At 63.7% G+C, this 221,817-nt stretch carries 224 protein-coding genes, 2 tRNA genes and 2 pseudogenes (2 of these 228 cut by a window edge); 105 read left to right on the forward strand and 123 right to left on the reverse strand.

Annotated elements, in window-relative coordinates; all coding sequences use genetic code 11:
* Positions 1-91: the end of a hypothetical protein gene (locus tag P6U25_RS19245; RefSeq protein WP_407146330.1), read on the forward strand. 161 nt of this gene lie to the left of the window's left edge; 91 of the gene's 252 nt are visible here — the last part of the coding sequence; its start codon lies beyond the left edge, outside the window; the stop codon is at positions 89-91.
* A 265-nt stretch (positions 92-356) separates the two neighbouring features.
* Here the strand turns inward: P6U25_RS19245 and P6U25_RS19250 are convergent, their stop codons facing one another.
* Both P6U25_RS19250 and P6U25_RS19255 read right to left on the reverse strand, forming a co-directional pair.
* The gene (locus P6U25_RS19250) at positions 357-542 is read right to left on the reverse strand and encodes a hypothetical protein (protein WP_407146331.1); all 186 of its coding nucleotides are present in this window, start codon (positions 540-542) and stop codon (positions 357-359) included.
* Positions 539-919, reverse strand: coding sequence for a hypothetical protein (locus P6U25_RS19255; protein ID WP_407146332.1), 381 nt, complete (start codon positions 917-919; stop codon positions 539-541). Before P6U25_RS19255 ends, P6U25_RS19250 begins: the two co-directional genes overlap by 4 nt.
* Positions 920-1,293: 374 nt before the next feature.
* Between P6U25_RS19255 and P6U25_RS19260 the strand changes: the two genes are divergently transcribed.
* From P6U25_RS19260 to P6U25_RS19270, 3 genes are all read left to right on the forward strand, one after another.
* Positions 1,294-1,935 (forward strand): hypothetical protein, encoded by a 642-nt coding sequence (locus tag P6U25_RS19260; RefSeq protein ID WP_407146333.1) that lies wholly within the window; start codon positions 1,294-1,296, stop codon positions 1,933-1,935.
* Between the two features lie 37 nt (positions 1,936-1,972).
* Entirely contained in the window at positions 1,973-2,491 is a 519-nt protein-coding gene (locus P6U25_RS19265) for a hypothetical protein (protein ID WP_407146334.1), read from the forward strand.
* Positions 2,492-2,610: 119 nt separating this feature from the next.
* A complete protein-coding gene (locus tag P6U25_RS19270; RefSeq protein ID WP_407146335.1) occupies positions 2,611-2,871 on the forward strand; it encodes a hypothetical protein in 261 nt (86 codons plus the stop codon).
* 10 nt (positions 2,872-2,881) lie between these two features.
* Here the strand turns inward: P6U25_RS19270 and P6U25_RS19275 are convergent, their stop codons facing one another.
* The 18 genes from P6U25_RS19275 to P6U25_RS19360 all read right to left on the reverse strand — a co-directional run bounded on the left by P6U25_RS19275 (position 2,882) and on the right by P6U25_RS19360 (position 13,646).
* Positions 2,882-4,081 (reverse strand): O-antigen ligase family protein, encoded by a 1,200-nt coding sequence (locus P6U25_RS19275; RefSeq protein WP_407146336.1) that lies wholly within the window; start codon positions 4,079-4,081, stop codon positions 2,882-2,884.
* 505 nt (positions 4,082-4,586) lie between these two features.
* Positions 4,587-4,934 (reverse strand): hypothetical protein, encoded by a 348-nt coding sequence (locus P6U25_RS19280; protein WP_407146337.1) that lies wholly within the window; start codon positions 4,932-4,934, stop codon positions 4,587-4,589.
* A 6-nt stretch (positions 4,935-4,940) separates the two neighbouring features.
* Positions 4,941-5,126: a hypothetical protein gene (locus P6U25_RS19285; RefSeq protein WP_407146338.1), complete on the reverse strand. Its 186-nt coding sequence runs from the start codon at positions 5,124-5,126 to the stop codon at positions 4,941-4,943.
* Positions 5,123-5,335: a hypothetical protein gene (locus P6U25_RS19290; protein WP_407146339.1), complete on the reverse strand. Its 213-nt coding sequence runs from the start codon at positions 5,333-5,335 to the stop codon at positions 5,123-5,125. Before P6U25_RS19290 ends, P6U25_RS19285 begins: the two co-directional genes overlap by 4 nt.
* Positions 5,307-5,696 (reverse strand): hypothetical protein, encoded by a 390-nt coding sequence (locus P6U25_RS19295; RefSeq protein ID WP_407146340.1) that lies wholly within the window; start codon positions 5,694-5,696, stop codon positions 5,307-5,309. Before P6U25_RS19295 ends, P6U25_RS19290 begins: the two co-directional genes overlap by 29 nt.
* Positions 5,697-5,719: 23 nt before the next feature.
* Positions 5,720-5,965 carry a hypothetical protein gene (locus P6U25_RS19300; protein WP_407146341.1) on the reverse strand — a complete coding sequence of 82 codons (246 nt, stop codon included), beginning with the start codon at positions 5,963-5,965 and terminating at the stop codon, positions 5,720-5,722.
* Between the two features lie 5 nt (positions 5,966-5,970).
* Entirely contained in the window at positions 5,971-7,173 is a 1,203-nt protein-coding gene (locus P6U25_RS19305; protein ID WP_407146342.1) for a hypothetical protein, read from the reverse strand.
* Positions 7,173-8,195 (reverse strand): phage tail protein, encoded by a 1,023-nt coding sequence (locus tag P6U25_RS19310; protein ID WP_407146343.1) that lies wholly within the window; start codon positions 8,193-8,195, stop codon positions 7,173-7,175. Before P6U25_RS19310 ends, P6U25_RS19305 begins: the two co-directional genes overlap by 1 nt.
* Positions 8,195-8,560 (reverse strand): hypothetical protein, encoded by a 366-nt coding sequence (locus P6U25_RS19315; protein ID WP_407146344.1) that lies wholly within the window; start codon positions 8,558-8,560, stop codon positions 8,195-8,197. Before P6U25_RS19315 ends, P6U25_RS19310 begins: the two co-directional genes overlap by 1 nt.
* Entirely contained in the window at positions 8,560-8,841 is a 282-nt protein-coding gene (locus P6U25_RS19320; RefSeq protein WP_407146345.1) for a hypothetical protein, read from the reverse strand. Before P6U25_RS19320 ends, P6U25_RS19315 begins: the two co-directional genes overlap by 1 nt.
* A 190-nt stretch (positions 8,842-9,031) precedes the next feature.
* Positions 9,032-9,316, reverse strand: coding sequence for a hypothetical protein (locus P6U25_RS19325; RefSeq protein ID WP_407146346.1), 285 nt, complete (start codon positions 9,314-9,316; stop codon positions 9,032-9,034).
* 204 nt (positions 9,317-9,520) lie between these two features.
* Positions 9,521-10,240: a hypothetical protein gene (locus P6U25_RS19330; RefSeq protein WP_407146347.1), complete on the reverse strand. Its 720-nt coding sequence runs from the start codon at positions 10,238-10,240 to the stop codon at positions 9,521-9,523.
* 85 nt (positions 10,241-10,325) lie between these two features.
* Positions 10,326-11,651 (reverse strand): AAA family ATPase, encoded by a 1,326-nt coding sequence (locus P6U25_RS19335; protein WP_407146348.1) that lies wholly within the window; start codon positions 11,649-11,651, stop codon positions 10,326-10,328.
* Positions 11,648-12,181 (reverse strand): hypothetical protein, encoded by a 534-nt coding sequence (locus P6U25_RS19340; protein ID WP_407146349.1) that lies wholly within the window; start codon positions 12,179-12,181, stop codon positions 11,648-11,650. Before P6U25_RS19340 ends, P6U25_RS19335 begins: the two co-directional genes overlap by 4 nt.
* On the reverse strand, positions 12,181-12,402 hold the full coding sequence (locus P6U25_RS19345; RefSeq protein ID WP_407146350.1) for a hypothetical protein: 222 nt from the start codon (positions 12,400-12,402) through the stop codon (positions 12,181-12,183). The genes P6U25_RS19340 and P6U25_RS19345 overlap by 1 nt, the downstream gene beginning before the upstream one ends.
* Positions 12,395-12,718, reverse strand: coding sequence for a hypothetical protein (locus tag P6U25_RS19350; protein WP_407146351.1), 324 nt, complete (start codon positions 12,716-12,718; stop codon positions 12,395-12,397). Before P6U25_RS19350 ends, P6U25_RS19345 begins: the two co-directional genes overlap by 8 nt.
* 193 nt (positions 12,719-12,911) lie before the next feature.
* On the reverse strand, positions 12,912-13,112 hold the full coding sequence (locus tag P6U25_RS19355) for a hypothetical protein (RefSeq protein ID WP_407146352.1): 201 nt from the start codon (positions 13,110-13,112) through the stop codon (positions 12,912-12,914).
* 66 nt (positions 13,113-13,178) lie between these two features.
* Positions 13,179-13,646, reverse strand: coding sequence for a hypothetical protein (locus P6U25_RS19360; RefSeq protein ID WP_407146353.1), 468 nt, complete (start codon positions 13,644-13,646; stop codon positions 13,179-13,181).
* Between the two features lie 99 nt (positions 13,647-13,745).
* Here P6U25_RS19360 and P6U25_RS19365 point away from each other — a divergent pair, with 99 nt between their 5' ends.
* Complete coding sequence (locus P6U25_RS19365) at positions 13,746-14,954, forward strand: tyrosine-type recombinase/integrase (RefSeq protein ID WP_407146354.1); 1,209 nt, start codon at positions 13,746-13,748, stop codon at positions 14,952-14,954.
* 1,161 nt (positions 14,955-16,115) lie between these two features.
* Positions 16,116-16,496 carry a DUF992 domain-containing protein gene (locus P6U25_RS19370; protein ID WP_407146355.1) on the forward strand — a complete coding sequence of 127 codons (381 nt, stop codon included), beginning with the start codon at positions 16,116-16,118 and terminating at the stop codon, positions 16,494-16,496.
* 109 nt (positions 16,497-16,605) lie between these two features.
* Here P6U25_RS19370 and P6U25_RS19375 read toward each other — a convergent pair whose 3' ends face one another.
* Positions 16,606-16,833, reverse strand: a complete 228-nt coding sequence (locus tag P6U25_RS19375) for a cysteine rich repeat-containing protein (protein ID WP_407146356.1) — start codon at positions 16,831-16,833, stop codon at positions 16,606-16,608.
* A gap of 204 nt (positions 16,834-17,037) precedes the next feature.
* On the reverse strand, positions 17,038-17,463 hold the full coding sequence (locus P6U25_RS19380) for a hypothetical protein (RefSeq protein ID WP_407146357.1): 426 nt from the start codon (positions 17,461-17,463) through the stop codon (positions 17,038-17,040).
* A gap of 206 nt (positions 17,464-17,669) precedes the next feature.
* Between P6U25_RS19380 and P6U25_RS19385 the strand changes: the two genes are divergently transcribed.
* From P6U25_RS19385 to P6U25_RS19400, 4 genes are all read left to right on the forward strand, one after another.
* The gene (locus P6U25_RS19385) at positions 17,670-17,993 is read left to right on the forward strand and encodes a hypothetical protein (RefSeq protein ID WP_407146358.1); all 324 of its coding nucleotides are present in this window, start codon (positions 17,670-17,672) and stop codon (positions 17,991-17,993) included.
* 213 nt (positions 17,994-18,206) lie between these two features.
* Positions 18,207-18,392 (forward strand): hypothetical protein, encoded by a 186-nt coding sequence (locus tag P6U25_RS19390; RefSeq protein WP_407146359.1) that lies wholly within the window; start codon positions 18,207-18,209, stop codon positions 18,390-18,392.
* A gap of 475 nt (positions 18,393-18,867) precedes the next feature.
* On the forward strand, positions 18,868-19,173 hold the full coding sequence (locus P6U25_RS19395; RefSeq protein WP_407146360.1) for a hypothetical protein: 306 nt from the start codon (positions 18,868-18,870) through the stop codon (positions 19,171-19,173).
* A gap of 125 nt (positions 19,174-19,298) precedes the next feature.
* The gene (locus P6U25_RS19400) at positions 19,299-19,514 is read left to right on the forward strand and encodes a hypothetical protein (RefSeq protein ID WP_407146361.1); all 216 of its coding nucleotides are present in this window, start codon (positions 19,299-19,301) and stop codon (positions 19,512-19,514) included.
* Between the two features lie 47 nt (positions 19,515-19,561).
* Here the strand turns inward: P6U25_RS19400 and P6U25_RS19405 are convergent, their stop codons facing one another.
* The 3 genes from P6U25_RS19405 to P6U25_RS19415 form a co-directional block, all read right to left on the reverse strand.
* On the reverse strand, positions 19,562-20,197 hold the full coding sequence (locus P6U25_RS19405; RefSeq protein WP_407146362.1) for a 2-dehydro-3-deoxy-6-phosphogalactonate aldolase: 636 nt from the start codon (positions 20,195-20,197) through the stop codon (positions 19,562-19,564).
* A gap of 11 nt (positions 20,198-20,208) precedes the next feature.
* A complete protein-coding gene (locus P6U25_RS19410) occupies positions 20,209-21,123 on the reverse strand; it encodes a 2-dehydro-3-deoxygalactonokinase (RefSeq protein ID WP_407146363.1) in 915 nt (304 codons plus the stop codon).
* 641 nt (positions 21,124-21,764) lie between these two features.
* Positions 21,765-21,980 (reverse strand): hypothetical protein, encoded by a 216-nt coding sequence (locus tag P6U25_RS19415; protein ID WP_407146364.1) that lies wholly within the window; start codon positions 21,978-21,980, stop codon positions 21,765-21,767.
* Between the two features lie 194 nt (positions 21,981-22,174).
* Here P6U25_RS19415 and P6U25_RS19420 point away from each other — a divergent pair, with 194 nt between their 5' ends.
* Positions 22,175-22,348: a hypothetical protein gene (locus P6U25_RS19420; protein WP_407146365.1), complete on the forward strand. Its 174-nt coding sequence runs from the start codon at positions 22,175-22,177 to the stop codon at positions 22,346-22,348.
* Positions 22,349-22,403: 55 nt separating this feature from the next.
* Here P6U25_RS19420 and P6U25_RS19425 read toward each other — a convergent pair whose 3' ends face one another.
* Together P6U25_RS19425 and P6U25_RS19430 are read right to left on the reverse strand one after the other, a co-directional pair.
* The gene (locus P6U25_RS19425) at positions 22,404-22,652 is read right to left on the reverse strand and encodes a hypothetical protein (protein WP_407146366.1); all 249 of its coding nucleotides are present in this window, start codon (positions 22,650-22,652) and stop codon (positions 22,404-22,406) included.
* A 140-nt stretch (positions 22,653-22,792) separates the two neighbouring features.
* Positions 22,793-22,969, reverse strand: a complete 177-nt coding sequence (locus P6U25_RS19430; RefSeq protein WP_407146367.1) for a hypothetical protein — start codon at positions 22,967-22,969, stop codon at positions 22,793-22,795.
* 186 nt (positions 22,970-23,155) lie between these two features.
* Here P6U25_RS19430 and P6U25_RS19435 point away from each other — a divergent pair, with 186 nt between their 5' ends.
* Together P6U25_RS19435 and P6U25_RS19440 are read left to right on the forward strand one after the other, a co-directional pair.
* Positions 23,156-23,380: a hypothetical protein gene (locus tag P6U25_RS19435; RefSeq protein WP_407146368.1), complete on the forward strand. Its 225-nt coding sequence runs from the start codon at positions 23,156-23,158 to the stop codon at positions 23,378-23,380.
* Positions 23,381-23,624: 244 nt separating this feature from the next.
* Entirely contained in the window at positions 23,625-23,981 is a 357-nt protein-coding gene (locus tag P6U25_RS19440; RefSeq protein ID WP_407146369.1) for a DUF6481 family protein, read from the forward strand.
* A 57-nt stretch (positions 23,982-24,038) separates the two neighbouring features.
* Here P6U25_RS19440 and P6U25_RS19445 read toward each other — a convergent pair whose 3' ends face one another.
* On the reverse strand, positions 24,039-24,278 hold the full coding sequence (locus P6U25_RS19445) for a pentapeptide MXKDX repeat protein (protein WP_407146370.1): 240 nt from the start codon (positions 24,276-24,278) through the stop codon (positions 24,039-24,041).
* A 309-nt stretch (positions 24,279-24,587) separates the two neighbouring features.
* On the opposite strand from P6U25_RS19445, the gene dctP reads away from it, so the two are divergent.
* Genes dctP through P6U25_RS19460 form a run of 3 tightly spaced genes read left to right on the forward strand, consistent with a single transcriptional unit; the run spans position 24,588 to position 27,516 of the window.
* Complete coding sequence (dctP, locus tag P6U25_RS19450; protein ID WP_407146371.1) at positions 24,588-25,610, forward strand: TRAP transporter substrate-binding protein DctP; 1,023 nt, start codon at positions 24,588-24,590, stop codon at positions 25,608-25,610.
* Entirely contained in the window at positions 25,607-26,161 is a 555-nt protein-coding gene (locus P6U25_RS19455; protein ID WP_407146372.1) for a TRAP transporter small permease, read from the forward strand. The genes dctP and P6U25_RS19455 overlap by 4 nt, the downstream gene beginning before the upstream one ends.
* Positions 26,158-27,516, forward strand: coding sequence for a TRAP transporter large permease (locus tag P6U25_RS19460; RefSeq protein ID WP_407146373.1), 1,359 nt, complete (start codon positions 26,158-26,160; stop codon positions 27,514-27,516). Before P6U25_RS19455 ends, P6U25_RS19460 begins: the two co-directional genes overlap by 4 nt.
* Positions 27,517-27,584: 68 nt before the next feature.
* Here P6U25_RS19460 and P6U25_RS19465 read toward each other — a convergent pair whose 3' ends face one another.
* The 4 genes from P6U25_RS19465 to P6U25_RS19480 all read right to left on the reverse strand — a co-directional run bounded on the left by P6U25_RS19465 (position 27,585) and on the right by P6U25_RS19480 (position 33,527).
* The gene (locus P6U25_RS19465) at positions 27,585-28,490 is read right to left on the reverse strand and encodes a hydroxymethylglutaryl-CoA lyase (protein WP_407146374.1); all 906 of its coding nucleotides are present in this window, start codon (positions 28,488-28,490) and stop codon (positions 27,585-27,587) included.
* On the reverse strand, positions 28,487-30,496 hold the full coding sequence (locus P6U25_RS19470) for an acetyl/propionyl/methylcrotonyl-CoA carboxylase subunit alpha (protein ID WP_407146375.1): 2,010 nt from the start codon (positions 30,494-30,496) through the stop codon (positions 28,487-28,489). Before P6U25_RS19470 ends, P6U25_RS19465 begins: the two co-directional genes overlap by 4 nt.
* A gap of 2 nt (positions 30,497-30,498) precedes the next feature.
* Positions 30,499-32,103, reverse strand: a complete 1,605-nt coding sequence (locus P6U25_RS19475; protein ID WP_407146376.1) for a carboxyl transferase domain-containing protein — start codon at positions 32,101-32,103, stop codon at positions 30,499-30,501.
* Between the two features lie 251 nt (positions 32,104-32,354).
* A complete protein-coding gene (locus tag P6U25_RS19480; RefSeq protein ID WP_407146377.1) occupies positions 32,355-33,527 on the reverse strand; it encodes an isovaleryl-CoA dehydrogenase in 1,173 nt (390 codons plus the stop codon).
* Between the two features lie 195 nt (positions 33,528-33,722).
* On the opposite strand from P6U25_RS19480, the gene P6U25_RS19485 reads away from it, so the two are divergent.
* On the forward strand, positions 33,723-34,385 hold the full coding sequence (locus P6U25_RS19485; RefSeq protein ID WP_407146378.1) for a TetR/AcrR family transcriptional regulator: 663 nt from the start codon (positions 33,723-33,725) through the stop codon (positions 34,383-34,385).
* On the forward strand, positions 34,382-34,879 hold the full coding sequence (locus tag P6U25_RS19490; RefSeq protein ID WP_407146379.1) for an Lrp/AsnC family transcriptional regulator: 498 nt from the start codon (positions 34,382-34,384) through the stop codon (positions 34,877-34,879). Before P6U25_RS19485 ends, P6U25_RS19490 begins: the two co-directional genes overlap by 4 nt.
* 6 nt (positions 34,880-34,885) lie before the next feature.
* Here the strand turns inward: P6U25_RS19490 and P6U25_RS19495 are convergent, their stop codons facing one another.
* Positions 34,886-35,191 (reverse strand): ETC complex I subunit, encoded by a 306-nt coding sequence (locus P6U25_RS19495; RefSeq protein WP_407146380.1) that lies wholly within the window; start codon positions 35,189-35,191, stop codon positions 34,886-34,888.
* 223 nt (positions 35,192-35,414) lie between these two features.
* Between P6U25_RS19495 and P6U25_RS19500 the strand changes: the two genes are divergently transcribed.
* Complete coding sequence (locus tag P6U25_RS19500) at positions 35,415-36,584, forward strand: OpgC domain-containing protein (protein WP_407146381.1); 1,170 nt, start codon at positions 35,415-35,417, stop codon at positions 36,582-36,584.
* Here P6U25_RS19500 and P6U25_RS19505 read toward each other — a convergent pair.
* On the reverse strand, positions 36,581-37,477 hold the full coding sequence (locus P6U25_RS19505) for a VOC family protein (RefSeq protein ID WP_407146382.1): 897 nt from the start codon (positions 37,475-37,477) through the stop codon (positions 36,581-36,583). The two genes, P6U25_RS19500 and P6U25_RS19505, sit on opposite strands and share 4 nt — an antisense overlap.
* An 837-nt stretch (positions 37,478-38,314) precedes the next feature.
* Here P6U25_RS19505 and P6U25_RS19510 point away from each other — a divergent pair.
* Together P6U25_RS19510 and P6U25_RS19515 are read left to right on the forward strand one after the other, a co-directional pair.
* Complete coding sequence (locus P6U25_RS19510) at positions 38,315-40,567, forward strand: TOMM precursor leader peptide-binding protein (RefSeq protein WP_407146383.1); 2,253 nt, start codon at positions 38,315-38,317, stop codon at positions 40,565-40,567.
* A gap of 12 nt (positions 40,568-40,579) precedes the next feature.
* Positions 40,580-42,046, forward strand: coding sequence for a SagB family peptide dehydrogenase (locus tag P6U25_RS19515; protein WP_407146384.1), 1,467 nt, complete (start codon positions 40,580-40,582; stop codon positions 42,044-42,046).
* Positions 42,047-42,079: 33 nt separating this feature from the next.
* On the opposite strand, the gene P6U25_RS19520 is transcribed toward P6U25_RS19515, so the two are convergent.
* Positions 42,080-43,903, reverse strand: coding sequence for a carbamoyltransferase (locus tag P6U25_RS19520; RefSeq protein ID WP_407146385.1), 1,824 nt, complete (start codon positions 43,901-43,903; stop codon positions 42,080-42,082).
* 369 nt (positions 43,904-44,272) lie between these two features.
* Between P6U25_RS19520 and P6U25_RS19525 the strand changes: the two genes are divergently transcribed.
* Positions 44,273-44,542, forward strand: coding sequence for a hypothetical protein (locus P6U25_RS19525; RefSeq protein ID WP_407146386.1), 270 nt, complete (start codon positions 44,273-44,275; stop codon positions 44,540-44,542).
* Positions 44,543-44,860: 318 nt separating this feature from the next.
* On the opposite strand, the gene P6U25_RS19530 is transcribed toward P6U25_RS19525, so the two are convergent.
* The 5 genes from P6U25_RS19530 to P6U25_RS19550 all read right to left on the reverse strand — a co-directional run bounded on the left by P6U25_RS19530 (position 44,861) and on the right by P6U25_RS19550 (position 48,160).
* Entirely contained in the window at positions 44,861-45,637 is a 777-nt protein-coding gene (locus P6U25_RS19530) for a cyclase family protein (RefSeq protein WP_407146387.1), read from the reverse strand.
* Positions 45,638-45,786: 149 nt separating this feature from the next.
* Positions 45,787-45,863, reverse strand: a tRNA-Pro gene (locus P6U25_RS19535).
* 65 nt (positions 45,864-45,928) lie between these two features.
* Positions 45,929-46,408 carry a DUF192 domain-containing protein gene (locus P6U25_RS19540; protein WP_407146388.1) on the reverse strand — a complete coding sequence of 160 codons (480 nt, stop codon included), beginning with the start codon at positions 46,406-46,408 and terminating at the stop codon, positions 45,929-45,931.
* A 126-nt stretch (positions 46,409-46,534) separates the two neighbouring features.
* Positions 46,535-47,200: a cold-shock protein gene (locus tag P6U25_RS19545; protein WP_407146389.1), complete on the reverse strand. Its 666-nt coding sequence runs from the start codon at positions 47,198-47,200 to the stop codon at positions 46,535-46,537.
* Between the two features lie 198 nt (positions 47,201-47,398).
* Positions 47,399-48,160 carry an SIR2 family NAD-dependent protein deacylase gene (locus tag P6U25_RS19550; protein WP_407146390.1) on the reverse strand — a complete coding sequence of 254 codons (762 nt, stop codon included), beginning with the start codon at positions 48,158-48,160 and terminating at the stop codon, positions 47,399-47,401.
* A gap of 281 nt (positions 48,161-48,441) precedes the next feature.
* On the opposite strand from P6U25_RS19550, the gene P6U25_RS19555 reads away from it, so the two are divergent.
* Positions 48,442-48,603 (forward strand): hypothetical protein, encoded by a 162-nt coding sequence (locus P6U25_RS19555; RefSeq protein ID WP_407146391.1) that lies wholly within the window; start codon positions 48,442-48,444, stop codon positions 48,601-48,603.
* Between the two features lie 183 nt (positions 48,604-48,786).
* Here the strand turns inward: P6U25_RS19555 and P6U25_RS19560 are convergent, their stop codons facing one another.
* Both P6U25_RS19560 and P6U25_RS19565 read right to left on the reverse strand, forming a co-directional pair.
* Positions 48,787-49,086: a hypothetical protein gene (locus P6U25_RS19560; RefSeq protein WP_407146392.1), complete on the reverse strand. Its 300-nt coding sequence runs from the start codon at positions 49,084-49,086 to the stop codon at positions 48,787-48,789.
* Between the two features lie 500 nt (positions 49,087-49,586).
* Entirely contained in the window at positions 49,587-49,934 is a 348-nt protein-coding gene (locus P6U25_RS19565; protein WP_407146393.1) for a GrlR family regulatory protein, read from the reverse strand.
* Between the two features lie 174 nt (positions 49,935-50,108).
* On the opposite strand from P6U25_RS19565, the gene P6U25_RS19570 reads away from it, so the two are divergent.
* The 4 genes from P6U25_RS19570 (at position 50,109) to P6U25_RS19585 (ending at position 51,926) form a co-directional block, all read left to right on the forward strand.
* Entirely contained in the window at positions 50,109-50,282 is a 174-nt protein-coding gene (locus P6U25_RS19570; protein ID WP_407146394.1) for a hypothetical protein, read from the forward strand.
* A gap of 176 nt (positions 50,283-50,458) precedes the next feature.
* Entirely contained in the window at positions 50,459-50,911 is a 453-nt protein-coding gene (locus tag P6U25_RS19575; RefSeq protein WP_407146395.1) for a VOC family protein, read from the forward strand.
* A 3-nt stretch (positions 50,912-50,914) separates the two neighbouring features.
* Positions 50,915-51,130 carry a hypothetical protein gene (locus tag P6U25_RS19580; protein WP_407146396.1) on the forward strand — a complete coding sequence of 72 codons (216 nt, stop codon included), beginning with the start codon at positions 50,915-50,917 and terminating at the stop codon, positions 51,128-51,130.
* A 151-nt stretch (positions 51,131-51,281) separates the two neighbouring features.
* Positions 51,282-51,926 carry a glutathione S-transferase family protein gene (locus P6U25_RS19585; protein ID WP_407146397.1) on the forward strand — a complete coding sequence of 215 codons (645 nt, stop codon included), beginning with the start codon at positions 51,282-51,284 and terminating at the stop codon, positions 51,924-51,926.
* A gap of 16 nt (positions 51,927-51,942) precedes the next feature.
* Here P6U25_RS19585 and P6U25_RS19590 read toward each other — a convergent pair whose 3' ends face one another.
* Together P6U25_RS19590 and P6U25_RS19595 are read right to left on the reverse strand one after the other, a co-directional pair.
* Entirely contained in the window at positions 51,943-52,188 is a 246-nt protein-coding gene (locus tag P6U25_RS19590) for a hypothetical protein (RefSeq protein ID WP_407146398.1), read from the reverse strand.
* 31 nt (positions 52,189-52,219) lie between these two features.
* Positions 52,220-52,477, reverse strand: coding sequence for a PilZ domain-containing protein (locus P6U25_RS19595; RefSeq protein WP_407146399.1), 258 nt, complete (start codon positions 52,475-52,477; stop codon positions 52,220-52,222).
* Between the two features lie 211 nt (positions 52,478-52,688).
* Here P6U25_RS19595 and P6U25_RS19600 point away from each other — a divergent pair, with 211 nt between their 5' ends.
* The 9 genes from P6U25_RS19600 (at position 52,689) to P6U25_RS19640 (ending at position 61,089) form a co-directional block, all read left to right on the forward strand.
* Positions 52,689-54,143 (forward strand): sensor histidine kinase, encoded by a 1,455-nt coding sequence (locus P6U25_RS19600; RefSeq protein WP_407146400.1) that lies wholly within the window; start codon positions 52,689-52,691, stop codon positions 54,141-54,143.
* Positions 54,128-55,495 (forward strand): sigma-54-dependent transcriptional regulator, encoded by a 1,368-nt coding sequence (locus tag P6U25_RS19605; RefSeq protein WP_407146401.1) that lies wholly within the window; start codon positions 54,128-54,130, stop codon positions 55,493-55,495. Before P6U25_RS19600 ends, P6U25_RS19605 begins: the two co-directional genes overlap by 16 nt.
* 111 nt (positions 55,496-55,606) lie before the next feature.
* Entirely contained in the window at positions 55,607-56,317 is a 711-nt protein-coding gene (locus P6U25_RS19610) for a hypothetical protein (protein WP_407146402.1), read from the forward strand.
* Between the two features lie 45 nt (positions 56,318-56,362).
* Positions 56,363-56,983 (forward strand): hypothetical protein, encoded by a 621-nt coding sequence (locus P6U25_RS19615; protein ID WP_407146403.1) that lies wholly within the window; start codon positions 56,363-56,365, stop codon positions 56,981-56,983.
* Positions 56,984-57,037: 54 nt separating this feature from the next.
* A complete protein-coding gene (locus P6U25_RS19620) occupies positions 57,038-58,324 on the forward strand; it encodes an MFS transporter (protein WP_407146404.1) in 1,287 nt (428 codons plus the stop codon).
* A gap of 29 nt (positions 58,325-58,353) precedes the next feature.
* The gene (locus P6U25_RS19625) at positions 58,354-59,607 is read left to right on the forward strand and encodes an arsenic transporter (RefSeq protein WP_407146405.1); all 1,254 of its coding nucleotides are present in this window, start codon (positions 58,354-58,356) and stop codon (positions 59,605-59,607) included.
* Positions 59,608-59,761: 154 nt separating this feature from the next.
* On the forward strand, positions 59,762-60,037 hold the full coding sequence (locus tag P6U25_RS19630; RefSeq protein ID WP_407146406.1) for a hypothetical protein: 276 nt from the start codon (positions 59,762-59,764) through the stop codon (positions 60,035-60,037).
* Positions 60,038-60,143: 106 nt separating this feature from the next.
* Positions 60,144-60,512, forward strand: coding sequence for a hypothetical protein (locus P6U25_RS19635; protein ID WP_407146407.1), 369 nt, complete (start codon positions 60,144-60,146; stop codon positions 60,510-60,512).
* Positions 60,481-61,089 (forward strand): hypothetical protein, encoded by a 609-nt coding sequence (locus P6U25_RS19640; RefSeq protein ID WP_407146408.1) that lies wholly within the window; start codon positions 60,481-60,483, stop codon positions 61,087-61,089. The genes P6U25_RS19635 and P6U25_RS19640 overlap by 32 nt, the downstream gene beginning before the upstream one ends.
* Before the next feature lie 24 nt (positions 61,090-61,113).
* Here the strand turns inward: P6U25_RS19640 and P6U25_RS19645 are convergent.
* The 3 genes from P6U25_RS19645 to P6U25_RS19655 form a co-directional block, all read right to left on the reverse strand.
* A tRNA-Glu gene (locus P6U25_RS19645) sits at positions 61,114-61,188 on the reverse strand.
* 200 nt (positions 61,189-61,388) lie between these two features.
* Positions 61,389-61,535, reverse strand: coding sequence for a hypothetical protein (locus P6U25_RS19650; RefSeq protein WP_407146409.1), 147 nt, complete (start codon positions 61,533-61,535; stop codon positions 61,389-61,391).
* Positions 61,536-61,618: 83 nt separating this feature from the next.
* Positions 61,619-61,969: a hypothetical protein gene (locus tag P6U25_RS19655; protein WP_407146410.1), complete on the reverse strand. Its 351-nt coding sequence runs from the start codon at positions 61,967-61,969 to the stop codon at positions 61,619-61,621.
* Positions 61,970-62,097: 128 nt separating this feature from the next.
* On the opposite strand from P6U25_RS19655, the gene P6U25_RS19660 reads away from it, so the two are divergent.
* Positions 62,098-63,330 carry a Zn-dependent hydrolase gene (locus tag P6U25_RS19660; protein WP_407146411.1) on the forward strand — a complete coding sequence of 411 codons (1,233 nt, stop codon included), beginning with the start codon at positions 62,098-62,100 and terminating at the stop codon, positions 63,328-63,330.
* A gap of 12 nt (positions 63,331-63,342) precedes the next feature.
* On the opposite strand, the gene P6U25_RS19665 is transcribed toward P6U25_RS19660, so the two are convergent.
* A complete protein-coding gene (locus P6U25_RS19665; protein ID WP_407146412.1) occupies positions 63,343-64,230 on the reverse strand; it encodes a sulfite exporter TauE/SafE family protein in 888 nt (295 codons plus the stop codon).
* Positions 64,231-64,930: 700 nt separating this feature from the next.
* Here P6U25_RS19665 and P6U25_RS19670 point away from each other — a divergent pair.
* The 3 genes from P6U25_RS19670 (at position 64,931) to P6U25_RS19680 (ending at position 67,888) form a co-directional block, all read left to right on the forward strand.
* Positions 64,931-65,968: a PrsW family glutamic-type intramembrane protease gene (locus P6U25_RS19670; protein WP_407146413.1), complete on the forward strand. Its 1,038-nt coding sequence runs from the start codon at positions 64,931-64,933 to the stop codon at positions 65,966-65,968.
* A gap of 35 nt (positions 65,969-66,003) precedes the next feature.
* On the forward strand, positions 66,004-66,579 hold the full coding sequence (locus P6U25_RS19675; protein ID WP_407146414.1) for an HdeD family acid-resistance protein: 576 nt from the start codon (positions 66,004-66,006) through the stop codon (positions 66,577-66,579).
* Between the two features lie 223 nt (positions 66,580-66,802).
* Positions 66,803-67,888, forward strand: a complete 1,086-nt coding sequence (locus P6U25_RS19680) for a 3-deoxy-7-phosphoheptulonate synthase (RefSeq protein ID WP_407146415.1) — start codon at positions 66,803-66,805, stop codon at positions 67,886-67,888.
* Between the two features lie 67 nt (positions 67,889-67,955).
* Here the strand turns inward: P6U25_RS19680 and P6U25_RS19685 are convergent, their stop codons facing one another.
* From P6U25_RS19685 to epmA, 3 genes are all read right to left on the reverse strand, one after another.
* On the reverse strand, positions 67,956-68,207 hold the full coding sequence (locus tag P6U25_RS19685; protein WP_407146416.1) for a hypothetical protein: 252 nt from the start codon (positions 68,205-68,207) through the stop codon (positions 67,956-67,958).
* A gap of 209 nt (positions 68,208-68,416) precedes the next feature.
* Positions 68,417-69,508: a lysine-2,3-aminomutase-like protein gene (locus P6U25_RS19690; RefSeq protein ID WP_407146417.1), complete on the reverse strand. Its 1,092-nt coding sequence runs from the start codon at positions 69,506-69,508 to the stop codon at positions 68,417-68,419.
* Complete coding sequence (gene epmA / locus P6U25_RS19695; protein WP_407146418.1) at positions 69,505-70,557, reverse strand: EF-P lysine aminoacylase EpmA; 1,053 nt, start codon at positions 70,555-70,557, stop codon at positions 69,505-69,507. Before epmA ends, P6U25_RS19690 begins: the two co-directional genes overlap by 4 nt.
* 316 nt (positions 70,558-70,873) lie before the next feature.
* On the opposite strand from epmA, the gene efp reads away from it, so the two are divergent.
* Together efp and P6U25_RS19705 are read left to right on the forward strand one after the other, a co-directional pair.
* Positions 70,874-71,440 carry an elongation factor P gene (efp, locus tag P6U25_RS19700; protein ID WP_407146419.1) on the forward strand — a complete coding sequence of 189 codons (567 nt, stop codon included), beginning with the start codon at positions 70,874-70,876 and terminating at the stop codon, positions 71,438-71,440.
* Positions 71,441-71,584: 144 nt separating this feature from the next.
* A complete protein-coding gene (locus P6U25_RS19705; RefSeq protein WP_407146420.1) occupies positions 71,585-73,159 on the forward strand; it encodes a M23 family peptidase in 1,575 nt (524 codons plus the stop codon).
* Positions 73,160-73,808: 649 nt separating this feature from the next.
* On the opposite strand, the gene P6U25_RS19710 is transcribed toward P6U25_RS19705, so the two are convergent.
* From P6U25_RS19710 to P6U25_RS19720, 3 genes are all read right to left on the reverse strand, one after another.
* The gene (locus P6U25_RS19710) at positions 73,809-74,708 is read right to left on the reverse strand and encodes a dihydrodipicolinate synthase family protein (RefSeq protein ID WP_407146421.1); all 900 of its coding nucleotides are present in this window, start codon (positions 74,706-74,708) and stop codon (positions 73,809-73,811) included.
* A 154-nt stretch (positions 74,709-74,862) separates the two neighbouring features.
* Entirely contained in the window at positions 74,863-75,369 is a 507-nt protein-coding gene (locus P6U25_RS19715; RefSeq protein ID WP_407146422.1) for a cupin domain-containing protein, read from the reverse strand.
* Positions 75,370-75,415: 46 nt separating this feature from the next.
* Entirely contained in the window at positions 75,416-75,895 is a 480-nt protein-coding gene (locus P6U25_RS19720) for a carboxymuconolactone decarboxylase family protein (RefSeq protein ID WP_407146423.1), read from the reverse strand.
* A gap of 179 nt (positions 75,896-76,074) precedes the next feature.
* On the opposite strand from P6U25_RS19720, the gene P6U25_RS19725 reads away from it, so the two are divergent.
* From P6U25_RS19725 to P6U25_RS19735, 3 genes are all read left to right on the forward strand, one after another.
* Positions 76,075-76,569 (forward strand): MarR family winged helix-turn-helix transcriptional regulator, encoded by a 495-nt coding sequence (locus P6U25_RS19725; protein ID WP_407152559.1) that lies wholly within the window; start codon positions 76,075-76,077, stop codon positions 76,567-76,569.
* 54 nt (positions 76,570-76,623) lie between these two features.
* Positions 76,624-77,859 (forward strand): lytic murein transglycosylase, encoded by a 1,236-nt coding sequence (locus tag P6U25_RS19730; protein ID WP_407146424.1) that lies wholly within the window; start codon positions 76,624-76,626, stop codon positions 77,857-77,859.
* Positions 77,860-78,398: 539 nt separating this feature from the next.
* A complete protein-coding gene (locus P6U25_RS19735) occupies positions 78,399-79,370 on the forward strand; it encodes a transposase (protein WP_407146425.1) in 972 nt (323 codons plus the stop codon).
* 430 nt (positions 79,371-79,800) lie between these two features.
* Here the strand turns inward: P6U25_RS19735 and P6U25_RS19740 are convergent, their stop codons facing one another.
* The 7 genes from P6U25_RS19740 to P6U25_RS19770 form a co-directional block, all read right to left on the reverse strand.
* A complete protein-coding gene (locus P6U25_RS19740) occupies positions 79,801-80,610 on the reverse strand; it encodes an SDR family NAD(P)-dependent oxidoreductase (protein ID WP_407146426.1) in 810 nt (269 codons plus the stop codon).
* A gap of 18 nt (positions 80,611-80,628) precedes the next feature.
* Positions 80,629-82,470, reverse strand: a complete 1,842-nt coding sequence (gene recJ / locus P6U25_RS19745; protein ID WP_407146427.1) for a single-stranded-DNA-specific exonuclease RecJ — start codon at positions 82,468-82,470, stop codon at positions 80,629-80,631.
* A gap of 55 nt (positions 82,471-82,525) precedes the next feature.
* Entirely contained in the window at positions 82,526-83,245 is a 720-nt protein-coding gene (locus P6U25_RS19750; protein WP_407146428.1) for a haloacid dehalogenase type II, read from the reverse strand.
* A 142-nt stretch (positions 83,246-83,387) separates the two neighbouring features.
* Positions 83,388-84,386, reverse strand: a complete 999-nt coding sequence (glpX, locus tag P6U25_RS19755) for a class II fructose-bisphosphatase (RefSeq protein ID WP_407146429.1) — start codon at positions 84,384-84,386, stop codon at positions 83,388-83,390.
* 75 nt (positions 84,387-84,461) lie between these two features.
* Entirely contained in the window at positions 84,462-85,781 is a 1,320-nt protein-coding gene (locus P6U25_RS19760) for a homoserine dehydrogenase (protein WP_407146430.1), read from the reverse strand.
* 22 nt (positions 85,782-85,803) lie between these two features.
* Positions 85,804-87,024, reverse strand: coding sequence for an LL-diaminopimelate aminotransferase (locus P6U25_RS19765; RefSeq protein WP_407146431.1), 1,221 nt, complete (start codon positions 87,022-87,024; stop codon positions 85,804-85,806).
* A gap of 214 nt (positions 87,025-87,238) precedes the next feature.
* Entirely contained in the window at positions 87,239-87,562 is a 324-nt protein-coding gene (locus P6U25_RS19770; protein ID WP_407146432.1) for a hypothetical protein, read from the reverse strand.
* Positions 87,563-87,854: 292 nt separating this feature from the next.
* Here P6U25_RS19770 and P6U25_RS19775 point away from each other — a divergent pair, with 292 nt between their 5' ends.
* Together P6U25_RS19775 and P6U25_RS19780 are read left to right on the forward strand one after the other, a co-directional pair.
* Positions 87,855-89,663, forward strand: coding sequence for a PHA/PHB synthase family protein (locus P6U25_RS19775; RefSeq protein ID WP_407146433.1), 1,809 nt, complete (start codon positions 87,855-87,857; stop codon positions 89,661-89,663).
* Positions 89,664-89,736: 73 nt separating this feature from the next.
* On the forward strand, positions 89,737-90,135 hold the full coding sequence (locus P6U25_RS19780) for an MAPEG family protein (protein ID WP_407146434.1): 399 nt from the start codon (positions 89,737-89,739) through the stop codon (positions 90,133-90,135).
* A 45-nt stretch (positions 90,136-90,180) separates the two neighbouring features.
* On the opposite strand, the gene P6U25_RS19785 is transcribed toward P6U25_RS19780, so the two are convergent.
* The 5 genes from P6U25_RS19785 to P6U25_RS19805 form a co-directional block, all read right to left on the reverse strand.
* Positions 90,181-90,771 carry a class I SAM-dependent methyltransferase gene (locus P6U25_RS19785; protein ID WP_407146435.1) on the reverse strand — a complete coding sequence of 197 codons (591 nt, stop codon included), beginning with the start codon at positions 90,769-90,771 and terminating at the stop codon, positions 90,181-90,183.
* 14 nt (positions 90,772-90,785) lie between these two features.
* The gene (gene argC, locus P6U25_RS19790; protein ID WP_407146436.1) at positions 90,786-91,766 is read right to left on the reverse strand and encodes an N-acetyl-gamma-glutamyl-phosphate reductase; all 981 of its coding nucleotides are present in this window, start codon (positions 91,764-91,766) and stop codon (positions 90,786-90,788) included.
* Complete coding sequence (locus P6U25_RS19795) at positions 91,763-92,428, reverse strand: FMN-binding negative transcriptional regulator (protein ID WP_407146437.1); 666 nt, start codon at positions 92,426-92,428, stop codon at positions 91,763-91,765. The genes argC and P6U25_RS19795 overlap by 4 nt, the downstream gene beginning before the upstream one ends.
* Positions 92,429-92,747: 319 nt before the next feature.
* Positions 92,748-93,737 (reverse strand): MBL fold metallo-hydrolase, encoded by a 990-nt coding sequence (locus P6U25_RS19800; RefSeq protein ID WP_407146438.1) that lies wholly within the window; start codon positions 93,735-93,737, stop codon positions 92,748-92,750.
* A gap of 143 nt (positions 93,738-93,880) precedes the next feature.
* Complete coding sequence (locus P6U25_RS19805) at positions 93,881-94,411, reverse strand: DedA family protein (protein ID WP_407146439.1); 531 nt, start codon at positions 94,409-94,411, stop codon at positions 93,881-93,883.
* 199 nt (positions 94,412-94,610) lie between these two features.
* Here P6U25_RS19805 and P6U25_RS19810 point away from each other — a divergent pair, with 199 nt between their 5' ends.
* From P6U25_RS19810 to P6U25_RS19825, 4 genes are all read left to right on the forward strand, one after another.
* Positions 94,611-94,964 carry a hypothetical protein gene (locus P6U25_RS19810; RefSeq protein ID WP_407152560.1) on the forward strand — a complete coding sequence of 118 codons (354 nt, stop codon included), beginning with the start codon at positions 94,611-94,613 and terminating at the stop codon, positions 94,962-94,964.
* Positions 94,965-95,097: 133 nt separating this feature from the next.
* Positions 95,098-97,158 carry a DNA topoisomerase IV subunit B gene (gene parE, locus P6U25_RS19815; RefSeq protein ID WP_407146440.1) on the forward strand — a complete coding sequence of 687 codons (2,061 nt, stop codon included), beginning with the start codon at positions 95,098-95,100 and terminating at the stop codon, positions 97,156-97,158.
* A 232-nt stretch (positions 97,159-97,390) separates the two neighbouring features.
* Positions 97,391-98,182 carry an outer membrane protein gene (locus P6U25_RS19820; RefSeq protein WP_407146441.1) on the forward strand — a complete coding sequence of 264 codons (792 nt, stop codon included), beginning with the start codon at positions 97,391-97,393 and terminating at the stop codon, positions 98,180-98,182.
* 198 nt (positions 98,183-98,380) lie between these two features.
* Positions 98,381-99,151, forward strand: coding sequence for an SDR family NAD(P)-dependent oxidoreductase (locus tag P6U25_RS19825; protein WP_407146442.1), 771 nt, complete (start codon positions 98,381-98,383; stop codon positions 99,149-99,151).
* A gap of 161 nt (positions 99,152-99,312) precedes the next feature.
* On the opposite strand, the gene P6U25_RS19830 is transcribed toward P6U25_RS19825, so the two are convergent.
* Positions 99,313-100,563: an FAD-dependent oxidoreductase gene (locus P6U25_RS19830; RefSeq protein WP_407146443.1), complete on the reverse strand. Its 1,251-nt coding sequence runs from the start codon at positions 100,561-100,563 to the stop codon at positions 99,313-99,315.
* A gap of 70 nt (positions 100,564-100,633) precedes the next feature.
* The gene (locus tag P6U25_RS19835) at positions 100,634-102,127 is read right to left on the reverse strand and encodes a caspase domain-containing protein (protein WP_407146444.1); all 1,494 of its coding nucleotides are present in this window, start codon (positions 102,125-102,127) and stop codon (positions 100,634-100,636) included.
* 244 nt (positions 102,128-102,371) lie between these two features.
* Between P6U25_RS19835 and P6U25_RS19840 the strand changes: the two genes are divergently transcribed.
* The 3 genes from P6U25_RS19840 to P6U25_RS19850 all read left to right on the forward strand — a co-directional run bounded on the left by P6U25_RS19840 (position 102,372) and on the right by P6U25_RS19850 (position 105,911).
* Positions 102,372-102,806 carry a helix-turn-helix domain-containing protein gene (locus P6U25_RS19840; protein ID WP_407146445.1) on the forward strand — a complete coding sequence of 145 codons (435 nt, stop codon included), beginning with the start codon at positions 102,372-102,374 and terminating at the stop codon, positions 102,804-102,806.
* A 356-nt stretch (positions 102,807-103,162) separates the two neighbouring features.
* Positions 103,163-104,584 (forward strand): DEAD/DEAH box helicase, encoded by a 1,422-nt coding sequence (locus tag P6U25_RS19845; RefSeq protein WP_407146446.1) that lies wholly within the window; start codon positions 103,163-103,165, stop codon positions 104,582-104,584.
* Between the two features lie 259 nt (positions 104,585-104,843).
* Positions 104,844-105,911: a GGDEF domain-containing protein gene (locus P6U25_RS19850; protein WP_407146447.1), complete on the forward strand. Its 1,068-nt coding sequence runs from the start codon at positions 104,844-104,846 to the stop codon at positions 105,909-105,911.
* A 137-nt stretch (positions 105,912-106,048) separates the two neighbouring features.
* On the opposite strand, the gene P6U25_RS19855 is transcribed toward P6U25_RS19850, so the two are convergent.
* The 8 genes from P6U25_RS19855 to P6U25_RS19890 form a co-directional block, all read right to left on the reverse strand.
* Positions 106,049-106,498, reverse strand: coding sequence for a TfoX/Sxy family protein (locus P6U25_RS19855; RefSeq protein ID WP_407146448.1), 450 nt, complete (start codon positions 106,496-106,498; stop codon positions 106,049-106,051).
* Between the two features lie 149 nt (positions 106,499-106,647).
* On the reverse strand, positions 106,648-107,040 hold the full coding sequence (locus P6U25_RS19860; protein WP_407152561.1) for a HesB/IscA family protein: 393 nt from the start codon (positions 107,038-107,040) through the stop codon (positions 106,648-106,650).
* A gap of 68 nt (positions 107,041-107,108) precedes the next feature.
* A complete protein-coding gene (locus tag P6U25_RS19865) occupies positions 107,109-107,480 on the reverse strand; it encodes an SUF system Fe-S cluster assembly protein (RefSeq protein ID WP_407146449.1) in 372 nt (123 codons plus the stop codon).
* Positions 107,477-108,724: a cysteine desulfurase gene (locus tag P6U25_RS19870; RefSeq protein WP_407146450.1), complete on the reverse strand. Its 1,248-nt coding sequence runs from the start codon at positions 108,722-108,724 to the stop codon at positions 107,477-107,479. The genes P6U25_RS19865 and P6U25_RS19870 overlap by 4 nt, the downstream gene beginning before the upstream one ends.
* Entirely contained in the window at positions 108,721-110,043 is a 1,323-nt protein-coding gene (gene sufD / locus P6U25_RS19875; RefSeq protein WP_407146451.1) for a Fe-S cluster assembly protein SufD, read from the reverse strand. Before sufD ends, P6U25_RS19870 begins: the two co-directional genes overlap by 4 nt.
* Before the next feature lie 18 nt (positions 110,044-110,061).
* Entirely contained in the window at positions 110,062-110,814 is a 753-nt protein-coding gene (sufC, locus tag P6U25_RS19880; protein WP_407146452.1) for a Fe-S cluster assembly ATPase SufC, read from the reverse strand.
* 60 nt (positions 110,815-110,874) lie between these two features.
* Positions 110,875-112,371, reverse strand: a complete 1,497-nt coding sequence (gene sufB / locus P6U25_RS19885) for a Fe-S cluster assembly protein SufB (RefSeq protein WP_407146453.1) — start codon at positions 112,369-112,371, stop codon at positions 110,875-110,877.
* A 114-nt stretch (positions 112,372-112,485) separates the two neighbouring features.
* The gene (locus P6U25_RS19890; RefSeq protein ID WP_407146454.1) at positions 112,486-113,625 is read right to left on the reverse strand and encodes a cysteine desulfurase family protein; all 1,140 of its coding nucleotides are present in this window, start codon (positions 113,623-113,625) and stop codon (positions 112,486-112,488) included.
* Positions 113,626-113,960: 335 nt separating this feature from the next.
* Here P6U25_RS19890 and P6U25_RS19895 point away from each other — a divergent pair, with 335 nt between their 5' ends.
* The gene (locus tag P6U25_RS19895) at positions 113,961-114,608 is read left to right on the forward strand and encodes an alpha/beta hydrolase (RefSeq protein ID WP_280971788.1); all 648 of its coding nucleotides are present in this window, start codon (positions 113,961-113,963) and stop codon (positions 114,606-114,608) included.
* A gap of 107 nt (positions 114,609-114,715) precedes the next feature.
* On the opposite strand, the gene P6U25_RS19900 is transcribed toward P6U25_RS19895, so the two are convergent.
* From P6U25_RS19900 to P6U25_RS19910, 3 genes are all read right to left on the reverse strand, one after another.
* Positions 114,716-115,045, reverse strand: a complete 330-nt coding sequence (locus tag P6U25_RS19900; RefSeq protein WP_407146455.1) for a DMT family transporter — start codon at positions 115,043-115,045, stop codon at positions 114,716-114,718.
* Positions 115,046-115,051: 6 nt separating this feature from the next.
* Complete coding sequence (locus tag P6U25_RS19905) at positions 115,052-115,729, reverse strand: glutathione S-transferase family protein (RefSeq protein WP_407146456.1); 678 nt, start codon at positions 115,727-115,729, stop codon at positions 115,052-115,054.
* An 85-nt stretch (positions 115,730-115,814) separates the two neighbouring features.
* Positions 115,815-116,918, reverse strand: coding sequence for an anhydro-N-acetylmuramic acid kinase (locus tag P6U25_RS19910; protein WP_407146457.1), 1,104 nt, complete (start codon positions 116,916-116,918; stop codon positions 115,815-115,817).
* Between the two features lie 149 nt (positions 116,919-117,067).
* Between P6U25_RS19910 and tyrS the strand changes: the two genes are divergently transcribed.
* From tyrS to P6U25_RS19925, 3 genes are all read left to right on the forward strand, one after another.
* On the forward strand, positions 117,068-118,321 hold the full coding sequence (gene tyrS / locus P6U25_RS19915) for a tyrosine--tRNA ligase (protein WP_407146458.1): 1,254 nt from the start codon (positions 117,068-117,070) through the stop codon (positions 118,319-118,321).
* 56 nt (positions 118,322-118,377) lie between these two features.
* Positions 118,378-119,625 carry an MFS transporter gene (locus tag P6U25_RS19920; RefSeq protein ID WP_407146459.1) on the forward strand — a complete coding sequence of 416 codons (1,248 nt, stop codon included), beginning with the start codon at positions 118,378-118,380 and terminating at the stop codon, positions 119,623-119,625.
* A 146-nt stretch (positions 119,626-119,771) separates the two neighbouring features.
* Complete coding sequence (locus tag P6U25_RS19925; RefSeq protein ID WP_407146460.1) at positions 119,772-121,148, forward strand: MFS transporter; 1,377 nt, start codon at positions 119,772-119,774, stop codon at positions 121,146-121,148.
* Here P6U25_RS19925 and P6U25_RS19930 read toward each other — a convergent pair.
* The 3 genes from P6U25_RS19930 to P6U25_RS19940 are packed head-to-tail and all read right to left on the reverse strand — an operon-like array spanning position 121,145 to position 125,503.
* Entirely contained in the window at positions 121,145-121,573 is a 429-nt protein-coding gene (locus P6U25_RS19930) for a class I SAM-dependent methyltransferase (protein WP_407146461.1), read from the reverse strand. The genes P6U25_RS19925 and P6U25_RS19930 overlap by 4 nt on opposite strands.
* Positions 121,549-121,755, reverse strand: coding sequence for a hypothetical protein (locus P6U25_RS19935; protein WP_407146462.1), 207 nt, complete (start codon positions 121,753-121,755; stop codon positions 121,549-121,551). The genes P6U25_RS19930 and P6U25_RS19935 overlap by 25 nt, the downstream gene beginning before the upstream one ends.
* A gap of 52 nt (positions 121,756-121,807) precedes the next feature.
* On the reverse strand, positions 121,808-125,503 hold the full coding sequence (locus tag P6U25_RS19940) for a hypothetical protein (RefSeq protein ID WP_407146463.1): 3,696 nt from the start codon (positions 125,501-125,503) through the stop codon (positions 121,808-121,810).
* 216 nt (positions 125,504-125,719) lie between these two features.
* On the opposite strand from P6U25_RS19940, the gene P6U25_RS19945 reads away from it, so the two are divergent.
* Together P6U25_RS19945 and P6U25_RS19950 are read left to right on the forward strand one after the other, a co-directional pair.
* Positions 125,720-126,415 carry a peroxiredoxin gene (locus P6U25_RS19945; RefSeq protein WP_407146464.1) on the forward strand — a complete coding sequence of 232 codons (696 nt, stop codon included), beginning with the start codon at positions 125,720-125,722 and terminating at the stop codon, positions 126,413-126,415.
* 100 nt (positions 126,416-126,515) lie between these two features.
* Entirely contained in the window at positions 126,516-127,889 is a 1,374-nt protein-coding gene (locus tag P6U25_RS19950; protein ID WP_407146465.1) for a peptidoglycan DD-metalloendopeptidase family protein, read from the forward strand.
* A 135-nt stretch (positions 127,890-128,024) separates the two neighbouring features.
* Here P6U25_RS19950 and P6U25_RS19955 read toward each other — a convergent pair whose 3' ends face one another.
* Entirely contained in the window at positions 128,025-129,260 is a 1,236-nt protein-coding gene (locus P6U25_RS19955; RefSeq protein ID WP_407146466.1) for an ABC transporter substrate-binding protein, read from the reverse strand.
* A 160-nt stretch (positions 129,261-129,420) separates the two neighbouring features.
* On the opposite strand from P6U25_RS19955, the gene P6U25_RS19960 reads away from it, so the two are divergent.
* On the forward strand, positions 129,421-131,580 hold the full coding sequence (locus tag P6U25_RS19960; protein ID WP_407146467.1) for a carbamoyltransferase C-terminal domain-containing protein: 2,160 nt from the start codon (positions 129,421-129,423) through the stop codon (positions 131,578-131,580).
* On the opposite strand, the gene P6U25_RS19965 is transcribed toward P6U25_RS19960, so the two are convergent.
* The 5 genes from P6U25_RS19965 to P6U25_RS19985 all read right to left on the reverse strand — a co-directional run bounded on the left by P6U25_RS19965 (position 131,577) and on the right by P6U25_RS19985 (position 138,722).
* A complete protein-coding gene (locus P6U25_RS19965; RefSeq protein WP_407146468.1) occupies positions 131,577-132,485 on the reverse strand; it encodes a DMT family transporter in 909 nt (302 codons plus the stop codon). The two genes, P6U25_RS19960 and P6U25_RS19965, sit on opposite strands and share 4 nt — an antisense overlap.
* 84 nt (positions 132,486-132,569) lie before the next feature.
* Complete coding sequence (locus tag P6U25_RS19970) at positions 132,570-133,439, reverse strand: NAD(P)-dependent oxidoreductase (RefSeq protein ID WP_407146469.1); 870 nt, start codon at positions 133,437-133,439, stop codon at positions 132,570-132,572.
* Between the two features lie 3 nt (positions 133,440-133,442).
* Positions 133,443-134,574 (reverse strand): peptide chain release factor 2 gene (gene prfB / locus P6U25_RS19975; RefSeq protein WP_407146470.1). Its coding sequence is split into 2 segments (ribosomal slippage): positions 133,443-134,504 and positions 134,506-134,574, totalling 1,131 coding nucleotides; the frame shifts between segments, so codons are not numbered across the junction.
* A 106-nt stretch (positions 134,575-134,680) separates the two neighbouring features.
* Positions 134,681-137,182 carry a penicillin-binding protein 1A gene (locus P6U25_RS19980; protein WP_407146471.1) on the reverse strand — a complete coding sequence of 834 codons (2,502 nt, stop codon included), beginning with the start codon at positions 137,180-137,182 and terminating at the stop codon, positions 134,681-134,683.
* Between the two features lie 235 nt (positions 137,183-137,417).
* Entirely contained in the window at positions 137,418-138,722 is a 1,305-nt protein-coding gene (locus P6U25_RS19985; RefSeq protein WP_407146472.1) for an N-acetylmuramoyl-L-alanine amidase, read from the reverse strand.
* 703 nt (positions 138,723-139,425) lie between these two features.
* On the opposite strand from P6U25_RS19985, the gene P6U25_RS19990 reads away from it, so the two are divergent.
* On the forward strand, positions 139,426-142,587 hold the full coding sequence (locus P6U25_RS19990) for an Rne/Rng family ribonuclease (RefSeq protein ID WP_407146473.1): 3,162 nt from the start codon (positions 139,426-139,428) through the stop codon (positions 142,585-142,587).
* Positions 142,588-142,677: 90 nt separating this feature from the next.
* Positions 142,678-143,910, forward strand: a complete 1,233-nt coding sequence (locus tag P6U25_RS19995) for an NAD(P)/FAD-dependent oxidoreductase (RefSeq protein WP_407146474.1) — start codon at positions 142,678-142,680, stop codon at positions 143,908-143,910.
* A gap of 27 nt (positions 143,911-143,937) precedes the next feature.
* Here P6U25_RS19995 and P6U25_RS20000 read toward each other — a convergent pair whose 3' ends face one another.
* Positions 143,938-145,125 (reverse strand): pyridoxal phosphate-dependent aminotransferase, encoded by a 1,188-nt coding sequence (locus tag P6U25_RS20000; RefSeq protein ID WP_407146475.1) that lies wholly within the window; start codon positions 145,123-145,125, stop codon positions 143,938-143,940.
* Between the two features lie 227 nt (positions 145,126-145,352).
* On the opposite strand from P6U25_RS20000, the gene P6U25_RS20005 reads away from it, so the two are divergent.
* The 9 genes from P6U25_RS20005 to P6U25_RS20045 all read left to right on the forward strand — a co-directional run bounded on the left by P6U25_RS20005 (position 145,353) and on the right by P6U25_RS20045 (position 154,504).
* A complete protein-coding gene (locus P6U25_RS20005) occupies positions 145,353-146,759 on the forward strand; it encodes a M48 family metalloprotease (protein ID WP_407146476.1) in 1,407 nt (468 codons plus the stop codon).
* A gap of 85 nt (positions 146,760-146,844) precedes the next feature.
* A complete protein-coding gene (locus P6U25_RS20010) occupies positions 146,845-147,612 on the forward strand; it encodes a DsbA family protein (RefSeq protein ID WP_407146477.1) in 768 nt (255 codons plus the stop codon).
* A gap of 239 nt (positions 147,613-147,851) precedes the next feature.
* Positions 147,852-148,667, forward strand: a complete 816-nt coding sequence (locus P6U25_RS20015) for a DUF1236 domain-containing protein (protein WP_407146478.1) — start codon at positions 147,852-147,854, stop codon at positions 148,665-148,667.
* A gap of 296 nt (positions 148,668-148,963) precedes the next feature.
* Positions 148,964-149,425 carry a type II 3-dehydroquinate dehydratase gene (gene aroQ / locus P6U25_RS20020; protein ID WP_407146479.1) on the forward strand — a complete coding sequence of 154 codons (462 nt, stop codon included), beginning with the start codon at positions 148,964-148,966 and terminating at the stop codon, positions 149,423-149,425.
* A gap of 50 nt (positions 149,426-149,475) precedes the next feature.
* The gene (gene accB / locus P6U25_RS20025) at positions 149,476-149,970 is read left to right on the forward strand and encodes an acetyl-CoA carboxylase biotin carboxyl carrier protein (RefSeq protein ID WP_407146480.1); all 495 of its coding nucleotides are present in this window, start codon (positions 149,476-149,478) and stop codon (positions 149,968-149,970) included.
* Between the two features lie 25 nt (positions 149,971-149,995).
* Positions 149,996-151,354: an acetyl-CoA carboxylase biotin carboxylase subunit gene (gene accC, locus P6U25_RS20030; RefSeq protein ID WP_407146481.1), complete on the forward strand. Its 1,359-nt coding sequence runs from the start codon at positions 149,996-149,998 to the stop codon at positions 151,352-151,354.
* 101 nt (positions 151,355-151,455) lie between these two features.
* Positions 151,456-152,988, forward strand: coding sequence for a sensor histidine kinase (locus tag P6U25_RS20035; RefSeq protein ID WP_407146482.1), 1,533 nt, complete (start codon positions 151,456-151,458; stop codon positions 152,986-152,988).
* The gene (locus tag P6U25_RS20040) at positions 152,985-153,425 is read left to right on the forward strand and encodes a response regulator (RefSeq protein WP_407146483.1); all 441 of its coding nucleotides are present in this window, start codon (positions 152,985-152,987) and stop codon (positions 153,423-153,425) included. Before P6U25_RS20035 ends, P6U25_RS20040 begins: the two co-directional genes overlap by 4 nt.
* On the forward strand, positions 153,422-154,504 hold the full coding sequence (locus P6U25_RS20045; RefSeq protein WP_407146484.1) for a sensor histidine kinase: 1,083 nt from the start codon (positions 153,422-153,424) through the stop codon (positions 154,502-154,504). The genes P6U25_RS20040 and P6U25_RS20045 overlap by 4 nt, the downstream gene beginning before the upstream one ends.
* 21 nt (positions 154,505-154,525) lie before the next feature.
* Here the strand turns inward: P6U25_RS20045 and P6U25_RS20050 are convergent, their stop codons facing one another.
* Genes P6U25_RS20050 through P6U25_RS20075 form a run of 6 tightly spaced genes read right to left on the reverse strand, consistent with a single transcriptional unit; the run spans position 154,526 to position 164,416 of the window.
* Positions 154,526-154,867, reverse strand: coding sequence for a BA14K family protein (locus P6U25_RS20050; RefSeq protein ID WP_407146485.1), 342 nt, complete (start codon positions 154,865-154,867; stop codon positions 154,526-154,528).
* On the reverse strand, positions 154,864-155,172 hold the full coding sequence (locus P6U25_RS20055; protein ID WP_407146486.1) for a hypothetical protein: 309 nt from the start codon (positions 155,170-155,172) through the stop codon (positions 154,864-154,866). The genes P6U25_RS20050 and P6U25_RS20055 overlap by 4 nt, the downstream gene beginning before the upstream one ends.
* Before the next feature lie 8 nt (positions 155,173-155,180).
* Complete coding sequence (locus P6U25_RS20060; RefSeq protein ID WP_407146487.1) at positions 155,181-156,683, reverse strand: efflux transporter outer membrane subunit; 1,503 nt, start codon at positions 156,681-156,683, stop codon at positions 155,181-155,183.
* On the reverse strand, positions 156,684-159,971 hold the full coding sequence (locus P6U25_RS20065) for an efflux RND transporter permease subunit (protein ID WP_407146488.1): 3,288 nt from the start codon (positions 159,969-159,971) through the stop codon (positions 156,684-156,686).
* A gap of 3 nt (positions 159,972-159,974) precedes the next feature.
* A complete protein-coding gene (locus P6U25_RS20070; protein WP_407146489.1) occupies positions 159,975-163,082 on the reverse strand; it encodes an MdtB/MuxB family multidrug efflux RND transporter permease subunit in 3,108 nt (1,035 codons plus the stop codon).
* Positions 163,079-164,416, reverse strand: coding sequence for an MdtA/MuxA family multidrug efflux RND transporter periplasmic adaptor subunit (locus tag P6U25_RS20075; RefSeq protein ID WP_407146490.1), 1,338 nt, complete (start codon positions 164,414-164,416; stop codon positions 163,079-163,081). The genes P6U25_RS20070 and P6U25_RS20075 overlap by 4 nt, the downstream gene beginning before the upstream one ends.
* Before the next feature lie 583 nt (positions 164,417-164,999).
* On the opposite strand from P6U25_RS20075, the gene aat reads away from it, so the two are divergent.
* Positions 165,000-165,680: a leucyl/phenylalanyl-tRNA--protein transferase gene (gene aat, locus P6U25_RS20080; protein WP_407146491.1), complete on the forward strand. Its 681-nt coding sequence runs from the start codon at positions 165,000-165,002 to the stop codon at positions 165,678-165,680.
* A 285-nt stretch (positions 165,681-165,965) separates the two neighbouring features.
* On the opposite strand, the gene P6U25_RS20085 is transcribed toward aat, so the two are convergent.
* Positions 165,966-166,931, reverse strand: coding sequence for a DUF2155 domain-containing protein (locus P6U25_RS20085; protein ID WP_407146492.1), 966 nt, complete (start codon positions 166,929-166,931; stop codon positions 165,966-165,968).
* Between the two features lie 235 nt (positions 166,932-167,166).
* On the opposite strand from P6U25_RS20085, the gene P6U25_RS20090 reads away from it, so the two are divergent.
* The 4 genes and pseudogenes from P6U25_RS20090 to P6U25_RS20105 all read left to right on the forward strand — a co-directional run bounded on the left by P6U25_RS20090 (position 167,167) and on the right by P6U25_RS20105 (position 170,085).
* A complete protein-coding gene (locus P6U25_RS20090) occupies positions 167,167-167,946 on the forward strand; it encodes an SDR family NAD(P)-dependent oxidoreductase (protein WP_407146493.1) in 780 nt (259 codons plus the stop codon).
* A 79-nt stretch (positions 167,947-168,025) separates the two neighbouring features.
* Positions 168,026-168,967: an alpha/beta hydrolase gene (locus tag P6U25_RS20095; RefSeq protein WP_407146494.1), complete on the forward strand. Its 942-nt coding sequence runs from the start codon at positions 168,026-168,028 to the stop codon at positions 168,965-168,967.
* Between the two features lie 136 nt (positions 168,968-169,103).
* Positions 169,104-169,424, forward strand: a pseudogene (locus P6U25_RS20100) (citrate transporter); the annotation flags it as partial.
* 220 nt (positions 169,425-169,644) lie between these two features.
* Positions 169,645-170,085: a hypothetical protein gene (locus P6U25_RS20105; protein ID WP_407146495.1), complete on the forward strand. Its 441-nt coding sequence runs from the start codon at positions 169,645-169,647 to the stop codon at positions 170,083-170,085.
* 234 nt (positions 170,086-170,319) lie between these two features.
* On the opposite strand, the gene P6U25_RS20110 is transcribed toward P6U25_RS20105, so the two are convergent.
* Entirely contained in the window at positions 170,320-171,258 is a 939-nt protein-coding gene (locus P6U25_RS20110; protein ID WP_407146496.1) for a GlxA family transcriptional regulator, read from the reverse strand.
* Between the two features lie 112 nt (positions 171,259-171,370).
* Between P6U25_RS20110 and P6U25_RS20115 the strand changes: the two genes are divergently transcribed.
* A complete protein-coding gene (locus P6U25_RS20115; RefSeq protein WP_407146497.1) occupies positions 171,371-172,069 on the forward strand; it encodes a DJ-1/PfpI family protein in 699 nt (232 codons plus the stop codon).
* A 103-nt stretch (positions 172,070-172,172) separates the two neighbouring features.
* Here P6U25_RS20115 and P6U25_RS20120 read toward each other — a convergent pair whose 3' ends face one another.
* Positions 172,173-172,562, reverse strand: a complete 390-nt coding sequence (locus P6U25_RS20120) for a VOC family protein (RefSeq protein WP_407146498.1) — start codon at positions 172,560-172,562, stop codon at positions 172,173-172,175.
* A gap of 414 nt (positions 172,563-172,976) precedes the next feature.
* Positions 172,977-173,051: pseudogene (locus P6U25_RS20125) on the reverse strand (NADH:ubiquinone oxidoreductase subunit NDUFA12); the annotation flags it as partial.
* Between the two features lie 446 nt (positions 173,052-173,497).
* On the opposite strand from P6U25_RS20125, the gene P6U25_RS20130 reads away from it, so the two are divergent.
* The 3 genes from P6U25_RS20130 (at position 173,498) to P6U25_RS20140 (ending at position 178,318) form a co-directional block, all read left to right on the forward strand.
* Positions 173,498-174,550 (forward strand): AraC family transcriptional regulator, encoded by a 1,053-nt coding sequence (locus tag P6U25_RS20130; protein WP_407146499.1) that lies wholly within the window; start codon positions 173,498-173,500, stop codon positions 174,548-174,550.
* Between the two features lie 307 nt (positions 174,551-174,857).
* Entirely contained in the window at positions 174,858-175,061 is a 204-nt protein-coding gene (locus P6U25_RS20135) for a helix-turn-helix domain-containing protein (RefSeq protein ID WP_407146500.1), read from the forward strand.
* A gap of 332 nt (positions 175,062-175,393) precedes the next feature.
* Positions 175,394-178,318 (forward strand): autotransporter outer membrane beta-barrel domain-containing protein, encoded by a 2,925-nt coding sequence (locus P6U25_RS20140; protein WP_407146501.1) that lies wholly within the window; start codon positions 175,394-175,396, stop codon positions 178,316-178,318.
* Positions 178,319-178,733: 415 nt separating this feature from the next.
* Here P6U25_RS20140 and P6U25_RS20145 read toward each other — a convergent pair whose 3' ends face one another.
* Positions 178,734-179,144, reverse strand: a complete 411-nt coding sequence (locus P6U25_RS20145; protein ID WP_407146502.1) for an NADH:ubiquinone oxidoreductase subunit NDUFA12 — start codon at positions 179,142-179,144, stop codon at positions 178,734-178,736.
* 267 nt (positions 179,145-179,411) lie between these two features.
* Between P6U25_RS20145 and P6U25_RS20150 the strand changes: the two genes are divergently transcribed.
* The 3 genes from P6U25_RS20150 (at position 179,412) to P6U25_RS20160 (ending at position 183,050) form a co-directional block, all read left to right on the forward strand.
* Positions 179,412-180,008: a BA14K family protein gene (locus P6U25_RS20150; RefSeq protein ID WP_407146503.1), complete on the forward strand. Its 597-nt coding sequence runs from the start codon at positions 179,412-179,414 to the stop codon at positions 180,006-180,008.
* 380 nt (positions 180,009-180,388) lie between these two features.
* Positions 180,389-180,793: a response regulator gene (locus tag P6U25_RS20155; RefSeq protein ID WP_407146504.1), complete on the forward strand. Its 405-nt coding sequence runs from the start codon at positions 180,389-180,391 to the stop codon at positions 180,791-180,793.
* A gap of 19 nt (positions 180,794-180,812) precedes the next feature.
* Positions 180,813-183,050, forward strand: coding sequence for a CHASE3 domain-containing protein (locus P6U25_RS20160; protein ID WP_407146505.1), 2,238 nt, complete (start codon positions 180,813-180,815; stop codon positions 183,048-183,050).
* 195 nt (positions 183,051-183,245) lie between these two features.
* Here the strand turns inward: P6U25_RS20160 and P6U25_RS20165 are convergent, their stop codons facing one another.
* Positions 183,246-184,139, reverse strand: coding sequence for a DMT family transporter (locus tag P6U25_RS20165; RefSeq protein WP_407146506.1), 894 nt, complete (start codon positions 184,137-184,139; stop codon positions 183,246-183,248).
* 798 nt (positions 184,140-184,937) lie between these two features.
* Between P6U25_RS20165 and P6U25_RS20170 the strand changes: the two genes are divergently transcribed.
* Positions 184,938-188,693, forward strand: coding sequence for a vitamin B12-dependent ribonucleotide reductase (locus tag P6U25_RS20170; RefSeq protein ID WP_407146507.1), 3,756 nt, complete (start codon positions 184,938-184,940; stop codon positions 188,691-188,693).
* A gap of 221 nt (positions 188,694-188,914) precedes the next feature.
* Positions 188,915-191,347, forward strand: a complete 2,433-nt coding sequence (locus P6U25_RS20175; protein ID WP_407146508.1) for a DUF4238 domain-containing protein — start codon at positions 188,915-188,917, stop codon at positions 191,345-191,347.
* A 108-nt stretch (positions 191,348-191,455) separates the two neighbouring features.
* On the opposite strand, the gene P6U25_RS20180 is transcribed toward P6U25_RS20175, so the two are convergent.
* Positions 191,456-191,728 carry a DUF2312 domain-containing protein gene (locus tag P6U25_RS20180; protein ID WP_280971838.1) on the reverse strand — a complete coding sequence of 91 codons (273 nt, stop codon included), beginning with the start codon at positions 191,726-191,728 and terminating at the stop codon, positions 191,456-191,458.
* Positions 191,729-192,260: 532 nt separating this feature from the next.
* On the opposite strand from P6U25_RS20180, the gene P6U25_RS20185 reads away from it, so the two are divergent.
* Positions 192,261-193,250, forward strand: a complete 990-nt coding sequence (locus tag P6U25_RS20185) for an LLM class flavin-dependent oxidoreductase (protein WP_407146509.1) — start codon at positions 192,261-192,263, stop codon at positions 193,248-193,250.
* Positions 193,251-193,262: 12 nt separating this feature from the next.
* On the opposite strand, the gene P6U25_RS20190 is transcribed toward P6U25_RS20185, so the two are convergent.
* Positions 193,263-193,514 carry a putative quinol monooxygenase gene (locus P6U25_RS20190; RefSeq protein WP_407146510.1) on the reverse strand — a complete coding sequence of 84 codons (252 nt, stop codon included), beginning with the start codon at positions 193,512-193,514 and terminating at the stop codon, positions 193,263-193,265.
* Positions 193,515-193,592: 78 nt separating this feature from the next.
* Positions 193,593-194,876, reverse strand: coding sequence for a cystathionine gamma-synthase family protein (locus tag P6U25_RS20195; RefSeq protein WP_407146511.1), 1,284 nt, complete (start codon positions 194,874-194,876; stop codon positions 193,593-193,595).
* A gap of 156 nt (positions 194,877-195,032) precedes the next feature.
* Between P6U25_RS20195 and P6U25_RS20200 the strand changes: the two genes are divergently transcribed.
* Positions 195,033-195,554: a GNAT family N-acetyltransferase gene (locus P6U25_RS20200; protein ID WP_407146512.1), complete on the forward strand. Its 522-nt coding sequence runs from the start codon at positions 195,033-195,035 to the stop codon at positions 195,552-195,554.
* Here the strand turns inward: P6U25_RS20200 and P6U25_RS20205 are convergent.
* The 3 genes from P6U25_RS20205 to P6U25_RS20215 form a co-directional block, all read right to left on the reverse strand.
* Complete coding sequence (locus P6U25_RS20205; RefSeq protein WP_407146513.1) at positions 195,531-196,283, reverse strand: ROK family protein; 753 nt, start codon at positions 196,281-196,283, stop codon at positions 195,531-195,533. The two genes, P6U25_RS20200 and P6U25_RS20205, sit on opposite strands and share 24 nt — an antisense overlap.
* 122 nt (positions 196,284-196,405) lie before the next feature.
* Positions 196,406-196,666 carry a PepSY domain-containing protein gene (locus tag P6U25_RS20210; protein ID WP_407146514.1) on the reverse strand — a complete coding sequence of 87 codons (261 nt, stop codon included), beginning with the start codon at positions 196,664-196,666 and terminating at the stop codon, positions 196,406-196,408.
* Positions 196,667-197,178: 512 nt separating this feature from the next.
* Entirely contained in the window at positions 197,179-197,862 is a 684-nt protein-coding gene (locus tag P6U25_RS20215) for an FMN-binding negative transcriptional regulator (protein ID WP_407146515.1), read from the reverse strand.
* Between the two features lie 275 nt (positions 197,863-198,137).
* Here P6U25_RS20215 and P6U25_RS20220 point away from each other — a divergent pair, with 275 nt between their 5' ends.
* Positions 198,138-198,311, forward strand: a complete 174-nt coding sequence (locus P6U25_RS20220) for a hypothetical protein (RefSeq protein ID WP_280971857.1) — start codon at positions 198,138-198,140, stop codon at positions 198,309-198,311.
* A gap of 140 nt (positions 198,312-198,451) precedes the next feature.
* Here P6U25_RS20220 and P6U25_RS20225 read toward each other — a convergent pair whose 3' ends face one another.
* The gene (locus tag P6U25_RS20225; protein WP_407146516.1) at positions 198,452-198,727 is read right to left on the reverse strand and encodes a hypothetical protein; all 276 of its coding nucleotides are present in this window, start codon (positions 198,725-198,727) and stop codon (positions 198,452-198,454) included.
* A 96-nt stretch (positions 198,728-198,823) separates the two neighbouring features.
* Here P6U25_RS20225 and pdxY point away from each other — a divergent pair, with 96 nt between their 5' ends.
* The 6 genes from pdxY (at position 198,824) to P6U25_RS20255 (ending at position 201,677) form a co-directional block, all read left to right on the forward strand.
* Positions 198,824-199,702, forward strand: a complete 879-nt coding sequence (gene pdxY / locus P6U25_RS20230) for a pyridoxal kinase PdxY (RefSeq protein WP_407146517.1) — start codon at positions 198,824-198,826, stop codon at positions 199,700-199,702.
* Entirely contained in the window at positions 199,699-200,325 is a 627-nt protein-coding gene (locus P6U25_RS20235; RefSeq protein ID WP_407146518.1) for a LysE family translocator, read from the forward strand. Before pdxY ends, P6U25_RS20235 begins: the two co-directional genes overlap by 4 nt.
* On the forward strand, positions 200,325-200,669 hold the full coding sequence (locus P6U25_RS20240) for a tRNA-binding protein (protein WP_407146519.1): 345 nt from the start codon (positions 200,325-200,327) through the stop codon (positions 200,667-200,669). The genes P6U25_RS20235 and P6U25_RS20240 overlap by 1 nt, the downstream gene beginning before the upstream one ends.
* Before the next feature lie 148 nt (positions 200,670-200,817).
* Complete coding sequence (locus P6U25_RS20245; protein WP_407146520.1) at positions 200,818-201,048, forward strand: DUF6894 family protein; 231 nt, start codon at positions 200,818-200,820, stop codon at positions 201,046-201,048.
* Between the two features lie 12 nt (positions 201,049-201,060).
* A complete protein-coding gene (locus P6U25_RS20250; RefSeq protein ID WP_407146521.1) occupies positions 201,061-201,210 on the forward strand; it encodes a hypothetical protein in 150 nt (49 codons plus the stop codon).
* Between the two features lie 230 nt (positions 201,211-201,440).
* The gene (locus P6U25_RS20255) at positions 201,441-201,677 is read left to right on the forward strand and encodes a DUF6894 family protein (protein ID WP_407146522.1); all 237 of its coding nucleotides are present in this window, start codon (positions 201,441-201,443) and stop codon (positions 201,675-201,677) included.
* A gap of 128 nt (positions 201,678-201,805) precedes the next feature.
* Here the strand turns inward: P6U25_RS20255 and P6U25_RS20260 are convergent, their stop codons facing one another.
* Positions 201,806-201,991, reverse strand: a complete 186-nt coding sequence (locus P6U25_RS20260; protein WP_407146523.1) for a hypothetical protein — start codon at positions 201,989-201,991, stop codon at positions 201,806-201,808.
* A gap of 159 nt (positions 201,992-202,150) precedes the next feature.
* On the opposite strand from P6U25_RS20260, the gene P6U25_RS20265 reads away from it, so the two are divergent.
* Entirely contained in the window at positions 202,151-202,879 is a 729-nt protein-coding gene (locus P6U25_RS20265; protein WP_407146524.1) for a class I SAM-dependent methyltransferase, read from the forward strand.
* Positions 202,880-202,917: 38 nt separating this feature from the next.
* Here P6U25_RS20265 and P6U25_RS20270 read toward each other — a convergent pair whose 3' ends face one another.
* A complete protein-coding gene (locus P6U25_RS20270; protein ID WP_407146525.1) occupies positions 202,918-203,097 on the reverse strand; it encodes a hypothetical protein in 180 nt (59 codons plus the stop codon).
* A 27-nt stretch (positions 203,098-203,124) separates the two neighbouring features.
* Here P6U25_RS20270 and P6U25_RS20275 point away from each other — a divergent pair, with 27 nt between their 5' ends.
* The gene (locus tag P6U25_RS20275) at positions 203,125-203,307 is read left to right on the forward strand and encodes a hypothetical protein (protein WP_407146526.1); all 183 of its coding nucleotides are present in this window, start codon (positions 203,125-203,127) and stop codon (positions 203,305-203,307) included.
* A gap of 78 nt (positions 203,308-203,385) precedes the next feature.
* Here the strand turns inward: P6U25_RS20275 and P6U25_RS20280 are convergent, their stop codons facing one another.
* Positions 203,386-203,961, reverse strand: a complete 576-nt coding sequence (locus P6U25_RS20280; RefSeq protein ID WP_407146527.1) for a septal ring lytic transglycosylase RlpA family protein — start codon at positions 203,959-203,961, stop codon at positions 203,386-203,388.
* 609 nt (positions 203,962-204,570) lie between these two features.
* Between P6U25_RS20280 and P6U25_RS20285 the strand changes: the two genes are divergently transcribed.
* Positions 204,571-205,491: a hypothetical protein gene (locus P6U25_RS20285; protein ID WP_407146528.1), complete on the forward strand. Its 921-nt coding sequence runs from the start codon at positions 204,571-204,573 to the stop codon at positions 205,489-205,491.
* Between the two features lie 109 nt (positions 205,492-205,600).
* On the opposite strand, the gene P6U25_RS20290 is transcribed toward P6U25_RS20285, so the two are convergent.
* Positions 205,601-206,230, reverse strand: a complete 630-nt coding sequence (locus tag P6U25_RS20290) for a L,D-transpeptidase (RefSeq protein ID WP_407146529.1) — start codon at positions 206,228-206,230, stop codon at positions 205,601-205,603.
* Positions 206,231-206,393: 163 nt separating this feature from the next.
* Here P6U25_RS20290 and P6U25_RS20295 point away from each other — a divergent pair, with 163 nt between their 5' ends.
* A complete protein-coding gene (locus P6U25_RS20295; RefSeq protein WP_407146530.1) occupies positions 206,394-206,777 on the forward strand; it encodes a hypothetical protein in 384 nt (127 codons plus the stop codon).
* 10 nt (positions 206,778-206,787) lie between these two features.
* On the opposite strand, the gene P6U25_RS20300 is transcribed toward P6U25_RS20295, so the two are convergent.
* Positions 206,788-207,570: an SDR family NAD(P)-dependent oxidoreductase gene (locus P6U25_RS20300; protein WP_407146531.1), complete on the reverse strand. Its 783-nt coding sequence runs from the start codon at positions 207,568-207,570 to the stop codon at positions 206,788-206,790.
* 35 nt (positions 207,571-207,605) lie between these two features.
* Positions 207,606-208,196 carry an NADPH-dependent FMN reductase gene (locus P6U25_RS20305; RefSeq protein ID WP_407146532.1) on the reverse strand — a complete coding sequence of 197 codons (591 nt, stop codon included), beginning with the start codon at positions 208,194-208,196 and terminating at the stop codon, positions 207,606-207,608.
* A gap of 177 nt (positions 208,197-208,373) precedes the next feature.
* Here P6U25_RS20305 and P6U25_RS20310 point away from each other — a divergent pair, with 177 nt between their 5' ends.
* The gene (locus tag P6U25_RS20310; protein ID WP_407146533.1) at positions 208,374-208,619 is read left to right on the forward strand and encodes a hypothetical protein; all 246 of its coding nucleotides are present in this window, start codon (positions 208,374-208,376) and stop codon (positions 208,617-208,619) included.
* Positions 208,620-208,788: 169 nt separating this feature from the next.
* Positions 208,789-210,870 carry a methyl-accepting chemotaxis protein gene (locus P6U25_RS20315; protein WP_407146534.1) on the forward strand — a complete coding sequence of 694 codons (2,082 nt, stop codon included), beginning with the start codon at positions 208,789-208,791 and terminating at the stop codon, positions 210,868-210,870.
* A gap of 210 nt (positions 210,871-211,080) precedes the next feature.
* Here P6U25_RS20315 and P6U25_RS20320 read toward each other — a convergent pair whose 3' ends face one another.
* Both P6U25_RS20320 and P6U25_RS20325 read right to left on the reverse strand, forming a co-directional pair.
* Entirely contained in the window at positions 211,081-212,244 is a 1,164-nt protein-coding gene (locus P6U25_RS20320; protein ID WP_407146535.1) for an acyl-CoA dehydrogenase family protein, read from the reverse strand.
* Positions 212,245-212,498: 254 nt separating this feature from the next.
* Positions 212,499-213,176 (reverse strand): nitroreductase, encoded by a 678-nt coding sequence (locus P6U25_RS20325; protein WP_407146536.1) that lies wholly within the window; start codon positions 213,174-213,176, stop codon positions 212,499-212,501.
* 151 nt (positions 213,177-213,327) lie between these two features.
* Between P6U25_RS20325 and P6U25_RS20330 the strand changes: the two genes are divergently transcribed.
* Entirely contained in the window at positions 213,328-213,576 is a 249-nt protein-coding gene (locus P6U25_RS20330; protein WP_407146537.1) for a hypothetical protein, read from the forward strand.
* Positions 213,577-213,702: 126 nt separating this feature from the next.
* Here the strand turns inward: P6U25_RS20330 and P6U25_RS20335 are convergent, their stop codons facing one another.
* The 3 genes from P6U25_RS20335 to P6U25_RS20345 form a co-directional block, all read right to left on the reverse strand.
* Positions 213,703-213,948 (reverse strand): PilZ domain-containing protein, encoded by a 246-nt coding sequence (locus P6U25_RS20335; RefSeq protein WP_407152562.1) that lies wholly within the window; start codon positions 213,946-213,948, stop codon positions 213,703-213,705.
* Between the two features lie 111 nt (positions 213,949-214,059).
* Positions 214,060-214,935 carry an MBL fold metallo-hydrolase gene (locus P6U25_RS20340; protein ID WP_407146538.1) on the reverse strand — a complete coding sequence of 292 codons (876 nt, stop codon included), beginning with the start codon at positions 214,933-214,935 and terminating at the stop codon, positions 214,060-214,062.
* A 192-nt stretch (positions 214,936-215,127) separates the two neighbouring features.
* Positions 215,128-216,750, reverse strand: coding sequence for an ABC-F family ATP-binding cassette domain-containing protein (locus tag P6U25_RS20345; protein ID WP_407146539.1), 1,623 nt, complete (start codon positions 216,748-216,750; stop codon positions 215,128-215,130).
* A gap of 162 nt (positions 216,751-216,912) precedes the next feature.
* On the opposite strand from P6U25_RS20345, the gene P6U25_RS20350 reads away from it, so the two are divergent.
* A complete protein-coding gene (locus P6U25_RS20350) occupies positions 216,913-217,356 on the forward strand; it encodes a DMT family transporter (RefSeq protein ID WP_407146540.1) in 444 nt (147 codons plus the stop codon).
* Positions 217,357-217,399: 43 nt separating this feature from the next.
* Here the strand turns inward: P6U25_RS20350 and P6U25_RS20355 are convergent, their stop codons facing one another.
* From P6U25_RS20355 to P6U25_RS20370, 4 genes are all read right to left on the reverse strand, one after another.
* The gene (locus tag P6U25_RS20355) at positions 217,400-217,549 is read right to left on the reverse strand and encodes a hypothetical protein (RefSeq protein WP_016843021.1); all 150 of its coding nucleotides are present in this window, start codon (positions 217,547-217,549) and stop codon (positions 217,400-217,402) included.
* Between the two features lie 65 nt (positions 217,550-217,614).
* Positions 217,615-218,433: a tetratricopeptide repeat protein gene (locus tag P6U25_RS20360; RefSeq protein WP_407146541.1), complete on the reverse strand. Its 819-nt coding sequence runs from the start codon at positions 218,431-218,433 to the stop codon at positions 217,615-217,617.
* 32 nt (positions 218,434-218,465) lie between these two features.
* Entirely contained in the window at positions 218,466-218,834 is a 369-nt protein-coding gene (locus P6U25_RS20365; RefSeq protein ID WP_407146542.1) for a substrate-binding domain-containing protein, read from the reverse strand.
* A 244-nt stretch (positions 218,835-219,078) separates the two neighbouring features.
* Positions 219,079-220,113, reverse strand: coding sequence for a glutamine synthetase beta-grasp domain-containing protein (locus tag P6U25_RS20370; protein ID WP_407146543.1), 1,035 nt, complete (start codon positions 220,111-220,113; stop codon positions 219,079-219,081).
* Positions 220,114-220,654: 541 nt separating this feature from the next.
* Here P6U25_RS20370 and P6U25_RS20375 point away from each other — a divergent pair.
* On the forward strand, positions 220,655-220,855 hold the full coding sequence (locus tag P6U25_RS20375) for a DUF2735 domain-containing protein (RefSeq protein WP_407146544.1): 201 nt from the start codon (positions 220,655-220,657) through the stop codon (positions 220,853-220,855).
* 247 nt (positions 220,856-221,102) lie between these two features.
* A protein-coding gene (locus P6U25_RS20380; protein WP_407146545.1) for a tyrosine-protein phosphatase crosses the window boundary here: on the forward strand, positions 221,103-221,817 show its 5' portion. Its footprint extends 29 nt past the window's final position; the window shows 715 of its 744 coding nt (coding positions 1-715); it begins with the start codon at positions 221,103-221,105; the stop codon falls past the right edge of the window.

Below are 221,817 nucleotides of genomic sequence, written 5' to 3' on the forward strand. Positions count from 1 at the left end.
CCAGACCGATCAGGGTTCGATTGATTTCGGAGAGATGGAAACCATCTACGCTAGCCTCAAGAGCGCTGGCGGCCAGGACGGGGGCGGTTGAATCTATGGATGAGAGCTGGGGCTGGCGGCAAAATCTTAGTTGGCGATGGGGCTTCAGCCGCGGCAAGTCGGGGAAGCCCTATTCGTGTCCTTGGTGGGCTGACGAACAGGTCTATGGACTGGCTTTCCTACAGGGCAAAGGGGTTGCGATCCCACGCGATCCGCTTGGATGGAAAAAGCCCGCCAGTGGTGATGCCGGCGGGCTCAACTCAGATCGCCGCTAATGGCCGCCAACTTGCGTGCGGACCGCAGCGCCAACGCATGGATCAGGCGCGTTCCCCGCTTCCGATTAGCACTACTGTTGCCGGCTTCGCAGGCTGCTCAGTAGCAGCGAGGAAGCCCGTCACCAGTTCGGTTGCCAGCCGGAGAACAATCAGCGCGTCTTCGTCGCGTTCCGGAAGGGCTGCTGCGATGTGAATCGCTTGGCGCCGGTGCCATGGCTCTACTTTCATGCCATTGCTCCCTGCCGCCAGTCCTGGGTGCCGGCCTGTTCAAGTAGACCGTCGATGTCGCCTATTCCGCTATCGTTGTCGTCCTCGAGATCGTCGGCATCCCCGGTCGCCCAGTGGGTCTGGATGGCTCGTTCAAGACTTCCCAGGTTCGGCTCGATGTCGCCGACCTCCTCGAGGTCGCCGTCGTCCTCCCGCTCCGTCATCACGTACTCATCGCTTGCATCGAGGAAGGCTATCAGCCGCTCAATTTCGGCCGATGCCTCTTTCCTGAGTCTGCGGAGGCGCTGGAGAGTCGTTTCCCGCTCCCGCTGTTGAATGGCGAGGCCGGATAAAATCGCACCAGCGGAGTCCGCTGGCCGTTCTACGAGGGTTTGCATGTTGGCAGTCTTTCGGTTTGGCTTCTGACAGCCGCGCCCAGTGACAGACTGGGCAGCCGGGGGGTCAGAACCTGCCGAAAGACAGGTCGCCGCGCTTTTAAGCCTCTCGGCTCTGGACATGGCGCAACGCCCCCGGCATAAAGCCAGAACGGCGCGCCCGCCAAGGCGCTCCAGTAGCGCCTAGCAAGGCCGCCAAGGCTCGCTGCGCTTTCGGCAGCCATCGACGCCAATCGACGGCCGGCCTATTTCGGTCCGGGTTCTGACACCCACGGACAGTCCATCACTGATTTGGTAAAAAATCCATCCCCTCCTTGGGTGCGGTGACTCCCGCTCGCCGTGAACCTTTTGCTAAGATCAATCAAAGGGGAGCGGGCATGCAGCAGTGGTTAGAGAAATTGGTTTCGGGTTGGCCAATGATCCGGGCCAATCTTCCAACCTTCTTCGGCATCTTAGTCTTGATGTGCTTCTCGATCTGGCAACTCGTAGATTGGCAATATAAGACAATCATCAATAACAAGGATTCCGAACTCACACTCGCCAAAAGCCAGCGTGATGACTATCGCGATAGGCTTGGAGGTGCCTCTCCGGATCAAGCGAAGAAACGCATGGAGGATCTCGAGCGCCAGGTCGCGACTTTGGCAAAACGCATAGACCCGCGATCGTTGACAAAGGAACAGCAACAATCGTTGAGCGAAAGCGCGAAGATTGTCCCCGGGATCGACAACAGAGTATCGATCTCTGGGGATATCGCCTGCAATGATTGTTCAATCTACGCCAACGATCTCGCGGCGGTTCTGCGCGATGTGGGCTGGAATGTAACCACTGGATTCATTATGGGACCGAATCGCCATCCAAAGAGCGGGTTAGGTCTTGCAGTCGTCGATCCGAAAAATTTGAGCCCAGCCGAGGCTAAGATGGAAGCGGCCCTCAGAGCTGCTGGCATTTCTTTTAATCTCTTAGATGGAACACCGGGACGCCCCCTACAACTGCTTATCGTCCCAAGTTTGCCGCGCTAGTTGACCCGCCACAGGTTTCAAAAAAAGGGCCGATCCTATGAATGAGCATGTGAGTGGCATTTTCATTAGGGAACTAGGTCGTCAGGCCGACTATTCCCTCAAAGCGAAAGCCCGAATCGATGAATTGATTGCGCGGTCGCCACCGCCCACCTTGGAATTGTTTGGTCAGCTCGAAACCTTCCTCAACTGTGCCGCGAAAGTCAGCCTCCTGCTGTGGCCTACCCGAGCAAGCAGCAAAGCGCGCGGCGAGTACCTTAGAAAGGCGCTGGGCGTTGCTGACGATAACCCGCTCGCGACCAGGGCCGCACGAAACCACCTACAGCATTTCGACGAGCGGTTAGACGATTGGGCCGCCACAACGAAGAACGGAAATTACGTGGATCGCAATATTGGTTCACTCGCCGGAATATCGATGGGGGATGGATCGAAGGTGCTGAGACACTTTGATCCCGCCACGAGCACCTTTACGTTTCAATCCGAAGATTTCAACATTCTTGAACTAGCAAATGAAGTTCAGAAAGTCGCGAAGGCCGCCAAGAAGTTAGACAACAGATAATGTTGCCGCCGAGCACTGCCCCTTTCTCCACACCCACGACGCGCAGTAGTCTGCGGCAGTTCCCAGCCTCAAGCGATTGATAATTTGCAAGCTGGCCGTAGCCGGTGAATCAATCGGCCATGCCTTGGCGCCGCAAGCCCGCTCGTCACCTCCGCTACTGGTCTGGTCCGGTCAGCCGGAATGCCGGCTTCAAGACGGTGATGGTCTTCTGCGTAGGCTGTCAGCACCACAATGGCCGACTGAGCCTCGCCGACCTCCCCGACTGGGACTGGTACGACATCTCGGCGCACCTCAAATGCTCTGCCTGCGGCAAGGTCGGCTGGGTCGATACCCGAATGGATTGGAGCGAGGTGATCGACTTCAACAAGGGCATTGGCTGAACTGTGCGGGTCACGACTGCGGTTCGTCCAACACAACTTTGGAGCGCCGAAGTTCGTCCATGTGCATTTCGAAATATTCCGAAAGCTCAGCGTCCGTCATGCGCTTGATTTGCCATCCGTACCATCGTCTACGACGCCAGTAAGTATCGACCGAGGTGCTATGCACATGCCACTCCCCCCACGTCGCCGCCGGCCGGGCGGAACGCACGACGCCACCAGCGACGCCGACGCCCACAACGTAAACCCAACCTTCGGTAAAATCGAACAAATGCGAATTGAAGAGCGAACTGAAAATGTTCTGCGCGACAACGACCAAGCCAATCCAAGATGCTAGCTCTAGGCCTCGAAATAGCATCAAGTGACAGAACCACATCGCGTAAAGCAATATGCAGCCAACCATCCCCCACTGGATCGCAACGTATAATGTCTGGTTATGAGGGTTGCCAATACGTGCCGCCCATAGGCCCGTTTTCTTTGCAGCGTCTTCGTTGAACAGTCGCCGGGTAGAGCCGGTGCCATTTCCAAAGATTGGCGCTTCTGCGATGAAGTCTAGCGACCTCTGCCACCATGCGAGCCGCAAACCGGTCGACGTCGGAAGGTTCGTATCCCTGTAGCTCAGATACTCCGTCCTAATACCCTCAACGCGTTCGCGCAGATGGGGCGACATAACCCAAACGGCAACGACAATGAGCACTGCGGCTGAAAGGAGCTTAGCCGTCGTTCTCAAACTAAAATGCCGAACAGAAAGCAGAATGATCAGAACCGGGACGCAAACCAGAGCGGTTCGCGAGGTAACCACAAAAACGAGAGTGGCCAGGAAAGCCGTGATAAGCGATGACACCAAAGCGAGGGAAGCAAAGCGTCGCTCATTGAAATAACCAATTGCGATCGGCATAAGCACAAATGCACAGAGAACGAGTACGTGGCTTTGATCGATGTAGTTCTTTATCGGTGCACCCGGCACGTGATCGTAGGGCAATCTCCATTGAGGTTCGAAGTAATCAACCCACGAAAACATCGTGAGCAAAGCGCAAGACAGCACGAATGCTCGGAGCACCCAATGACCGCGATATGATTGGCCAAAGTGATATAGGAGCAGTGGCAGCACCAGAAATTTCAGAACTGGATTTAGCGCCTCGAGCCGCTCCTTCCACGGGCCATCTGCCCAGATCGTTCCGATAATGGCCAAAGTGAAGAACGCGAGAGGCATCCAACTCGCTGGTTCTCTGAGCGAGCGAAGGAACAGCCTACGGTTGATGATCGGGATTAGAACGATCAGCCAAAGGCCCCAAAAGACTGAAACAGCAGTTGTTGACCATGGAAGAGACGCCGCGACTAAGGCTGGATACGCGTCGGCGCAAACAAGCCAGAACCTAGAGCGCGTTAGTCGAACGAAAGTCGACTTTATTCCGCTGCGTGGAGCGGCCTCTACCAGAGCCTCCATTCCGGGGCCCCCCCTTGAAAACAGGGCACGCTGTGGAAGTCGGGACACGCAAGAGCGTTCGCCCCGACCCGGATCGGTGCCCGTTTTTGTTAGTTATGACTGAAATATCTTCGTCGGCTCGCAGCCGGCGCGGCGAATGTGGCCGCGACTCATGAATTGCGCATTGATCTCCCCCCAGCCGACGAATCTTGACCACAACCGAGGCGCGAGATCAATGGAATTATGTCTAAACGTATACCATTGTCTAACCGGCAAATTAGGGCGGCCTGCTTCAGGCGCGATCGATCTTTGGATAGCTCAGCCGTCGATTGAAATTCCCTTCGTCCTTCCGCCGCAGATAGATCAGGTGCTTTGCGATACTGAACGGATCATCGGTTGGACCAAGTGTCCTCCGGAGGTCGCCCCCTCCCTCCAGCGGCTTTCCACTGATGTCGGTCAATATCAGCGTATCGCCTTCGATCACGTAGAAGCCAAAATCGATTTCCCCAGGGTCGCCACCGGATTGCGGGCGAACCTGGTAGACCACCTGCTGCACCGCTGATCGCTGCGGCGGCGGTCTCTTCGCAACGGCCCTGCGCGCTTCAGAGCCGCGAGCCTCCAATTTATCCAGCCAGCTCATTCGATCTCAGTGCAGAACCCCGCTTGCAGACATCTCGACGTGATCGACGTCTTCCCAGGATTTCAGCCAGTGGCGCGCGTCGTGATGGGTGACTGACCAACGATCGGCGAGCGTGGCAATAAGCCGTTCACGCTCCGCAACCTGAGCCTTCAGAACCGGGTCGTAGAGACCGGCAAGCAATCCCAGGCTCATTTGCCCTCCAGCATGTCCTGCACCGCCTGGCACTGGCAGGCGCCAGCGCGGGCCGTCAGGAGATTACGTAGGACACCAACCGGCACGCCCGGCGTATCTTCCTTCAGCTCCGCGGCCTTTGCGTCGATCCACGCATCAAGCTCCGAGCGAAACTCCGCGATTCGCTCGGCGAGGGATTTCTCAGGCGGCTTGGTTTTGAGCAGTGCCATTGGCTTCCTCGATCTTCTTCAATTTGTTGCGCAGTTCGGACACTTCGGTCTGTGCATGGCGCACGGCCCGGTCACGCTCGGTTTCGCGGCGGATAACGGTCTGCTGCAGCGGCCACGGCAGCATTCGAAACATTTCCTGCTCGTCCTTTCGCCAACTGCGCGGAGCATCTGCCGGATAGGCGTTGGAGAAGGCCTTAAGCGCCACGGTCGAGCGGCCGGGCGGCGAGTAGTTCAAAGCCTCATGCGCTGCGTCGATGCTGGCGATCTCTGCCCACAGCGTTTCGGCATCAAGGCCCGCATGCTCATGAATGAAGGCCGCGACCACCCACGGCGCCGCCGGCAAGTGATGCTGGTTCGCCACGCGGCACCAATTCTCAAACCGCGTCATCGGCCGCCCCGCTGAAGTGCGAAATGCGTACGCTTCAGCAACTCGACCGTGCGACGCTTATCCAAAGCCTGCGCCATGTCGGCGCGGTCAATCGGATCATCCGAACCATTGTCGAGCTGCTCGAGGATCTCGACACGTTCCGTCGGCGAACGGCCTCCAAATTCGCGAGCCATCTCCTGCGGCGTGCCTTCCAGGCCGAGATAACCGGCCCGTCGTTTTGATCTCGTGAGAAAGTCGTCCATTTGGTTTACCCCCTCGCCGCTCGCTGGGCGCTCAGCAACTCCATTGCATCCTGGATTGATCCCGTTGAGCTCAGCCTCGCGTTCAACGATCGCAAATCGTTGGCCCCACGCACTGCGCCACGAGGCTGTGCCGCACCGGGCCGCTGGACGGGAGGCAATGGCTGTCGCGATGGCTTCGGCACTGGAGTTGACATCAGCTTGTGATACGCCGCCGCATCGATCAGCGCCTTCTGTGCCCAAACCGGCAGTCTGGATTGCTGAAGTGCGGTGAAGTCTTCATGGGTCGCTCCATGCTCCCGCAGATAACTCGCAACTTGGTCGCCGATCTCGCGGCTCACAGCGCCGTATTTCGCCTCATAAGCCCTGCTGGCCTCGTCGTTATAAGTTCGAACCGCCTGCAACTCTCGCTGACTCTGCGCCTGACGTTCCGCAGCCTGCGCCTGCATCAACTGAGCGGTGTAGGTGTCCAACTGCCGGATCTGTTCGAAGCGCGCCGGATTTTGCTGGGCAATGGCCGAAAGCACCGATCGCGCATGGCCCTCATCGGTGACACCGCGCAGCTCGGGAACCGCCTGGAAAGTCACCTGCCGGGCAACCGCAAGGGCGCCGTCAAGCTGTTGCGAATAGGCCTGTCGAGCCTGCTCGGCCGCCGCCGTCGACTGCTGGACGTGCTCACTAAGTGCCCGGTGCGCCTCAGGATGATCCTGCAGCCACTGCAGTGCCTGTTCCTGCGCGCTGGCAGGCTGTTCCTGTGGTGCCGGCTCAGCCTGCTCCTGAACAGCATCAGGTGTGGCCGACATATCCGGCGCTGGATCGATGCCGAGCTCGCGAAGCAATGCGTCATCAGATTCCACCTGCGCAATGTCAGTCTCAGCCTGGCGCCACTGCGTCAACGCGGCGCTGGCCTCCTCGGGCGTCAGCGCAGTCTTGATTGCATTCGGATCCTCAAGGTCCGTGGCATGCTTTAGCTCGCCCTGAGCCAGCGCATCAGGGTCAAAGAGATCAACCTTGGCCGGTTCGGGCTCTTCGGCCCCCTTATCGGAAAGCTCCTCAGCAGCACCCGCAACGTCCAACTCGGACTCTTGCTGCTTCGGAAGCTCTTTCCAGCCCGACGCCTCGAGCTCAGCAGCACGGCCGAACTTCCGCTCGCTCGTCTCCCCCGCAAATTGGCCCGTCGCTTCGTCGCGCGGAGTATCGATGTCCATCATCAGATGATCCTCAAAATCTTATTCAGGACGATGGTCGGCTGAACGTTGAGATGGCCACCGCCACCAGTGTTGGTTGACGTTGCAGTTCCGGCGTTGATTACAGTGCCGGCAGAGGCCAACGTGCCGACGGTAAAGCCAGCCGCCGAAGAAACACCACCAACTGGGCCGCCACCAGGCGCTGAAAGCGCAGTTGAGGTGACAGATTGCTGCCCGACAAAGGTTGAGGAGGTAACGCTGACGGATTGCCCCGCGGGAACGTTCGATGTGATAGTCGGGATTTGAGACGCTGACAGCACCACATTCTGTCCGCCACCCGTGGCGCCAAGTGAGTTGCCGTCAGGGGACATCGTTGCAGAGGTCAGAACGGTGCCAGTCGGATCTCTCATGGCAACGACACGGCCTTGCAAATTGGGGACGTTGAACGTTGTCGATCCATCACCAGGACCGTAAGTCGTTCCGACCATCGCAAAATAGGTGCTGTAGATCGTCCGGCTGATCGCTTGCCCGGTCGGAATGACGAAGTTGTTGCTCGGAACGGTCAAGCCCGAGAAATCAAGAAGTGCCCCGATCGGCACGACGAACGGAAGCTGATAGAAATCCTTCAGACGGAATGAACTCGTCGAATTCGAAAAGACGACGGTATAGACGCCACCGGCAATGAGCGTTCCGGGCGGGACAGGCGTTGGTACACCGTCAATGACAATCGGAAAGACACCCAGACCATCAACGTTTAACGTTGGATTTTGGCCATTGGTCTTGTCGATGAAGAATGAGATCTCCTTGTTCGACATATCCGCCAATGTATCGAACACCTGGTTCGTAGCCAGGGTGTAGGCCGTGCTCGTTCCATTGGTCTGCAGATTGGTACCCATGTCGTCACGCCATTTGGCGATCGAGGCCATCATGGCGCGAGCAGAGTCGTTCACGGTCGAGGGAGCCTGGCCCTCTGACCAGTTGATGCTGGAGTCAGCGTTAGCATTCGCTCCAGCGGTTTGAGACCAGGTGTAGACTCCGCTCGGCATCAGGCCTGCTCCATCGACTTGGCGACCACCGGATAGGTTCTGACCACCCGATCGCCATCGACGCGCAGCGGAAGCGGCTTCAACCGCCAATGCAAAGCAGGATCGAACGGGCTGGAATCTTCGTTTTCTATCGGCAGCCACTCTCCGCGATCGTCTCGAACCGGCCGAAACGTCAGCGCAAGGATCTCTCCATTGGCAACAAGGGCGTATTGCGTGCCGGGAAGCCCCACGCCGACGGCGAATCCTTCGGCCTCCAGGGCTGCATCCGCCAAGCTTCGGACTAACGTGCTCACAGTCGTTCCCCTGCGGTCTGCAAGGGCGCGCAGCAGATCGGCGCGCGGATATCGAAAGCTGACTTCGGGCATCACAGCACCGGCCCGAGGTAGTTCGCCACCGTGCCAGCGCCGCCGCCGGTCACGACGTACTGCGGAACGCCGGTCACCAGCGCCGCATTCGTCAGCTCAGGTCGGAAAGCCGTGAAAGACCAATCGTAGCCAGGCGGAACGATGATGTCGCCCGCGACGCTGGGCGCATTCATTGCGAGGGACTGGCTGGAATAGCTGCCAATCAGAGTGGCTGCTCCGAAGCCACTCGCGGCGTTGCTGGCGACAGACGCCGGTCGATAGAGCTGATAGTTCGTGGCCATCATTGCCTCCAAATCGATGATGCGCCGGAGGGCTACGAGTGCCGTGGTCGCTGGTGATGCGAATGTGATGCATTCGCCCCACAAATGCATTGACTGCAATTACGAGAAATTCCGCCGATTTACGCACGTCGCGCAACACGGACGGAACACGGACGATTCAAGCCATTGATTTTGTTGAGTGCCGAGCGGATTACGCATCTGTTCCGATCGTTTTTGCCAACCTTGCGCGCAAATCTTCCTCAATCCACGCGAACACCGTTTCAGACTCGAGGCCAGTCGCGCCGGCAGCCTGGATCAGATCCGCCAGGCGCCGCATGCTGCGCATCTCCTGGCTGTCCAGCGGACCGGTGCGCTGATCGATCGAGACCGCGATGTCCTTCGGGATGATGCTGAACAGCACGCGCAGATACGTGCTCGGGTCATCCTGCCTCACACGCGCTAGCGTGTCCTTGCCATGCGTCGTCCAGTCCGCCACAGCGCCCGCCAGACCATCGATGTTGCCTCGCACACGCGCGCGTAATGGTCCGTGTCCCTCATCAGCGCGAATTTGCCACACCTAACTTTATCGCCATTCGCCTGCCACGCCACACCCCACCCCCCTAAGGGGGTGGTGGTGTGGCAGGCATTTTGCCGAACCTGCCGAACCTTTGCCGAACCTCTGGTGTGGCAAGTGTGGCACCTATCCCGCGGTGGGAGAGTATTTGGTCTGCAGGGCCTTGGCGCACTCGGCGAGAACCTCGTCCAGAACCTCTTCTGGCGGACGCTGATCGGCCTGAGGGACATGCTGCTTGATCACGTCCACGAGCTTGAGCACGATCTCTCCGTCCATCCTGGATGGCAGAGGGCCAGGGTCCCATGTCAGGAGCTTGGGCGGCGCTGGCGGGGCTTCCCGCACTCCTAAGCGTTCCTCGAGCTCGATGATCCTCTTGCGGAGCGCGGAGTTGTCGCTGGCATTGATGACGTTGCCGGCATCATCATGGATCGGCGAAATGATTTCCCGCTCTGGCCGAACGCCGACCAGCTCAATTCGGTTGATGGGATTTTCGGCCTGCCAGCTAATTTGGATGTTGCGGTCTTCCACAGCCTCCGGCAGTCGATCGCCGTACCGCTTGGGATGCAGCTTGGCCATCAGAAACTTGAGCGTATCGACCTTCAGCCGGGATCGGTTGATCCACTCGTGGTTGGCTTTCGGCTCGCCCTTCTTGTCCTTGATGGTGTCATTGCTGTCGTCCCAGGCAATCTCGAGGATTTCTTCGGCGTACCAGTCCATGAGAGCCTCGCGCGCGGCCTGGTACTGAGTTTGCCGGCCGGTGTCCTTCTCGATCCAGCGCAGGAAGGTTTGGCGGCTTGGCATCGAGGGATCCTCGCAAATCTTGCGAAGCCCCTGCCCGTTCGCCATACGGTCGCAAATCTCGGTGAAAATCTCATCCGTGAATTCGCTCGGCCGCCTGGCCTTTGGGTCTGGCGGGATGATTTCGAGTTCTTCATTCGACATCGGTCACCTGCACATATTTTCGCGGCATGCGCTTTTCGTCCAATTCCTTAACCACGGTCAGATTGCCGGCGGTGATCCAAATCTTGATCAGTCCGGCGACCTTGGCCTTGTCCGCCTTGTTCCCGTGAAGGTCGAGGCCGAGCACCTTGGCGATTGGCCAGCCTACCCAGTCCTTCGCCTGCGGATCTTCGCGCCAGCGGCCAGCCCGGATGGATTGAGCCGCAGCTTCGAAGTCGGCGCCGGAAATGCCGTCGAGTGGATCGGGCCATTTCCAAGAGGTGACGACGCCGACGCTGTCACCCTCGGGGGCGATAGTGCTGCCATTCTCTAGCGAGACGGACACGATGCGATACCAGTCCTTGCCTTCAGGCGGCGGGGCAAGATTCGGCTTTCCGTTCTCGATGTTGAAATACTCTCGGTAGTTGGCAACGCCGGCCTTGGCGCCATCATCCTTCGTCATCTTGTTCAGGACCTGAGCCGATCTGACCGCATTGAGCAATGCAACAGCGCCGCGGCCATCTTCCACTGTGGCCTCGGCGCCACCGGTTTTGCGGGTGTGGTGGATCAGCTCAATTGCCGTGTTGGTCTGGTCGGCGATCGCCGTCCACTTCTTCGCGACGAGCTCCATTGCCATCGTGTCGTTTTCCGTCACGCGGTGACAGGAAACGAAGGGATCAATAATCAGCACGTCGATTTCGTTGTCGAGTATCGTATCGACGAGCGATTTGACCAGCGGCCCCGCAATGGACGCGCCGGTCTTCGGATTCTGTTTGGCGATGACGATTTCCTGCTCTCTACCGCTATCGACGAACAACCACCCTTCCAATTCGTCGGAAGTGACGCCGTAGTGCAGGCAGATCGCAGCAATGCGCCGCTCGGTTTCCTCTCGGGGATCTTCCCCGTTCCAGTACCAGACACGGCAGCGCTTGCGCGGTGCGATCCCGAGCAAGGACCGGCCGGTCGCCATTGCAATGGCCTCCACAAGCGCGAGTGCGGATTTGCCGGTTGCGCCGGCCGCAAACTTCGCTGACGCAAACTTGCGGATTAGATGCTTCCCATACACAAACTCGCGCGGCGGAATGCTCTTGGGATCACGCCATACGTAAGGCGTGGCCCTCAGTTCTTTCGGCTTGGGCGGGATCATTGCCGGCGTAGACGCTGGATGCTCGATCCACCATTGGCGAATGGTCTCTGGGTCGGTGCTGGCCTTGGCGATCTCTACCAATGGTTTGCCGGTGCTCGGGTCGGCTGGCAGCACGGCATAGCCGTTCGCCGCGGCATTCAGCGCTGTGTAGAGCGGGGAAACTGCCCTCATGCCGCCCCCTTCGTCTCAGGAAACGGCATGCAATAGGTGATGGGCAGCTCACGAGTGAATTCATCAGCGCCGCGCACAAGCTCAATGCGGCGCCGCCAGGCTTCCTGTTGATGCGGCAAGGTCTCAATGAGCAGAGCATTTTTCCGATCGCGGACCGCAACCGTTGCGGCTACACGGTAAGGAAACGGATCTGGACCGCTGGTAATCATCACGCCGTGGTCAGCCGCCCTAATAGCCGCGTCCAGGGATTCCGCCGGGAAGGCTTTCGGTCCCCATGCGAAATGCATGTCATCGCCGATCGAGATGATCCAGGGTGAGCGCGGCAGCTCAAAGGCTCCGCAGCCCTGTGGTGCAATCAGGAGCGAGCAGGCAAAGCGCGCCGTGGCATCGAATAGGGGAAAAAGATGGGATCGGCGAATGTTACGATCCCGTTCGATTGCCTCTCGCGCTTTCACCGGGTCAACGAGCTGCGGCTCGGTTTCCGGCAACAGGACAGTGTACGCTTCTTCAGTTTCAAATGAGATAGCCATTAGAGCCCCATCAATTCGGGATACACGAGCTCCAAGGCGCCTAGCTCCTCGAGCTTGGCGTCAACCTGCGCTGACGTGATCCTGTCGTTCTTGAGCTGAAGTCCGATCACTCGGGCCTCGCTGGCGAGCCATTGCGCACGGCTGCACATGAACCGCAGGCCGGCAAGCTGGAGCTGTTTCCGGATGGCGGGGTCGGAGACCATGAGGCGAGCGCTATTCATGGCCACCTGCCTTCGCCGCGATCTCGGCGGCGAGTTTCAGGGGGACCACAACAAGCGGCTCCTTGCGATCGGCGCGGACGATCAACAGATCCCGCGCCTCCAGCCAGCCGTACAACTGGTTGAAGCCGTTGGCACGAACCTTCACCTCAGCAACGCGATCAATGCCCAGAACCGGGATCGTCACGTCGCCCAGATAGGAACCACCTGCAGCGCCGCTCAGCGGCACGCGTTCGGCGGCGAAGCCGCGGTCCTGGAGGTAGCGGACAATCGCCCTTTCGGCGCGGTTGCCCTTGTCCCGTGATGCACGACCGCTCATGCCACCTCTCCATACAGAAGAGGCGCGACGATCGACGCCATCGCCATGCTGATCGCGCAACGGCGCGTCAATCGGGATGCTTGAAGTTTCCGAAGCGGAGCGTTAGATTCCGAACCGATCGAGCCTGGAAGCAGATCAGAGTTCGGAACGCCCCGCCCCGCCAGCGCGGGGCTTTCCATTTGGAGCAGGGGCATCAGGCCGTCACCTCGCCGGCTGCGCGCTTATGGTAGCCTTCACGGATCTTGCTCTTCAGCCCGACCCAGCGGCCACCCTGCTTGAACACGCCGTAGAGCTCGCCCTTTTCGGCGAGGTAAAAGGCGCGCCTCTCATCGAGACCGGTAAACCGGCTGATCGATTTCATCCCTTCCAGGAGATCGTCTGCGATGCTGTCCATCTATTTCCTCATGATTGCACCTAATACGCATTACGCACTTATTCGAACCAAAAAAGGGGAACGGCCCTATTTCAGCTTTCCCAAGTAAGTCTCCAGGCGAATGGCCATGACCATGCTGTTGGGCTTGCGGTGATGAAGGAAGTAAACCTTCTGGCTCCCCCGAGGATCAACTGGAGTTTGAGCTATACCGCATCTGTACTCGCGGTCTCCCTTCGCGTCCCAGCTCTCGCAGACCAACATCGTGTCTCCATCCCCTCCGATGGCCGACGCAAAGATCTTTGTGTTTGAGTCAAGCGACGAGCGGAGAGATGCAGAAATCTTTTCTAATTCGCCAATGGCAATCTGGTGCTCAGCAAAGGGCCGAATGAGGCAGGCGATGATGGCCTCTCCGCGCGAGAACCGGCGGTGCGTACCCGTGCCCGCCCGGTGAGTCGCACGCTCAGCTTTGATCACGCCGGCGTCCGCCCAAAGCTGAATAGACCGGCGTTTTGCGCCGGTGATTTCGACCAAGTCCCCGAGTGAGTAGCTGTCCATGACCATGCCAAGTACGTAATGCGTATTTTGTCCTTTACAAGGGGTGCGAGATTATGGCAAGTACTTTCACCGGCTACCGGGCATTTCATGGGGACTAACATGGCAAAGGTTCGCAAGCGGAAACTTCACTCCGGACTGATCCGCTTCCAGGCGGGCTATGTCGATGGTGCCGGCCAGCGCCGTTTCAAGATGTTCGAGAAGAAATCCGATGCCGAGGCGTGGCTGGTTGAGGTCAGACACGATGTGGCCCGCGGCACTCATACGCCTGGCAGCCTATCTCCGACCGTGAAGGATGCTGCGGCCCTTTGGATCAAGCGCTGCAAGGAAAAGCGCCTCGAACCCATGACGGTGAAGGGATATGAGGAGCACGTCGAGCTGCACATTGTGCCCTTCATTGGGGCCAAAAAGCTCTCAGAGATTACCGTCCCGGCCGTCAATGCTTTCGCTGACCAACTCCGCGAAAAGGGCCGTTCGGCGGAAATGATCAAGCGAGTGGTGCGCTCCCTCGGAAGTATCTTCAAAGAGGCTCGGCGGCGGGGGCTAGCCAACACCTCACCAACCACCGGTCTTGAACTGGACTTGCCCGACCGTGAGGATCCGCGACCGGTTATTCCGACCAAGGCAGAGCTACAGGCCATCATCAACGCTGCAACCGGTCGGTGGCGTCCCGTTATGCTTGTCGCGATCTTCTGCGGGCTCCGGGCAAGTGAGTTGCGAGGCCTTCGGTGGGCAGACATCGATTTTGAGACCAAACAGCTTAACCTCAGCCAACGTGCCGATGCTTCGCATCGGATCGGCAAGCTGAAATCGAAAGCTGCCTACCGATCGATCCCCTGCCCTCCGATCGTCATCAACGCGCTCCGCGAGTGGAAGTTGGTTTGTCCCAAGCTTGATACCGGCAAAAAGGACGCTAATGGCAAACCGGTGGAAATTCTCGAACTGGCCTTCCCAAATGGTCTCGGCAAGGTCGAAAGCCATTCCAATCTGCTTGAACGGGGGCTTGAGCCCATCCTGCTCGCGGCGGGCTTGGCGGAAAGCCGGCCAGTCCTGGACAAGGCCGGCACCGCCGTCCTCGACAAGGCTGGAGAGCCCAAGGTGGTAATGGTTGGAAAGTACGGAATGCACTCGCTGCGCCACGCCTGCGCTTCGCTGTGGATCGAGAACGGTCACAATCCGAAGCAGATCCAGCGCCTCATGGGCCACAGCTCGATCAAGGTCACCTTCGACGTTTACGGCCACCTCTTCGCCGATGCCGAGGCAGACCAGCGAGCGGCTGAAACACTCCAAAATCGACTGCTGGGAAGCTGACAGCAACGCCAGCGCAACATGGGGGAGCTAAACCATTGATTAATTTGAAAATCCAAAAGGTTTCTACTCCGCGGGTTGCAGGTTCGAATCCTGCCGGGATCGCCACTTGTTTCAGCCTATTCGTCGCTATGAACAGCGCGGCGCGGATCGACAAGATCGGGTCGTCATGGGCGCCGGATCGCGCGTGGGAGGTAACGCGACCGTTCTCGGAGACCTTGCCCGCAAAGTCCCGCAGCTTTGAAGAGATGAAAACATCAAGCAGCGAGGCCGTATGATTACGGTGTACTCGAACCTGGGCCATACTCCCGCCGACACATAGTCACTGGGATTGCGGGACCAGATAGGACAGGCGCCGCCGGGACACTGTATTTCGAGCCCGGCGGCGTAATTCTTTTCGCTGGTCGGTCTCGCGCGAATTGCCCCTCCAGGGTCCTTCGAGTTCGACCAGCCACTTTGGCTTACAGGACCTAGTAGCCATACCCTGGCACTGCATAGCCGCCGCAGTTGTAGTATGCCCCGTATCCGGGCTCAGGGCAGCTCCGATACCCGTAGTACCCGTAGTCCGGCCCGGGATAATATGCAGGTGCATACCCATCGTAGTAACCGTAGCCAGGCTCCCAGGCATAAGCGGACGAAGCGAGACCACCGATCACGGCTCCGGTGATGAGTCCGCCAGCGAAAGCGGGACCAAATCCGCGGTGCCAACCACCTCCCGCGAACCCACCATGAAAACCGCCTCCATGAAAGCCGAACCCGCCGCGCGCAGAAGCCACCGTCGGCGCCCCGCCTACGGCTGCGATAGCAATCAGGGACAGAAGAACCTTTCTGAACATCGAAGCCCTCCCTGGGCTCAGGGAACACTTGAAGAGAAACGCGACATCATCCGTTCGGTTGCTCGCAATGTATTCGGCGGATCAGCATTACTGCGATTGGCAGCGAGCAAAGCCCGTCACCCGGCAAAAGCGGGGCCTGGGCAGAACCGGCAATATTGCGGCGTAGGGCTCTCTTAACCACGAATGGCGGACGCACCCGAGGTGGCGGACCGATGCTCTCCCATCGGCGTTGTGCCGTGCCATGCGTATCCCGGGTCATTCGATCGTCGTTGCCGCGTGTGGCGCAGCGGTCTTTGCTGCGCCGATCGGAACCGCCGCTGCCCAGCAAATGCAGGAGGTCCAGGCCGGAACGCTACAGTGTCGTGGTGGCCCCGATACCGGGTTCGTTCTGGGCTCGGTGACCAATCTCAATTGCCTCCTGCAAGTCGACAGCGCGCCCGACAACCACTATGTCGCGGCCATTCAGAACTTCGAAGTCTTCATCGGTGAAAGCGATGTCGCGCTGGCCTGGAGGGTGATGGCGCCGGCGCCATGGCTTGGGGTCGACGACCTCGTCGGCACATACGCCCGGGCAGATGACGCCGGGGTCAATGTTCTGGTCGGCGGCTCGAACGCGACGATCACGTTGCGTCCGTTGACGGAGCGAAATGACACCGCCGCACCTCAAATAGACATCCAGAACTTGGTGATCCGACCGATGGATCGCTGACTGGTTGCGGCGCGGATCGCCTTCCCGGCCCTGTGGCTGGATCAACGACGAGGCGAGGCTTACGCCCCAGCTTCGCTGCGATGATCGCCAAGCCAACCGGCCGTCTGTTCTACATTCCGTGGCCCTGAAACACCTTCTGGCAGCTCCTGCTCAGCCGCGCTCGGTGTTGCTGCAGGCACTGCTGAACGGCGTTGTCGTCGGCCAGATCCTTGCGGCAAAATCGCTGCGCGTCTCGCCTGCACGCCTGCTGCTCCTGAGGCGAGCCCATGTGTCCTTGAGCCCAGGACGATGATGTCCCGATCAGCAACGCAACGGCGGCGAGCATTAGCTGGCGCATCGATCTTCTCCCTCGGTCCGTGACACATTTGCGAACGCGGGATAAGGCGCCAACCTGGCGCACGGTTCCTTCGGCTGGCGCGGAATCGAGCCGCCCGGGCCGGCGCAGGCTGTCGTGCGTAGGCTGCCGGTCCACTCGGCCCGGGGCCTGCGGCTTGGTCCAAACCAGAACAACAACGCGGGCTACCGAACGGCCTGGGAGCTACTACCGCCCTGATGTGTGGTGCGCCACGGACCGCGAATGGTTACGAAAATCGGACGAATGATCAAGCGTTTGCCGACGCACATCGCCGACATCAGGGAGAACCCGCGATGGTTGCCGATGTTTGCGCTTGGACGCGTGATGCTGTTTCGCAATCTCGCCTGGCGCCTGACCGGCCCGCCTCGTCAACTGAACGTCACGACCACGACCACCCTCTTTCCTGAAGTTGACGCCGACGACGTGACCGTCCGGCTGCGCAAAGATGGATTGTTTCAGGGCCTCAAGCTTCCTGCGGTCATCCGGTCTGACATCGTACTGTTCGCCCGGAGCACGCCGTGTTTCGGCAATTTCGACCGTAAGCTCGAACTGTTGGCGCAGGACCACCGTGCAGCCGAATTCGCGACCGGGAAAGCCATTCCAACCGGTCATTTCTTCGAACGCGTGCTCCAGTGTGAGGCGGCTCGTGGCGTGCAGCAGGATCCGCTCTGCTGCAGATCGCTCAGAACTATCTGGGTGGCGAGGCTCGCGTCACCGCAACACGATTGTGGTGGAGCTCCCCGAGCGAGAGGGCCAGCGATTACGATCTTCATCTGGCATCTCAGAACAGGTTTCACTTCGATCTCGATGACTGGAGGATGGTCAAATACTTCTTCTACATCGAAGCCGTCGATCAAGATGCCGGGCCGCACCGCTACGTCCTGGGCAGTCACCGCCGCCGCATTCTTCGACATCAATTCACACTGCTGGTCGGTCAGCCGGCGGAGGAAATCGAGCGGATCTACGGGCCGGACGCGATCGTCACGTTGACCGGAGCCGAAGGTTTCGGATTCGCGGAAGATACTTTTGGCTTCCACACGGGCACGCTGGCCAAGAGCGTGCCGCGGCCGGTTCTCGACGTCGGCTTCGGTGTCAGTGAAAAACTGCACCGCCGTTTTCACGGCGAGCCGGTGGTTCACTAAAAGCGCGATGAGATTGAGTTGAATCGTCATCGCGCCTTGGCTCCCTGTTTTCACACCTTTGCGGATCACGCCTTGGCATTCGGGCGGCGACACCAGGCCAGGTGCATACAACGCCGCGCCGGTAATCAGGCCCGCCCGCTGATCACAGGAAGTTGTAGTGCGGTTTCGCGCCGTTTAACATGTCGTCATGGCGGGCCGGATCGTGCTGGCGTGATGAAACTGCTGACCGAATACATTGAACACGCGCTGCAGTTCGAGCGGCTTGCGGCGGAAGAGCGCGACGCACACCTCAAGGCACAATTCATCGAACAGGCGAAGGAGTACCGCAAACTGGCAGCGGAGCGCGCAAAGCGCTACGGCCTGCCGCCGCCCAGCCCTCCGCGCGCGACCGAACCTTGAGCGGTTGCCGTGATCATCCCCCTCGCCCCACCATCGACGAGGCCCGGTCCAGCCATTGCCGCGTCGCCTCGTCACTCCAGCCGGGGACCGCGAAACGCGTCGTCGGGGTTACGGCCGCGGGCGGACGCGTCGCCGCGGGTTGGCGGGCGCGAGTGTGACGCACCGGTGCGGCGCTCGCAGAACCGCACAGGGTGAGCAACAGACCAAGAGCCAGAACAAGACGCATCGCATTTGCTCCTGACGCCCCCCGACGATGACGCCCCGAGATTATCACCCCCCACCGCCGCTCATCGGCCGATGCACCGTCCCTCAAAACACGCCGCCTTCCTTCAAGCCCGCTCGCTGTCAGATATCGGGGTCGATTTAGGCCCGTATAAAGGAAGCATCGTGTAGAGCCCCTGGGTGCGCCGCCACCCGAGCGCGCGGCAGGCGGCCAGGCTGCCGTGCGGCGCGTGAGTCCCCACAAGAGGCAGTCATGCGGAACCTGAACACCGTTCTGAGCAAGCTGAACGATCGACTGCTGCGGCTGGAGGGCGAGCTATTCGTCCTGCGATCCATTGCAAGAGCCGCGCTGACGGCCGGAGATGAATCCGCTGCGCGTACCCGCAAGCTGCTGGAAGGCGCCAAGCTGGCGCTGGCCGATGAAGCCGAACGGCCACTCGATAGCGCGACGACCAAGTACGTGGCAGCCGCCACTGCCATGGTCGAGGAGTTGCTCGAACATCCCCGCGAGGCCGCGCCCCTGTTCAGGGTGATCGATGGCGGCAAGCGGGATGACTAGCCTGCGCGAGATCACGAAGTCGGCATCGGTTCTGCGCGGCGAAACGATGAAAAATTTACCGGGTCTTAAGCGGCGCATCACACTTTTCAGAAAGGACAATCCTTTCGTTGTGAGCAGCCCAAATTATGCCGGTCGTTTTGGAAGTGCGAGACAGCTTCAACCAGTTGCTTCCCAATTATGGCTTTACCCTCGACCCAGGTGAACTCGATGACTACACGGACCTGGCAAGGATCATTCTCCAGACCGTGCGCGATGGCGACTGGCGAGCCCACAAGGTCCAATTTTCGATCGGTGGTCGGCCGGTTGGGACTGCGACCTACCAATCCGGCGAAGCCGCGTAAGCCTCACGGAGCGACCTGAAGGTCACCTCGAGAGCCATCTTGAAGGTCTATGGTGCGCGCCGAAGCGCTGCATCATACGCCTCGATCGTCGCCTTCGCCCTGATCGCAATGTCTGCGGCCGTCATGCCCGGCTTGTAGAGACTGCTTCCGAGACCGAAGGCGCGGATACCGGCCTTCACGTAGTCGGCAAAATTCTGGTCGGAGACGCCGCCGACCGCGGCGATCACCAGGTTCGATGGCAGCACCGCGCGGATCGCCGTGATGCCGGCGGCCCCGAGCACGCTCGCTGGAAAGAATTTCAAGCTCGACGCACCCGCTCTTGCTGCCAGCAGCGCCTCGGTCGGCGAGAACACGCCGGGCATGGTGACCATTGCGTGCTTGCCGGCGCGCGCCAGCACCTCGACATCGACGTTCGGAGACACCAGCAGCCGGCCGCCGACATCATGGAGACGATCGACCTCGGCGGCCGTCAATACGGTGCCCGCGCCGATCAGGACACCGGCCGGCGCCCGCTTCACGGCGGTCTCGATCGAGCGGAACGGCTCCGGCGAATTCAACGGGATCTCGATCGCCGTCATGCCGGCTTCGATCAACGCGCTCACGATACCATCGGTCTCGTCCGGCTTGATGCCGCGCAGGATCGCGACCAGCGGTCGTTTCATCGGCGGAAACGGGATACTCATTGCATTGTCCTTCAGGTCTTCCACATGGCCGCAGCAGCCCTGGACAGACCGCGACGAACCGCCTCTTCCGCATCGACCAAACGAAGCGGAATCGAAAGTTTTTCGAGCGCCGATTGATAGAGCCGCTGCAGGCGCCCCGACGCGATCAGCGTCACCGGCGTTTCCGGCCGACGCTTGGCGAGCCCGGCCGCCAGCTCGAGGCCGATCAATGTCCCCGAGATCGTCTCGCGCGCCGCCGAGGCGCTGCCGCCGAACAGAAGCTGGCGCGATCGCACCCGGAACAGCAGATTGGCCGCGAGCGCCGGCGCGTTGAAGGCGTCGGCCACCGCCGTCCCGAACGCATCGCCGTCCACAGCCTCGTCGGCGCCGTTGACGGCGTGCGACAGGATCGTCTCGCGCGCCACCGCGCCGAACAACTCTCCGGTCATGAATGTCGCGAAGCGTTCGACGGTCCCGCCGCGCACATGGACCCATTTGGAATGGGTTCCGGGCATGCACACGATCTCCTCGCCGGCCGCGTCGCAGCCGAGCGCACCGAGCAGTTGGGTCTCCTCGCCGCGCATCACGTCCGGCGCCGCAGCATCGCGCTGCGCGATCCCCGGCAGGATGCGGATGTCGCGCGCCTGCCCGCCGACCACGACAGCGCGATCGAGGACATCGGAAAGATGCGCGGGCGTATCGATGTAGCCGGCCTCGACCCAGCCCTGCCGCGCGCCGGCCATGCCGCAGATCACGACCGGCAGACCGGCCGCCGCGCCAACCGCATCGAGATGCGATTGCAGCACCGACGCAAAGCCTGGCTTCGCCGCGGCCAACATGCCCTGCTCGCTGCGGCGCTCGTCCAGGACATGGCCGGAGCGATCCATCAGCCACAGCCGGAAACTGCTGGTGCCCCAATCGACGGCGACATATGCGGCACGATTCATTTCAGCGCAATTCCGAAGGTTTGCCGGGACGGATTCGAGGGCGATGGTTAGCACGAAGGTACGTGGCGCGAGAGTCCTGCGCTCGGCCTCGACGGGCAACTCACATTTGCTTCACACGATTTGACCAATGTCCAGCCCTCGTGGCAAAAATATTTCGGTTTATCGGAAAGACAATCCGGTGTATGAAGAGCCCGTCTCACCCGCTTGAGGGGCGCTTCGCGATCGTCACGAGTGCTGGGTCGAGATGCGGTGGACGCCGAGCGTGTGACTGACGAGCGCATGCAAGGTGGACGGCGAAGTCGTGCAGGCCTGACGCCCTAGTGGCAGGTGTCCTGTTGCAAGACGCAATTGCGTCTTGCAACAGCGGTGACAACCAAGCCCAGTCTCGCCGGGGCGAGCACGTATAAGCCGTAACCCATCGCGCAGGGAAAGCCGGGATTGCTCCGGTTACACCTGTGGTCCTACCCCCGAGCTTTCTACCATTGCTCGGGGCCCATGGGTGCGATCGGCACCCGGCTTTCCCTGCGCCCTCGGTCCAAGAGAGGGCGAAACGAAGTGCAAAACTCGGGCGAGACGCGCCGCGGGAACGTAGCAGCTTGCCGCTGTCTGACATGTGAATCGGATCGCCGCGGCGCGCTCAACTACCGTGCGCCCCTTAGCGTACAGGACGTTGTGCAGGTGGTGACATTGCCATGGTCACATTTGATGCAGGCGTTGACGCACTGCTCCATGACCTTGGGATTGTACTGGCTGTAGAGATTGGCCGCGCAGGCGTTGGTCGATCCTGTGACCTCCGGATCAGACCAGCAACCGGACAGGCAAAGTGCTGCGGCACCCACAATGGCGACCTTGAGCATAAGGCCTCCTGCCACGTTCCATGCGGTAACCTTTACCGGTTAGGTTAAATTCCGGTTTCAATTGCGGCCTTATCCGGAAGCAGTATTGCTTATCCACCGGACAAATCCCCAAGGTCCGGGGCCCACACCGGCAAAGCCGTCAGGTGCTTTCGCTTGACGGCTTTGTTGTCCGGCAATGCGAGGATAGCAACAGGATGGCTCGAAAGCCGCGCTGGTCATTCAAGGAAGACCGCCGCCTCATGGAATTGGCGCGCGCCTCCAAGTCGCTCGAGGAGGTCGCCAAAGTCACCGGGCGTTCACCGGAGCGAATCAAAAAGATGGCGATGCGGCTCGGGCTATCGATCAAGCCGCGAGCCGCCAAGAAGTAGCCGCGATGATGCGTTGCCTGCCCGGCGGACCGCTTACAGTCCAGGAGGGGGCAATTTAGAGTCCCGGAGGGGGGCAATCCTCCTTCGCCCGCACCTGCAACGCCTTATTTCCGGCCTGGGCCGTGCGCGTGCAACTGGTGAACACGAAGGCGACCCGGCTGCATTGCCAGTGCGGTCCGAGCGCCGCCGTGGAGACCGGTTCGGGTGACGGCAGGCCGGACGACACCAGCGCCGCCAAAGCAGTACATGTTACGACCGCGGCGGCCAGCACCGCGCCCTTTCGGGACCACAGCATAGAGATCATCGCTTTGGTTCCTGTCGATCCCGGGCATCTTGAACTGGTGCACCCGACTCCCCTGTGATCGGGATCACAATCCAGGCCGGCTATTTCGGGTTAGTCCGGCCGTACCAGTTGGGGTGGATACTGCACTGCCGCAAGAAGCGTCAGCGCGCCGGCTCGATCACATTGCAGTTGGTCCGGCCGGCCATCACGCAGTCCTGTATCTTGCTCGCCGACGTCAGGGCATGGGCGAGCCAGAGCCCGACGGCGAGCATCACGGCCGCCACCAGCAATCCCACCAGCGCACCGCGGCGGCCGCCACCGTCGTCCGGATCACCCATGATTGCTTCGGTTCCAGGTCATGCCAGGCACATCATGACGGCTTTGCCCGCTAGCGTGCGATCAAATCTGCAACACTCGCACAGCTAAAATTCACGCACTGGGTGTCGACGCCGCAATTCCGTTGCGCGCAGCAGCACCTTGCGAAAAACTGCATCCTCGATGGAGCGCGTGTACGGGGCGTTCCAATGAGCGAGCCGGAAACCACCTACGACTTTTATCGCTACAGGCAATTGCTGTCTGAGGCCGTCGACGAAACCAGCCGGCTGCGGCTGATCGAGTTGCTGATCAGGGAAAAGGCTCGTGACAGGCTGGAGGCCCAGCGCATGTCGGACCGGGTCGCGATGACCGCCGAAACGGTCGCCAAGGTTCTGGGCACCAGCGGTCGCCGCGGGCATGTCGAGCGGGATTAGCAGTTTCGGCGCAGCGTGGTGACCAATCACTCACCGGTGCCGATCGTTTGCCTGACGCCTGCATGAGGATGGTCGTTTCGGAACGCTGATTGCCATTGTTTTCGGCTCAGTTGCTGCCCGCTCATATCTCCCCTGCTTTGCCGCCCTCCTTCGACGCTGGCATTTTCGCTGGCGTTCACTTATTGAGGCGCCGGACTGAATCCCCCAAATCCATCACCGAACAGAAAGCAGCAAGGCTTCCTCTATGAGTGGCTTCAAGGAACCGGGTTTTGCCGACCGCCAGAAAGCGGCCCAGCAGGCGCGGCAGAACATCCTCGAAAAATTTCGCACCCGGCCGGGGCCCGACGATCCGGCCGTGAAGGCGCGAGCCGAGGAGCGTGCGGCGATCGCCGAACGCCGCGCCAAGGTCAAGGAAGCCCGCGAAGCCGAGAAGGCCGAACAGAAGCGCCGCGAGGAAGAGGCCGCCGCAGCCGAAGCCGCTCGGATCGCGCGGGAAAAGGAAGAGGAAGCCGCCCGGCAGGAAGCTCTCCTCGCCGAACAAAAGGCCAAGCGCGACGCCCGCTACGCTGCGCGCAAGGAACGCGGCAAGAAGAAGCGGTAGCGCGCAACAGGCCCGCCTCTGGTGGCGGGCCTGACCACGATGGTGTGACGGCAGCGATCAGTTCTTCTTCATGCCGTCGTCTTTCTTCATCATCCCGCCTTCCTTCTTCATGGCGTCGTCCTTCTTCATCATGCCGCCTTCCTTCTTCATGTGATCCTTGGACATCGTGTCCTCTTTCTTCATCGCGTCGTCCTTGCCCATCTTGTCCTGAGCGAACGCGGCAGGCGCGAGCGCGAGGCTGAGCGAGAGGATCGCGGCCGAGAGGCCGATGCAGGTCTTGGTGGTCATGATGGTCATCCCTTGTGTGAAGCGACTGTGAAAGCGACGACTGCCGCTCCCTGCTCGACGCACCCGGGCCACCAAACGTTACCCCGATAACAAACTCTTGAACCGAGGTGCCGCTCCGATGTGCATCACCCGCGCAGGTTGAACCGTACCGCTGCGTCGTCGCGCCGCACTGTGCACCGCAACAAATGTGAGCGCTTGCCGCCCCGCATGCGGTCGCATTATCAGGACGCCTCGAACTATCAGACTAGAGAAGATTCGCCCGAAGACCGGCTATGGTGCCTTGCCAGCCAGTCAAGAAGCTCACCTGGGGGAGACACCATGCTCACACGCCGTCACGTCCTTGCATCCGCCCTCGCTGCTCCGGCCATCCTGCGGATGGGCATGGGGACCGCGCATGCTGCGACCACGCTGAAGATCTCGCACCAGTTTCCGGGCGGCACCATCGACAAGGGCGACTTCCGCGACCGGCTGTGCCGGATGTTCGCGGCGGAGGTGGCGAAGCGTTCAGGCGGCGAGATCGCGGCCGAGGTTTATCCGAACTCGTCGTTGATCAAGACCAACGCGCAGTTCTCGGCGATGCGCAAGGGGGCACTGGATATCAGCCTCTATCCGATGCCCTATGCGGGCGGCGAGCTGCCGGAGACCAATATCGGCCTAATGCCTGGACTGGTCACGACCTACGACCAGGGGCTGCGCTGGAAGAAGGAGCCGGTCGGCAAGGCATTGACCGACTTCCTCGCCGACAAGGGCATCCTGCTGCTAACGTGGGTCTGGCAGGCCGGCGGCGTAGCCAGCCGCTCGAAGCCAATCGTGGCGCCGGAAGACGCCAAGGGCATGAAGGTGCGCGGCGGTTCGCGCGAGATGGACATGGTGCTGCAGACCGCCGGTGCCGCCGTGCTGTCGGTGCCCTCCAACGAAATCTACGCGGCGATGCAGACCGGCGCCTGCGATGCCGGCATCACCTCCTCCACAAGCCTGATCTCGTTCCGCCTCGAAGAGGTCGCGAAATCGCTGACCTCGGGCGCCGGCGCCTCCTACTGGTTCATGCTGGAGCCGCTGATGATGTCGAAGGCGATCTTCGACAAGCTGCCGAAGAACCAGCAGGACATCATCCTCGCCGTCGGCGCGGAGCTCGAAGCCTTCGGCCGCAAGGGCGCGCAGGACGACGACGCCGAGGTCGCCAAGGTCTATGAGAAGGCCGGCGCCAAGGTCAGCGCACTCGATGCGGCCACCGTTGGCAAGTGGCGCGACATCGCGCGCGATACCGCCTGGAAGGATTACGGAGCCAAGACGGCGACGGCAGCCAACCTCCTGAAGCTCGCAAGCGACGTCGCCGCATGATGCATGGTCCGATCGCGGATCAACCGGAAGCCGCGCAAATCGCCACAGGCACCTCGCCGATGGCTTTTCTCGAGCGTGCGCTTGGTATCTGCAACAACATCATCGTGGTGTTCGCCGCGATCGCCCTGATCGCGGCCTGCGTCATCCTGAGCTACAGCGTGCTCGGGCGTGCGCTCTTCCACATGGCCAACTACTGGCAGGACGAGGCCGCGGTGTTCCTCCTGGTCGGCGCTACCTTCATGACCTCGGCCTATGTGCAGAGCCAGCGCGGCCACGTCAGCATCGAGGCGTTTGTCGGCCTGCTCTCGAAGCGAGCGAACAGCGTCCGGCTCTGGCTGGTGGATCTCGCAAGTTTCGCGTTCTGCACCTTCTTCGCCTGGAAGTCCTGGACCCTGGCGCACGAGGCCTATGTCGACGGCCAGGTGTCGAACTCGATGTGGTCGCCGCCGCTCGCGATCCCCTATGGGCTGATGGCGCTGGGCATGACGTTGCTCTGCGTGCAGCTTCTGCTCCAGATCCTGATTCCGCTGACCGGTGGCGGCCGTCGATGACCGTATTTGGAATTGGCATCTCCTACGGGCTTGCCACCCTGTTTGCGATGTTCTCGGGCATGCCCATCGCCTTCGCATTGGGCGCCGTTGCCGTCGTGTTCATGGCGGTCTACATGCCGGCGGCCTCGCTCGATACCGTGACGCAGAATGTCTACGAGGAAATGGCCTCGATCACGTTGCTGTCGATCCCGCTGTTCATCCTGAAGGGCGCGGCGATCGGCAAATCCCGCGCCGGCCAGGACCTCTACTCGGCACTGCATGCCTGGCTGCATCGCATCCCTGGCGGCCTCGGCGTCGCCAATGTGTTCGCCTGCGCGCTGTTCGCGGCAATGGCCGGCTCCTCGCCTGCCACCTGCTCGGCGATCGGTTCGGCCGGCATCCCGGAGATGCGCAAGCGCGGCTATTCCGGCGGCTTTGCCGCGGGCATCATCGCCGCCGGCGGCACGCTCGGCATCCTGCTGCCGCCCTCGATCACGATGATCCTGTTCGCGGTCGCTGCCGAGAAATCACTGGGCCGCCTGTTTCTCGCCGGCATTGGTCCGGGCCTGCTGCTGGTGACGCTGTTCGGCCTCTACGCGGTGTTCCGCTTCCGGAAGGAATATGCCGCCGCCCGCGCCGCCTATGACGCAACCGGCACGGACGCCGCGATTCTGCAACGCGACGAGTTCACCATGGCCGAGCGCTTCAGCGCGCTCCCGCGCGTGCTCCCGTTCGTGCTGCTCTTGACCGGCGTGATGATCGCGCTCTATGGCGGCTATGCGACCCCGTCGGAAACGGCCGGGCTCGGCGGCCTCTTGGCGCTCGCGCTGATCGGGGTGATCTACAGCGTGTGGCGGCCGGGCGACCTGTCGCCGATCCTGAAATCGACGATCCGCGAATCCACCATGCTGATGCTGATCATCGGCATGTCGCTGCTTTATTCCTACGTGATGAGCTACCTGCACATCTCGCAGTCGGCAGCGGAGTCGATCGTGGCTATGCATCTGCCGCGCTGGGAGCTGTTGTTCGCGATCTTGGTGATGGTGATCGTGCTCGGCTTCTTCCTGCCGCCGGTCTCGATCATCCTGATGACCGCGCCGATCATCCTGCCGCCGCTCCGCGCCGCCCATTTCGACATCATCTGGTTCGGCGTTGTCATGACCATCGTGATGGAGATGGGCCTGATCCACCCACCGGTCGGCCTGAACATCTTCGTCATCCGCAACGTGGCGCCCGACATCTCCTTGAGCGAGGTGATATGGGGCACCTTGCCATTTGTGCTGTTGATGATGTTCGCGGTGCTGTTGCTCTGCGTCTTTCCGGAGATCTCCACTTGGCTGCCGAACCTCGTGATGGGGCCGGAAGGAGGCGGATAGAACCTCTGTAGGATGGGTAGAGCAGCGAAACCTATCGCTTTCGTGGGTTTCGCTACGCTCTACCCACGCTACGAAGCGCGCTTCCTCTTCGCATTGAGCGCGGAGGCGACACGGCTCACCGGTGGCCGTCCGAGGAGCTTAGCGACGTCGTTCGTCGCAAGCAGCAGCTTCTCCATGTCGACGCCGGTTCTGATCCCCATGCCCTCCAGCATGTAAACGACGTCCTCGGTCGCAACATTCCCGGTTGCGCCCGGGGCATAGGGACAGCCGCCGAGACCGCCGGCTGCGGAATCGATGACGCGGACGCCCTCCTCCATGCCCGCATAGAGGTTGGTCAGCGCCTGGCCATAGGTGTCGTGGAAGTGCATCGCGAGGTTGGCCGTGGGAACGCTAGCGCCGACGGCACGTATCAGCTCACGCGCCTTGACCGGCGTGCCGACGCCGATGGTGTCGCCGAGCGAGATCTCGTAGCAGCCGAGGTCGAACAGCGTCTTCGCGACATCGACCACCGCCTGCGGCTTCACCTCCCCGTCGAAGGGGCAACCGAGGACGCAGGAGATGTAACCGCGCACCCTGACGCCGTCGGCCTTGGCGCGCGCCAGCACCGGCTTGAACCGCTCGATCGATTCCGCAACCGTGCAATTGATATTGGCGCGAGAGAAGTCCTCGGAGGCGGACGCGAACACGGAGACCACTTCGGCGCCCGCCGCGCGGGCTGCGTCATACCCCTTCTCGTTCGGCACCAGTACGTGGAATTCGCCCTTGAGGTGGCTGACACCGCGTAGCACATCGGCGGACCCCATCATCTGCGGAACCGCCTTTGGCGAGACGAATGCGCCGACCTCGACGGTCGGCAGTCCCGCATCGATCAGGCGCCTGACGAACGCGATACGATCCGCGACGCTGACCGGCGTCTTCTCGTTCTGGAGGCCGTCGCGCGGCCCCATCTCGATAATGCTGACATGATCGCTCATGACTCTGCCGCCGCCTCAACTTCGGCGAGTTCGACGCCTTCGCCGACGATGTCGCCGACCTTGCATTTGAGCTTCTTCAGCACGCCGGCGTAGGGCGCGCGCAAGGTCTGCTCCATCTTCATCACCTCCAGCGTCAGGATCGGCGCGCCCTTTTCGAGCGCCGTGCCCTCCTCGGCAAGCAGCGCCACCACGGTGCCCGGCAAGGGCGCGACGATCTTGTCCTCGCCGACGTGCTCCTCGCTCTCGCCACCGAACGGATCGATCCAGTGCAAATCGAATCGGCCGTTGCGGGTGCGCAGGTACAGCTCGTGCCCGTCGATCACCGACGCCACGCGCGACTTCACGCCATTCAGCGTCAGGTCGAAGCCGCGGTCATCCCGAGACGAAATGGTGAAGGTCAGTTCACGCCCGCCGACGGCCAGCGTCGAAGGCCCGCGTCCATAGTGCAGCGTGATCGTCTGCGCCGGCTCATGGCCCTGCCGGAACGAGAAGACCCGCTGGCGGTGGCCGACCGGCATCCAGCCGAAGGTCTGCCACGGCGAGCCCGCCTCACTCGCGGCGGCCTTCTGCTCCTCGTTCACGATCGCCGCCACCGCCGCGCACAGCTCGAATTCGCCGGCGGCACCTTTTTCGGCGGTCAGGGGCTTCAGCTCGCGCTCGATGAATCCGGTATCGATGGTGTTGGCGCGCGTCGCCGGATGGGTGACCAGCGCCGAGAGGAACGGGATGTTGGTGACGATGCCGCGGATGTCGGTCTCTTCCAGCCCGCGATTGAGCTTTTCGATCGCGGCCTGCCGCGTCGGAGCCCAGGCGATCACCTTGGCGAGCATGGCGTCATAGTACGGCGAGACGCTGTCGCCGCTGCGATAACCGGCGTCGATGCGCAGGCCGTCGCCTTCCGGCGGCGTCCGCCAGGTCTTGATGCGGCCGACCGACGGCATGAAGTTCTTCTGTGGGTTCTCGGCGTAGACGCGCGCCTCGATGGCGTGGCCGTTGAGCCTGATCTCATCCTGCTTCAGCGGCAGCGCCTCGCCGAACGCGACACGCAATTGCCATTCGACCAGATCGACGCCGGTGATCAGCTCCGTGACGGGATGCTCGACCTGCAGGCGGGTGTTCATCTCGATGAAGAACACGTCCTTGCCGTCGGAGACGAACTCGATCGTACCGGCACCGACATAGTCGACCGCACCGGCCGCCTTGCGCGCGGCGTCGCAGACAGTCTCGCGCTGCGCGGCGTTCAAGGTCGGCGACGGCGCCTCCTCGATCACCTTCTGGTGCCGCCGCTGCAGCGTGCATTCACGCTCCCACAGCGAGAGCAGATTGCCATGGCTGTCGCCGATGATCTGCACCTCGATATGGCGCGGGTTCTGCACGTATTTCTCGATCAGCATGCGGTCGTCGCCGAACGCCGCCTTGGCCTCGCGCTTGGCGCTGACGATCGCACCCGACAGCTCGGCCGCCGAATTGACCACACGCATGCCGCGGCCGCCGCCGCCGGCGGAGGCCTTGACGAGAACGGGAAAGCCGATCCGGTTGGCAGCGTCCGCTAGCGTCGCCTCGTCCTGGGCCTCGCCGTGATAGCCGGGCACCAGCGGCACGCCGGCCTTCTCCATCAGCGCCTTGGAGCCTGACTTCGAGCCCATCGCCGTCATCATCTCGGCGGTCGGGCCAACGAACACCAGGCCGGCCTCGAGGCAGGCCTGGGCGAACTCGGCGTTCTCCGAGAGGAAGCCGTAGCCTGGGTGCACCGCCTCCGCGCCGGTCTCGCGCGCGGCCGCGATCACCCGTTCGATGTTGAGATAGCTGTCGCGGGCCCGCGCAGGCCCCAGCAGCACAGCCTCGTCGGCCAGCGCGACGTGCATCGCATCGCGGTCGGCTTCCGAGTAGACGGCAACCGTCCGCAGTCCCATGGCGCGCGCGGAGCGGATGACACGGCAGGCGATCTCGCCACGGTTGGCGATCAGAAGCGTGCGAAAGCGCCGGTAGAGTCTTGAGCGGTCCATGGTCACATCCTGAACAGGCCAAACTTCGTCGGCTCGATCGGCGCGTTGGCCGCAGCCGACAGCCCGAGCCCAAGCACTAGCCGGGTATCGGCGGGATCGATCACACCGTCGTCCCAGAGCCGCGCGGTGGCGTAGTAGGGATTGCCCTGGCTCTCATACTGGGCGCGAATGGGAGCGCGGAATTTCTCTTCCTCCTCCGCCGACCAGGCCTCGCCCTTGGCCTCGATATTGTCGCGGCGAACCTGGCTCAGCACCATCGAGGCCTGCTCGCCGCCCATCACGGAGATGCGCGCATTGGGCCAGAGCCAGAGGAAGCGGGGGCTGTAGGCGCGGCCGCACATGCCGTAATTGCCGGCCCCATAGGAGCCGCCGATCACGACGGTGAATTTCGGCACGCCGGCGGTCGCAACCGCGGTCACCAGCTTGGCGCCGTCGCGGGCGATTCCGCCGGCCTCGTACTTCTTGCCGACCATGAAGCCGGTGATGTTCTGCAGGAACACCAGCGGAATGCCGCGCTGGCAGCACAGCTCGATGAAATGCGCGCCCTTCAGTGAGCTTTCGCTGAACAGGATGCCGTTGTTGGCGATGATCCCGACCGGATGGCCCCAGATGTGCGCAAAGCCGCAGATCAGCGTAGCGCCGTAGAGCCGCTTGAACTCGTCGAACTCCGAGCCGTCGACGATCCGTGCGATGATGTCGTGCACGTCGAACGGCTTGCGGCCGTCGGCAGATACAACGCCGTAGATTTCCTCGGCCGGATACAGCGGCTCCTGGGGAGCGCGCATGTTGAGCGGCGCCTTCGATGGCTGCTTCAGCGTACCGACGATACGCCGGGCGATCCCGATCGCATGGGCATCGTTCTGCGCGTAGTGATCGGTCACGCCGGAGTGCCGCGAATGAACATCGGCGCCACCAAGTTCCTCGGCCGTGACGATCTCGCCGGTCGCAGCCTTCACCAGCGGCGGACCGCCGAGGAAGATCGTGCCCTGGTTGCGCACGATGATGCTCTCGTCCGACATCGCCGGCACGTAAGCGCCGCCCGCGGTGCAGGAGCCCATCACGATGGCGATCTGCGGAATGCCCTGCGCAGACATCTGGGCCTGATTGTAGAAGATGCGCCCGAAATGCCGCTCGTCGGGAAAGATCTCATCCTGTAGCGGCAGGAACGCACCGCCGGAATCCACCATGTAGACGCAAGGCAGGTTGTTCTGCCGCGCGATGTCCTGGGCGCGGAGATGCTTCTTCACCGTCATCGGGTAGTAGGTGCCGCCCTTGATGGTGGCGTCGTTGGCGACGATGATGCATTCGCGCCCCGAAATGCGTCCGATGCCGGTGACGATGCTCGCCGAGTGCACATCGCCGCCATAAAGGTCGTTAGCGGCGAGCGGCGATAGCTCCAGGAATGCGGTGCCGGGATCAATCAGAAGATCGACGCGATCGCGTGCGAGCATCTTGCCGCGCGAGGTGTGGCGCTTGCGCGAAGTCTCGCCCCCGCCGCCGGCGACTTGAGCGAGCTTGTCGCGGAGCTCCGCGACCAGGCCGCGCATCACCTCGGCGTTACGGGCAAATTCTTGGGATGTCGGATCGATCGTCGAATGAAGCAGCATATGCGTTGCAGGCCTCGTTGGTGATACCGTCAGGACTTGCGCAAACTAGATCATCGCGCCGGGCGGCTAGATAGGCGGTCCCGCGGAAGCCTCGCGTCACCTCGCCCCGCTTGCTGGGAGAGGTCGGATCGCGTCGACAGATGCGATCCGGGTGAGGGGGAGCCTCCGCGAACTCATCTGTCACCGCCGACGCGGTTCCAGCCCCTCACCCCTGCCCTCTCCCCGCGAAGAGCGGGGAGAGGGAGAGAAAGCTACGCCGTCTTGGTGAACAGCTCACGGCCGATCAGCATGCGACGGATCTCGCTGGTGCCGGCGCCGATCTCGTACAGCTTGGCGTCGCGCAGCAGGCGGCCGGTCGGATAGTCGTTGATGTAGCCGTTGCCGCCCAGGAGCTGGATCGCATCCAGCGCGCATTGGGTGGCCTTCTCGGCGGCGTAGAGGATCGCGCCGGCGGCGTCCTCGCGTGTGGTCTCGCCGCGGTCGCAGGCCTTGGCCACCGCATAGACATAGGCGCGCGAGGCGTTCATCGTGGTGTACATGTCGGCGATCTTGCCCTGCACCAACTGGAACGCGCCGATCGGCTCGCCGAACTGCTTGCGCTCGTGAACATAGGGCAGCACCACATCCATGCAGGCCTGCATGATGCCGATCGGGCCAGCCGCCAGCACCGCGCGCTCGTAGTCGAGGCCGGACATCAACACATTGACGCCGCGGCCGACCTCGCTCAGCACGTTCTCCTGCGGCACCTCGCAATCCTCGAACACCAGTTCGCAGGTGTCGGACCCACGCATGCCGAGCTTGTCGAGCTTCTGCGCGGTGGAAAAGCCCTTCATGCCCTTCTCGATGATGAAGGCGGTGATGCCGCGCGGCCCGGCATTCGGATCGGTCTTGGCATAGACCACCAGCGTATCGGCGACAGGGCCGTTGGTGATCCACATCTTGTTGCCGTTCAGCACGAAGCGGTCGCCCTTCTTCTCGGCGCGGGTTTTCATCGAGACCACATCCGAGCCGGCCGACGGTTCCGACATCGCCAGTGAACCAACATGCTCGCCCGATATCAGCTTCGGCAGATATTTGCGCTTCTGCGTGTCGGTGCCGTTGCGGCGGATCTGGTTGACGCAAAGGTTGGAATGGGCGCCATAGGACAAGCCGACCGACGCCGATGCGCGCGAGATCTCCTCCACCGCGACGCAATGTTCGAGATAGCCGAGGCCGGATCCGCCATACTCCTCCTCCACGGTAATGCCGTGCAGACCGAGCGCGCCGAGCTTGGGCCAGAGGTCGCGCGGAAACTGGTTGGAGCGATCGATCTCGGCCGCCCGCGGCGCGATCTCGTTGGTGGCGAAATCATGTACCGTCTCGCGGATCGCATCTGCGGTCTCGCCAAGGTCGAAATTGAACACTGCCGCCTGGTTCGAGGCCATGATCCCTCCCTTAGAGATTCATCCTGCAATTAAACGAGCATACGTTTTTTTATTGGCATCGCAAGTCGCTGTGTTATGCTCAGCAAGCGACATCCGCAGTGCATTGAATTTGCTCGGATTTCGTGTGATAAACATACGGTCGTTCGCTTGTTTCTGGTCCTTCGCAGCAAGCCAACACCCCATCCGAGACGCCTAATGGCACGCACGATCGGCTCACACGGCCCCAAGACGCTGGAGGCGATCCGCAAGGCTGGCGTGCGCCTGATCTATGAGCACGGCTATGAGGCAATGAGCCTGCGCCAGCTCGCCAGCGAGGTCGGCATCCAGGCCGGCTCGCTCTACAATCATATCAGCACCAAGCAGGATCTGCTGTTCAACCTGGTGCAGGACCACATCAACGATCTGCTGCGCCAACTCGATCATGCGCTCGCGGGAAAGGCCGATCCAGTCGAAAAGCTGCGTGCCTTCGTCGCGTTCCACGTCACCTACCACATGACGCGGAAGCGTGAGACCTTCATCGCCAATTCCGAGCTGCGCAGTCTGGAGCCGAAGAACTATGAGACCATTGTAGCGCTGCGCGGCGCCTACGAGCAGCGGCTGGCTCAGATCCTCACCGACGGCGTGTCCGAAGGCGTTTTCGAGGTCGTCGACGTCCAGGTCGCGACCTTTGCGATCCTGGCACTGCTGACCGGGCCGTGCACCTGGTATCGCCCCGGAGGCCGGTTGACGAAGGAGGCGATCGTCGCGGCCCACGAGAAGCTGGTGCTGTCAGGCGTCCGCGCAGCGTTGACTGAGGTCGGCGAAGCGCGGCAGAGCAGCGCGGGTTTCCGCAGTGCCGTGGCGGGTGAGCGCCCGTGACGGAACGCCAACCGTTCGACGACATCGACCTCAGGATCCTGTCCGAACTGCAAAATGACGGCCGGATCAGGATCAATGACCTCGCGGCCCGGGTCGGCATCACCGCCCCACCCTGCCTGCGCCGGGTCAGGGCGCTGCGCAGCAGCGGTGTGATCCGGGCCGTCCGCGCCACGCTCAACGAGCGGATTCTGGGCTATGAGGTAACGACCTTCGTCCTGATCCAGCTCGAGAGCCAGACCCTTTCGGCGATCGAGGCGTTCGAGGGCGCCGTGGCGGCGGTGCCGCGCTTTCTGCAGTGCTGGCGGATCTCGGGCGACGCCGATTTCATGCTCAAATGCGTCGCACCTGATGTCGACGACATGCGCCAGCAGCTCCTGCAGTTCGCAAGCCTGCCGAACGTGCGCAAGATCAGGAGCTTTCCGGTGCTCGGCGTCTCGAAGGACGCGCCGCTACCGATCCCCGGCAGCCCGGCCGCTCCAGGCTCGGCGACCTAATCGCCCCTAGTGGGTCCAGGGCTCCCAGCGGCGGAACGCAAAATTGTCGGCATAGGCAATCTGGCGCGGCGCCGACGCCTGCGGCTCGATCACCTGATAGGCGATGCCCTTGCGCTCGCAATAGGCGATAGCTTCTTCCTTGGTCTCGAACCGGAGCGAGAGCTGCTGCTTCATGTCGGTCGACGAGGTCCAGCCCATCAGCGGCTCCACGGTGCGCGGCTGCTCCGGCTCGTAGTCCAGTTGCCAATCCTTGGTCTTGGCACGTCCCGATTGCATCGCGTTTTTGGCGGGCTTAAAAATGCGTGCGGTCATGGATGGTCGGGCCTCGTGGGTATGCGACATCAAGCGATTGGAGGAAATCGCCGGGATAGTATACTGACACCGTTCAGCGATGTGATCGGTGATTCCTCGTCCCGGGTATTACCTTCGCCGGACCGGTATAGTCATTCTACCGCGCTGTGACAATCTGGGCCTCGGGGCTTTCCGCGGCCAGCAGCGCGGCCTTCTCGGAAGCATCACCTCGAAGAAGCGCCCCATGGAAATCCACGCGACCCTGCCCGAAAAAGGACGTGACCTCCGGCTCGACCTATTCCGCGGAATCGCGAACTGGGCGATCTATCTCGATCACATCCCCGACAACGTCGTGAACTGGATCACGACGCGGAACTACGGGTTCAGCGACGCCGCCGACCTGTTCGTTTTCATCTCCGGCTATACCGCATCCTTCGTCTACGCCCGCATGATGCTGGAACGCGGGTTCATCGTCGGCGCCACGCGGCTGACCAAGCGCGTCTGGCAACTCTATGTCGCTCACATCATCCTGTTCGTGATCTATATCGCCTCGATCAGCTACCTTGCGCTGCGCTTCGGCGATTCCGAAATGATCAACGAATTCAACGTCGCGGGTCTCGTCGACAACGCGACCGAGACGCTGCGGCAGGGCCTGTTCCTCAAGTTCAAGCCGGTCAACCTCGACGTCCTGCCGCTTTATATCGTGCTGATGGGACTATTCCCGCCGGTGCTGTGGTTCATGTTGCGGCAGCCGAACTGGACCATGCTGGCCTCGCTGGTGCTGTGGCTGGTGTCGCGGCACATGGGCTGGAACTTGCCGGCCTATCCGGCTGGGACCTGGTACTTCAATCCGTTCTGCTGGCAGGTGCTGTTCGTGTTCGGGTCATGGTGCGCGCTCGGCGGCGCGCGGCGCAACATGCACATCATCAATTCGCGCTACACCCTCTGGTTCTGTGTCGCCTATTTGATCTTTGCGTTGATCATGACCATGGCCGGACGCTTCCCGGAATTCGGCGCGATGTTCCCGGACTGGCTCTATTCGGCCTTCAATCCGAACGACAAGACCAACCTCGCGCCCTATCGCTTCCTGCACTTCGCCGTGATCGTGGTGCTGGTGATCCGCTTCGTGCCGAAGGACTGGGCGGCGCTGGAGTGGAAGGTGTTCGATCCGCTGATCGTGTGCGGCCAGCAATCGCTCGCCGTCTTTTGTGTCGGCGTGTTTCTGTCCTTCGTCGGCCATTTCGAACTGTCGATGAGCTCCGGCTCGCTGTTCGCCCAGATCTTCGTCAGCATTTCCGGAATCGCGATCATGACGATCGTGGCCTACTACATCTCTTGGTCGAAGCGGCAGGACAAGCCTGTCAAACCGCCGGCGCCCGCCAAGTCGCCCGTGTCATCAGCCCAGGCGGGCTAACCATCGTTCCCCTCGCCTGTCCGGCGACCACCCGGCTGGCCGCTCCGCCACCTGCCTTTTGATGAGAACGCGTCCCAGGTAGCGGTCCAGCGATATTCGGCGGCCGGCGCTTCCGCAATCCGGTCGGGACGTCGCGACCCCTCCAGGGCAAATGTGGCCCCCTGCGGATCGAGGCAACGCACGATCCAGCTCCCGTCCGGCAGTTCGAGCGGTCCCTCATAAACCCGTCCGCCGCCGGCCTTGACCCGCGCGATGGCGGCGTCGACGTCGTCAACGTTGAAATAGTAGAGCCAGAACGCGATCGGCTCGAGCGGTCGCTTGTTGAAGATTCCGCCGATGGTCGGCCCACCGGCCGAGAACAACTGATAGGGCTCGGCGGCGGGGACGCCGCTTTCGACTTGCTGCCAGCCAAAGACCTCGCTGTAAAAGCCGAACGCCTTTCGCCAGTCGGCTGCGAGCAACTCGTGCCAGCCGACACGACCGGGCGCATCGAGCCCTTCGACCGAGAGCGAAGCAACCGTCGATCCACTGACCAATCCAAACGTCGCGCGTTGCGGATCGGCGACGATCGAGACGCGGCCGATATTGGTGCTGGTCGGCGGCACATAGATGGCCCCGCCAAGATCCTGAATGCGACGGACCGTCAGCTCGATATCATCGACACTGACATACCCAACCCAGCGCGGTGTCGCGCCCTGCCGCCTGCCCTCCTCAGGCAGCTCCATCAGCCCGCCCCGAGGAAGCTCGCCAATTAGAAACAATTTGTAAGGAAGCCCAGGTGTGGACGCGTCTTTCGCCTCCCAGCCGAGGACGCTGCCGTAAAAGCGACTGGCCTCAGCGACGTCGGTGGTCAGTAGCTCGTACCACGCGAAGCCTGCGCCTTCATCCGCCATGCCAACTCCTTGCTTCGAGATCAGGATAATTGCAACGCAGCATGCAACTTCTCGTGTCCTCGATGATTGTGGCTGGGTAACAGCGGCGCTTGATGATCTCGTTCATCAAGATGAACCACTTTGCGAAGATGAACGACAAGATGCGACGCGATGAAGCTCGCGAGTGTGTGTGCGCTGCGCGCCTTGCACGGTGCGACACTGGATTGTAAAATTACACCAGGGCCGAATTCGATAACACGTCAAGAATGGAGGATGCGACTATGCCACGCGCGAAGCAAATCCCCAAGAGTAAGCGTGTGACCAAGACTGCTGTGCCTGCCTTGGGTGCAGCCGGATTGACCTTCTCACTGGTGGGAGGTGCATCCGCATCGGCTGTGCCGGCAGCAGACGTGCCACAAACTCCGAACTACGCGCCACCGCATGCCATCACGCTCGGTGAAGAAGAGATCGCGGACGTCAGCCTCGCGACATTCCACCTGTTCGACAAAGAAGACACCAGCGCCGGTGTTCAGGTCGCGTGGCGCGGATGCGGTGGTTGCCGTGGCTGTCGATGCGGCGGCTGCAGGTGCGGTGGGTGCCGTGGCTGCCGATGCGGCGGTTGCTGGGGATGCGGTGGCGGTTGCTGCCTATCATGGGGCGCGTGCCGCCTTTGCTAGTTTAGACAGCGTTGCGTTGACACATATCGCTCGCCATGGCCGGGTTGGACACACGTCAACCCGGCCAATTCATGTTGTCCCCGCATCGTTGAACGGTGCGGTTCGGATCATCCCGCTCAAGTGTTGAGGTCGGCAGCCTCGCATCTGCAAGATGGCTCGCACGTTGCACAGGAACGCTTCCTTGCCCAGAAAAACCGCTCAGCAGGCGAATAAGGACGTCCTGCAATTCGCACCGAACTTCACAGCCTACGTGCTGCCTCCCGACGTTGTCTGCCTCTACTCGGAAGACCGCAAATTCTTTCTTCATGGCGAGCTTTATTGTGCCCTCGTAGCGGCAATCGGCAAGAACGGGTGCAGCGTTGCCAAGCTCGCCGATAAGCTTGGGCGGACATTTCCGCCTGACAAGATCGACGAGGCCATCAAGCGGCTGATTGAGCGCCGCTATGCCATCATGAAGCCGCCGGTCGTCGTCAACGCCGTCGACGGGCTCTGGGCGAGCCTCGGCCTGCCGGGCGCGGTTGCAGGGCAAAACCTTCAGACTTGCCGGGTGCGGATCGAGACGATCGACGTCAAGGGCGCGGCCGAATTGAGCCAGGCGCTGCGGGACCTGGGCGTTCGCATCGTCAAGACATCACCCGACCTGACCGTGACGCTGGTGAACGACTATCTCGATCGGCGCCTTGCTGAGCGCAACCTCGAGCGCGTCTCCGGAAAGTCCGCGTGGTTGCTGGTGCAGCTTTCCGGCGTGTTTCCGCTTGTCGGCCCGATCTTCAAGCCGGGCGAGACCGCATGCTGGACCTGCCTGTTCGATCGAATGATCCGCAACCGCGAGATCAAGGGATTTCTCGATCGCGGCGCAGTGCCGCCCGTTGCGGTCTCTCCGCTTGCGCAGCACATGGTCGGGCAGAGCGGCGTCCAGTTCGCGGCGATCGAGATCGCCAAGGCGATCGCCAGCGGCTTTCGCACCGACCTGCACAATCACATCATAAGCCTCGACCTGCTGGGCGCGACCATCGCCAGGCACTATGTGGCGGCGCGCCCGCAATGTCCGACATGCGGCAGCAAGCAACTACAGAACCCGCGGCGCGCGGCCCAGCCGGTCGAACTGGGACCGGGCGCCAGGCTAGTCATGACCAGCGGCGGCTACCGCACGGTGTCGTCACGCGCCACGGTGGCGCGGTTCAGGAAGCATGTCAGCCCCCTCACCGGCGTAGTGAAACGGCTGGAGCGGATCGACGTCGATCTGCCGATGAATACCAATTTCTACGCCCAGCATAATTTCTCCGCGCCGGCGCAAAGTCTCGACGAGCTTCGGGCGGGCCTAAGCGGCGGCAGCTTCGGCAAGGGCAGCACCGCCGAACAAGGCGAAGCCAGCGCGCTGATGGAGGCGATCGAGCGCTACTCGGGAATCTTTCAAGGCGACGAGATCCGGGTCCGGAAGCGCTTCACGGACTTTCCTTCGGGCGATGCGATCCGACCCAACGACATCCTGCTCTTCAGCGACGAGCAATACCGCACCCGAGCGCTACCGAACGACCACGATTCACACCACACCCAGCCGGCTCCCGAGCCGTTTGATACGTCGGCGCGGATCGAGTGGTCACCGGTCTGGTCGCTGCGCGACAAGCGGTTCAGACATGTTCCGACAAGCTTGTTGTATTTCTTCTACGACGGTCCAGCGCCCTTTGCCGCCGATTCCAACGGCTGCGCGGCCGGCAATACGCGCGAGGAAGCAATCGTGCAGGGCTTCCTCGAATTGATGGAGCGCGACGCCTACGCGATCTGGTGGTACAACCGATCGCAGCGGGCGGAGGTCGACCTCAACAAGTTCGACGACTCCTATGTCCACGATCTCAAAATCCAGCTCGAGGAATCCGGTCGCCGGCTCTGGGTGCTCGATATCACGAGCGATCTCGGCGTGCCAGCCTATGTCGCGATCGTGCACTGGATGCAGAACGGACAGGAGAACATCGAGTTCGGATCCGGCGCCCACTTCGATCCGCGCATCGCGTTGCTGCGGTCGTTGACGGAGCTGAATCAGTTCCTGTCGATCGGATTGATGGGCGGCGGCAGCGGCGAGAAGCCGAGCCTCGATGGCATCAATCCGCTGCGGCTCGAAGAGTATCCGTTCCTGCTTCCAAGCCCGAACCCAATCGCGCCACCGGCGGTCGCTTCAAACCTGCCGCTCGACAATACGCGGGCGCAGGTCGATGCCTGCGTCAACATCGCCGCGCGCGCGGGTATGGACTTCCTCGTTCTCGACCAGACCCGGCCGGACGTCGAGGTTCCCGTGGTGAGGGTCATCGTTCCCGGCATGCGTCATTTCTATCGCCGCTTCGCGCCGGGACGGCTCTATGATGTGCCCGTCAAGCTCGGTTTGCGCGATCGACCAACGCCGGAAAGCGAATTGACGCCATTCCTCCCGCACACCTGAGGTAATACCGGCGTGCCCGCAGCCAGAGGAAAGAGATCGCAAGGCACCGCGCTGTCGTTGCTGCTCGTTCGGCTCAATCCACGCGTCGCGTTGGATGCTCAGGCCGACGGCAGCACGGCCGCAAACGTCGACGGCTATCCGGAGCCGCTCGGCAAGTTCAGCGCCGCGGCAGCGATGCGCGCAAAAGCGCTGCGGGACGGCTTGCCACTCCCCTCTCTGTCCCCCGAAGGCGACGAGATCGAGCGCGACGTCGCGCGCCTGGTCCGGCAACTGGCGCGCCGCGGCCTCGTGGAGTACTGCCTGCGGAGCGCACAAGACACCAAAGACCTGGCGGTGATCGAGCCGCAAACGCCCGACTATTGGCCGCAGATCCAAAAGCTGAGCGATGCGACAATGATTGCCCTGTCGCGCTTCGCCTATTTGCGCCGGCGCGGGACCGAGATGGTGCTGGAATCGCCGCGGGCTGCTGCTGTGTTCAGAATATGCGATCCACGGATCGCGAGCCTGCTCACGATGCTCGTCACACCACAACCGATCGGCCGCATCCGGCGGCGGAACGATTCTCCGGGGCCGGCGCTGCTCGCGCTGCTGCTGGATTGCCAGATTCTCTTCACGGTCGAGGCGGCCAAGCGCGACACGCTTCGGCAGGCCGAGGGAGACGACGCCCTGGTCCTCTGGGATTTTCACGACCTGCTTTTCCATGCCCGCAGCACCGAGGGCCGGCAGGCAAATCCACTCGGCGGCCTCTACCCGCACACCGGAGTGATCTCGCCACTTCCCGCAATCCGGCCTGCCTGGCCTGGCACGACCGTCAGGCTGCCGCCGCCCGACCGGATCGCCTCGCCATTCGAAAGGCTGCTGTACGAAAGGCATTCCACGCGCGATTTCGACGACCGGAAACCGATCGCGCTGAGTGAGCTTTCAATCCTCCTCAACGGAGCCGCGCGCGTCCGATCGAAATGGCGCAGCCAGCTTGAGTTCACGGACCACGCTCCCGACGTCGAGCATGAATATACAGCAAGGCCATATCCCGCGGCCGGCAGCGCCTACGAGCTTGAGCTCTATCTGACCATTGCCAATTGCGATGGCCTGGCGCGGGGATTCTATCACTATGATGCCGATGCCCACGCGCTGACGGCCATCGAGGTTCAGCCGCAACAGTTCGAGGCCATGCTGCAAAGCGCGGCATTTGCCATGGACGCGCCGTCTCCACCGCAGATCCTGATCACGATCGCGACGCGCTTTGGCCGGATCTCCTGGAAGTACAGCGCCATCGCCTATGCGCTGATCCTGAAGGACGTCGGCGTCCTGACCCAGACGCTGTATCTGATGGCGACGGACCTCGATCTCGGCGGCTGTGCGATCGGCACCACCAATATCGACCTGTTCGCGAAAATGACCGGCCTCGAGTTTCACGTCGAGGGCCCGGTCGGCCAGTTCGCGTTGGGGCGCGGTATCGAGCCGCCCGCGCCGTCATAGTCCCCGCTTCGCGCGTCGCGCACGCGAAGCGCATCAGCCGGCGCGTCCGCCCTCTGGCGGGGCGGTCGCCGCGACGATGGTCGTGACGTCGCCAAACGTCTTCACGACCGGCGCAACGATCTTGTGCATCCGATTCTTCGACACCAGCGTGTCGTGCATCACGAGGTTGTCGATGCCCGTGGTGAGGAAGCAGCTTACGGCGTCCTCAGGCGTCTCGATGATCGGCTCGCCCTTGACGTTAAAGGAGGTGTTGATCAGCACCGGCACGCCGGTGAGCGCCTCGAACTCCTTCAAGAGGCGATACAGCATCGGGTTGGTCGCCTCCCGCACGCTCTGCACGCGCGCCGAGCCGTCGACGTGCACGATCCCCGGAATCCTGTCGCGCCATTCCGGCCGGACCGGCTTGGCGATCAGCATGAAGGGCGAGTCCTCCTCCCCTTCGAAAACCTCCTTCATGCGCTCCGTCAGCACGATCGGCGCGAACGGCCGAAACGCCTGCCGGTGCTTGACCCGGCTGTTGAGAATATCCTTCATCTCGGCCCGGCGCGGATCGGCGATCAGGCTGCGGTTGCCGAGCGCGCGCGGGCCGAATTCCGACCGCCCTTGAAACCAGCCGATCACGCGCTGATCGGCGAGCAGCCTGGCAGTGTCGCGGCAGATGTTGTCGCTGCGCCTGGCGTCGATCTGGATGCGGACCAGAAAATTCCGCAACGCTGCCGCCACCTCGTTGTCGCTGTAGGGCCGGCCGACATAGGCGTGATCCATCACGAAACAACGGGGCTGCTTGAGCACCTCCAGCCAGCCGTAGTATGCGCAGCCGATCGCGATGCCGTCGTCGCCGGCGGCCGGCTGAATCCAGATATTCTCGAAGCCTGCTTCGCGCGCGATGCGTCCGTTGGCCACGCAGTTCAACGCGACGCCGCCGGCGATGCAAAGGTTCTTCGCTCCCGTGGTCTCGCGCAGCCAGCGTGCACGCGCCAGCAGCACATTTTCCGTGTCGTCCTGCACGCGCCAGGCGATGTCCTTCCAGTGCCGCATTGCCGGGCTCTTCTCCCAACTGCCGCTGTCGAGCACATAGGGCTGCTGGTTCTCGGCGGTCCAGAATGGCACCTTCAACTTGCCGTCGGTCATCTCGAGCAGATGGCCGACCTGCTCGCGCCGCCCGTAGGGCGCAAGCCCCATCAGCTCGCCGCACTTGTTCCAGTCGCCGAACACGTAAGTCGAGACACGACTGTACAGCGCGCCAAGACCCGGCATGTTGTAGAATTCGTCGCTCAGCAGGCCGCGGGCCGGCTCCATGAAGACCTTCTTCAGGCATTCAACCCGGACGCCGTCGAACCTGTAGTAGCTCTCGGATTCGCGCGCCAGCGGGCTGCCGCCATCGTCGGATGGATAGGGCTCCATCGCATCGGACCGGTAGTTGCCGACGCCATCGACGATCATCACCACCCCGTCCCGGAACGGCGAGACCGCGAACGCGCTGTAGGCGTGCGCGAGATGATGCGAGATCGACACCACCTTGTCAGACTTGGCGCGAAACAGCGGATGCTTCATCGCCTCGTCCCGCTCGGCGATCGGCAGGAATCCCGGCATATCCTGATGAACAAGCCGCTCTTCCATCTCCGGCACCGGCAGGATGTAGCTGTTGCGCACGATGAGGTCGACGTCGTCGAGCGCAATGCCCTCGGCCGCGAGGCAATAGTCGATCACCTCCTTGTAGAACCCGGACGCGTGCTTCTCCCGGGTGATCCGTTCCTTGGAGATTGCAAACGCAATGGCGCCGTCGCGCAGCAGACAGGCGCTCACATCATGGTCGTAGCTGTTGAGACCAAGGACGTAGGTGTGTTGTTTGGGCATGGACACTCTTCGGAGGGGCGGCTCGCAATGTTCACAAAACGACGATCGTGTCGACTTCAAGTTCTCGTGGTGGATTCCTCGGCGCTCCTAATTTCGGTTTCGGCGCCGCACAAATCAAATCGACCGCAGATCAAGATGAACAGAATGAACGGCAGATGAACGACAAGATCAACTCAGCAACGCGATCATCCATCGCCACCCCTCCAGTAACTTGACCCGATCTGATCGTCTCAATAGACTCGCGAAAACTCGCAAGAACCTTAGTGAAGATATTGTCTTAACGCATCGGAACCGAGTGTCGGTCTCGCGCGTCTAAGCAAGACAGCCAGCATCGCTGCTGATGTCTGGAAGTGATCTGGAGATTCTGGAATGACGAAACGCTACAATGTCCTGACGCGCTGCCTGGCGGCGATCGCTTTGCTGTTCGTCTATGTCGCGAGTTCGTCCGCCATTCTGTTGGGCGCGACGACGACGCCGGCACAGGCGCAATGGCGCGGACGCGGCTGGGGCTATCGCGGCGGTTGGGGCTACCGCGGCGGCTGGGGCTACCGCGGCCGTGGCTACTATCCCCGCGGCTACTACGCGCCCGGCCCCCGTTGCTGGTGGACCCCGCGCGGCGTTCGCGTCTGTCGGTGGTAACAGCCTCCGGCGCCGCGTAACCGAAATCCACAACACGACGTCAGGTACGCCGGTCCCGGCGCACCTGATTTTTTTATGCCAAGGGATTTCCGCTTGCCGGGCAAGAAAGAGCCCCGGATGACGCCGGGGCTCCAGTCCACGGGAGAGAACTGCGGAAGCCATGAAATCGACGGCGAGCCGCCTGCCCGGTGGTCGTCGATCACGCTTACGACCACTGCGTGTATGAGAGCAGATTTGAGAGCCTAAGGCTGTAGCCGCGAGGCAACAATCCACCAGTAATGATCGGCACGCCGATGTTCCCGCAATGCGATGGCAAGGCTAGCCATCGATGATCGCGACCGCCCTCGTCCATCCCGCCGACGCGCGCTCGATCTTCACCGGGAAGCACGACACCATGAAGCCGGTGGACGGAAGCTGCTCGAGATTGTGCAGCTTTTCGATGTGGCAGTAGCCGATGTGCCGCCCGGCCTTGTGACCTTCCCAGATCAGGCTGGCGTCCTTCGTCTCGGCGTACTTCTTCGCGGTGTAAACAAACGGCGCATCCCAGCTCCAGCCGTCAATGCCGGTCAGCCGCACACCCCGCTCGAGCAGATACATCGTCGCCTCATAGCCCATGCCACAACCCGAATTGACGTACTCAGGGCGACCGTATTTGGCGCCGGCGCTGGTGTTGACGACGACGATCTCCAGCGGTGACAGCGTGTGGCCGACGCGCTTGAGCTCGGCCTCAACGTCCTGCGCGGTTGCGACGTAACCATCCGGCAGATGCCGGAAGTCGAGCTTCACGCCCGGCTGGAAACACCACTCCAGCGGCACCTCGTCGATGGTCCAGGACCGCTCGCCGCGGTTCATGGTCGGATGGAAATGCCAGGGTGCGTCGAGGTGCGTGCCGTTGTGGGTGGAGAGCGCGACCTGCTCGACGGCCCAGCCCTGCCCGTCCGGCAGATCCTCGGCCTTCAATCCCTCGAAAAACTGCAACATGCGGGGCAGGCCCTGCTGGTGGTCGATGTACTGGATGGTCGGGTGATTGCCGGGCGGATCGGCCGGAACGTCATTCTGCAGGGGAACGGAGATATCGATCAGTCTGCGCGCCATGGCGGTCCTCACGGATTGTTCTTGTCGGGACGGCCTCACCATGCCAGCCCGCTCGTTTGATCGGCAAGCCACAACGGCTCGACCGGATCGCGCGCGGGCACATGGGGCAAGATTGGCCGCTCAAACAGCGTTGGACGACCGAGATGAGATGGTCGGGGCAAGAGGATTCGAACCTCTGACCTGCAGTACCCAAAACTGCCGCGCTACCAGGCTGCGCTATACCCCGATATTTCCGAGAAGCCTGTCGATACACGCATAAACCGGCGCCAGCAAGGCACCCTGTCAGGACTTTCAGCGGCCCTTGAACAGGGGATGGGCCACCCGGTCGCCCGGCTGGATGCCGTATTTTTGCGCGGTCCCCGCGATCACCTCCAGGACGCCCTTCGCGAGCCCTCGCGAGGGAATGATCTTCGTCGACATCGGCTCGGTATTCTCGGCGATGCGCAGGATCCGGCCATCGGCGCGAATGAAGATCATGTCGAGCGAGATATAGGTGTTTTTCATCCACATCGACACCTCCTGCTCCGGCGAGAAGTCGAACAGCATGCCTTTGCCGTCGGCGAGCTCCTTGCGGTACATCAGGCCGGTTTCCTTCTCCTGCTCGGTCGTCGCGAGCTCGACGGAGAAGACGTGAACGCCTGATTTGGTGACGATCTCGAGCGGCTCGAAAGTCGCGGCCTGGGCCCGCGGCCCGGCCAGCGCGCCGAACAGCATGACGAGCGCGGCCACCAGCCAAGGGCGGAGCCGCTCACCAACACGATCAAAATTCATCGATAAGTACTCACGTCGGGAGATTTTGTCCGGGCGGACCCTAACCCGACGATTGCGGCAAATGCCAGAGCCTCGGGGACCGCCTGACTGCTCACGTTTCCGTCAGGCCGATCTCCTCGCCCATGGCTAGTGCGACGACAGTGCAGACGGGCCGCTCTCGGGATGAATCTCGGCGGCCATCATGCCCTTGGAGCCGGGCCCGAACCGCACCAGCACATATTGACCGGGGCGGAGTTCGGTCATGCCGAACCGACGCAGCGTTTCCATGTGAACGAAGATATCCGGCGTGCCTTCCCCGCAGGTCAGGAAGCCGAAGCCGCGCAGCCGGTTGAACCACTTGACCTGCGCGCGCTCGAGCCCGCTGGTCGGAGTCACGGTCACGTGCGTTCGCGGCGGCAACATCTGCGCCGGGTGGATCGCCGTCGACTCGTCCATGGAGACGATGCGGAAAGCCTGATAGCCCTTCGCGCGCTGCACGCATTCAACCACGAGGCGCGCGCCTTCATAGGCGGTCTGATAGCCGTCGCGCCGCAGCACCGTCACGTGCAGCAGCACGTCGGGCCAGCCATTGTCGGGAACGATGAAGCCGTAACCCTTCGAGGCGTCGAACCACTTGATGACGCCGGAAATCTCGACGAGGTTGGCCGCGGCGTCGCCAAGACCAGAGAATGCGTCGATTGCCGGATCGCGCGGCGCACCGCTTGCGTACTCACCCGATCCAAATCTGTTCTGCCCGCTTCCGCTCGCCGGCGGTCCGCCGAGCTTCTTGGACTCAAATCCGTCCGACCCCATGACCCCGGACCCCACACTTCAATTGCAATTTGCCGTCGTTACGGCGACGCCTGAACACGCTGCTACTCATGACCAACTCACGAGAACGCTGCGCGAATCTCGAATCAAAAGATAACACTCCGGCCTGCCGCGCATAGCTAAAAAACCGATCTGCCGGGAACTATGAACAGGCTTGCACAGCCACGAATCAGGCGGGCATCAATTGCCCACAAATGGACCGAGCGTCTCGCCGATGTCGTGGCGGATCACGAGATCGGCAATGTCGTCCTGATCGGTCGGCTCGTTGTTGATGATCACGAGCCGCGCGCCGCAGTTCTTGGCCATCATCGGAAAGCCCGCGGCCGGCCACACCACAAGCGAGGATCCGATTGCGAGAAACAGATCACAATGCTGAGAGAGTTCCGTCGCGCGCAGCATGGCGTCCTCGGGCATAGCCTGCCCGAAAGAGATCGTTGCAGTCTTGACGGGATCGCCGCAGTCCGCGCAATCAGGTGCGCCGCCGGTCGCGTCGAATTGCTGCCTCACCCACGGCAGATCGTAAGCCTTGCTGCAACCGATGCAGCGCGCGTAGGTTGTATTGCCGTGCAGCTCGACAACATCGTCCGCCTTGAAGCCGGACACCTGATGCAGATTGTCGATGTTCTGCGTGATGACGCCAGGAACCTTTCCGACCCGATAGAGCGAAGCAAGCGCACGGTGGCCTCGACCCGGGCTGGCTGCGGCAAAGGTCGATTCCATCGCAAACCGGCGGCGCCACGATTCATCGCGCGCATCCTGGCTGGCGACGAACTCGTCGAACGGGATCGGCCGGTTGCGGCTCCAGATCCCGCCAGGCGAGCGAAAATCGGGGATGCCGCACTCGGTGGAGATGCCGGCGCCCGTGAATGGAACGATGGTCGATGCCTCGGCTATCATGTTGCCGAGTTGCTCGACGCCACTCCGCAGGTCTCTTGCAATCACGTGGAATGATCCGATTGGTCGCTCTGACCATAGCACGGTCCAATCCGTTGCGAGATCGGCACGCGATGGAGCCACAGCAAGCCGCCTTGGCGGATCGATCGAAGTTGTTCGCTGCTCGGTGCGTCCAGATTTGGCCAACTGGAAACTAGGCCAGCGACCCGGCAGCGTGCGCCTTATCCACCGCCATCGGTTGACCACAATCCTGCAACGCTTGCTCCGCACTCACGCCAACATCGCCCCTGCCTATGCGCCGCGGGGCCGCGCCACGAAGAGGATGGGCAATGACTGACAAGGAAGACGCCATCGCGCGTGAACGCGACGAGATCGCCGCACGCGTTGCCAGTTTCCGGGCAACACAACAAAAGTTCGAGCGCGATCGTCAGGAATATTACGCCAACACGCTCGGCAATGCCTGGAGCGGATTTCAACGCAAAACGGCATGATCTCGTGCGACCTCAGGCAAGGTCCATGACGCGAGTTGATGCATTCCCTCACGACAGTGACGCAGCCTGCGTGCTCAGATCACGCTGACAAGGGACGCCACAGCGCGATCGGCATCCGACCGGTCGCCTCCGATCCGGAGTCGAAAAGCCCGAAGCGATGTGCTGTGCTTCGGCTTCCGGCGATCACCAATAGTGGCGCCAATAGGGCCGATAATACGGGCCGCCGTAGTAACCGCCATAGTACGCGTAGGGTCCCGGGCCGTAATAGCGCGGCCCGTAATAACGCGGCCCATAGTAGTACCCGGGATAGTAACCTGGCCCGTAGTAGTAGGGGCCGTAGGCGCCCGCGACGCCTGCAGCGATCGCGCCGGCGGCCAGGCCGAAGGCCAGGCCAGGCCAAATACCGCGCGCCTGCGCCGGCGCGCTGACCATGGTCGCGCCAACCGTCGCGACCGTCGCCAGAACTGCCAATCCCTTTTTCATGCGCAACCTCCTCACATGATCTGACGAATTGACGACTGACGAAACAACGCAGTCGCACAGCGGCGGTTGCAGATCGAACCTCGATCGGAACCGCCGAGTTCCAAAGCCATGCGATTGCGCAGAGCTACCATCGGTTAGTGTATGAACAAAAAAACAACCTTGGGGTTAAAAGCTAGAGCCAAGAGAGGGTTGGCAACATGCCAGCGTGGATGGAACTTCTGCTGAACGTACTGGGCTTTGCCGGCTTCATCGGCATTGCGATGTACCACAAGCATCCGAACGGGAAGCTGCCCGACTAGCGACCGAAGGTGGCTATGCTAACCCGGCTTGTGCCAATCACCTGCGGGCTGGCCAGCGTGGCAGGTCGGCCGATGCGAAAATCGTCCACTGCTTGTTCAGCAATTATCCGCAGCAAATCCACAGCGGCGACAACGGGAATTCACCAAGCAAATACAATATCCTTGCTGCGCACATATCCACAGCGTCCGCGTCGTGAGCTCTCAGGCGTCCGCCAGCCATTTCAGAGTGGCCCGAAAACTCAGGCTGCGCGTTCCGACCAGCACCGTGCCGAACGCATCCGCGCCATCTTCTCCAAACGTTCCGGAGAAGCCGCTGTGGACCTCCTGCCCGCCCGCCAGGGGCCGCACGAACGGATCAGGCAGCGGCGTATGCTGGCTGGTGCTGAGATGTCCCTTCCAGGTCCCGTCACCGACGGTGTAGGCGCCGATCGACCAGAAATAAGGACCGCCGCCGATCAGCACGCCATCGCGCAAGATCAGGATGCCGCTGTCGCGCCCCTTCACGCCGTCGGTCATGTGCATGTGAACTGAGTAAAGCCCGTTCTTCATCGCTCGTGTCGTCTGCCTCCGTGCGGCATTATTGCGCGAACCGGGACGATCTGCGAGCGGCGGCATGCCGCGGTCTGCTCACCCGGTGGGCCCGGTGCCGGGCCCAGGTTCCCAGTCAGCATTTATTCACAAATCGTTAAGGGCGCGCTGCCAAGGTCGGGCCGGAGGAAAGCCATGCTCATCTATCCGGTGCCTACCGAAGTGACACGAGCCAGAGTGCAGCTCGTCGCCGACCAGACCGCGAAGGCCGAGCCCCGCATTGTCAGCGAGGACGTGCTGGACGTGTTCGCCGCCAAGAACAAGGCTGACCGCGACGCCGTGGAGACCATCCTCGATATCAAGGCGTGACCTGCCGCAGCCCGGCACCTGTCAGCCCGTGTCGGGGCGTGGCGGCCTTTCCAAATCGTGACCGCGCGCATGCCGGACCGGCTGGATAGCGCCCTGCCGCAGCAAGCGTTTTGCTGCTATTGAGGGCACGAACCATCCAACCAGAACCGTCTCCGGAAAATCCAGGGAGCCCAACCATGCGCTATCTTCACACCATGTTGCGCGTCCGCAACCTCGATACGGCGCTCAAGTTCTATCAGGACGCTTTGGGGCTTACGGAAGTCCGCCGCATCGACAATGACAAGGGGCGTTTCACACTGGTGTTCCTCTGCGCGCCCGAGGACGTGCATTTGCTCAAGGCGCTGCCGCAGACTCGCGGCGCGCCATTGGTCGAACTCACCTACAATTGGGATGAGGAGAAATACGGCGAGGACCGTTATTTCGGCCACCTCGCCTACGAGGTCGACGACATCTATGCGACCTGCGAGAGGCTGATGAAGATGGGCGTCACCATCAACCGTCCGCCGCGCGACGGCAACATGGCCTTCGTCCGCTCGCCCGACCTGCACTCGATCGAGCTCCTGCAAAAGGGCGATCCGAAGCCGCCGGCGGAGCCCTGGACGTCGATGCCCAACACGGGCCATTGGTAAGCGTTGTACAAATTCCTCGTGCATGTCCGCCATCCCGCCTACCGCCTGGTGGTGAAGGCGGACGCGCCCTTTCCGTCCGCGACAAGTGAAGGCGAGTGGCGGCTGACGCGCACGCGACGCGCTGACGACGTCAATCCCGAGGTGCGCGAAGCCGTCGATCGCGACGGCTACTCACTGTTCCGGATCGGGCTCTCGCTCTCCGAGCTTCCGCTATCCTGACTGCGCGCATGCGAGCCGACTGCGGTTGCGCATGAGAGCCTGTCGCACCGCGGCGGGTTTCGATTCATTGCTCCTAGTACAATTCACCGAGCGCTTTTCGCAAACGACTGCGCTATGAACACGGGCCGAGCACAACTGCGGGAGAGAACATGTGACCGACAGCAAGCCGCAACTGACGATCTGGGGCCGGGCCAATTCGGTCAATGTGCAGAAAGTCCTGTGGTGCCTTGCCGAGCTCGACCTGCCGTATCAGCGCATCGACGCCGGCATGCAGTTCGGCAAGAACGACCGGCCCGAATACCTCGCCATGAACCCGAATGGTCGTATCCCGACGCTGGTCGACGGCGACTACGTGCTGTGGGAATCGAATTCGGTGATGCGCTATCTCTGCATGGCCCACGGTCAGGGCTCGTCAATTTATCCGCACGCGCCAAAGGCGCGCGCCTCAGTCGACCGCTGGCTCGACTGGACGTTGTCGACGGTGCAGCCGGTCGACCGGCCGGTGTTCTGGGCGCTGGTGCGCACGCCGCCGGAAAAGCGCGACATGGTGCAGATCCAAAAAGACGTCGATGCCGAGGGCGTGGTGTGGCGGGTCGTCGAGACCCAGCTCGCGAGCCGCCGCTTCATCGAGGGCGACCAGTTCACGATCGCCGATATCGCGCTCGGCGCTTTTGCGCGGCGCTGGCTCGGCGTGGAAGGCGTCGTCAAGCCGAAGCTGCCCAACCTCGAGCGCTGGTTCGGCGAACTTGGGCAGCGGCCGGGCTTCATCCGTTTCGTCGCACCGCCGATGTCTTAGCGCGGGCGAAAGCCACCTAACGCCCGGTGGACATTCCGCCGCCCACGCTGATGCCGCCGCCGAGCTTCACGCAGGTGTCGCTGCCTTCCAGCTTGACGAAACCCGGTCCGAACGATGCGCAGGGATTGCTTCGCGTCGAGCGTTTCGACGGCAGCGTCTTCCAGGCATCAGGCGGCGTTTGAAATTTCCGTCCGCTGCCCTGCTCTGCGAACACGGCCGCCGGAAGCAGCATAGCGGTGATGATGAGGCATGTTTTCAGCATTCGGCCTTTTATCGCGCGCAGCCGGTGCAGGCTAGCTGACGAATTTGACGCCGAACGTCTTGCCGTCCTGCCAGACCACTTCGCAGGCGCGCCCGGTGCGGGCGTCGCGCGAGAACGCCAGCCGCAGCTTGGTCGGCAGTGTGTTGCTGTCTTGGACCGTGATCTTTGCACCCGACGACGACATATCCTCGACGAGGCAGGGGCGCACGGCAAATCCACCTTCAAGGGTGACCCAACCGGGCCGGCGCAACGATTTGCGCGCTTCGCGCTTTTTTGTCCCGAACATCATCGCATCATCCCAAGGCTCAGCCCTAATCCGGGCTGCTTGACAATCGGTTGCGAAATCGCTGCGAATTGCCGCGATCGAGGCACCGGTGGCTCACGCCAGCGCCCTCGCCGATTGATGACAGAGACAATCCCATGAATTTGCAGGGATTTTCGATTGCGCCGAATCCGTTCACGTATAAGCTGAAGAGCAATTTCATTTCGCGAGAACCTCGATGCGATCTCTTTGGTCGCGACTGCTGGCGCTCTGGATCATGCTGGTCATTTCGGGAGCGGCAACGGCCTACCTCCTGTTCGAATCCTTCCAGCAGACGGCGAACGCGCGCGTCGCGCGCTCAGAGGAGCTGGTGGCGCGAGCCTGCCGAGACATCGCTGATCGCTACCAATTCTTCGTCTCCGGTTGGACCGGCGGGCCGCTTGACGATCGGCTGAAGCAGGAACTCACGAGCTTGGTTCAGATCGCGCTCTCCAGCGCGATCGGCGTCGAGGGAGGCATCTGGCAAGCCGGTTCGGGCTCTCTGGCCTACGCTTTCCCTTCCTATGAGGGTACGGGTCCGAAGACGGATCTTCCCGCCGCAGAATTGAACACGATCCGTGACGTCAATGCCGAAGCGGTACGTTCCGGCCGGCCGGCCGGCCGACAGCAGCCGGCGCGATCACAGGTCCTGCTCGTGCACGCCTGTCCACTGCGCGGTCCCCTGCAGGGCGTCACGGCCTGGACAATGACCCGCGCCTTCACCGCGGAGGGGCCAGCCTACACGCAATTGCTGACCGGGCTGCTTGTGCTTGCACTCACCATCTTCGGCTCGGCGATCTGGCTCGCGCGGGTGCTGCTGTCATGGTCGCGGAAGATAGCGGTGCTGGAGAAAGCACTGGGCAAGAGCGAATTCGGCTCGGTCGACCTTCCAAAACTTCCGCGTACGGGCGAACCGGAACTCGACCGGCTGGTTGACGCGTTGAACCAGACCGGCGAACGGCTTGCGCTGGAGCAGCATCGCGCAAGTACAGCCGAGCGCCTTGCCGCCGTCGGCCGGCTGTCGGCGGGACTTGCACACGAGATACGCAATCCGATCGCCGCTATGCGACTGAAGGCGGAAAACGCGCTTGCCGCGAACGATGGGGCTCGCAAGACGACCGCGCTGCAGGCGATCCTTCAGCAGGTCGCGCGGCTGGACACGTTGCTCCGCAATTTGTTGCAAATGACCCAGGCCGGCGAACTCAAGTCGACGGAGGTCGAGCTTGCGTCATTCCTGGAAAGCACGATCGAACCGCACCGGGAATTGGCGGCGGCAAACGGCCTGTCGCTGGAGACGGGAACCGCCGGCCCGAACAATCCGTTGCCTCGCTTTGATCCCTCCCAGATGCAGCGCGCTCTCGACAATCTGATCCTCAATGCCATCCAGAGCACGCCGGCGGGCGGGCGCGTCGTGGTGGACGCCCGGCGGCAACACGATCACTTGTTGCTTTCCGTGACCGACACCGGCGCAGGGGTGAGCGAGGAGATGCGCGAGCGCCTGTTCGAGCCGTTCGCCACCGCACGCGCCGGGGGAACGGGACTTGGGCTCGCCATCGTGCGCGAGATTGCGCGTGCTCACCGCGGAGAAGCTCGCCTTGCCCACACCGAGCGCGGCGCGAGGTTTGAGATCGAGGTGCCATGGCAAACGTCCTGATTGTCGATGATGACCTGGCGCTGCGCGAAGGTCTCGCAGAGGCATTGAGCGACCTCGGCCACACACCGCAGACGGCCTCATCGGGGCGCGAAGGTCTCGCCGCGCTGTCCGACGAGGTGGACGCGGTGCTGCTCGATCTCAAGATGCCCGGGATGGATGGCATCGAGGTGTTGCGCCGCATCCGATCGCTGGAGAGCCCGCCTGCCGTGGTGGTGCTGACCGCTTTTGCGAGCGCCGAGAACACCATCGAGGCCATGCGGCTCGGCGCCTTCGATCACCTCACAAAACCCATCGGGCGCGACGAGCTGAGAACCCTGATGGGGCGCTTGCCGTCGCGGCTGCGGCCGGTCACTACTGCGAGCAAAGGCAGTCTCGATACCCTGATCGGATCGAGCGAAGGCATGCGGCGCGTGCAGAAGGCGATTGGCCTTGCGGCCGACAGCCAGTCGACGGTTCTCATTCTCGGCGAAACCGGCACTGGCAAAGAGCTGGTGGCGCGCGCGCTGCATGTGCATAGCCAGCGCAAGGACGGCCCATTCATCGCCGTCAACTGCGCCGCGATCCCGCCTGACCTGCTGGAGAGCGAACTCTTCGGCCATGTGAAGGGATCGTTCACCGGCGCGACCAGCGACCGTACTGGCGCCTTTCGCGACGCCGATCGCGGCACGCTGTTTCTCGACGAGATCGGCGACATGCCGCTTGCGATGCAGGCGAAGATCCTGCGCGTGCTGCAGGAACGGATGATCACGCCGGTCGGCGGCAAACCGGTCCACACCACAGCGCGGGTCGTGACCGCGACTCACCGCGACCTGCCAAAACTCGTGGCGGCCGGCGAATTCCGCGAGGATCTCTACTACCGTCTCAACGTGGTTCCGATCGCGATCCCGCCGCTGCGCGAGCGGCCGTCCGATATCGTGCCGCTCGCCGAGCATTTCCTTTCGGTCTCGGCTGCGTCTAGACCGCACACCAAGCAACTCGGTCGCGGCGCAATCGACAAGCTCACGCATTACAACTGGCCAGGCAATGTCAGGCAATTGCGCAATGTCATCGAGCGGGCCTGTGTGCTGACCCGAAGTCACACCATTGAGGCCGACGATATCGACACCGCCGCCGGGGAAAATCGTCCAATTCCGAGCGCCCCCCCGGAGCGCGATCTGCCGGCGGCGGTGGCGCAGCTCGAGGAAGCAATGATCCGCAAAGCGCTGGACGCCTGCGGTGGGAACCGCACCGAGGCGGCGCGGCGTCTCAACATCAACCGGCAGCTCCTCTACACCAAGATGCAGCGTTACGGCCTGATCGGCAGCGATTCGTCAGAAATCCCGACACCTCGCGTCGGAAAAGACGACGATTGAACGACGCTTCCTCCCGCTAACTCCTTCACAAACAAGCACTTCGGCTTTGGCACGCTCGTTGCTGAAGCTTTCGCAGCGGCGATGACGTCGCCGTTCGAAGGGAGCTCGATGATGAAGGTATTGAAGAAACCGACACGCGCACTTGGATGCGCGTTGCTCGCCGCAACCACCGTCGGTGCCGCGAGCGTCTACGCCCAAATCCCCGCCGCGGTCTGGGACTCGTCGCAACTGCCCGAGACGCGCGGCCGGGTAAAGCAATACACGTTGACGCCCCGCGGCGACGTTGACGGGTTGATCCTTGTCGACGGCACGGAAGCGAAGCTGCCGCCGCATCTCTCCGCGCAGACCGTCTATGCCATTCGCCCCGGCGATGAGGTTTCGATCCGCGGACTCCGTGCGCGAGCCATTCCATTGATCGACGCCGCGTCGGTCACCAATGTCACAACCGGCAGAAGTATCGCCGACAACGCGCTGCCGCATGGTCCCGACCGCGACCGGGTGCAGCAGGCCATTGGCGGCCGGATCGTCACCTTACTGCACGGCAAGCGCGGCGAGGTGAACGGTGCCCTGCTCGACGACAGCACTCAGCTCCGCCTGCCTCCGAAGCAAGCCGAGCGCTTTGCGGACTGGCTACAGCCCGGTCAAACGGTATCCGCCCGCGGCGTGCTGCTCGACAGCGCGCTTGGCAAAGTCATGGACGTACAAGCGCTCGGCGCTTCGCCCGATCAGATGACCGAACTCGACGGACCGCGTCCGCCGCGGGGCCCCAAAGGCGGCCCCGACCGGTTCGGTCCGCCTCCTCCGCCCCCGCCGCGCGGCTGAGGCCGAACTCGACGTTCACAACCAAGACGAACAGAGGAGACTACGATGCACTGGATTGATCCGAACTGCTTGCCGGAAGCAAACGGCACTGTCGAACGCTTCGTTCTCAACCCGCACGGAGAGGTCGACGGCTTTGTCATGACCGGCGCGATGCAGTCGCCCGTCCTCGTCCACACGCCGCCGCATATGGAGCCCGAGCTCACCCGCCACGTGAAGGCGGGCGATGCGGTCTCGGTCCGCGGTGTGCGGCCACGCAAGCCCGATCTCATCGCGGCGGTCGCCGTCACTGCGGCGAACGGCGCGAGCATCATCGATGCGGGCCCCGGTCACGAGCGAGAACATCCCAAGCTCGAAAAGAAGAAGATGACGGCCGAGGGAACGGTGCGCCTGTCGCTGTTCGGTCCGAAAGGTGAGCTTCGCGGCGCGCTACTTACCGACGGCACTGTGATCCGTATCGCGCCGAAGGAAGCTGAACAGCTTGCCGGGCTTCTAGCACCGAACGCCAAGATCGCCGTGACAGGCGACGGCCTCGACACCAAACATGGCCGCGTCGTGCACGCCAAGCAGATCGGCACCTGCAGCCGTGATCTCCGTCCGATCAAGGAGGCAAAGCCCAAACCCAAGCACGAGACGGAGCCCAAACACGACCGCCCCGCACACGCCTGAAAGGGATCGTGATGAATGGATTTGGCGGAATCACATCAAGGGTCTAGGCCGAACATGTCCCGCGATCCAAAATCGAGACGACGTGCCAACCTCGCCCTTGATGCCGCCAATTTCTTCCTGGCCGACGTGCGCGACGGGCTCGGGCCCTATCTCGCCGTCTATCTGCTGACCGAGCAAAAATGGGACGAAGCCAGGATTGGCATCGCCATGTCGATCGCCGGCTTTGCCGGCATTGTTGCCCAGACCCCTGCCGGTGCGCTGGTCGATGCGACCAGGGCAAAGCGCCTGGTGATGGTCTGTGCAGCGCTGATCGTCACCTGCGCCTCGTTGAGTTTGCCTCTCTGCACAGGCTTCTGGCCGGTCGCACTATCGCAAAGCATTGCGCACACGGCGGGCGTGATCTTTCCGCCGACCATTGCCGCTGTTTCGCTCGGGGTTGCGGGTCATCGCGCCTTCACCGCTCGCGTCGGCCGCAACGAGAGCTTCAACCACGCCGGTAACGCTGCAGCCGCAGCGATTGCCGGCGGCGCGGCCTACTTCTTCGGTCCCCAGGCCGTGTTCTATGTACTAGGCATCATGACGATCGCAAGCCTCATCAGCGTGCTGGCGATCCCCGAAGACACAATCGACCATGACGTTGCGCGTGGGCTGCACGACCATGGGAGAAGCGCGGACAGCGCCCGCGCGCAGCCGTCAGGCCTTGGCATTGTCCTGACGTGCCGCCCGCTTCTGATCTTTGCCGCTTGCGTAACGCTGTTCCATCTCTCGAATGCGGCGATGCTGCCGCTCGTTGGACAAAAGCTTGCGCAGCACGATAAGAACCTCGGCACCAGCATGATGGCCGCTTGCATTGTCGCGGCCCAAATCGTGATGGTGCCCATGGCGATGCTGGTCGGGGCGCGGGCCGATCGCTGGGGCCACAAACGCTTCTTCCTTGCCGCGCTGCTTATCCTCCCCGTTCGCGGCGCGCTCTATACGCTGTCCGACAATCAGGCCTGGCTCGTCGGTGTGCAACTCCTCGATGGCGTCGGCGCCGGCATCTTTGGCGCGATCTTTCCCGTGATCGTTGCCGACCTCATGCGCAACACCGGGCGCTTCAACGTCGCGCAAGGCGCGATCATCACAGCGCAGAGCATGGGCGCAGCGCTCTCCACGACGCTTGCGGGGCTTGTCGTTGTGAAAGCGGGCTATAGCGCCGCCTTCCTCGCGCTCGGCGCGATCGCGGCTGTTGGTTTTGCCGTTTGCTGGCTTGCGCTTCCGGAGACGCGTGCGCATTCCGGTTCAAAGACGGATCGAATGACAAAGACGATCCCGTCGACCGCAGGTATCGCTGCGGAATGATTTTCGGCTTTCTCTTGGAGACGAGGACGATGCCATCGCACGAAGCGATTCTGACCTGGAGCATCATTGTCCCGGCTACGGCCGGCGTCATCGTCAGACCCTTTCGCCTGCCCGAAGCCATCTGGGCGGTCGCGGGCGCCGTCGCGCTGGTGGTCTGTAATTTCCTGTCGCTGAGCGAAGCACTGCACGGCGTCGCCAAGGGCCTCGATGTCTATTTCTTCCTGACTGGCATGATGCTTGCCGCCGAGCTTGCGAGATGCGCAGGTCTATTCGACTACATGGCCGCGTTTGCCGTCGAACATGCCCGTGGCTCGCCGCAGCGACTGTTTCTTCTCGTCTATGCCGTCGGCATTCTCGTGACCGTCTTCCTCTCCAATGACGCCACGGCCATCGTGCTGACGCCTGCGGTCTACGCGGCAACCCGCGCCGCCGGTGCAAGTCCCCTGCCCTACCTGCTTGTTTGCGCATTCATCGCCAATGCCGCGAGTTTTGTGCTGCCGATCTCCAATCCCGCCAATCTCGTGGTGTTCGGCGCGCGCATGCCGCATCTGTTCGAATGGCTGCGCCAGTTCGCGCTGCCTTCAGTCGCCGCGATTGTGGTGACCTATCTCGTGCTTCGCCTGACTCAGCGCCGCGCACTCGCTGAAGAGAGCCTCGCAAGATGCGTGCCGCATCCCAAGCTCGGCCGCGACGGCCGGCTCGCCGCAATCGGCATCGCCACGATTGGCCTCGTGCTGCTGACCGCGTCGGCACTCGATGTGCAACTGGGATTACCGACCTTTGTTTGTGCACTTGTGATGGCTGCGGCCGTATTTGGGCTCGGCCGCCAGTCGCCGTGGCCGGTGCTTGGGGGCATTTCCTGGAGCGTGCTGCCATTGGTCGCGGGATTGTTCGTGATGGTGGAAGCGCTGGAGAAGACCGGCGCAATCGGCCAGCTCGCGGCATTTTTGCAAGCAGGAATCGAGAAATCACCGACACAAGCCGCCTGGGGCGCAGGAATCGTCACGGCGATCGCCGACAACATTGCCAATAACCTTCCAGTAGGCCTCGTGGCAGGCTCGGTCGCGGCCAACGATCACCTCCCCGCGCAGGTCCTGAGCGCGATCCTGATCGGCGTCGATCTGGGACCGAACCTCTCCGTGACCGGATCGCTTGCAACGATCCTGTGGCTGGTGGCGCTGCGCCGGGAAAACATCGACGTCACCGCCTGGCGTTTCCTGAAAATTGGCATGCTGGTGACGCCGCCAGCGTTACTGGCGGCGCTCGCGGCGGCGATCTATTGAGCAGGAATCGCGCGAAGACCATCTATTTGCCTGATATGCGAGCGTCTTTGGCTGCCAGCCAGCGAACGCAATCGCAGAAAATCGTGGATTCGCGCGGAAAAGCGCGAGGTGGCGCGCCACTCAGAGTGAACTCCTACACGATTGAATTCGTCTCATGCAAACGTGCGACGAAGTCGGCCTTGCGATCGATGATATCGTCTCGACCGTCGGCGAAGACCTGTTCATGAACACCGTGTGGACCTGCGCTTTCGAAGACTTCCTGACTCGTGAGTTCGAGGATGGCGAAAACGCAATCGACGACTATCTGAAGCGGCGCGGCTGGAAGGAATCCGCGTCGGTGCGCACCTACATGGCCGGGCTGCGACATTCGGTGATGAGCCTTTATGAAGTCAGCGACATTGTCCGCGGCACCTCGTTTTCTGGCGCGTGACCTCATCCGCGGCGGCGAACCGGTCCTGATCCGCGAGCGCAGCGCAACCCAAAGCTTGAGGCCTTGGGCCCGCATTGCCACCCGTGTCGTCCAGGTGGGATCGCGAATGCAGATCGGTGGCGGTGTCCTGGCATTCGATCACGAGACATCGGAAATCCTGCTCGAGGCCCTTGAGAAGCTCGACTCGCTCAGCAGCGAAGAGAAGCGGGAACTCGTCGAGGCGAGCGGATACGAGTTCGACGAGGACGCATTCTCGAACCTTTCCCCGACCGAGAGGTTGCGCGCCTCCGCTCCCATCTTCACGACATTTTGGCTCGTCGACGCGATTGACCGAATTCAGTCACCGAGGATTCCCGATTTGCGGAACGCCGAAGGGGACGAGGTGATGCTGTGCGAGGCGCGCTTCCCACTCGACGCCCGCACCACCGAGCATCCGAGCCATTTTGGAAGCACGTCCGGAGTTTCGTGCCAGTAGCTCGACGTCCTGGAGCTGGGTCAGCGATGCAAGGGGCGTTGCCAAGCCCGCCGCAGCATCAGAGCGTGATGAACCGTCGCCGGAAACGCGCACTTTCGAAACGTGGTCCGACGAGGGCGCGCTCGTGCTCGCAGACATACGGCTGGACGACAGGACGCTTGTGCTCAGCGCCAACTCCAAGCAGCGTTGCGACCGCGGATGCGCGCTGTTATCGGATGTCCTCGGCAGACGCCTGCGGAAACCCTCGGTCAAGACAGAATCGATCGAGCAAGCCATGGCATCGCGCGATTCCGGCGCGCCGAACCAGCTCGATATTCCCGAAGAGGAGCAACGCGCTATCGTCCATGACTACATGGACCGGCACTACCGCGACGTGCTCGATCAACCGGTTCCGGCGCGTGGAGGGCAAACACCTCGTGCCGCGGTCAAGACAGCAGGCGGACGGATCAAGGTCGTCGAGTGGCTCAAGATTATGGAGAACCGGTCGGCGGACCCTTCCGATCCGAATAATCCGATGGCCAGTTACGATTTCGCGTGGCTATGGACGGAATTGGGCCTGAGCGAACTGAGGGAGTAAAAAAGGCGCACAGCCCAAAAGAAGTGGCGCTCCCTAGCGGAATCGAACCGCTCTCTCCACCGTGAAAGGGTGGCGTCCTGACCGATAGACGAAGGGAGCAAAACTCCCGGCGAATCAATACGTTATACGTGAGAAGCGCCGGACCGGTCGCTACCGGTCACCGGCTGCGACGGGCGAACGTATAGTGGCGATTGGCCGGACGGGCAAGCATTTAGAGGAGCTTTTCCCGGGAGCAACCTGGCATAGCCGACAACCTGCGGACTTCCGCAGACCGTCCGCCGGGCGCAGGCCGATCCACCTCACCTGCAGGACAATCCGGCCTCGATCGAGGTCCAGAAGCCGCAATGCGGCGGAGCATGCGCGTGCGCCCGCGTGCCGGCGTGAATCAGAACGGCGACGGCAAGCGCGACGACGATTGCGGGAATGATGGCTCTTCCATACGTCATGGGCCTGCGCATCGAACGACATCGTGGCCTAACTAAGGCCTGTTGGGCATGGCCGGCATCGCGGTCAGGCGGCGGATTCCGCTCTATCGCTGATTGGCGATGCTGGCCACGTCCTGACGGTCGCTCGGCTGTGGCGCTGCCGGCTTGATGCAAGTGCTGCAGATCACGAGCTTGCGTGCGAGCCGATCGTCATCATCCGCAGCCGCGGTCTGTTGGTCGTCCCTCGATTGCGCAACGGTGGCCGACGCATTCCGTGCCTGCCGCTGTGGGGGCGGCAGGTTCGGATCCCGTCCGGCACCGTCCCAGGCCAGCGGCCCCGACCCTGACGGCGCCGTGGTCGTCATGCCGTATTGCGCATATTGCGCGCAGGCACCGAGTGCGATCGGCAGGAGCAACACTGCGGCCTTGCCGACCCGGTTCCGGATTGAAGACATGATCGAACTCTCACGCTATTCGTACTGTGACCTAAAAGCAGAACCGCTAAGAAATCGTTTGCCGTAGCTATCGATCCTCACTTCAAACGAAGACCGTATTGAGGCGCGCAAGAAAAAGGAGTCCGATCATGGCTGAAATCAACAGTCGCTTCGACGGCGGACGCGTGCTCGCCGACCTCAACACGCTTCGGGCGATCGGCGCCTACAAGACCGGCGTGCACAAGCCGACGCTTTCGGAACCGTATGTCCGCTCGCTGCACTGGCTCGCGCAGCGGCTGCCCGAGGCTGGCCTCGCCGCAACGATCGACGGCGTCGGCAATGTTCTCGGCACGAGCGCGAAGACTGGACCGAAGCTGCTGGCCGGCTCGCATCTTGAGAGCCAGAACCATGCGGGCTGGCTCGATGGCCCGCTCGGCGTCATCTACGCACTTGAAGCAGCGCGCGTCATCAACGCCGATCCGGGAATAGAGGGCGCCGTCGAGGTCGCGGCCTGGTGCGACGAGGAAGGACATTTCGGGCATTTCCTCGGCAGCCGATCCTATGTCGGCGCTGTGAGCGAAGCCGAGATCGATGCCGCGCGCGACCGCAGCAGCGATCGCACGATGCGCCAGGCCTTGCATGATGCAGGGCTCTCGGGCCGCCCGCGCTTGCAGGCAGAGCCTCGCCGTCACATCGGCTATCTCGAGGCGCACATCGAGCAAGGCGACAGGCTCGAGAGCGGTGGGCTCAAGATCGGCGTCGTCACCTCCATCGTCGGGATCTGGCAGTACCGGATCACATTCACCGGCGAGCAGAATCATGCCGGCACCACGCGGATGGCGATCCGCAAGGACGCCGGCCTTGCGCTCGCAAGGTTCTGCGTCGCCATCGACGACAGATTCCCTGGCTTATGCGGACCGCGCACGGTCTGGACCACGGGCCGCATTACGCTCGATCCCGGCGCGCCGAGCATCATTCCTGGGCGCGCCGAGATGCTGTTTCAGATCCGTGACGACGATCCCGCGGTGATCGCGCGCCTGGAAGAGCATCTGCACCGCATGGCGGCTGACGTCACCGGGCGGGGCCGTTGCAGCGTCGAGGTTGAGCGCATCAGAACGGGCGCACCGGCGATGATGAACGAGGCGTTTCAGGACGCGATCGAAGCCGCCAGCGCGACCTTCGCCGGCGGCCGGTCGATCCGGATGCCGAGCGGCGCCGGGCACGACGCGCAGATTCTCGCCACGATCATGCCGGCCGCCATGCTCTTCGTGCCGTCCATCGGCGGCATCAGCCATCACTGGAGCGAAAACACCGAGGACGCCGACATCATCACGGGCGCCGAAGTGTTCGTCGAAGCCTGCCGGCGCCTGTTAATCACCTGACAGTCATGGCTCTCAGCTCCGACCGCCACCTCCGTGGCCAGATCTCAGCGAAGCCAACGCTTGCGACCACGTCACGGTCCCTCTTCGCACAGTGAAGAAGACGTACAATAAATAGGCATCGATCAGGATCGTGCCCGCCATGACGCTGTAGGCCCACGGGCTTGCCATCAGGTTCAGTTCGATCAAGACACGAGACAGACCGAATCCCACGACCCATCCATCGAAGCTCATGCATATCCGGCGAAACGTCTCGGCATCCAGCCGTCGAATGAGATAGGCGCCGAGCGGTATGCCGACGAGAACGCAGGGCACGATCACAAACAGGATGCTCCGGCTTTCCTCGATGAACAGACCGAGTCTGTAATACGCGATCGCAGTCAGACTGGACTCTGCGACCCGGACCAGCGCGAGCCCGGCGCGAAACTCATCTTTGACGAGGCCCTGGTTGTTGAACAGAATTGCCAGCGGCGGTCCCGAGATAGTCGTGACCGAATACAGGATCCCGAGCGTCGTTCCAAAAGGCAAACCGACGAGCCATTTCGACTGGATCGGCTTCCGCCAACCGGCTGCCTGCAGCAGGATGAGCGGCAGGATAATCGAGTAGGTGGCGAATTTGGTCCAACCGGGTTGCAGCGAGGTCAGAGCGAATGCGCCGATTGCAATGCCAGGCAGCATGCCGATGAGAATGGGCAGCACGCGCCTCCAGACCGCCGGAACGCCGCTCAGATTGATGCACAGAACGTACAGATTGACGAAGACCTCGACGAGAACGACGGCCGGATTGAGGACGCGATTGGTGTAGAAGACGAGTGCGACCGGCACGGTAAGCGACGAGAACCCGTAACCAAGCGCACCGTTCACGAAGGCCGCAAGCAGAGCGATCACGGCAAGAACGATCACAGCAGCATCAATCGAAGGCATCTTTGGCGTTTACCGTATCAGCGACAGTCGGTGTTTCCGCGGCATTATAGCGCAACGAAAGGCGCGCGGCGCCGAAACTTGGACCCGTGCGGCTGAGGTGCTCGCCGCGATCCATGGAGCGGTGATATCGTCATGGCGTCGGCCTCCCCTGCCGAGCAAGTTGGGCTGACGACCATTGTCGATTGCAAACACTTGTCGGTGTGCAGCCACGTCGCGCTTCGCCCTCACCATCCGGCTTGCGAAATTCAGCGCGACGAAATTGGACGCGAAACGTTTGGCGCCGGAGCGTCCCGTACCGAGCTGCATGGTGTCATGCTGTGAGCGCCGGCCAGCGCGACGAGCGCGCCACGATCGTCCGGAGACGGAACAATTTTACCTAGCCTGAACACACTTTGCCGCTTGTCGGTGCCGCAAAATTCAGGCGAGACACATGCTGAAACGGCAGCAATGGCCAAAAACAAGATCGGAAAAACGGCATCATGCTGAAAGAAGCCCGTGGAACCAGGACAGGAGGTGGACCCGGGGATCGGCACCCCTGGCAAACCGGTCACGGCGCCGGATCGAGCCGCGGCCGGGCCGGCCGGCCTGATCGCCGTGGCCGATTTGCAATCTGCTGAACTTGCTGCCATTTCTTGGGCACGCATCGCTTTGGTGCCATCAAGAGGGGGCCATCCGGCTCATGTTGCTGCTTGAGTCGCTTCCGACTGTGATTGGCGCTGCCGCCATCGCACCTGCGTTGCTCGTGCTGTGGCTTGTCATCGCGGCCGACGAGCGCCCCGGGCCGCCCGCGCAGGTGTGGCTTGCTTTCTTGCTCGGCGCCGCCAGCATTTCGCTGCTCGGGCTGGCGCGGGTGCCGTTCAATGCGCTGCTCGCGATCCCCGGCGATCCCTGGATAACGCAAGCGATCCGCTCGTTGTTCGGCGTCGCCGCTCCGGAAGAAATCGTCAAGGTGCTCGTCATCGTCGTCATCTCCTCACGGCGCCGCGCCTTCGCCGATCCGATGGACACCGTGGTTTACGGTGCGGCTGCCGGGTTGGGCTTCGCCGCCTATGAAAATCTCGCTTATCTCGTCCTGCACAAGGACATGTGGCGCGCGCTGGCAGCCTTGCGCAGCGTCCTGACCGTGCCGTTCCACGGCTCGCTCGGCATCATCGCCGGGGCCTATCTTGCGATCGCGCGCTCCGGCGGCGCGCTCGGCGCGCATCGCGGCAACCGCGACTGGGCACGCATCACGAGCTGGGCGCTCGTGCTGGCCGCGCCGATCGCACTGCATGCGGCATTCGACTTTCCGCTGCTGTCGCTGCAACGCATTCCCGATCTCACGTCGACCGAGCGGCTGCTGCTGGGTTCGGCAAGCGTGCTGATCGGCTTCTCCTCGATCGGATTTGCGGTCCGGCTTGTGCGGCGCGTTGGCAAGCATCACGCGCCGCGCACCGAGGTTGCGCGCGAACGGCTGAGCCAATTGCGACGAATGTGGGCGCTCCTACTGATCGGCGGCGGCGCCGGCTTTGCCGGCGTTGCCTTTCTGCTCACCTCGCTGCACCACTGGTACGTCAATCCGGAACGCAACGCGTCGTTCATCCTGGTCCCGATCGGCTTCACATCGATCCTGATCGGCCTTGCGCTCCTGGTCGCGACCGGCGCAGTCTACTTCCTCGGCCGCAGCCGGATGCGGACGGCGGCGGAGGGCTTTTCGTCGGCATCCGGTCCGGGTTAGGATCGCATTGCACGCGCCTAGCGGGAGATCTGCGAATGACCCTTTCCAATGATCTCGACAAGCTCCGATCGGAGATGAGCGCTGCGGTCAAGCAGCACTGGAAGGCGTTCCTGTTCGAGGGCATCCTGCTGGTGATCCTCGGCATCGCCGCAATGATCGTGCCGCCGCTGGCAAGCCTCGCCGTCACCATCTTCCTTGGCTGGATGTTTCTGATCAGCGGCATCGGCGGCCTGATCGCGACCTACTGGGCGCGCCACATGCCCGGCTTCTGGTGGTCGCTGATCTCGGCCGCGCTTGCCGTGCTCGCCGGCCTCGTATTGCTGGCGCGTCCGCTTCAGGGCGTGCTGACGCTGACCATCGTGGTCGGCGCCTATTTCGTCGCCGAAGGCGTCGCCTCCATCATGTATGCGCTGGAACATCGCCGCGAATTGTCCGGACGCTGGTCGTGGTTGCTCGTCGCCGGCCTGATGGACATCGTGATCGCCTTCCTCATCATCGCGGGCCTGCCGGGCTCGGCCCAGTGGGCACTTGGCCTTCTGGTCGGCCTCAATCTGATGTTCGGCGGAGCCACCCTGATCGGCATGGCGCTGGCGGCCCGCAGCTCCTCGTGAGCGCCGCTCGGCTTCAAGGGGGTGACAAGCCAAAATCGATAGGCTATAGAGCCGCCCATGATCACCGTCGCCACCAGCTATTTTTGGTACTTTAGCTACGACAGCTTGCTGGCGGCAGGAGGATCGCGCTCAATCTGAAGAATTGCAGCAGACGCCCCGAACAAGCCGCCAGACCTGGCGGCTTTTTTGTGTGCCGGCAGGTCCCAATCCCAAGGAGCCAGCCGTGTTGAGTACGACAGACGATCTTCGCATCAAAGAACTGAAAGAGCTGAGTACGCCCGACGAGGTGATGCGGGAAATCCCGCGCACGCTGACGGCGACCCGGGTCGTGATGAGCGCCCGCAACGCCATCCACGCGATCCTGCACGGGACCGATGACCGGCTGCTGGTCGTCGTCGGCCCCTGCTCGATCCACGATCCCGCGGCGGCTGTCGATTACGCCGAGCGGCTCGCTGGCCTGCGCGAGCAGCTTGCCGACCGCCTCGAGATCGTGATGCGGGTCTATTTCGAGAAGCCGCGCACGACGGTCGGCTGGAAGGGGCTGATCAATGACCCCGACCTCGACGGCAGCTTCGACATCAACAAGGGCCTGCGCCTTGCCCGCAGTGTGCTGTCCGCGGTGAACAATCTCGGCCTGCCGGCCGGCACCGAATTCCTCGACATGACGACGCCGCAATACATCGCCGACCTGGTGTCGTGGGCTGCGATCGGCGCGCGCACCACCGAAAGCCAGATCCATCGCGAGCTGGCGTCCGGATTGTCCTGCCCGGTCGGCTTCAAGAACGGCACCGACGGCAATGTGCGGATCGCGGCTGACGCCGTGAAGTCGGCCTCGCACCCGCATCATTTCATGGCAGTCACCAAGGGCGGCCGTTCGGCGATCGCCGCGACGCGCGGCAACGAGGACTGCCACGTCATCCTGCGCGGCGGCCGAGCGCCGAACTATGATGCCGCCAGCGTCGATGCGGCAGCGGTCGAGCTCGGGCGCGCCGGCGTCGCTCCGCGGCTGATGATCGACACCAGCCATGCGAACAGCAGCAAGAAGCCGGAGAACCAGCCGCTGGTCGCCGCCGATATCGCCCGTCAGATCGCGGACGGCGAGCAGCGCATCGTCGGCGCAATGATTGAGAGTAACCTGGTTGCCGGCCGGCAAGATGTCGTGCCGGGGACCGCGCTGACCTACGGCCAGAGCATCACCGACGGCTGCATCGATTGGGACACGACGGCCGATGTCCTCAGCCGACTGGCTGATGCCGTCGACGCCAGGCGAAGAGCTCAACGTGACGGCTTGAAGGAGATCTCGGCCTGAAGCGGCACGAAGGATTGAGCGCAAGCGGCGGGGCGCGAGATCGCGCTCCGCACGCCTGTCGCGAAGTCTAGCAGCCGCGGCAGATACTCTTGATCTTCTTGTCGAGCGCCGCGTCTTCCTTGTTCGTCTGGCTGTTCGGATCGCTCAGCGACTTCTCGCTGGGAACGTCGCCGCGGCGGGGCTGGCGGTGGCCCACCGGCGCCTCCATCAGCGGCTTGTCCTTCTGGACCGTGGATACTCCGCCCTGTTGCGGCTGCGCCAAGGCCTGCGGCACTCCGGCCGCAACCAACAGAGCCATCGCCAAAACTGTTTTTCTCATTTTGCGTCTCCGCCTCTCAGCCCTTCTTGTCGCGCCCGGTCCGGGTCATCGATGATAACGCAGTTGCGTCGCCCCTGCGCTGCGCAATCCTGCACCTTCCGTATATCGGCCATGGCGCCAGGTAGCCAGATTCCCGCGGCGACCAGCACCGCAAAGACACCGGGCATCACAACATTTTCGATCTCCGCCCGGCCCCGCTCATCGCCGGCTCACGATTCCGGCGGGTAGAGATGAACGTCACCACAATAATCGACGATGCGGTACTGCCGTTCCGCGGAACCCTGGCCTTCCCGGGACGGTGAGTGCGACAAATAATCCGGCCCGATCGGCGCCTTGCCGTGGCCTCCGGGGATGTCGAGGACGTAGCCCGGCTGGCACAGGCCCGAAACGCGGCCGCGCAGGGCCCGCATCAGGTTCTGCCCGGTCTCGATCGTCGTGCGCAGGTGCGCGGTGCCCGGCGCGAGATCGCCATGATGCAGATAGTACGGCTTGATCCGGCACTCGACGAAGGCGCGCATCAAAGCTTCGAGCGTCGCAGCATCGTCATTGACCCCGCGCAGCAGCACCGACTGGCTGACCAGGGGAATGCCGGCGTCGGCGAGCCGCGCACAGGCCGCGCGTGCAGTCTGCGTCATTTCGCGCGGGTGGTTGGCGTGGATCGCGACCCAGGTGGTTGCGCCGTCCGGCCGCAGCGCCGCGATCATCTCCGGAGTGATGCGCCCGGGATCGGCGACGGGTACGCGGGTGTGGATGCGGATGATCTTCACGTGATCGATCCCGCCGAGATCGGCCATGATCTCCGTTAACCTGCGCGACGACAGCATCAGCGGATCGCCGCCGGTCAGGATGACCTCCCAGATTCCAGGATGCGCGCGGATATAGTCCAGTGCCGCACCATAGGCGTCATCCGACAAAGCGGTGGCCTTGCCCGGGCCGACCATTTCGCGGCGGAAGCAGAACCGGCAATAGACCGCGCAGACGTGAACCAGCTTGAGCAGCACGCGGTCGGGGTAGCGGTGGACGATCCCGGCGACCGGCGAATGCGCATCGTCGCCGATCGGATCGGCGTTCTCGCCCGGCTGCTCCACGAGTTCTTCCGCGCTCGGAATGAATTGCCGCGCGATCGGATCGTCGGGATCAGCCGGGTCGATCAGCGCGGCGAGCTCCGGCGTCACCGCGACAGCATAGCGCGCAGCGACCTTGTCCAGCTCGGCCAGTGCCTTCACCGGCGCGAGCCCGGCGTCAACCAGCTCACGCGGCTGCCGCAGGGTTGCCGCCAATTTGCGATCGATCCTGTTCATGGCTCTCCTGCAGGCGGTGTCCAGACCACCTGGTCAATTCGCGGCGCGCCGCTCGCCAGCATCACCAGCCGATCGAAGCCGAGCGCAACCCCGCTCGCCTCTGGCATCTGGCCGACCGCGGCAATGAAATCCTCATCGAGCGGATAGCGCTCGCCGTAGCGCCGGGCCTTCTCGTCCATTGCCGCGGTGAAGCGATGGCGCTGCTCGGCGGCATCGGTCAGCTCACCGAAGCCGTTGGCAAGCTCGACGCCGCAGGCGTAGACCTCGAAACGCTCGGCGACGCGCGGATCGCCGGCCTTGGTGCGTGCCAGCGCCGCCTCCGGCGACGGATATTCGAATAGCACCGTCAGGCGGCCCTGCCCCAGCTCGGGCTCGATATGCTCGACCAGCACCTTGCTGAAGATATCGGACCAGGTGTCGTCGTCCGCAACCCGCACCCGCGCCTGCGCGGCCGCCGCCAGCGCTACCCGATCGCCCTCGCGACCCCTGATTGTCGCCAGCAGATCGATACCGGCAAAACGATCGAAGGCTGCCGCGACCGTCAGCAATTCCGGCTCGGCGAAAGGGTCGGCAAGCTTGCCGCGGAACGAGAAGCGGCCGATCCCGGTCGCCTGCGCGGCATGCGCGATCACCACGATGGTATCGGCCATGATGGCGTCATAGCCGGCATGGGCGCGATACCATTCCAGCATGGTGAATTCGGGCAAGTGCAGATCGCCCCGCTCGCGATCGCGGAACACCCGCGCGAATTCGTAAATCCTCGGCTCGCCCGCCGCGAGCAGCTTCTTGCAGGCGAATTCCGGCGAAGTGCGCAGATAGCGCGTCGCATGGGAGCCGTCGGCCCGTGCCAGATCGGTGCGCGGCGCATGGAGATGGGTCTCGTTACCAGGGGAAATCTGCAGGATCCCGGTCTCGACCTCGGCAAATCCCTGTTCCTCGAACCAGGCCCTGAGTGCCTTCGTCACCGCGCTGCGCGCCAGCAGGAACGGCTTGCGGTCGGCGTAGCGCGACGGCGCCCACCACGGCGAAGGCTGATCCGATCCGGTCATTTCGCCCCTGCCTGATGCGACCAAGCGGCCCGAGCAACTGCCATTGTTTGTTTAAGAGACAAATGCAAGCCCTTGATATTGAACCGACTGCCGAGCGACACAATCTTCGTGGCGGAGGAGCGTAGCGACATTTGTCCCTTCTCTTGTCGAAAGACGCTCGCCTTGTCCATGTGGCGGTCCGCAATCTGCCGAAATTGCCTGCAAAAGGCTGGCATCTCAGGGACAAATCAGTATGTTGCAGCCCCAAATCGCCGCCATGGCCGGGAGGGCGCCGATCCAGTTTGCGCCCCCGGCTGCCAAATTCAGGAAAACACCTTTGAAAGTCATCGCCAGTTCCATCCGCAAGGGCAACGTCATCGAGCAGGACGGCAAGCTCTATGTGGTCTTGTCCGCCGAAAACATTCACCCCGGCAAGGGCACCCCGGTCAGCCAGATCGAAATGCGCCGCATCGGCGACGGAGTGAAGGTCTCGGAGCGCTACAAGACCACCGACCAGGTGGAAAAGGCCACCGTCGAAGACCACAACTTCAACTATCTCTACGAGGACGCCGACGGCTTCCATTTCATGAACGCCGAGAATTACGACCAGGTCCAGGTCTCGAAGGAGATCGTCGGCTCGTCCGCGCCGTATCTGCAGGAGAACATGACCGTGAAGCTCTCGCTGCATGAGGGCAATCCGGTCGCGATCCAGCTCCCCCAGCGCGTGACGCTGGAAGTCGTGGAGACCGAGCCGGTGACCAAGGGCCAGACCGCCTCCTCGTCCTACAAGCCCGCGGTGCTCTCCAACGGCATCCGCACCGGCGTGCCCCCTCACGTCAGCACGGGCACTCGAATCGTGGTCATGACCGAGGACGGTTCCTACGTTGAACGCGCCAAGGATTAGTGGCTAGCGCATTCCTGAGCGAGTGACAGCCCGGCGCGCGCGAAGAAAACGTCTCAAAACGAGAACCAGAGTTTCGGTTCCGATTCAATCGGAACCGAAACTGCTTTAGTCTCACCGGTGGTCGCGCATGAGCCGGGGGTCGTATTGAGCAGGAAGGTCGTCAGCTTCGCCGGTTGCTTGCTGGCAGTTTTGCTCTCCCCCCTGATCGGCGCGTCTGCCGACGAGTTCAGGACGCCGTCCATCTCCGCCATGCGGGTCGAATGGCGTTCCGCGCTCGACCAGTTGCGGCAGGAAATCAGCGCCCGGCCGACCATTGCCTCCAGCTTGAGCTTCGCGAGCCAGCGCCGGGTCCCGGCCTACGATCCGCGGTCGACGCCGGCATGGGTGCAATTGAACGCGGCGACATCGCCGATCTTCCCCGGCATCGCACGCAGCCCGATCCCCGTTCTGCTGCCGTTCGACACGGCGAGCTACCTCGAGGCGCGGCAAGGCGGTACGCAGGATGCCCTGCCCGTTTCGCGCTATCAGGCCGACTTCCGTGCCGTGGATCTCTTCCATGCCGGCGCATCCGGCTACGATGCGGTGTTCTCGCTTGTATCAGGTGCGGGCGACGGCATGCCGCAACGGACCTTTGCGAAGCCGGTCGAAGTCCAGATCTCAGGCTCGATCCTGGTCTACGACCTCGTGGACCGGCTGGCCGGCAAGGGCGAGCCGGTCAAGGCGCTTGCCACGCAATTCCCCGACATCCGCCGCTTCATCCGCGAAGGCTATGTGCGTTACGCCTTCACCCGGTTCGGAATTCCATACGTCGTGTCCATCCAGTGCCTCGACAGCGCGCCGCGCCCGAAGCGGCTGGCCTGCCGCGAGGCCTATCCCGTAGCCGAGCGCTTCCTGAAGGCCTTGCGCATCGCCGGCGGCCAGCCATCGCGGCCGCGCAGCGATATCGCGAGCGACGTCGCCGAACGACCCGCGGCGACATCTTCCGATTTCACCTATCACCCGAGCGGCGATATTTTCATCAACAGTGGCCGGCACAATCAGGCGGGCCGCGCGGACTTCACCGTCTATTCCCAGATCCGTTTTCCGCTCGAGAAGGCGCCGGCCTTCGCCCATTCGCAATCTTATCCCAAACATGGGCGCGTCGATGAATATCCCTGGCAGGACAATTTCTGCGAGGCGCGCAGCTTCGAGGTCGGACAATGCGCCGGCGGTCATGGCCACCAGGGCCAGGACATGCGCCCGGGTGCATGCCCGGCCGGCAGCGCTGACGGATGCAACCCCAAGCGGCAGGCGGTCGTTGCGGTGCGCGACAGCATCGTGATCCGCTCACCGCAGCAGCAGTCGGCAACGCTTCAGGTCAACACCCGCACCGAACATATCCGCTTCCGCTACATGCACATGAACCCGTCGGCGATGGATGCCGATGGCCTGCTCAATGGCCGCCGCGTCGCGGAGGGCGAGAAGATCGGCGTGGTCTCGAACTATCTCGATCACCCCAATGGCACGTCGCGGCATCTGCATTTCGATGTCCAGGTGTTTACGCGCGACGGCTGGATCTGGGTCAATCCCTACACCACGCTGGTGTCGGCCTATGAGCGGCTGATCCGCGGCCGCGGGCGCGAGATCGGGCCGGAGCTTGGGCCGGCGGCCGCCGTGGCCCGTGCCACGCCCGACGACGTCACACATCACATCGACACGCAGGAAGGCGGCGGCAACTAGGCCCTGTCACCGCACACCCGCTGGCGCGAGGCGACGAAAGCTGCGTTCGGTTGGCGCTGTTGGCGACCAAGCTCGCGCGGCGGTGCAATATGTCGCGAAGGGCCATAAGCGATCATTCAGGCCAGTCGAGAACGAATTGGCTTGCCTTGCTGAGAGTCCTTTTGCACTCTCATGCAAGGAGGCCGACGCATGAAGATCATGACCGTTGCATGCGCTCTCGGAGCGACCCTGGTGTTGTGCAGCCTCGGGACGCCTGGTGCTGAAGCCCGGACGCGGAAAGCACAAGTCGTTCATGGACCAACGAGGGTTATCATTCCGACGCCGGTGATAAGGCCAACTCCGTGGGATTATTATATTGTTCCACGATATCGCTATCGCCCTGAAGATGACCGGGTCGATCCATATGGCCCACCTCTGGTGTCGTCATGGGTCCGCTATGAGGGGTGGCGGTGGCCGTACTGGTGGTGAACAGCAGTCACGCCAAACAGATCGCATTCCGGGGGAAGTGATGATCGTCCCCTGACGGGCGCGGAGGTGAAGCGGAACGCCGGGACAAAACCGCGTATCGTGATGCCGCGTTGTGGCTGCGGACCGCTCTGGGCCATTTTAGAAGGAGTCGGTGGTGTATCCGCTTAGTAGCGAAGCCGATTCACCCGAAATCGATCTGCATTCCGGCGAGTGTCTCCGCGACTTTCTTCTGCCCGTCCGCGGGCAGCGGCAGGATCGGACGCGGCGGCTCCGCCCCGCAGATTCCCCTGAGATTGGCGATTGCGTAGACCACGCGCAGGCTCGAGAACGTCTTGAACTGGTCCCAGATCGGTTGGAGACATTCGTTGAGCCGTCGCGCCTCTGTGGCATTGCCACTCGTTGCGGCGCGGACGATGTCGACGCAGATCGTCGGGAAAATTCCCGCAAGAACGCTATACCATGTCTCGCCGCCGGCCAGCAGCGCCTCGGTGCAATTCCAGTCGGCGGCGTAACCCAGCGAAAAGCCACTCGGGACGACGGCTCGCAACTCCGCGAGATGGCCCGCGATGGCAGCAGACTCCGGCGCCGGGCTCTTCACCGCCACGATTCCATCCACACGGCTCAGACGACCGATCAGGGCCGGCGTGAAGCGGAAATGCGTGGTGCCGGGATTGTCGTAGATGCAAATCGGTAGCCGACTCTCGCGCGCCACCGTCTGGAAATGCTCGAAAACCTCGTCATCCGTCAGCGGAGTGTAGGAAACCGGCGCTAGAAGTCCTGCTGTCGCGCCGGCATCCCGTGCATCCTGGGCCAATCTGACAGTCTCGTCGGTTCGGAGTGCGCCGATCCCGGCCAAGATCGGCGTCCTCCCTTCCGCCAGGCGGACAGCGGCCTGGACGGCCCGCCGCCGCTCGTCGCGACCGAGATACGGGTATGAGCCTGTGCTGCCGAGCAGCCCGACCGAATCCACCTTCGCGGCAATCAGAGGTTCCAGCAACGCCCTGAGCGCGCCGACGTCAATCCGCCCATCTCGATCCGATGGCGTGATTGGAAAAGCGGAAAGTCCCTTCAGATTGACCATCGGTTGCTCCCTCTTTAGCAGCAGCGAAACACATATCCTGATTGACTGGATCAGAGATGATCCAGTTGCGATTGATTTCGGCTTCGAGATGGACCAGCGCCCTTCGTCCCGCTTGCGCTAATAGCCGCCACCATGGGGCCCGCCGCGCTCACGGCTATTCGAGCATCGTGGTCAGTTGCGCGCCCTCGTCGGCCACGAACACTGCGATCAATTCCGCGGGCTCCGTGGTGCTCGCATTGGCCGAGACGACGTGGGTGGAGCCCGGCGGCTCGAAGAAGGACTGGCCCACCTTGAACGTCTCAACCGGCCCGCCGCCGAGTTGCGAGCGGATTTCGCCCTTGGTGATGTAGGCCGTCACCGAGCCGGCGTGGCGATGTGGCGGGGTAAATCCCCCCGGACCGTAGAACACGCGCACCACCGTGACGCGCTTGCCAGGCACGTTCGGCAGCGGGTGCGAGCTGATGACCTCGACCTTGTCGAGCGGAGACGCCGCGTTCGCGGTCGAGCACAGCGGCACGATGGCCGAGGAGATCGCATCCATCGGGGTCGGCAAGGCCTTGCCGACCACAAATGCGCAGGCCAATCCCGTGACGATTGCGAGCGAGACCGGCCGCGGCGGCCGGACCAATGGAAGAGGCAGTGTCGCAGCCATCGATGTCATCGGTTCTTCTCCTTGTTCTGTTATCGCTCAATCTGTTTCATCGACCTTACGATGCCGCCGCGATCGCCGCCTGTTTCCGCGCCGGCGGCGTCCAGCGATAGGCTGCGCCGAACCTGTTCCAGACATTGATCGATGCGATCGCGGAGGTGAGATAGGTCAGTTCCTGTTCGGAGAACTCCGCGGTGGCCTGCGCATAGACCTCGTCGCTGACGCCGTTCGGCAGCAACGTCAACGCCTCGGTCCAGGCCAGCGCAGCGCGCTCGCGCGCGGAGAATTGCGGCGCCTCGCGCCAGACCACGACGAGGTTCAGCTTGTCGACGGGAATACCGAGGCTCTCGCTCTGCAAGATGTGGTACTGCACGCAAAAGGCGCAGCCGTTGATCTGCGAGGCGCGAATCTTGACGAGCTCTATGAGCTGCTTGTCGAGCCCGGCCTTTGCCGCAAAGTGCCCGAGCGAACGCACGACGGCGAACACGTCGGGCGCGAGCTTCTCGAAATCGGTATATTCCTTACGAGCATGTGACATGGGCTTTGCCTCGTGTTATCAGAGTCCTGATATCTTATAAGAGCACTGATATAATGAGCAAGACATCGACGTCAGCGAAGGCGCGATCAGACGGCATAGCCGCGATGCGAAAACGCGGAAAATCCGAGGCCGCTGCAAAGCGGCCCGCGAGAGGTCGCGGCGGACACAAGCCGGTGGGGGTGCGGAAGGCGCCGGCGGCAGCTCCGACCCCCGCCCTCGCCGTCCCACCGCCACCCGGCCAGGGCAAGCGCGGCGAGCAGGGCTATCTCGGCTACCTGCTGCGTCAGGCCCAGGCCGCGTCACGGCTGTCGATGGAGCGCGCGCTCGCCGGCCTCGGCGTCACCTCGCCGCAGTTCGTCGTCCTCACCATGCTGAAAGCCTATCCGGGTCTCTCCGGCGCCGACCTCGCGCGAGTTGCGATCCTGACGCCGCAGACCGTGAACGTGATCATCCGTAACCTCGAGCGCGACGGCGCGATCCGGAAGACGCCGCATCCGGTCCACGGCCGGGTGCTGCAATGGACGCTGACCGGCCGTGGAACCACGCTGCTCGCGCAATGCCGCCGCCACGCCCAAGCGCTGGAGCGGCGGCTGTCCGCGGGCCTCTCCGCCCAAGAGGAACAGGTGATCCGGCGCTGGTTGTCAAAAATCGCCACAGATCTGCAGGATAGCTAGCCACTGCGGTGGAGTTGCTTTGGTCCATTCCGACGCCGCCGCTACACTGGCCCGATGAAACAACCTGATTCCCCGAACATCCCTGCCCGCCGCGCCGTTCTGAAGCTCGGCGTTGCCGCAGGCGTCGTGCTCGCCAACCCGCTGCGCGCATTGGCGGCTGCTCCTCCGGGCTTCGACCAATGGCGCGACAATTTTCGCAACCGCGCGCTGGCGAAGGGCATCTCGGACGCGACCTGGAATCGCTGCATGGCGCGGGTCGAGCCCGACATGAGCGTGTTCAGGCAGATGCGCAATCAGCCTGAATTCCACGAGCAGATCTGGCAGTACATCAACCGTCGCGTCTCCGATTGGCGCGTCATCCACGGCCGCGAGGCGCTGCGGAAGAACGAGACGCTGTTCGCCCGGATGGAACGCGACTTCGGCGTCGAGCGCGGCACGCTACTTGCGCTGTGGGGCGTCGAGTCCGCCTATGGCGATCCGCTGGTGCAACAGAACCACATGACGCCGGTGTTTCCCTCGCTCGCCGCGCTCGCCTGGAACGAGCCGCGCCGCAAGGCCTATTGGGAGACCGAGCTGATCAACGCGATGAAGATCGTGCAGCGTGGCTGGAGCACGCCGGAAGAAATGCGCGGCTCCTGGGCCGGTGCAATGGGCCATTCGCAATGGATGCCGGAAGTCTGGCTCAATGTCGGTTTCGACTATGACGGCGACGGCAAGGTCTCCCCGTTCGGCCGGCCTGACGACGCGCTGGGTTCGACTGCGAAATATCTGGTCAATCGTGGCAAATGGCACCGCGGCGAGCACTGGGGTTACGAGGTCCGCGCGCCCGGCGGTGGCGCGAGCGGCAGCCGTAGCTATGCGGCCTGGGCAAGCGCCGGAGTGACGCGCGCCGACGGCAAGCCGTTCCCGCAGCCGAATGCCTCGGCGCAGCTCTGGATCCCGGTGCAGGGCGGCCCGGCCTTCCTGCTCGGGCCGAACTTCTATTCAGTCAAGAGCTACAATCCCTCGATGAACTATGCGCTCGCGATCTGCCATCTCGGCGATCGCTGCTTGGGCGGGCCGCCCTTCATCCAGCCGTTCCCGGGATCGGAGCGCGCGCTGACGCTGGCCGAAGTGCAGGAGATGCAGACGCGCCTGACCAAGGCCGGCTTCGACACCGGCGGCACCGACGGCCGCGTCGGCAACGACACCATGAAGGCGATCAAGGACTACCAGATCAGGACGGGCCTGCAGCCCGCCGACGGCTATGGCGGGCTGAAGGTGCTGGCGCGGCTACGCCAGGGTGGCTAGCGATTGACGAGATTAAGGCGAAATAGCAACCGCGACGACGCTGCGCTCCCTCGCCCCGCTCTTGCGGGGAGAGGGTTGGGGTGAGGGGCCGTTCCGCGTGTACGGCGATAGCCGCGTTTGCGGAAATTCCCCCTCACCCGGAACGCATCTTACGATGCGTCCCGACCTCTCCCCGCACGCGGGGCGAGGTGAAGCGGAGCTCGCTGGTCGATTCGCGATCGGCGCCCGGCTTTTCCTGCGCCCTCTCTTCAAGAGAGCGCGAAACGAGATGCAAAGCTCGGACAATTCATGTCGCGAGAACGCGAACCTATGACTCAACAGCGGTGCAATACACTCGCCGTCGTCCCGGCGAAGGCCCATAGGCGTTAAGTTAGGCTTGCGGTGCGGGATGGTTCGTGATTCCAGCATGGCATGAGATATGAAGCACTGGCGATCGCGACTGGGCGGGGATCGTAACCCGGCTTGGAGGGGCCGCAGCGCTCGATCGGACCGCACGGGAGACGAAGGCTTTCGTGCGTCCGCGCGAGATACGCAATGCCGTGGACTTGCTGCGGTTGATCCTGGCGTATTGCCTTGGTGAACGGGGATTTCGATTGACGGCGGCATGGGCGACGTCGGTCGGTCTTGTCGATGTTTCGAGCGTGGCTCTGTTGTACCGCTTGCGCCAGTGCGGGGATTGGCTGGCGCTCCTGATCGGGCAGGCACTCGCTGCCGCAGCTCCGAGGGCCGGCCGAGGTCGCCTGATCCGCATCATCGATGCCACGACGGTGCCGAAGAAGGGGTTGAATGGCAGGAAGAAGAACGAGGTGTGGCGCATTCACAGCGCGTTCGATCTTCCGCAAGAGCGTTTTGGCCACTTCGAACTGACCGATCAACAGGACGGCGAGAGGCTCGACCGGATTCCGGCGGTTGCGGGCGAGATCCGTCTTGCCGATCGGGCCTATTTGCAGCCGGAGCGCATGGCAACATTGATCCAGGCCGGCGCAGACTTCGTCATTCGAGCGGGTTGGAAGAGCGCACGCTGGCTCGATGGTAAGGGCTGTGCATTCAATCTGATCGCCGAACTGCGCAAGGCGGCGGAACGAGGCCTCCTCGATTGTCCGATCTGGATCAAACCCAAGCGCGGCACGCCGCTCGCCATGCGTCTGGTCGCCGTCAAGAAGCCGCAACAGGCCGCTGCCGAGGCGCGGCGCAAGGCGCGCCGGACCGCACAGAAGGGCGGCCATCAGCTCTCCAATAAAACGCTGCAGGCCGCCGATTGGGTCATCCTGGTGACCTCACTTGCGCCAGATGACTTCACCACGGATGACATTCTCGCCCTCTACCGCCTGCGCTGGCGGATCGAGCTGGGCTTCAAGCGGCTGAAGAGCCTGGTTGGTTTGAAGGGGCCGCCGGGAACTAACGAGCGATCCGCCAGATCGCATATCCTTGCTCATCTGCTGATGATTCTATTGCTCGAGCCGCTCGTCGACGAACTCGAGGACTCTCCCCGCTTGGCGGAAGCCGCCTGACCAGTCCTGGCGCCTGGCGATTGCTCCGTCAGCTCATCGTCTCACTCTTGCAGGCCGTCATTCCGCAACCCGCAATGGCTCGTCTCCGCCAATCTCTCCCCATTCTCCAGCGCCATCTTCGCGAGCCGCCGAGGAAAACCCGACGCTATCAAACCATGGTCCGCTTACCTTAACGCCTATGGGCGAAGGCCGGGACCCATAACCCCGAATGCATGTTGTTATGCACCGTCTGGAACGACGAGTCTCGTTCACAACACGAGCCGCGGCGTATGGGTCCCGGCCCCCGTGCGCAATTGCGCATTAGGCCGGACGACGCGGTGGAGCGAGCCGCGGCCTCTCAAGCACCGGCGTCTCTGGAATACGGATCACCCGCATGCGCGGTCGATGACAGCGAGGCTAATACAATCGCCTCGCGCGAAATGGCGGAGACTTACGCCTGCCGCACCACCCCGCCTGCGTTCATGCCACCGTCGATGACGAGCTCGGTGCCGGTCACATAGCGCGATGCATCCGAGGCCAGATACAGCACGCCCTGCGCGATCTCGATCGCCTGCCCCGCACGGCCGAGCGGCGCCGCAAACCTCGCGCGCTCCTCCGGATCGATCGGCGCGTTCTGGCCGGCACCGGCCGCGCCGGTCGGGATCTTGCCCCAGATCGGCGTGTCGATGATGCCGGGATGCACCGAGTTGACCCGGATGCCGTCGCCGACTTGCGCGCACTCCATCGCGATCGCCTTGGCGAACAGCCGTACGCCGCCCTTGGTCGCGCAGTAGCCGGCAAGGTTCGCCGATCCACGAAGGCCGGCGAGCGACGACATCATGATGATCGAGCCGCCGCCATGCCTGCGCATCAACGGCAAGGAATGCTTCACCGACAGGAAGACGCCGTCGAGATTGATCGCGGTCTGCCTGCGCCAGTCCGCAAGCGACATCTCGACGATCGAAGGCACGCCGATGCCGATGCCGGCGTTGGAGACCATGATATCCAGGCGGCCGTAGCGCTTGCCGACCTCGGCCACGACCTCGATCCAGCGCTCCTCGCTGGTCACGTCCTGCGCCAGGAAGCTCACATCGCGATCGGCCTTCTTCAGGCGCTCGGTCAGCTCAGGGCCCTTCAACTCGTCGATATCGGTGGCGATCACGGTCGCCCCCTCCCGCGCCAGCAATTCCACGATCGCCGCGCCAATGCCCGATGCGCCGCCGGTCACCAGCGCGACCTTGCCTTGAACCTGTCCTGCCATGTCCACTCCCAACGTTTCTTATCTGATCACCGCCGGGCCCTGATCCGGCACCGCGACGTCGAGCACACGGAATTGCACACGTTCGGTGCCTTGCCAACGGTCGACTGCAAGAGAGCCTGCCACGTGCAGTTGCTGGCCGCGATTTTGCGTCAAGGCGCTGCCGAGTTTCTGCCCGACCGAGCGGAAGGCGATACCGTTGACGATCGAGCCATCGCCCGACTTGAAGCGCAGCCGCAAATGCGCCTCGCCGACCTCGTCGGCGTAGACCAGTTGATGTGACGGCAGCGCGATCACCGGCTCCGGATTGGCACTGCCGAACGGACCGGCGCGGTTGAGCGTTGCGGCAAATTCAGGTGTCACCGCGCGCGCCGTCACCGCGCCGTCGATGAACAGCTCATTCTCGTGGCGCGAGTTGGCGACGTCGGCCGCGAGCGCGTTCTCGAGGTAGGCGCGGAATTCGGCAAGCTTCTCCCTGCGCAAGGTGACGCCGGCGGCCATCGCGTGACCGCCGCCTTTCATCAGGAGACCATCGTGCACCGCCTGGCGCACCGCCTTGCCGAGATCGACGCCACCGATCGAGCGGCCCGATCCCGTGCCGATGCCGCCCGGCTCGAGCGCAATCGCAAATGCGGGACGGGCGAATTTCTCCTTCAGCCGCGCGGCCACCAGCCCGACCACGCCGGGATGCCAGCCTTCCGCCGCGGTGACGATCACCGCACCCTTGTCCTCGAGCCCGAGCGAGGCCAGCGCCTCGGCTTCGGCCTGCGCCTCGGCCGCCTGCTCGATCACGCGACGCTCGGTGTTGAGACGGTCGAGCTCGGCCGCGATCCGCGCCGCCTCCGACACGTCGCCCTCCAGCAGCAGGCGCACACCCAGATCAGCGCGCCCGATGCGGCCGCCGGCATTGATGCGCGGGCCCAGCATGAAGCCGAGATGCCAGGCTTCCGGCGGGCCGTTCAGCCGCGACACATCCATCAGGGCGGTGTGACCGATGTGATCGCGACGGCGCATCGCGATCAGGCCCTTGGTCACAAAGGCGCGGTTGAGCCCGATCAGCGGAGCGACGTCGGCGACCGTGCCGAGCGCAACGTGATGCAGCATGCCGAGCAGATCGGGCTCCGGCATCTCACGCGTCCAGAATCCGCGCTGGCGCAATTCGCGGTTCACGGCCACCAGCGTCACCAGCACGAGACCGACGGCCGCGAGATGACCGAGGCCAGAGAGATCGTCCGCCCTATTCGGATTCACCAGCGCGTCGACCTCGGGCAACTGGTCGCCGGACTGGTGATGATCGATCACGACGACCGACATTCCGAGCTTCTTCGCTTCCGCCAGCGGCTCGATGCTGGTGGTGCCGCAGTCGACCGTGACGAGCAGCGTCGCGCCCTTCGCCGCCAGCGCGCGGACCGCCTCGGTGTTCGGTCCATAGCCTTCGAACAGGCGGTCCGGGATGTGGATCAGCGGATCCAATCCGCAATGGCGCAGGTGCCAGGCGAGCAGCGCCGCCGACGTCGCACCGTCGACGTCGTAGTCGCCGAAGATCGCGACCTTCTCGCCGTGCTGTGCCGCGTCCGCGATGCGCTTGGCCGCCGTCTCCATGTCGGTCACGGTATGAGGGTCGGGCATCAGCTTGCGGATGGTCGGATCGAGGAAATCGGCGACCGCGTCGATCCCGACGTCGCGTCCCGCCAGCACGCGCGCCAGCATTTCCGGCAGATTGTGGCGCTGGACGATTGCGAGCGCGCGCGTCGCCCCCCGCGCATCCAGCCGATCGCGCCAGAATTTTCCGGTCAGCGATCGCGTCACGCCGAGAAACGCCGACGGCGCCTCGACGGGCAGAGCAGATGCGTGGAGCGTCATGATCCCTTCCGAGCCAGATAGGAATCGTAACGCGTCAATGAATCGCAGACCAGTTCTAGCAGCCCATTCGGCTGGCGATTTCCCCGAAATCCTTGGCGACGATGTCCCAGTCGCCGGTGGCCTCGAAATCGACTTTCTGCAGCGGGCCGTATTCGGTCGGACGCGCGACGAAGGCGGTCTTCAAGCCATGCTTCTGCGCATGCTTCAGATCGTAATTGTGCGCGGCGACCATCATCACCTGCTCCGGCGGCAGGCAGAGCAGCTTCGCCGCACCGAGATAGGTCTCCGGATCGGGCTTGTAGTGCTCGAACAGCTCGGCCGACATGACGAGGTCCCAAGGGAGCCCTGCGAACTTCCCCATGTTGGTCAGCAACGCGACGTTGCCGTTCGAGAGCGGCGAGATGATGTATTTCGTCTTCAGCCGCGCCAGCCCTGCGACGCTGTCCGCCCACGGGTGCAGGCGATGCCAGCCCATCGTCAGATGGTGCAGATCGGCATCCGTCAGCCCCTTGATATCGAGCTGCGCGACCAGCTTCTCCAGCGAGCGGCGATGCAGCACGTCGAGGATGACATAGCCGTTCTGCGGATTCTTGCGCACCTCGTCCATCGAGGCGGTGTAGACCGCGCGCCAGCCATCGACCAGCGCGGTCCAGTCGGCCTTGATGCCGCGCGTCTCCGACCATCTGGTGAAGTCGTTGATCAGGCTGGTGCGCCAATCGACCACCGTGCCGAACACGTCGAACACCAGCGCTTTCACTGCGGAAAGATCGGACATGCGCGGCTCCCTTTTTCTTGTTGTTTGACCCGTCGTTCCGGGACGGTGCGCAGCACCCTACCCGGAACCTCGAGATTCCCCGACGCGCAATTGCGCATCTGCGGTCTGGTCCTTCGGACCATCCCGGAATGACGATGTCTGCTCAGTCCAGATGGAACTTGTCGAGCTGGCGGTGCTCCGCCTTGATGTAGCGCACGGTACCGGTGACGGAGCGCATCACGACCGTCTCGGTCTCGATCACGTCCTTCTTGAACTTCACGCCTGTCAGCAGCGAGCCGGTGGTGACGCCAGTCGCGGCGAACAGGCAGTCGCCCTTGGCCATGTCCTCGATGCCGTAGATCATCTTCGGGTCGGTGACGCCCATCTTGTGCGCGCGCTCGCGCTTCTCCTCGCTGTCGAGGATCAGGCGGCACTGCATCTGGCCGCCGATGCAGCGCAGCGCGACCGCAGCCAGCACGCCCTCGGGCGCGCCGCCGGTGCCGATATACATGTCGACGCCGGTCTCATCGGGCTTGGCACAGTGAATGACGCCGGCGACGTCACCGTCGGTGATGAGCTGCACGGCAGCGCCCGTCGAGCGCACGCTGTTGATGATATCGGCATGGCGCGGACGGTCGAGCACCAGCACGGTGATCGCGGTCGGATCAACGCCCTTGGCCTTGGCGAGCCGGCGCACGTTGTCGGCCGGCGGCGCGTCGAGCTCGATCACGTTCTTGGCGTAGCCTGGACCGATCGCGATCTTCTGCATGTAGACGTCGGGCGCGTGCAGCAGCGTGCCGCCATCGGCCATCGCCATCGTCGCGATCGAGCCGGGCATGTTCTTGGCGCACAGCGTGGTGCCTTCGAGCGGGTCGACCGCAATGTCGACCTTGGGTCCGGCATTGAGCCCGACCTTCTCGCCGATGAACAACATCGGCGCCTCGTCGCGCTCGCCCTCGCCGATCACGATGGTGCCTTCGATCGGCAGCTTGTTGAGCTCGCGGCGCATCGCGTCGACCGCGGCCTTGTCGGCGGCTTTCTCCTGACCGTGGCCGCGCAGCCGCGCGGCCGATACCGCCGCGCGCTCCGTCACCCGCACGATTTCGAGCGTCAGGATGCGCTCGAGCAGCAACTGCGGCGGAACGGAAATATGGGTCGACATCGGCGTACTCCTCAAAGCCTCGCGGGCCACACTGCCCGCATCAATCGTCATGCGCCCGTCCGTGCAGGTGGCGCGCTAGTTCTTCTCGATCCGGATCACCTGCGGCCGGCCGCTGATGACCTTATCGCGCTGCACTGCGGCCAAAGCGCGATGCACCGCGTCCTCACTGGTGGCATAGGTAATCAGAATGACCGGAACTGGTGAAGGTTTTTTGGCCGCACCATTCACATCGACGCCATCCGGATGCCGTTGCACGATCGATTCCAGTGATATCTTCTGTTCCGCGAGCCGGGTGGCGATTGTTGCGGCAGTGCCTGCAAGATCGCGCGCCATCAGGCGGATGTAATAGCCACCCTCGTGGCGTTCCATCGGCGCCTTGGTGGTGCCGCGCAACCGCTCCACCGGACGGCCGAACGGCTTGGCCCTGATTCCGCGCGCGACGTCCACGATGTCGGCGACCACCGCAGAAGCCGTCGCCGCGCCGCCCGCCCCGGGGCCGACCAGCGTGATCGGCGGAATCCCTTCGCCGTCGATGGTCACCGCATTGGTGACGCCCATCACCTGGGCGATCGACGACGATTTCGGCACCATGGTCGGATGCACGCGCTGCTCGATACCCTTGGCAGTACGCACGGCAACCCCGAGCAGCTTGACGCGATAGCCGAGCTCTTCGGCGGCGCGCAGGTCTTCAGGCGTGATCGAGGAGATGCCTTCGACATAGACGGCGCTTTGCGCGACCTTGGTTCCGAAGGCGAGGCTCGCCAGGATCGCCAGCTTCTGCGCGGTGTCGTGGCCGTCGACGTCGAAGGACGGGTTGGCTTCGGCATAGCCGAGCCGCTGGGCATCCTTGAGGCACTCGGCGAACGACAGTCCCTCCTGCTCCATCCGCGTCAGGATGTAATTGCAGGTGCCGTTGAGGATGCCATAGACGCGGCTGACGCCGGTGCCGGCAAGTCCCTCGCGCAGCGTCTTGACGATCGGGATCGCGGCGCCAACCGCCGCTTCGAAATTCAGCGCGCCGCCATGCTTCTCGGCGGCCGCGGCCAGCCGCAAGCCATGCTTGGCAATCAGCGCCTTGTTGGCGGTCACGACCGACTTGCCGGCCTTCAGTGCCGTCTCGATCGCGCCGAATGCGGGATCGCCGGCGCCGCCCATCAATTCGACAAAGCAGTCGACGTTGGGATCCTCGGCCAGCGCCTGCGGGCTCTTGGCCCATTCAACGCCGCGCAGGTCGAGGCTGCGCTTCTTGGCCTTCGACCGCGCCGTCACGGCGACGACGCGTACGCCGCGGCCGCTGCGTTCGGACAGCACGCGTCCCTGCGCTTCGATCAGACGGACCACATCGGCACCGACGGTGCCGAGTCCCGCTATGCCCACTTTGAGGGGTGCGACCATGAGAGTAAGGAACCTGGAAGGATTAGCGTCGATTGGCGAGAGGAACCACGTTGTGCAACGTTTCGATGCCGCTTTCAAGGAAGCGGCGCACGCCGCGCGCGGCCTGCCGGATCCGCTGCTCGTTCTCGACCATCGCGATGCGGACATAGCCTTCGCCATGCTCGCCGAAGGCAACGCCGGGCGATACCACGACGCCGGACTTCTCCACCATCAGGGTCGCGAACTGCATGCTGCCGACCGCCTCGAACGCCTTCGGCAGCGGTGCCCAGGCGAACATCGAGGCTTGCGGCGGCGGAATGTCCCATCCGGCGCGACCGAATGACTCGACCAGCGCGTCGCGGCGCTTGCGGTAGGTGTCACGCATCTCGCGGATGCAATCCTCGGGCCCGTTGAGCGCGGCCGTCGCCGCCACCTGGATCGGCGTGAAAGCACCATAGTCGAGATAAGACTTCACGCGCGCGAGCGCCGCGATGATGCGCTCGTTGCCGACCGCAAAGCCCATGCGCCAGCCGGCCATCGAGAACGTCTTCGACATCGAGGTGAATTCGACGGTGACGTCGATTGCGCCCGGCACCTGCAGCACCGACGGCGGCGGATTGTTCTCGTCGAAATAAACTTCCGCGTAAGCGAGATCCGACAGAATGAAGATGTCGTGCTTCTTCGCGAAGGCGACGAGGTCCTTGTAGAAGTCGAGATCGGCGACATAGGCGGTCGGATTCGACGGGTAGCAAACGATCAGCGCGATCGGCTTCGGGATCGAATGGATGATCGCCCGCTCGACGGCTTCGAAGAACTGCGGCGTCGGTTCGGACGGCACCGAGCGGATCACGCCCCCGGCCATCAGGAAGCCGAAGGCGTGGATCGGGTAGCTCGGATTGGGACACAGCACGACATCGCCCGGCGCGGTGATCGCCTGCGCCACGTTGGCGAAGCCCTCCTTCGAGCCCAACGTCGCAACCACCTGCGTATCCGGATTGAGCTTCACGCCGAAGCGCCGCGCGTAATAGGCGGCCTGGGCTTTTCGCAGGCCGTTGATGCCGCGCGAGGCCGAATAGCGATCGGTCCTAGGCTTGCCGAGGGTTTCCTTGAGCTTTTCGATCACATGCGAAGGGGTCGGGAGGTCCGGGTTCCCCATACCCATGTCGATGATATCGGCCCCGGCATTGCGTGCGGCCGCCTTGGCCTGGTTGACCTTTTCAAAGACGTAAGGCGGCAGGCGACGAATGCGATAAAATTCTTCCATGGGACCCTTGCTCCAACAACCGGCACACCAGAATCGACGACCCTTGGCCAGCTCTCGAAGCCGGACTCGGCTCCCTCCAGAAATCGCACTGAATCAATAACTTAGGGCGAATTCAGGCGCACGAGGCTGGAACAGGCGGCCGGATATGCGGTTGAATTGACGTTCTTTTAGCACGGACACCCGGTCGCGCCAGCGCAGATCGAGCTTTCACACACTACCGTCCGGTCGCGGCGTTCGCCGCCACGTCGCTCGCGGCCGCCGCATTCTGGGCCGCAGCGGTCGCCTGGCGCTCTCGCGCAGCCTTCAGCTCTGCCTCGAGCTTGGCCTGGTCGGCCGGCTTCATGGTCGCCTCGTTGCGATCAGGCGGGAGATCATGAACAGGAAGGTAACCGCCGGCGTCCTTTGGTCGCTCTGGCGCATCGGCCGGGACTCCGATGCCGGGCAAATCCGCAACCGTGCTCGAACAAGCTCCCAGCGCCGCCGTCGATGCGAGCAGCACTGCGGCCGCGAGCCCCCTCATCATCCGATCGAACGGCATTTGCCGAAAAGTCCCCAACAAGCTGGCGCGCAGGCTGCACGTCGCCGACACGGGTCGCACTGGTACGAGCCTTGCAGCGTCCCCGCTGCGTTAATCTTGGCTTTAGCCGTTCAAACGATTGTCGCTTGAAACGATTAAGGCCTGAACAACATAAGCGTTGCCGTGAGGCTTCAATATGTCGGAACCAAGTTTTTTTGTCGCGGTGCAACAGCGCGAAACACGGGATTTTGCCTGATCGGCGTTGCCGCACCGCGCGATGACGCCCATGAAACGAAGCGATAATGTGCTTGAGATGAGCAACGTTAGTACCGAAACCCAGGCCGCCCCCAAGTTCAACGCCGAAGCCTTCGCCATGAATATCGCGCGGGCGATGGAGAGCAGCGGTCAGGCGCTCGCCGCCTATCTCAAGCCCCGGCAGACCGGCGAGGTTCGTGATCAGACCCCCAATGAACTCGGCGAGGTCATCAAGACCTTCAGCGTGATTGCCGAATACTGGTTGTCCGACAAGGAACGCGCTTCCGATCTGCAGCTCAGGCTCGGGAAGGACTATCTCGATCTCTGGGGCGCGGCGGTGCGTCGCATGGCCGGCGAATCGGACGCCAAGCCGGCGATCGAGCCGCCCCCTCGCGACAAGCGTTTCCAGGATCCGGAATGGAAGTCGAACCAGTTCTTCGACTTCATTCTCCAGCTTTACCTGCTGACGTCGAAATGGGCTCAGGAACTCGTCCGCAACGCCGAGGGAATCGATCCGCATACTCGCAAGAAGGCCGAATTCTACGTCCAGCAGATCACCAACGCGCTCGCACCGTCGAATTTCGTCCTGACCAATCCTGAGGTGCTCCGCGCCACCGTCGAATCCAACGGCGACAACCTGGTACGCGGAATGAAGATGCTGGCGGAGGATATCGAGGCCGGCCACGGCACGCTTCGGATTCGCCAGTCCGACCCGACCAATCTAGAAGTCGGCGTCAACATGGCGACGACGCCGGGCAAGGTGATCTACCAGAACGAGCTGATGCAGCTCATCCAGTATTCGCCGACGACGGAGAACGTGCTGCGCACACCGCTGCTGATCGTGCCTCCCTGGATCAACAAGTTCTACATCCTCGATCTGCGCACCGAGAAATCGTACATCAAATGGTGCGTCGATCAGGGCATCACGGTGTTCGTGATCTCCTGGGTCAATCCGGACAAGGAGCTCGGCAAGAAGAGCTGGGCCGATTACATGACCGAAGGCCCGCTCACGGCGATGGATGTGATCGAGAAGGTCACCGGCGAGATGAAGGTTCACACCGCGGGCTATTGCGTCGGCGGCACCCTGCTCGCCTCGACGCTTGCCTATCTCGCCGAGAAGCGCCGCCAGCGCGTGACCTCTGCGACATTCTTTGCGGCCCAGGTCGACTTTACCCACGCGGGCGATCTGCTGGTGTTCGTCGACGAGGGGCAGATCTCAGCGCTGGAACGCGACATGCAGCAGTCCGGCGTGCTCGAAGGCAGCAAGATGGCGATGGCCTTCAACATGCTGCGCTCGAACGACCTGATCTGGTCCTATGTGGTGAACAACTATCTCAAGGGGCAGCCGCCCTCCTCGTTCGACCTGCTGCACTGGAATTCGGACGCGACCCGGATGCCGGCGTCGAACCATTCCTATTACCTGCGCAACTGCTACCTCGAGAACCGGCTGTCGACGGGCACGATGGTGCTGGACAACACGCTGCTGGATTTGTCGAAGGTGAAGGTTCCGGTCTACAACCTGGCCACGCGCGAGGATCACATCGCGCCGGCGGAATCGGTGCTGTACGGCTCGCAGTTCTTCGGCGGCCCGGTGAAGTATGTCCTTTCCGGCTCGGGCCATATCGCCGGCGTGGTCAATCCGCCGGCAGCGAACAAGTACCAGTACTGGACCAACGACAACATCAAGGACGTCAAGCTGGCCGACTGGCTGAAGAATGCCCAGGAGCACAAGGGCTCGTGGTGGCCCGACTGGCAGGAATGGCTGGAGAATCTCGATTCCGAGAGGGTGGCGGCGCGCGCGGTGGGCAGACCGGAGATGCCGCCGCTCGAGGACGCTCCGGGGAGCTACGTCCGCGTCCGCGCGTAGCGCAGGCCCTTCCGCTCAGTTATAAGCAGATCGTCCCGGCGCTCGGGAATCGAACTCAGTTGAGGGGGAGACGATGACGCGTGAACTGTTCTGGCTGGCGCTGACGGTGATCCTGACCGGACTGCTCTGGATTCCCTATATCATCAACCGCTGCCAGGTCCGTGGCCTCTCCGGCACGATGGCCAACCCCTCGCGCAACGACAAGCCGCATGCGGAATGGGCGACTCGGTTGATGTTCGCCCACGACAATGCCGTGGAGAACCTCGTGATCTTCGCGCCGCTGGTGTTGATCCTCAACGCGGCCGACTATTCGACCAAATGGACCGTGCTTGCCTGCGCCGTCTACTTCTGGGCCCGCGTCGCGCATCTGATCGTCTACACCCTCGGCCTGCCGGTGTTCCGCACGCTGGCGTTCACGATTGGCTTCCTCGCCCAGGCCGTGCTCGCTCTCGCGATCTTCAGGATCGTCTGAGCGGCAGCATCGCGCCGGTTGCGGCGCCTGCCGCGCCGGCGGTAGCTAACTGTCCTTGCGCACGACGACGTGCAACATGGTTGCCGGGGCATCATCAAAGCTCTTGATCTGGCTGGTGTCGGACGAGAGCTGCGTCCACGGGCCGGCCGACGCGTATGTCGCTTGCAGCCATTCCGGCGAGGGATAGTTGTAGTAGCGGCCGATGCTGTCGCGGCCGTCATCGTGGCCGATCTTGTAGCTCGCATAGAAGATCCCGGCGGGCTTCAAGGCGCGGTGAATCCGGGTAAGCACGCCAGCCAACTCGTCGCGCGGAACATGCAGCAGACAGGCGCTGGCCCAGACGCCGTCATAGACATCGCGCTCGTCGAGTTCGTCGAACAGCATCGCTTCAACGGGATGACCGAGGCGACGCGCCGCGATCTCGGCCATTTCAGGTGAGCCGTCGGTGGCATGCAAGGCGAACCCCCTGGCAAGCATGACCGCGGCATGATTGCCGGCACCACAACCGAGCTCGAGGATCGCGCCACCCAGCGGCAACAGGCCGAGAAAGCCTGTCAGCCGGGTGGATGGGGCTTTCCCCCACCCGGCATAGGCCTCGGCGTTGCGCCGGTAGAACTGCAGCGTGTCCTCGTCCACGATGAGGCCTGCCGTCAGCTATCGGCCAGCCCCAGCATGAGCCGCATGTTCTGCACGGCTGCGCCCGAGGCGCCCTTGCCCAGATTGTCGAGCCGCGCGACCATCACCGCCTGGCGGTGCTTGTCGCTGGCAAAGACGTGGAGCTCGAGCGTGTTGGTCTCGTTCAGCGCCTCCGGCTCGATCCGGCCGCTCTTGGCGGCTTCATTCTGCAGCGGCATCACCGAGACGTAGCGGCTTCCGGCGTAGCGCTTCGCCAGCGCAGCCTGGAGGTCGGCGCCGGTGGGCTTGCCCGGCAACGCGTCGAGCTGCAATGGCACCGAGACCAGCATGCCCTGCCGGTAGTTGCCGACCGACGGAATGAAGATCGGCCGCCGCGTCAGCCGCGAGTAGAGCTGCATCTCCGGCACGTGCTTGTGCTCGAAGCCAAGTCCATAGAGCTCGAAGGCCGGCGCGGTGCCGTCCTCGTGGCTCGCGATCATCGACTTGCCGCCGCCCGAATAGCCGCTCACCGCGTTGACCGTGAGCGGATAGTCCTGGGGAAGCAGACCGGCATCGACCACCGGCCGAAGCAGCGCGATTGCACCGGTCGGATAGCAGCCCGGATTCGAGACTTTCTTCGCGGTCTTGACCTTGTCGGCCTGGTCGGGCGCGAGTTCCGGGAAGCCGTAGGCCCAGTCGGGCGCGACCCGATACGCCGTCGAGGCGTCGAGCACCTTCGGAGCGGCGTTCCCCATCGTGTCGATCAACGCGACGGTCTCCTTCGCGGCATCGTCCGGCAGGCACAGGATCACGAGATCCACCTCCTCCATCAGCGCGCGCTTCGCCGCAGGATCCTTCCGCTTGTCCTCCGCGATGGTCTTGATCGCGACGTCGCCCTGCTGGCGCAGCCGTTCCTGAATGCCGAGACCGGTCGTGCCGGACGCGCCATCGACGAACACGGTGGGCTTGGCCGCCGCGCCGGCAGTGGTCGGCTTGTCGGTGTCGGTGAGGCTCATGGCACGCTCCTTTCGAGCTCGTTCGATTCGGTTACAAAGACATCAGGCCGCACCTGCCGCATCAGATGCGCGATCTCCTGTGCGCCGGCATCGCGTTGCGCGGCAAGCGCGCCCGCAACCGCCGCAAAGTCGGTCTCGGATTTGTGCTGGTTCAGCTTGAAGCTGCCCTCCACTTCTTCCACCGTCATCTCAAGGCCCACGATCGCCTTCTTCATGGCATCCAGTCGCGCGGCTGTCATCTTGCCCGATGTCCACGGCCTCTTGGGCAACAGCCGGTGCTCGAACTTGGCGCTCAGCGCATCGAGGTGACCGGCAAGTTCTTGACCCGACAGCGCCCGCACCGGTCCGGTCAGATGGACGGCCTGATAGAGCCAGGTCGGCACCTGGTCCGGCGACACATACCAGTCCGCCGATACATAGGCGTCAGCGCCGTTGATAGCCAGCAGCCAGGGCCTGCCGCCGGCCAGCTTTACCAGCGGATTGTGACGGGCGACATGAAACAGCGCCCGCGGCGTGCCGTCATCCGCGTAGACCAGATAGAACGGCAGCGCGGAAGCGACCGGCTTTGCGCCGTCCCACGCGCAGGCGATGCCGAAACCGCGCGCTTCGGCAAAGGCGAGGCTTGCGGCGCGGTCGGGCTTGAATACCGGTGGCGTATACATGGTCGTAGCTCCTGCGTGACGTAGGAGCCGCCAGATCGAACCGCGTGTCTTTGTCAGGGAGAGCGCCGCGGAGGGGATCCAGCGGCAGAGGCGATGATCTTAAACGCGAACGCTCGCCTGTACCGCGGAGGTACGGCGACGGCGAGCAATAATGATGGTCGCGGCGTTGATCATGGGCGCCGCTATAGGGCTGCGCCCTTGCCGCGTCAAGATCAGTTTCGTCATTGCCGGGCGCGCGCCTTGCGCGCGAACCCGGATTCTTGAGATGCGGCGCGAGATTCCGGGTTCGATGCCAACGCATCGCCCCGGAATGACGAGCCTAGATCACAGGATTCCAGGGCGCCGGAATCACCCGGTAGCCATCGCCGTCCTTCTCGACATGGCCGAGACCCGGGAATGGATAGTGGAAGCCCTGCACCTGGAGCCGCTCCGCAACCACCATGTCGTAGACGCGGCGTCGGGTCTTCTCCGCGAGGTCGCCGTCCTGGTCGAAGAAGGCGTGCCAGCCGGGATGGGTCGCGAACGGGTTCGGGTTGTTGGTGACGTCGGACTGGATGAAGACCTTGCCCGCGCCGGACGCCAGCACATAGGAGGTATGGCCCGGCGTGTGGCCGATCGTCTCGACCGTGGTCAAGCCCGGCGCGATCTCCTTGCCCCACTCATAGGGCGTGACCTTCTTCTTCAGGCCGGCGTCGAAGACGTTGCGGTTGTTCTTGAACAGGCCCTGCATGCGCCCCGCCGGCGCGCGGCTCATCTCGCCGTCGTCCATCCAGAATTTCCATTCGGTCGCGGGGACGAGCACCTCGGCGTTCGGAAATGCCGGCGTTCCTTCGGCGGTCAGCAAGCCGTTCACGTGGTCGCCGTGGAAGTGCGAAATCACGACCATGTCGACATTCTTGGGATCGAAGCCGGCTGCGACGAAATTGTCCGCGAACAGGCCGTTGGTGCCCTTGCTGCTGGCCTTCGCCAGCGCACCGTTGCCGGTATCGATCACGACAAGCTTGCCGCCGGTGTTGATCACCAGCGGTGCGAAATAGATCGTCATCATGTCGCGCGGCATGTAGGCCTTCTCCAGCGCGGCGTTCACGTCATCCCGCTTGGCGTTCGGGATGAAGGAATCCTCGAGCTTGAAGACGTTCTTGCCGTCCGACACCACCGTGACCAGGATGTCGCCGACCTTGTAGCGATAGAAGCTCGGCGCCTGCCTGTCGGCTATCGGCGCGGCCGCGTTGGCCGAGACCGCGGGCAACAGTGGCGCGGCCGCAAACCCGGCGGCGCCGACAAGAGCGTGACGTCGTGTCAGTTCCATGTGAGATCCTCCCAGTGAGGCTGTGACCACGGTCGACATTTCTCGCTTACGCAGAGGGATTTTATTGAACTCCTCCGCGACAACACCGGCCTGGCCGGTGTCATCCGCGCTAACCCCTGTCGCCCCGCTATATTCCGAGGGCCTCACACCACCCGCCAGATCCATTCGATAGTCCTTGCGATGACGTCACCGAACAACAGCAGGGCCGCGGACCAGACCAGCGCGGACACGAAATTGGCGATCTGAAACGGCCAGTACGACATCTCGAAAATGCCGGCCGCGAGCGGCACCGAGGCCCGCAGCGGACCGAAGAAGCGCCCAATGAAGATGCTGGGCACGCCCCACCGCCTGACGAACGCCTCACCGCGCGGCAGGATTTCCGGATAGCGCGACAGCGGCCACAACTGCGCGACGTGCTCCTTGTAGCGGTAACCGAACCAGTAGGAGACCCAATCGCCGAGCGCCGCGCCGATGCCGCCGGCGATCCACACCGGCCAGAAACTGATTCCGCTGACGCCGATTAGGGCACCGATCGCAACCAGCGCGCCCCAGGCAGGGACAAGCAGTGAGATGAAGGCAAGCGATTCAGCGAACGCCAGCAGCAGGACGATCGGAGCGGCCCAGACCTGGTGATGGCGCACGAACTCGGCCAGGGCGCGCGCAGAATCTTCCATTTCGTCCGGTGCCTTCCTGCTCCGTTGATGGCCCTGAATGAACCTTTCTACCGGCTCCCAGCCTAAGAAGAGGTAAGCCAGGCCGTTGCGTGACATCAAGTCACAATGGTGCGGATCGAATGTGATTTCTCACAGGCTGCCGCCCGACTGGCTCGCATCCCCTACAGGACGAAGGACGGACTGGATGATCGGATCACTGATGATATGCGTGAGCGTTGTCGTTCTCTTGTTCGGAATGCTCGCGGGCATCGCCATGGGCATCCAGCAGGACTTCACATTGGCACCGGCGCATGCGCACCTCAATCTTGTCGGCGGCGTGCTGCTGTTCCTGTTCGGCCTCTACTACCGGGTGTTTCCGGCCGCCGGCGCGACCTTGCTGGCGAAGCTTCAGGGCTGGCTCCATATCGTTGGAGCTATTCTCTTCCCCGCTGGCATTATGCTGGTGGTCCTGAAGGGACACGCGTTCCTTGCAGCGCCCGTGGTGGGGTCGCTGCTGGTCACGCTCGCCATGGCCCTGTTCACGGTCATTGTATTCCGCACCTCGCGGGCGTAATCGCAGATTCCTATCTAGGGGATAGCCAGGCCCGGACGCGGTCCGGTCTGGTTGTCCCCATAGGCAGCCCATCCGTGGCATAGTCAGAGCAACCGATTCGCCGCGCCAGTGCTCGCGCGTCATATGAAGATCCATGGCTAAATCTCTAAAACCAAACGTTAAAAGCAAATCAGCCGACGATTTGTTCGATGCCCCGGAGCCGAAAGGGCGTGCGCCGCTGAAGGTCGCTGCCCGGTCCTCGGGGGGCGCTGAGGCCGGCTATACGGCGGCTGACATCGAGGTGCTGGAGGGGCTGGAGCCGGTCCGCCGACGACCTGGCATGTATATCGGCGGCACCGACGAGAAGGCGCTCCATCACCTGTTCGCCGAGGTGATCGACAACTCGATGGACGAGGCGCTGGCGGGCCACGCGACCTTCATCGAGGTGGAACTGACGGCCGACGGCTTCCTGACCGTGACCGACAATGGCCGCGGCATTCCGATCGACCCGCATCCGAAATTCCCGAAGAAGTCGGCGCTCGAAGTCATCATGTGCACGCTGCACTCGGGCGGCAAGTTCGACTCCAAGGTCTATGAGACCTCGGGCGGCCTGCACGGCGTCGGCGTCTCCGTCGTCAACGCCCTCTCCTCGCGGCTCGAGGTCGAGGTCGCGCGCAGCCAGAAGCTCTATCGCATGAGCTTCGAGCGCGGCCTTCCCAAGGGCAAGCTGGAGGATCTCGGCAAGGTCAACAACCGCCGAGGCACCCGCATCCGCTTCAAGCCGGACACCGACATCTTCGGCGCCAAGGCGACGTTCAAGCCGCAGCGTCTGTTCAAGATGACGCGCTCGAAGGCCTATCTGTTCGGCGGTGTCGAAATTCGCTGGCGTTGCGACCAGGAACTGCTGAAGGGCGTCGAGGACGTGCCGCCCGAGGCGACGTTCCACTTCCCCGGCGGCCTGAAGGATTATCTCGCTGCGGCGATCCACGCCGACACGCTGGTGCATCAGGACATCTTCTCGGGCAAGTCCGGTCGCAGCGGCGCCCACGGCGCCTGCGAATGGGCAGTGGCGTGGACTGCGGACGCCGACGGCTTCCTGTCGTCCTACACTAACACCGTGCCGACCCCCGATGGCGGCACGCACGAATCCGGCCTCCGCAGCGCATTGCTGCGCGGCCTGAAGGACCATGCCGAGCGCGTCGGCCAGGGCAAGCGCGCGGCCTCCGTCACCTCGGAAGACGTGATGGTGGGCGCAGCGGTGATGCTCTCGGTGTTCGTGCGCGAGCCTGAATTCCAGGGCCAGACCAAGGATCGCCTCGCCACCGCTGAAGCCCAGCGCATCGTCGAACAGGCGATGAAAGACCCGTTCGATCATTGGCTGTCGGGCAATCCGAACCAGGCCAACAGGCTGCTCGATTTCGTGATCGATCGCGCCGAGGAGCGGCTGCGCCGCCGTCAGGAGAAGGAGACCGCGCGCAAGACCGCGGGCAAGAAGCTCCGCCTGCCCGGCAAGCTCGCCGATTGCACCGACGCCGGGACAGAAGGCTCCGAACTCTTCATCGTGGAGGGCGACTCGGCGGGCGGCAGCGCCAAGCAGGCGCGCGACCGCAAGACCCAGGCCGTGCTGCCGCTGCGCGGAAAGATTCTCAACGTCGCGTCCGCCGGCAAGGACAAGCTGATGGCCAACGCCCAGCTCTCCGATCTCGTGCAGGCGATCGGCTGCGGCACGCTCGCGCATTACCGCGAAGAGGATCTGCGCTATCAGCGCATCATCATCATGACCGACGCCGACGTCGACGGCGCTCACATTGCTTCGTTGCTGATCACCTTCTTTTACCGGCAGATGCCGCGGCTGATCGACGAAGGGCATCTCTATCTGGCGGTGCCGCCGCTCTACAAACTGACCCATGGCACCAAATCGGTCTACGCCCGCGACGACGCGCACCGGGATGCGTTGATCAAGAGCCAATTCAACGCCAACGCCAAGGTCGAGATCAGCCGCTTCAAAGGCCTTGGCGAGATGATGCCGACGCAGCTCAAGGAAACCACCATGGATCCGGCCAAGCGGACGCTGCTACGGGTGGTGTTGCTCGCCGACGACCGCGAAGGCACCGCCGACTCGGTCGAGCGGTTGATGGGCACGAAGGCGGAGGCGCGCTTTGCCTTCATCTCCGACAAGGCCGAATTCGCGAGCGATGATCTGCTCGACGTCTAAACGTCAATCTATTGATTCTACTTATCTTTTGGCCGCTCCTCGTGTGGGAGCGGCCGCTTTCTTTTTGGGGCGGCAGAGCCCCGTTTGGGTCATGGTCCGTTCCGTTTTCGGCCGGTTGTGTCCCGCCCGCAACAGCATTTTTGTCGCGGCCACGTATAGTGCGGCCATCAATTACGGGAATCGGCGCCAGCGCCAGTCCCAGCGACCGAACGCAAAAGCCGAGGATCTAACAATGAAGAAGTTTCTGCTCGCTCTGACCGCGGTGGCTGCGATGACGGCTTCGGCGTCGGCGGCTGATCTTGCCGCCCGCCCCTACACCAAGGCTCCTGCCCCGCTCCCGGTCGCTCCGAGCTGGACCGGCTTCTATATCTTCGGCGGCGGCGGCGGTGGCGTCTGGGACGCTGATACCGGCGTGCAGTCGACCACCACGGGTGCGCCGATCCTCGGCTTCAACCAGCGGCAGGGCGGCGACGGCTGGTTCGGCACGGTTGGCGCCGGGTACGACTGGCAGGTCAGCCCGGCCTGGGTCTTCGGTGTGTTCGCCGACGGCCAGTTCGGCAGCCTGAAGGGCACCATTCAGGATCAGGGTCCGTTCCTGGCTGGCAGCATCAAGAACGACTACAACTGGGCGGCTGGCGTGCGCCTCGGCTATCTGATCGCGCCGAACGTGCTGTCCTACGTGAACGCAGGCTACTCCAACTCGCACTGGAAGGGCACGACGCTGTTCGACACGGCGAGCGCACTGCCCTCCGGTCTGCACACCGATGGCTTCGATCGCAGCGGCTGGTTTGTTGGCGGCGGCGTCGAGAACAACCTGAACTTCTTCGGTATCACCGCGCCGGGTTGGTTCATGAAGACCGAGTATCGTGCTGCCTACTACGACAGCAAGAACATCTCGGAGCTGTTCGATGGCACGAACCTGTCGAACGGCCGCGACATCACCTTCAAGCCGCTCGTGCAGACGATCAGCACGTCGCTGGTCTACCGCTTCAACTGGAGCGGCCCGGTGGTCGCCAAGTACTGATTTCTGCGCAAGCGCAGTCGAAAAGCCCCGGCATCCTCCGGGGCTTTTTTGTTGCCCACGTGCCGCGCTGCGACCGCAGCGAAGGAACTCCGCCGGAAATCGTCTCTCGCGCAGGGCCGTCCGTCGGATCCTGATCTGGTCGCGCCGCCGATGATCGGGCACTCTGCGCATCGGTTCCAAATAACCCGGACAACAACAATGAAGAAAGAACTGTTCGATCTCTCAGGCAAGGTCGCGGTCGTCACCGGCGGCAATGGCGGCATCGGGCTCGGCATGGCGCGGGGCTTCGCCGACGCCGGTGCAGCGATCGCCGTCGTCGGCCGTAACGAGGAGAAGTCGAGAGCGGCCGTCGAGGATCTCAGCCGGCGCGGCGTCAAGGCGATCGCGGTGGCAACCGACGTCACCGACAAGGCGGCGGTTGCTGCGATGGTCGAGCGTGTCACCAAAGAGCTCGGGCGGATCGACATCCTTGTCAACAACGCCGGCATGAGCATCCGCAAGTCGCCACACGAGCTGGAGCTCGATGAGTGGAGCAAGGTGATCGACACCAACCTCACCAGCGCGTTCATCTGTTCGAAAGCTGCGTATCCGGCGCTGAAGGCCTCCGGCCGCGGCAAGATCATCAACATCGGCTCGATGATGTCGATCTTCGGCGCAAGCTTCGCGGCGGCCTATGCTGCGAGCAAGGGCGGTATCGTGCAGTACACCCGCGCCTGTGCCAACGCGTGGGCGCCGGACAATATTCAGGTCAACGCCATCCTGCCCGGCTGGATCGACACCGACCTGACGCGCGGTGCGCGCCAGCAGGTCGCCGGCCTCCACGACCGCGTGCTGGCGCGGACCCCGGCAGCACGCTGGGGCGCGATCGACGACTTCGCCGGGATCGCCGTGTTCCTGGCCTCGCCGGCGTCCGACTTCGTCACCGGCACCGCGATTCCGGTCGACGGCGGCTATTCGATCATGGCCTAGAGCGTTTTCGAGCGAAGTGGATACCGGTTCGCGTGAAGAAAACGCGTCAAAACATCTAGAGCTTCGGTTCTGATTCAATCAGAACCGAAAATGCTCTAGTCAGCGAAACGCCCCCGCCAACGTGAGGGCCTTCACCAATTGCATGAATTGCTCGCCGGCTCTCAGCTCTGGGCCGGCGAGTGCACATGTTCGGGCCGCACCCCCACGCCGACGAGGCGCGCGAGCTGCCCCTGCAGCCATGGCACCGCAGTGATAACCCGCGCAGCGAGCGGCACCTTCAACGGCCGGCCGCCCGATTTCAGCGCCACGGAGATGATGTTGTTCTGCGCGATCACCTGCATGCCCTGCGTCATCCGCATCGGAAATTCGCGCCGCCGCCTGACTGCATCGAGCTCTTCCTCCGACGGACAGCCGCGGGCGAGCTTCGCCGCCAGGATATTGGCGGTCGCGACCGCGTCCTGCACCGCGAGGTTGACGCCGACGCCGCCAATCGGCGACATCGCGTGTGCGGCATCGCCGATGCACAGCAGGCCGGGACGGGTCCAGCGGGTCAGGCGGTTGATTGCCACGGTGAGCAGCTTGACGTCGTCGAAGCTCTTGACCTCGGCGATGCCTGATTTGAGGATCGGCGCGATCCGCACGACATCGTCGAGCAGCGCCGGCAAGCCCTTCGCCTTCACGGCGTCATACTGTCCCTTGGCGATCACATAGGCGCACTGCCAGTAATCGCCGCGATCGAACGTCACCAGCATCTTGCCGGGCTCGACGCGGGCGAACAGGTTCTCCGTCGCGTCCGGCTGACGCCCGACGCGAAACCACAGCACGTCCATCGGCGCGCCGATCTCCTCGACCTCGAGCCCGGCGCATGCGCGCACCGTGGAATGGCGGCCGTCGCAGGCGATCGTGAGGTCTGCCTCGATGTCGATGGTCCCGTCCGGCGTGTTCGCACGCACCCCCGTGACCGTGTCGCCGCGCCTGATCAGGTCAATTGCCTCCGTGGTCATCAGCACCTTGAGCGACGCGAAGCGCTTGCCGCTGTCGCGCAGGAAATTCAAAAAGTCCCACTGTGGCATCATCGCGATGAACGGGTATTTGACGCTGACGCGGCTGAAATCAGCCAGCCGTATCGGCGTGCCGCCAAACACGCCCTCGAGCTTCTGCAATTGCTGATGCGGAAGCTTCAGGAAGCCGTCGATCAACCCGAGTTCGTCCATCACCTGCAACGTCGAGGGATGCACGGTGTCACCGCGGAAATCACGGAAGAAATCGGCATGCTTCTCCAGCACCACGACCTCGACCCCGGCGCGTCCGAGCAGATAGCCGAGCATCATGCCGGCGGGGCCGCCGCCGACCACGCAACAGCGGACTTTCATCGAGCGCGCTTTTGACTGCTCCGGATTGCCTGTATCCATGCCGTCACCCTCGTTGCTTCGCAAATCCTAGGTTGCATTGTAACGCCGATCGGACGGAAAGGATGCAAGGCTAGCGCCGGAACGTCTTGATCTCGGACACGCTGCCGTCGCGATAGGTCAGCTCCACCGACACCGACTTGGTCTGCGGCGCAAGCTTCAGATACGGCTGCGCGTTGGATGGAATGGCGCCGGGATCGCGGAAATCGCAGGCAGGCATCTTCAGCACCTTGTCCGGCACCGCGGTGTCAATGCCGATCCGCACCTCACGGATCGCGCAGCGATACGACATCAGGTGCGTGTAGTAGACCAGCAGACCGTTGAACTCGCGGAACGACAACCAGTTCGTCGCGGTCATGTCGAGGATCTTGCGCTGATCCCGGATCAACGCCGCCTCGGGATCGAACCTGATCGGAAACGGCCCCTGCATCTCGCCCTGCACATCGATATAGCGGAGCTCGATGGTGCCGGCCGGCGCGTCGGCCGGCAGTTCGATCGACGGATTGGGCATGCGCTTGCGGGTCCGCGGGTCGAGCGTATCGATGAAGCCGGTTTCGCGGAAATCGCCGCTGCCGCCGATCCGCCAGGAAATGCCGAGCGCCGGGTCGGCGAGCGAGAACACCACCGTCCAGCCGCCATTGTGCCGGGAGAAGCTTGCGATCGGCGCATTGACGGCCTCCTCCTTCGGCACTTTCGGCACCGGCGGCAGCGCCGCCACCTGCTGCGACGGCGCCGCTTGTTTGACCGCATCGCCCACAGCCTTCGGCGCTCCGTTGAGGAAGACGTCGTCGACCATCTGATCGAAGTAGACCGGGATCTGCTTGTGCTTCACTGTCTCGGCCATCTCGCTGACCAGACGCCGCGTGCGCTGCGCGACCTGCACCAGGTTTTCGCCAGGTTGCAGCAGCTCCCTGGCAAAGGTCCGGGTGAACACCGAGTTGGGATTGGTGTCGTCGTTCGAGAGTCGATCGAGCGCGGTTTGGCGCGGTCCTGCCGAAAACACCGAGAATACGCCCTCCGGCAGTTGCGTCATCGGCGCGAGCCCGCCGCCGCCCGCAACGGCGCGCGTGCCAGGGCGCTCGAACGGATTGTTACGGCAGGCGTCGAACACCAGGATCGAGGTCCGCACCTTTTTGTTCTGCAGCCGCTCGATGATGCGGTCGGCGAGCACGGAAGCATCGCGCACCAGCTCTTCCTGGCCTTCGGTCGCCGCCGGCACGTCGGTCGGCAGCAGGAAGTTCTGACCCGCGATTTCGAAGCCGTGGCCGGCGTAGAAGAAGAAGGCGGTGTCGCCGGGCTCGACCGCCCGGTCGAAGGCAAGCAGCGTTTCGGAGAACGCCTGGCGGTTCAGATTCTGGGCCACCATGACGTTGAATCCGAGCTGCTTGAGCGTATCGCCCATGGTGCGAGCGTCGTTGACGGCCTTCTGCAGCTTCGGCACGTTCTTGTAATCGTTGTTGCCGATCACGAGCGCGACGCGCTTTTCGGCGTGAGCCGGCACGATCACGACCAGCAATGCAGCCGCGATGGCGGTTGCCACAGAAAGCTTCGAAAGCCAGCCCCTCATCCCCTAAGTCCCGCAAGCACGACAAGCCGGCGGTCTGGACGGCCGTCGGTAAATAGTCGGATCAGATGTCAGGCCGGTTCAACGACCGGCCGCGCTACGCTTAGCTGGTTCGGCCCGACAACACCCGGCCAAGATCGCGAGCTGTCCCTGCCCGGCTGCCGGTAATGTTTCCTTTCATCATCGGCGTGATAACTAGCGCTCTCAAGTGCCGGTTCGACCGCTCCTGAAGTTCTCACGGTCTCACGTGTACACATGGTCTACCGATCAAGTCGATCCGCGTGATCGCTTCGACTACTGGCGTGAGGGCCCGGGCAGCGGGCTCGCGCAACACGCGCTTAGAACCGGCCGCCTGTCGCTCGCCCGCCGCCTGATCGAGCGCTATCTGTCGCGACCGGCGCTGTCGCCCGCCTTGATTGCCGACATGCTCGGCATTTCGGTGCGGCACATGCACGTCCTGTTCGAAGCGACCCCGACGAGCTTCTCGCAGACCGTGGCGGCGTTGCGGGTCGATCGGAGCTGCCGCCTGCTCCGTGAGGCACCCGATCGGCCGATCGCGGAGATTGCCTTTGCCAGCGGCTTCGACAGCCTTGCGACGTTCTATCGGGCCTTCAACGCAGTCGAGGGCATGTCGCCGGGTGATTACCGCGCGATCCAGCGCGCCGCGTCCATCGAGCGATGACCCCCCGCTACCCCGGGGCGTCCGGCGAGCTCAGCGGCCGGCGCTCGCCCAGGGGCGTTGCGGCCCCTTGCCCAACGCGGCGAGTTTGTTTGATCGAAAATGACGGATAGGACGCTTATTTCGGCGAAAACGTTAAGCTTTTTCGGCCATTTGGCCGGTTCCAAGATTGACTTTGCCGGTTTGGACCCTATGTTCCAGCTTAACGTGGCCCTCGGATCGAAGCGCGATTCGTCAGGTTTGCCGCCCGTCAGCGTCACCCAGAGCCCCCGAGCTTTTTTGAGAAGCGAGCCGTTTCGGGGCCGAACGCGACAGCCTTTTACCTTCGATTCCGAACGGCGGTATCGACCAGAGGCTCAATGTCCTTTTCCAATCTAGGCCTGTCCGACAAGGTCCAAGCCGCAGTTGCGGCCGCAGGTTACACCACCCCCACCCCCATCCAAGAACAGGCGATCCCCCACGTTCTCGCCCGCCGCGACGTCCTCGGGATCGCTCAGACCGGCACCGGCAAGACGGCGGCCTTCGTGCTTCCGATGCTCACGATCCTCGAAAAGGGCCGCGCCCGGGCACGAATGCCGCGCACCCTGATCCTCGAGCCGACCCGTGAGCTCGCCGCCCAGGTGAAGGAGAACTTCGACAAATACGGCGCCGGCCAGAAGCTCAATGTGGCGCTCCTGATCGGCGGCGTCTCGTTCGGCGACCAGGACTCCAAGCTGATGCGCGGTGTCGACGTCCTGATCGCAACGCCTGGCCGGCTGCTCGACCATACCGAACGCGGCGGCCTGCTGCTCACCGGCGTCGAGCTGCTGGTGATCGACGAGGCCGACCGGATGCTCGACATGGGTTTCATCCCCGACATCGAACGCATCTGCAAGCTCGTCCCCTTCACGCGGCAGACCTTGTTCTTCACCGCGACGATGCCGCCGGAGATCAGCCGCGTCACCGAAGCCTTCCTGCACAACCCGGCCAAAGTGGAAGTTTCCAGGCCCGCGACTACGGCGGTGACCGTGAGCCAGTCGCAGGTGCCCGCGGGCCGCGAACCGCACGAGAAACGCGAAATTCTGCGCCGTCTGCTGCGCGGGGCCAAGGATCTCAACAACGCGATTATCTTCTGCAATCGCAAGCGCGAAGTTGCCATTCTTCACAAGTCGCTTCAGAAGCACGGCTTCAGCGTCGGCGCCCTGCACGGCGACATGGACCAGACCGCGCGAATGGCCGCGCTCGATCAATTCCGCAAGGGCGAGCTGCCCCTGCTGGTGGCTTCCGACGTTGCCGCCCGCGGCCTCGACATTCCCGCCGTCAGCCACGTCTTCAATTTCGACGTGCCGCATCATCCCGATGACTACGTCCACCGCATCGGTCGCACCGGTCGCGCCGGCCGGACCGGCACCGCGATCTCGATCGTCACCCCGCTCGACAGCAAGTCGATCGCGGCGATCGAGAAGCTCATTGGTCAGCAAATCCCGCGCGCCGAAGGCGACTATACCGTTCATAGCGAAGCGTCTGACGAGACCGAAGCGCCGCGCCGGTCGCGCAGCCGCGATGGGTCACGCGACGGCGGCCGCGGTGGCCGCAAGCCGCGCCGCGAGCGTGAGCCCCGCCACGAACGCGAACCGCGGCACGGCGGTCGCAACGGCGCCCAGCCGCAGGCGGCAGCGCAGCACGTCCCCTCAATCGGCCGCAGCGAGCCGCGACGCCCGCAGCGCGAGGTCGACCACGAGCCCGCCGATCACTCGCATCTGCCAGCGTTCCTGCTGCGTCCGGTGCGTGCCCGCGTCTGAGGCTCAAACTTCGGTCTGATGTCCTGGATGAGGCGCGCGATCTTCGCGCCCGGCGACAGCTTGATCTCTGCATTTCCGTGCGAAAGCGTCGAAACGGCGGGCGTTATCCCGACGCGTGACGCATTCCGCGGTAACCCAGCCTGCTTCCCGTAATTCTACTGTTTACCTTGCCTTCACTCTCGTCCCGTACGCTTGGCTCAATAATTTAGTTATTGCTGCTGGGAAATGACCGGCACCGGTTGCTATTGGGGACGTGACAGTGGTCAACCTGCTGGACGAATACGAACGTACATTGGCATTCGCCGAAGTCGCGCTCGGCCAGATCCGCTCCCTTCGCCACACTGCGATCCCCCGCAACTATGAAATCTGGTACGTCTACGCGACTGGTTACAACGCCCCCCTCAACAAGATCATCAACGAAACGCTGGCACGCAGCGGCAAGCTCAGCGAAGCCGATCTTGAGCAGATCTACGAGACCTACCTCTCGCATATCAAGACGTCGGACCGTATCGACAAGGTTGGCGCTCGCGTCATTGGCGAGATCAACGACGTCATGAAGCTGCTCAACGATGCGCTGAGCGTATCGGCGACCTACGACACGAGCCTGGTCGGCGCCAGTGACAAGCTTGCGACGGCGACGACGCGAGAGCAGATCAAGGCCGTCGTCGAGGGGCTGATGCAATCGACGCGCGAGATGCGCGAGACCAACATGGCGCTCGAGACGCGGCTCGCTCTGTCCAAATCCGAGATCAGCAATCTGCAACACAGCCTCGAAGCGATCCGGGCCGAGAGCCTGACCGATCCGCTGACCGGCCTAGGCAACCGAAAGTATTTCGACCGCTCGATCGACATGGCCGTGCAGGCTGCGCTTGCCAGCAACGAACCGTTGTCGCTCCTGATGTTCGACATCGACCACTTCAAGTCGTTCAACGACTCCTATGGTCACCTGACCGGCGATCAGGTGCTGCGGCTGGTGGCGCAGTCGCTGAAGCAGACCATCAAGGGCCAGGACATCACGGCTCGCTACGGCGGCGAGGAATTTGCCGTGGTGCTGCCCAATACCGCACTGCGCCAGGCGCTGACGGTCGCCGACCATATCCGCCGCGCGGTGATGGCCAAGGAATTGAAAAAGAAGTCTACCGGCGAGATCCTCGGCCGCGTCACCATTTCGGTCGGCGTCTCCATGCTGAAGCAGGACGACGACACGGATTCCCTGATCGAGCGTGCCGATGCCTGCCTCTACGCCGCCAAGCGCGCCGGCCGCAACCGCGTGATTTGCGAAGCCGATCCGGAATACAGCGCTGAGACGCAGAATCGCGTGGCGTAGCCGCCTGTGCGGGTGAGCAAGCGCGCCCGAGACGCGCTTCTCAAGACGGTTGACTGATGCAGTCGGCCTATCCATCGAGCCGCATATGCGGAACAATGGATTGCTTCGTCGCTATCGCTCCTCGCAATGACGGCCTCTCAGGGCGAGGACCTTTTCGTCGGCGCGCGCTTCTTCTTGGCCGAAGACCGTCTCGCAACCGCCCTCTTCACCGCCCGCTTTTTGCCAGCGGCGTCCTTTACAGCGGCCTTCCGCGGCCGTGGCCGCCTGCGGAGCGCGGCGCGCTGGGCGGCGGCGAGCGCCAAATGCGCCCACACCGCAAGTTCCTCGGAATCGTCGAACAGCCGCGCCGGCAACTGCCAATACGAATTGACCGTGACGGTCTTGGACCGCGTCTGGTACGAAAACGGTTTCGACCCTTCCGCCTCGAATTGCGGAATGGTTTCGTCGTCGGCGCGGAAGTAGAGCCCGGCGCGCAGCGCCAGCGCGAAATTGGTGCCGTCGGCGGAGATGCCATAGCCGGAGAACATCCGGCGCAGCGTGACCGGGCCGAAATCAGCGAACAGGTCGATCAGGAATTCGCGGTCCATGTGCCGGCGCCCCTCCCCTCTCCGCTCATGGTGAGGAGCGCGTCAGCGCGTCTCGAACCATGAGGTCTCAGTTCACCCCGCGGCCATCCTTCGAGACGCCCCGCTAGATGCGGCTACTCAGGATGAGATCAGAGTGCGCGGCAGCGCCGCTAGACCTTCGCCGGCTTGAGCTGCACCGACTCGCCGCAGCCGCAGGCAGAGACCTGGTTCGGATTGTTGAAGACGAATTGGGCCTGCATCTTGTCGGCCACGTAGTCCATCTCGGTCCCGAGCAGGAACAGCACGGCCTTTGGATCGACCAGGATCTTCACGCCCTTGTCCTCGACCACTTCATCAGTCGGGCGGATCTCGTGCGCGTATTCGACGGTGTAGGACTGTCCCGCGCAGCCGCCGTTCTTGATGCCGACGCGCAGGCCCACGATCTCGGAATCGGCGCGCTTGGCAAGTTCCGTGATCCGCTCGGCTGCGGCATCCGTCAGTTTCATGACCTGCGGGCGCGGCCGCGGCTTCGGCTTGGCTGGGGTTGGTGAAGCTTGTGTCATGTCATTCATGTGGTCAGTCCCAGCGGCAAATCAATTGCGGGTCTCTTGAGCAGTGAGTTCGATTCGCATCACCACATATTGAGGACGAGACGCGCCTCGTCCGACATCCGATCCGGCGTCCAGGCTGGATCCCACACCAGATTGACGTTGACGACACCGACGCCGGGGACGCTCGCCACTGCGTTCTCCACCATCGTCGGCAGTTCGCCAGCGGCCGGGCAATTCGGCGTGGTCAGGGTCATCACGATATCAACCGAGCGGTCGTCCTTGAGATCGACCTTGTAGATCAGACCGAGCTCGTAGATGTCGGCCGGGATCTCCGGATCGAACACCGTCTTCAAGGCGGCGACGATTTCGCCGCTCAGGCGCTCGGTCTCCTCGGCCGGCAGCGCCGAGCTGGTTTCCATGACGGCGGTCTTGACTTCGGCTGTATCGGTCATGCGAACAATTCCCGCGCCTTGATCAGCGCTTGCGCCAGATGGTCGACTTCTTCACGCGTATTATACATCCCGAACGACGCACGGCAGGTGGCCGTGACGTTGAACCGCTCTAAAAGCGGCATCACGCAATGCGTGCCGGCGCGTACGGCAATGCCTTGCCGGTCGATCACGGTTGCGACGTCGTGGGGGTGCGCCCCTTTCATCTCGAACGAGATCACCGGACCCTTGTTGCGGGCGGTGCCGATCAGGCGCAGCGAGTTGATCTCGCGCAGGCGTTCCTGCGCGTAGGTGAGCAACGCATGTTCATGCGCGGCGATGCGCTCCTTGCCGATCGAATTGACGTAGTCGATCGCGGCACCCAGCCCGATCGCCTCGACGATCGGCGGCGTTCCGGCTTCGAACTTGTGCGGCGGATCACCATAGGTGACCCAGTCTTTGGCGACTTCGCGGATCATCTCACCGCCGCCGTTGAACGGCCGCATCGCCACCAGACGCTCGTGCTTGCCGTAGAGCGCGCCGATCCCGGTCGGCCCGTACACCTTGTGGCCGGTGAACGCATAGAAATCGCAATCGAGGTCCTGGACGTCGATCGGCAGATGCACCGCGCCCTGCGCGCCGTCGACCAGCACCGGGATGCCGCGGGCGTGCGCCAGCCGGATCACCTCCTTGACCGGAACCAACGTGCCGAGCGCATTCGACATCTGGGTGATCGCGACGATCTTGGTGCGCGGGGTCAGGAGCTTCTCGAACTCCTCGATCAGGAAGTTGCCCTCGTCGTCGACCGGCGCCCACTTGATCACCGCGCCCTGCCGCTCCCTGAGGAAGTGCCACGGCACGATGTTGGAGTGGTGCTCCATGATCGAGAGGACGATTTCGTCGCCCTCCTTGATGTTCGCCCCACCCCAGGATGACGCCACGAGATTGATCGCCTCGGTGACGTTGCGGGTGAAGACGATCTCTTCGTTGCGGCCGGCATTGATGAACTTCGCCACCTTGCCGCGGGCGCCCTCATAGGCTTCCGTCGCGGCATTGGCGAGGTAGTGCAGGCCGCGATGCACGTTGGCGTATTCGCTCTTGTAGGCTTCCGTCATGCGTTCGAGCACCGCATTCGGCTTCTGCGCCGAGGCGGCGTTGTCGAGATAGACCAGCGGCTTGCCGTAGACCTGCATCGCCAGCGCCGGAAAGTCCTGCCGCACGCGGGCGACGTCGTAAGCGCCGTTGAGAACCGCCGGATGCTGCGTCATGCCCTCGCCTCCAGCCAACGCCGCGCGGTCGCGATCGCGACCTCGCGCAAGGCGTCGCTTGCAATCGACTCGATCGCCTCGCCGACGAAGGCCTGGATCAGAAGCGCCTGCGCCTCCTTCTCCGGCAGGCCGCGGGCGCGCATGTAAAACAACAGGCTCTCGTCGAGCGCGCCGGTGGTCGCGCCGTGGCCGCAGGTGACGTCGTCGGCGAAGATCTCGAGCTCCGGCTTATTGTCGGCCTCTGCCTCGTCGGAGAGCAGCAGCGCGCGGGTCATCATCTTGGCGTCGGTCTTCTGCGCGTCCGGACGGACGACGATGCGCCCCTGGAACACCGAATGCGCGCGGCCGTCGACAACAGCGCGGAAGACCTCGCGGCTCGCGCAGTTCGGCACCGCGTGATCCATGAACAGCGTGGTGTCGGCGTGCTGCGTGCCCTTGATCAGGTTGACGCCGTTGGTCTCGACCCTCGAGCCCTCGCCAGCGAACGCAACCGTGAGCTGGTAGCGGCTGACATGGGCGCCGGAGGCCATGCCAAACGTGTTGAAATGCGCATGCGCGCCGAGGGACACGGTCGCCGAGGAGATGTTGAACGCGTCGGCCGCGTCTTCGACGAGGCGGACGTGATCGAGCCGGGTGTTGTCGCCGATCGCAACCACCAGCGCGTCGTAGGCCTGGTAGGCCTTGACGCCCTCGGCAGCGAGATAGCTCTCCACCAGCGTCGCGCTGACATCGCGCCCGAGCCGGAGCAGCGACCGCGTGAACATCGCGGCCGGCGTCGCGGCGGACGCCACGTGCACGATCTGCAGCGGCTGCGACAGCGCCGTGCCGTCGGCGATGTCGATGACGACGCCGTCGGTCGCCATCGCGCCGTTCAGCGCGATCATGGGATTGGAAATGTCCGAGGCGAAGGCCTGCGCCGAGAACGCCCCGTCGCCGGCGTCGAGCACCTCGCGCAGCGGACGGATGCGGAGCCCCTTCTCGAGATGGCCCAGATCGGACAGATCAGGCACAAACGCACCATCGACCAGCACGAGACGGCGCACGCCATCGATCGCCCGCGACTTCGCAGTTACGCCGGCACGATCGACCGCGGTGTCATCAGGCGCCGCCGCGAGCGGCAGCACCTCGCGCATCAGCGCGCGCAGATCGGTGTATTTCCAGTCCTCGATCCGCCGGTGCGGCAGGCCCAGGCGCTCATAGGCTTCGAACGCCTGGCGCCGCTGATCAGCGATCTTGCCCTTGCCCGGCAGACGGTCGCGCACGGCGGCGAAAGCATCGCCCAGCGCGCGCCCGGTCTCGGTCTTTGCAACAACGTTCATCTCAAAACCTGTACCCTATCAGGCAGCGTCCTCGAATTGCGCGTAGCCGGACTCCTCCAGCTCCAGCGCCAGCTCCTTGCCGCCGCTCTTCACGACCCGGCCCTTCGACATCACGTGCACGTGGTCCGGCACGATGTAGTTGAGCAGCCGCTGGTAGTGGGTGATGACGACCATTGCGCGCTCCGGCGAACGCAGCGCGTTGACGCCGTCGGCCGCGATCCGCAGCGCGTCGATGTCGAGGCCGGAATCCATTTCGTCGAGGATGCAGACGGCCGGTTCGAACAGCGCCATCTGCAGAATCTCGTTGCGCTTCTTCTCACCGCCGGAGAAGCCGACATTGACGCCGCGCTTGAGCATGTCCTGCGGAACGTTCAAGGATTTGGCGACCTCGCGGACCTTCTTCAGGAAGGCCGGCGACGAGATCTCCTCCTCGCCGCGCGCCTTGCGCTGCGCGTTCAGCGCGGCATGCAGGAAATTCCAGGTGGTGACGCCGGGAATCTCGACCGGATACTGGAACGCCAGGAACACACCCTTCGCGGCGCGCTCATCCGGCTCCATTTCCAAAAGGTCCTCGCCCCGGAACAGGATTTGTCCGTCGGTGACCTCGTAACCCGGCTTGCCCGCGATGACGTGGCTGAGCGTCGACTTGCCGGAGCCGTTCGGCCCCATGATCGCGTGCACCTCGCCCGGGTTCACCGTGAGCGACAGCCCGTGGAGGATTTCACGCTCCTCGACACGGACCTTCAGATCTTTCACTTCGAGCAATGACATCACTTTTTTCCTGAGCATCATCCGCAAGGCGCGTCATGCGCGACCGAGGGCGGGATGGAATTAGCCAACCGAACCTTCAAGGCTGATCGAGATCAGCTTCTGCGCTTCCACCGCGAACTCCATCGGCAGTTGCTGCAGCACGTCCTTCACGAAGCCGTTGACGACGAGGCCGATGGCTTCTTCCTGCGAGAGTCCGCGCTGGATGCAGTAGAACAGCACGTCCTCGGAGATCTTCGAGGTGGTCGCCTCGTGCTCGAAGGTCGCAGAGGAGTTCTTGGCCTCGACATAGGGCACGGTATGCGCGCCGCACTTGTCGCCGATCAAAAGCGAGTCGCAGGCGGTGTAGTTGCGCGCGCCGGTGGCCTTGCGATGGGCGCTGACCAGGCCGCGATAGGTGTTCTGCGATTTACCGGCCGCGATGCCCTTGGAGATGATCCGGCTCGAGGTGTTCTTGCCGAGATGGATCATCTTCGTGCCGGAGTCGACCTGCTGGAAGCCGTTCGAGATCGCGATCGAGTAGAACTCGCCGCTCGAATTGTCGCCGCGCAGGATGCAGCTCGGATATTTCCAGGTGATCGCCGATCCAGTCTCGACCTGGGTCCAGGAGATCTTCGAATGCTTGCCGCGGCAGTCGCCACGCTTGGTGACGAAATTGTAGATGCCGCCCTTGCCTTCCGAATTGCCCGGGTACCAGTTCTGCACCGTCGAATACTTGATCTCGGCGTCATCGAGCGCGACGAGCTCGACGACGGCAGCATGCAACTGGTTCTCATCGCGCTGCGGCGCGGTGCAGCCTTCGAGATAGGAGACGTAGGAGCCCTTGTCGGCGATGATCAGCGTACGCTCGAACTGGCCGGTGTTGCGCTCGTTGATGCGGAAATAGGTCGACAGCTCCATCGGGCAGCGCACGCCCGGCGGCACGTAGACGAACGAGCCGTCGGAGAACACCGCCGAGTTCAGCGTCGCGAAGAAGTTGTCGGAGGTCGGCACCACGCTGCCGAGATATTTCTGCACCAGCTCCGGGTGCTCGCGGATGGCCTCCGAGATCGGCATGAAGATCACGCCGGCCTTCTTCAGCTCGGCCTTGAACGTGGTGGCGACAGAAACCGAATCGAACACGGCATCGACCGCGATCTTGCGGCTGGCCGACGGCTCGCCGCCGGGCGCAGGCTCGACGCCTTCCAGAATCGCGACCTCACGAAGCGGGATGCCGAGCTTCTCGTAGGTCTTAAGGATTTCGGGATCGATCTCGTCGATCGAGGACAGCGCCTTCTTCGGCTTCGGCGCCGCGTAATAGTAGATGTCCTGATAGTCGATCTTCGGATAGTCGACGCGCGCCCAGGTCGGCTCGGTCATGGTCAGCCAACGGCGAAACGCCTCCAGGCGCCATTCCAGCATCCAGGCCGGTTCGTCCTTCTTCGCGGAGATAAATCGGACGGTGTCTTCCGACAGCCCCTTGGGGGCCTTGTCGGACTCGATCAGCGTCTCAAACCCATATCGATACTGATCGACGTCGATGCGCCGGACGCGCTCGACCGTCTCTTGTACAGCAGGCATTTAATCCTCCGCTCGCGGTTTCAAGGACCGCGGTGGATCTCAGTTCCGAAAGTCTCTTACGATGCTTTGAAGACGAAATCACCTGCTTAGAACTGTTCAAGCTGTGTTTCGTCGCTAGCCCTTAACTAAGGTATCGGCGAGCTTTCGCCAAGCCTTGAGCGCCAAATCCACGTCTGTCTCATTGGTAGACCAGCCAAGACTGAACCGCACCGCTCCCTGAGCAAGCCCTTGGCGGTATCCCATTGCCGCCAAGACGTGTGACGGCTGGACCTTGCCTGACGAGCACGCGGAACCCGAGGAGACCGCCACGCCTGAGAGATCGAATGCGATCACGGCTGTCTCGGCCTTCAGCCCCGGTGCCGTGAAAAGAACGGTATTTGGCAACCGCTTTGCTTCCTCCGAAAAAATCACGAGGCCCGGCGTTTGCCGCAGCCCGTGTTCCAGGTGATCGCGCAACCCTCGCACCCGCGCGGCGTCGGTCTCCAGCGCCGCCATTGCCGTCTTGACCGCGGCACCGAACCCGGAAATGCCCGCGACGTTCTCCGTCCCGGCCCGGCGTCCCAGCTCCTGGCCTCCGCCGCGGAGCCATGCCTCAAGGCCCTCGACGCCCTCGGCAAGCACCAAGGCACCGACGCCCTTTGGTCCGCCGATCTTGTGTGCCGACAGCGTCATGAGATCGGCCTGCGTCGAAGCCAGATCAAACGGAATTTTCGCAAACGCCTGGATCGCGTCGACATGCAGCACACCTCCAGCCGCATGGACGATTTCGGCGACGTCAGCCACCGGCTGAATCGCACCGGTCTCGTTGTTCGCGAGCATCACCGACACCAGTGCGGGCGGTCCGCCGTTCAGCAGCGCACGCAACTCGTCGAGATCGACAACGCCGGAGCGCGTCACGCCGATCGAGCCAATCGCATCTGGTGCGAATCGTCCGCCCGCCAGCACCGACGCGTGCTCGATGGCCGACGTCAGCAGCCGCGTCACCGGCCCGCTCGTCCCGCGCCGCAGCCCGGGCGTTAGCGCCAGCGCGTTGGCTTCCGTTCCGCCTGATGAAAACACGACGTCCTGCGGCCGGCCGCCGACTGCCTTTGCCACGACAGCGCGAGCGTCTTCGATAAGCCGGCGCGCCTTGCGGCCCTCGCTGTGCACCGATGACGGATTGCCGTTCAGCTCCCACGCCGCGGCCATCGCCGCTTTCGCCTCCGGCCGGAGCGGTGTGGTGGCATTCCAGTCGAAATAAACGCGCTCGAACATACGCTTACGATATTACCATCTTCGGCGAACCGCCCGTTTCATTGGAGTCGCCTGGCTACTGTCGTCGTCTTATCGCAGGTAGGGACGACAGCGTCCCATGCAATCGTCACCCCAGTGCGTAGGGCCGGCTTCGGGGTGCTCAAGATGCTTGCTTTTTGCCCTACGCCTCATGCTAGAAGCGGGCCTCAAAAGTTAACCGAGCGCCGTCCGCCGCGCCAATGTCAGCGACGCCGATCACCCTTCGATGAGCTGCTTTGTCCGGCAGAAGCCGATGAAGGCAGCCCATATTCGGTTGATGCGCACGGATCAATCGAGGGATCAAGCAAGAGATCACGATGCCTGAAGTCATTTTCACCGGCCCTGCTGGCCGCCTCGAAGGCCGCTACCATCCGGCCAAGCAGAAGAACGCGCCGATTGCGATGATCCTGCATCCGCATCCGCAGTTCCACGGCACGATGAATCACCAGATCGTCTACCAGTGCTACTACGCCTTCGCGCATCGCGGCTTCTCGGTGCTGCGCTTCAACTTCCGCGGCGTCGGCCGCAGCCAGGGCTCATTCGATCACGGCACCGGCGAACTGTCCGATGCTGCGAGCGCGCTCGATTGGGCGCAGGCGATCAATCCGGAAGCGCGCGCCTGCTGGGTGGCCGGGTTCTCGTTCGGCGCCTGGATCGGCATGCAGCTCCTGATGCGGCGCCCGGAGGTCGAGGGCTTCATCTCGATCGCGCCGCCGGCCAATCTCTATGACTTCTCGTTCCTCGCGCCCTGCCCGTCGTCGGGCCTGATCGTGCACGGCGACAAGGATGCCGTGGTGCCCGCCAAGGACGTCAACACGCTGGTCGAGAAGCTGAAGACGCAAAAGGGCATCGTGATCGATCAGCAGATCATCCCCGGCGCCAATCACTTCTTCGACGGCAAGCTCGAGCCGCTGATGGAGACGGTGACCGGCTATCTCGACATGCGTCTCGCCAACGTGCGCTGATGCCGTAAACCTCGTAGCCCGGATGCAGCGAAAGCGAAATCCGGGTCCGCTGCCGCGGATGCAAGTCCCCGGATTACGCTGCGCTGCATCCGGGCTCCGCATCCCGCTTATTCAGCCGCAAGCTTCAGCGCAGCGATGCCGGCCAGCACCAGCGCGATTCCTGTGATCTTCATCGGGTTCAACGCCTCACCGAACAGCAGCACGCCCATGGTCAGCGTGCCGACCGCGCCGATGCCGGTCCACACCGTGTAGGCGATGCCGACCCCGAGCACCTGTAGCGCGCGCCCGAGCAGGAATACGAACGCCGCGAGCAGCAGCAGCGAGACCAGGCTCCAGCCGAGCCGCGTATAGCCCTCGGCATATTTCATCGAGATCGCCCAGCCGACATCGAGCAGCCCTGCCGTGACAAGCGCGATCCACGCGAGCGACTGCGACATGGCGTGTTATGCGGCGAGCTTCAGCATGTGCGCGTCGTAGCGCGCCAGGAACGCGCGCAGCAGGTCCGGATAGTCCGGCGAAACGGCGCTGCGCACGCTCGGCCGCTGCGCCAGCGCCGCGCGCCACGTCCGCACTTTCGGCGTCTCGGCGAAGACAGCGAGATCGGTCAATTGGTCGAACACGTCGAAATAGCGGAAGATCGGCGCGAACACTGCATCCACCAGGCTGAAGCTTTGCTCTGCGAAGAACGGGCCCGCACCAAGGGCCGCTTCGACGCGGGCGAATTTCGCGGCCACCGCTTGCCGCTTGCTGTCGAACGTCGCCGCATCGGTGGTGGTCTCGAGGCCCCAGAGGTCGCCCAGGATCGCCGAGCCGAATTCCATCCAGGCGCGATGCTCGGCGCGAAGAAGCGGATCCTGCGGATGCAGCCTGGCGTCAGCTTGCGTCTCCTCGATGTATTCGCAGATCACGTTGCTCTCGAACAGCGCGACCTCCTTGCCGTCATCGCCGGTGACGACCAGCACCGGCACCTTGCCGAGCGGCGATATCTTCAAGAACCAATCGGGCTTATGCGCGAGATCGATGTCGATCCGCTCGAACGGCGCCCCCTTCTCGGCAAGCGCGATCACCGCGCGTTGCACATAGGGGCAGAGCTTGTGGCTGATCAGTTTCAGGGCGGCCATGGGCGAAACCTCGCGTTTTAATGCAGTTGCATCAACTTACATGCAACTGCATTAAATCGTCAAGATGGATGCACCTGCATCCAAATCACGGCCGGGCGATGATGCCCCCCGTCATCGGGATCGGCACGCCGGTGGTGGCGGGATAGCTGAGCGGCAGACCTTTCAGGCCGCGGGCGGCGAGGAAGCCGAAGGCCTGCGCCTCGATCGCGTCGGATGCCCAGCCGACCGCCTGGGCGGCCTCCACCGTCGCCGGCGCCAGCCGCTCGCGCAGCATCCGCAGCATTGTGAGGTTGGAGGCACCGCCGCCGGCGACGATCCAGCTCTTCGGCGGCTTGGGCAGCAGCGGCACGATGCGGGCGATGGCGGCCGCAGTGAAGGCGGTCAGTGTCGCGGCGCCGTCGGCAGGCGCCATGGCGCCGAGCTTGAGTTGGGCGAAGTCGTTGCGGTCGAGCGATTTCGGCGGCGGAGCTGAGAAGAACGACAGCTTCAGCGCCTGGGCGATCCACGCCTCATCCGGCCGACCCTGCGCGGCCAGCCGGCCTTCAGTATCGAACGGTTGATGCATCTCGCGATACATGAAGTCGTCGAGCAGCGCGTTGCCCGGCCCGGTATCGCAGGCGATCAACGTATCCGAGCCGTCGATGTAGGTGATGTTCGACACGCCGCCGATATTCACCACCACAATCGGTCCTTCGCGGTTCAGCGATTGCGCCAGCGCGCGGTGATAGACCGGCACGAACGGCGCGCCCTGCCCGCCGGCCTCGACGTCGGCAGCACGGAAATCGTGCATCACCGGAATGTGGATCGCCTTGGCGAGCGCGGCGGCGTCGCCGATTTGCACCGTCAGCTTGCGGTCGGGGCGGTGCAGTACGGTCTGCCCGTGGAACCCGACGATATCGATGTCCTGGCAGGAGATCCGGTGCTGCGTAGAGAAGGACGCGACCGCCTCGGCATGAGCGACGGTGACGGCTTGTTCTGCCTGCCGCAGCACGCCCGGCCGGGCATCGCGCTGCGGCAGATGAACGGCTTCCGTCAGCGCCTGCCGGAGCAGGCTGCGCTCGCCGTCCGTGTAGGGCCGGTAGCCGGAAGGCCCAAAGGCCTTGATCTGGCGGCCGTCGGTCTCGATCAACGCCACATCAACGCCGTCGAGCGAGGTACCGCTCATCAGACCGAGTGCCGTCAGCATCATCTTGGTCGCGCCCTAGCCGGAACCCCGGCTTGTCTCAAACAAGTACATCCTATAATGCCACAGCGCATCCGCCTGCGGCAGCTTGAGCACCAAGGTTCCGCAAATTGATGCAAAAACCGTAAAACTCGAATGCTCTGAGTCGCCGACAAATGACTGCATTTAAATCGGATTTCCTGAATACTTTACAGGAACGCGGCTTCGTCCACCAATGCTCCGATTTCGAGGGCCTGGACGCGCTCGCCGCGAAGGGCCAGGCGACCGCCTATGTCGGCTATGACTGCACCGCGCCGTCGCTGCACATCGGCAACTTCCTCACCATGATGATGCTGTACTGGCTGCAGCAGAGCGGCAACAAGCCGATCACCCTGATGGGCGGCGGCACCACCATGGTCGGCGACCCCTCCGGCAAGGACGAGACGCGCGCGATGCGGACCATCGCGGAGATCGAGGCCAACAAGGCGTCGATCCGCGGCGTGTTCGCCAAGGTGCTGCGCTATGGCGACGGCCCGTCGGACGCGATCATGCTCGACAACGCCGAGTGGCTGACCAAGCTGAACTGGATCGAGATGCTGCGCGACATCGGCCGCCACTTCTCGGTCAACCGCATGTTGACCATGGATTCGGTGCGGCTCCGGCTCGAGCGCGAGCAGGAGATGAGCTTCATCGAGTTCAACTACATGGTCTGCCAGGCCTACGACTTCGTCGAGCTGTCGCGCCGTGTCGGCTGCCGGCTGCAGATGGGCGGCTCCGACCAATGGGGCAACATCGTCAACGGTGTCGATCTCGGCCGCCGCATGGGCACGCCGCAGTTGTTCGCGCTGACCACGCCGCTGCTCACCACCGCTTCCGGCGACAAGATGGGCAAGACGGCGAAGGGCGCGGTGTGGCTGAACGCCGACCAATTCTCGCCTTACGACTTCTGGCAATACTGGCGCAACGTCGAGGACGCTGACGTCATCAAGTTCCTCAAGCTGTTCACGATCCTGCCGATGAGCGAGATCAGCAAGCTTGCGGCGCTCGGCGGCAGCGAGATCAACGAGGCCAAGAAGGTGCTGGCGACCGAAGCCACCGCCCTGCTCCACGGCCGCGACGCGGCGAACGAGGCCGCCGAGACAGCGCGGCGCACCTTCGAGGAAGGCGCGCTCGCCGAGACGCTGCCGACGGTAGAAATTCCGCAGAGCGAATTTGCTGATGGGCTCGGCGTTCTCACCGCCTTCGTGAAGGCCGAACTCGTCGGGTCGAACGGCGAGGCACGGCGCCAGATCAAGGGCGGCGGGCTGCGCGTCAACGATGTTGCCGTCACCGACGAGAAGATGCTCCTGACGAATGGCAACCTCACGCCGGAGGGCGTCGTCAAGCTCTCGCTCGGCAAGAAACGGCACGTCCTGCTCAAGCCTGCATAGGCGCATTCGCATTTGTCGGTTGTAGGGAGCACAGAAAGCGCGCTCCCTGCTTTCCGATGGACCAGACCACGAACCCGAACGACGCGGTTGCAGCGCCGCTGAATCAGTCACGCGTCGCGTTGAACGTGCTGGCGCTCTGCTTCGTGCTGTCGGTGCTGGGACGCGGCCTCAGCGACAGCTTCACCGTGTTCCTGAAGCCGATCTCGGAAAGTTTCGGCTGGGATCGCGCGCAAGTCGTCTCGGTGTATTCGCTGACCTGGCTCGCCAGCGGTCTGACCGCGCCGCTGGTCGGACGCCTGTTCGATCGCTCGGGTCCCCGCGTGGTCTATTCGCTCGGGATGTTGCTACTGGGATGCGCATTCCTCGTTGCCGCGCATGCGCAGGCCCTCTGGCAATTCCGGCTCAGCGTCGGTCTCTGCGTCGGCTTCGGCACCGCGCTGATCGGCAACGTCTCGAACTCGATCCTGCTCGGCCGCTGGTTCGGGCCACGGCTTCCGACCGCGATGGCCGTGATGTATTCGGCGACCGGCGCCGGCCTGCTGGTGCTGCTCCCGCTCTCGCAGGTCCTGATCGACCGGATCGGCTGGCGCAACGCCTATGACGTGTTCGGCATAACAGCGCTTTGTTTGCTCGTTCCGCTGTTGCTACTGCCGTGGCGACGGCTCGCACTTGGCTCGCCCCATGTCGTCAGAAAGGCCCATGCAGATCTGGTCGACGAAGGCTGGACGCTGCTCAGCGCGATGCGCCATCACGCCTTCTGGGCTTTGTTCTCCACCTTCTTCTTCACCGCGGTCGCGATGTACGCGCTCACCGCGCAGATCGTCGCCTACCTTATCGACGTCGGCTTCCCGCCGCTGCAGGCGGCGACCGCCTGGGGCTTTTCCGGCGTCGCGCTGTTCGTCGGCATGCTCGGCGTCTCCACGCTCGACGGCATCATCGGCCGCCGGCCGTCGGTGCTGTTCAGCTACGGCGTCTCGATCGTCGGCATCATCCTGCTCTGGCTGTTGCAGTGGTATCCGAACTACTGGCTGCTGACAGGCTTCGTGATCTGCTTCGGCAGCATGATCGGATCGCGCGGCCCCCTGATCACCGCGACCGCGCTAAAAATCTTCCGTGGCGAGCGCGTCGGCACGATCTACGGCACGATCATGATCGGTAGCGGCCTCGGCTCGGGGCTCGGCTCATGGAGCGGCGGCCTGATCCATGACTGGACCCACAGCTACAATCCGCTCATCGTGTTCGCGCTCGTCAACGTGGTGCTGGGCTTGATTCCGTTCCTGGTGGTACCGGCGCTGCGGCGGTGAGTTCGGCCAGCCCTCCCAATCCGCATATGGTGCTGCTGCAGGGATCGCTGACCTGCTGACACCATGCTGTCAGCAGCCCCCGTCTATGAAGGCGCCACGCGACCTCTCGACCGGACCCGCTGCGAATTCGACGACGAAGGGGCAATATGCGCAGTCGTAGCTTCGAAGCCAGGCAGGAGCAATCGCTCCTTATCACCTTCGCGCTTGGCCTCTCCACGTTCCTGACGCTGTTCGACGTGACGGCGGTTGTTGTCGCTCTTCCCGGAATCGCAGCGGACTTCGGTTTCTCCGTAGCCGACGCAGCCTGGGTCATCGATGCCTACAGCCTCGCCTTCACGGGCGCCCTCGTCGTCTCCGGCGCGCTAGCCGACCGGTTCGGCCGCCGACGCTCGATGCTGGCAGGCAACGCCGTGTTTCTGCTCACCTCGATTGCGTGCGGCATGGCGGCGAACGGCCAATTGCTGCTCGCGGCACGGGCCGCCCAAGGCATCGGCGCTGCGTTTACGGCCACCGGTGCGATCGCGCTGGTTGCCGGCGCGTTCCCCAACCTCGCGCAGCGGGCTCGGGCATTCGGCATCATTGGAATCATATCCGGCGTCGCGATGGCCCTGGGCCCGACCCTTGGCGGCCTGCTCGCCGCGCGGTTCGGCTGGCGCTGGATCTTCTACGCTAACGTCCCGTTCTGCGCGGCGCTGGTGATCTCCGTGCCGCAATTGGTGGCGGAGGTACGCACCACGGACCGCCGTCCTGTCGATTTCCTGGGCGTCGCATTGCTGACGATGTCGCTCGGATTGGTCATCGATGCTCTCCTGCGGCGCGACAGCTCGCCGGCCCTGCGGCTTTCGATCTTTGCGGGCGGCGCGATATTGGCCGCTCTGTTCGGCTTGCAGCAATGGCGCAGTCGACGTCCGGTGTTCGATCCGCGTGTGTTCGCAACGTCGGCAATGATCGCGGTTGGAGCGCTCTTGCTTGCGATCCAGTTCGGATACTGGGCCTTGCTGGTCTATTTGCCGCTATTCCTGAGAGCCGACCTGGCGATGAGCATGGAGACGGCCGGCACTGCGCTGCTTGTGGCAACACTGCCGATGCTTCTGATCCCATTGATGGGTGGCCGCTTCGTGACGTATTGGGGATGGCGGCGCTTCTTCGCCCTCGCGTTCGGCGTCATCGCCGTCGGAGACGGCCTGCTTGTGCTTGCGGCTCTCGGCTCCGACGCCACGATGTGTCTCCTGGCCACTTGCGCCGGGATGCTGACGATCGGCGTCGGTGCTGCGCTCGCGAACCCGCAAATGTCGGGCGTTGTCCTGGCGCTGACGCCTTCGACGCAGGCCGGAATGGCCTCGGCCGTGACGATGATCGTGCGGCAGGCTGGCTTCGCGATCAGCATTGCCGTCGTCGGCGCATCGCTTGGGAGCTCAGATTCGGCAGCTTTTGCAGGACCATTTGCGTTGGCAGCGATGGTCTCCTCATGCGCCGTGATCGTTGCCCTGGTCTTGCTTCCGGCGAAGTTGCCGCTGGACTAGGCGACTGCCCTCGCAAGCCACACAGTACGGCCGCCTCCTGAGGCCCAGTCTTCCACCGCATGGGCGATGACTTCGAAGGCGAATCCGTCAAGCAGCGCGGTGTATTCATCCGCACTCAGGCGGGCGTGGTAGAGCGGATCGCCGCGATACGCTCCGATGCTTTCGCCATGGCTCGGCCCGCTATTGAACATCAGCACCGCCGACGGCGCAGCGTGCCGGGCGAACACATCGAACATCCGCCGCTGGTCATCCGGCGCCAGGTGAAAGAAGCTGTCCCAGGCGAGCAGGCCGTCGAACCGACGCGCCAGTGCCAGCGACCGCATGTCGGCGACCAGGAACTCATGTCCAGGGAGCCGTTGCCGGCACAGGGAAACGAAGGTCGGCGACGAGTCCACGCCCGTCACGTGAAGCCCGCGTTCGGCCATGTATTGAGCAACGGGGACCCCGACCCGCAACCAAGGTCGAGAACCTTGGCCGCGCCTGGCAAGGCCGTGATGAAGCGATCGTGCCACGGCTTGTCGTTCCAGCCGGCCGCGCGCCGACCGGCATCCCAGGCAAGCGCATGCCGCTCGTAATGAGCGATGATCCGGTCGGCCGCTTCACGCATGCTTTGGGTCTCTCGCAAACCCGGGTCACACGATCGGTCGCGAGCCAACGCCCTAGTTGTTCGTCGGCGGCAGATCGTTCGGGTTGTTGTACTGCTTGAACTCGAAAATCTTGCGCGTCAGTCCCGGCGCCAGCGCCGAGATCGGGTTGACGCGGAGGACGGGCTGGCTCGGCGTCCCGACCACCTCGTAGGTGACGCCGATCAGGCCCTCATTGCTGCCGGCGCCGAGGAAGATCCCGAAGAACGGGATCTGGCCGAACATGTTGTTCAGTCCGTACATCGGAATGAAGGTGCCGTTCATCCGCACCTGGTTGCCGATATAGTCGATGCTGCCCTCGATGGTCGCGCCGATGCTCGGTCCCTTGACCACACCGTCGCGGATCGTGAGCATGCCGCTCTGGCGCGTGAACTCGGCGCGCAACGCGGAGAATGCGATGCCGTTCTGCGTGCTGACCGGTCCGCCGGCGACGGCGCGGTCGAGCTGGGCCTCTCCCTTCACGGCGAAGTCGCGGATGTTGAGCAGGCCCTCCCGGGGGCCGGGCTCCGGTGTCGGCGGCTCCATTGCCAGCGTCAACTGTCCGCCGATCACTTTAGAATAGGTGTCGATGAAGCGCAGGAAGGCGCCGGCGTCGCTGGTCTGCAGATAGATCACCTCGCGTCCCTGCTGACGGCCGCGCATATCGACGCTGACGGGCGTGTCGCGCCCGACCTTGCCGCTCAGCGTGAACGCCTTGATGAAGCCGTTACGGCGCGACATCTTGGCATCGACGCTGCGCACCGCCTCGCCGTTGAAGCCGGCGACAGCGCCGAGCTTCACGTCGAAGTCGAAATCGATGTTCTTGGCCTTGCTCCTCCCATCGGACTCGCGGCCCGAAATTGCCGACTTCAGGAAGCCGCGTCCGTCGAAAACGTCGCCGCGCATCGTCACCTTCAACGCGCCGTCGGGCCCGCGATCGGCCCTCAGCGATGTCTTGTCTCCTTCCGACGGCGCGTAGGTCGGGAAGCTCGCGTTCATGAGATCGCCATTCTGGTCGACTTCGAGCGCGCCCTTGATCGAGACGCCGCTGCCCTCGACCACGATATCCTCGAACCGCGTCGACTGCCCTTTCGGCACCACGTTGAAGGTCGCCTTGCCCGCCCTGCCCGATGCCTTGACCCAGCCCGGCAGCACATTGTCGAGCCTTAATTGGGTCAGGTCGGCCTCGACACCCATCTTGGTGCTGTTGTCGCCGCTGCCGATCTTGCCGCTCAGCTTGATCGGGATCGCGCCGGAGACCGCCGCGCCGAAATCCATCCCGAGCCGCGCGCGGCCGGCATCATCCAGCGTCGCCTGCAGCTTGACGTCGGCATCGCCGTCGGCCGGCTTGCGGTAGTCGAGCGATGCGGCCTGCCCGTTGATCTTGACGTCGCCCTTGACCTGAAAGCCGGCGTTGCTGGCAACGATCTTGAGCGCGTTGGCCTCGAGCTTCTGGTTCATCACCAGCTTGTCGACCGCAACGGCGGTGACATCGGCGGTGACGGCATAGGTCGTGTCGGCCTTGGTCAGCTCGCCCTTCACGGGCATGCCGAGGTTGATCGTGGCCGTGACGTTGCCCTTGCTGGCATTGGGATCGATCGGTGGGCCCGAGAGATCGCTGAGCCGGTCGGAGGCGAGGATCTCGGCGGCAGCCGGCACCGGGCAGTCGACCCGGAACTTGACCTTCGACGGCGAGGGCTTCGGCGCCATGTCCGGCACCTCGAAGGTGAAATCCGACAAGGTGATCTTGCGGCCTGCCGGCGTGTCGGCGATGCCCTGGCCGATCCACACCGTCGCGGTGCGCCCGGTCACCTTGGCCCTCAGATCCGCATCGTGCACCGAAGGCATCCCATCGACTGGATGCACGGCGACACCGGAAGCGACAATGTTCACCGAAAGACCGTCATCCGGGATCGGCGGCCCCTTGCGCGACAGATTGTGCACCGGCGAATTGACGCCGACATCGATGCGCTGGAGCGTGCCGCGCTCGATGCGCTCGATCACCCACTGACGCACCTCGGGCACGATGATGGTCGGCCACACCCGCTTCAAGGCGGTCGCCGACATCGGTGTCCCGGCGAAACCGAGCTGCAGCCGCGGCTCACCGGAATAGTCGATGCTGCCGGTACCGGCCACCCCAATCTCGCCGTTGGAAATGTCGGCCTGGGTCAGCAGCACGCGCTTCTTGTCGGTGTCGAACCGGAAGCCGATGTTGATGCGGTTGAAGATCAGCGGCGGCTCGGTCGCGTCGATGCCGGCCAACACGATGGTGCCCCCCGACAGGCCCGCCTGCCAGTCGGTCACGTTGTCGTTCGGCGGTTCCAGGTGACCGAGCAGCGTGATCCGGTTCGCACCCGAGATGATCTTGATCGGCGCCAGCAGCACGCGCCGCCCCGAATCCCATTCGACGCTCATGTCGGCCGAATCGATCGCCATCGGGTAGTCGGGTGTGTCGGTGTCGATGATGTTGCCGGCACCGACGTTGATCTTGCCTCGGAAGTAGGTCGGCAGACCATCGCGGCCGAGCTCGCCCTTCAATTCACCCGATATCGGCAGGTCGGCGCTATAGGTGAGGTCCTTGGTCCGCAGCGCCAGCAGGATATTGGCGGCCGAGACCTTGTCGGCCTTGATATCGACCGAGCGCACACCATCGACCTGCGGCCCGACCACCAAGCGTACCGCCCAGGGTTTCACGCCCTCCTCGCCGAAGCTCAGCGCCACGCCGCCCTCGCTCGGACGGCGCAGGCTCAGGCTGATATTCTCAAAGCTGAACTTGTTGCCGCGTTGCTGGTCGTCGACGACCAGATTGCCGTTCTTCAGCCCGATCTCATTGAGGTTCTGGCCGTCGAGGCCGGTCAGGCTGAGACTGTCCAGCCAATCGAGACCCGCGAGCAGGCCGCTCTGCGCCGATGGCGGCGAATCGGATGTGGCCGTGGCGGCATCGGACGGCGCCGGCGGAGGCGCGGCGGGCACCGGACGCGGGAACGTCGGCGGGATCCCGGCCTCCTTCTTGGACGCGACGCCGGTGGCGAGCGGCTTTGCGGTGTCGCCGGCCGACACCGTCACATAGCCGTCCGGCGTGATGCGTACCGACAGTTCGGCATCGACGAGGTTAAGGCTTTCGGCACGCAATTGCCCGAGCAGCAGCGCGGTTCCCGACAGCCGCACCTCGGCCTTCGGCGCGCTCGCGACGATGGCGTGGTCGCGATCGCGGACGATGATGTCGCGGATGCGCACCGCGATCCTGACCCGACCGGCGCGCTCGATCTGCGTTCCGCCGACCTCGACGGTGTTGCCGTGACCGATGTTCTCCTCGATCGCGGCGGCAAGCCACGGCGTTGCGATATCGAGGTTGATCGGCCCGGCGCCGAGCCGCCACCACAGCGCGCCGAAGCAAGTCGCGAAAATGACTGCGAGCACGCCAAGCACCAGCCCGATGCGGCGCACCCAGCGCTCGCCGTTCAGCCAGCGCTGCAGGCGCGTACAGGAATCGCTGAAGCGATGCAGATTGGTGTTGGAACGCGCCAGCAATTGCCGCGCACGGTGACCCGCCGCCTCATCCTGCTCGTCCCACGCGACCTGATCTTCCCATTGCGAGAACTCAGCCTCGACGCGCGGATTTGGTCCCTGCGGCGACGTATGTCTTGCCATTGCCTCTCGGTGCTGGCGGTGATGTCGATCGCCGACATCGGGGCGCCCGTCGATTCGTATCGAGCCCTCCTGTGCCGGCATCGCTGCCTATCCTCGACTAATCAGGTTGCCCACTGACGGACCTAAGAACCGAAACAAAGCCGATTCGACGAGCGGACGGGTAGTGCGTCGATTTCCTTGTAACCATACTCCGAGGCCATCAAACTTGCCCAGCGACGGCCCGCGAATCCGGTCGCCGCGAATGAGGCCCGCAATACCCCAATGGTTGAACCGCGGAAAGCGACGAAAGGAAGGCGTATGTCCAAGAAAACGCGCAAGAAATCCTCCAACACAATCGGAAAGCGGGCAGCAACCAAGGTTGCCCGCGCCGCACGTAGAAGTACGGGGACGTCTGCTGCGAAAACCCGCACGGCGGCTGCCAAGACCAAGGGCAAGACTGCCGCGGCGGTTCGTAGCCAAGCCTCGCACAAGGCCGACTCGAAAGCGTTAAAGTCGAAGCCGGTCGGCAGCGCGACAAAAGCTCCCGGGGTAACCCTCGCCGAAGGCGCCAAGGCACCGGCCTTCAGCCTGCCGCGCGACGGCGGCGGCAGCGTCTCGTTGAAGGACTTCGCCGGCAAGAAGCTGGTCCTGTTCTTCTACCCCCGCGCCGACACCCCCGGCTGCACCCGGGAGGCAATCGACTTCACCCGGCTGAGCAGCGCCTTCGCGGACGCGGATACCGCAGTGCTCGGCATTTCCGCCGACACGGTTAAGGCTCAGGAGTCATTTCGAAGCAAACACCAGCTATCGGTCCCGCTCCTCTCCGACGAGCAGCATAGCATGCTGGAGGCCTATGGTGCCTGGGGCGAAAAATCCATGTATGGCAGGACCTTCATGGGAACTATTCGCACAACGGTTCTGGTCGATTCGAACGGAAAAATCGCCCGGCTCTGGCGCCATGTGAAGGTCGACGGCCACGCCGACGAGGTGCTGGCAGCCGCCCGATCGCTCTGAGTGCCGAGGTTCCGTTTTCCGAAAATTAACCATAGAAGGCTCAAATCGGTCCCGCAAATTAGCCGTACGGAACTTGGTCCGACCGGCCGCGGGAGTACCGATGTCAAGCCGGTCCGGTCACCATCACGAATATCACCGACACCATCATCCGCAGGACCATGGCCGCGCACCGCCACGCCGCCCGGCCGCCCATGCGGCGTCGATGCCGGCCCATGCGCCCAGCGCGGCGGCCTCGGGCGCCGGCTATGCCATCGTCCACGCCGGCAAACAGGTCCGCTTCGGGCCGGTCGTCTTCTGGATCATTGTCGGCACCATCGTCCTGCTCGGCATGTGGTCGGCGGCGACTGCCACTTATTTTGCGTTCCGCGACGATGTCTTGACCCGGCTGATCGCGCGCCAGGCCGAGATGCAATACGCCTATGAGGACCGCATCGCGGAGCTGCGCGCCAAGGTCGATCGCACCACCAGCCGCCAGCTCCTCGACCAGGAGCAGTTCGACCAGAAGCTCGACCAGATCATGCGGCGGCAGGCCACGCTGGAATCGCGCGCCACCGCGCTCGGCGCGATCCCGGACCTCGGAAGCACCGGATCGGTCAAGCCGCAGGGCCGCGCCGAGGCTGCGCCCTCCTCCGGCACGCCCAAGCCTTCGCCGATCAGCGACACCGTGATCTTCGTGGCGCCGCCTGATCGCGAGGCGCGGCTGGAGTCTCGCGCGCCGCTGGTCGCCAAGACGCAGCCGAGCCAGTTCGCCAAGGCGCAGGGCGTCGATAACGTGCTGGTCCGCCTGCAAACCTCACTCGACCAGGTTGAACGGCGACAGGTCGCGGCACTCTCCTCGGTCGAGGACGGCATTGAATCGAAGGTGCGCCGGATGCGTGGCGTGATCAGCGATCTCGGCCTCAACATGGCGCATCTCGAGGCAGCGACGCCGCGCGGCGGCATGGGCGGCCCGTTCGTGCCGGTGAAGCTCGCTCCCGATGCCGGTCCGTTCGAGCGCCAGCTTTATCGCATTAACATCAACCGCGCGCAGATGCAGCGGCTGAACCAGACCTTGGCGCTGGTGCCCTACCGCAAGCCGGTGGTCGGCGAGGTCGAGTTCACCAGCGGCTTCGGCGTGCGAACCGATCCCTTCCTCGGCCGGCCTGCGATGCACACCGGACTCGACTTCCGTGCCGCCCAGGGCGATCCGGTGCGTGTCACCGCGAACGGCAAGGTGGTATCGGCGGGCTGGGCCGGCGGCTACGGCCGCATGGTCGAGGTCGACCACGGCAACGGGCTCTCGACGCGCTACGGCCATCTCTCCGAGATCAAGGTCAAGGTCGGCGAATACGTGAAGATCGGCCAGGTGATCGGCGAAGTCGGCTCGACCGGCCGTTCCACCGGCCCGCATCTGCACTATGAAACGCGCATCGACGGCGAAGCGGTCGACCCGCAGCGTTTCCTGCGCGCGGGCGTGCGACTCAACGCCGGCTGAGAGCCTCTCGGCCCCACACGTTCAACAGTCCTTCGACGGCGCAAGCATCTTCCGCTTGCGTCGCGACCTGTCGACCCGGAATGAGGAGGCGGATTCGGCATGCCCTCTGGCACTGATTTGCCCGCCTCCAGATAGCTATCGCGTTGCGTCGTGCCCGACTTCTCCGGTGATGACGTCACCGAACAGCTCCCACGCCTCGCCGTTGAACTTCATGAGCTGCATCTGCTCGATCGGAAAATAGTCGTCCGGTGCCGTGTTGACCATGATGCCGGGAAGCATCAGGTCGGAGTGGAAGTTCTTCAGATTCGCGGCCTGCTTCATCACGTTCTCACGCGTCAGATGATCGCCGCACTGCTTCAGCACTTGCACCATCGCCTCGGCCTGCACATAGCCGTAGATGTTGTTGGCGTTGGCCTTGTCGCCATCGGGATAATACTTGTCCATGAAGCTGCGCCAATTCTGCACGGCGGGATCCTTGTCCCAGGTCGGATCGGTCGGATCCTTCAGATAGGCCGTCGAGATGATGCCCTTGGAGAATTCGAGGCCTGCGGGTTTCAGCACCGAGGCGACCGAGGTCGCGGTGTTGGCGAGGAAGAACTTCGGCTTCCAGCCGAGTTCACCGACTTTGCGGATCGCCTGCGCCGACCCCTTCGGCGCGGCCCAGGAGAAGAAGATGTCCGCGCCAGAATCGTGCAGCGCAACGATCTGGGAATCGATCGAGGGATCGCTGACCTCGTACGACTTGTCGGCAATGATCATGCCGACCTTGTCGCCGAGCCCGTCCTTCAGGCCCTTGAACTGATCCTTGCCCGCATCGTCGTTCTGCCAGAACACCGCGATCTTGCTGTTGGGAAATTTGTCGCGGATGTATTTGGCGTAGATGCGTCCCTCGCTCTGATAGTTGGGCTGGAAGCCCATCGTCCAGGGAAAATTCTTCGGGTCGCCGAACTTGGTGCCGCCGGAGGCGACGAAGAGCTGCGGCACCTTCTTTGCATTCATGTATTTCATGATCGCCGAATTGGACGGCGTGCCTAGCGCCTGAAAGATCAGCAGCACCTCGTCGCTCTCGACGAGCTTGCGCGCCTGCTCGATCGCCTTCGGAGGAGAATAGGCGTCGTCGTAGCTGATGAAGTTGATCTTGCGGCCGTTGATACCCCCCTGATCGTTGATCATCTTGAAGAACGCCGCCTCGGTCTTGCCGATCACGCCGTAGGACGATGCCGGACCGCTGTACGGCATGATATTGCCGATCTTGATTTCGGTATCGCTCGCACCGGGATCGTATTTCTTCTGCGCGTAGGCCGCGGTCGCGATCAGTGCGGCACTTGCGAACGCCACGACCGCGCCGATATATCCAAGCCGAGTCACCATCGTTTCCTCCCGATTTTTGTCGTTGGTTTTGGCGGCAACTTTCGCAAGTCACGAAAGTGCTGGCAAGCGCTGGGTATTTCCGTTGGACGAAACGGCATTGTTGCCTGGCGCTATTTGTGATTGATGGTCCGTCGGGGGCTCACAGGTCGAGGCGCTTTGATTGCATAAACCGGACATCCGTATCGGTCCGCGGCATCCGCGATTGGCAGCCGCGAGCTACGAACTCACGCGCTGGCTCACCGAGCCTGTGATGGTGCGTCTTGGCTTGCACAAGGCGAACGGCGATTTCGCCAAACGCTCGATCGCTGCGGTCCGTGAGCGGCTGCAACGCGGCGAGACCGTTTACATCGCCGGCCTGGCCTGCCCCGGCACGCACAATACCGGCGTAGCCCTGGTCGAAGTCACCCAGAGCGGCGGCCCGCGCCTGATCGTCAACAACGAGGAAGAGCGCTTCTCCGGCAACAAGCACACCAACGAGTTTCCCCAACACGCGTTGGAGGATATGCGCCAGGTGCTGCGGCGGATGGGCCGCGACATCGGCGACATCGCAGCCTTCGTCACGACGTGGGATTATCCGGCGCTGCTGGCGCTGCTGATCCGCACCTCGGTCGAGGAGGCGCCGGGCAGCTTCAAGCTCCTGCGCGCGCCGATCGCGCCCGCGATCAATCTGCGACAGATGGACCAGGTGCGGCGGCTGTCCCGCAGGCTGGGACGGATGTACGGACTTGGCGAGCGGCTGCCGCTGATCTGCATGCCGCACCATGATAATCACGCGTGGTACTCATTCACCGCCTCTCCCTTTGCCGACTCGCGTGAGCCGGTCGCGATCGCCGTCCTCGACGGCACCGGAGACGTCGGTTCGATCTCGCTTTACGTTGCCCGCAACGGCGAGATGAAGCAGCTCTACTGCAATAAGAGCTTGTTTGACTCGCTCGGCGCCTTCTACACCGTGATCTCCTCAAGCCAGGGCGGCTGGACCTGGCTCTCCAGCGAGGGGCGCTACATGGGCGCGGCCGCCTGGGGCGACATGAACCGCGCGACCAATCCCTATTATCTGCGATTGAAGAACGTACTGCTGCTCGGCCCGAACGGCGCGGTGCATCTCAATCGCGCGATGGCCAATTGGCACAGCGATCCGGCCGAGAATCCTTACAAGGCCCCGCTGATCGATATTCTTGGTCCACCGCTTCGGCCCGACCAGCTCTGGAATCCCGACGCCGTGCTGCGCGTCGAGGACATCCATCATCGCGCCGACACCAAGGACCGGCTCGACAAGGCCGCCGCAACGCAGCTCGTGTTCGAGGATGCGATGATCCATGTCATCGATCACTTGCTGCGCATCACCGGAACCGACCGGCTGGTGCTGACCGGCGGCGTCGCGCTGAATGCGCTCGGCAACATGCGTCTACTCGAGCACTTCAACGAGGCGTGGTTCGCGAAGGCACAGCAGCGCAAGACGCGGCTGCATATGTGGGTGCCGCCGGTGCCCGGCGATCCCGGCGTGCCGATCGGCGCCGCTTGGCTGTTCGCGCATATGGCCGGCGCGCCGCGCGGCGCGCCGCTGTCGCACGCGTTCTATTGCGGCCTGCCGCCGTCGGCGGCCGATATCACGGCAGCGCTGGAGGCTGACGATGTCGCCTCGACCCGGATCGGCAGTGTCGCGACGTCGGAGGGACGGGACGCCATTGCGGACATGATGGCCTTCATAGTGGCTCAGGGTGGCGTGATCGCACTCTACCAGGGCGCCGCCGAGACCGGCCCACGCGCGCTCGGACATCGCTCGATCCTCGCCAATCCCTGCGATCCCAACGTGCGCGCGCGGCTGAACGAGCGCGTCAAATACCGCGAGGCGATCCGCCCGCTGGCGCCGATGGCGACGCTGGAGGCCGCGCGCGACTATTTCGAGTTGGAGGACGGCGCGTCCGACGACGACTACAACGCTTATAACTACATGGTGCTGACCGCGCATTCGAAGCCGCAGGCGCGCGAGAAAATTCCGGCCGTGGTGCATGCCGACGGCACCGGACGCATCCAGATCGTGCGCGAGGCGCATGATCCCCTCACCTACGCCTACCTGAAGGCACTCGGCCGCCACATCGGCGTCGAGATGTCGGTCAACACGTCGTTCAACGTGGCGGGACCGATCGCGCAGACGCCGGCGCAGGCGATGGAGACCTTGCGCCGCTCGAAGGGGCTCGATGCGGTGGTGCTGGTCGCCGACGACGGCACCGTCTACGCCGCCTGGCATGGCGGTGAGCGCGACAGCGGACGCTTCACCGGATGGCATGCGGCATGGACGAAGGCACGGCTCGCAGGCTAGCGCCGAAACCATGTCAGCACGCGCCCGTCGATCAGGAGCAAGGCGCTCGCGATCATCAGCGCACCGATCACCTCGCGCGGCGAGATCGGCTCGCCGAGCATGAGATAGCCGAGCAGGATCGCCGTCACCGGAATCAGCAGCGTCACCAGCATCACATTGGTTGCTCCGGAGCGCTGCAGGATCTGGAAGAACACGATGTAGGCCGATGCCGTCGACAGGGCTGCAAGGCCAAGCACCGCGAGCCACGTCGCCGGATGCGGCATCGGCAATAGCCAAGGCCGTTCGACGACCCCGGCGACGACGGCCATCATCGCGGCCGACGCTATCATCTGGAACGTCGCGGTTCCCAATGGCTGCACGTGCGACGGCAGCCGCCGCGATACCAGCGCAGCGAGGCCATAGCTGAAGGCCCCGGCCAGACACAACAGGATGCCGATCCCCTGCCGGCTCTCGATCCCGAGCGCATCGCCGTGAAGCACGGCAACACCGATCACGCCCGCAACCACGCCGGCGATCCGACGGGGCTGCGCCTTCTCCTCGCCGCCGACAGCCATAATCACCACGGCAAACAGCGGCGTGGTCGCGTTGAGGATCGAGGCCAGCCCGCTCGTGATGTAGGTCTGCCCGAATACGATCAGGGAGAACGGCAGCACGTTGTTGAACAGCCCCATCGCGAAGAACGGCGCCCATCCGGCCCAGCCCTTCGGCAGCGCGATCTTATAGGTCCGCAGCAGCGGCAGCAGGATGGCAGCCCCAAGCGCCACGCGCAGCAGCACCAGGGTCAATGGCGGCAATTCGCGCAGGATCACGCCGTTGAAGAAGAACGAGCCGCCCCACAACACGGACAGCAGCCCCAGCAGCATCCAATCGCGGGGATCGATCCTGTTATCGGCGGAAGACGACATATCCGGCTCTCATCTGCGCAGGCGCAGATGCGTAGCCGGCCGCAGTCGCAATTGCCACCCGATTTCCGCGATCCGCCAGTCCGCTTATTTCGGCCGCGACGTGATCTCGATCATCTTGCCTTCGTCGCCATCGGGCGCATGCGACTTGGCCCGCTCGTAGGCGGTGAGCGCCGCGCGGCTGACTGGCACGCCGGGCAGCAGTGCCTCGGCCAGTCGTACGGCATAGGTGGCGTCCTTGTGGCGCAGCGCCGCGGTGAACGAGGCGTTCGAGAAGTCGCGGTCGATCATCCGCCTGGAATGTCGGATCACCTGCGGGCTCGCCACCGCTCCGGTGGCGAGTGCTTCAGCCACCACCTGCATGTCGAGGCCCGCCTGCTCGGCCATCGCGACGCCCTCGGCAAGGCTCGCGATCTGCACCGCGCCCAACAGATTATTGATGAGCTTGAATACCGTTCCGCTACCTACAGCGCCGAAATAGCGGATCGTCTCGCCGATCGGCGCGAGGAACGGTCGCGCCCGCTCGAGATCGGCTGGATCGGCTCCGACCAGAAGCGTCAGCTTGCCCTCGGCGGCCGCCGCCGGCAGGCCGGTGACGGGGCAGTCGATGTAGATCAGCCCGCGGCTGCGCAACTCGCGCGCCATCTCGAGCGCGTGCTGATACGACACGGTGGAGCATTCGATCGCCAGCGTACCGGCTTTCATGGTCGCGGCTGCGCCGTCCGTCGTCAGCCAGACGGAGCGCGAGGCCTCATCGTCGGCCACCATGGTCACCACGGCGTCGGCGTCGATCGCGGCATCTTCCGGCGAGGTCGCCCACTGCGCGCCGCGTGCAATCAGGTCCTCGGCCTTCGCCCTGGTGCGATTCCACACCGTGACTGTGAAGCCGGCATCGAGATAACGACCGGCCATGCCGTGGCCCATGCGTCCCAATCCGATGAAGGCGACGCGCGGCATGGATCAGTCCACATCCTCGACCGCGCCGGGCCCGGTGCCGAAGGCACGCTGCGCCAGCGTCGCGGCCATGAACTCGTCGAGATCGCCGTCGAGCACGCCCGACGTGTCGGAGGTCTGCACTCCCGTGCGCAGGTCCTTCACCATCTGATAGGGCTGCAACACATAGGAGCGGATCTGGTGGCCCCAGCCGATATCGGTCTTGGCGGCCTGGTCGGCAGCGGCCTGCTCCTCACGCTTCTTCAGCTCGATCTCGTAGAGCCGCGCGCGCAGCATGTCCCAGGCCTGCGCCCGGTTCTTGTGCTGGGAGCGGCCGGCCTGGCAGACCACCGCGATGCCGGTCGGGATATGAGTCAAGCGCACCGCGGACTCGGTCTTGTTGACGTGCTGGCCGCCGGCGCCGCCGGACCGCATCGTGTCCGTGCGGACGTCGGACTCCTTGATCTCGATCTTGATGCTGTCGTCGATCACCGGGAAGATCTGCACCGACGAGAACGAGGTGTGCCGCCGCGCGTTTGAATCGAACGGCGAGATGCGCACCAGGCGATGCACACCCGCCTCCGTCTTCAGCCAGCCATAGGCATTGTGGCCAGAGATCTGGATGGTGGCGGACTTGATGCCGGCCTCTTCGCCCTGGGATTCCTCGAGGTACTCGATCTTGAAGCCGTGCTTCTCCGCCCAGCGCGTGTACATCCGCAGCAGCATCTGTGCCCAATCCTGGCTCTCGGTGCCGCCGGCGCCGGCATGGACCTCGAGATAGGAATCGAACTTGTCGGCCTCGCCCGAGAGCAGCGCCTCGAGCTCGCGCCGGGCGACTTCCTTCTTGAGGTCCTTAAGCGCTTTCTCCGCGTCGGCGACCACGGACTCGTCGTTCTCGGCCTCGCCGAGCTCGATCATGCCGATATTGTCCTCGAGTTCGCGCTCGACCTTGCCGATTCCAGAGAGCGCGTCCTCCAATGAGGTGCGCTCCTGCATCAGCTTTTGGGCCTTCTGGGGGTCGTTCCAGAGATTGGGATCTTCTGCGAGCTTGTTCAGCTCAGCGAGGCGTGCCGTCGATTGTTCGACGTCAAAGATGCCTCCTCAGCAGCCCGACTGACTGCTTGATCTCTTCAACAAGGCGTTCGATTTCCGCGCGCATGATCTTTCGGGAGTTGGGAAAAAAGCTTGCGAGGGATGTAACGACCGGCGCGGTAAAGCGCAATCCGCTTGGCCGCGCTATCCCGGCGTTTTGGAGCGGAGAATCGCTAATACAGTCCGCCGGTTCCCGGACGCATGAAGAAGCCGCCATCAGGCTGCTGCCCGCCCTGCGACGGCTGCGGACCAGGCGGAGGCCCGCGACCATCGGCGTCCGCGACACCGATCACTGAATAATTCTCCGGCGGCGCGGTACCCGGCTTGAAGGCTTCCAGGATGGTGTTGCCGCCGTCGCCCGGGCCGGCACGCATGCCGGTCTTGGCGTCGACGCGGATCAGCTTGATACCGGCCGGCACCTTGAACGGGGTCGGCGGCTTGTCGGCGAGCGCGAGCTTGAGGAAGTCGCGTGCGATCGGCGCGGCGACGTGGCCGCCGGTGGCGGTTCGGCCGAGATTGCGCGGCTTGTCGTAACCCATATAGACACCGACAGCGAGGTCGGGCGAGAAGCCGACGAACCACACGTCCTTCTCGTCGTTGGTGGTGCCGGTCTTGCCGGCGATCGGCTTGCCGACCTCCCTCACGACGGTGGCGGTACCGCGCTGGACCACGCCTTCCATCATCTCGGTGATCTGGTAGGCGGTCATGGCATCGAGCACCTGCTCGCGGCGATCGATCAATTGCGGCTCGGGCTGGTTCTTCCATCCTTCCGGCGCATCGCAGCCGCGGCATTCGCGCTGGTCGTGCTTGAAGATCGTATGCCCGTAGCGATCCTGGATGCGATCAATCAGCGTCGGCTTCACCCGGCGGCCGCCATTGGCGAACATCGAATACGCCGTCACCATGCGCATCACCGTGGTCTCGCCGGCGCCGAGCGCGTAGGACAGATAGTTCGGCAATTCGTCATAGACGCCGAAGCGCTTGGCATATTCGCCAATCAAGGGCATCCCGACATCCTGGGCGAGCCGCACCGTCACAGTGTTGAGTGAGCGCTGCAATGCGTTGCGCAGCGTGGTCGGCCCGTAATATTTGCCAGTCGAGTAGTTCTCCGGACGCCACACGCCGGCGCCCTGCCCTTGGTCGATCTCGATGGGCGCGTCGATCACGGTGGTGGACGGCGTGTAGCCATTGTCCAGCGCAGACGAGTAGACGATCGGCTTGAACGACGAGCCGGGCTGCCGATAAGCCTGCGTCGCGCGGTTGAACTGGCTCTGGTCGAAGGAGAAGCCGCCGACCATCGCGAGCACGCGGCCGGTCAAGGGATCCATCACCACCATCGCGCCGGAGACCTCCGGCAACTGCCGCAGGCGGTACTGGCCTTCTACCGCAGCGCCCTCCTTGGTCACCAACGGGTCGGCGTAGATCACGTCGCCCGGATGCAGCACCTGCGACACGGCCGTTGGCGCCTTGCCCTTGGTCTTCGCCCAACGCACCCCGTCCATCGTGATGATGCCGGTCTGCCGCTCCTTGCTGACCGCGCCGCCGAATTCGTGGCCGGGCTGGAAGCCGATCCGGGCCGATTGATCGCTGCTCTCCAGCACCACCGCCATCCGCCACGGCGAGATGTCGGACAGCGATTTGACCTCGGCAAGCCTGACGCCCCAATCGCCGGAAATGTCCAGTTTCTGCAGCGGCCCGCGCCAGCCCTGCGCCTCGTCATAGTTGACGAGACCGGCGGCCATGGTCTTGCGCGCCATCACCTGGATCTTCGGATCCAGCGTGGTGCGGACCGACAAGCCGCCCTCATAGAGCTTCTTCTCGCCGTAGCGCTCGAAGATGTCGCGGCGCACCTCTTCCGCGAAATATTCGCCGGCGAAGATATGCGCGCCATTCGAGCGGCTGGTGACGATCAGCGGATCCTTGCGCGCCTTGTCGGCCTCGGCTTGCTTGATCCAGCCATTCTCCAGCAGGCGGTCGATCACATAGTTGCGGCGTTCGATTGCGCGGTCACGGTTGCGCACCGGATGCAGCGCGGCGGGAGCTTTCGGCAGCGAAGCAAGATAAGCAGCCTCCGCAACCGTCAGCTCGTTGACCGATTTGTCGAAGTAGACCAGCGAGGCGGCGGCGATGCCGTAGGCGCCAAGACCGAGATAGATTTCGTTGAGATAGAGCTCGAGGATGCGGTCCTTGGAGTAGGCGCGCTCGATGCGCATCGCCAGCAGGGCTTCCTTGATCTTGCGCGAAAACGAGACCTCGTTGTTCAGCAGGAAGTTCTTCGCAACCTGCTGGGTGATGGTCGAGGCGCCCTGTGGGCGGCGGTTGGAGCCATAATTCTGCGCGTAAAGGATCGCGGCCCGGATCATGCCCTGATAATCGATGCCACCGTGCTCGTAGAAGTTCTTGTCCTCGGCGGCGAGGAATGCGTTGATCACGAGCTTCGGCACCGCCTGGATCGGCAGATAGAGCCGGCGTTCCTTGGAGTATTCGCCGAGCAGCGCGCCGTCAGCCGCGTGCACGCGTGTCATCACCGGTGGCTCATAATCCTGGAGCTGCGAATAGTCCGGCAGGTCCTTGGAGAAATGCCAGATCGCGCCCGCGACCGCGGCGACGCCGACCAGGAACACGACGGTTCCGGCAGCGAACAAGAAACCCATGAACCGCACGAGCAGGCGCATTATCGAAGTTCCGCTCCACCCCTTCGGCGCTCGATGATCCAAAGCGCCCTACGAAAGCCTTCACGCGAATCCCGGAGCTCAGCGGGCTGACATTCACGTTGCCCAATATCCCAACAGACATGAGCCGCCAGACACTATGGCTGATTCCGGGGCGCCTCCGGTGGGTTGTCTATACCGTTGCCGCTGTGGCCAAACTAGGGCTCGGGGCAACCTCGGCCCGCTGCAGCGGCCGGTTTCAGTTCGCCGGCCCTGCTGTTGCCATCCGTTTGGCGAAAAATGCGTCGATCGCCTCTGCCATCGAGCCGACGGTCTTGTTGCGCCAGCTCTCGGAGACCAGGTGCTCGAGGTCTCCCTTGTTGGAGACATAACCCAGTTCGACCAGGACGGACGGGACGTCCGGCGCCTTGAGCACCCGGAACCCGGCCGATTTCAGCGGGTTCTTGTGCATCCTGACCGTGGTCTTCATCTCCTTCATCAACAGGCGGGCGAAGCGATTGGAGAAGGTCTTGGTTTCCCGCTGCGCAAGGTCGATCAGGATGTCGGCGACCTCGGTGGGCTCGTCGGTAAGGTTCACCCCGCCGATGGCATCGGCCTTGTTTTCAGCATCGGCCAACCGCTCAGCCTCGGCGTCGGAAGCCTTGTCGGACAGTGTGTAGATCGTCGCGCCCTGGGCGTCGCCCTCCCGGCGCGGCAAGGCGTCGGCGTGAATCGACACGAACAAGGCCGCGCCCTGGGTGCGCGCGATCTTCACTCGGTCGTTGAGCGGGATGAAGGTGTCGTCGGTCCGGGTCATGACCACGCGGTATTTGCCGGATTGCTCGACCCGGTCGCGCAGCGCCAGACCGAAGGCCAGGACCAAGGTCTTTTCCAACTGTTCACCCGATTGGGTGCCGTTGTCGATGCCGCCGTGGCCAGGGTCGATCACGATCAACGGACGGGGATCCGCCGGCGGAGGCGCGGCGGGCGCCGTGTCGGGGGAGACAGCCGCGGCATTGGCATCCGCAACGGCTGGTTTGAGTTCGGGGCGGTTCTGCGAGGTAAGCGACTGCACGAAACTCGCACGGTCGACCTCTTCGAGGTCCAGCACCAGCCGCGGCGGCTGGCCGTTGGCGGCGTCCAACACATAAGAATTGGCGATCTTGGCCGGCCCGGTCAGGTCGAACACGATCCGGGAGCCCCCGGGCATAACGAGACCGTAGCGGAACGCCTTCACCAGCCCGCGCCCTGTCGCACCCGTCCCGGGGTCGAGTTGGAAGTCGACCTGTGGGATGTCCACCACGACGCGATAGGGGTCGCCCAGGGGGAAAGCACGGAACTCGATCTTGCGGTCGAGGTCGAGGATGAATCGGGTCTGCTTGCCATCGCCGGCGAGTCGTGCACCGGACGCGACGGGGAGCTTCGCGATGGCGGCGGCGGGCGCTGCTTGGTCGCTTTGCGCGCTCTCGGCGACGCTTGGACCGTCCATCCACGCAAACGCCAATGCTGCAGCGCACAACAGTGCGCCTCCCAGCAAAATACGGTGATTTGCGCGGCTTTCCACCGACTCGGTGCCTCCAAGCAGCCCTTTACCGCATTAGGACCACACAGTTAATTGCACCCTAACGACACAGCGGTGAAAAGGTTTGAGTGTTGCCGCGCCGCGACGCTTCCCTTGCACGCGGCGGTCAATCCACGTATGTACGGGATGCTGACGGCTAGTACTCCCGGTTGTGTCGCGTTCAGCCTCCCGGTGCAGCGGTGGAACCTTCGACGTTGGAGATCCCGCCGTGTTTTTCCGATCCCTCCGCAGCCAGCGCCGCGCGCGGCTGACATGGAGTGGCGGTTTCGAGCCCGAGCGGCGTCCGGTCCCAGGCACACTCCCTCGCAGAGGGACGGTTTGAGACACGACATAGCTGATTATCCGGCCCCTTGGGGCCTCGATATGCGATGGCCGGCAGGCGCTTCGGCGCCGCGCCGGGCTTTCAGCAAAAGACACGGCGGCACTTCTCGCCGCCAACATGTTTAGACGGGCCGACGCTTAATGCGCCAGACTGCATTGCCGACCAGAATCCCCGAGACGATCGCGTTGACGCGAGGTGAAGGCCTCGCCCGTCGCATCATCCCGGCGACTTCCCGCTCGGCGCTGCGTCGCGAGATGCGTTTTGGCCTTCCCCTCACCCCCGAATCAGGTGGACCGTCGCGTCACCAGGCGGCGCTATTCGCGCGCGCCATGCTTCGCGCCCGCCGCCGTCAAGAGCTCCCAAATGCCCAACAAGATGTTGATCGATGCCACCCACCCGGAAGAGACCCGGGTCGTCGTGGTCCGTGGCAATCGAGTCGAAGAGTTTGATTTCGAGACCGCCCAGCGCAAGCAACTGCGCGGCAATATCTATCTCGCCAAAGTCACGCGCGTAGAACCGTCGCTGCAAGCCGCCTTCATCGAATATGGCGGCAACCGGCACGGCTTCCTCGCCTTCAGCGAAATCCATCCGGACTACTATCAAATCCCGGTCGCCGATCGTCAGGCGCTGATCGAAGCCGATGAGCGCGCCCATCGCGAGGCCGAGGAAGAGCATGAGAACCGCGGCCACCGCCGCCGGTCACGCCATCGCAATGCCCGTCGCCGCGGTCACGGCGATCGGGTGCAAAGCGAAGTGGTCGAAGGGGCAACTGATCCGCAGGCCCAAGCCCACGACGCCCTCGAGCATCCGGTCGATACCGAACAACGCGACCACGACGTGATCGCCCAGGAAGCTCATGAGGAAACTCACGAGCACGAGGCGCATGAACACGCCCATGATCACCACGATGATCATGAACATCATCACGATCACGACCATCATGAAGGTCATGATCATGACCCGCATGAGCATGATCATGAGCAGGACCACGCTCATGACGTGAATGTCGCGCCGGATGCCGACGCGCAGCCTGATCCCGTCGCGGCTGCGGTCGAGGCCTCCGTTGCGACGGCGGCGCCCGATCCCGCCGAGATCGTCGTGCTCAATCAAGAGCCCGAACGGGCCCATGAGGAGCAGGTCGAGGAAAATACCGCACACGCGGACGATGCGCCGCACGCAGCAAACGAGTTGCACGCGACGACCGATGAACATACCCCGCCCGCGCACGCCGGGTCCGAGGACGCCGCCGCGTCCCAAGGCGAGCATGGCGAAGACGCCGGTGATGACGAGGATGAAGAGGACGGCGAAGAGGGCGAAGAAGAAGATGTCGTCGAATCCGTCGGCGGCGACGACGTGCTCGAGGAAGTTCCGGAGCGTCCGTTCCGACCGCGCCGCCAGTACAAGATCCAGGAAGTCATCAAGCGCCGCCAGGTGATGCTGGTGCAGGTCGTGAAGGAAGAGCGCGGCAACAAGGGCGCCGCCCTCACCACCTATCTCTCGCTGGCCGGCCGCTATGCCGTGTTGATGCCCAACACCGCGCGCGGCGGTGGCATCAGCCGCAAGATCACCTCGGCCCAGGACCGCTCGCGGCTGAAGGAAGTGGTTCAGGATCTCGACGTACCCGAGGGTATGGGCATCATCCTGCGCACCGCAGGCGCCTCGCGCAGCAAGCCGGAGATCAAGCGCGACTTCGAATACCTGATCCGGATGTGGGAAACCGTGCGCGACCTGACGCTGCGCTCGCAGGCCCCGAGCCTGGTCTATGAGGAAGGTTCGCTGATCAAGCGCTCGCTGCGCGACCTCTACAACAAGGAGATCGACGAGATCCAGGTGGCGGGGGAAGCCGGCTACCGCGAAGCCCGCGACTTCATGAAGATGCTGATGCCCGCGAACGTGCGCGCGGTGAAGCTGTATCGCGACGGCCAGCCGTTGTTCTCGCGCATGGGCGTCGAGAGCCAGCTCGATGCGATGTTCTCGCCGACCGTGCAGTTGCGCTCCGGCGGCTACATCGTCATCAACCAGACCGAAGCGCTCGTTTCGATCGACGTCAACTCGGGACGCGCGACGCGCGAGCACCATATCGAAGACACGGCGCTCAAGACCAATCTGGAGGCGGCGGAGGAAGTCGCCCGCCAGCTCCGCTTGCGCGACCTCGCCGGCCTGATCGTCATCGACTTCATCGACATGGACGAGAAGCGCAACAACCGCGCGGTCGAACGTAAGCTGTCCGACTGCCTGCGCCAGGACCGCGCCCGGATCCAGGTCGGCCGCATCTCGCATTTCGGCCTGCTGGAAATGTCGCGCCAGCGCATCCGCGCCAGCGTGCTGGAGAGCTCGACCGAGCCCTGCCCGCAATGCGGCGGCTCCGGTCACGTCCGCTCGGTCTCCTCCGTCGCGCTGCAGCTCTTGCGTGGCATCGAGGAAATCCTGATGAAGGGCGCAACCCACAATCTCGTGGTGCGCACCCGCACCGATGTCGCGCTCTACGTCCTCAACCACAAGCGCGGTCATCTGCGCGACCTTGAAGACTCCTTCAAGGTGTCGCTGTCGATCGTCGCCGACGCCACCGTGAGCGGCCAGCAGTCCTACGTCATCGATCGCGGCGAGCAGGTGCACACGCTCGAGGCGGCTAAGGCCCTTCTGACGGCGCAGGCTGCCGCGGCACCGGCGCAGGTCGAGGAAGCCGACGACGAGTCGGAACCGTTCGAATACGAGGCCGAGGTCGAAACCGAGGAAACCGAAGGCCTTGCCGACGAGCAGGCCGCCGGCGAGGAAGCCAGCGCCGAAGGCGAAGGTGATGGTCAGCGCCGCAGGCGCCGTCGCAGGCGGCGCGGCCGCGGCGGTGGCAGCGAAGCACGCGAGATCAGCCAGCCCCGCGAGGACGGCGAACTCATGCATGTCATGCCTGAGAGCACCGATGTGGCCACGACCGAGGATGCCGAAGGCGACGAGGACGAGGGCGAGGAACAACAGGCCTTTGCCGGGGCCGAGCAGCGCGACGGCGAACGTCGCCCGCGCCGCCGGGGACGTCGCGGCGGCCGCCGCCGGCGGGGCGGCGGTGCATCGGACGAGGGTCTTCCCGGATCCATTTCCGACGAGTTGAGCCCGGCATCGGCGCCGGAAGCCACCGGTGCGGTCGCCGACTTCGACGGCCGTTCGGAGCCGGCCCCGTCGCTGGCTGAGCCCGAGCCCGGCGCGCCGGCGCCGGCACCGGAATCGCAGCCGGTCGCGGAGGCTCCTGTCGAAGCAACAGCGGCAGCGTCCGAGGCCGCCGCAGAGGCCGAGGAAACGCCGGCCGAAAGCGAGCGCGCCGTGCGGCGGCGCTCCACGGTGCGCGAAAAGGTCAACTTCCTGTCGAGCCAGCAGCCGGAGACGCCGGCGCCGACGCTGGCCGAAAGCCCGCTGGAGCCGGCCCAGCCCCCTGCCCCCGAGCCGGAGCCTGCGGCGGCGGAGCCGGCACCGGCGGCCACCGAAGCTCCAGCCCGCAAAGGCTGGTGGTCGCGGCGCTTCGGCGGCGGCAACTAATCACCCTCGACAACAAGAACGCCCGGCTCAAACCCGGGCGTTTTTTATCGGGCTTGCGCGGCGCAGGTCCACAGACGGAGACCGGCTTCAATGCAAAGTGCGATCGTTCTCGGCGGCGGCATGGTGGGTGTCAGCACGGCGCTGCACCTGCAACGTCGCGGCTGGTCGGTCACGCTTGTCGACCGCAAGGAGCCCGGCCGCGAAACCAGCTACGGCAATGCGGGCATCATCCAAAGCGAGGCCGTTCGCCCCTATCCGATGCCGCGCGATCTCGTCACACTCGCGAAGATCGCGACCGGCCGCACCAATGACGTGCACTATCGCGTCACAGCGCTGCCCCAGCACGCCGGCCCGTTGCTGCGCTATTGGTGGAACTCGACACCGGAGCGACACCGCGAAGCCACGGCGGCGTGGGCGCGCCTGATCGCCTACGCCACCGCGGAGCACGACACGCTGATCCGCGAAGCTCACGCCGACAACCTGATCCGCCGCGCAGGCTATCGCCTGCTGCATCGCGATCCCGTGGCACTGGAGCGTGCCATTGCCATCGCGGAAGAGAACGAGCGCGACTACGGCGTGAAGTTTCGCGTCCTGAGCGGCAGCGAGCTTGCCAAGGCCGAACCGATCCTGCGCGACGACCTGCCCGGCGCGATTCACTGGCTCGATCCCTGGACCGTGTCGGATCCCGGCGGCCTCGTCTCAGCCTACGCAGCATTGTTCGAACGCCTCGGCGGCACGCTCCTGCGCGGCGATGCACAGACGCTGACGGAAACGTCAACCGGCTGGTCGCTCGACACCGCTGCGGGCCGCATCGACGCGGCCAATGCGGTGGTCGCGCTCGGGCCCTGGTCTCCCCAACTGCTGCGCCGGCTCGGCTACCGAATCCCGCTGGTGCGCAAGCGCGGCTACCACATGCACTATCGCGGCGGCCATTCGCTCGATCTGCCGCTGGTCGATACCGCGATGGGTTACGCGATGGCGCCAATGGCGAAAGGAATCCGCATCACCACCGGCGCGGAGCTGACCGGCCCCGACGCCTCGGCCACGCCGGTTCAGCTCGGCCATGCGGAGGCCGCCGCGCGCGGCCTGCTCGATATCGGCAAGCGCGTCGAACCCGAGCCGTGGTACGGCACACGTCCCTGCACGACCGACATGCTGCCGGTGCTCGGCCGCGCGCCGCGCCACCGTGGGCTGTGGACCAATTTCGGTCACGGTCACCAAGGCTTCACGCTCGGCCCCGCCACGGCCAGGCTGCTCGCCGAAATGATGAACGACGAGGCATCCTCGGTGGACACCACGCCGTATCGGCCGGATCGGTTCTGATCCCGATCAGCCCGTCGCCAGCGCAGGCTATTCGAGCCAGCGTGCGATCCGCGCAACCGCTTCCCGCATGTCTTCGGCGGAACGCGCATAGGAGAAGCGAATGAAGGCACGGCCGTGGATCGGATCGAAATCAACGCCCGGTGTCGCCGCGACATGCGCCTTCTCGAGCATCTCGCTCGCGAAGGCAAAGCTATCGGAAGTGAAATCGGAAACGTCGGCGTAGAGATAGAACGCGCCGTCGGCCGGCAGGAATTTCGTGAGACCCGCCTTCGGCAGGCCATCGATCAGGATGCGACGGTTCTCCTGATAGCCGCGCTTGATCGCTTCCATCTCCTCGCGGCCCTCGAACGCCGCCTCGGCTGCGATCTGCGACAGCGTCGGCACCGAGATCGAGAGATTCTGCTGCAACCGCTCGATCGGCCGCACCATCACCTCCGGCACCACCATCCAGCCGACCCGCCAGCCGGTCATGCAGAAGTATTTCGAGAACGAGTTGATGACGAGTGCGTTCGGCGACAGTTCGGCCGCGGTCACCGCAGGAAACGCGTAGTCCAGCCCGTGATAGATCTCGTCGGAGATGAAACGGATGCCCGCGCTCTCGGCAGCGGCGATCAGGCTCGACAGCGCCTCGCGCGACATCATGGTGCCGGTGGGATTGGCGGGGCTGCCAACCAGCACGCCTTTCAGCGGTGTCTTGCGATGTGTCGCGAGCAGTGCCTCGCCGGTCAGCGCGTGGCGGGTGTCGCCAGTGGTTTCGATCAGCACCGGTTCGCAGCCGAGCGCGGTCAGGATATGGCGGTAAGGCGGATATCCCGGCACCGTGACGGCCACCCGGTCACCCGGCTCGAACATCGACAGAAATGCCAGGATGAATCCACCCGACGAGCCCGTGGTGACGATGATGCGTTGCGCATCGACCGAGCAACCATAGCTGTCGCGATAGTGGCGCGCGATGCGCTCGCGCAAGGACGGAATACCGAGCGCCGACGTGTAGTCGATCCGTCCATCCGCCAGTGCAGCCTGCGCAGCCGCGATCGCCGGCTTCGGCGCCGGTGCGGCAGGTTGCCCCACCTCCATATGAATGACGTGGCCACCGGCTGCCTCGATTCGCGCGGCCGCAGCCATCACGTCCATCACCATGAAGGGCGGAACATCGCTCCGCCGGGACGGGGTCAACAGGCTGGTCGCACGATCTCTCAGTGTCGCATCAAGCATGGATTTCTGCTATTTGGGCGGCCGCAGCCGAATTCAGGTTCCCGCACCGGCTACCGCCCCAGACTGGCCGTATTCGGTGGCTCCTTATAACGTTTTCAGGCCAACTGAATACCGGATCGCGTGAACAAAAACTGCAAAAGCAACAGACTGTGCCACGCTCCTGGGCTGATCAGGACGGGAATCGTACTTCGCCTTTTCACGACCGGCCATCGCCAATAGACTGCCCCATGCTGTTCCGCCACCCGCTTCGCACCAGGACGTTCAAGCTGACCGCGCTGCTCGCGGCGGTCGCGCTCGCGGTCGGTCCCGTCGCCACCGCGCAGGCGCAGCGGTCGAAGGGCCCGCCCTTGCTGCGCGATACCGAGACCGAGCAGCTCCTGCGCGACTATACGCGGCCGATCCTGCGCGCCGCGGGCCTGGAGAAGCAGAACATCCAGGTCGTGATCATCAACGACAGTGCATTCAACGCCTTCGTCGCCGACGGTCGACGCATCTTCGTGAACTACGGCGCGCTGCTGCAGTCGGAAACACCGAACCAGATCATCGGCGTGCTCGCGCACGAAACCGGCCATCTGGCCGGCGGCCATCTCGCCAAGCTGCATGAGCAACTGGCGCGGGCGCAAACCCAGATGATCATCGCCATGTTGCTCGGCGCCGGCGCCATGGCCGCGGGCGCGCGCGGCGGTTCCAACAATGGCCTCACCAATGCCGGCGCGGCCGCATTTTCGGCGCCGCAGTCGATGATCCAGCGCTCGCTGCTGTCCTATCAGCGTCAGCAGGAGGAGAACGCCGACCGCGCTGGCGTCAAGTTCCTGACCGCCACCGGTCAGTCCGCCAAGGGCATGTACGAGACGTTCAAGCGCTTCACCGATGAAAGCCTGTTCGCCTCGCGCGGCGCGGACCCCTATCTGCAATCGCACCCGATGCCGGTCGACCGCGTCGAGGCGCTGGAGGGGCTCGCGAAGTCCAGTCCGTACTGGGACAAGAAGGACGATCCCGCGCTGCAGCTTCGTCACGACATGATGCGCGCCAAGATTTCGGGCTTCATGGAGCGGCAGGACACGGTCTATCGCCGCTATCCACTCACCAACAACAGCCTGCCGGCGCGCTACGCGCGCGCGATCGCCACCTATCTGCACGGCGACCTGCGCTCGGCGATCGCGCAGATCGACAGCCTGATCCAGGCGCAACCCAACAATCCCTATTTCTATGAGCTGCGCGGCCAGGCCTTCCTTGAAGGCGGCAAGCCTGCCGACGCCATCGCGCCGCTGCGCAAGGCAGTGCAGCTTTCCAACCGCGCCCCGCTGATCGAGATGCTGCTCGGCCAGGCGCTCGTCGCCTCGGACAACAAGGCCTATACGGACGAGGCAATCACCATGCTGCGTGCGGCCGTTGCACGCGAACCCGAGGCCCCGCTGGGCTATACCCAGCTCGCCATGGCCTACGGCCGCAAGGGCGACTACGCGGAGGCGGACCTCGCATCCGCACAGGCCGCCTATCTTCGCGGCGACAACAAGACCGCCCGCGAACTGGCGTCGCGCGCAAAAACCCGGTTTGCGATCGGCACTCCCGGCTGGGTCAAGGCTGACGACATTGTGAGCGCCAAGCCCATGCCGGGCCAGAAAAACAACTAGAAATAAACCGTAGTTCCATACAACGATCACCGAAACCGGCTCGCGGCCTGCCGTATTTCGAGCCACGTTCAACAAGGATTTGTCCATGCCAGCGCTCCGCTTTCTTGCCCCTGCCCTCCTCGCGCTCGGCGTTTGCGCCGCGCCGCTATCGGCGTCGGCCCAGAGCTTTACCGACACCCAGCGCAGCGACATCGAGACCATCGTGCGCAACTACCTGGTGTCGCACCCGGAGGTGCTCGAGGAGGCGATGAACGAGCTCAACAAGCGGCAGGCAGCCGCCGAAGCCGAGAAGCATGAGCAGAACGTCGCCAAGAACGCCGACACCATTTTCAATTCGCCGCGCGGTGTCACGCTCGGCAACAAGGATGGCGACGTCACTTTCGTCGAGTTCTTCGATTATAATTGCGGCTACTGCAAGCGCGCGATGGCCGACATGCTCGATCTGATGAAGTCGGATCCGAAGCTGAAGGTCGTGCTGAAGGAATTCCCGGTGCTGAGCCAAGGCTCGGTCGAGGCCGCGCAGGTCGCGGTTGCCGTGCGCATGCAGGACCCGACCGGCAAGAAATATCTCGAGTTTCACCAGAAGCTGCTGGGCGGCCGCGGTGCCGCCGACAAGGCCCGCGCGCTTGCGGTGGCCAAGGATGTCGGCCTCGACATGGCCAAGCTCGAGAAGGATATGACGAGCCCTGAGGTCAAGGCGACCATCGAGGAGAACTTCCGCCTCGCCGAAGCCATGGGCATGAACGGCACGCCGAGCTATGTGATCGGCAAGCAGGTCGTGGTCGGGGCGGTCGGTCTCGACAATCTCAAGGAGAAGATCGGCGTCGCGCGCTGCGGCAAGGCGACCTGCTGACCATCGATATCCAGCAAATCCCGTCGACTGCGAATCCGGCTGCGAAGCAGCCGGATTTTCTTTTGCCGGAGGCGCGAAGTTCTCACCGCCACCGTGAAGCTCGATCGGGCTGCGGCTGAAGCGTTTCACGCGTTCATTGCGCATTCACGAAACCGGCCGCACGGAACCGCGGATTGCTAGGAACATCGTACATGCTCTCTCGTTGTCGGCGCGGGCAATGCTGAAATGAGGAGGAATTGATGACTAACCGTTTTCTGATTTCTGTCGCTGCGGCGGCTCTGATCGCTGGCACCGGTCTGGCGAACGCGCAGGGCGCAGGCGGCGCCGGCAAGGAAACGCCCGGCACCGGCGGCGGTGCGACCATGCAGCACAACGCGCCGTCCGGTGGCGCGTCATCCGGGACGATGCAGCATGAACAGGGCGGCAAGAAGGGTTCCGAGCACTCCACGACCGGTCAATCTCCGAGCGCTCAATCCCCGAGCACGAAGGGTGCGGAGTCCGAGAAGGGCGGCGCTGCCAGCAAGGGCGCACAGGAGAACATGCAGAAGAAGGGCATGAACTCGGAGAACGAGACGACGAAGGGCTCCAAAGGCATGAGGTCTGAGGAGCGCGACAAGAGCGGCAACATGAACGCCCAAAGCCGCGAGGGTCGCGAGCGCAACAATGCCGCCGAGACACGTGAGAAGGGCGGCGCCACGACGAACCAGAATGCGCAGACCCGGAATCCGTCCGACACCAACCGTGCCCAGACAAACGAGAGCCGCTCGCAAACCACCGGTAACGCGGCGACCTCGGCGACTGCGGCTCCTCCGGCGGAGAAGCGCACCGAGATCTCGACCGCGATCAAGTCGGAGCACGTGAGCGAGGTCACCAACGTGAACTTCAACGTGGCAGTCGGCACCCGCGTCCCGGCCAGCGTTCACTTCTATCCGGTGCCGGAGCGGGTCGTGTCGATCTATCCGCAATGGCGCGGCTATGAGTTCATCCTGGTGCATGGACGCTACGTGATCGTGCAACCGCAGACCCACGAGATCGTCTACATCATCGAGGGCTAAACCCAGCCTCGGCGCGGGGGTGCCGCGACGGACCCTCGCCGACGTTCGACCCCGCCCTGAAGGGCGGGGTCTTGCTGTTGGATGCTATGGAACGGGACAGTGGATCGTGGGGGCTAACTCCCGTCGCGGGCACGTCCCACGCGAATTGGTTAACCAGCGTTTTCCGAAGGTTATGACTATCCTCTGATAGCCAGGACGAAGCTGTTGAAGACCTTTGAATTCCACCTAAAGGCTTCCCCTGCGGCCGGTTGTTACCTATAACCCGGCCCACTCCACCCCTTCGCCGGAACCTTGGAATGGCTGCTGCCGGAACGATCTATGTGCTGAACGGCCCGAACCTCAACTTGCTGGGGACGCGCGAGCCCGAGACCTATGGCCATGCCACACTCGCCGATGTCGAGAAGCTGTGCGCGGACACCGCCCGACAGTTCGGACTTGCCGCCGATTGCCGACAGTCCAATCGCGAGGGCGAGTTGATCGACTTCATCCACGAGGCCCATGCCAAGAAGGCGGTCGGACTCATCATCAATGCCGGCGGTTATTCCCATACCTCCATCGCACTGCATGACGCGCTGATTGCGGTGAAAATCCCGGCCGTCGAGGTGCATGTGAGCAACATCCACGCCCGCGAGAGCTTCCGGCATCATTCGTTCACTGCTAAAGCGGCGTTCGCGTCGCTTTGCGGCTTTGGCATCGACGGCTACCGGCTGGCGATCCTCGGGCTCGCCGCGAAGATCGGCGCCAAGGCAAAGACCTAATCGTCACTCCTGACGTCCCCCGTACCAGACAGAGATTCCGGATCAAGATCATGGCGCGCCAGCCAGACGACAAACCAGCGGCAAAATCCAAGAACGACGACAGCGCCCTCATTCGCGAGCTTGCACATCTGCTCGCCGAGACCAACCTGACCGAAATCGAGATCGAGCGCGCCGGTCTGCGCGTCCGCGTCGCACGCAATGTCAGCATCGCCGCTTCCGTGCCGAGCATCCCGGTTCAGTCGGCGGTGGCAGCTCCAGTCGCGGCCGCGATTCCGGTCGCGGCGGCGCCGGCCGCGGATCTCGCAAAGCACCCCGGTGTTGTCCCCTCGCCGATGGTCGGCACCGCCTATTGGGCGCCGGAGCCCGGCGCCAAGCCGTTCGTTGAAGTCGGCACGAAAGTGTCCGCCGGACAGACGCTTCTCATCATCGAGGCGATGAAGACGATGAACCAAATTCCGTCGCCGCGCGCCGGCACCGTGACGCAGATCCTCGTCGAGGACGGCCAGCCCGTCGAATTCGGCGAGCCGCTCGTGATCATTGAGTAGCAATTCGTCAACGTCAGGCGCTGCGATGTTCGACAAGATCCTGATAGCCAATCGCGGCGAGATTGCGCTCCGCGTGCTGCGCGCCTGCAAGGAGCTCGGCATCTCCACCGTCGCCGTGCATTCCACTGCCGACGCCGATGCCATGCATGTGCGGCTCGCCGACGAGAGCGTCTGCATCGGCCCGCCGCCGTCGAAGGATTCCTACCTCAACGTGCCCGCGCTGCTCGCGGCCTGCGAGATCACCGGGGCGGACGCCGTGCATCCGGGCTACGGCTTCCTGTCCGAGAACGCACGCTTTGCCGAGATCCTCGCCGATCACAACCTGCACTTCATCGGTCCCAAGGCCGAGCATATTCGCCTGATGGGCGACAAGATCGAGGCCAAGAAGACCGCCAAGCGGCTCGGGATTCCCGTCGTCCCCGGTTCGGACGGCGCGGTGACGTCGGACGACGACGCGATGGCGATCGCCAAGTCGATCGGTTTCCCGGTGCTGGTGAAGGCAGCCGCCGGCGGCGGCGGCCGCGGCATGAAGGTCGCCCACACCGAGGCCGACCTCGCGCTCGCGTTGTCGACTGCGGCCAACGAGGCCAAGTCGGCGTTCGGCGACGCCTCGGTCTATCTGGAAAAATACCTGCAGAAGCCGCGCCACATCGAGATCCAGATTCTCGGCGACGGCCGCGGCGGCGCCATCCATCTCGGCGAGCGTGACTGTTCGTTGCAGCGCCGTCATCAGAAGGTCTGGGAGGAAGGCCCCTCGCCGGTGCTTGCAGCCGCAGCTCGCGCCAAGATCGGCGAGACCTGCGCCAAGGCGATGCGGGACATGAAGTATCTCGGCGTCGGCACCATCGAATTCCTCTACGAGGACGGCGAGTTCTATTTCATCGAGATGAACACGCGCATTCAGGTCGAGCATCCCGTCACCGAAAGCATCACCGATATCGATCTGGTGCTGGAGCAGATCCGGATTGCCGCCGGCGGCGACCTCCCTGCGAAGCAGGATGACATCGCGATCATCGGCCACGCCATCGAATGCCGCATCAATGCGGAGAACCCGCAGACCTTCCGACCTTCGCCCGGACGGATCACGCAATTCCATCCGCCGGGCGGCCTCGGCGTGCGGATCGATTCCGCCGTCTATCAAGGCTACATGATCCCGCCCTATTACGATTCGCTGGTCGGCAAGCTGATCGTGCACGGCAAGACCCGCGGCGAATGCCTGATGCGGCTGCGCCGGGCGTTGGACGAAATGGTGGTCGACGGGATTGAGACCACGCTGCCGTTGTTTCGAGCCCTGGTCCGCGAGCCCGACATCATCGAGGGCGATTACCACATCCACTGGCTGGAGCAGTATCTCGCGGGTCAACCGGCCGACCCGCCGAAATAATCCGGCGGTCCCCTGGAACCCGAAGCCTTGCTCAAGCGTATCATTGAGTTAGTGGCTTGGTACGGGGATCTATTGAACTCCGCTGGTTTGACGAGACTGTCGTGACGCGGCTCATTTCACGACAGCGCAGTGCCCTGCAAATCCTGCTGCTGTCGGCGGGATTTTTGGTGCTGGTTGCCGTCAGCGTGGCCTCGGTGCTCCTGGTCAACAAAGCGCGCAGGGACAACGCCTGGGTCGTCCATACCATCGAGGTCGAGAGCCAGATCGCCAACCTGCTGGTTGAAATCCGCCGCGCCGAGAGTGCCACCAGAGCGTATCTGCTGACGTCGGCGCCGCAGCATCTGGCGGAATATCAGTCTGCTGCGACCGGCATCCCGCCCGCGCTCGACCATCTCGCGAAGATCAGCGTCGACAATCCGACGCAGGTCGCCAACAGCGAAAAACTCAAGGTCGCGATCGACCGGCGCCTCTCCGAGCTCGCCCGCGACATCGACCGCGCCCAGCACAACGACGTTGCCGACAGTATCGCCGATCTGCGCAGTACCGCCTCGACCGACGCGGTGGCAGCGATCGCGCGGATCGGCAGTGACATGCGTACCGAGGAAAACCGGCTGTTCGCGATGCGCACGGCGACGGCGGACCAAACACAGGTGCTGGCGTCGTCGGTCACGATCGCCGGCTCCTGCATGGTGCTGGCGCTCGCCGGCTTTTCGATCGTGCTGCTGCGGCTCTCCTCGCGGGCCCGCGACGATGCCGAGGCCAAGCTGCGCGACATCAACGTCACGCTCGAAGCGACCGTCGACGAACGCACCGCCGACCTGCGCGAGGCCAACGAGGAGATCCAGCGCTTCGCCTATATCGTCAGCCACGATCTGCGGTCGCCGCTGGTCAACATCATGGGCTTCACCAGCGAGTTGGAAGAACTTCGCGGCGACATCTTCCGGCGCATCGCGACGCTCAACCGTTCCGCATCACTTGCCCCGGGGGTGCCGGATGATGCGACCGACACCGCCGAGCCCGAACTGCAAGGCTCCGACAAGCAGTTGTCCGACGACTTCAGCGAGTCGCTCGGCTTCATCAAATCGTCGATCGCCAAGATGGACCGGCTCATCACCGCGATCCTCAATCTCACCCGCGAAGGCCGCCGCGAGTTCAAGCCGGAGCCGATCGACGTCCGCGCACTGATCGAGGGCATCGTCAAGACGGTCGCGCACCAGGCGGCCGAGAGCAACGCCACGATCGAGATCGGTTCACTGCCTGATGTCGTCAGCGACCGCCTGGCGATGGAGCAGATCTTCTCCAACTTGATCGACAACGCGCTGAAATACCTCAAGGATGGCGTCCCCGGCGAGATCGCGATCGAGGGCCGCACCAAGCTCGGCTTTGCGATCTTCGAGATCACGGATAATGGCCGCGGCATCGCCCCGAAGGACCACCAGCGCATCTTCGACCTGTTCCGGCGAGCCGGAACCCAGGACAAGCCCGGGCAAGGCATCGGTCTCGCCCATGTCCGCGCACTTGTGCGCCGACTCGGAGGCACCATGTCGATAGCATCGGAACTTCACAAGGGCAGCACCTTCACGATCACACTGCCTATTAACTGGACAGGCAAGAACCGGGATAAAGCTTCATGAGCAATCCAGTCACCATCATCATGATCGAGGACGATGAGGGTCATGCTCGCCTGATCGAGCGCAACATCCGGCGATCGGGAGTCAACAACGAGATCATTCCGTTCACGAACGGCACCGCGGCCGTCGACTACCTCTTCGGCAAGGACGGCACCGCGGCTGATCGCAAGGGCCAGGCGCTGCTGATCCTGCTCGACCTCAATCTGCCCGACATGACCGGCATCGATATCCTGAAGCGGGTCAAGGAGAACAAGTTTCTCAAGTCGACGCCGGTGGTGGTGCTGACCACCACGGACGACTCCCAGGAGATCAAGCGTTGCTACGAGCTTGGCTGCAACGTTTACATCACCAAGCCGGTGAATTACGAAAGCTTCGCCAACGCCATTCGCCAGCTCGGGCTGTTCTTCTCCGTCATTCAGGTTCCACCCGCTTCGACATGACCAGCGCGACGCCGACACTGCTTTATATCGACGACGACGCGACGCTTGCGCGGCTGGTCGAGCGCGGGCTGACGCGTGCGGGCTTCAAGGTCGTGCACGCTGCCAGCGGCCAGGAGGGCCTCGATCGTCTTGCTCAGGGCGGCATCGACGTCATCGCGCTCGACCAGTACATGCCCGGCCTCGATGGACTGGAGACGTTGGAGCAGATCCTGAAGATTCCGGATGCGCCGCCGGTGGTGTTCGTCACCGCCGCGCAGGATTCCGCGATCGCCGTCACCGCGCTGAAAGCCGGCGCCGCCGACTATCTGGTCAAGGATGTCAGAGGCGAATTCATTCCCCTGCTCCAGGTCGCGGTGAATGGCGCGATACGGCGAGCTGCGATCCAGAAGGCGCGCGACGAGGCTGAGGCCGAGGTGCATGCCTCGCGGGATCGCTACGCCGCGCTCGCCGCCGAACGCGAGGTGTTGCTGCGCGAGGTCAACCACCGCGTCGGCAATTCGCTCCAGATCATCGCCTCGCTGCTGCATTTGCAGGCCAACTCCGCGACCCAGGACGACGTGAAGGCTGCCCTGACCAACGCCATGGGGCGCGTCGCCGCGGTCGCGCAGGTGCATCGCCGCCTCTACACCTCGCACGACTTCAAGACGGTGATGTTGAACCAGTATCTCGAAGCGCTGCTCGAGGATCTCAGGCGATCGGCCGAAGGCAACAAGATGTCACGGCTGACGCTGAGCGCCGATCCGATCGAGATCGACCCGGATCGCGCGGTCGCGATTGGCGTCATCGTCAACGAACTGGTGATGAACGCAGTGAAATACGCCTATCCCGACGGCGCCGGCCCGATCGATGTCGAGCTCAAGCCGGAGGGCGATGATCTCCTGCTGTCGATCAGTGACGAGGGCGTCGGCTTCGACGACAAGGTCGATCCGCGCGGCACCGGTATGGGCCAGCGCATCGTCACCGCGATGGCCGCCAAGCTCGACGCCAGCGTGGAGCGCGATCCGGATCACAAGGGCACGAGGGTCTTGGTCCGCTTCAGCCGTGCCGCTGCGACGCCACAGACCGCGGCGGCAAAATAGACCCGCCCCTCTCGTTAGTCTTCAGTGCTGAGACCGGTGCCGCCGCTTCCCGTGCGGACCGCAATCCCGGCACGGCGCGGCGAAGACCACCTGCGACGGATACGGCAGTGCCGAGCGCCACGGCGTCGCTCCGAACAGGCCCGCCGCGCCGAAGCCGGCGCTGAAGGGATCGGCGGCAAAATTGCCCGGGAAATAGCCATTGGTGCGGAAGTCGCGATCATCGTCTCTGCCGTCGAAGGACCAGCCGCTGGTATAGCCGAAGCGCAGCGGGCGCTGCTGCGCGGATGCCGTACCACTCGTGCATAGCGCGACGACGGCACAGACAATGAGCCCCTTTGTTGCGGTGACGGCTGCGTTCCTCATGGCCGGATCGTCCCCCAGTCGCCCTTCCAGGCAATCAGATGCCCCCTGCCGAACTGCAGATAGAGTCCGTCGCTGCGGTTCGACAAGATACTTCCTCTGACATTGGGCAGCACGACGAAGAGTTCATTGCCGGGGCGACCGCGGACGTAGTTCAACGGCACGCCGAGCGCCCTGCTCGCCTGGTCGACCGTCATGCCGAAGGAGAGCGGGACGCGGTTGGGCACCAGTTGCGCGCGAGACGCGCCCGACGGAATGCCCAGCGCGATGACAAGGCCGACAATCACCCGTCCAATCAACCGTTGCATGGCCATCCTCATTGCAGCGCCGCCAGCGTGCCGGTCGGCGTCCAGCCGCCGCCGAGCGCCTGGAACAGGCTGCTCGCCGCCAGCAGCTTGTTGAGCCTGACCGTGACCAGATTGTTCTCAGCGGTGAACAGCGTCTGCTGTGCCTGCAGCACGGTGATGAGGTTGATGGTGCCGCCCCGCAACTGCGTCTCGGCGACCTCGAACGCCTTGCGTGAACTCGCCACCACGTCCGACTGCAGGCGCTCCTGCAGCGTGAACTTCTGCAACGCGATCAGCGCCTTCTCTACATCGGCGAAAGCCGACAGCACGGCCTTGCGATAGGCCTGCAAGTTCTGCAACTGCTGGCCCTTGGCGAGCTTGAGCTGGCTCTCCAGCAGGAAGCCGTCGAACAGCGGCTGGGTCAGGCTGGCGGCGAGCGTGTAGTACCACGCGCCCGGAGCGAACAACGAGGCGAGCGCCGCGCTCTGGAAGCCAGTGGTGCCGGTGAGCTGGATCTGCGGGAAGAAAGCTGCTCGCGCGGCCTCGACGCTGAAATTGGATGCGGCGAGTTGCGCCTCGGCCTGGCGGATATCGGGCCGCTGGTACAGCAATTCCGACGGCAGCCCTGGCGTGACGCGCGGGACCGAAATTTGCGTGGTGCTGCCGCCGCGCACGGTGAAATTGGCCGGCGCCCGCGCCACCAGCAGGGCCAGCGCGGCGGTGTTCTGCCCGACCGTCACCTCGAGCGGCGGGATCGCCGCGCGCTGGGTCGCGACCAGCGCTTCCTGCTGCGACACGTCGAGCTGCGAGGCGGTACCGCCGGCAAACTGCTGCTTGATCAGCCCCAGGATGCGCTCGGCCGCGGCCAGGTTGCGGCGCGTCACCTTGATCTGGTCCTGCGCCGCAAGGAGCTGGAAATAGGTGTTGGCGACGGTCGCCATCGTGGTCAGCGCCACCACCTCACGGTTGTAGCGGGCAACCGTGGCGCTCTCCTCCGACGATGCCAGTGTCGCGCGGTTCTTGCCCCAGAAATCGACGATATAGCTCGCACTCAGCCCGAGATTGAATGACGAGAACGTCCCGCTGACGCCGGTCGATGAATTCGATCCCCTCGCCAACCGCTCGCGCTCGGCGGTGAACGAGCCTGAGACTGACGGCAGCAGCGCAGCCCCGGAGACGCCGACCTGCGCGTCGGCTTGCACGATTTGCGCGATCGCGACCGCGATATCGAGATTGTACTCCTGCGCCGATTCCATCAGCCCGGTGAGTTCGGCGGAGCGAAAACCGCGCCACCAGGCGAGCGCCGGAACGGCAGCGTCGGCGTTGCCTTTGGCGGCTGACTTATAGCTTGCCGGCACTTCGAGATTGAGCTCGGGGCGTTCCGAGCCCGGGATACACCCTGATAGCCCGAGACCGACGCCGACCAGCATCACCAGCGCGGGCCGCTTGCCGGGACGGAACTTCGGCACGCGCGGAAAACGGGCAGCTTTCCGCGCCGTCTGAAAGTTTCGCAACGCTGTGGCTATCGGCATTTACTCGCCCGCTTGGAGAGACCCAGGAAACCGTGTTGCAGTGCCGCCACGCCGCACGCGCTGGGCCCACAGGCGGAACCGGTCGAGATAGAGATAGATGACCGGCGTCGTATAGAGCGTCAGGACCTGGCTCAGGATCAGGCCGCCGACGATGGCGATGCCGAGCGGCTGACGCAGCTCGCCCCCTTCGCCCACCCCTATCGCCAGCGGCGTCGCGCCCAGCAGCGCCGCCATCGTCGTCATCATGATCGGACGGAAGCGCAGCAGGCAGGCCTCGCGAATGGCCTCGAGCGGCTCCAGCCCGCGCTTGCGCTCCGCCTCCAGAGCAAAATCGATCATCATGATGGCGTTCTTCTTCACAATGCCGATCAGCAGGATGACGCCGATCAGCGCCATGATACTGAACTCGGTCTCGAATGCCATCAGTGCCAGCAAGGCGCCCACACCCGCGGAGGGTAGTGTGGATAGAATCGTCAGCGGATGGACGTAGCTTTCATAAAGCACGCCCAGCACGATGTAGATGGTCACCAGCGCCGCCAGGATCAGGAACGGCTGATTGTTGAGGGAATCCTGGAACGCCTTCGCGGTGCCCTGGAACGTGCCGCGGATCGTGGCCGGGACGCCGATCCGGTTCATGGTGGCCTCGATGCTGGCGACCGCGGTGCTCAGCGAGACATTCGGCGGCAGGTTGAACGAGATCGTGTTGGCGACCAGCAGACCCTGATGATTGACCGCCAGCGGGGTCGCGCCCTCCCTGAAGCTGGCCACCGCCGAAAGCGGGATCATTGTCTCGCTGCTGGTGCTGACCGCCGATCCGGTCGAGGCCACGCCCTTCCCCGTCGCACCGATCGAGTTGGTGGCCTGATTGCGTGCGGCCTGGGCGTTGGCCGCAGTCGCCGCGCCCGAATTTCCGGGCGCCACCACAGTGCCGGCCACGGCATTGGTCGACTGCGAGCCGCCGACCGACGCGCCCGACTTGCTGATATAGACGTCCTTGAGCGTCTCCGGGTTCTGCCAATAGCGCGGCGCCACCTCCATGATGACGTGATACTGATTGCGCGCGACATAGATCGTCGAAACCTGCCGCTGGCCGAATGCGTCATACAGGGTGTTGTCGACCTGGCTCACGGTGATGCCGAGCCGGGCCGCCGCGTCGCGGTCGATCACGAGGTTGGATTCCAGGCCCTTGTTCTGCTGGTCACTGTTGACGTCGGCCAGGTTCGGATCATGTTGCAGAGCGGCCGCGATCTTCGGCGTCCATTCATTGAGCTCCTCCAGCGTCGACCCCTGCAGCGTGTACTGGTACTGCGCGTTCGACGCCCTGCCGCCGACGCGAATATCCTGCACCGCCTGCAGGAACAGGCTGGCGCCGGGAACGACGGTCATCTCCCACCGCAGCCGCCTGATCACGCCATCGGCGCTGATCTTGCGCTGATCGAGCGGCTTCAGCGAGACGAACACGAAGCCGGAATTGGTCTGGCCCCCGCCCGTGAAGCCGACCGCCGTCTCCACGGCCGGGTCGCTCTTGATGATGTTGACGAACTGCGCGAGCTTCTGCTGCATCAACTGGAACGACACGCTCTGGTCGGCCTGAATCGAGCCGACCAGGCGTCCCGTGTCCTGCTGCGGGAAGAAGCCCTTCGGGATCACACCGTAGAGATAGAAATTCAGGCCGAACACGGCGGCCAGGATCAGCATCACCGACAGCGGGTGCTGCAACGCGGCGGTGAGCGTCCTGCGGTAGAAATTCAGCATCGCTTCGAAGATGCGTTCGCTCGCCCAATAGAGCCGCCCGTGGCTGCGGCCGCGCTCGGGCTTCAGCAGGATCGCGCACATCATCGGCGTGGTCGCGAGCGAAATCGCGAGCGAGATCAGGATCGAGATCGAGATCGTCATCGCGAATTCGCGGAACAGCCGACCGACGATCCCCGCCATCAGCAGGATCGGGATGAACACCGCGATCAGCGAGATGCTCATCGACAGAACGGTGAACCCGACCTCGTTGGCCCCCTTGAGCGCCGCCTGAAGCGGGCTCATCCCCTCCTCGATGTAGCGGGTGACGTTCTCCAGCACGACGATGGCGTCGTCGACGACAAAGCCGGTCGCAACCGTCAACGCCATCAGGGACAGGTTATCCAGACTGTAACCGATCAAATACATCGCCCCGAAGGTCGCGACCAGCGACACCGAGACCGCGACCACCGGGATCAAGGTGGCTCGCGCATTGCGCAGGAACGCGAACACCACGATGATGACCAGCAGCACGGCAAGGATCAGCGTTCGCTCCACGTCGTGCAGCGAGGTGCGTATGGTGGTCGAACGGTCGACCGCGAGGCCGATGTCGATCGCTGGTGACACCGATGCCTTGAGCTGCGGCATCAACGCCTTCACCAGGTCGACAGTGCTGATGATGTTCGCATTCGGCTGCCGGTAGAGGATGATCAGCACCGCCGGCTTGCCGTTGGCGAGGCCTGCGTTGCGCAGGTTCTCGACGCCGTCGACCACCTCGCCGACATCGGAGAGATGAACGGCCGCCCCGTTACGGTAGGCCACAATTAGCGACTTATAGTTCTCCGCCTTATTGGCCTGGTCATTGGCGTAGATCTGGTAGCGCCGGTCGCCGACGTCGATCCCGCCCTTCGGACTGTGCGCATTGGCATTGGACAGCGCGGCGCGAACGTCCTCCAGACCGATGCCATACTTGTACAGCGCTTGCGGAATGAGCTCGGCTCGGACAGCCGGCAGCGAGCTGCCGCCGACCACCACCTCGCCGATCCCCTCGACCTGCGACAGCTTTTGCGCCAGCACGGTGGACGCCGCGTCGTAGAGATCGCCGCGCGTCAGCGTATCCGACGTCAGGGTCAGGATCAGGATCGGCGCGTCGGCCGGATTGACCTTACGATAGGTCGGATTGGAGCGCAGGCTGGTCGGCAGGTCGGCACGCGCCGCGTTGATCGCGGCCTGCACGTCGCGGGCCGCGCCGTTGATGTCGCGGTTGAGGCCGAACTGCAGCGTGATGCGGGTGGCGCCGACGGAGCTTGAGGACGTCATCTCGGTGACGTCTGCGATCTGGCCGAGATGCCGCTCCAGCGGGCTTGCCACCGTCGTCGCGACATCCTGCGGGCTGGCTCCAGGCAGCGTCGCCCGCACCGAAATGGTCGGGAAATCCACCTGCGGTAGCGGCGACACCGGCAGCTTGAAGAACGCCACCACCCCGGCCGCCGCAAGCCCGAAGGTCAGCAGCGTGGTCGCCACCGGCCGCCGGATGAAGGGTGTTGACGGATCCATGGCTCAACGCGACCCGGTTGCCTCGCCGACCTCCCCCGATCGCCCGGCGAACCGAACCGCAAGACGATCGAACCAGAGATAAATGACCGGCGTCGTGAACAGGGTGAGCAACTGGCTCACCAACAGGCCGCCGACGATCGAGATGCCGAGCGGATGCCGCAGCTCGGAGCCCGCGCCGGTGCCGATCATCAGCGGCAGCGCGCCGAGCACCGCGGCCATCGTGGTCATGATGATCGGCCGGAAGCGCAACAGGCACGCCTGGTAGATCGCCTCACGCGGCGACTTGCCCTCGTTGCGCTCGGCATCCAGCGCGAAGTCGATCATCATGATCGCGTTCTTCTTCACGATGCCGATCAGGAGGATGATGCCGATGATCGCGACGATGGTGAGGTCCTGCTTCGCCATCATCAGCGCCAGCAGCGCGCCGATACCGGCCGAGGGTAGCGTCGACAGGATCGTGAGCGGATGGATGAAGCTCTCATAGAGCACGCCCAGCACGATATAGACCGTGATGATCGCCGCCAGGATCAGGAAGAGCTGGTTGGACAGCGACGACTGGAACGCCAGCGCTGCGCCCTGGAAGCTCGTGATGACGCCGAGCGGCTGGCCGATGTCGATCTGCGCTTGCTTGATCGCCGTCACTGCCTCGCCCAGCGAGGCGCCCGGCGCCAGGTTGAATGAGACGGTCGCCGACGGGAACTGGCCGAGATGCGAGACCTGCAACGGCGCGGTCTCCTCGCGCATCTTCGCCATCACCGACAATGGCACCGGCGTCGACCCCACCGACGACGGCAGGTAGATCGATGACAGCGATTGCAGCGAATTCTGCAAGGACGGATCGGCCTCCAGGATCACGCGGTACTGGTTCGAATTGGTGAAGACGGTGGAGACGATGCGCTGGCCGTAGGAGTCGTACAGCGCATTGTCGATCGTCGCCGGCGTGATCCCGAACCGCGCCGCCTGGTCGCGGTCGATCTCGACGAACACCGAAAGGCCCTGCGCCGAGATATCGCTGGTGACGTCACTGAGCTCGGGCAGTTCGCGCAGCTTCTCGACCAGCTTCGGCGTCAATTCGGCGAGCTCGGCCGGATCGGCATCCTGCAGAATGAACTGGTATTGCGTCCGGCTCACCGTGCCCTCGATGGTGAGATCCTGGACCGGCTGCATATAAAGCGAGATTCCGGTCAGCGACGCGGTGCTCGCCTTGATGCGGTTCATCACCGTCGCGATGTCGGACTTGCGCTGCTCATGCGGCTTCAGGTTGATCAGGATGCGGCCGCTGTTGAGCGTGGTGTTGGTGCCGTCGACGCCGATGAAGGACGACAGGCTGTCCACCTCCGGGTCCTTCAGGATCGCGCTGGCGAGCTGCTGCTGGCGCTGGGCCATCGCCGCATAGGAGACCGATTGCGGCGCCTCCGAGATCGCCTGGATCACGCCGGTGTCCTGCAGCGGAAAGAAGCCCTTGGGGATGATGACATAGAGCCACGCGGTCAGGCCGAAGGTGGCGAGCGCGATCAGCAGCACCAGGGTCTGGCGATCGAGCACCCGGTTGAGCATCCGGCCATAGATCGCGATGACGAAGTCGAACCCTTCGCGGCTGAGCCGCTGGAAGGTGTTCTCACGCGCCGCGTCGTCCGCCTTCAACAGCTTGGCGCACGCCATCGGCACCAGCGTCAGCGACACCACCGCGGAGATCAGGATCGTGACCGACAGCGTGATGGCGAATTCGCGGAACAGACGGCCGACGACGTCGCCCATGAACAACAGCGGGATCAGCACTGCGATCAGTGACACCGTCAGCGAGATGATGGTGAAGCCGATCTGCTCGGAACCGCGCAACGCCGCCTCCAGCGGCGATTCACCCTCCTCGATATAGCGCGAGATGTTCTCGATCACGACGATGGCGTCGTCGACCACGAAGCCGGTCGCGATCGTGAGCGCCATCAGCGACAAATTGTTCAGGCTGAAGCCGAACAGATACATCGCCCCCAGCGTCCCGACCAGCGACAGCGGCACCGACAGGCTCGGAATCAGCGTCGCGCGGGTCGAACGCAGGAACACGAAGATCACGAGCACGACCAGGATCACCGCGAGCGACAGTTCATATTCGACGTCGCGGACCGAGGCGCGGATCGTCACGGTGCGGTCGGTCAGGATGTTGAGGTCGATCGCGGCCGGCAGCGTCGCCTGGAGTTGCGGCAGCAAGGCCTTGATGCCTTGCACAACCGAGATGACGTTGGCGCCGGGCTGGCGCTGGATGTTGAGGATGATCGCCGGCGTCTCGTTCATCCAGGCGCCGAGCTTGTCGTTCTGCGCCCCCTCGACGACATCGCCGACGTCGCTGAGCCGGACCGGCGAGCCGTTCTTATAGGCGACGATCAGCGACCTGTAGTCGGCCGCATTGCGGATCTGGTCGTTGGCGTTGATGGTATGGGCGCGCATCGCGCCGTCAAAACTGCCCTTCGGCGTATTGACATTGGCATTGCCGAGCGTGGTGCGAAGATCGTCGATATTGAGGCCGTAGGCCGCGAGCTTGCGGATGTCGGCCTGGATGCGCACCGCCGGCCGCTGGCCGCCGCTGATGCTGACGAGGCCGACGCCGGCAAGCTGGGAGATTTTCTGCGCGAGCCGCGTGTCGACGAAATCCTCGACCTGGGTGAGCGGCATGGTCTTCGAAGTCAGGCCGAGCGTCAGGATCGGGGCGTCGGCCGGGTTGACCTTGGCATAGATCGGCGGCGCCGGCAGGTCGGACGGCAGAAGATTGCCCGCGGCGTTGATCGCGGCCTGCACCTCCTGCTCGGCCACATCGAGCGAGATCGAGAGGCCGAATTGCAGGGTGATGACGGAAGCGCCGGCCGAGCTGACCGAGCTCATCTGGTTCAGGTTCGGCATCTGGCCGAACTGCACCTCGAGCGGCGCCGTCACCGACGAGGTCATCACATCGGGGCTGGCGCCAGGATAGAAGGTCTGCACCTGGATGGTCGGGTAGTCGACCTCAGGCAGCGCCGCGACGGGAAGGAATCTGAACGCCAGCATGCCCGACAGCATGATGGCGATCATCAGCAGGGTCGTCGCCACCGGCCGCAGGATGAATGGCCGTGACGGGTTCATTGCTTGTGCCCGTCCTCGGAGCGCTCGCGCTTGCCACCACCTGCCTTGTCGGGATCAGCCCCCTTCGCGTCCCCCCTGGTATTTCCCTTGGCGCTTCCGTTGGCGCCGCCCTTGGCCGCCGCGGCGGGATTGGCAGCGTCGGCCGGCGAGCGAACGATCACCTTGGCGCCCTCGCGCAGCTTGTCAGCGCCGTCGATCACGACGCGATCGCCGGGCGAAAGCCCCGACAGCACCTCGACGCGGTCGCCCTCAGTAACGCCGAGCTTCACGGGCTTGACCGAGACCGTGCTGTCGGCATTCACCAGATAGACAAAGGTGCCGGGAACGCCGCGCTGGACTCCGGCGGTCGACATCGTCGTGACATCCTTGTGGGTGTCGAGCAGCAGACGGACGTTGACGAACTGGTTCGGATACAGCGTGCGCTGGTCGTTCTCGAACTTGGCACGCAGCTTGATGGTACCCGTGGTCGCATCGATCTGGCTGTCGAAGGTCTGCAGCGTTCCCTCGGCAAGCTTGTTGGCGCCGCTGCGATCGTAGGCCGCGGTCGGCAGCACCGCGCCCTCGCGCAGCCGCTTCGCGACCGCCTGCAGATTGTCCTCCGGCAAGGTGAACAGCACGCTGATCGGCTCGAGCTGCGTGATCACGACGATGCCGCTGGTGTCTCCCGGCGTCACGTAGTTGCCGAGATCGACCTGGCGCAGACCGACGCGCCCGTTGATCGGCGACACGATGCGGCAGTACGCCAAATTGACCTCGGCCGATTTCACTGAGGCGCGGTCGGCTTCGACCGTGCCCTGATATTGCGCGACCAGCGCGATCTGGGTGTCGAGCTGCTGGTGCGGCACCGCGTTCTGCGCGGCGAGGTTCTGATAACGGGTCAGGTCGACCTGGGCGCCCTTGAGTTGCGCTTCGTCGCGCGCGAGCTGGCCCTTGGCCTGCGCCAGCGTCGCCTCATACGGACGAGAATCGATCTCGGCGATCAGATCGCCCCGCTTGACCTCGTCGCCTTCCTTGAAATCGACCCTCATCAGATAACCGCTGATCTGGCTCCTGATCGTCACCGTGGCGAGTGACGACACGGTCCCGAGCGCGTTCAGGCTGACGCCGATGTCGCCCTTGGCGACGGTCTCCGGCACGATCGACATCGGCACACTGTTGCGCCCGCCGGCCGCCTGTTGCGGCGCGCTTTGGTGCCGCGTCCACCAGACGATGCCGCCAAGCAGCAGCAACACGATAAGCGTCGTCAGCACAGTCCGGCCACGCGACTTCCGCCCGGTCTGCTTGGACACGTCACCTGACGGAATGAGGGTCGGATCTTTGATCTGCTGGTCCATGAGCTGCCCACGACGAAACACGAACGAGCTCGCGCGATTCTCTGCGTCCCCTGAAGCCGCGCGCGCGCCACACTCGAGGAAGCATTTTGAACGCTTCCTGAACACAAAGCGCGTTAACAATCGGAAAGGATGGTGTCTACTCCACCGCCAGTCGATCTCGCCCTTCACGCCGGGCTGTCTTGCAGTTTATCCGATGCTCCGCAAGCGGGGCAATACGATCAGCAACAATCCGACAAAGTAGGCCACATCAAAGGCGGCGAACGCGCGGACGTGTTCAAACGTGATCGCTTTGAAGCCGTCAATTCACGACACTTCAGAGCCAGACATCCACGCGATCATGACCGTTCATGGTGCGATGGTGCGCACGAGATCGATGACAGTTTCGTGTGATCCGGCTCGTCTGTATTGAAAGTCGGGGACGCAACGGCCATGTCGCGTGCCTGCGCCCGCAGATTTGGTCGCAATCTGGCGGTCACACCGCTGCTCTCGCGACTTGGCCCGCAAGGAACCGGCATACGGCTGAGGACAGCACAAACATCGATGGCCCATCGCATCGCCGCCCGGTGTTTGCTATTCTCCGTACATGACGTCGCGCGACTCCGCTTCCTCTGAAATCACGCCCGAAGTGCTGTTGCGCGCTTATGCCTGCGGCATCTTTCCGATGGCGGAGAGCGCGGATGACCCGACTCTGTTCTGGGTCGAGCCCGAACTGCGCGGCGTGATTCCGCTCGATGGCTTCCGCGTCGCCTCGCGGTTGGCGCGCACCGTGCGCTCGGACGCGTTCACCGTCACGGTCGACACCGCGTTCAAGGCCGTGATCGCGGGCTGCGCGGCGCCGCATCCCGGCCGCGACGACACCTGGATCAACAAGCGCATCCGCGATCTCTATGTCGGGCTCAACGCGCTCGGCCATTGCCACAGCGTCGAGGTGTGGCAGGACGACAATCTGGTCGGCGGGCTCTATGGCGTGAGCCTCGGCCGCGCCTTCTTCGGGGAAAGCATGTTCCACACCGCGCGTGATGCCTCGAAGGTCGCGCTGGTGCATCTGGTGGCGCGCCTGATCGCCGGCGGCTTCGAACTGCTCGACACCCAATACGTGACCGAGCACCTGAAGACGTTCGGCGCGATCGAGATTCCACGCCGCCGCTATCGCGCGCTGCTCGACAAAGCGGTCACGGGGGCGCCGGCGGATTTTTGCAAGCTCGACGTCGCCAAGCCGGTCAAGGGCGCGGACGCCCTCGCCATCATCGCCGAACGCAATTGAAATGGTCCGGATCCCGCCTCGCGAGACCCGGACGCCAAGATCGCAACCAAAGCATGATGGCATTAGGTTGATCTGAAGCCGCGCCGGAGGTCACCTCTCCCTTGGGAGAGGTCGATTTGCGCAGCAAATCGGGTGAGGGGTTACGGTCTATCGAGAGCGCAAGGCCCCCTCACCCGGATTGCTTCGGACGATGCTCCGCATCGCCGAGCGCAATCCGACCTCTCCCCGGCGGGGAGAGGTAGACCGAAGCCGCCGCGACGCGATTCGACCCAAGCTCATCCTGGTCTAGTTCCCGAACAAGCCGCCGAACAATCCGCCCGGGCGCTGCTGTTGCTGCGGCGGAGGTGGCGGCGGTGGTTGCGGCTGCTGCTGATACTGCGGCGGCGGTGGCGCGGGACGCGGTGCCGCCTGCTTCGCCTGCCGCTTCTGGGCGGGCGGCGGTGGTGGCGTCGGCTGCTTCGGCGGATCGGGCGCCGCCGTCACGATGGTCTGATCCGGCCCTTTGCAGTCGGTCAGCCAGATGTCGTAGATCGGATGCTCGACGCCATGCAGGCCCGGGCTCGCGGCGAACATCCAGCCGGAGAAGATCCGCTTCACCTCGCCCTGCAGCGTGATCTCGTCGACCTCGACGAAGGCGTCGGTGTTGGCGGCTTCCGTCGACGGCCGCGTGTAGCAGGCATCGGTCTTCACACGCAGCGCGCCGAACTGCACGGTCTCGCCGATATCCTCGTCGAAATTGATGATACGTCCGGTGATCTTGTCGAGACCGGAGAAGCTCGCCTTCTTGTTGGTGATCTTGGTCGATGGCGGCTCCTGCACGACCTCGTCGCCGGGCTGCAGCGCCCCCGGCGCGCCCTTGGCGGCCGGGCGCTGCCCCGGAGGGGCGTTGGCGACACTGGGCGCGCCGGGCTGCGGCGGCTGCACCGCAACGCCGGGCTGAGCGTTCGGCGGCGTGACCGCGACACCGGGCGGAGGCGCCAGGGGCTGCGACTGCACGCTCCCGGGCGGCGGCACGGCCTGCCCGGGCGGCAGCGGCCGGTTCGGCGTCGGCAGCACCCGGCCGCGCGGCAATTCCGGCACTTCCTCGTCGTCGTCTCCGGGCGGCATCTGGCCGCGCGGAATCGCGCCGGGCGGACGCGGCGGCGGATCGGAGAAAATCGTTCCGATCTGCGCGCGCGCGGGCGGCGCAAGCGAGACGGTTGAGGCGGCGATCAAGGCCGCAAAGCCAATCAGGGCAATGGTTCGAGACATCTCGCGCGGCTTAAAGAGGCGAATCGGGCTCGCGACAGTTTACCTTTGATATCGGCCGCTCGCAGGCCACCGGTTAACACGGCGAATACGGCGGGGAAAGGGCGGTTTGCCGCCCTTCCCGGCCCTCTGGTCAGCCTCCGGAACACGTGGAATAGTCCGTGTCCCAAACCCGCGCAGCCCCAAGCGCGAAAACGAGGAATCCGGCACTGAACCGGACCAGCCAGAGGAAACCAACATGGCCGATCGCGTCAGGCTCGATGGCCGGGTCGCCGTCGTCACCGGCGCTGCCGGCGTCATCGGAACCGCCACGCTGCATCTGCTCGCCGACCGCGGTGCGCGGATTGTCGCAGTCGACCGCAAGGAGGACGACCTGAAGGCGGTCATCAAGGACCTGCCGGCCCGGGCCGAGGCGCTCGCGGTGGCCGCCGATGTCACGCAGGAAGACGAGGTGAAGGACTATGTCCGCGCCGCCGTCGACCGGTTCGGCACCATCGACGTCTTCTACAACAACGCCGGCATCGAGGGCGACATCAAGCCGATCCCCGAATACTCGCTGGAGAGCTTCCGCCGGGTGCTCGACGTCAACGTCGTCGGCGTCTTCCTCGGCATGAAATACGTGCTGCCCGTGATGTTGAAGCAGAACAAGGGCAGCATCATCAACACCGCCTCGATCGCAGGCCTGATGGGCTCCCCGATGATCGCGGTCTACAGCGCGAGCAAGCACGCGGTGATCGGGCTCACCAAGAGCGCGGCCTGGGAGTGCACCGGCACCGGCGTGCGCGTCAATTGCGTCTGCCCCGGCTTGATCGACAGCCGGATGCTGAGCACGATCCTGCAGGGCCGCAGCGGCGGCAACGCGCCGCCGCCTCCGGAGAAGATCGTCGACCGCATCCCGGTGCGCCGGCTCGGCCTGGCCAGCGAGGTCGCCTCGATCGTCGCCTTCCTCGCCTCCGACGAAGCAAGCTACGTGTCGGGCTCCGCCTACACCGTTGACGGCGGCCGCACCGCCGCCTGACGCCCGCTGTCATTCCGGGTTCGATGCTTCACATCGCCCCGGAATGACATCATTAAAGATCATGAGAAGGTTGTTCTTAATGCCCGTCGTTCTCGATCCCGATGCCGCCGCCGTCTACAAGGCGTTCCAGGACGCCGGCCGTCCCGCCTATGAGACGCTCACCGCGGCGGAGGCACGCGACTACTATCGAGCCGCCCGCGTCGTCAGCAATCCCGAGCCGCCCGCGCTCGAATCGAGCAAGCCGCTCGCGATCCCGGCGCCACACGGCACGATCCCGGCGCGCATCTACACGCCGAAGGCGCTGCGCAAGGCAGCCGGTCTTGCGCCGTGCCTGGTGTTCTTCCATGGCGGCGGCTGGGTGATCGGCGACCTCGATACCCATGAGGTGGTCTGCCAGAAGCTCGCCCATGAAGGCGAGCTGATCGTGATCTCGATCGACTATCGTCTGGCGCCCGAGCACAGATTCCCCGCCGCGGTCGATGATGCCGTCACCGCGACCAAATGGATCGCCGGCAATGCAAGGGATTTCGGCATCGATGCCTCTCGCCTCATCGTCGGCGGCGATAGCGCCGGCGGCAACCTTGCGGCCGTGGTTGCGCTCACCGCGCGTGACGGCGGACCGAAGCTTGCCGCCCAGTTGCTGGTCTATCCCGCGACCGATTTCTCGCGACAGCATGCCTCGCACCGCGAGCCCGAAACCAGCGTGTTGCTGACGCATTCGGTGATCGGCTGGTTCGCCAATCATTATCTGGGCGGTGCCGACGGGAGCGACTGGCGCGTCTCGCCAGCGCGCGCCAAAAGCTTTGCCGGGTTGCCGCCGGCCTATGTGCTGACCGCCGGCGCCGATCCGCTGCGTGACGAGGGCGACGAATATGCGAAATTCCTGAAGGACGCCGGCGTGCCCGTGACCTACCGGCATTTCCCCGGCCAGTTCCACGGCTTCTTCACCATGGGCAAGCTGCTCAACCAGGCTAACATCGCAGTCAGCGAAATCAGCGCCTGGCTCAAGAGCCTGGACTGACATCGCGTCCGACGAAGCGGCCGGAGGTCTCTCCGGTCGCTGGGCCGCGTCGAGCCGCGATATATCCACCCTCGCGGCCATGCTGCGCCCTGAACTCGCGGACGCCGCGCGATGGTCGCGGCAGACTGCGTCACGCGTGTCCAAGTTGCCCACCGCGGCGTGGCAGACCGCGCTCGGGCTCGGCTTCGTTTCGGCGGTGTTCGACAACATTCCGCTGACCGCGCTGGCACTCAAGCAGGGTGGCTACGATTGGGGCTTCCTCGCCTACGCCGTCGGGTTTGGCGGATCGATGATCTGGTTCGGCTCGTCCGCCGGCGTCGCGCTGTCCAACATGTATCCGGAGGCCAAGTCGGTGACGAGGTGGATCACCCACGGCTGGCCGGTGATCATGGGCTACGTCACCGGCTTCGTCGTGATGCTCGCCCTCCTCGGCTGGCATCCCGACATCGCGCGCTGACGCTGGTGAGCGGCGACGTCGCTTTCGGCGCGACCAAGCGCATGTGCGCCGCACAGGTTGGAGGCAAGCGGTTCACCTCTCAACCCGCTGTGGCACATACGAATCTGCCACGACTCTGCTGCATCGCACAATCTCCTTGCTTCAAAGTTGTTGAAAAGCGAGACAAATCCATTGACTTTGCTAAACTCCGTTTTGCCGTAACAACTTATGGAGCTTTCGCATGAATGTTAATGCAGAAGTCCTCACCCGCGCGCCGTTGGAGTTGGAACAGTTGGATGGCGAAATCAGCGCGGTGATCCCTCATCGACCACGCAGCAACATTCGGCCCCTCTCACCGATGCCGGACTATGTCGAGCACCGCAACGGCGTCAACGAAGTTGGCAAGCTGTCGGCCGAGGCGGTTGTGCGTGAATACGAAGCCGCCGTGAAAGAGATCGAGGCTCTTGGAACAGAACTGCAGTTGGCCGCCAGGAAGTGCGAGACGATGGTGGCGGGCGTTCATGACATGATTGCAGAGATCAAGGAGTTCGCTGCGGGTTATCGCGATCAGGGCAAGCGGTTCTTCTTGCAGATTGAAGCCGTCTCGTTGATGACCTCGGAGGTCAGGGATACCTGCGAGGTGTTGAAGAAAAAGATCGCCGCCGACACATTGACGCAGTGATATTTCGACCGCCGTCCTGTGAACAGCACGATCCGTGATGCTTCCCGTGACGGTAGGAGTTGATCTTATTGGTGAATGGTTGCGCCGCTCCGGCGCGGCAGAACCGTTAGTTCTATTCAATACCAAGCCGTTCAAATACCTTGCCCCGCTTCGGCGGGGCTTTTTATGTCCTCAGCGAGTCATTGCTGCGCGGGACCCTGTCGCGTGCGCTTTCGAAATCCTTGAGTCCACGACCTACCCCGCTCTCGCCGCGCGGCGCAGCGATTGCGGTGGCTGGCCGAAGGCGCGGATGAAGGCGCGGCGCATCCGCTCGGGATCGCGGAAGCCCGTGATCTCGGCAACGCGCTCGATGGCCTCGCCCGACGACTGCACGCGTTGCCGTGCCACCTCGATCCGCAGTCGCTCGACCGCCTTCGACGGCGTGGTGCCGGTCTCCGCGATGAAGGCGCGGGTGAAGTGCCGTGAGCTCATGCCGGCTTTCTCCGCGAGATCCTCGACCGTCAGCGGCGCGTCGAGATTCTCGCGCGCCCAGGCGAGCAGCGCCCCGAAGCGGCCGTTCGGCGCCTTCAATTCCAGCAGCGAGGAAAACTGCGACTGCCCGCCGCTGCGCCGATGATACAGCACGAGCTGGCGCGCCGTGTTCTGCGCGACCTCGTCGCCATAGTCTTCGGTGATCATGGCCAGCGCTAGGTCGATGCCGGCGGTGATGCCGGCCGAGCTCCAGATATTGCCGTCGCGGACGAAGATCTGGTCGGGCTCGAGCTTGATCTTGGGATAGGTCTTCACGAAATGCGGCGTGCGCTGCCAATGCGTAGTGGCGCGGCGGCCGTCGAGCAGGCCCGCCTCGGCAAGCACATAGGCACCAGAGCAAACGCTGGCGACGCGGACGCCGCGTCCGGCCAGGCGCCGCACGAAGTCCAGCGTGGTCGGACAGGTTGCCGGCGTACGTACGCCGTTGCCGCCCGCGATGATCAGCGTCGTGATCGCGGTTGACGGCTTCAGGCCGCGCGCGAGCATCTCGACGCCGGACGAGCTCCGCACCGGGCCAGCCTTCACCGCGAGTGTTCTGATCTGCGGCGCGTTGCTGGCAAAGCGCGCGGCGATCTCGAATGCCGCGATCGGGCCGGCCGCGTCGAGCAATTGGAAGTCGGGAAAGATCAGGATGCCGATCATCGCCAAATCCTCGCGAATGGACGAGACGTCCTAAAATGAGGGAAATACGCCATTCCAGACAGGAATGCATCATGGCATTGTGGCGCGGTCAAGCTCGATTTGGAGACTTTCGATGTCAGCGCCCTTGCAGATTGGACTGCTCGTGTTCCCGAAGGTGACCCAGCTCGACCTCACCGGTCCGCTGCAGGTGTTCTCCTCGGTGCCCGGCGCCAAGGTGCACCTGATCTGGAAACGGATCGAACCGGTGCCGACGGATTCGGTGATGGTCCTGACGCCGACCACCACCTTTGCCGATTGCCCGCAACTCGACGTGATCTGCGTGCCTGGCGGCATGGGCACCGATGACATGGTCGGCGACGAGGAGATGCTCGCCTTCCTGCGCAAGCAGGCTGACGGCGCGAAATATGTCACCTCGGTCTGCACGGGATCGCTCGTGCTCGGCGCGGCCGGCCTGCTCAGGGGCTACAGGGCCACCACGCATTGGAGCGCGATCGAATTCCTAAACGGCTTCGGCGCGATCCCGACCAAGGCCCGCGTCTGCGTCGACCGCAACCGCTTCACCGGCGGCGGCGTCACCGCCGGCATCGATTTTGCGCTGACGCTGGTGTCCGAGCTGGTCGACCGTAAGACTGCGGAAGCGATCCAGCTCCGGCTCGAATACAACCCGGCGCCGCCGTTCAGTGCCGGCTCGCCCGACACCGCGCCGGCCGAGGTCCTTGCGTTCATGAAGGAACGAATGGGACCGGCGCACGCGCGCCGCGGCGAATTGATGGGCCGCGCTGCGGCGCGCCTTGCCCGAGTCGGGTCCTGATCATTCCACGCGACATTGCGGGTCGCTCCCAAGGGCCGAGCTTCAGGGAGCGATGGACGCCGATCCCTTGCTCCGCCCTGACGCTTGCCGGCTGGATGGGACGTCAGGCCGGATCGAGCGCGCTGATCGTGACGTAGTATCCGTCAGGATCCCGGAGCGAAAACTCCATCGTTCCTGTGTTGGGATTTTGATGCGGCTCTTCCTCTAGTCCGCTGACGAGCGCGCGCGCCCTTGGCAAAGCGGCGTCAAGATTATCGACCCGGAAGAACAGCAGAAGGCCATTGCCGGGCCGGGCGTCGTCCGGACTTCTCAACGTGGGATGTTCGTGGGCACCCCAGGCGTGCAGGCAGAGCAAGACCGTTCGATCGGAATCGACGATTTGCCCGAAGTAGTCGTGCGCAGGCGCCGTCTCCGGCAGGTCAAGCAACGACTGGTACCACTTGAAGCTCCGGGGTACGTCGGCGACGCCGATGATTGTCCACAAGCGCTTCATCGGATGCTCCCGACGCCTATTAGATCGTTAGATCGATCCCCGAAAGATGCCGAACATGTCGTGCACGCCGCAACAGAAAAAGGCCGCCTGGTTTCCCAAGCGGCCCTTCCTGTCTCACGGTGGCCTCACATTAGCGGGCGATTTCAGGACGTCTGCACCAGGGGCCTATGTCCTGGCCGTATCCTACTCGGAGGCCGCTGCTTCATCGGGACAGTCGCGATCCTGGAGCCCGATCCGACGCGATGGTCTCCCATCTCCGTAAGATGACCTTATTGAGCCGCGATCCCCGGATTGACGCAAGCGCAGAAACCCGCATGCGCCGGCCTGTCCCCGCTGTTACCATTGTTCACAGGCACGCATGCGCCGCGCGCGAGACGTTCTCGCGCATGCGCCCGAAGCGGCGGTGCCGGATGATCAGCTTCCGGGGGTCCAGGCCTGATAGTCGCCGGTCGCCTTGGGGCGACGGCCGCTCGCCATCGTCGAGCCGGACGTAGGCGAAATATTGCCACGCGATCCATACCGTCCCGAACAGCGCCGTGACCGGCCACACGACATCCATGATCCACATATGCTGCGGACGACGCGCCACATCAATCGCGATGATGATGGCGCAAACGACGCCGAGCGCGAGCATGCCGATCGATAGGACGTGATGCCAGAGAGGAGCCAGCGGGTTCACCAACGCAATGCGGGAATGTGAAGGTGTCACGCGAACGGTTGATCGTGTCCGCGGTTCCTATCGAGCCGGCTTCAATCATTCGCTCAAGCTTGAACCGAATTTTGTCTCGGTTGCACCGTCAACACTTTACTATCCTCGGCGGAACCGCAACGAGGCTAAAATTTGTGCAATCTGTGCCAGCGAATCTTGGTAGCATGGTACGCCTTACAGACATCGATGATCGCTGTCTGCAAGCGGAAGTCGGGATCGACGTCAGATGACCGAGCCATTGCATCGGTTCAAGGTGTTCGAGACAGCCGATCCAGACGACGCGGTGGACAGGTTGGCGCGCCTGTTCGGCAACCAGAAGACGTCAATCAACGGCGCAGATTCTACTCAAGGTTGTACGTCTCTTTCGGTCGCGCGCATCGCAAGCTCGTTTCTGTGTCGGCTGACGTCTTCGCATGAGCTCCTGTTCGATCGAGAGGAGCCGAAGGAACTGATAGGCCTCACCTTTGTCGTGAGCGGCCACATGGGCGTAGCCCTGGCCAGGGAGCCGACGTCCCATTCTTCCGATCCTCTCGGCTATGTGCTTGCCCAAGACGAGCCATTCAGAGCCATTCTCAGAAACTATGACGGTTTGAGCTTTGGCGTCCCTCGCGCGACGCTTCACGCGAGTCTGCAAGCATTGACCGGGATGGCGCCGGCGGTTCCCGTCAGGTTCAGGACCTCGATCGACGCCGACGGCGGCGGCCGGATACTTCAGCACACCCTCGACATGATCGCGCGACAATTGGCCGATCCCGCCTCTTCCCTCGGTCGCCCGGCGCTTGCCGCTCGCCTGGAGGAATTCGTCGTCCACGCCCTGCTGCATGGGCAGCCTCACAACTATTCGGATGACATCGCCGGCGACCATCGCACCGCGACGCCAAAGCAGGTGCGGCGCGCCGAGGCGTTCATACACGCGCATGCCAGTGAGACGATCCGACTGGCGCAAATCGCCGACGCCGCCGGATGCAGCGTGCGAGCGCTGCAGCTCGCGTTCAAGACCTTTCGCGGTACGACCCCGATGGCGTTGCTGCGAGACACGCGCCTCACGAACGCCCATGCCGACCTGTCGCGATCGGACCCTTGCAGTGTGACGGTCACCGAAATCGCAACCAAGCACGGGTTCTACAACCTCGGGCGCTTCGCGCAGGACTACCGGCGATCGTTCGGCCAGTCCCCCTCGGAGACACTACGACTGACTCTACGGCCGCGACCGATGACATCGGATCGCCTGGACGTCTTGGGACCGTCGTCAGCAAATTCCCTTCCACGCGATACATAAAAATTTGCGCGTTTTGGCCGGATGATGCGCAAATCGGGTGGAAGCCCAACCACCACCCGGAACTAGCTGTGGCTTTCAGGCAATTAATTGCTGCAGCGGGCCCATTCGGGTGAGGACACAAAATCCATCGAAGCGAAAAAGGCGAAGCACGCTCCAATGCTCCTCGCGTCGAGAGCCGAAGCTACTGCGGCGTGCCGATCAATACATCGCGACGCATGCACAGCAGCCGGTTACGGCAGCATCGTTTGCCGACGGCGTCGGCTGCAGCGTCCGGACGCTGCAAAATCTGTTTCGGAAGTACCGCGAGATGACGCCACTGGCAGCCCTGAGACGATTCCGGCTGGAGTGCGCACGGAAAGAGCTTTCCGATCCGCATCTGGGTGTCGCAGTTGCAGGCGCCGTGCAGAGATGGCAGCTCGGCAACCCCGGACGCTTCGCTGCGGATTATCGAAAAGCCTTCGGCGAGAGCCCGTCGGAGACGCTGCGCTTCGGCCGAGAGGACAAATGCTAATTCTGCGTTGCCGGCCGTCGCCCGGTTCCGTCAGATAATTTCGTTTTGTGTCCATCCATTGCGCAATTCGGACAGCGGTGCCTCTGCGATTCACCGACCCTCGGTCGCGAGCCATGGGAACGCTCCTGGGGAACGATTCCGCTGTCCCGAGCCAGCCAGGTCGTTGGCGCTCCCGGGCTCACCTCGCGCAATTCAGGCGAGGTCCATCCCACAAGAGAACGGGGGCCATCATGACCAAGCCGTGCCTGAAAGTTCTTCGCCTCTCCGAGTCCCGCGGTGTGTGCGACCGCAATGCAGAGCCTACCATCGGAGGCACGAGACTCCGCAAGCGCTTGCTCCTCGGCGTCTCATCCCTCGCCCTCGGTCTGCCGCTCGCCTGGACGACCCCGGCGATGGCCGGATGCAGCAACGCCAACCCCGGCAGCAATACGACTGTCGTCTGCGACGCCAATCCACCCAATCCGGATACCACAGGTGTGCAAACCCAGCCGGGGGCTACCAACGTCACAGTGACGGTGAATTCGGGTGCGTCCCTGGTCACGTCGGGCGTTGCCGTTCTCGGCAACACCTCGATCAGCAATTTCACCAACAATGGTTCGATCCAGACCGGGCCGAATTCCACAAATTTTCAAACGGCCGGCATGGAGGTTATCGGAAACAGCAACGCGCTGACGAACGCCGGCAAGATCGAGGCGCTCGGCCAGGGTTTCGCCGGAGGCCTCGCCGCCTACGGTAACAGCAACTCGCTGACCAATGCCGCCGGCGCGACCATCATCACCCACGGGGCTGACACCAATGGCATGCAGGCCCAAGGCAACGATAACACGATCACGAACAACGGAACGATCACGACGCTCGGAAATGTCGGCGGGGGTCTGGGCCCAACCCCGATCGGATTCGATGCCGAAGGCGATCGGAACAAGCTGATCAACAACGGGACCATCAACACGTCGGGAAATTTTGGAATCGGTATGTTCGCCACGGGCACGGCCTATGGCATAGGTAGCAGCATCGCCATAACGAACGCCGGTATCATCAACACCGCCGGCAGCTTTGCATGGGGCATGACCGTTACGGGCAACAACAGCACCGTGACCAACACCGGCGCAGTCAAGACGACGGGCGATCATGCCGACGGCGTCTATGTCAACGCGAGCAACCAGACCGCCGTGATCAACCGGGGCACCATCTCCGTCACTGGCGCAGGCGCAATCGGCGTCAGCGTCAACTACTCGACCGCGGGCCAGACCAACACCATCACCAACCAGGCGGGAGGCGTCATCAGCAGCCAGCAAGGTTATGCGATCGCAGCCCTCAACAACAACACCGGCAACGAAATCGTCGACAACTCCGGCACGCTGATCGGCGGCAACGGCACCGCAGTTGCACTCGGTTCCGGCAACGATGCCTTGACCGTGCACGCAGGCAGCGTGGTGCAGGGGGCGATGGACGGAGGCACTGGCACCGACACGCTGACGTTCGACAAGTTCGCCTACACCGGCGGCAGCGGCATCCAGAACTGGGAAACGTTCAACCTCAGTAACGGCTCTACGCTTACGTTGAACAGCGACCTTGTGATGGGCGATCTCGGCGGGTTTGCCGGAGACCCCAACGCCACAAAGACCGGCGTCGTCAGCATCGATACCGCAAGCGCCATCAACGCCTTCGGCATCTATGCCATCAAGGCGATCGATCCCTCCTCGCTTGTGACGGTCAACAATGCCGGCACGCTGAATCTATCCAACGGCAGCGCAACCAACGTGTTGACCATCGTCGGCAACTATGTGGGCCAGAACGGCCATCTCATTCTCAGCACGGTGCTGGGCAGCGACAACTCGCCATCGGACAAGCTCGTGATCAGCAGGGGCACCGCGACGGGAAATACTTCGATCACGGTCAACAACGCGGGGGGACTCGGTGCGCTGACGACCGGCGATGGCATCAGGGTGGTCCAGGCCATCAACGGTGCGACGACGGCCGTCAACGCCTTCGCCCTCTCCGGCCGCGTGGCGGCGGGTGCCTACGACTATCTGCTTTATCGCAGCGGCGCGACCACGCCGGACGACTGGTATCTGCGCTCAACGCGCGCCGCCGATTCATCGCCGCCTACTCAGCCCGCCGCTCCGGGTCAGCCCGCATCTCCTCCGGCCGATGTCCCTAACTATCGGCCCGAGGTCCCACTCTATATGGCCGTTCCGGATCTGGCTCACCAATTCGGCTTTGCCATGATCGGCTCGTTGCATGATCGCATCGGAGATGAGGACCCCGCTGCTCAACCGGCGGCACCGGCGAGACCAGTCGTGCCGAGCACGGTGTGGTGCAAGAATCCCTCGAAGAATTTCCGCTGCAACGTCCCCTCGCAGCAGGATGGCGTCTACGTCGATGCCAACTCGCGCTACGCCAGCTATGGCGCCTGGGCGCGGGTATTTGGCGAGACGGGCCGCCACCGGGAGGGTTCGTTCTGGGACGGCAAAGGCCCGGATTACGACTATGGCCTGGCGGGCTTCCAGGCGGGCATTGACCTCTATCGACGCGAGCTTGCTGATGGATCACGCGATGCGGCTGGTTTCTTTGTCGGCGCCGGCCACGCCCAGGGCAATGTGAACCACATCTTCGGCGGCCCGGCTGGTCATATGTCGCTCGATGGCTACTCAGCCGGCGGCTACTGGACGCACTACGGCGTACCCGGCTGGTACATCGATGCTGCGGTGCAGGGGACTCGGTTTGATAACGTCGTCGCGCGATCCATTCTGTTCCAGAGCATACAGACCGATGGCTGGGGCCTGACGGCCTCGCTGGAGGCTGGCAAGGCATTCCAGCTCGGCAACGGCTGGGCGATCGAGCCACAGGCGCAACTCGTCTACCAACGTGTGTCGCTGAGCGGCGCGGCAGATGCTTTCGGCCTTGTGCAATTTGCCGATTCGGATGCCGTGCGAGGGCGAATTGGAGCGCGTCTGGCGAGGACCTTCGCCATCAGCGCGGACTACGCGCCGCGGCTCTTAACCACCTGGACCACGGTGAATGTCTGGCATGGCTTCACGGGTGATCCAAAGACGACCTTCGCGGACCTTCAGGGCCTGAACGCCGTGACCTTGAGTTCCAAGCTTGGTGGAACGTGGGCGCAGGTTCAGGCCGGCATCACTGGCCAAGTCTACCAAAATGTCGCCGTGTTCACCTCAGCCGACTACAACGTTTCAATCGACAGCGGCGGCAGCACGAGCTTCGGCGGACGCGCCGGCATCAAGGTGGTGTGGTGAGCAATATTCATCGGCGATGGTCGACCTGTATTTTTGCCCTCTGTCGACATTGCCGAACGTGCTGTCCGGAACAAACTGAAAAAGGCCGCTTGGTTTCCCAAGCGGCCCTTCCTGTCTCACGGTGGCCTCACATTAGCGGGCGATTTCAGGACGTCTGCACCAGGGGCCTATGTCCTGGCCGTATCCTACTCGGAGGCCGCTGCTTCATCGGGACAGTCGCGATCCTGGAGCCCGATCCGACGCGATGGTCTCCCATCTCCGTAAGATGACCCTATTGAGCCGCGATCCCCGGATTGGCGCAAGCGCAGAAACCCGCACGCGCCGGCCTGTCCCCGCTGTTACCATTGTCCACAGGTACGCGTGCAGCGCACGCGATCGCTCTCGCGCGCACGTTCGAAGCAGCAATGCCGGATGATCAGCTTCCGGGGGTCCAGGCCTGGTAGTCGCCGGTCGCCTTGGGGCGACGGCCGCTCGCCAGGGTCGAGCCGGACGGGCGGTAGGCCTGCGGTGTGCCCGTCATGTTCGGCACATGCGGCTTCTCCCACTCCCGCGCCGTATAATCCTGCTCGGTCGGGGGGACGTCGACGGTGTGGTGCAACCAGCCGTGCCAGCCCGCCGGGATACGGGACGCCTCGGCATAGCCATTGTAGACCACCCAGCGGCGTTCGAAGTGCAACGTCGGGTCGATCTTGCCGCCCTTGGTGCGATAGTAGCGGTTGCCCTGCTCGTCCTGGCCGACCAGCTCGCCGAAGCGCGCGGTCCACAATTGCGTGCCAAAGGTCTGGCCGTTCCACCAGGTGAAGAATTTCAGCAGGAATTGTTTCATGCGTGATCGGTCGTCAGTTCGAGGCAGTCGGGCTCTGATGCCACCTGAACTCCCAAATGTCCAGCGGTCGGGCCGCGGTGCACCGGCAGCCGCGATCAGGGTCGGGATACCGTCCCTTGGCGGCCAAATGACGCGGCAGGCGGCGTCCGCATTCAGGCGGCATACATGTGCTGCCTGACAAGCAAAGGTGACGCACTGTCAATGTGCGGTGCGGGAACCGTCAAGCCAGGAAGAGGTTAGACATTGTCCCGTTTTGAGGAGTTCAAGATGATCAATCTGAAGGTTCTGAGCGCCGCTGCGGCACTGGCGCTCGCGCTGCCCTTGGTCGTGCCGACAGCATCGTCTGCGCAAGGGCTGGTGCGGAACGACCGTGGTGGCGGCGGCGGACAGGTCGGTGTCGGCGGCGGAGGCGGCGCGCGTATCGGCGCTGGTGGCGGCGGTGGGCCGGCTATCGGCCAGCGCCTTGCGGGCGGGGGCGTAGGCCCGCGCGTTGACGGCGGCGGAGCAGGCGTCGGACCGGGTCCGCGGGTTGGCGGCGGCGGCTGGAGCGGCAGTGGCCGCGGCTGGAGCGGTGGCGGAGGCTGGAACCGCGGCTGGCATCACCACCATGGCGGCGGCTTCTGGCCTGGAGCAGTTGCCGGTGCGGTGGTCGGCGGCGCGATCGCCTCCAACGCTTATTACGGCTCGGGCTACTACTACGGCCCCGGCTATTATGACGACGGCTATGGCTATTACGACGACAGCGCCCCGGTCGCCGTGGCACCGGGTGGCGATGCCAGCTACTGCGCGCAGCGTTACAAGTCCTACGATCCTGCGTCGGGCACTTATCTCGGCTATGACGGCCGGCGGCACCCCTGCCCTTAAGTCTGATATCGCGTCTCAATCGTCAAAAGGCGGCCTTTGGGCCGCCTTTTTCATGCGCGCAAGCCGAACCGCAGTCGGACGCCCGTCGCAGAATCAGCGCTCGCGAACGAGTTCCACGCACGCTCGGCGCAGTTGCAAAGCGTAGCGACGATTTCTGAAGCCGGGCGACGAAGTTCGGTGCATGCTGGGAGCTGCAGTCATGAGTTTGTAATCCGCCGGAAGACAAATGCGGGTGATGTGAAGCGACCGATTTGAAATCTGCTTGTCAGGCAACAGCATATGCACTTTATGATACAGACTACCTGTCTCCGTTCCGCCTTAATCCACAAACGGGCCCAGCGAGTCGCCGGCACGCGAGAGCCCATGAGAGAGGATAGCTAGTGCCGCGCGTTCTCGTGGTCGATGACGACCCGATGGTGTGCGTTGCCATCGAGGTCTGTCTGCAACGCCAGGGCTTCGAGGTCATCGTCGCCGATGGCGGTGAGGCCGGCATGCGCGCGCTGGAAAATGCAATCTTCGACGTGATGCTCGTCGACGTCTTCATGCCGCATATGCGCGGCTTCGAGGCGATCCGCATCTTTCACGAGCGCGCCCCCGAGATCCCCGTCATCGCGATGTCCGGCTATGCGTTCGCGAATGCCGATCGCGCACCGGATTTCCTGCGCATGACGATCGAGCTCGGTGCGTCCGCCTGCTTGCGCAAGCCTTTCACGCCGCAGGCGCTGATCGCCGCCGTCAACGAGTGTCTTGCCAAGTCCTCCCCCGCCGCGCGTCTTTCAAATTAGTCCTCTGTACCAAAGGTCGATGGCTTCCCAGCGTCTCATACTCGGCAGCGGCCTTGCGATCCTCCTCGTGATCAGCGCGGCGTCGATCGGGCTGGACGTCAAGTCGCATGACGAGGTCGAATCGGTCGAGCGCACCCTCGGCATCCTCAAGCAGATCTCCGATACGCGCCCGTTGCTGCGCGGCGCCGAGAGCGCGGCGCGCGGCTACGCGCTGACAGGCGATCAGTCGTTCGCCGACGAATACCGCCAGTCCAGCGCAGCCCTCTCCTCCGCATTCGACAACCTGATCGCGGCGGTGAAGGACGATCCGGGCGAAACTGAGCTGGTGGCGGACGCGAAGGTGCAGGTTGACCGCGGCATCGCGCTTGGCGCCGAGCTGATGCGCTTGCGCAATGCGGGCGACACCGCGGGCGTCGCGGCGCTGACCTCCGACGGCGAGAGCCGCGTCGAGATGGACAAGATCAGCGCAGCGCTCGAGCGGATCGTCACCGAGGAGCGCCGGCTGCTCACGACCCGCGGCGCGCAGTCGAAGGCCAATGGACGCGTACTGCTGGCTATCGACCTCGCCGGCATCGCGCTGATCCTGCTCCTTGCGACCGCGCTGACACTGATGACGCGACGATCCCGCCGGCAACTCCAGGACTCGCTGAGTGCGACGCAAGCCACCAACCTCTCGCTGGAGGCCAAGGTCGCCGAACGCACCAAGGATCTCGGCGCCGCCCTCGAGGAGGTCCGCCGTTCCACCGCGGTGATGGAGACCACCTTCCGCAGCATGGCGGAGGCGGTGCTGGTGATCGACACCACCGGCGCCGTGCTGCTCTCCAATCCGGCCGCCGAGAAGATGCTGCGCTACAAGCCCGGCAAGACGGTCCAGCTCCTGCGGGCGCAGAGCACGGTGTTCGAAGCCGACGGCGTCACGCCGATGAAGGCCGAGGACATGCCGTCGAGCCGGGCGTTACGTGGCGAGGAGTTCGACGGCCTCGAGTTCATCGCGCGCCCGCTGCGCGGCAACGGCCAGGTCCATCTGGTGGTCTCCGGCCACCCGCTGCGCGACGCCGCCGGCCACATCACCGGCGCGGCGCTGGTCTATCACGACATCACCACCTCGCGCGAAACCGAGCATAAACTGCAGCAATCGCAGAAGCTTGACGCGATCGGCAAGCTGACCGGCGGCGTCGCGCACGACTTCAACAACATGCTGACGATCATCACCGGCACCACGGAGACGCTGGTCGAGAGTCTGCGCAGCGAGCCTCAGCTCGCGCGGACCGCCGAGCTGATCGACCGCGCCGCCGAGCGCTGCCGCGAGCTGATCCAGCATCTGCTCGCCTTCGCCCGCCGCCAGCCGCTGGAGCCACGCACCGTCGACGTCAACGCCACCGTGGTCGACATCGCCAAGCTGCTGCGTCCCACCCTAGGCGAGCAGATCGAGATCGACCAGGTGCTCGCACCCGACGTCGCCAGCGTCCACATCGATCCGTCGCAGCTCTCGAACTCGCTGCTCAACATGGCGATCAACGCCCGCGACGCGATGCCCAATGGCGGCAAGCTGCTGTTCGAGACCAGCAATATCGTGCTCGACGATGCTTACGCGGCCGCCAATCCGGACATCGCGCCCGGCCGCTATGTCTTGCTTGCGGTCAGCGACACCGGCACCGGCATGTCGCAAGCGGTGCAGGACAAGGTGTTCGAGCCGTTCTTCACCACCAAGGAGGTCGGCAAGGGGTCTGGCCTCGGCATGAGCATGGTCTACGGCTTCGTCAAGCAATCCGGCGGCCACATCAAGATCTACAGCGAGCAAGGCCACGGCACCACGATCAAGCTCTATCTGCCGCCGGCGCGCGGCGAGGTCGAGGTCGAGGCCCCTGCCCCGACGACGCCCGTGCGCGGCAGCGAGACCATCCTGGTGGTGGAGGACGATGCCCTGGTGCGCAACTACGTCTGCGCGCAGCTCGCAAGCCTCGGCTACAAGACCATCGCCGTCGCCGACGGCCGCGCCGCGCTCGCGCTGGTCGACAAGGGCGAGAAATTCGATTTGCTGTTCACCGACGTCATCATGCCCGGCGGCCTGAATGGCCGCCAGCTCGCCGACGAGGTCGCCAAACGCCGGCCCGGAATCAAGGTGCTCTACACCTCCGGCTATACCGAGAACGCGATCGTGCATCACGGCCGCCTCGACGAGGGCGTGCTGCTGCTGGCAAAACCCTATCGCAAGGCGCAGCTCGCCAGCATGCTGCAACAGGCGCTCGGCGAATGAGGCAGATAGGATGGCGCCGCTCTTCCTTCACCTCTCCCCGCCTGCGGGGAGAGGTCGGATCGCACTTGCGATCCGGGTGAGGGGGTACAGGTCTCACAACACTCGTCATTCGCGGATTAGAGCCCCTCACCCCCGCCCTCTAAGAGCGAGCTTCGCTCGTCTCGACCCCGCAAGAGCGGGGCGAGGGAGACAAAGTCAACGCGTCGCCAGCACGACGCCGACCAGCGTGAACAGCAACGCGGCGATCTGGGCCGGCCCAAGCGGCTCGTGCAGCGCGATCGCTGAGGCCACCACGCCGATCACGGGCACCGCCATGGTGCCGATCGCGGCCACCGAGGCCGGCAGGCGCGCCAGCGCGGCAAACCACGAGACATAGGCAATGCAGAACTGGATCACGGTCGAATAGACCAGGAGCCACCAGCCGACCGTCGTCAGCCGCTCGAGATGCGTGGTCTCGATCAACAGGCCGACGATCGTGATCGGCAGGCAGCCGAGACCGATCTGCCAGGCCGCCGCCGGGATCGGCGGCATCAGGATCGGATATTTCTTCGCCAGCACAGTGCCGAGCGCAAAGCCGATGGCGCCGCCGAGCGCCATGATAATGCCCGGCAGTTGCTCCTTGCTGGTGCTGAGGCCGTTGCCGCCCATGATCGCGGCCAGCCCGGCAAACGCCATCGCGAGCGCAATGGTGCGCAGGAGCGTCGGCCGCTCGCCGAGCACGGGCCAGGCGAGCAGCGAGGCCCAGACCGGCATCGTGTAGGCGATGAGCGCGGTCTCGCTCGCCGGCAGCCACAGCAGCGCCAGCCCCATCAGCACCATCCAGCCGGTGACGTTGAGCACGGCATACAGCACGAGCCGCGGCCACAGCCGCGCCTCGACGGCCAGCGGCTGCCCGCGGATCAGCGCCAGCACCGCCAGCAGCGCAGCGCCGATCACCCCGGTCGAGCCGCGCAGCGTCAGCGGCGGCAGCTCGCCGAGCAGGAATTTGGTCACGGGCCAATTGAATCCCCAGCCCACCGAGGTGATGGCGAGGAACATCAGGCCGGCGGGCGCAAGACGCGTCCGTGCGGAAGGTTTCGAATCTGTCATGAGACCCGGCAGGGATGTGAATCGGCGCCACCTTGCCCGCGATTTTGTCGCCCGACCATCACGCCCCTGACATGCCTGATCCGTAGTTTGCCCGTAGGCTCACGTGAGTCCCGAAAATTCAATCCGGAGCCACGAATAAATAGTTCACCTGTGAACAGCGGGGCGAAGCTCCGATCCACAGCCGGACGAGATTTTTTTGGCTTGGGAATCCCTGAGGACTCACCGATAGTTGGCCCGATCACAGGCGCGGCACCGCCCCCTGTTATCCCAACCTTTCCACCATATTTAGTGTTTGATTCAGAAACTCGTACTAGTCCTTGACGGGCGCAACGGAGTTGGCCTAGCTTTCAACCTGTTCGGCGCGAGTGTGTTTGGGTCCCCGCCGGTCGCTCCCACAAGGGTTCCAAAATGACCACTCCGCCAGGCCTTCAGGGCCGCGGGTGAAGGGCTTGTCTGCCCTGAATTTTGGGCCACGTCCGGAGCGCCAAACGGGCCAAAACGGCTCGGCAATAAGAGGCCGGAACCGGCCCGCAAGAAGCGTACGCGTGACGTGTCGCGTGGAAAGCGTTGGGGCGTTGAATGCATGTCCGGAGGGCCCCGATTGGGGACCCGCCCGGACCACGCCACCGCGGGGCCGGGTAACGGGCTGCCTTGCGGATGAGAGAACAGGCCGGGTCCACCGGCTGAGCTGCGAATGACGGGAGGCGTGCGTGCGTGTCCCGAAATTCGCTCAAGGATAAACATACCGGCAACCCGCGGGAAACGTGGGACCGGCAGACGAAGAGACGGGGCTCGACCATGCGAATCGATCGGCGCAACACCACCAGCGGACAAACACCCTATGCCGGGATCAATTTCAGGCTGACCACGTCGGAGATCCGCAATCCCGACGGCTCGGTCGTGTTCCGGGCCGAGAACGTCGAGGTGCCCGAGTTCTGGTCGCAGGTCGCCTCCGACGTGCTGGCGCAGAAGTATTTCCGCAAAGCGGGCGTCGCCGCGCGGCTGAAGAAGGTCGAGGAAGAAACCGTGCCGTCCTGGCTGTGGCGCTCGGTGCCCGACACCGAGGCGCTTAGCCTCCTGCCTGAGAAGGAGCGCTATGTCGGCGAGACCTCGGCCAAGCAGGTGTTCGATCGCCTCGCCGGCTGCTGGACCTATTGGGGCTGGAAGGGCGGCTACTTCTCCTCGGAGGAAGATGCCCTCGCCTTCTTCGACGAGCTGCGCTTCCAACTCGCCAAGCAGATGGTCGCGCCGAACTCGCCGCAATGGTTCAACACCGGCCTGCACTGGGCCTACGGCATCGATGGCCCCGGCCAGGGCCACTACTACGTGGATTGGAAGACCGGCAAACTCACCAAATCGAAGTCGGCCTACGAGCATCCGCAGCCGCATGCCTGCTTCATCCAGGGCATCGAGGACGATCTCGTCAACGAGGGCGGCATCATGGACCTCTGGGTGCGTGAGGCACGCCTGTTCAAATACGGCTCCGGCACCGGCTCCAACTTCTCGCGCCTGCGCGGCGAAGGTGAGCGCCTGTCCGGCGGCGGCCGCTCGTCCGGCCTGATGAGCTTCCTCAAGATCGGCGACCGCGCCGCCGGCGCGATCAAGTCCGGCGGCACCACCCGCCGCGCCGCCAAGATGGTCGTGGTCGACGTCGATCACCCCGACATCGAGACCTATATCGACTGGAAGGTGAAGGAGGAGCAGAAGGTCGCCGCCCTCGTCACCGGCTCCAAGATCAACCAGAAGCACCTCAAGGCGGTGCTGAAGGCCTGCGTGAACTGCGAAGGCTCGGGCGACGACTGCTTCGATCCCGAGAAGAACCCTGCGCTGCGCCGCGAGATCAAGCTCGCCCGCCGCAACCTGGTGCCGGACAACTACATCAAGCGTGTCATCCAGTTCGCCAAGCAGGGCTACAAGGAGATCCAGTTCGACACCTATGACACCGACTGGGATTCGGAAGCCTATCTCACCGTCTCCGGCCAGAACTCCAACAACTCGGTGTCGCTGAAGGACGACTTCCTGCGCGCGGTGGAGACCGACGGCGAGTGGAATCTCATCGGCCGCACCACCAGGAAGGTGACCAAGACGCTGAAGGCGCGCGATCTCTGGGACAAGATCGGCTACGCCGCCTGGGCCAGCGCCGATCCCGGCCTGCACTTCAACACCACGATGAACGACTGGCACACCTGCAAGGCGTCCGGCGACATCCGCGCCTCCAATCCGTGCTCGGAATACATGTTCCTGGACGACACGGCATGCAACCTCGCCTCCGCCAACCTGCTGACGTTCTACAACACCACCACCAAGCGGTTCGACGTCGAGTCCTACGAGCATCTCTGCCGGCTCTGGACCATCGTGCTGGAAATCTCCGTCATGATGGCCCAGTTCCCGTCGAAGGCGATCGCGGAGCTCTCTTACGAATTCCGCACCCTCGGCCTCGGCTTCGCCAATATCGGTGGCCTCTTGATGACCATGGGCCTGCCTTATGACTCAAAGGAAGGCCGCTCGCTGTGCGGCGCGCTGACCGCGGTGATGACCGGCATCGCCTACAAGACCTCGGCCGAGATGGCCGCCGAGCTCGGCACCTTCCCCGGCTACAAGAAGAACGCCCAGCACATGCTGCGCGTGATCCGCAACCACCGCCGCGCCGCCCACGGCAACGCCTCCGGCTACGAGGCGCTCTCGGTCAACCCGGTGCCGCTCGATCACGCCTCCTGCCCGCAGGCCGACCTCGTCACCCACGCCGTGCACGCCTGGGATGACGCGCTCGCGCTCGGCGAAGTCAACGGCTATCGCAATGCCCAAACCACCGTGGTGGCGCCGACCGGCACCATCGGCCTGGTGATGGATTGCGACACCACCGGCATCGAGCCCGACTTCGCGCTGGTGAAGTTCAAGAAGCTCGCCGGCGGCGGCTACTTCAAGATCATCAACCAGGCGGTGCCGCAGGCCTTGCGCGCGCTCGGCTATCGCGAGAGCGAGATCGCGGAGATCGAGGCCTACGCCGTCGGCCACGGCTCGCTGTCCAACGCGCCCGGCATCAACGCCTCGACCCTGAAGGCCAAGGGCTTCACCGACGAAGCCATCGCCAAGGTCGAGAAGGCGCTGCCGACCGCGTTCGACATCAAGTTCGCCTTCAACAAGTGGACCTTCGGCGAGGACTTCATCCGCGACCAGCTTGGCATCGGTGCGGAAGCGATCGCGGCCCCCGGCTTCGACCTGCTCTCGGCGGTCGGCTTCACCCGGCGCGAGATCGACGCCGCCAACGTGCACATCTGCGGCGCGATGACGGTGGAAGGCGCTCCGCACCTGAAGGCCGAGCACTATCCGGTGTTCGACTGCGCCAATCCCTGCGGCAAGATCGGCAAGCGCTACCTCTCGGTCGAGAGCCACATCCGCATGATGGCGGCCTCCCAGCCGTTCATCTCGGGCGCGATCTCGAAGACCATCAACATGCCGAACGACGCCACGGTGGAGGACTGCAAGTCCGCCTACCTGCTGTCGTGGAAGCTCGCGCTGAAGGCCAACGCGCTCTACCGCGACGGCTCCAAGCTCTCGCAGCCGCTCAACTCGCAGCTCATCGCGGATGATGACGACGAGGACGATGCGGTCGAGGCGCTCTACGAGAAGCCGATGGCCGCGCGCGCCGCCCAGGTCTCGGAGAAGATCGTCGAGAAGCTGGTCGAGCGCATCGTGGTGATGCGCGAGCGCGAGAAGATGCCCGATCGACGCAAGGGTTACACCCAGAAGGCCGTGGTCGGCGGCCACAAGGTCTACCTGCGCACCGGCGAATATGACGACGGCCGGCTCGGCGAGATCTTCATCGACATGCACAAGGAAGGCGCCGCACTGCGCTCCTTCATCAACAACTTCGCGATCGCGGTCTCGCTCGGCCTGCAATACGGCGTGCCGCTGGAGGAATATGTCGACGCCTTCACCTTCACCCGCTTCGAGCCGGCCGGCCCGGTGCAGGGCAACGACTCGATCAAGTACGCGACCTCGATCCTCGACTATGTCTTCCGCGAGCTCGCGGTGAGCTATATGGGCCGCTTCGACCTCGCCCATGTCGATCCCAACGAGTCGGGGTTCGACGCGCTCGGCAAGGGCGTCGAGGAAGGCAAGGAGCCGGATGAGGCGCCCGCCCAGCAGGCCACCAAGTATCTGTCGCGCGGCCTCACCCGCTCGCGCACCGATAACCTCGTGATCATGCGCGGCGGCTCGACCGCGGTGAGCCAGAACGCCGACAACGCCCCCGCCGGCAACCGCGTCACGGCGCTCTCCCCGCGTGGCGCCTCGGACACCGTCGAAGGCGCGGTCGCCCTGAAGCAGGAAGTAAGCCACGACCTCTCGCCGACCGAGAAGCTCGAGGCCCTGACCTGGAGCAAGCCGGGCTCAGCCGCCGCCGTCACTCCCACCAAGGCCGAACGCCGCGCCGAAGCGAAAGCCAAGGGCTACGAAGGCGAGATGTGCTCCGAGTGCGGCAACTTCACGCTGGTGCGGAATGGCACCTGCATGAAGTGCGATACGTGCGGGTCCACGACGGGGTGTTCGTGAGGCGTTCGTCGACGACGACGAAGAAAGACCCACCGCCCGCCAGAGTACAGCGACCGGCAAAGAGTGGGTCACTCACTCGGAGCCGTCGGCGGAAAGTGAAGAACAAGAGAGGTTCGCGGCGAGCTTTGGCTTCGCCGCGAAAATGCAACCCGAACGAACCATGAATCTCCACCAGTCTTAAAGGTGAAAGCGCCCAACACGCGGCCAGCCATTATCAATTCATGTCGAAAGCAAGAAACAACCACTATGTCCCGCAATGGTATCAGGAAGGCTTCTTCGAGCCGGGTCGCAACACTCTCGCTTACCTGGACCTGACACCGCCTCAAAGGGTACTGCGTGATGGGCGTACAATTGCCGAGAGGTCATTGTTCGATGCGCCAACGTCTCGCGCCTTCCGGCAGTTGGATCTTTACTCAACATTTTTCGGAACATCGATTAACGACGAGATCGAGCGAAAGCTGTTTGGCGATATTGATGGCCGGGGATCAACGGCAATACGTGCCTTCACCGGAGATGATATCAGCGAATGGCATCGCCACTTCCAAACCCTGTTTGAGTTCATTGACATTCAGAAAATTCGAACTCCGAAGGGACTCGATTGGCTGCAGACACAATATCCGGAGCTCACACAGAATGAGCTGATGTTTGAAATGCAGGGCATTCGCACGATGCACTGCACGATTTGGACGCAAGGTGTCCGCGAGATAGTTTCCGCCGGGAATGCTGAAGTGAAGTTCATTGTCAGCGACCATCCTGTGACGGTTTACAACTATGCTCGCTCGCCAGACACCTCCGTGTGCGCCTACCCACAAGACCCGGGAATTGCGCTGAAAGCCTCGCAGACGATTTTCCCTCTTAATCGCGACCTATGCCTCATCTTCACCAATCTCGAATACGCACAAGATCCGTCAACCAGTCCACTCGAAAAGCGAACCTTCGCCCGAAACTATCGACCGTCGATGGTTCGCACAGACTCCTTCATTCGTACGCGAAAATTGAACAGTCAGGAGGTGATGCGCATCAATCGAATTCTCAAGGCGCGAGCCCGCCGCTATATCGCGGCTGGACAGAAAGAATGGCTGTACCCCGAGAATTCTATTGTCGAACCATGGGAGGCGCTCAAGGATACTCTGCTGCCGCCGCGGGACGGCCTTTGGCAGTTCGGCGGCGAGATGTTCGCGCGTTTCGAGGATGGTAGCGTCTACTATCAAGATCAGTTTGGCCGTACCGAGAAGGAACGGGACTTCCTGATGAAGCCTGCGCCCGCCACCCCACCAGCGCCAAAAGACCAATGCGGTTGCGGGTCTGGATTTCGCTACAAAGACTGCTGCCTCTCGAAACCGCTGGCACTACGTTCGACTTGGACAGAACTGAGCATCCGGGAGAGAAACCTTACCCTCTTTAACGGCATCGTGGATTTACTCAATCTCGACAATGAAGAAACGGATTGGCTTGAGATCCGCCGCACACTGACCGATGACAAAATCCGAGAGATATACTTCTTGTTTCAGGCGCTTTGGCCGCTGGAAACAGACCTATTCCAAATGCTACCCAAACCCGACGGAACGCCTCGCGCGGTCTTCACCGGTCTCATTCATCCAACAACGATCAAGGACTTCGCGGTTGGCGCTTCTCTATATTTTGGAAGCATCATCATCCAGCATCCGTTTCAGCATGCAGGGACGGTGAGAGACGATTATAGCCCAGTCAAAAATCCAAGCGCGTATCGTCAAGAGTTTCTCAAGGACGTGTTGACATTTTCCGCGCTCATTCCTCTGATCGAGCTCGGATTGGTCAACCTGGTGCCAGATCCTTGCTACTTCGACGCCCACTTGCGCGATCAGATGCTGAATATGGCCAGACTCCGATCAGCTACGTTCGGGATCGACATGCGCAAAGAGACGCGCGCGAGAAAGCTAATGGAGGAAGATAGTAAACGCAGTATCCTGTCATTCCCGGAGGATATTCTGCGACACCAGATCTTAAAAATGTCGCCAAATCTAGGTGAGGACGCTCTAGCTGGGGTTCTCCAGCATATTGCCCATATACGTGAGAATGACCCATTAGCAGTGTTGCAGAATGAGCCGCCGGAAGTTGGAAGAAAGATTGGTCTTCTTAACTCTATGAGGCTTACCCCGAACTTTGAGATGGCAATCTATCTGGCACAGGCGACCGGATCTTGCATCGTGACCGACAGTCCCTATCGTTGGGCGGAACTCGGTCAGGCGACGGCTCGTAAACGAGTTCAGTCAGGCGTACAGCTTTCCGATCTGGTGTCCCGAATCCAGTCGTCAACGTTTGCGTTTCCTCAAAATGTTGTCGATGTGGCGACCCTATCGTCCAATAAGACTCTTGCTCACTATCAATCCCTAATGACGGACGTTTTCAGCTATCTCTCAAGGTCGGCCAAATGTGAACGCAAGCCGAATAGGGAAGCGAACCTAGCTGCGCGATTTACACGATTTCATGCGCCGGTGCAGGACGAGATAAACAGAGCGGGCGTACCCACGCACCTCGTCAAGATATCCTGTGTCTTCCCGTCTGGAGGAATCCAACATAACAACGTCAATCGGCTTCTGCTCATGTCTAGTTCGGAGAAGCATTTGCCCAACGTTCCGATGGCATTCTTGCTTCAGCAAGCAAGGGCGGATTAGCCGTAGCCGCCAATCCGCCACTCTCTGCAATTCGGTCGGCGGGTTACGCTTTCGCTAACCCGCTCTACTCGTCGCCTGCTTGTGGAGGTACAATGCCTCCCGCAAATCTCACGCTGCCTTCGCGGTCTTGTCTTCTGCCGGCGCCGTTTCCATCGCGCGCATGTAGAGATCGAGCAAGGTCTCGCGCTCGTCGCGCTCGTCCTGGTCCTGCTTGCGCAGCTTGATGATCTCCTTGAGGATCTTCACGTCAAAACCTTCGCCCTTCGCCTCCGAGAAGACTTCCTTCTTCTGCTCGCTCAGTTCCTGCATCTCTGCGTCAAGGTTCTCGATCCGCTCGACGAAGGAACGAATTTTTCCGCCGGGAATGGTGATGTCGGACATGGTGCCTCTTTGCTTGATGAGGCCGCGAAAATGAGAGCAAAGAGATGACCAATGTCTTAAGCTTGGCGGCCGCAGTCACGGCGAAACTGCGAACAGGAAATCTCCTTGGCGCGCGTTGGGCGAATAGCTCCGCGCAATGACGCGAGAGTGAGCACCTGGCACAGGAGACATCGCGCCGCGGTGGGCGCTTCCATGATTTCGGAATAATAGAAAGATATCACCGATTTGCCCGACACGTCAAGTCGCTGTTCCGAGTCCCGGCCGCAACCTACTTTGCATGGGGTTGTTTTCGGTATTTTGGGACGCGTCGCTTTGCTTCGTCGCTTCAGCGCCAAAATGGTCGCGAGCTCCTCGCAATGACAACGAAGAGAGCACTTGACGCATACCTCGGTCGCATCAGGTGGATTGACCGGCATGGGTACAGTATCCATATGGGACGAACGAACCGGCCGAACCTGCCGCTTCGGATCAGCCTGGACACGGCCGGCGATCGCAGGCCTCGTCCTTCATAGTCTTCCCTCCCGGAGCTCCCGTGCCCGCACTCTCCATTCTCGACCTCGTTCGCGTCACCCAGGAGACCGATGCGCGCGGTGCGCTCTACAATGCGCGCGATGTTGCGGTTCATGCCGAAGCCCTGGGCTATCGCCGCATCTGGGTGGCGGAGCATCACAACATGGCGGGCATTGCCAGTGCTGCGACGTCGGTGGTGATCGGCCATATCGCGGCGGGAACGACAACCATCCGCGTCGGTGCCGGCGGCATCATGCTGCCGAACCACGCGCCTTACGTGATTGCCGAGCAGTTCGGCACGCTGGCGCGCCTGTTTCCTGGTCGTATCGATCTTGGGCTGGGGCGCGCGCCGGGCACGGATCAGCTCACGCTGCGCACTCTGCGCCGCACGCCCGAGGCGGCGGAGAATTTTCCGCAGGACGTGCTCGAGGTGCAGGCCTTCCTGGCGGAAGCCGGTCCCAACCAGCGCATCCAGGCGGTGCCGGCCGCAGGCACCAACGTGCCGCTGTGGATTCTCGGGAGCAGCAATTTCGGCGCGATGCTCGCCGCCGAGCTCGGGCTTCCCTACGCCTTCGCCTCGCATTTCGCACCGGAGATGCTGCTTCCGGCGCTTCAGATCTACCGCACCCGCTTCAAACCATCCGAGCAGCTCGACCGCCCCTACACCATGGTCGGCGTCAACGTCATCGCCGCCGACACCGACACCGAGGCGCGCCGGCTGGCGACGACGCAGCAGATGTCGTTCACCAACATCTTCCGCGGCGCGCGTGGCCTCAGCCAGCCGCCGATCGACGACATCGAGACCTACTGGTCGCCGGCAGAAAAACTCCAGGCGATGCGGATGCTGGAACGCTCCATCATCGGCTCGCCCGACACGGTTCGCGCCGGCATCGATGCGCTGGTCGCGGAGACCGGCGCCGACGAGCTGATGATCGTGTCCGACGTCTACGATCACGCCAAGCGGCTGCGATCCTTCGAGCTGATCGCCAAGGCCGGCGGGATTGCTGGCTAGCGATTTTCCCAGCTACGCTTGACGTTCGAAAATTTCATTCCCCGACATCAAGATCACGTCGCCATCGAGGATCGCCTTCGCAACCTCAAAGAAGCGCGCCACGGCTTGCGAATTGTTGTGCCGGTCCATGGCCGCCTGATCCAGGTATCGCTCATAGGTCGCGAACACACAGGGATCAGAGCCATCTTGCGACACGTAGTAGCCGACGGTGGACGGCTCATTGGCCCGCACATGATCGGCGACATCAAGCAAGGCTTGCCGCATGGTGGCTTCGTGCCCTCGCTTGGCCCTGATGATCGCTGATATCGTCAACATGCTGCTGCTCCTGCCCGACCCATTCGTTCACACCCCGCTCAGCGCCTGGGCGATATCCGCCACCAGATCCGACGGATGCTCGATCCCGATCGAGAGGCGGATCGTGGAATCAAGCACGCCGATCTTCTTCCTGATATCGGCGGGCACGCCGGAATGCGTCATCGTGGCCGGCAGGCTCGCGAGTGACTCGGTGCCGCCCAGGCTCACCGCGAGCTTGAAGATTTGCAGTGAGTTAAGGAATTTCTCCGCCGCGGCCTGGCCGCCGACGATGTCGAAGGAGAACGTCGAGCCGGCGCCGGAGCATTGACTGGCGAATACCCGGCCCGCGGATGATGCCGCGTCGTGGTGACCGAGATAATGCACCTTCGCCACCCTCGGATGGTCGCGCAGATAGTCGGCCACGACCGCGGCATTGCGGTCGGCCTTCTCCATCCGCAGGCCCAGCGTTTCCAGCGAACGGCTGATCATCCAGCAGGTGTGCGGATCGAGCTGCGTGCCAATCGCGCCGCGCAGCGCTTTGACGTCCTTCATGAGCTTCTTCGAGCCGAGCGCCGCGCCCGCGATCAGGTCGGAATGGCCGCCGACATATTTCGTCAACGAGTACAGCGACAGATCGGCGCCGTGCTCGATCGGCCGCTGGAACACCGGCCCGAGCAGCGTGTTGTCGCAGGCGATCACGGGCGTATGCCCCTGCGTCTTGCCGATCATGTCGGCGATGCGCCTGGTGAGCGCGATATCGACCAGCCCGTTGGTCGGATTGGCCGGCGTCTCGATGAAGATCATCGACGCCCTGCCCTTGCGCATCGCCTCCTCCGCCGCCGCGCGCATGGTCGCCTCGTCGATGCCGTCGGCAAAGCCCACGGCTTCAATCGAGAGCCCGGCGAGCGTCTTCGCAAACAGCGTCTCCGTGCCACCATAGAGCGGCTGCGAATGCAGGATCACGTCGCCAGGCCGCGCGAAGGCGAGCACGGTGGTGGAGATCGCCGACATGCCCGACGAGAACAGCGCGCAGCTCTCGGTGCGCTCATAGATCGCGAGCCGGTCCTCGACGATCTCGCTGTTCGGATGATTGAAGCGCGAATAGACCAGCCCCGCTCCCATCCCTTCCGGCGGCTCGCGGCGCCCTGCGACAAAGTCGAAGAAGTCCTTGCCGTCCTCGGCGGTTCTGAACACGAAGGTCGAGGTCAGGAATACCGGCGGCTTGACGGCGCCTTCCGACAGTTGCGGATCGTAGCCGTAATTCAGCATCTGGGTTTCCGGATGCAGCACGTGATTGCCGATGTGGGTTTTCGACGGAAACGGTTTCACCACGGCCTGTCTCCTTGTCCTTGAGGGAGCGTCGAGCTGGCGGCGACTCCCGGAATCCCTGGCCCGAACACTAGCCCGGTCCGGCCGCGCGGGATACGCTCGAACGGGATTTGCTGATGTCGCGGGGTCAACTCAATGAGACTGTGCTCGCACCGACTCGTGCTGCGCGCGTGGCAGGAACCCGACAAGGCTCGCTTTGCGGGGATGTGCGCGGACCCCGCCGTGATGCAATATCTGCGTCCGCTCCCGACACGAGCATCCAGCGACGCCTGGATCGACTATCAGCTCGAGCATCAGTCTTCGCACGGGTTCTGCATGTGGGCTGTCGAGTTGCGCTCGTCGGGCGCCTTCGTCGGTGCAGCCGGGCTCATGGTGGTCAATTTCTCGGCGCACTTCACGCCCGCTGTGGAAGTCGGTTGGCGCCTGGCACGCGCCTTCTGGGGACAGGGGTTTGCCACGGAGGCGGGTCGCGCGGCGCTCGACTATGGCTTTCGGGAGTTGGACCTTCGCGAAATCGTCGCGCATGCAAGCATCCACAATGCGCGGTCGCACCGCGTCATGGCTCGGCTCGGCATGTCGCACAACGACGCCGACGATTTCGATCATCCTCGGCTTGAAGAGGCAGATCCGCTCCGCCGGCAAACGCTCCATCGCGCACTACGAAGCGACTGGCTGGCCTAGCGCGGGCGCCTGCTTATCCCCGGATCTGGCTCCGCCCTTGCCCCACAGGCGAAATCCGCCTTCGAACGCGTTGGCATTGGCGCCGAATCGCACTTTTCGCGGCAGATTGTCGATCTTGTCGGCATTGCCGCCGCCGAGCACGACGTAGTCAGGCTGGAGCGCGGCAAACAGTCGCTCCAGCACGTCGTCGACCGCCTTGCGCCATTTCTTCTTGCCGCGGCGTTTCAGGCCGGCGGCGCCGACATAGTCCTCGAACGTTTTGCCCTTGCGGTACGGCATATGACCGATCTCCATCGGCTCCGGAATGCCGTCGACGATCATCGCGGAGCCGAGGCCGGTGCCCAGGCCAAGGAACAGCATGCGGCCACCGCGGTAGCTGCCGATCGCCTGCATCAGCGCATCGTTGACGACCTTGGTCGGGCGGCCGAATGCCTTGCGGAAGTTGAAGCCGGCCCACCCGCGCCCGAGATTGTGCGGCTCCGCCAGCGGCCGGTTGTGGACCACAGGTCCGGGATATCCGATCGCGATGACGTCATAGGACCAGTCCTTGGTCAGCGCCTTGACCTGGCGCACCATCGCCTTTGCTGACAGATCGGGACCCGACGCGAACTCGCGCTTGACGCGCTCCTTGTCTGTCATGACCTTGACATGCGAACCACCGACGTCGATCGCCAGCACCGTCGGCCGCGATCTCCGCCTTGCGCTCCGCTTTGCGGTTGCCTTCGCCATGAATGAATTAACGCCTCGTGGGGAAGCACGTCGGACGTGCTCCCCCACGACGGCAAACAGAGCGCCGATGTTCGATCAAGTCCGTATCACGTCATTCGGCGCTGTGAAGCTGCTGGTGCCGGCTACCAACCGCGGTCCACGTTGCGGATCTCGCCGGTCCGCGAATCGACGTCGACCTTCATCCAGCGGCCGAGACGGTCGCGGCCTTCAATCTCCCATTCGTCGCCGAGGAACTCGGTATCTGACACCGTTGTGATGCCGACACCGGTTGCGACGTCAAGCGCGGCCTCCATCGACATCTGGTCACCGGAATCAAAGGCCATCGCAGGCGTCGCTGCGCCAAGCGCCAGAGCTGCGACAATGGGAAGGATGATTTTTCGCATGGCTCCTCTCTCCTCTCGAACGGTTGCGCTGCATAAAACGAGTGGCGATGCGATCGGTTCCGATCGTGGAGATCACGAAACCACAGGACGTTGCGGTATTCCGGCGACTGCACGGCAGTTCCGCGCGCGATCAACGCCGGCATTTTGTTCCCGATCCGACTCCATTTTGTTCGCAAAGAACGAATCGGAGTCGGCCAAATCGACACGAAGTAAATCCTAACAATACGTTCTCAATGCGCGATGCAGATAGCGTCATTGCGAGGAGCGATAGCGACGAAGCAATCCATGCTTCCGCGGACGCCGCGCGATGGATTGCTTCGCGGAGCCTGTCATCGGGCGCGCGTTGGCGCGACCCGTTGGCTCGCAATGACGGGATAGGAGCTTTGTTCGCGATCCGACTCCATTTTGTTCGCAAAGAACGAATCGGAATCGAGAAAATCGGCGCGAAGCAATTGCTAACAACAGGTTGCTTCGACCTGCATGAGATGCGGACGCAAATGCTGTTTGCCGATCTATTTGCGAGGTGCGGCGGACCAGGCGTCACTCACCCGTGCTCCGATGCCTTCATATCGAAGCTCCGGCCGCAGGGCCCGCATCTTGCCGGCAAGCCGCCGGCTTCCGCTCTCGTCAGCGCGCGCGAGCTGGTTGGCGACCGCGACGTGGTCCTCATCGCTCTTGTGCTGATTGAGCTTTGACTGCCCTTCGATCTCGTCGACGACGAGGTCGATCACCCTGATCGCCGCAAGCATCGTCTCGCGCTTGTTCGGCTCCATCTGCGCGAGGTCCCAGGGCTGCTTCGGCAGCCGTGCCTCGGAGACTGCGAGCAGCTTATCGCCGTGGTCGCGGTTCGCGCTTGCCCCACGCAGATGTGCGACGCCGGACAGATGCACCGCTTCGTAGAGCCAGGTTGAAACGTTGTCGCGTGAGGCGTACCAGTCGTTCGAGACATAGGCATCGTCGCCGGCGACGATCAGGAGAAAGCGCCGCTTGCCGTCGGCGAGTTCGACCAGTGGGTTCTTTGCCGTGAGATGGATCTGCGCGATCGCGCGGCCGTCGCGCTGCGCGATCACGAAGGGCACATGCGAGCCGCGCGGGCCGCGCTCGTCGGCGGCAACGATGACGCCGAAGCCGCGTTCGGCTGCGAATCTGAGCGCGCGCTGCTCCTCGATGCGGAATTGGGGACGCAGGATATGCATGAGGTGAGCTCGGGGCTGGCGGATGATCGGTGTCCGCAAGGCTAGTCTATTCTGACCGAAGGGTCACGGTTCGCGCTCACCGCGGGGGCGATGATCCGCGCCGTGCGCAAGTCAAAATACAAAGCCGGAGTGTTCTTCGGTCTCACCTGTGGTCCTACCTCCCGCTTTTTTATTGCGCGGGACCCATGGGTGTGAAACCTGTCGCGAGAATGCGGACTCGCATCCCCAGATATCACGGGTTACGCTGTCGCCATGCCAAGCACAGGGATGCCAGCATGAACGGCAACCGCTATTACGGCGTTCGCGTCGAGGGCGCCAAATACGGCGTGGGATTCGGCTCGGCGCTGGCGATCGCAATCTCCTACACCAACAACCACTCGATCCTGTGGGCGATCATCCACGGTATCCTGGGCTGGCTCTACGTCATCTATGTGGCCCTGTTCAAGTGAACCGACCTGAACGACAAAAAGCCTGCGACGAGGTCGCAGGCTTCTTGCAAATTGGGGTGAGACACGCATCCGCGGTCCCGGGCGCGGTGACCACGCGGCCAGCGCAGCGCGCGACGCTCAAGCCGCGATTGCGATGCCGGTCAGCGGACCGTGCGACCGACGGTTTCGCTCGGGCCGGCCGCGGCCCTGATATGCAGTCGCGGCGTCAGAACGCTGCGCTGATGCGGCGTGAGCGAATTCGCCACAGTCGGCTGCTCCTGGACATCCGCGGCTCCCAGCACCTGGAGTTGGACGGAAGAGATCGGCAGGCCCGCCTTTTCATAAGTCGGCAGTTCCGCCGCGGAGGCGGCGGTGGCGGCCGTCATTGCGATCATGGCGGCCAGTGCAGTGGACAGCGACAGTTTCTTGTTTTTCATAGCAGTTCTCCTGGTGGGATCGAAATACGGAGCTAGTCAACTTTTGCTGCATTGCAATAGCATGATTCTGCATCGCACAATGATGTGATTGACCGCATGACCGTGATCTCCATCCAGTCACAGGTCGCCTGGGGCCATGTCGGCAACAGCGCCGCCGCCTTCCCTATCCAGCTCCACGGCATCGACGTGATTGCCGTGCCGACCACGCTGCTCAGCAACCGGCCGGGCTATCCGACCATCCGCGGCCGGGTGCTCGACGTGCAACTGGTCGCCGATCTGCTGCGCGGGATCGAGGAGCGCGGCGCCATCGACGGCGCGCAGATGATCCTGTCCGGCTATCTCGGGTCGTCCGACATCGGCCAGGAGGTCGCCGACTTCGTCGCGCGCGCCAAGGCCAAGAACCCTGCGCTGCGCTATTGCTGCGATCCCGTCCTCGGCGATCGCGATCGCGGCATGTTCGTCCGCACGGACATTCCGCCCCTGGTGCGCGACGAGCTCTGTCCGCTGGCCGACATCCTCACCCCCAACCATTTCGAGTTCGAGTTTCTATGCGGCGCGAAGGCCGGCACCATCGACGACGTGGTCGCGCAGGCCCGCAAGCTCATCGCCCGCGGCCCGTCGACCGTCGTCATCACCAGCGCCGAGCTGGCCGACACGCCCGCCGGCGAGATCGAGACGCTCGCGATCGAGCGTAGCGACGCCTGGCGGGTGCGCACGCCGCGCCTGCCGATCAGCCCGTCCGGGACGGGTGACCTGTTCGCCGCGCTTCTCGCATCGGCGCGCGTACGCGGGCTGGCGACGCCTGATGCGCTCAGTCACGCCGCATCCGCGATCTACGGCGTGCTGGAGCGCACGGCGCTCCGGAGGACCGAGGAAATGCGCATCGTCGAAAGCGCCGAGCTGATACGTCACCCGCCGCGCCGCTTCGGGGCCGTTGCGATCGCGGCACATCCGCATCCGGGACGCGCCTCATGATCGACATCACCACCCTGCTCACCTACATGGCCGTCGTGCTCGGCCTGTTCCTTATTCCCGGCCCGGCCGTGCTGCTCGTGCTGGCCCGCTCGGTCACCGGGGGCCCGCGCGTCGGCGTCGCGACGGGGCTTGGCATCGCGCTCGGCGATCTCGTCCATACCGCGATGGCGACGTTTGGCCTGTCCGCTGTGCTGATGACGTCGGCGCTTGCGTTCTCGGTCGTGAAATATGCCGGCGCGATCTACCTGATCGTGCTCGGCATCCGCGCCCTGTTCGAGAGAAACGACGAGCTGCATCTGCCGCGCGCGCAGCCGGTCGATGGGCGCCGTGCGTTCCGGCAGGCGATCGGGGCGGAGATGCTCAATCCAAAGACCGCGCTGTTCTTCCTCGCCTTCCTGCCGCAGTTCGTCCATCCCGAGCACGGCTCCGCCGTCGCACAGTTCGCGGTGCTCGGCCTGGTGTTCGTCGCAATGAGCGCGGTCTACACCTCGCTGCTCGCGCTCGCCGCCGGCCAGATCAGTCCGTGGATCAGGCGGCATCGCAGCATCGGGCGCTGGCAGGGCCGCGTGGTCGGCACCATCTACATCGCGCTCGGCGTCCGCCTCGCCTTTCAGGAACGATGATGTCCCCGCTCAAGCCACCAGCCAGTTACGACGATTTCGCCCGCCTCGATATCCGCATCGGCAAGGTCGTCGAGGTGCAACCCTTTCCGCGGGCGCGCAATCCGTCCTACAAGGTCGGCGTCGATGTCGGCGCCGAGCGAATCATGTGGTCGAGCGCGCAGATCACCAATTATGAGCCCGCGGCACTGGTCGGCTCGCTCGTCGTCTGCGTCTGCAATTTCGCTCCAAAGAACATCGCGGGCTTCACTTCGGAGCTGCTGATCCTCGGCGCCAAGGACGCCGCGGGCCAGGTGATCGTGCTCGGCCCGCGCAGCGAGGTCGCGATCGGCGAGCCGATCTTTTGAGATCACGCGATGATCACGGGGCATCACGGGGCGTTGATTCAAATCGTCCGTTTTCCCCGTAGTTCTCCGATGGGGGATCGCCCGGATTCTCGGCGAGCACGCGCCCTGCTATCTCAGCGTGTGAGAACGCTGCCACGGGAATCAGAACATGTCAGCCGTCTTTTTCCACTGCTCCGACGACCAATACGTGTTGCTCGACCGTAATGGCGCCATGATGGACCTTGCGGAAGCGCGCGAGCATGCGGAGCGCATCGTGCGCAGCTACGTCATGACACCGAGTGCGGAAGATTGGCGCAACTGGGTCCTACATGTCACGGACGATCTCGGCGATCAACTGTTCGAGCTGCCGTTCACCGCCGTGCTCGGCGAGCTGCACTGAGGGAGAACGGCGATGCCGCTGCGCCGCTGTCTCGCCGTCCTCGTGACCCGTTGCCAGGAGCTGATCGACAGCGTCTGCCATCCCTATCGTCCCGAACTGCACTACATGCGCGGGCCCGGCCCGAAGTGGCGCGCCCGGCATCACGCCGCGGCGCGCGATTAGTCATGCATCTTCTGCAGAGAAAAGGCCGACGGGCGTTACGCCGCCGGCCTTCTCCTGCAGTTGCCGGCTCCCGGAGTCCGGTTCCACTGCGATTCCACCTAGGCCGAGCCTGCGCCTACTCATTTAATCAAATCTTAACGAGCGCGCGGTGAGCTGGATCACAGTGCATCTTAGGGAACCAGGCGACTCAGTGTTACCCTGTGGTGCATACCGAAACGGGGAACTTCGGCATGCCATACTACACATTTGATCTTGTGGTAGGAGAAGAGTTCCGCAATCAGGGAACCATCATCCTCGAAGACCTCAGCGTTGCCTCTGATCGCGCCGATCAGCTCGCGAGCGAATTGGTGCAGGTCAAGCCAGAGCTGAAGGCACGCGGCTGCGCCGTCCGCGTGACCGACGTCGACCGCCGCGAGCTCTATCGCACGCCGCTCGACCCCGTGCCGCGATGGCGCCGGGCGAGCTAGCGCTCCCGGCTCCAGGTCTGGAGGATGGATGAGCGTCGCAAGCCGCCGCGGCGCTCGGGATTGAGACAAGAATGATCCAGCGGGTGCGTCCGCTGGACCATTTGATTGATGACCGTTCCGGCTGGCCGTCAGCTTTGATGCGGTCCGCGCATCATCTTGATCGCGTCCTCGATATTGCGCCACTCGCGGGCCTCTTCCATCTCGCCCTTGCTTTCACACGTCACGGCATTCTGAGCGGCCTCGGCGATCGCCTGCAAACCGTGTTTCTGGAGCATTTGACGCGCAATGGTGTGGATTTGCGTCTGGGCTATCATAACGCTCTCCTCGATTGTCCTTTGCCGGAGGGTAGATTTGCATCAGAACCGCCCAACGCGATGTCTGGTTCCAAAGGACCGGGCCGAGCGCTGCAATCGTCCCGTTCCCAGACAATGGTCCGGCGGGTTGCAGAGCTGTCTTCACGAACCACGGTAGCCATGGCGCAGAACATCTATGACGATCCCGGCTTCTTCGCCGGCTACAGCCAGTTGCCGCGACAGGTGCGCGGGCTTGTCGGCGCGCCGGAATGGCCCGCTATCCGCGCGATGCTACCGGATGTCGCGAACAAGCGCGCTGTCGACCTCGGTTGCGGATTCGGCTGGGCGGCGCGCTGGATGCGTGAGCAAGGTGCATCTGCCGTGCTCGGCCTCGACCTCTCGCACAACATGATCGCGCGCGCGAGAAGCATGACCGACGATCCGGGAATCACTTACGAGATCGCCGACCTCGAGACGCTCGAGTTGCCGCAGGCGTCCTTCGATCTCGCCTATAGCGCCCTCGCCTTCCACTACGTCAAGGATTTCGATCGCCTGGCGCGCACGCTGCATCGTGCGCTGACGCCGAACGGACTTCTGGTCTTTACCATCGAGCATCCGACCTACATGGCGGCCGCCCATCCGCGCTGGTTGCAGGACGACGACGGCCGCAAGACCTGGCCGGTCAACCGCTACTTCATTGAAGGCGAACGCCGGACCGATTGGTACGTCAAGGGCGTGCTGAAATATCATCGCACCATCGGCACGACGCTCACCGCGCTGATCAGCGCCGGCTTCGCTCTACGCCACGTCGAGGAGTTCTGCCCGACGCCGGAGCAGATCGCGGCCATGCCTGAACTTGCTGAAGAGCTTGAGCGTCCGATGATGCTGCTGGCCTCGGCGCAGCGCTAGAGCAATGGCCGACCGGCGCGACGAAGCCGGCGCCGGCCTCACGCGGCCAGCAGCTTGTCGAATTCGTCCGGCGCGTAGGATTTTCCGTCGTTGTCGGTGATCACGACCCGCCATCCCTCGCTTGCCCAGATCCGGGCCTTGGCGACGATCAGCCAGGTGCTTTCCCGTTCAACTCTCACCGTCTCGTTGTCGCGTTCTGCGACCATCTTGTAGGCCAACGTTGAACCCTCTCCTGACGCACGCCGATGTCGGTGTCCAGTTGGCAGCGTCTTGCGGCCGCAATTCGCCGGGAGCGTGACAATTTGGTGAAGGCCGCGCGCGGCACGGATCGAGGCCGCACCGTGGGATCGCGCCTGCGCGATATTTCCTATCAATGTCGTCATCGAGAGGGCGCCGAGCGCTGCGATAACCGGGTCGGCAAGACGTGATGCGCCCAAAAGAAAACGCGGGCAAAAGTCCCGGAGCGCGCGTGCTCAGGTTGACGCTTCCGGCCCGCACATGAGAGCTCACTCCACCACGTCAAGCCTGACGTTCGCCACGCCCTTGCCAACCATGCCGAGCGATTGCGCGGCCGAATAGGACACATCGACGATGCGACCGGGCACATAGGGTCCGCGATCATTGACGCGCACGGTTACCGAGCGGCCGGTCTTCACGTCGGTCACGCGCAGCTTGGTGCCGAACGGCAACGTCGGATGCGCAGCGGTCAATTCAGTCCCGTCGAACTTCTCTCCGCTCGCGGTCGGCTGCGCCTCGCTGTAGAAGCTCGCGAGCCCTCGCGACGCAGCCTTGGTATCGCCAGCCCTGCTGCGCGATGCATAGCGCGCGTGCGTGTGCGTGACCGCAACGCGCGTGCGCGCCGGAGACGCCGCGCTCCGCGTCGGCTCGGTCCGGCTCGCGAGCGCCTGCGATCGTTCGCTGACGACGGTCGATTGTGCGCAGGCCGCAAGCGACGCCGCGCCGATCACGGCAGCGAGCAGACGGAGCGCTTTTCGCGCATGAGCAGATGAAACCGAGAGTGCGGCGCTGAATGCGCCGCGGTTGACGTCGACGTTCGAAATAACAGCCCCGTCGCGTGACATGTTGTATCCCCAACTCGCGCCCCCAGCCCAAGCCGAAAATCCAACATCGGCCTATCACCCGAATCCAATCGGGGCGGAACGGAGGCGAACGTGGCGGGACGAGGCTTGCGCGGAGCGATTTCCGCGTGAGTGTGTTGATCTGGCCACAACCAGTGCTGGTTATTGTCGTCGACATCTCCTGAGACGGTGAGCCGGACCGCGTGCAGCCTCGCGAAGTGACCGATACCGCATCTCAATATCGTTCGCCTCGAAACACCGGCATCAGCAACGCTGCCGCCTCAATTGGGGCGCCCCAAACTCCCCAACCTCTCCACTCTCTTGCCTTGGTTTGGTCAAACCGGACTGGAGTGGTGCGGAGGGCCAAGGGTCGATACAGGACGTAAATTCGCCGGCCGCCCATTTGCGGTTTGACCTTGGACTGACAACGGGGACCGCCAAATGCAATTGACACATTCGAAGGACACAGATCCGCACGACATTTTCGCGATCGAACCTGATTTCACGCCGCGCTCGGCCCCGGCAAGCACGGGATCGCCAGGGCTTCGCGAGCCGCACTTCGGTCCGAGCCCCTCAGCGCCTCCGTCAGTATCGCCAGTTGCTGCGCCGCCTATGACCGGGGTGCCGCCGGTCGCGCCCGCGGCGCCGCCGATGTATCACGCCGCCGGGACATATCACGCCGCGGGAACCGGCGACATCAGGCTCAACCAGGCGCCGTACGATCAGGTGCTGCCGACCAGCAACAAGTGGGCGATCCGCATTTTCTGGTTCCTGTTCGCGATCGCCAGTGCGGCGGGCGCCGCGGCTTGGCAACACTACGGCGATCGCGCCAAGCAGATGGTGGCGGAGTGGGCTCCGCAGGTCGAGATGCTGACGTCGCTGCTTCCGGGCAAGACGGCGCCTGCTGCCGACCAGGCGAGCGCGCCGGCCGCTCAGACTGCGGCTGCCGATCAGCAGGCTGCTCAGGCAGCGCCGGCCGCCTCAGAACCGCAAGCATCTGCCCCGCCGCAACAAGCAGCCGCTCCACAGCAAGACGTTGCAACCGCGGCTTCGGCGCCTTCTCCGTCACCGGCCCCCGCAGCGCCGGCGGCCGCCACCGCTACGCCAGCAGCGCCGGCCGCAGTCGCGGCTGCGCCGGATCAAACGCAGTTGCTGCAGTCGATGGCACACGATCTCTCGTCAATGGGGCAGCAGATCGAGCAGCTCAAGGCGAGCATTGACCAGCTCAAGGCGAGCCAGGATCAATTGTCTCAGCGCCTGGCGGCGCGGACGACCGAGACCAGGGCCACCGATGCGCGGCCTGCACCGCGTCCGCGCGCTGCGGCGCAGCCGCACACGGCGGTCGCACCGCCGCCGGTGCGCCGGCCGACACAGGCGTACGTCCCACCGCCGCCGCCCGCGCCGCTGCCGCCGCCCACCGCACCTTCGTCGCAGACCATGGCGCCGCGCCCAGTGCAGTCGGCGCAGCAGCCCGCCGTCGTCGACGCCGACGACGGTGGTCCGGTGGTTCGGCCACCGATGCCGGTACGCTGAGGCTGACCCGAGTGCGGACAAGCGCCCGCAAAAACGTATGGCGGACGACGTAGCCGTCGCCCGCCATCTTTCCGTAAGCGAGACCGCTGCCCCGCCCGTGGACTGGGAATTAAGCGCTCTGTCCAGGCGGCAGCACGACCACGGTCGCGCCCGGCTTGACCCGCTGATAGAGATCGATCACGTCCGCGTTGGTCATGCGAATGCAGCCGGACGAAATCGCCTGCCCTATATATTCGGGCTGATTGGTGCCGTGGATGCGATAGAGCGTGTCCTTGTTGTCCTGGTAGAGATAGATGCCCCGCGCGCCCAGCGGATTGGCCGGTCCGCCGGGGACGCGAGCCGGGTACGGCCCGAGCCGCGCCTGGATCTCCTTGGTCGGAACCCAGTCGGGCCATTCCGCCATACGGCCGACGGTGGCGACCCCGGAGAAGGCCATCGCCTCCTCACCGACGGCGACGCCGTAACGGATCGCCTTGCCTCCGGGCAGCACGTAATAGAGGTAACGCGCATCGGTATCGACCAGGATCGTGCCCGGTTGCTCGCGACGCGTGTATTGGACGATGTGGCGCTGGAACTGCTCGGGGATACTGGCCCGTGCATAAGGCGGGTGCGCCAGCAACTGCCTGTCACGCGGCGTCATCGCGGCATCGGATACGGGTGCGAGCGTCGCCTGCATGCAACCGCCGAGCGCAAACGACCCCGCCAGCACTACAACAAGCCCCAACTTCGACACGATCATTCTCCCCTGCGACAACTTGCGCCACCTGTGGCCGAAATCGTGCTCAAATCGTGGCAAGGCTGCCCGGAACACATCCGTTTGATCTGTTCTTTCCGCGAGTGTGTCCCAGCGGTTGCAGTGAGTTCCCGCGGACGCTAGCCTTGCGAAAAATCGGGAGGATTTGATGCGATATGCACTGATGTTCGCGGGCCTGGTTATGGCTGCAACGCCGGCCCACGCCGCCGACCCGCACGAGGCCTATGTCACAATGGTGCTGCAGGCCTTTGCCGCAAAGGTCGAATGCCCCGGCACTGATCTCGTCTATCAGGACCTCGTGCAGAAGGCGCAGGAACTGCACCTGCCTGACGGCACCACTGACCAGGTGCGCAAGGCGATCGCCTATATGCACACCGGCGGCAAGATGGGCGAGAAGCAGTCCGACTCGTTGATGCGAGAGGTCGCGATTGCAACGCAAACCACCGATCTCGACCAACGCCGCCTCGGCATGACGACCTGGTGTCGCGACCAGAAGTCACGGCTGGCGGGCTACATCAGGACCAAGGAGTAGGCGCTGAACCTCACTCCAGCTCGGGCGGCGCAAACCAGTTGGTGAGCGACAAGCCTCCGTCGACCACAATCGACGCGCCGGTGACGTAGCCGGACAGCCTGTTCGACAACACCGCCAGCGCCATCGGCGCGAGATCCTCCGCAGCGCCAAGCCGCCCAAGCGGGATATGTCGCGCAAGCGCAGGATCCGCGACGAAGCCGCCGGCTGCGATCGCACCGGGTACAAGCGCGTTGACTCGGATGCCATAGCGGCCCCAGCTCTTGGCAAGCTCCTTCACCAGCATGGCCATGCCGGCCTTCGCCGTCGAGTAGTGCGGCAGATTGCGCGGAGTGCCGGCATGCAGCGAGGTAAGCAGCAGGAACGAGCCGGGTGTCTTCGCTGCGATGAGCCTGCGCGCCAGCTCGCGCGACAGGTGAAAGCCGGCATCGAGATTGACCGCGTGCATCTGCCGCCAGGTCTCCTCGTCAACCATCATCGCGTGGTCGGCCTCGCGCCGCGGTGGTGAGGCGCTATGCACGAAGTGCGTTACCTGGCCGACCGCAGCTCGTGCATGCGCCAGCAACGCGTCGCACGCCTCTCGGCGAACGAGGTCGCCGACCCAGGGTATCGCGAGTTCGGGACGCGGCGCATGCTTGATCGCGGCGGCGACCCGGTCCTCGTGCAGATCGGCAAACACGGTGCGCACGCCCTCACCGACCAGCGCCTGCGCGATCGCGCGGCCGATGCCGTTGCCCGCACCCGTCACCAGCGCCACCTCGCGTGCCGGGTCAAATGGTGAACTGAAGAGGCTCATGATCTCCGACCTCCGGAAGTCGCGACGTGGTGCCGTCAGTACGGCGGTGCCTTGTGCGCCCGCTGCACTTTGGCTGCTTCCATCCACCAGGCGAGGTCTTCGGCAAAGCGAGGGAAGGCACGCTCCAGCGCCTTGCCACCTTCACCGATCGGCTTGCCTTCGGCCGACAAGGACTGGCCGATCGGACCGGCCGCGATCGTGCTCGAGACCACCACCATGCCCATCTCGGAGAGCGTGCCATGCCAGGCCGTCGCGGCACGCGCACCAGCGAAACGCCCGGCCGAATAGCTCGCGATCGCGGCCGGACGCCAGAACCATTCCTCGAGGAAATGATCGGTGAGATTCTTCAGCCCGGGCTGGACGCCCCAATTGTACTCGCCGGTGACGAACAGGAAGCCGTCGGCTGCGCGGATCTTCCCGGCGAGCATCTCAAGCGCGGCCGGCGCCTGCCCCTTCGGATATTCCTTGTACATTCGGTCCAGCATCGGCAGCCCGATCGCCTTGGCATCGATCAGCTCTGCATCGTCGCCGCGGGCGCGAAAACCGTCGACGACGAAGTGAGCCAGCCGAATGCCCATGCGGTCGGAGCGATAGGAGCCGTAGAGAACGAGAATGCGATGAGACATGACGGGCCGATCCTACCATCCTGTAGCGAACCCGTCCTGCGCCACCGCGGGCAGACGTTAACAGCCACGGCGGCTCGTTTTCCGGCTGTTAATCAATCCCCGACCGGCTGCCCGACGCGGCCCAAAATTGCCAGATTCGTTTTTTGGATATGGATGCTTCGAGAAGGAGAACCCGACATGCGGATCGCAGGGCTGGTTTTCGCCAGTTCGCTCGCAGCCATCGCTGCTATTGGCGCGCCTGTGCTGGCGAAGAGTTCCGACCGGCAGAAAGCCGACGAAAAAACCACCACGTCCGTGGGCTGCCAGGCCTACCAGCAGGCCGCTGACGGTAGCTGGACGCAGCTTCCCTGTGGCGAGGCCGGCTCGAACGGCACGACACAGCATCGTAGCGCGACCAAGGGCGCGGACGAGGACGAGCACTGACCTCAACGCCGCGCAGGCCGATGGGCCCGCGGCTGACCGGATTCGACTTTCGGCCTATCTCTGACATGGCTGCGATGCGGCTGCGCGCCGGATCGTCAACCCAAGCTTAATGTGCACCCGGTAGGGTTGAGGCCCTCACCTCACTCTCGTCCAGAAGGGCGCACAGCACATGAAAATCGGTACTCTCCTGACGACCGCGATCGTCTCGCTTTCCGCGGTCGGTGGCGGCCTTGCGGCCTATGTCGCCGTAACGAAGTACCAGACGATGGACAAGGTTTCGACCGCGCAGAGCCGGCTCGAAATCGTCCGCGCCGTCGGCGACATCCCGCGCTACATGAACCCGGAGCGCGGCTATTCCACGAACCTGCTGTTCAGCACCGGCGCGATTGACCAGACCCAGCTCGCCGGCCTCGACAAGCTGCGTCATCTGACCGACGGCGCGCTTGCCAAGGTCAATCAGGTGCGCGCCACCCTGCCCGGCTCACTCGACGACGGCGAGACGGTTGCGAGCGCGATCGATGCGCTCAAGGCGAAGTTTGCCGCGCTCCGCGACGCGATCCAGACCGCGATCGCGGGGCCCGTCGACGCCCGCCGTGCCGCCGCCACCAAGATCGTCGCCGACAACTCCGTGTTCAACGCCGGCGTGACCACGCTGCTCGACGAGCAGGTGCGCCGGCTCGCCGGTCTTGATGGCAACGCCTTTCGCCAGGCCAACTACGCCAACGTCGCCTGGACCCTGCGCGACATCGGCGGTCTCGATGCCAGCCTGCACAAGGCGCTGGTCGGCGCGCGCCGCCCCGCCACCGAGCCCGAGAAGATGGAGCTGTTCCGCAGCAGCGGCAGAACCCAGCAGATCCTCACGACGCTGCAGGAGCTGCGCAACAATCCCGCCACGCCCGCAAACGTCATGACCGCGCTCGGCAAGATGCAGACCGACTATATCGAGCGCTTCGGCAAGGCACTGAAGCTTGCCAAGGAGGGCGCGCTGTCCGGCAAATATGAGCAGGATGTCGACAGCTACTACGCGGAGTCGCAAGTCGGCCTCGCCTCCATCGTTGGCGTCCGCGACGCCTTCTATGACAATGCCGAACAAGGCCTTGCCGCTGCGTATTCGTCGGCGCGCCTCAGCTTCGTGGTGGCGCTGATCGGATTGATCGCGGTCGCCGCGATGAGCGCCGGCCTCATCGTCATGGTCCGCCGCCGGATCCTCACCCCGATCGCCGCCCTCACCGGCCGCATGTCAAGCCTCGCTACGGGCGACGTCGCCGCTGAGATTCCGGGCGCCGCCCGCAACGACGAAATCGGCGCGATGGCCGCCGCGGTGCAGGTGTTCAAGGACAACAAGATCGAGGCCGACCGCCTCACCGCCGAAAAGGAAGCCGAGAACGACATCAAGATGCGCCGTGCCCGCGTGCTCGACGATCTCACCCGTGGGTTCGAAATCAAGGTCACGGAACTGGTCGGCGGACTGTCGTCGGCCTCCGGCGTGATGGAGGACACCGCCCGCTCGATGTCCTCGACCGCGGCGACGACCAATCGCCAGGCTGCCGTGGTCGCGGCCGCATCGGAGCAGACCTCGACCAACGTGCAGACGGTGGCGAGCGCGACCGAGGAGCTGACGTCCTCGATCTCGGAGATCGCGCGCCAGGTCGCGACCTCGACCGAGATCGCCGCGCGCGCGGTCGATCATGCCCGCCGGACCGGCGACACCGCCCGCTCGCTCGCCGAGGGCGCGCAGAAGATCGGCGACGTCGTGACGCTGATCCAGAGCATCGCCGCGCAGACCAACCTGCTGGCGCTCAACGCGACCATCGAGGCAGCGCGCGCCGGCGAAGCCGGCCGCGGCTTCGCCGTCGTCGCCTCCGAGGTGAAATCCTTGGCCGGTCAGACCGCCAAGGCAACCACCGAGATCTCCGAACAGATCACTGCGATCCAAACCGCAAGCGACGAGACCGTCACCGCGATCAGGAATGTCGTCGACGTCATCACTGAAATCGACCAGATCGGCACCGCCATTGCCGCCGCGATCGAGGAACAGGGTTCGGCGACCCAGGAGATCGCGCGCAGCGTCCAGGAGGCCGCGCGCGGCACCCAGGAGGTCAACTCCAACATCTCCGGCGTCCAACGCGCCGCCGACGACACCGGTGCCGCGGCCACGCAGGTGCTTGGCGCGGCCGAGCAGCTTTCGACGCAGTCGAAGGATCTGGCCGGCCAGGTCAATCGCTTCCTGTCCGACGTGCGCGCGGCTTAGCCAATGCACGCGCCGCGATGAAGGATCGGCTCTTTCCACGTCATTGCGAGCCACCGGGTCGCGCGAATGCGCGCCCGATGACAGGCTCCACGAAGCAATCCACGCTTCGGCATATGCGGAGCGATGGATTGCTTCCGCTTTCGCCAAGGCTTCGGCGGGCAAGTCGTTGCATTGCTTCTCGCAATGACCGGTTCGAGAGCTCGGCGGCCTCTAGCCGCCGCGCAGCCCGAGCACGCGGCGGGCGATCGCCTGGCGATGCACCTCGCTCGGCCCTTCGTACATGCGCATCAGGCGGGCCTTCTGCCAGAGCGCATTGAGCGGCAGCTCCAGCGTCATGCCGAGCGCGCCCAGCGTCTGCATGGCGTGGTCGCAGGCCTCATAGGCCATTTCGGTCGCAAACACCTTGATCATTGAGGCCTCGTGCCGGATGTCCTCGCCGCGATCGGTCTTGTCGGCGGCGTCGCGCACCATCAGGCGGCAGGCATGCATGCGCGTTGAGATGTCGGCGATCCACCACTGGATCGCCTGGCGCTCGGCGAGCTTGACGCCGAACGTCTCGCGCTGCTTGGCGTGCTCGCACAGCATCTCGAGCGCGCGCCTGGTGATGCCGATGCAGGTCGATCCCATCTCGAGCCGCCGCGTGCGCAGGCGTAGCTGCATCGGGGCGTAGCCCTTACCGACCTCGCCGAGCACGGAGTCCTTCGGGATACGACAGTTGTCGAACACGAGCTCGTAGGTCGAGCCGCCGCCGAGCATCGGGATATCGCGCTCGATGATGAAGCCCGGCGTCCCCTTCTCGACGATGAACGAGGTGATGCCACCCTGCCGCTGATCGCTGCCGACGCGTGCCATCACGATGATGAAGTCGGCGACGCGTGCGTTGCTGATCCAGATCTTGCGGCCGTTGATCACCCACTCGTCACCCTCGAGCACCGCGCGTGTCTTCATGCCTGCGGGATCGCCGCCGGCACCGGGCTCGGAGATCGCGATCGCCGAGCTCATCCGGCCCTCGATGTAAGGCTGCATGTATTTCTTCTTCTGTGCGTCGGTGCCGACCGCCTGCAGCATGCGCAGGTTCGGCGTATCCGGCGGCAACCCGAACGGCACGCAGCTACGGCCGAGCTCCTCGTTCACCGCCGCCATCGTCCGCGTTGGCAAATCGTGGCCGCCGAGATCCTCGGGCGCGTCGAGGCCCCACAATCCGAGCTCCTTCGACACGTCGCGCAGCCGCTTGCGCTGCTCTGCCGTCAGTTCGGGGTGATCGCTGCCGGGCAGCCGCGATCTCAGATATTGCGGCTCGAGCGGGATGAGTTCGCGATCGACGAATTTCGCGACCGTCTCGCGGATCATGGCTGTCTGTTCATCGTCGCTCATCTGATGTCCTCGCCTGCGTTGTTGTGTTTCAGGACACCAGTAGCGCATTTCGGAGCGACGCAAACAGCGGAAAATGCGAGTCAGCCGCGACGCAGGCAGCGGGTTTCACGATACGGAATTCAATATCCCGCGGCGTGGTCAACGATCGCGCAATTGCGCCGGCCGCGCATCGAGCAAATGAGAGTGAAGCACAAGCTTGTTCGTCAACGCGAGGAGTGAACCGACCGGCCTGTCATATCGACTGCGGGCCACGCTCAGTCGGCAAAGCCGACGTAGTGGACGAAGCTGCTGTTGGCCTCACGATCGGATCGCACTGCGTTGGCGGCAAAGCCGTCATCGGGATAGCCCATCGCGACGCAGGTCATGATCACCTGGTCCTCCGGGATGTTGGCGACCTCCCGCACGATGTCGGAGCGCATGATGCCCTGGCCGTTGATCACGCTGCCGAGCCCGCGGTCCCAGGCCGCCAGCACGATGCCGTAGCAGAGCGCGCCGAGATCGAAATGGCAGACCGCGCCGGGATCCAGGATCCGGTCATAGGTCAGCACCAGCGAGACCGGTGCGTCGAACTGGCGGAAGCCGCGCAGCACCCAATCCTGCCGCATCGGCTTGTCGTCGCGGGCGATCCCCATCGCGCCGAACAGCTTCTTGGCGATATCGACCTGCCGATGGCGGTGGACGCCCTGGTACTCGCCATGGCTGACGATATCGCGCTTCGGCTTCGCACCGGCGCTCATCTCCTCCATGTTGCGGCGCCGAACTTCCTCCAGGGGAGCCCCGGTGAGGACATGGACGTGCCAGGGCTGAGTGTTCATCGAGGACGGCGCGCGCTTGGCCACCTCGATGATCTCCTCAACAGTCGCCCGAGAGACCGGCTGCTTCTTGAATCCGCGCACGCTTTTGCGTGTCTGTACCAGCGTCTCGAACTCCATTCCGCGCTTCCTCCATTCTTGTTCCCGCCGAAGGCGAGAATTTTCTGCCGGCGGTTAGGTATTTTATCGTCAAAATCGGTTGGGGGAACTTGATCGGCCCAAGATTCCGATATCCAATCCGGCCACTGGTACGGTTTAGGGAGAAACCCAGATGAAGCGGATTTTCTTGGCTGCCCTGATTGCGACCTTCGCCGCCGGCGCGGCGTTTGCGCAGGACGCCTCCTGCGAAACCAAGGCGGTCGGCAAGGACGGCAAGCCGCTGGCCGGCGCGGCAAAAACATCCTTCATGAAAAAGTGCACGCATGACGCCTGCGAGACGAAGGCGGTCGGTTCGGACGGCAAGAAGCTCGCCGGCGCGGCCAAGAACTCGTTCATGAAGAAGTGCGAAAGCGGCGCCTGAGCCCTTCGTCCGCCTGCCCTCCGGTATCGTCGCTTGACACCACCTTCGGGCCGCGCTCCCCGCGGCCCGGGGAACGAAAGTCGGTGGCCATCATCTTGCAGATGGCTTCGCCCTCAAATGCGCAAGTCAGAACGAAACGCCGACACGCAGCCCCTTGCTCCAGACACGCCGGCAACGTTTCCTGATATTGCCATGAACCATCTCGAAACGCTCTGGCAATGGCAGCGCACGCGGCAACTCGATACACGCGCCGCCAGCCGAATAGTCCACCAGCCTGCACTCGATCAGCGGCGCCTTCGGTTCAAGCAAAAGCTTGACCGAATTGGGCACGCGACCTGTCGGACGAACACGCGCAAACCGCCGGGGATGCATCACCGTTGCCTCTGCTAGATCGAGCAAGAGTCCTCGGCGGCCGTTAAGAATCCGTTCCGATGCATGGTTACGGAGCAGATCGAAGTGCGAAAATGCAAGGCCCGGACGGGTCTACTCGCGCTTGAAACGGTATTCGAAACGCTCGCCGTCTGCCTTGATCAAGCCGACCGTTGGCGCTGGGAAATGGATCGGCAGGATCAGCGTGTCAGTCTCGGCCACTGACGCGAAGAATTTCCGCCGCGAGACCGCCGATTGCTTCGGGTCCCAATCGGGCTTCGCCGACCAGTCCGGCTCGCGGCACTGGATCGCGTGGTGCATCAGGTCGCCGGCGACCACGGCGCGCTGTCCTTTCGAGAAGATGTTGACACAGCAATGACAGGGCGAATGGCCTGGTGTCGGCGTCAGCGTGACGGTGTCGTCGAGCGCATAGTCGTCGTCGACCAGGAGCGCCTGCCCGGCCTCGACGATCGGCAAGCAGTTGTCGCGAAACACCGTGCCAGGCGGGTTGGCACCCTTGGCATGTTCGGCCTCCCAGGCCGCATATTCGCGCTTGTGGAAGATGTACTTTGCGTTGGGGAAGGTCGGCACCCAACGACCGTCGCGCAGGGTCGTGTTCCAGCCGGTGTGGTCGATATGGAGATGGGTGCAGAACACGTAGTCGATCTGCTCGTAGGAGATGCCGAGCGCGAACAGCTCGTTGCGCCAGCGCGCCTTGCCCGGGAAATCGAACGGCGGCGGATGTCCCTTGTCCTCGCCGGTGCAGGTGTCGACCAGAATCGTGTAGCGCGGTGTGCGCACCACGAAGGTCTGGTAGGTGATCATCATCATGCCGCGTGCAGCGTCGAACACCTCGGGCTCCATCGTCCGCAGATGATGCTTGAACACGGCATCGTCATAGGCCGGGAAGAAATCCTGCGGCCGCCGCCAGGGTCCCTCGCGCTCGATCACCGCATCGATCGTGATGTCGCCGATTCTGATCTGTCTCATGGCCGTTCCGCTCCCGCTCTTTTTGCGAAGCGTAGCTGTTGGCAACGAGCCTCACAAGCCATCGTGCTGGTGCAACTACCCACCCGCGTGATTGGGGCGGCAGCGGAGCGGTGGACAAGGGAGATTTCGGCGAACGGGGAGAGTGACCCGGATTTCGCTTCGCTGCATCCGGGCTACAGGATCATGCTGCGACTAGCTCCGCAGCCCCGGTGCTTCCTGGCCGGTGCGCGCGACGTATTCGGTGTAGCCGCCGCCATATTGGTGGATGCCGTCCGGCGTCAGCTCCAGCACGCGGTTCGACAGCGCGGCGAGGAAGTGCCGGTCGTGGGAGACGAACAGCATCGTGCCCTCGAACTCGCTGAGCGCGTTGATCAGCATCTCCTTGGTGGCGAGATCGAGATGGTTGGTCGGCTCGTCCAGCACCAGAAAGTTCGGCGGGTCGAACAGCATCTTGGCCATCACGAGCCGCGCCTTCTCGCCGCCCGAGAGCACCCGGCACTTCTTCTCCACATCGTCGCCGGAAAAGCCGAAGCACCCGGCGAGCGCGCGCAAAGACCCCTGCCCGGCCTGCGGAAAGGCGTCCTCCAGCGACTGGAACACGGTGCGCTCGCCGTCGAGCAGATCCATCGCGTGCTGAGCGAAATAGCCCATCTTGACGCTGCCGCCGATCGTCACCGCGCCGTCATCGGGCTCGGTCGTACCCGCCACCAGCTTGAGCAGCGTCGACTTGCCGGCGCCGTTGACGCCCATCACGCACCAGCGCTCCTTGCGCCGGATCATGAAGTCGAGCCCGTCATAGATGCGCTTGCTGCCATAGCCCTTGTGAACGCTCTTCAGGCTCGCGACATCCTCGCCGGAGCGCGGCGCGGGCTGGAATTCGAACGCCACGGTCTGCCGCCGTCGCGGCGGCTCGACGCGCTCGATCTTGTCGAGCTTCTTCACCCGGCTCTGCACCTGAGCTGCATGCGACGCACGGGCCTTGAAGCGCTCGATGAACTTGATCTCCTTGGCGAGCATCGCCTGCTGCCGCTCGAACTGCGCCTGCTGCTGCTTGTCGGCGAGCGCGCGCTGCTGCTCGTAGAACTCGTAATTGCCGGAATAGGTCGTGAGCTGGCCGCCGTCGATCTCGACCACCTTGTTGATGATGCGGTTGATGAACTCGCGGTCGTGCGAGGTCATCAGCAGCGCGCCCTCGTAGCCCTTCAGGAACTGCTCGAGCCAGATCAGGCTTTCGAGATCGAGATGGTTGCTCGGCTCGTCGAGCAGCATCACGTCCGGCCGCATCAAGAGGATGCGCGCCAGCGCCACCCGCATCTTCCAGCCGCCGGAAAGCTTGCCGACGTCGCCGTCCATCATCTCCTGGCTGAAGCCCAGGCCCGCCAGCGCCTCGCGCGCCCGGCCGTCGAGCGCATAGCCGTCGAGTTCCTCGAACCGGTGCTGCACCTCGCCGTAGCGCGCGATGATGTCGTCCATCTCATCGGCCTTATAGGGATCGGCCATCGCGGCCTCGAGCTCGCGCAGCTCGGCCGCGACCACGCTGACCGGCCCTGCCCCATCCATCACCTCGGCGACCGCGCTGCGGCCGGACATCTCGCCGACATCCTGGCTGAAATAGCCGATCGAAATGCCGCGATCGACCGAGACCTGGCCCTCATCGGGCAGTTCCTGGCCTGAGATCATCCGGAACAGCGTGGTCTTGCCGGCGCCGTTCGGGCCGACAAGCCCGATCTTCTCGCCCTTCTGGAGCGCGGCCGAGGCTTCAATGAACAGGATCTGGTGGCCGACTTGCTTTGAGACGTTATCGAGGCGGATCATGCAAACTTTGGGGGGAAACGGGAGCTTGCGGCCTCATAGTCGATCTGGACGGCGGGTGAAAGGGTATTCCCCGCGTTTAGCGCAATGCCCACACGCATAGCGGTCATTTGCCAATCAGGCGAGACCGGGAATACTGCAGCGATCAGTGTTTTGGGGCATTACATGCAAGCCTGGTTTCTCTATCTGCTCGCACTCTGCGCGGGCATCAGCGTGTCGGTTCAGCAGGTCCTCAACGGCAATCTGCGTTCCGCCTTGAACTCGCCCGCCTGGGCCGGGCTCGTCTCCTATCTCGGCGGTCTGCTGACGATGGTGATCGTGCTGCTGGTGCTGCGCGAGCCGGTGCCGTCACTCAAGCTCGTGACGGCGACGCCATGGTGGGCCTGGAGCGGCGGCTTCCTCGGCGGCGTGTTTATCCTGCTGGTGATCCTGTTGTTGCCTTCGCTCGGAGCGGCGACCTTGCTTGCGCTCGTCGTCGCCGGTCAGATGCTCGCGGGCATCGTGATGGATCATTTCGGCGTCTTCGGACTTCCGCCCCATCCTGTGTCGGTTTCGCGATTGATCGGCATAGCGCTCGTGATCGGCGGCGTCCTTCTGATCAAGGATTGAGACCGCCACCTTCCGCCCTGCGCCAAGGGGCGGGAACGCGACGTCAGTGCCGCTTGAAATACTGCACGTCGCGCTCGTGCTTTTCCGCGGCCGCGCGCGACTTGAAGGTGCCGAGATTGCGGCGCTTGCCGGTCTTCGGATTGACCTTCCGGGAATAGAGCCGGTACTCGCCGGACCGTAGCTTGCGGATCATGACATGCCCTCGCCAGCGTTTTGCTTGACGTCAACGACGATGTCGCGGCGAACGTTCCAAGCCGGCTAGAAACAGAGGTTGGTCACCGCGTTGCCGAGCTTGTCCTTGATCACATAGGGACAGCGGGCGCGCTCCAGCGCCTTCTTCGCATCCTCGTCGCCGAGCGCGGCGGCACGCTCGTAATACGCCTTCGCCGCATCCGTATCCTTCGGTCCGCCGCGACCGGCTGCGACGAACGCCCCCATCCGCTCCAGCGCGCCCGGGTGGTTCTGCGCGGCCGCCTTTTCGAACAATGCCCGCGCGGCGATGTCGTCCTGCGCGCCGCCCTTGCCGTCCGCCAGCATCATACCGAGCTGATACTGCGCCTCGGCGTTGGTCTCCGCAGACCTGGCGAGCAGTTCGCGCGCCCGCGCCGGATCGGAAGCCGCGTTGCCGCCGAGCGCGGCAAGATTGCTGACGCCACGCGCATTGCCGGCCTGCGCTGCGCGCTCGAACAGCTTGCGCGCCTGTGCTTCATCCTTCCCCACGCCTGTGCCGGTGCCGTAGAGTACGCCAAGCTCCACCATCGCCGACGTCGAGCCCTTGTCGGCGGCCTTGCGCCAGGCTGCGGCCGCTTCCGTCGCCTGCCGGTTGGCGGCATGGGCGCGGCCGAGCTCGTACATCGCGCGGCGCGAGGATCTTGCCGCAATCGCGCAATATTTGATCGCGGTCGTAATATCCGACGCCGCGATCTCAGGGACGCCCTTGATGTCGGCCGGCTTGTCGGGATCGGAGGGGTCGGCAGCAACGCGGTCGCAGAGCACGAGATCGGCCGATTGCGCATGGGCAAGCGCCGGCGCCGTCAGGACCACGGCGACGATGATCGCATGGAGTCGTTTGAGCATGCGCGGCAGGTTGCGTCGCCGGGCCGGCAAATTCAAGGCTCGAGCCCGGTCTCGCGCAACACCGGCCAAACCGCCGTGGATGCAAGATGGTGCAGCAAATGATCGGCGGCATCGACCTTCCGCGAAGCCGTCATGCGCCCGGCCGAGAACACCGCCGGCGCTTGTAGGTCCAACGGGAGCGGACCGACAACCTCGATCCCGCCGATCTGCTTCAGCTCGCTGATCTGCTGGATCGCAACGTCGGCCTCGCCGGTGACGAGCTTTTCGGCGATGAAGCCCGCGGGGGAATGATCACCACGCGCGCGTTGATCGCCTCCGTGATGCCGAGCCGCGCGATCAACTGTGCGAGCAGGGCACCGCTGGCGCCGAGCCGCGAATACGCCACGGCCCCGCGCCTCCAACTGGGTCGCGCGCGGCGCGGCTTCGCTTCCGATGTCGGGATGGCATTCCCCACCCTCATCGCGAGGCCGACATAGGCCGCAGCCAACACGCAGCCGCTGTTTAACGTGGATAGCCGCGTGGCGAAATCAGTGTCCACGTGACAACCGCGCAGAAGCGGCGTCACCAAACGCAAAGGTCCGCCAGGGTATCCCCTGGCGGACCGGATTGCGGTATCGGATACTTCCATCCGCTTCCGAGATCGACTTAGGCCGCAGCCTTCGCGCCAGTCGGAACCTCGGAGATGGTCTTGAGGATCTGCGACGCGATCTGGTAGGGGTCGCCCTGGGAGTTCGGACGGCGGTCTTCCAGATAGCCCTTGTAGCCATTGTTGACGAAGGAGTGCGGCACGCGGATCGAGGCGCCGCGATCAGCCACGCCGTAGCTGAACTTGTTCCAGGGTGCGGTCTCGTGCTTGCCGGTCAGACGCTTGTCGTTGTCCGGCCCGTACACGGCGATGTGGTCCATGAGGTTCTTCTCAAAGGCCGCCATCAGCTTCTCGAAATACTCCTTGCCGCCGACTTCGCGCATGTACTTGGTCGAGAAGTTGGCGTGCATGCCCGAGCCGTTCCAGTCGGTGTCGCCGAGCGGCTTGCAGTGGAATTCGATGTCGATGCCGTAGCTCTCGGTGAGGCGCAGCATCAGGTAGCGGGCCATCCACATCTGGTCGGCAGCGGTCTTGGAGCCCTTGCCGAAGATCTGGAATTCCCACTGGCCCTTCGCCACTTCGGCATTGATGCCTTCGTGGTTGATGCCGGCGGCGAGGCAGAGGTTGAGATGCTCCTCGACGATCTTCCGGGCAACGCTGCCGACGTTCTTGTAGCCGACGCCGGTGTAGTACGGGCCCTGCGGCGCCGGATAGCCGGACTCCGGGAAGCCGAGCGGACGGCCGTCCTTGTAGAAGAAATACTCCTGCTCGAAGCCGAACCAGGCGCCATCGTCATCCAGGATGGTGGCGCGCTTGTTGGATGGATGCGGCGTCTTGCCATCGGGCATCATGACTTCGCACATCACCAGCACGCCGTTCTCGCGCGCGCCATCGGGATAGCAGGCGACCGGCTTCAGCACGCAGTCAGAGCTGTGGCCTTCAGCCTGCTGGGTGGACGAGCCGTCGAAGCCCCAGAGCGGGAGCTGTTCGAGGGTGGGAAACGACGCGAATTCCTTGATCTGCGTCTTGCCGCGCAGACTCGGCGTCGGCGTATATCCGTCGAGCCAGATATACTCGAGCTTGTACTTGGTCATTGAGCCTCTCTGTTGATGATGCAAAACCGTGAGGAACCGAAAGCCAGTCGGTCGCTGCACAGCTACCCGGCCACCATCGGCCGGTTCCTGTTAAGCAATTAAAGTGCCAGTCGCTGCACCGCGGCACCTGTCCTTCTTGCGGGTATCCACAGCGCAGATGACATTTTTTTCTGCGACATAGCGGCGCGGCTGCCATGCGCTCCAGACGATCAGAATCCGCTTTTTGGAGCCCATAGCCGCCCGATTCTCCAGCAAATCGGGCCAAGCGCCCCTGCGAGATTAAAGCTGCGGCAGGTTCTGATGACATTTGGCAGCTACCGGGCTGGACCCGGGCGACCCGGTGCTCCGCTTAGGCATTGGTCAGCCGCATCCTGCCTTATCGAGTGCAAACCGGAATGTGCTCATTAATTGAGCAGACCATGATTATTTCTTGGTCATCTTGCGGCCGGCCGGGGCTCGGCCAATATCGAAAAACAGGTAACCACGCGCGAAGGAGTCGGGCGCACCATGGAGGCTCGCGTCCCGATCGAGGAGGTTTGCGATGATGAATTCGGGGTTAAATCAGGGATCTGCCAAGATCTATCAATTCCCGGCCGGTGGTCGCGCGGCTCTCGGTGGACGCCGGTACGGCGAGGTCCGGACATCGCTCGAACGCGCCACACAAGTCGAAACCGCCATGTGCAGCGACAGTTGGTATCACCAGGCGGCGATCGACGACGACAAGCCGGGTCGTGATCACTGATGCCGGCACGACAGAGAGGCGTAACGCCGAAGCATCGACAAGCGTCAGAGCAATAAGAAGGGTCGGAACCAGGCGTTTCGGCCCTTCTTATGCCCGCACCACAACCATGATGAATGCGGATCCCGGCCCCGACCACGCCACGACGAACTGCGCTCGCGGGAATGCAGTCCCGCCAGAAGTCATATTCTCCCCCCGACATGGCGGCTATAGAGCAACGCGGAGACCCATCCGCTGCAAAGGCCTGCCGATGCCACAAACCCACGCCCGTCACCTCAATCTCGCCGGCGCCAGCAATTTTCGCGACCTCGGCGGCTACCGGACACACGACGGGCGGACGGTGCGCTGGCGACAGATCTTTCGCTCCAACCATCTTGCGCATCTGACCGTGCAGGACATCGCCGTGGTGCGCAGCCTTGGCGTGAGAAGCGCGTTCGATTTTCGCGGCGTCGCCGAGCGCGCCGAAGCGCTATGCGGCATGGCCGACATCACTGTGCATTCGCTGCCTGTCGAGCCGACCGTCGTCGCGACCCTGCGCGCGATCGCAGCGAACCGACAACTCTCGAGCGCGGACGCCTTCGAGGTGATGCGGGACTCCTATCGCGGCTATGTGCAGGACAACACGGTGCGCTATCGCGCGCTGTTCGCCCATCTGATCGAGGATCGCGCTCCGCTCGTCATCCACTGTACCGCCGGCAAGGACCGGACCGGCTTTGCCTGCGCACTGATCCTGCACGCGCTCGGCGTGCCGAACGATGTGATCGCAGACGACTATCTCCTGACCAATAAGTTCTACAAACGCGATCCGTCGGCGAGCACCGAGCTTCCCGACGAGGTCAGGCAGGTGCTCGGCACCGTGCAGCAGCCGTTCCTGAATGCAGCGTTCGAGGCGATCGATGCCGACTACGGCAGCCTCGACGGCTATTTCCGCGATGGCCTCGGGCTCGGGGCGGCCGAGCGCAAGG

This window comes from Bradyrhizobium sp. ORS 86, assembly GCF_045571475.1.
Taxonomy (GTDB): domain Bacteria; phylum Pseudomonadota; class Alphaproteobacteria; order Rhizobiales; family Xanthobacteraceae; genus Bradyrhizobium.

What these genes read in the sequence shown, in the direction of transcription:
- P6U25_RS19250 (WP_407146331.1), bottom strand. Translation starts at nt 542, where the DNA reads ATGAAAGTAGAGCCATGGCACCGGCGCCAAGCGATTCACATCGCAGCA.
- P6U25_RS19255 (WP_407146332.1), bottom strand. Translation starts at nt 919, where the DNA reads ATGCAAACCCTCGTAGAACGGCCAGCGGACTCCGCTGGTGCGATTTTA.
- P6U25_RS19260 (WP_407146333.1), top strand. Translation starts at nt 1,294, where the DNA reads ATGCAGCAGTGGTTAGAGAAATTGGTTTCGGGTTGGCCAATGATCCGG.
- P6U25_RS19265 (WP_407146334.1), top strand. Translation starts at nt 1,973, where the DNA reads ATGAATGAGCATGTGAGTGGCATTTTCATTAGGGAACTAGGTCGTCAG.
- P6U25_RS19270 (WP_407146335.1), top strand. Translation starts at nt 2,611, where the DNA reads ATGCCTTGGCGCCGCAAGCCCGCTCGTCACCTCCGCTACTGGTCTGGT.
- P6U25_RS19275 (WP_407146336.1), bottom strand. Translation starts at nt 4,081, where the DNA reads ATGCCTCTCGCGTTCTTCACTTTGGCCATTATCGGAACGATCTGGGCA.
- P6U25_RS19280 (WP_407146337.1), bottom strand. Translation starts at nt 4,934, where the DNA reads ATGAGCTGGCTGGATAAATTGGAGGCTCGCGGCTCTGAAGCGCGCAGG.
- P6U25_RS19285 (WP_407146338.1), bottom strand. Translation starts at nt 5,126, where the DNA reads ATGAGCCTGGGATTGCTTGCCGGTCTCTACGACCCGGTTCTGAAGGCT.
- P6U25_RS19290 (WP_407146339.1), bottom strand. Translation starts at nt 5,335, where the DNA reads ATGGCACTGCTCAAAACCAAGCCGCCTGAGAAATCCCTCGCCGAGCGA.
- P6U25_RS19300 (WP_407146341.1), bottom strand. Translation starts at nt 5,965, where the DNA reads ATGGACGACTTTCTCACGAGATCAAAACGACGGGCCGGTTATCTCGGC.
- P6U25_RS19305 (WP_407146342.1), bottom strand. Translation starts at nt 7,173, where the DNA reads ATGATGGACATCGATACTCCGCGCGACGAAGCGACGGGCCAATTTGCG.
- P6U25_RS19310 (WP_407146343.1), bottom strand. Translation starts at nt 8,195, where the DNA reads ATGCCGAGCGGAGTCTACACCTGGTCTCAAACCGCTGGAGCGAATGCT.
- P6U25_RS19315 (WP_407146344.1), bottom strand. Translation starts at nt 8,560, where the DNA reads ATGCCCGAAGTCAGCTTTCGATATCCGCGCGCCGATCTGCTGCGCGCC.
- P6U25_RS19320 (WP_407146345.1), bottom strand. Translation starts at nt 8,841, where the DNA reads ATGGCCACGAACTATCAGCTCTATCGACCGGCGTCTGTCGCCAGCAAC.
- P6U25_RS19330 (WP_407146347.1), bottom strand. Translation starts at nt 10,240, where the DNA reads ATGGCGAACGGGCAGGGGCTTCGCAAGATTTGCGAGGATCCCTCGATG.
- P6U25_RS19335 (WP_407146348.1), bottom strand. Translation starts at nt 11,651, where the DNA reads ATGAGGGCAGTTTCCCCGCTCTACACAGCGCTGAATGCCGCGGCGAAC.
- P6U25_RS19340 (WP_407146349.1), bottom strand. Translation starts at nt 12,181, where the DNA reads ATGGCTATCTCATTTGAAACTGAAGAAGCGTACACTGTCCTGTTGCCG.
- P6U25_RS19345 (WP_407146350.1), bottom strand. Translation starts at nt 12,402, where the DNA reads ATGAATAGCGCTCGCCTCATGGTCTCCGACCCCGCCATCCGGAAACAG.
- P6U25_RS19350 (WP_407146351.1), bottom strand. Translation starts at nt 12,718, where the DNA reads ATGAGCGGTCGTGCATCACGGGACAAGGGCAACCGCGCCGAAAGGGCG.
- P6U25_RS19355 (WP_407146352.1), bottom strand. Translation starts at nt 13,112, where the DNA reads ATGGACAGCATCGCAGACGATCTCCTGGAAGGGATGAAATCGATCAGC.
- P6U25_RS19360 (WP_407146353.1), bottom strand. Translation starts at nt 13,646, where the DNA reads ATGGACAGCTACTCACTCGGGGACTTGGTCGAAATCACCGGCGCAAAA.
- P6U25_RS19365 (WP_407146354.1), top strand. Translation starts at nt 13,746, where the DNA reads ATGGCAAAGGTTCGCAAGCGGAAACTTCACTCCGGACTGATCCGCTTC.
- P6U25_RS19370 (WP_407146355.1), top strand. Translation starts at nt 16,116, where the DNA reads ATGCAGGAGGTCCAGGCCGGAACGCTACAGTGTCGTGGTGGCCCCGAT.
- P6U25_RS19375 (WP_407146356.1), bottom strand. Translation starts at nt 16,833, where the DNA reads ATGCGCCAGCTAATGCTCGCCGCCGTTGCGTTGCTGATCGGGACATCA.
- P6U25_RS19380 (WP_407146357.1), bottom strand. Translation starts at nt 17,463, where the DNA reads ATGACCGGTTGGAATGGCTTTCCCGGTCGCGAATTCGGCTGCACGGTG.
- P6U25_RS19385 (WP_407146358.1), top strand. Translation starts at nt 17,670, where the DNA reads ATGGTCAAATACTTCTTCTACATCGAAGCCGTCGATCAAGATGCCGGG.
- P6U25_RS19390 (WP_407146359.1), top strand. Translation starts at nt 18,207, where the DNA reads ATGAAACTGCTGACCGAATACATTGAACACGCGCTGCAGTTCGAGCGG.
- P6U25_RS19395 (WP_407146360.1), top strand. Translation starts at nt 18,868, where the DNA reads ATGCGGAACCTGAACACCGTTCTGAGCAAGCTGAACGATCGACTGCTG.
- P6U25_RS19400 (WP_407146361.1), top strand. Translation starts at nt 19,299, where the DNA reads ATGCCGGTCGTTTTGGAAGTGCGAGACAGCTTCAACCAGTTGCTTCCC.
- P6U25_RS19405 (WP_407146362.1), bottom strand. Translation starts at nt 20,197, where the DNA reads ATGAGTATCCCGTTTCCGCCGATGAAACGACCGCTGGTCGCGATCCTG.
- P6U25_RS19410 (WP_407146363.1), bottom strand. Translation starts at nt 21,123, where the DNA reads ATGAATCGTGCCGCATATGTCGCCGTCGATTGGGGCACCAGCAGTTTC.
- P6U25_RS19415 (WP_407146364.1), bottom strand. Translation starts at nt 21,980, where the DNA reads ATGCTCAAGGTCGCCATTGTGGGTGCCGCAGCACTTTGCCTGTCCGGT.
- P6U25_RS19420 (WP_407146365.1), top strand. Translation starts at nt 22,175, where the DNA reads ATGGCTCGAAAGCCGCGCTGGTCATTCAAGGAAGACCGCCGCCTCATG.
- P6U25_RS19425 (WP_407146366.1), bottom strand. Translation starts at nt 22,652, where the DNA reads ATGATCTCTATGCTGTGGTCCCGAAAGGGCGCGGTGCTGGCCGCCGCG.
- P6U25_RS19430 (WP_407146367.1), bottom strand. Translation starts at nt 22,969, where the DNA reads ATGGGTGATCCGGACGACGGTGGCGGCCGCCGCGGTGCGCTGGTGGGA.
- P6U25_RS19435 (WP_407146368.1), top strand. Translation starts at nt 23,156, where the DNA reads ATGAGCGAGCCGGAAACCACCTACGACTTTTATCGCTACAGGCAATTG.
- P6U25_RS19440 (WP_407146369.1), top strand. Translation starts at nt 23,625, where the DNA reads ATGAGTGGCTTCAAGGAACCGGGTTTTGCCGACCGCCAGAAAGCGGCC.
- P6U25_RS19445 (WP_407146370.1), bottom strand. Translation starts at nt 24,278, where the DNA reads ATGACCATCATGACCACCAAGACCTGCATCGGCCTCTCGGCCGCGATC.
- dctP (WP_407146371.1), top strand. Translation starts at nt 24,588, where the DNA reads ATGCTCACACGCCGTCACGTCCTTGCATCCGCCCTCGCTGCTCCGGCC.
- P6U25_RS19455 (WP_407146372.1), top strand. Translation starts at nt 25,607, where the DNA reads ATGATGCATGGTCCGATCGCGGATCAACCGGAAGCCGCGCAAATCGCC.
- P6U25_RS19460 (WP_407146373.1), top strand. Translation starts at nt 26,158, where the DNA reads ATGACCGTATTTGGAATTGGCATCTCCTACGGGCTTGCCACCCTGTTT.
- P6U25_RS19465 (WP_407146374.1), bottom strand. Translation starts at nt 28,490, where the DNA reads ATGAGCGATCATGTCAGCATTATCGAGATGGGGCCGCGCGACGGCCTC.
- P6U25_RS19470 (WP_407146375.1), bottom strand. Translation starts at nt 30,496, where the DNA reads ATGGACCGCTCAAGACTCTACCGGCGCTTTCGCACGCTTCTGATCGCC.
- P6U25_RS19475 (WP_407146376.1), bottom strand. Translation starts at nt 32,103, where the DNA reads ATGCTGCTTCATTCGACGATCGATCCGACATCCCAAGAATTTGCCCGT.
- P6U25_RS19480 (WP_407146377.1), bottom strand. Translation starts at nt 33,527, where the DNA reads ATGGCCTCGAACCAGGCGGCAGTGTTCAATTTCGACCTTGGCGAGACC.
- P6U25_RS19485 (WP_407146378.1), top strand. Translation starts at nt 33,723, where the DNA reads ATGGCACGCACGATCGGCTCACACGGCCCCAAGACGCTGGAGGCGATC.
- P6U25_RS19495 (WP_407146380.1), bottom strand. Translation starts at nt 35,191, where the DNA reads ATGACCGCACGCATTTTTAAGCCCGCCAAAAACGCGATGCAATCGGGA.
- P6U25_RS19500 (WP_407146381.1), top strand. Translation starts at nt 35,415, where the DNA reads ATGGAAATCCACGCGACCCTGCCCGAAAAAGGACGTGACCTCCGGCTC.
- P6U25_RS19505 (WP_407146382.1), bottom strand. Translation starts at nt 37,477, where the DNA reads ATGGCGGATGAAGGCGCAGGCTTCGCGTGGTACGAGCTACTGACCACC.
- P6U25_RS19520 (WP_407146385.1), bottom strand. Translation starts at nt 43,903, where the DNA reads ATGCCCAAACAACACACCTACGTCCTTGGTCTCAACAGCTACGACCAT.
- P6U25_RS19525 (WP_407146386.1), top strand. Translation starts at nt 44,273, where the DNA reads ATGACGAAACGCTACAATGTCCTGACGCGCTGCCTGGCGGCGATCGCT.
- P6U25_RS19530 (WP_407146387.1), bottom strand. Translation starts at nt 45,637, where the DNA reads ATGGCGCGCAGACTGATCGATATCTCCGTTCCCCTGCAGAATGACGTT.
- P6U25_RS19540 (WP_407146388.1), bottom strand. Translation starts at nt 46,408, where the DNA reads ATGAATTTTGATCGTGTTGGTGAGCGGCTCCGCCCTTGGCTGGTGGCC.
- P6U25_RS19545 (WP_407146389.1), bottom strand. Translation starts at nt 47,200, where the DNA reads ATGGGGTCGGACGGATTTGAGTCCAAGAAGCTCGGCGGACCGCCGGCG.
- P6U25_RS19555 (WP_407146391.1), top strand. Translation starts at nt 48,442, where the DNA reads ATGACTGACAAGGAAGACGCCATCGCGCGTGAACGCGACGAGATCGCC.
- P6U25_RS19560 (WP_407146392.1), bottom strand. Translation starts at nt 49,086, where the DNA reads ATGAAAAAGGGATTGGCAGTTCTGGCGACGGTCGCGACGGTTGGCGCG.
- P6U25_RS19565 (WP_407146393.1), bottom strand. Translation starts at nt 49,934, where the DNA reads ATGAAGAACGGGCTTTACTCAGTTCACATGCACATGACCGACGGCGTG.
- P6U25_RS19570 (WP_407146394.1), top strand. Translation starts at nt 50,109, where the DNA reads ATGCTCATCTATCCGGTGCCTACCGAAGTGACACGAGCCAGAGTGCAG.
- P6U25_RS19575 (WP_407146395.1), top strand. Translation starts at nt 50,459, where the DNA reads ATGCGCTATCTTCACACCATGTTGCGCGTCCGCAACCTCGATACGGCG.
- P6U25_RS19590 (WP_407146398.1), bottom strand. Translation starts at nt 52,188, where the DNA reads ATGCTGAAAACATGCCTCATCATCACCGCTATGCTGCTTCCGGCGGCC.
- P6U25_RS19595 (WP_407146399.1), bottom strand. Translation starts at nt 52,477, where the DNA reads ATGATGTTCGGGACAAAAAAGCGCGAAGCGCGCAAATCGTTGCGCCGG.
- P6U25_RS19600 (WP_407146400.1), top strand. Translation starts at nt 52,689, where the DNA reads ATGCGATCTCTTTGGTCGCGACTGCTGGCGCTCTGGATCATGCTGGTC.
- P6U25_RS19605 (WP_407146401.1), top strand. Translation starts at nt 54,128, where the DNA reads ATGGCAAACGTCCTGATTGTCGATGATGACCTGGCGCTGCGCGAAGGT.
- P6U25_RS19610 (WP_407146402.1), top strand. Translation starts at nt 55,607, where the DNA reads ATGAAGGTATTGAAGAAACCGACACGCGCACTTGGATGCGCGTTGCTC.
- P6U25_RS19615 (WP_407146403.1), top strand. Translation starts at nt 56,363, where the DNA reads ATGCACTGGATTGATCCGAACTGCTTGCCGGAAGCAAACGGCACTGTC.
- P6U25_RS19620 (WP_407146404.1), top strand. Translation starts at nt 57,038, where the DNA reads ATGTCCCGCGATCCAAAATCGAGACGACGTGCCAACCTCGCCCTTGAT.
- P6U25_RS19625 (WP_407146405.1), top strand. Translation starts at nt 58,354, where the DNA reads ATGCCATCGCACGAAGCGATTCTGACCTGGAGCATCATTGTCCCGGCT.
- P6U25_RS19630 (WP_407146406.1), top strand. Translation starts at nt 59,762, where the DNA reads ATGCAAACGTGCGACGAAGTCGGCCTTGCGATCGATGATATCGTCTCG.
- P6U25_RS19635 (WP_407146407.1), top strand. Translation starts at nt 60,144, where the DNA reads ATGCAGATCGGTGGCGGTGTCCTGGCATTCGATCACGAGACATCGGAA.
- P6U25_RS19650 (WP_407146409.1), bottom strand. Translation starts at nt 61,535, where the DNA reads ATGACGTATGGAAGAGCCATCATTCCCGCAATCGTCGTCGCGCTTGCC.
- P6U25_RS19655 (WP_407146410.1), bottom strand. Translation starts at nt 61,969, where the DNA reads ATGTCTTCAATCCGGAACCGGGTCGGCAAGGCCGCAGTGTTGCTCCTG.
- P6U25_RS19660 (WP_407146411.1), top strand. Translation starts at nt 62,098, where the DNA reads ATGGCTGAAATCAACAGTCGCTTCGACGGCGGACGCGTGCTCGCCGAC.
- P6U25_RS19670 (WP_407146413.1), top strand. Translation starts at nt 64,931, where the DNA reads ATGTTGCTGCTTGAGTCGCTTCCGACTGTGATTGGCGCTGCCGCCATC.
- P6U25_RS19675 (WP_407146414.1), top strand. Translation starts at nt 66,004, where the DNA reads ATGACCCTTTCCAATGATCTCGACAAGCTCCGATCGGAGATGAGCGCT.
- P6U25_RS19685 (WP_407146416.1), bottom strand. Translation starts at nt 68,207, where the DNA reads ATGAGAAAAACAGTTTTGGCGATGGCTCTGTTGGTTGCGGCCGGAGTG.
- P6U25_RS19690 (WP_407146417.1), bottom strand. Translation starts at nt 69,508, where the DNA reads ATGAACAGGATCGATCGCAAATTGGCGGCAACCCTGCGGCAGCCGCGT.
- epmA (WP_407146418.1), bottom strand. Translation starts at nt 70,557, where the DNA reads ATGACCGGATCGGATCAGCCTTCGCCGTGGTGGGCGCCGTCGCGCTAC.
- P6U25_RS19710 (WP_407146421.1), bottom strand. Translation starts at nt 74,708, where the DNA reads ATGGTCAATCTGAAGGGACTTTCCGCTTTTCCAATCACGCCATCGGAT.
- P6U25_RS19715 (WP_407146422.1), bottom strand. Translation starts at nt 75,369, where the DNA reads ATGACATCGATGGCTGCGACACTGCCTCTTCCATTGGTCCGGCCGCCG.
- P6U25_RS19720 (WP_407146423.1), bottom strand. Translation starts at nt 75,895, where the DNA reads ATGTCACATGCTCGTAAGGAATATACCGATTTCGAGAAGCTCGCGCCC.
- P6U25_RS19730 (WP_407146424.1), top strand. Translation starts at nt 76,624, where the DNA reads ATGAAACAACCTGATTCCCCGAACATCCCTGCCCGCCGCGCCGTTCTG.
- P6U25_RS19740 (WP_407146426.1), bottom strand. Translation starts at nt 80,610, where the DNA reads ATGGCAGGACAGGTTCAAGGCAAGGTCGCGCTGGTGACCGGCGGCGCA.
- recJ (WP_407146427.1), bottom strand. Translation starts at nt 82,470, where the DNA reads ATGACGCTCCACGCATCTGCTCTGCCCGTCGAGGCGCCGTCGGCGTTT.
- P6U25_RS19750 (WP_407146428.1), bottom strand. Translation starts at nt 83,245, where the DNA reads ATGTCCGATCTTTCCGCAGTGAAAGCGCTGGTGTTCGACGTGTTCGGC.
- glpX (WP_407146429.1), bottom strand. Translation starts at nt 84,386, where the DNA reads ATGTCGACCCATATTTCCGTTCCGCCGCAGTTGCTGCTCGAGCGCATC.
- P6U25_RS19760 (WP_407146430.1), bottom strand. Translation starts at nt 85,781, where the DNA reads ATGGTCGCACCCCTCAAAGTGGGCATAGCGGGACTCGGCACCGTCGGT.
- P6U25_RS19765 (WP_407146431.1), bottom strand. Translation starts at nt 87,024, where the DNA reads ATGGAAGAATTTTATCGCATTCGTCGCCTGCCGCCTTACGTCTTTGAA.
- P6U25_RS19770 (WP_407146432.1), bottom strand. Translation starts at nt 87,562, where the DNA reads ATGCCGTTCGATCGGATGATGAGGGGGCTCGCGGCCGCAGTGCTGCTC.
- P6U25_RS19775 (WP_407146433.1), top strand. Translation starts at nt 87,855, where the DNA reads ATGAGCAACGTTAGTACCGAAACCCAGGCCGCCCCCAAGTTCAACGCC.
- P6U25_RS19780 (WP_407146434.1), top strand. Translation starts at nt 89,737, where the DNA reads ATGACGCGTGAACTGTTCTGGCTGGCGCTGACGGTGATCCTGACCGGA.
- argC (WP_407146436.1), bottom strand. Translation starts at nt 91,766, where the DNA reads ATGAGCCTCACCGACACCGACAAGCCGACCACTGCCGGCGCGGCGGCC.
- P6U25_RS19795 (WP_407146437.1), bottom strand. Translation starts at nt 92,428, where the DNA reads ATGTATACGCCACCGGTATTCAAGCCCGACCGCGCCGCAAGCCTCGCC.
- P6U25_RS19800 (WP_407146438.1), bottom strand. Translation starts at nt 93,737, where the DNA reads ATGGAACTGACACGACGTCACGCTCTTGTCGGCGCCGCCGGGTTTGCG.
- P6U25_RS19805 (WP_407146439.1), bottom strand. Translation starts at nt 94,411, where the DNA reads ATGGAAGATTCTGCGCGCGCCCTGGCCGAGTTCGTGCGCCATCACCAG.
- P6U25_RS19810 (WP_407152560.1), top strand. Translation starts at nt 94,611, where the DNA reads ATGATATGCGTGAGCGTTGTCGTTCTCTTGTTCGGAATGCTCGCGGGC.
- parE (WP_407146440.1), top strand. Translation starts at nt 95,098, where the DNA reads ATGGCTAAATCTCTAAAACCAAACGTTAAAAGCAAATCAGCCGACGAT.
- P6U25_RS19820 (WP_407146441.1), top strand. Translation starts at nt 97,391, where the DNA reads ATGAAGAAGTTTCTGCTCGCTCTGACCGCGGTGGCTGCGATGACGGCT.
- P6U25_RS19825 (WP_407146442.1), top strand. Translation starts at nt 98,381, where the DNA reads ATGAAGAAAGAACTGTTCGATCTCTCAGGCAAGGTCGCGGTCGTCACC.
- P6U25_RS19830 (WP_407146443.1), bottom strand. Translation starts at nt 100,563, where the DNA reads ATGGATACAGGCAATCCGGAGCAGTCAAAAGCGCGCTCGATGAAAGTC.
- P6U25_RS19835 (WP_407146444.1), bottom strand. Translation starts at nt 102,127, where the DNA reads ATGAGGGGCTGGCTTTCGAAGCTTTCTGTGGCAACCGCCATCGCGGCT.
- P6U25_RS19845 (WP_407146446.1), top strand. Translation starts at nt 103,163, where the DNA reads ATGTCCTTTTCCAATCTAGGCCTGTCCGACAAGGTCCAAGCCGCAGTT.
- P6U25_RS19855 (WP_407146448.1), bottom strand. Translation starts at nt 106,498, where the DNA reads ATGGACCGCGAATTCCTGATCGACCTGTTCGCTGATTTCGGCCCGGTC.
- P6U25_RS19860 (WP_407152561.1), bottom strand. Translation starts at nt 107,040, where the DNA reads ATGACACAAGCTTCACCAACCCCAGCCAAGCCGAAGCCGCGGCCGCGC.
- P6U25_RS19865 (WP_407146449.1), bottom strand. Translation starts at nt 107,480, where the DNA reads ATGACCGATACAGCCGAAGTCAAGACCGCCGTCATGGAAACCAGCTCG.
- P6U25_RS19870 (WP_407146450.1), bottom strand. Translation starts at nt 108,724, where the DNA reads ATGACGCAGCATCCGGCGGTTCTCAACGGCGCTTACGACGTCGCCCGC.
- sufD (WP_407146451.1), bottom strand. Translation starts at nt 110,043, where the DNA reads ATGAACGTTGTTGCAAAGACCGAGACCGGGCGCGCGCTGGGCGATGCT.
- sufC (WP_407146452.1), bottom strand. Translation starts at nt 110,814, where the DNA reads ATGTCATTGCTCGAAGTGAAAGATCTGAAGGTCCGTGTCGAGGAGCGT.
- sufB (WP_407146453.1), bottom strand. Translation starts at nt 112,371, where the DNA reads ATGCCTGCTGTACAAGAGACGGTCGAGCGCGTCCGGCGCATCGACGTC.
- P6U25_RS19890 (WP_407146454.1), bottom strand. Translation starts at nt 113,625, where the DNA reads ATGTTCGAGCGCGTTTATTTCGACTGGAATGCCACCACACCGCTCCGG.
- P6U25_RS19895 (WP_280971788.1), top strand. Translation starts at nt 113,961, where the DNA reads ATGCCTGAAGTCATTTTCACCGGCCCTGCTGGCCGCCTCGAAGGCCGC.
- P6U25_RS19900 (WP_407146455.1), bottom strand. Translation starts at nt 115,045, where the DNA reads ATGTCGCAGTCGCTCGCGTGGATCGCGCTTGTCACGGCAGGGCTGCTC.
- P6U25_RS19905 (WP_407146456.1), bottom strand. Translation starts at nt 115,729, where the DNA reads ATGGCCGCCCTGAAACTGATCAGCCACAAGCTCTGCCCCTATGTGCAA.
- P6U25_RS19910 (WP_407146457.1), bottom strand. Translation starts at nt 116,918, where the DNA reads ATGATGCTGACGGCACTCGGTCTGATGAGCGGTACCTCGCTCGACGGC.
- tyrS (WP_407146458.1), top strand. Translation starts at nt 117,068, where the DNA reads ATGACTGCATTTAAATCGGATTTCCTGAATACTTTACAGGAACGCGGC.
- P6U25_RS19920 (WP_407146459.1), top strand. Translation starts at nt 118,378, where the DNA reads ATGGACCAGACCACGAACCCGAACGACGCGGTTGCAGCGCCGCTGAAT.
- P6U25_RS19925 (WP_407146460.1), top strand. Translation starts at nt 119,772, where the DNA reads ATGCGCAGTCGTAGCTTCGAAGCCAGGCAGGAGCAATCGCTCCTTATC.
- P6U25_RS19930 (WP_407146461.1), bottom strand. Translation starts at nt 121,573, where the DNA reads ATGGCCGAACGCGGGCTTCACGTGACGGGCGTGGACTCGTCGCCGACC.
- P6U25_RS19935 (WP_407146462.1), bottom strand. Translation starts at nt 121,755, where the DNA reads ATGCGTGAAGCGGCCGACCGGATCATCGCTCATTACGAGCGGCATGCG.
- P6U25_RS19940 (WP_407146463.1), bottom strand. Translation starts at nt 125,503, where the DNA reads ATGCCGGCACAGGAGGGCTCGATACGAATCGACGGGCGCCCCGATGTC.
- P6U25_RS19945 (WP_407146464.1), top strand. Translation starts at nt 125,720, where the DNA reads ATGTCCAAGAAAACGCGCAAGAAATCCTCCAACACAATCGGAAAGCGG.
- P6U25_RS19950 (WP_407146465.1), top strand. Translation starts at nt 126,516, where the DNA reads ATGTCAAGCCGGTCCGGTCACCATCACGAATATCACCGACACCATCAT.
- P6U25_RS19955 (WP_407146466.1), bottom strand. Translation starts at nt 129,260, where the DNA reads ATGGTGACTCGGCTTGGATATATCGGCGCGGTCGTGGCGTTCGCAAGT.
- P6U25_RS19965 (WP_407146468.1), bottom strand. Translation starts at nt 132,485, where the DNA reads ATGTCGTCTTCCGCCGATAACAGGATCGATCCCCGCGATTGGATGCTG.
- P6U25_RS19970 (WP_407146469.1), bottom strand. Translation starts at nt 133,439, where the DNA reads ATGCCGCGCGTCGCCTTCATCGGATTGGGACGCATGGGCCACGGCATG.
- P6U25_RS19980 (WP_407146471.1), bottom strand. Translation starts at nt 137,182, where the DNA reads ATGCGCCTGCTCGTGCGGTTCATGGGTTTCTTGTTCGCTGCCGGAACC.
- P6U25_RS19990 (WP_407146473.1), top strand. Translation starts at nt 139,426, where the DNA reads ATGCCCAACAAGATGTTGATCGATGCCACCCACCCGGAAGAGACCCGG.
- P6U25_RS19995 (WP_407146474.1), top strand. Translation starts at nt 142,678, where the DNA reads ATGCAAAGTGCGATCGTTCTCGGCGGCGGCATGGTGGGTGTCAGCACG.
- P6U25_RS20000 (WP_407146475.1), bottom strand. Translation starts at nt 145,125, where the DNA reads ATGCTTGATGCGACACTGAGAGATCGTGCGACCAGCCTGTTGACCCCG.
- P6U25_RS20005 (WP_407146476.1), top strand. Translation starts at nt 145,353, where the DNA reads ATGCTGTTCCGCCACCCGCTTCGCACCAGGACGTTCAAGCTGACCGCG.
- P6U25_RS20010 (WP_407146477.1), top strand. Translation starts at nt 146,845, where the DNA reads ATGCCAGCGCTCCGCTTTCTTGCCCCTGCCCTCCTCGCGCTCGGCGTT.
- P6U25_RS20015 (WP_407146478.1), top strand. Translation starts at nt 147,852, where the DNA reads ATGACTAACCGTTTTCTGATTTCTGTCGCTGCGGCGGCTCTGATCGCT.
- aroQ (WP_407146479.1), top strand. Translation starts at nt 148,964, where the DNA reads ATGGCTGCTGCCGGAACGATCTATGTGCTGAACGGCCCGAACCTCAAC.
- accB (WP_407146480.1), top strand. Translation starts at nt 149,476, where the DNA reads ATGGCGCGCCAGCCAGACGACAAACCAGCGGCAAAATCCAAGAACGAC.
- accC (WP_407146481.1), top strand. Translation starts at nt 149,996, where the DNA reads ATGTTCGACAAGATCCTGATAGCCAATCGCGGCGAGATTGCGCTCCGC.
- P6U25_RS20040 (WP_407146483.1), top strand. Translation starts at nt 152,985, where the DNA reads ATGAGCAATCCAGTCACCATCATCATGATCGAGGACGATGAGGGTCAT.
- P6U25_RS20045 (WP_407146484.1), top strand. Translation starts at nt 153,422, where the DNA reads ATGACCAGCGCGACGCCGACACTGCTTTATATCGACGACGACGCGACG.
- P6U25_RS20050 (WP_407146485.1), bottom strand. Translation starts at nt 154,867, where the DNA reads ATGAGGAACGCAGCCGTCACCGCAACAAAGGGGCTCATTGTCTGTGCC.
- P6U25_RS20055 (WP_407146486.1), bottom strand. Translation starts at nt 155,172, where the DNA reads ATGCAACGGTTGATTGGACGGGTGATTGTCGGCCTTGTCATCGCGCTG.
- P6U25_RS20060 (WP_407146487.1), bottom strand. Translation starts at nt 156,683, where the DNA reads ATGCCGATAGCCACAGCGTTGCGAAACTTTCAGACGGCGCGGAAAGCT.
- P6U25_RS20065 (WP_407146488.1), bottom strand. Translation starts at nt 159,971, where the DNA reads ATGGATCCGTCAACACCCTTCATCCGGCGGCCGGTGGCGACCACGCTG.
- P6U25_RS20070 (WP_407146489.1), bottom strand. Translation starts at nt 163,082, where the DNA reads ATGAACCCGTCACGGCCATTCATCCTGCGGCCGGTGGCGACGACCCTG.
- P6U25_RS20075 (WP_407146490.1), bottom strand. Translation starts at nt 164,416, where the DNA reads ATGGACCAGCAGATCAAAGATCCGACCCTCATTCCGTCAGGTGACGTG.
- aat (WP_407146491.1), top strand. Translation starts at nt 165,000, where the DNA reads ATGACGTCGCGCGACTCCGCTTCCTCTGAAATCACGCCCGAAGTGCTG.
- P6U25_RS20085 (WP_407146492.1), bottom strand. Translation starts at nt 166,931, where the DNA reads ATGTCTCGAACCATTGCCCTGATTGGCTTTGCGGCCTTGATCGCCGCC.
- P6U25_RS20090 (WP_407146493.1), top strand. Translation starts at nt 167,167, where the DNA reads ATGGCCGATCGCGTCAGGCTCGATGGCCGGGTCGCCGTCGTCACCGGC.
- P6U25_RS20095 (WP_407146494.1), top strand. Translation starts at nt 168,026, where the DNA reads ATGCCCGTCGTTCTCGATCCCGATGCCGCCGCCGTCTACAAGGCGTTC.
- P6U25_RS20105 (WP_407146495.1), top strand. Translation starts at nt 169,645, where the DNA reads ATGAATGTTAATGCAGAAGTCCTCACCCGCGCGCCGTTGGAGTTGGAA.
- P6U25_RS20110 (WP_407146496.1), bottom strand. Translation starts at nt 171,258, where the DNA reads ATGATCGGCATCCTGATCTTTCCCGACTTCCAATTGCTCGACGCGGCC.
- P6U25_RS20115 (WP_407146497.1), top strand. Translation starts at nt 171,371, where the DNA reads ATGTCAGCGCCCTTGCAGATTGGACTGCTCGTGTTCCCGAAGGTGACC.
- P6U25_RS20120 (WP_407146498.1), bottom strand. Translation starts at nt 172,562, where the DNA reads ATGAAGCGCTTGTGGACAATCATCGGCGTCGCCGACGTACCCCGGAGC.
- P6U25_RS20130 (WP_407146499.1), top strand. Translation starts at nt 173,498, where the DNA reads ATGACCGAGCCATTGCATCGGTTCAAGGTGTTCGAGACAGCCGATCCA.
- P6U25_RS20135 (WP_407146500.1), top strand. Translation starts at nt 174,858, where the DNA reads ATGACGCCACTGGCAGCCCTGAGACGATTCCGGCTGGAGTGCGCACGG.
- P6U25_RS20145 (WP_407146502.1), bottom strand. Translation starts at nt 179,144, where the DNA reads ATGAAACAATTCCTGCTGAAATTCTTCACCTGGTGGAACGGCCAGACC.
- P6U25_RS20150 (WP_407146503.1), top strand. Translation starts at nt 179,412, where the DNA reads ATGATCAATCTGAAGGTTCTGAGCGCCGCTGCGGCACTGGCGCTCGCG.
- P6U25_RS20160 (WP_407146505.1), top strand. Translation starts at nt 180,813, where the DNA reads ATGGCTTCCCAGCGTCTCATACTCGGCAGCGGCCTTGCGATCCTCCTC.
- P6U25_RS20165 (WP_407146506.1), bottom strand. Translation starts at nt 184,139, where the DNA reads ATGACAGATTCGAAACCTTCCGCACGGACGCGTCTTGCGCCCGCCGGC.
- P6U25_RS20170 (WP_407146507.1), top strand. Translation starts at nt 184,938, where the DNA reads ATGCGAATCGATCGGCGCAACACCACCAGCGGACAAACACCCTATGCC.
- P6U25_RS20175 (WP_407146508.1), top strand. Translation starts at nt 188,915, where the DNA reads ATGTCGAAAGCAAGAAACAACCACTATGTCCCGCAATGGTATCAGGAA.
- P6U25_RS20180 (WP_280971838.1), bottom strand. Translation starts at nt 191,728, where the DNA reads ATGTCCGACATCACCATTCCCGGCGGAAAAATTCGTTCCTTCGTCGAG.
- P6U25_RS20190 (WP_407146510.1), bottom strand. Translation starts at nt 193,514, where the DNA reads ATGCGGCAAGCCTTGCTTGATGTCGCCGATCATGTGCGGGCCAATGAG.
- P6U25_RS20205 (WP_407146513.1), bottom strand. Translation starts at nt 196,283, where the DNA reads ATGGCGAAGGCAACCGCAAAGCGGAGCGCAAGGCGGAGATCGCGGCCG.
- P6U25_RS20210 (WP_407146514.1), bottom strand. Translation starts at nt 196,666, where the DNA reads ATGCGAAAAATCATCCTTCCCATTGTCGCAGCTCTGGCGCTTGGCGCA.
- P6U25_RS20215 (WP_407146515.1), bottom strand. Translation starts at nt 197,862, where the DNA reads ATGCATATCCTGCGTCCCCAATTCCGCATCGAGGAGCAGCGCGCGCTC.
- P6U25_RS20220 (WP_280971857.1), top strand. Translation starts at nt 198,138, where the DNA reads ATGAACGGCAACCGCTATTACGGCGTTCGCGTCGAGGGCGCCAAATAC.
- P6U25_RS20225 (WP_407146516.1), bottom strand. Translation starts at nt 198,727, where the DNA reads ATGAAAAACAAGAAACTGTCGCTGTCCACTGCACTGGCCGCCATGATC.
- pdxY (WP_407146517.1), top strand. Translation starts at nt 198,824, where the DNA reads ATGACCGTGATCTCCATCCAGTCACAGGTCGCCTGGGGCCATGTCGGC.
- P6U25_RS20235 (WP_407146518.1), top strand. Translation starts at nt 199,699, where the DNA reads ATGATCGACATCACCACCCTGCTCACCTACATGGCCGTCGTGCTCGGC.
- P6U25_RS20240 (WP_407146519.1), top strand. Translation starts at nt 200,325, where the DNA reads ATGTCCCCGCTCAAGCCACCAGCCAGTTACGACGATTTCGCCCGCCTC.
- P6U25_RS20245 (WP_407146520.1), top strand. Translation starts at nt 200,818, where the DNA reads ATGTCAGCCGTCTTTTTCCACTGCTCCGACGACCAATACGTGTTGCTC.
- P6U25_RS20250 (WP_407146521.1), top strand. Translation starts at nt 201,061, where the DNA reads ATGCCGCTGCGCCGCTGTCTCGCCGTCCTCGTGACCCGTTGCCAGGAG.
- P6U25_RS20255 (WP_407146522.1), top strand. Translation starts at nt 201,441, where the DNA reads ATGCCATACTACACATTTGATCTTGTGGTAGGAGAAGAGTTCCGCAAT.
- P6U25_RS20260 (WP_407146523.1), bottom strand. Translation starts at nt 201,991, where the DNA reads ATGATAGCCCAGACGCAAATCCACACCATTGCGCGTCAAATGCTCCAG.
- P6U25_RS20265 (WP_407146524.1), top strand. Translation starts at nt 202,151, where the DNA reads ATGGCGCAGAACATCTATGACGATCCCGGCTTCTTCGCCGGCTACAGC.
- P6U25_RS20275 (WP_407146526.1), top strand. Translation starts at nt 203,125, where the DNA reads ATGTCGGTGTCCAGTTGGCAGCGTCTTGCGGCCGCAATTCGCCGGGAG.
- P6U25_RS20280 (WP_407146527.1), bottom strand. Translation starts at nt 203,961, where the DNA reads ATGTCACGCGACGGGGCTGTTATTTCGAACGTCGACGTCAACCGCGGC.
- P6U25_RS20285 (WP_407146528.1), top strand. Translation starts at nt 204,571, where the DNA reads ATGACCGGGGTGCCGCCGGTCGCGCCCGCGGCGCCGCCGATGTATCAC.
- P6U25_RS20290 (WP_407146529.1), bottom strand. Translation starts at nt 206,230, where the DNA reads ATGATCGTGTCGAAGTTGGGGCTTGTTGTAGTGCTGGCGGGGTCGTTT.
- P6U25_RS20295 (WP_407146530.1), top strand. Translation starts at nt 206,394, where the DNA reads ATGCGATATGCACTGATGTTCGCGGGCCTGGTTATGGCTGCAACGCCG.
- P6U25_RS20300 (WP_407146531.1), bottom strand. Translation starts at nt 207,570, where the DNA reads ATGAGCCTCTTCAGTTCACCATTTGACCCGGCACGCGAGGTGGCGCTG.
- P6U25_RS20305 (WP_407146532.1), bottom strand. Translation starts at nt 208,196, where the DNA reads ATGTCTCATCGCATTCTCGTTCTCTACGGCTCCTATCGCTCCGACCGC.
- P6U25_RS20310 (WP_407146533.1), top strand. Translation starts at nt 208,374, where the DNA reads ATGCGGATCGCAGGGCTGGTTTTCGCCAGTTCGCTCGCAGCCATCGCT.
- P6U25_RS20315 (WP_407146534.1), top strand. Translation starts at nt 208,789, where the DNA reads ATGAAAATCGGTACTCTCCTGACGACCGCGATCGTCTCGCTTTCCGCG.
- P6U25_RS20320 (WP_407146535.1), bottom strand. Translation starts at nt 212,244, where the DNA reads ATGAGCGACGATGAACAGACAGCCATGATCCGCGAGACGGTCGCGAAA.
- P6U25_RS20325 (WP_407146536.1), bottom strand. Translation starts at nt 213,176, where the DNA reads ATGGAGTTCGAGACGCTGGTACAGACACGCAAAAGCGTGCGCGGATTC.
- P6U25_RS20330 (WP_407146537.1), top strand. Translation starts at nt 213,328, where the DNA reads ATGAAGCGGATTTTCTTGGCTGCCCTGATTGCGACCTTCGCCGCCGGC.
- P6U25_RS20335 (WP_407152562.1), bottom strand. Translation starts at nt 213,948, where the DNA reads ATGCATCCCCGGCGGTTTGCGCGTGTTCGTCCGACAGGTCGCGTGCCC.
- P6U25_RS20340 (WP_407146538.1), bottom strand. Translation starts at nt 214,935, where the DNA reads ATGAGACAGATCAGAATCGGCGACATCACGATCGATGCGGTGATCGAG.
- P6U25_RS20345 (WP_407146539.1), bottom strand. Translation starts at nt 216,750, where the DNA reads ATGATCCGCCTCGATAACGTCTCAAAGCAAGTCGGCCACCAGATCCTG.
- P6U25_RS20350 (WP_407146540.1), top strand. Translation starts at nt 216,913, where the DNA reads ATGCAAGCCTGGTTTCTCTATCTGCTCGCACTCTGCGCGGGCATCAGC.
- P6U25_RS20355 (WP_016843021.1), bottom strand. Translation starts at nt 217,549, where the DNA reads ATGATCCGCAAGCTACGGTCCGGCGAGTACCGGCTCTATTCCCGGAAG.
- P6U25_RS20360 (WP_407146541.1), bottom strand. Translation starts at nt 218,433, where the DNA reads ATGCTCAAACGACTCCATGCGATCATCGTCGCCGTGGTCCTGACGGCG.
- P6U25_RS20370 (WP_407146543.1), bottom strand. Translation starts at nt 220,113, where the DNA reads ATGACCAAGTACAAGCTCGAGTATATCTGGCTCGACGGATATACGCCG.
- P6U25_RS20375 (WP_407146544.1), top strand. Translation starts at nt 220,655, where the DNA reads ATGATGAATTCGGGGTTAAATCAGGGATCTGCCAAGATCTATCAATTC.